215 protein-coding genes, 7 tRNA genes and 18 pseudogenes are annotated in these 225,896 nt (G+C 67.8%); 109 read left to right on the top strand and 131 right to left on the bottom strand.

Going from position 1 to position 225,896, the window contains the following annotated elements:
* Both mftR and IT882_RS01130 read left to right on the top strand, forming a co-directional pair.
* The gene (gene mftR, locus IT882_RS01135; protein ID WP_229382220.1) at window positions 1-576 is read left to right on the top strand and encodes a mycofactocin system transcriptional regulator; all 576 of its coding nucleotides are present in this window, start codon (window positions 1-3) and stop codon (window positions 574-576) included.
* Window positions 573-2,132: a GMC family oxidoreductase N-terminal domain-containing protein gene (locus tag IT882_RS01130; RefSeq protein ID WP_229382219.1), complete on the top strand. Its 1,560-nt coding sequence runs from the start codon at window positions 573-575 to the stop codon at window positions 2,130-2,132. The genes mftR and IT882_RS01130 overlap by 4 nt, the downstream gene beginning before the upstream one ends.
* A gap of 33 nt (window positions 2,133-2,165) precedes the next feature.
* On the opposite strand, the gene IT882_RS01125 is transcribed toward IT882_RS01130, so the two are convergent.
* A complete protein-coding gene (locus IT882_RS01125; protein ID WP_195692813.1) occupies window positions 2,166-2,849 on the bottom strand; it encodes a hypothetical protein in 684 nt (227 codons plus the stop codon).
* Window positions 2,850-2,940: 91 nt separating this feature from the next.
* The gene (locus IT882_RS01120) at window positions 2,941-3,447 is read right to left on the bottom strand and encodes an amino-acid N-acetyltransferase (protein WP_195692812.1); all 507 of its coding nucleotides are present in this window, start codon (window positions 3,445-3,447) and stop codon (window positions 2,941-2,943) included.
* A gap of 183 nt (window positions 3,448-3,630) precedes the next feature.
* On the opposite strand from IT882_RS01120, the gene IT882_RS01115 reads away from it, so the two are divergent.
* Window positions 3,631-3,888, top strand: coding sequence for a hypothetical protein (locus tag IT882_RS01115; RefSeq protein WP_195692811.1), 258 nt, complete (start codon window positions 3,631-3,633; stop codon window positions 3,886-3,888).
* 140 nt (window positions 3,889-4,028) lie between these two features.
* On the opposite strand, the gene IT882_RS01110 is transcribed toward IT882_RS01115, so the two are convergent.
* On the bottom strand, window positions 4,029-6,557 hold the full coding sequence (locus IT882_RS01110; protein WP_195692810.1) for an ATP-dependent Clp protease ATP-binding subunit: 2,529 nt from the start codon (window positions 6,555-6,557) through the stop codon (window positions 4,029-4,031).
* Window positions 6,558-6,750: 193 nt separating this feature from the next.
* On the opposite strand from IT882_RS01110, the gene IT882_RS01105 reads away from it, so the two are divergent.
* Entirely contained in the window at window positions 6,751-7,374 is a 624-nt protein-coding gene (locus tag IT882_RS01105) for a hypothetical protein (protein WP_195692809.1), read from the top strand.
* Complete coding sequence (locus IT882_RS01100; RefSeq protein ID WP_195692808.1) at window positions 7,371-7,616, top strand: helix-turn-helix domain-containing protein; 246 nt, start codon at window positions 7,371-7,373, stop codon at window positions 7,614-7,616. The genes IT882_RS01105 and IT882_RS01100 overlap by 4 nt, the downstream gene beginning before the upstream one ends.
* A 24-nt stretch (window positions 7,617-7,640) precedes the next feature.
* Here IT882_RS01100 and IT882_RS01095 read toward each other — a convergent pair whose 3' ends face one another.
* From IT882_RS01095 to IT882_RS01085, 3 genes are read right to left on the bottom strand one after another with little or no spacing between them, the layout of a single operon-like run.
* The gene (locus IT882_RS01095) at window positions 7,641-8,336 is read right to left on the bottom strand and encodes a hypothetical protein (RefSeq protein WP_195692807.1); all 696 of its coding nucleotides are present in this window, start codon (window positions 8,334-8,336) and stop codon (window positions 7,641-7,643) included.
* Window positions 8,337-8,357: 21 nt separating this feature from the next.
* Window positions 8,358-9,872 (bottom strand): cardiolipin synthase, encoded by a 1,515-nt coding sequence (gene cls / locus IT882_RS01090; RefSeq protein WP_195692806.1) that lies wholly within the window; start codon window positions 9,870-9,872, stop codon window positions 8,358-8,360.
* Window positions 9,873-9,925: 53 nt separating this feature from the next.
* Window positions 9,926-10,114, bottom strand: a complete 189-nt coding sequence (locus tag IT882_RS01085) for a hypothetical protein (RefSeq protein WP_195692805.1) — start codon at window positions 10,112-10,114, stop codon at window positions 9,926-9,928.
* 109 nt (window positions 10,115-10,223) lie between these two features.
* Here IT882_RS01085 and IT882_RS01080 point away from each other — a divergent pair, with 109 nt between their 5' ends.
* On the top strand, window positions 10,224-11,333 hold the full coding sequence (locus tag IT882_RS01080) for a DUF4192 domain-containing protein (protein WP_195692804.1): 1,110 nt from the start codon (window positions 10,224-10,226) through the stop codon (window positions 11,331-11,333).
* A gap of 15 nt (window positions 11,334-11,348) precedes the next feature.
* Here IT882_RS01080 and lysS read toward each other — a convergent pair whose 3' ends face one another.
* From lysS to tilS, 12 genes are all read right to left on the bottom strand, one after another.
* Window positions 11,349-12,908, bottom strand: a complete 1,560-nt coding sequence (lysS, locus tag IT882_RS01075) for a lysine--tRNA ligase (protein ID WP_195692803.1) — start codon at window positions 12,906-12,908, stop codon at window positions 11,349-11,351.
* A 74-nt stretch (window positions 12,909-12,982) separates the two neighbouring features.
* Window positions 12,983-13,678 carry a Rossmann-like and DUF2520 domain-containing protein gene (locus IT882_RS01070; RefSeq protein WP_229382218.1) on the bottom strand — a complete coding sequence of 232 codons (696 nt, stop codon included), beginning with the start codon at window positions 13,676-13,678 and terminating at the stop codon, window positions 12,983-12,985.
* Window positions 13,675-15,228: a PH domain-containing protein gene (locus tag IT882_RS01065; protein ID WP_229382217.1), complete on the bottom strand. Its 1,554-nt coding sequence runs from the start codon at window positions 15,226-15,228 to the stop codon at window positions 13,675-13,677. Before IT882_RS01065 ends, IT882_RS01070 begins: the two co-directional genes overlap by 4 nt.
* The gene (locus tag IT882_RS01060) at window positions 15,225-15,818 is read right to left on the bottom strand and encodes a PH domain-containing protein (RefSeq protein ID WP_418887801.1); all 594 of its coding nucleotides are present in this window, start codon (window positions 15,816-15,818) and stop codon (window positions 15,225-15,227) included. The genes IT882_RS01065 and IT882_RS01060 overlap by 4 nt, the downstream gene beginning before the upstream one ends.
* Window positions 15,819-15,879: 61 nt before the next feature.
* A complete protein-coding gene (locus tag IT882_RS01055) occupies window positions 15,880-16,371 on the bottom strand; it encodes a DUF3180 domain-containing protein (protein ID WP_195692802.1) in 492 nt (163 codons plus the stop codon).
* On the bottom strand, window positions 16,368-16,901 hold the full coding sequence (folK, locus tag IT882_RS01050; protein WP_195692801.1) for a 2-amino-4-hydroxy-6-hydroxymethyldihydropteridine diphosphokinase: 534 nt from the start codon (window positions 16,899-16,901) through the stop codon (window positions 16,368-16,370). The genes IT882_RS01055 and folK overlap by 4 nt, the downstream gene beginning before the upstream one ends.
* A complete protein-coding gene (gene folB / locus IT882_RS01045; RefSeq protein WP_195692800.1) occupies window positions 16,898-17,278 on the bottom strand; it encodes a dihydroneopterin aldolase in 381 nt (126 codons plus the stop codon). The genes folK and folB overlap by 4 nt, the downstream gene beginning before the upstream one ends.
* Window positions 17,262-18,179 (bottom strand): dihydropteroate synthase, encoded by a 918-nt coding sequence (gene folP, locus IT882_RS01040; RefSeq protein WP_195692799.1) that lies wholly within the window; start codon window positions 18,177-18,179, stop codon window positions 17,262-17,264. Before folP ends, folB begins: the two co-directional genes overlap by 17 nt.
* Before the next feature lies 1 nt (window position 18,180).
* Window positions 18,181-18,765: a GTP cyclohydrolase I gene (folE, locus tag IT882_RS01035; protein WP_195692798.1), complete on the bottom strand. Its 585-nt coding sequence runs from the start codon at window positions 18,763-18,765 to the stop codon at window positions 18,181-18,183.
* A 9-nt stretch (window positions 18,766-18,774) separates the two neighbouring features.
* Window positions 18,775-20,781: an ATP-dependent zinc metalloprotease FtsH gene (gene ftsH / locus IT882_RS01030; RefSeq protein WP_195692797.1), complete on the bottom strand. Its 2,007-nt coding sequence runs from the start codon at window positions 20,779-20,781 to the stop codon at window positions 18,775-18,777.
* A 131-nt stretch (window positions 20,782-20,912) separates the two neighbouring features.
* On the bottom strand, window positions 20,913-21,464 hold the full coding sequence (hpt, locus tag IT882_RS01025; RefSeq protein WP_195692796.1) for a hypoxanthine phosphoribosyltransferase: 552 nt from the start codon (window positions 21,462-21,464) through the stop codon (window positions 20,913-20,915).
* A gap of 22 nt (window positions 21,465-21,486) precedes the next feature.
* On the bottom strand, window positions 21,487-22,482 hold the full coding sequence (tilS, locus tag IT882_RS01020; RefSeq protein WP_195692795.1) for a tRNA lysidine(34) synthetase TilS: 996 nt from the start codon (window positions 22,480-22,482) through the stop codon (window positions 21,487-21,489).
* Between the two features lie 342 nt (window positions 22,483-22,824).
* Between tilS and ppa the strand changes: the two genes are divergently transcribed.
* Complete coding sequence (gene ppa, locus IT882_RS01015; RefSeq protein ID WP_195692794.1) at window positions 22,825-23,358, top strand: inorganic diphosphatase; 534 nt, start codon at window positions 22,825-22,827, stop codon at window positions 23,356-23,358.
* An 82-nt stretch (window positions 23,359-23,440) separates the two neighbouring features.
* Here ppa and IT882_RS01010 read toward each other — a convergent pair whose 3' ends face one another.
* Together IT882_RS01010 and IT882_RS01005 are read right to left on the bottom strand one after the other, a co-directional pair.
* Window positions 23,441-24,775 (bottom strand): M23 family metallopeptidase, encoded by a 1,335-nt coding sequence (locus tag IT882_RS01010; protein ID WP_195692793.1) that lies wholly within the window; start codon window positions 24,773-24,775, stop codon window positions 23,441-23,443.
* A gap of 92 nt (window positions 24,776-24,867) precedes the next feature.
* The gene (locus IT882_RS01005) at window positions 24,868-26,715 is read right to left on the bottom strand and encodes a CocE/NonD family hydrolase (RefSeq protein WP_229382216.1); all 1,848 of its coding nucleotides are present in this window, start codon (window positions 26,713-26,715) and stop codon (window positions 24,868-24,870) included.
* A gap of 78 nt (window positions 26,716-26,793) precedes the next feature.
* Between IT882_RS01005 and IT882_RS01000 the strand changes: the two genes are divergently transcribed.
* From IT882_RS01000 to IT882_RS00990, 3 genes are all read left to right on the top strand, one after another.
* Window positions 26,794-26,866: transfer RNA gene (locus IT882_RS01000), tRNA-Glu, on the top strand.
* Window positions 26,867-26,886: 20 nt separating this feature from the next.
* A tRNA-Asp gene (locus tag IT882_RS00995) sits at window positions 26,887-26,960 on the top strand.
* A gap of 67 nt (window positions 26,961-27,027) precedes the next feature.
* Window positions 27,028-27,100: transfer RNA gene (locus tag IT882_RS00990), tRNA-Phe, on the top strand.
* Between the two features lie 381 nt (window positions 27,101-27,481).
* Here IT882_RS00990 and IT882_RS00985 read toward each other — a convergent pair.
* The 14 genes from IT882_RS00985 to IT882_RS00925 form a co-directional block, all read right to left on the bottom strand.
* Window positions 27,482-27,793: a metal-sensitive transcriptional regulator gene (locus IT882_RS00985; protein ID WP_195692792.1), complete on the bottom strand. Its 312-nt coding sequence runs from the start codon at window positions 27,791-27,793 to the stop codon at window positions 27,482-27,484.
* Between the two features lie 14 nt (window positions 27,794-27,807).
* Window positions 27,808-29,964, bottom strand: a complete 2,157-nt coding sequence (locus tag IT882_RS00980) for a heavy metal translocating P-type ATPase (protein WP_195692791.1) — start codon at window positions 29,962-29,964, stop codon at window positions 27,808-27,810.
* A gap of 56 nt (window positions 29,965-30,020) precedes the next feature.
* Window positions 30,021-30,230 carry a heavy-metal-associated domain-containing protein gene (locus tag IT882_RS00975; RefSeq protein WP_195692790.1) on the bottom strand — a complete coding sequence of 70 codons (210 nt, stop codon included), beginning with the start codon at window positions 30,228-30,230 and terminating at the stop codon, window positions 30,021-30,023.
* Between the two features lie 126 nt (window positions 30,231-30,356).
* On the bottom strand, window positions 30,357-30,944 hold the full coding sequence (locus IT882_RS00970; RefSeq protein ID WP_229382215.1) for a DUF305 domain-containing protein: 588 nt from the start codon (window positions 30,942-30,944) through the stop codon (window positions 30,357-30,359).
* A gap of 152 nt (window positions 30,945-31,096) precedes the next feature.
* Window positions 31,097-31,936: a WD40/YVTN/BNR-like repeat-containing protein gene (locus IT882_RS00965; RefSeq protein WP_229382214.1), complete on the bottom strand. Its 840-nt coding sequence runs from the start codon at window positions 31,934-31,936 to the stop codon at window positions 31,097-31,099.
* A gap of 66 nt (window positions 31,937-32,002) precedes the next feature.
* Window positions 32,003-32,680 (bottom strand): DUF305 domain-containing protein, encoded by a 678-nt coding sequence (locus IT882_RS00960; RefSeq protein ID WP_324253907.1) that lies wholly within the window; start codon window positions 32,678-32,680, stop codon window positions 32,003-32,005.
* Between the two features lie 22 nt (window positions 32,681-32,702).
* Complete coding sequence (locus IT882_RS17235) at window positions 32,703-33,074, bottom strand: DUF6153 family protein (RefSeq protein ID WP_418887800.1); 372 nt, start codon at window positions 33,072-33,074, stop codon at window positions 32,703-32,705.
* A 215-nt stretch (window positions 33,075-33,289) separates the two neighbouring features.
* Window positions 33,290-33,565, bottom strand: a complete 276-nt coding sequence (locus IT882_RS00955) for a hypothetical protein (RefSeq protein ID WP_195692789.1) — start codon at window positions 33,563-33,565, stop codon at window positions 33,290-33,292.
* 25 nt (window positions 33,566-33,590) lie between these two features.
* Window positions 33,591-33,920 (bottom strand): hypothetical protein, encoded by a 330-nt coding sequence (locus IT882_RS00950; protein WP_195692788.1) that lies wholly within the window; start codon window positions 33,918-33,920, stop codon window positions 33,591-33,593.
* Between the two features lie 5 nt (window positions 33,921-33,925).
* Entirely contained in the window at window positions 33,926-34,672 is a 747-nt protein-coding gene (locus IT882_RS00945) for a DUF7662 domain-containing protein (RefSeq protein ID WP_195692787.1), read from the bottom strand.
* A gap of 37 nt (window positions 34,673-34,709) precedes the next feature.
* Window positions 34,710-35,834 carry a tyrosine-type recombinase/integrase gene (locus tag IT882_RS00940; protein WP_195692786.1) on the bottom strand — a complete coding sequence of 375 codons (1,125 nt, stop codon included), beginning with the start codon at window positions 35,832-35,834 and terminating at the stop codon, window positions 34,710-34,712.
* Window positions 35,824-36,063: a helix-turn-helix transcriptional regulator gene (locus IT882_RS00935; protein ID WP_195692785.1), complete on the bottom strand. Its 240-nt coding sequence runs from the start codon at window positions 36,061-36,063 to the stop codon at window positions 35,824-35,826. Before IT882_RS00935 ends, IT882_RS00940 begins: the two co-directional genes overlap by 11 nt.
* A 37-nt stretch (window positions 36,064-36,100) precedes the next feature.
* Complete coding sequence (locus IT882_RS00930) at window positions 36,101-36,997, bottom strand: integrase core domain-containing protein (RefSeq protein ID WP_229382213.1); 897 nt, start codon at window positions 36,995-36,997, stop codon at window positions 36,101-36,103.
* A gap of 50 nt (window positions 36,998-37,047) precedes the next feature.
* Window positions 37,048-37,365 (bottom strand): helix-turn-helix domain-containing protein, encoded by a 318-nt coding sequence (locus IT882_RS00925; RefSeq protein ID WP_195692783.1) that lies wholly within the window; start codon window positions 37,363-37,365, stop codon window positions 37,048-37,050.
* A 139-nt stretch (window positions 37,366-37,504) separates the two neighbouring features.
* On the opposite strand from IT882_RS00925, the gene IT882_RS16155 reads away from it, so the two are divergent.
* From IT882_RS16155 to IT882_RS00915, 3 genes are read left to right on the top strand one after another with little or no spacing between them, the layout of a single operon-like run.
* Window positions 37,505-37,888: an SLC13 family permease gene (locus IT882_RS16155; RefSeq protein WP_229382212.1), complete on the top strand. Its 384-nt coding sequence runs from the start codon at window positions 37,505-37,507 to the stop codon at window positions 37,886-37,888.
* Entirely contained in the window at window positions 37,837-38,073 is a 237-nt protein-coding gene (locus tag IT882_RS16150; protein ID WP_229382452.1) for a hypothetical protein, read from the top strand. The genes IT882_RS16155 and IT882_RS16150 overlap by 52 nt, the downstream gene beginning before the upstream one ends.
* On the top strand, window positions 38,037-38,576 hold the full coding sequence (locus tag IT882_RS00915) for a YaeQ family protein (protein ID WP_195692782.1): 540 nt from the start codon (window positions 38,037-38,039) through the stop codon (window positions 38,574-38,576). The genes IT882_RS16150 and IT882_RS00915 overlap by 37 nt, the downstream gene beginning before the upstream one ends.
* A 1-nt stretch (window position 38,577) precedes the next feature.
* On the opposite strand, the gene IT882_RS00910 is transcribed toward IT882_RS00915, so the two are convergent.
* Window positions 38,578-38,913, bottom strand: coding sequence for a hypothetical protein (locus IT882_RS00910; RefSeq protein ID WP_195692781.1), 336 nt, complete (start codon window positions 38,911-38,913; stop codon window positions 38,578-38,580).
* Between the two features lie 154 nt (window positions 38,914-39,067).
* On the opposite strand from IT882_RS00910, the gene IT882_RS00905 reads away from it, so the two are divergent.
* From IT882_RS00905 to IT882_RS00895, 3 genes are read left to right on the top strand one after another with little or no spacing between them, the layout of a single operon-like run.
* Window positions 39,068-39,316 (top strand): hypothetical protein, encoded by a 249-nt coding sequence (locus tag IT882_RS00905; protein WP_195692780.1) that lies wholly within the window; start codon window positions 39,068-39,070, stop codon window positions 39,314-39,316.
* A gap of 53 nt (window positions 39,317-39,369) precedes the next feature.
* Window positions 39,370-40,980 carry a hypothetical protein gene (locus IT882_RS00900; protein WP_195692779.1) on the top strand — a complete coding sequence of 537 codons (1,611 nt, stop codon included), beginning with the start codon at window positions 39,370-39,372 and terminating at the stop codon, window positions 40,978-40,980.
* Complete coding sequence (locus tag IT882_RS00895) at window positions 40,944-42,002, top strand: helix-turn-helix transcriptional regulator (protein ID WP_195692778.1); 1,059 nt, start codon at window positions 40,944-40,946, stop codon at window positions 42,000-42,002. Before IT882_RS00900 ends, IT882_RS00895 begins: the two co-directional genes overlap by 37 nt.
* 3 nt (window positions 42,003-42,005) lie before the next feature.
* Here the strand turns inward: IT882_RS00895 and IT882_RS00890 are convergent, their stop codons facing one another.
* The gene (locus IT882_RS00890; RefSeq protein ID WP_195692777.1) at window positions 42,006-42,485 is read right to left on the bottom strand and encodes a hypothetical protein; all 480 of its coding nucleotides are present in this window, start codon (window positions 42,483-42,485) and stop codon (window positions 42,006-42,008) included.
* A 211-nt stretch (window positions 42,486-42,696) separates the two neighbouring features.
* On the opposite strand from IT882_RS00890, the gene IT882_RS00885 reads away from it, so the two are divergent.
* The 3 genes from IT882_RS00885 to IT882_RS00875 are packed head-to-tail and all read left to right on the top strand — an operon-like array spanning window position 42,697 to window position 44,451.
* A complete protein-coding gene (locus tag IT882_RS00885) occupies window positions 42,697-43,182 on the top strand; it encodes a ribonucleotide reductase stimulatory protein (RefSeq protein ID WP_195692776.1) in 486 nt (161 codons plus the stop codon).
* A 59-nt stretch (window positions 43,183-43,241) separates the two neighbouring features.
* Window positions 43,242-44,093 carry an oxygenase MpaB family protein gene (locus IT882_RS00880; RefSeq protein WP_195693966.1) on the top strand — a complete coding sequence of 284 codons (852 nt, stop codon included), beginning with the start codon at window positions 43,242-43,244 and terminating at the stop codon, window positions 44,091-44,093.
* Window positions 44,094-44,142: 49 nt separating this feature from the next.
* The gene (locus IT882_RS00875) at window positions 44,143-44,451 is read left to right on the top strand and encodes a hypothetical protein (RefSeq protein WP_195692775.1); all 309 of its coding nucleotides are present in this window, start codon (window positions 44,143-44,145) and stop codon (window positions 44,449-44,451) included.
* Between the two features lie 35 nt (window positions 44,452-44,486).
* On the opposite strand, the gene IT882_RS00870 is transcribed toward IT882_RS00875, so the two are convergent.
* Both IT882_RS00870 and IT882_RS00865 read right to left on the bottom strand, forming a co-directional pair.
* Window positions 44,487-44,999, bottom strand: a complete 513-nt coding sequence (locus IT882_RS00870; RefSeq protein ID WP_195692774.1) for a glycine cleavage system protein R — start codon at window positions 44,997-44,999, stop codon at window positions 44,487-44,489.
* A gap of 9 nt (window positions 45,000-45,008) precedes the next feature.
* Window positions 45,009-45,407 carry a (deoxy)nucleoside triphosphate pyrophosphohydrolase gene (locus tag IT882_RS00865; RefSeq protein ID WP_324253906.1) on the bottom strand — a complete coding sequence of 133 codons (399 nt, stop codon included), beginning with the start codon at window positions 45,405-45,407 and terminating at the stop codon, window positions 45,009-45,011.
* 341 nt (window positions 45,408-45,748) lie between these two features.
* Between IT882_RS00865 and IT882_RS00860 the strand changes: the two genes are divergently transcribed.
* Window positions 45,749-46,648 (top strand): polysaccharide deacetylase family protein, encoded by a 900-nt coding sequence (locus IT882_RS00860; protein WP_229382210.1) that lies wholly within the window; start codon window positions 45,749-45,751, stop codon window positions 46,646-46,648.
* Window positions 46,649-46,729: 81 nt separating this feature from the next.
* On the opposite strand, the gene IT882_RS00855 is transcribed toward IT882_RS00860, so the two are convergent.
* Window positions 46,730-47,881: a glycosyltransferase gene (locus tag IT882_RS00855; RefSeq protein WP_195692772.1), complete on the bottom strand. Its 1,152-nt coding sequence runs from the start codon at window positions 47,879-47,881 to the stop codon at window positions 46,730-46,732.
* Between the two features lie 110 nt (window positions 47,882-47,991).
* Here IT882_RS00855 and IT882_RS00850 point away from each other — a divergent pair, with 110 nt between their 5' ends.
* The 7 genes and pseudogenes from IT882_RS00850 to IT882_RS00820 all read left to right on the top strand — a co-directional run bounded on the left by IT882_RS00850 (window position 47,992) and on the right by IT882_RS00820 (window position 55,130).
* Window positions 47,992-48,258 carry a glutaredoxin family protein gene (locus tag IT882_RS00850; protein ID WP_195692771.1) on the top strand — a complete coding sequence of 89 codons (267 nt, stop codon included), beginning with the start codon at window positions 47,992-47,994 and terminating at the stop codon, window positions 48,256-48,258.
* A 59-nt stretch (window positions 48,259-48,317) separates the two neighbouring features.
* Window positions 48,318-50,102, top strand: coding sequence for an aldehyde dehydrogenase family protein (locus tag IT882_RS00845; protein WP_195692770.1), 1,785 nt, complete (start codon window positions 48,318-48,320; stop codon window positions 50,100-50,102).
* Window positions 50,099-51,772, top strand: a complete 1,674-nt coding sequence (locus IT882_RS00840) for a GMC family oxidoreductase (RefSeq protein ID WP_195692769.1) — start codon at window positions 50,099-50,101, stop codon at window positions 51,770-51,772. The genes IT882_RS00845 and IT882_RS00840 overlap by 4 nt, the downstream gene beginning before the upstream one ends.
* 52 nt (window positions 51,773-51,824) lie before the next feature.
* A pseudogene (locus IT882_RS00835) lies at window positions 51,825-52,834 on the top strand (malate dehydrogenase).
* Window positions 52,831-53,871, top strand: coding sequence for a cation:proton antiporter (locus IT882_RS00830; protein WP_229382209.1), 1,041 nt, complete (start codon window positions 52,831-52,833; stop codon window positions 53,869-53,871). Before IT882_RS00835 ends, IT882_RS00830 begins: the two are co-directional and overlap by 4 nt.
* Window positions 53,872-54,001: 130 nt before the next feature.
* Window positions 54,002-54,583: a cation:proton antiporter gene (locus IT882_RS00825; RefSeq protein ID WP_195692768.1), complete on the top strand. Its 582-nt coding sequence runs from the start codon at window positions 54,002-54,004 to the stop codon at window positions 54,581-54,583.
* Between the two features lie 58 nt (window positions 54,584-54,641).
* Complete coding sequence (locus IT882_RS00820) at window positions 54,642-55,130, top strand: recombinase family protein (protein ID WP_195692767.1); 489 nt, start codon at window positions 54,642-54,644, stop codon at window positions 55,128-55,130.
* Between the two features lie 25 nt (window positions 55,131-55,155).
* Here IT882_RS00820 and IT882_RS00815 read toward each other — a convergent pair whose 3' ends face one another.
* The 4 genes from IT882_RS00815 to IT882_RS16140 form a co-directional block, all read right to left on the bottom strand.
* Window positions 55,156-55,749 (bottom strand): DNA-3-methyladenine glycosylase I, encoded by a 594-nt coding sequence (locus IT882_RS00815; protein WP_195692766.1) that lies wholly within the window; start codon window positions 55,747-55,749, stop codon window positions 55,156-55,158.
* 103 nt (window positions 55,750-55,852) lie between these two features.
* Entirely contained in the window at window positions 55,853-57,904 is a 2,052-nt protein-coding gene (locus IT882_RS00810; RefSeq protein ID WP_195692765.1) for an acyl-CoA dehydrogenase, read from the bottom strand.
* A 168-nt stretch (window positions 57,905-58,072) separates the two neighbouring features.
* Entirely contained in the window at window positions 58,073-58,219 is a 147-nt protein-coding gene (locus IT882_RS16145; RefSeq protein WP_229382208.1) for a hypothetical protein, read from the bottom strand.
* Between the two features lie 32 nt (window positions 58,220-58,251).
* On the bottom strand, window positions 58,252-58,623 hold the full coding sequence (locus IT882_RS16140) for a gluconokinase (RefSeq protein ID WP_229382207.1): 372 nt from the start codon (window positions 58,621-58,623) through the stop codon (window positions 58,252-58,254).
* Window positions 58,624-58,651: 28 nt separating this feature from the next.
* On the opposite strand from IT882_RS16140, the pseudogene IT882_RS00800 reads away from it, so the two are divergent.
* Window positions 58,652-59,068 (top strand): annotated as a pseudogene (locus IT882_RS00800) (GNAT family N-acetyltransferase); the annotation flags it as partial.
* A gap of 9 nt (window positions 59,069-59,077) precedes the next feature.
* On the opposite strand, the gene recQ reads toward IT882_RS00800, so the two are convergent.
* From recQ to IT882_RS00790, 3 genes and pseudogenes are all read right to left on the bottom strand, one after another.
* Complete coding sequence (gene recQ / locus IT882_RS00795; RefSeq protein WP_195693964.1) at window positions 59,078-61,027, bottom strand: DNA helicase RecQ; 1,950 nt, start codon at window positions 61,025-61,027, stop codon at window positions 59,078-59,080.
* Window positions 61,028-61,106: 79 nt separating this feature from the next.
* Window positions 61,107-62,018 (bottom strand): annotated as a pseudogene (locus IT882_RS17230) (DUF3516 domain-containing protein); the annotation flags it as partial.
* Entirely contained in the window at window positions 61,985-63,763 is a 1,779-nt protein-coding gene (locus IT882_RS00790) for a DEAD/DEAH box helicase (RefSeq protein WP_418887763.1), read from the bottom strand. The gene IT882_RS00790 and the pseudogene IT882_RS17230, both read right to left, overlap by 34 nt.
* Before the next feature lie 105 nt (window positions 63,764-63,868).
* Between IT882_RS00790 and IT882_RS00785 the strand changes: the two genes are divergently transcribed.
* From IT882_RS00785 to IT882_RS00765, 5 genes are all read left to right on the top strand, one after another.
* Complete coding sequence (locus IT882_RS00785; protein ID WP_195692764.1) at window positions 63,869-64,192, top strand: GNAT family N-acetyltransferase; 324 nt, start codon at window positions 63,869-63,871, stop codon at window positions 64,190-64,192.
* Complete coding sequence (locus IT882_RS00780) at window positions 64,189-65,184, top strand: pirin family protein (protein WP_195692763.1); 996 nt, start codon at window positions 64,189-64,191, stop codon at window positions 65,182-65,184. The genes IT882_RS00785 and IT882_RS00780 overlap by 4 nt, the downstream gene beginning before the upstream one ends.
* A gap of 37 nt (window positions 65,185-65,221) precedes the next feature.
* On the top strand, window positions 65,222-65,767 hold the full coding sequence (locus tag IT882_RS00775; protein WP_195692762.1) for an ECF transporter S component: 546 nt from the start codon (window positions 65,222-65,224) through the stop codon (window positions 65,765-65,767).
* Window positions 65,768-65,862: 95 nt separating this feature from the next.
* The gene (locus IT882_RS00770) at window positions 65,863-67,668 is read left to right on the top strand and encodes an ABC transporter ATP-binding protein (protein ID WP_195692761.1); all 1,806 of its coding nucleotides are present in this window, start codon (window positions 65,863-65,865) and stop codon (window positions 67,666-67,668) included.
* A gap of 17 nt (window positions 67,669-67,685) precedes the next feature.
* Window positions 67,686-68,510: an energy-coupling factor transporter transmembrane component T gene (locus tag IT882_RS00765; protein WP_229382423.1), complete on the top strand. Its 825-nt coding sequence runs from the start codon at window positions 67,686-67,688 to the stop codon at window positions 68,508-68,510.
* Window positions 68,511-68,609: 99 nt separating this feature from the next.
* Here the strand turns inward: IT882_RS00765 and IT882_RS00760 are convergent, their stop codons facing one another.
* On the bottom strand, window positions 68,610-69,773 hold the full coding sequence (locus IT882_RS00760) for an acyl-CoA dehydrogenase family protein (RefSeq protein WP_195692760.1): 1,164 nt from the start codon (window positions 69,771-69,773) through the stop codon (window positions 68,610-68,612).
* Between the two features lie 236 nt (window positions 69,774-70,009).
* Here IT882_RS00760 and IT882_RS00755 point away from each other — a divergent pair, with 236 nt between their 5' ends.
* Window positions 70,010-71,083, top strand: coding sequence for an Rv2578c family radical SAM protein (locus IT882_RS00755; RefSeq protein ID WP_195692759.1), 1,074 nt, complete (start codon window positions 70,010-70,012; stop codon window positions 71,081-71,083).
* Between the two features lie 458 nt (window positions 71,084-71,541).
* Here the strand turns inward: IT882_RS00755 and IT882_RS00750 are convergent, their stop codons facing one another.
* The gene (locus IT882_RS00750) at window positions 71,542-73,791 is read right to left on the bottom strand and encodes a DEAD/DEAH box helicase (protein ID WP_195692758.1); all 2,250 of its coding nucleotides are present in this window, start codon (window positions 73,789-73,791) and stop codon (window positions 71,542-71,544) included.
* Between the two features lie 299 nt (window positions 73,792-74,090).
* Here IT882_RS00750 and IT882_RS00745 point away from each other — a divergent pair, with 299 nt between their 5' ends.
* Entirely contained in the window at window positions 74,091-75,011 is a 921-nt protein-coding gene (locus IT882_RS00745; RefSeq protein ID WP_195692757.1) for an aldose 1-epimerase family protein, read from the top strand.
* Here IT882_RS00745 and IT882_RS00740 read toward each other — a convergent pair.
* The 3 genes and pseudogenes from IT882_RS00740 to IT882_RS00730 all read right to left on the bottom strand — a co-directional run.
* A complete protein-coding gene (locus IT882_RS00740; protein ID WP_195692756.1) occupies window positions 74,999-78,682 on the bottom strand; it encodes an efflux RND transporter permease subunit in 3,684 nt (1,227 codons plus the stop codon). The two genes, IT882_RS00745 and IT882_RS00740, sit on opposite strands and share 13 nt — an antisense overlap.
* 103 nt (window positions 78,683-78,785) lie before the next feature.
* A complete protein-coding gene (locus IT882_RS00735) occupies window positions 78,786-79,160 on the bottom strand; it encodes a fluoride efflux transporter FluC (protein ID WP_195692755.1) in 375 nt (124 codons plus the stop codon).
* 106 nt (window positions 79,161-79,266) lie between these two features.
* Window positions 79,267-79,557, bottom strand: a pseudogene (locus tag IT882_RS00730) (fluoride efflux transporter FluC); the annotation flags it as partial.
* 164 nt (window positions 79,558-79,721) lie between these two features.
* Between IT882_RS00730 and IT882_RS17225 the strand changes: the two are divergent.
* Entirely contained in the window at window positions 79,722-79,883 is a 162-nt protein-coding gene (locus IT882_RS17225) for a hypothetical protein (RefSeq protein WP_195692754.1), read from the top strand.
* A 73-nt stretch (window positions 79,884-79,956) separates the two neighbouring features.
* Here the strand turns inward: IT882_RS17225 and IT882_RS00720 are convergent.
* A pseudogene (locus tag IT882_RS00720) lies at window positions 79,957-80,729 on the bottom strand (MerR family transcriptional regulator).
* A gap of 150 nt (window positions 80,730-80,879) precedes the next feature.
* Here IT882_RS00720 and IT882_RS00715 point away from each other — a divergent pair.
* Together IT882_RS00715 and IT882_RS00710 are read left to right on the top strand one after the other, a co-directional pair.
* Complete coding sequence (locus IT882_RS00715; protein ID WP_195692753.1) at window positions 80,880-81,731, top strand: DUF4097 family beta strand repeat-containing protein; 852 nt, start codon at window positions 80,880-80,882, stop codon at window positions 81,729-81,731.
* Window positions 81,731-82,345, top strand: a complete 615-nt coding sequence (locus IT882_RS00710; protein ID WP_195692752.1) for a PadR family transcriptional regulator — start codon at window positions 81,731-81,733, stop codon at window positions 82,343-82,345. Before IT882_RS00715 ends, IT882_RS00710 begins: the two co-directional genes overlap by 1 nt.
* Window positions 82,346-82,514: 169 nt before the next feature.
* Here the strand turns inward: IT882_RS00710 and IT882_RS00705 are convergent, their stop codons facing one another.
* Complete coding sequence (locus tag IT882_RS00705) at window positions 82,515-83,057, bottom strand: universal stress protein (RefSeq protein ID WP_195692751.1); 543 nt, start codon at window positions 83,055-83,057, stop codon at window positions 82,515-82,517.
* 174 nt (window positions 83,058-83,231) lie between these two features.
* Between IT882_RS00705 and IT882_RS00700 the strand changes: the two genes are divergently transcribed.
* Entirely contained in the window at window positions 83,232-83,417 is a 186-nt protein-coding gene (locus IT882_RS00700; RefSeq protein ID WP_195692750.1) for a DUF3073 domain-containing protein, read from the top strand.
* A gap of 30 nt (window positions 83,418-83,447) precedes the next feature.
* On the opposite strand, the gene purF is transcribed toward IT882_RS00700, so the two are convergent.
* From purF to IT882_RS00680, 4 genes are read right to left on the bottom strand one after another with little or no spacing between them, the layout of a single operon-like run.
* Complete coding sequence (gene purF / locus IT882_RS00695; protein ID WP_195692749.1) at window positions 83,448-84,908, bottom strand: amidophosphoribosyltransferase; 1,461 nt, start codon at window positions 84,906-84,908, stop codon at window positions 83,448-83,450.
* A gap of 6 nt (window positions 84,909-84,914) precedes the next feature.
* A complete protein-coding gene (gene purM / locus IT882_RS00690) occupies window positions 84,915-86,060 on the bottom strand; it encodes a phosphoribosylformylglycinamidine cyclo-ligase (RefSeq protein ID WP_195693961.1) in 1,146 nt (381 codons plus the stop codon).
* A complete protein-coding gene (locus tag IT882_RS00685; protein WP_324253905.1) occupies window positions 86,057-86,386 on the bottom strand; it encodes a potassium transporter Trk in 330 nt (109 codons plus the stop codon). Before IT882_RS00685 ends, purM begins: the two co-directional genes overlap by 4 nt.
* A 53-nt stretch (window positions 86,387-86,439) precedes the next feature.
* Window positions 86,440-86,793, bottom strand: coding sequence for a sterol carrier family protein (locus tag IT882_RS00680; RefSeq protein ID WP_229382205.1), 354 nt, complete (start codon window positions 86,791-86,793; stop codon window positions 86,440-86,442).
* A 34-nt stretch (window positions 86,794-86,827) separates the two neighbouring features.
* On the opposite strand from IT882_RS00680, the gene purD reads away from it, so the two are divergent.
* Window positions 86,828-88,093, top strand: a complete 1,266-nt coding sequence (purD, locus tag IT882_RS00675) for a phosphoribosylamine--glycine ligase (RefSeq protein ID WP_195692747.1) — start codon at window positions 86,828-86,830, stop codon at window positions 88,091-88,093.
* Here the strand turns inward: purD and IT882_RS00670 are convergent.
* The gene (locus IT882_RS00670) at window positions 88,086-89,585 is read right to left on the bottom strand and encodes a DHA2 family efflux MFS transporter permease subunit (protein ID WP_195692746.1); all 1,500 of its coding nucleotides are present in this window, start codon (window positions 89,583-89,585) and stop codon (window positions 88,086-88,088) included. The genes purD and IT882_RS00670 overlap by 8 nt on opposite strands.
* A complete protein-coding gene (locus tag IT882_RS00665; RefSeq protein ID WP_229382204.1) occupies window positions 89,582-90,205 on the bottom strand; it encodes a PadR family transcriptional regulator in 624 nt (207 codons plus the stop codon). The genes IT882_RS00670 and IT882_RS00665 overlap by 4 nt, the downstream gene beginning before the upstream one ends.
* Before the next feature lie 190 nt (window positions 90,206-90,395).
* Between IT882_RS00665 and IT882_RS00660 the strand changes: the two genes are divergently transcribed.
* Together IT882_RS00660 and IT882_RS00655 are read left to right on the top strand one after the other, a co-directional pair.
* A complete protein-coding gene (locus tag IT882_RS00660) occupies window positions 90,396-91,679 on the top strand; it encodes an ATP-binding protein (RefSeq protein ID WP_195692745.1) in 1,284 nt (427 codons plus the stop codon).
* Between the two features lie 41 nt (window positions 91,680-91,720).
* Window positions 91,721-92,617, top strand: a complete 897-nt coding sequence (locus IT882_RS00655; protein WP_195692744.1) for a phosphoribosylaminoimidazolesuccinocarboxamide synthase — start codon at window positions 91,721-91,723, stop codon at window positions 92,615-92,617.
* A gap of 78 nt (window positions 92,618-92,695) precedes the next feature.
* On the opposite strand, the gene IT882_RS00650 is transcribed toward IT882_RS00655, so the two are convergent.
* The 5 genes from IT882_RS00650 to IT882_RS00630 all read right to left on the bottom strand — a co-directional run bounded on the left by IT882_RS00650 (window position 92,696) and on the right by IT882_RS00630 (window position 98,606).
* A complete protein-coding gene (locus IT882_RS00650) occupies window positions 92,696-93,739 on the bottom strand; it encodes a LacI family DNA-binding transcriptional regulator (protein ID WP_195692743.1) in 1,044 nt (347 codons plus the stop codon).
* Window positions 93,740-93,783: 44 nt separating this feature from the next.
* Window positions 93,784-95,268, bottom strand: a complete 1,485-nt coding sequence (locus IT882_RS00645; RefSeq protein WP_195692742.1) for a GH1 family beta-glucosidase — start codon at window positions 95,266-95,268, stop codon at window positions 93,784-93,786.
* A 1-nt stretch (window position 95,269) separates the two neighbouring features.
* Complete coding sequence (locus tag IT882_RS00640; protein WP_195692741.1) at window positions 95,270-96,178, bottom strand: carbohydrate ABC transporter permease; 909 nt, start codon at window positions 96,176-96,178, stop codon at window positions 95,270-95,272.
* The gene (locus IT882_RS00635) at window positions 96,175-97,257 is read right to left on the bottom strand and encodes a carbohydrate ABC transporter permease (protein WP_195692740.1); all 1,083 of its coding nucleotides are present in this window, start codon (window positions 97,255-97,257) and stop codon (window positions 96,175-96,177) included. Before IT882_RS00635 ends, IT882_RS00640 begins: the two co-directional genes overlap by 4 nt.
* A gap of 68 nt (window positions 97,258-97,325) precedes the next feature.
* Window positions 97,326-98,606 (bottom strand): extracellular solute-binding protein, encoded by a 1,281-nt coding sequence (locus IT882_RS00630; RefSeq protein ID WP_195692739.1) that lies wholly within the window; start codon window positions 98,604-98,606, stop codon window positions 97,326-97,328.
* 249 nt (window positions 98,607-98,855) lie between these two features.
* Between IT882_RS00630 and purS the strand changes: the two genes are divergently transcribed.
* The 3 genes from purS (at window position 98,856) to IT882_RS00615 (ending at window position 100,840) form a co-directional block, all read left to right on the top strand.
* Window positions 98,856-99,104, top strand: a complete 249-nt coding sequence (gene purS / locus IT882_RS00625) for a phosphoribosylformylglycinamidine synthase subunit PurS (RefSeq protein ID WP_195692738.1) — start codon at window positions 98,856-98,858, stop codon at window positions 99,102-99,104.
* The gene (gene purQ, locus IT882_RS00620) at window positions 99,101-99,808 is read left to right on the top strand and encodes a phosphoribosylformylglycinamidine synthase subunit PurQ (protein WP_195692737.1); all 708 of its coding nucleotides are present in this window, start codon (window positions 99,101-99,103) and stop codon (window positions 99,806-99,808) included. Before purS ends, purQ begins: the two co-directional genes overlap by 4 nt.
* Before the next feature lie 87 nt (window positions 99,809-99,895).
* Window positions 99,896-100,840, top strand: coding sequence for a 2-hydroxyacid dehydrogenase (locus IT882_RS00615; RefSeq protein WP_324253904.1), 945 nt, complete (start codon window positions 99,896-99,898; stop codon window positions 100,838-100,840).
* Window positions 100,841-101,222: 382 nt separating this feature from the next.
* On the opposite strand, the gene IT882_RS00610 is transcribed toward IT882_RS00615, so the two are convergent.
* Window positions 101,223-101,783: a nucleotidyltransferase family protein gene (locus IT882_RS00610; protein WP_195692736.1), complete on the bottom strand. Its 561-nt coding sequence runs from the start codon at window positions 101,781-101,783 to the stop codon at window positions 101,223-101,225.
* A 154-nt stretch (window positions 101,784-101,937) separates the two neighbouring features.
* Here IT882_RS00610 and IT882_RS00605 point away from each other — a divergent pair, with 154 nt between their 5' ends.
* On the top strand, window positions 101,938-102,702 hold the full coding sequence (locus IT882_RS00605) for a nucleoside phosphorylase (protein WP_195692735.1): 765 nt from the start codon (window positions 101,938-101,940) through the stop codon (window positions 102,700-102,702).
* Window positions 102,703-102,791: 89 nt separating this feature from the next.
* On the opposite strand, the gene IT882_RS00600 is transcribed toward IT882_RS00605, so the two are convergent.
* A complete protein-coding gene (locus tag IT882_RS00600) occupies window positions 102,792-103,769 on the bottom strand; it encodes a zinc-binding dehydrogenase (protein ID WP_195692734.1) in 978 nt (325 codons plus the stop codon).
* A 102-nt stretch (window positions 103,770-103,871) separates the two neighbouring features.
* Window positions 103,872-104,264, bottom strand: a complete 393-nt coding sequence (locus tag IT882_RS00595; protein WP_195692733.1) for a DUF1304 domain-containing protein — start codon at window positions 104,262-104,264, stop codon at window positions 103,872-103,874.
* 119 nt (window positions 104,265-104,383) lie between these two features.
* Here IT882_RS00595 and IT882_RS00590 point away from each other — a divergent pair, with 119 nt between their 5' ends.
* The 3 genes from IT882_RS00590 to IT882_RS00580 are packed head-to-tail and all read left to right on the top strand — an operon-like array spanning window position 104,384 to window position 108,573.
* Window positions 104,384-105,220 carry an FAD binding domain-containing protein gene (locus IT882_RS00590; RefSeq protein WP_195692732.1) on the top strand — a complete coding sequence of 279 codons (837 nt, stop codon included), beginning with the start codon at window positions 104,384-104,386 and terminating at the stop codon, window positions 105,218-105,220.
* A complete protein-coding gene (locus IT882_RS00585) occupies window positions 105,217-107,985 on the top strand; it encodes a molybdopterin-dependent oxidoreductase (RefSeq protein ID WP_195692731.1) in 2,769 nt (922 codons plus the stop codon). Before IT882_RS00590 ends, IT882_RS00585 begins: the two co-directional genes overlap by 4 nt.
* A 3-nt stretch (window positions 107,986-107,988) precedes the next feature.
* Window positions 107,989-108,573, top strand: a complete 585-nt coding sequence (locus IT882_RS00580; protein ID WP_195692730.1) for a nucleoside deaminase — start codon at window positions 107,989-107,991, stop codon at window positions 108,571-108,573.
* 45 nt (window positions 108,574-108,618) lie between these two features.
* Here IT882_RS00580 and IT882_RS00575 read toward each other — a convergent pair whose 3' ends face one another.
* Entirely contained in the window at window positions 108,619-109,032 is a 414-nt protein-coding gene (locus IT882_RS00575; protein ID WP_267490536.1) for an MBL fold metallo-hydrolase, read from the bottom strand.
* 65 nt (window positions 109,033-109,097) lie between these two features.
* Window positions 109,098-109,247: pseudogene (locus IT882_RS16830) on the bottom strand (MBL fold metallo-hydrolase); the annotation flags it as partial.
* A 153-nt stretch (window positions 109,248-109,400) separates the two neighbouring features.
* On the opposite strand from IT882_RS16830, the gene IT882_RS00570 reads away from it, so the two are divergent.
* The 4 genes and pseudogenes from IT882_RS00570 (at window position 109,401) to IT882_RS16130 (ending at window position 110,967) form a co-directional block, all read left to right on the top strand.
* A complete protein-coding gene (locus IT882_RS00570) occupies window positions 109,401-109,928 on the top strand; it encodes a TetR/AcrR family transcriptional regulator (protein WP_195692729.1) in 528 nt (175 codons plus the stop codon).
* Window positions 109,888-110,223, top strand: a pseudogene (locus IT882_RS17220) (helix-turn-helix domain-containing protein); the annotation flags it as partial. The gene IT882_RS00570 and the pseudogene IT882_RS17220, both read left to right, overlap by 41 nt.
* A gap of 53 nt (window positions 110,224-110,276) precedes the next feature.
* Window positions 110,277-110,627: a hypothetical protein gene (locus IT882_RS16135; protein ID WP_229382203.1), complete on the top strand. Its 351-nt coding sequence runs from the start codon at window positions 110,277-110,279 to the stop codon at window positions 110,625-110,627.
* On the top strand, window positions 110,617-110,967 hold the full coding sequence (locus IT882_RS16130) for a DUF4440 domain-containing protein (protein WP_229382202.1): 351 nt from the start codon (window positions 110,617-110,619) through the stop codon (window positions 110,965-110,967). Before IT882_RS16135 ends, IT882_RS16130 begins: the two co-directional genes overlap by 11 nt.
* Window positions 110,968-111,075: 108 nt before the next feature.
* Here the strand turns inward: IT882_RS16130 and IT882_RS00560 are convergent, their stop codons facing one another.
* A complete protein-coding gene (locus IT882_RS00560) occupies window positions 111,076-111,681 on the bottom strand; it encodes a class I SAM-dependent methyltransferase (protein ID WP_195692727.1) in 606 nt (201 codons plus the stop codon).
* A gap of 220 nt (window positions 111,682-111,901) precedes the next feature.
* Between IT882_RS00560 and IT882_RS00555 the strand changes: the two genes are divergently transcribed.
* The 11 genes and pseudogenes from IT882_RS00555 to IT882_RS00510 all read left to right on the top strand — a co-directional run bounded on the left by IT882_RS00555 (window position 111,902) and on the right by IT882_RS00510 (window position 123,269).
* Window positions 111,902-113,149: a hypothetical protein gene (locus tag IT882_RS00555; RefSeq protein WP_195692726.1), complete on the top strand. Its 1,248-nt coding sequence runs from the start codon at window positions 111,902-111,904 to the stop codon at window positions 113,147-113,149.
* Window positions 113,150-113,160: 11 nt separating this feature from the next.
* The gene (locus IT882_RS00550; RefSeq protein WP_195692725.1) at window positions 113,161-114,537 is read left to right on the top strand and encodes a DUF4041 domain-containing protein; all 1,377 of its coding nucleotides are present in this window, start codon (window positions 113,161-113,163) and stop codon (window positions 114,535-114,537) included.
* A gap of 434 nt (window positions 114,538-114,971) precedes the next feature.
* A complete protein-coding gene (locus IT882_RS00545) occupies window positions 114,972-115,616 on the top strand; it encodes an ATP-binding cassette domain-containing protein (RefSeq protein ID WP_195692724.1) in 645 nt (214 codons plus the stop codon).
* Window positions 115,613-116,608 (top strand): hypothetical protein, encoded by a 996-nt coding sequence (locus IT882_RS00540; protein ID WP_195692723.1) that lies wholly within the window; start codon window positions 115,613-115,615, stop codon window positions 116,606-116,608. Before IT882_RS00545 ends, IT882_RS00540 begins: the two co-directional genes overlap by 4 nt.
* A gap of 203 nt (window positions 116,609-116,811) precedes the next feature.
* A complete protein-coding gene (locus tag IT882_RS00535; protein ID WP_229382201.1) occupies window positions 116,812-118,314 on the top strand; it encodes an aldehyde dehydrogenase family protein in 1,503 nt (500 codons plus the stop codon).
* Between the two features lie 61 nt (window positions 118,315-118,375).
* Window positions 118,376-119,734: an NtaA/DmoA family FMN-dependent monooxygenase gene (locus tag IT882_RS00530; RefSeq protein ID WP_195692722.1), complete on the top strand. Its 1,359-nt coding sequence runs from the start codon at window positions 118,376-118,378 to the stop codon at window positions 119,732-119,734.
* Between the two features lie 124 nt (window positions 119,735-119,858).
* Window positions 119,859-120,359, top strand: a complete 501-nt coding sequence (locus IT882_RS00525; protein ID WP_195692721.1) for a thiamine pyrophosphate-binding protein — start codon at window positions 119,859-119,861, stop codon at window positions 120,357-120,359.
* Complete coding sequence (locus IT882_RS00520) at window positions 120,356-120,973, top strand: thiamine pyrophosphate-dependent enzyme (protein WP_195692720.1); 618 nt, start codon at window positions 120,356-120,358, stop codon at window positions 120,971-120,973. Before IT882_RS00525 ends, IT882_RS00520 begins: the two co-directional genes overlap by 4 nt.
* Window positions 120,973-121,098 (top strand): annotated as a pseudogene (locus IT882_RS17215) (NAD(P)-binding protein); the annotation flags it as partial. The gene IT882_RS00520 and the pseudogene IT882_RS17215, both read left to right, overlap by 1 nt.
* Window positions 121,099-121,142: 44 nt before the next feature.
* Window positions 121,143-122,537, top strand: a complete 1,395-nt coding sequence (locus IT882_RS17015) for a GMC family oxidoreductase (protein WP_324253955.1) — start codon at window positions 121,143-121,145, stop codon at window positions 122,535-122,537.
* A 99-nt stretch (window positions 122,538-122,636) separates the two neighbouring features.
* On the top strand, window positions 122,637-123,269 hold the full coding sequence (locus IT882_RS00510; protein ID WP_195692718.1) for a LysE family translocator: 633 nt from the start codon (window positions 122,637-122,639) through the stop codon (window positions 123,267-123,269).
* 11 nt (window positions 123,270-123,280) lie between these two features.
* On the opposite strand, the gene IT882_RS00505 is transcribed toward IT882_RS00510, so the two are convergent.
* The 9 genes from IT882_RS00505 to IT882_RS00465 all read right to left on the bottom strand — a co-directional run bounded on the left by IT882_RS00505 (window position 123,281) and on the right by IT882_RS00465 (window position 132,127).
* On the bottom strand, window positions 123,281-123,748 hold the full coding sequence (locus IT882_RS00505) for a hypothetical protein (RefSeq protein WP_195692717.1): 468 nt from the start codon (window positions 123,746-123,748) through the stop codon (window positions 123,281-123,283).
* Window positions 123,745-124,284 carry an RNA polymerase sigma factor gene (locus IT882_RS00500; protein ID WP_195692716.1) on the bottom strand — a complete coding sequence of 180 codons (540 nt, stop codon included), beginning with the start codon at window positions 124,282-124,284 and terminating at the stop codon, window positions 123,745-123,747. The genes IT882_RS00505 and IT882_RS00500 overlap by 4 nt, the downstream gene beginning before the upstream one ends.
* A gap of 60 nt (window positions 124,285-124,344) precedes the next feature.
* The gene (add, locus tag IT882_RS00495) at window positions 124,345-125,400 is read right to left on the bottom strand and encodes an adenosine deaminase (RefSeq protein ID WP_195692715.1); all 1,056 of its coding nucleotides are present in this window, start codon (window positions 125,398-125,400) and stop codon (window positions 124,345-124,347) included.
* Window positions 125,397-126,014, bottom strand: coding sequence for a helix-turn-helix domain-containing protein (locus IT882_RS00490; RefSeq protein WP_195692714.1), 618 nt, complete (start codon window positions 126,012-126,014; stop codon window positions 125,397-125,399). Before IT882_RS00490 ends, add begins: the two co-directional genes overlap by 4 nt.
* On the bottom strand, window positions 126,011-127,045 hold the full coding sequence (locus IT882_RS00485; protein ID WP_195692713.1) for an adenosine deaminase: 1,035 nt from the start codon (window positions 127,043-127,045) through the stop codon (window positions 126,011-126,013). The genes IT882_RS00490 and IT882_RS00485 overlap by 4 nt, the downstream gene beginning before the upstream one ends.
* A gap of 7 nt (window positions 127,046-127,052) precedes the next feature.
* Entirely contained in the window at window positions 127,053-127,940 is an 888-nt protein-coding gene (locus IT882_RS00480) for an ABC transporter permease (protein ID WP_229382200.1), read from the bottom strand.
* Window positions 127,941-127,942: 2 nt separating this feature from the next.
* Window positions 127,943-129,619 (bottom strand): ATP-binding cassette domain-containing protein, encoded by a 1,677-nt coding sequence (locus tag IT882_RS00475; RefSeq protein WP_195692712.1) that lies wholly within the window; start codon window positions 129,617-129,619, stop codon window positions 127,943-127,945.
* A 26-nt stretch (window positions 129,620-129,645) separates the two neighbouring features.
* A complete protein-coding gene (locus tag IT882_RS00470; protein WP_195692711.1) occupies window positions 129,646-130,728 on the bottom strand; it encodes an ABC transporter substrate-binding protein in 1,083 nt (360 codons plus the stop codon).
* Window positions 130,729-130,915: 187 nt separating this feature from the next.
* Window positions 130,916-132,127, bottom strand: coding sequence for an XdhC family protein (locus IT882_RS00465; RefSeq protein ID WP_195692710.1), 1,212 nt, complete (start codon window positions 132,125-132,127; stop codon window positions 130,916-130,918).
* A 110-nt stretch (window positions 132,128-132,237) separates the two neighbouring features.
* On the opposite strand from IT882_RS00465, the gene IT882_RS00460 reads away from it, so the two are divergent.
* Window positions 132,238-132,570: a TraR/DksA family transcriptional regulator gene (locus IT882_RS00460; RefSeq protein ID WP_195692709.1), complete on the top strand. Its 333-nt coding sequence runs from the start codon at window positions 132,238-132,240 to the stop codon at window positions 132,568-132,570.
* A 36-nt stretch (window positions 132,571-132,606) separates the two neighbouring features.
* On the opposite strand, the gene IT882_RS16825 is transcribed toward IT882_RS00460, so the two are convergent.
* The 7 genes and pseudogenes from IT882_RS16825 to allB form a co-directional block, all read right to left on the bottom strand.
* Window positions 132,607-133,392 carry an amidohydrolase family protein gene (locus IT882_RS16825; RefSeq protein WP_267490557.1) on the bottom strand — a complete coding sequence of 262 codons (786 nt, stop codon included), beginning with the start codon at window positions 133,390-133,392 and terminating at the stop codon, window positions 132,607-132,609.
* On the bottom strand, window positions 133,284-133,985 hold the full coding sequence (locus IT882_RS16820) for an amidohydrolase family protein (protein WP_267490535.1): 702 nt from the start codon (window positions 133,983-133,985) through the stop codon (window positions 133,284-133,286). Before IT882_RS16820 ends, IT882_RS16825 begins: the two co-directional genes overlap by 109 nt.
* A 14-nt stretch (window positions 133,986-133,999) precedes the next feature.
* Complete coding sequence (locus IT882_RS00450; protein WP_229382199.1) at window positions 134,000-135,250, bottom strand: allantoate amidohydrolase; 1,251 nt, start codon at window positions 135,248-135,250, stop codon at window positions 134,000-134,002.
* A gap of 256 nt (window positions 135,251-135,506) precedes the next feature.
* A pseudogene (locus IT882_RS00445) lies at window positions 135,507-136,400 on the bottom strand (pyridoxal-phosphate-dependent aminotransferase family protein); the annotation flags it as partial.
* Window positions 136,401-136,534: 134 nt separating this feature from the next.
* A pseudogene (locus IT882_RS00440) lies at window positions 136,535-138,141 on the bottom strand (AtzH-like domain-containing protein).
* Window positions 138,134-139,225, bottom strand: coding sequence for an acetamidase/formamidase family protein (locus tag IT882_RS00435; RefSeq protein ID WP_195692708.1), 1,092 nt, complete (start codon window positions 139,223-139,225; stop codon window positions 138,134-138,136). Before IT882_RS00435 ends, IT882_RS00440 begins: the two are co-directional and overlap by 8 nt.
* Window positions 139,222-140,601, bottom strand: coding sequence for an allantoinase AllB (gene allB / locus IT882_RS00430; protein ID WP_195692707.1), 1,380 nt, complete (start codon window positions 140,599-140,601; stop codon window positions 139,222-139,224). Before allB ends, IT882_RS00435 begins: the two co-directional genes overlap by 4 nt.
* A gap of 76 nt (window positions 140,602-140,677) precedes the next feature.
* On the opposite strand from allB, the gene uraD reads away from it, so the two are divergent.
* From uraD to hpxO, 3 genes are read left to right on the top strand one after another with little or no spacing between them, the layout of a single operon-like run.
* Window positions 140,678-141,199 (top strand): 2-oxo-4-hydroxy-4-carboxy-5-ureidoimidazoline decarboxylase, encoded by a 522-nt coding sequence (gene uraD, locus IT882_RS00425; protein ID WP_195692706.1) that lies wholly within the window; start codon window positions 140,678-140,680, stop codon window positions 141,197-141,199.
* Complete coding sequence (uraH, locus tag IT882_RS00420) at window positions 141,196-141,519, top strand: hydroxyisourate hydrolase (protein WP_195692705.1); 324 nt, start codon at window positions 141,196-141,198, stop codon at window positions 141,517-141,519. Before uraD ends, uraH begins: the two co-directional genes overlap by 4 nt.
* 46 nt (window positions 141,520-141,565) lie before the next feature.
* The gene (hpxO, locus tag IT882_RS00415) at window positions 141,566-142,744 is read left to right on the top strand and encodes an FAD-dependent urate hydroxylase HpxO (RefSeq protein ID WP_195692704.1); all 1,179 of its coding nucleotides are present in this window, start codon (window positions 141,566-141,568) and stop codon (window positions 142,742-142,744) included.
* A 31-nt stretch (window positions 142,745-142,775) separates the two neighbouring features.
* Here hpxO and IT882_RS00410 read toward each other — a convergent pair whose 3' ends face one another.
* The gene (locus IT882_RS00410) at window positions 142,776-143,297 is read right to left on the bottom strand and encodes an adenine phosphoribosyltransferase (protein ID WP_195692703.1); all 522 of its coding nucleotides are present in this window, start codon (window positions 143,295-143,297) and stop codon (window positions 142,776-142,778) included.
* Between the two features lie 117 nt (window positions 143,298-143,414).
* On the opposite strand from IT882_RS00410, the pseudogene IT882_RS00405 reads away from it, so the two are divergent.
* The 5 genes and pseudogenes from IT882_RS00405 to sufU all read left to right on the top strand — a co-directional run bounded on the left by IT882_RS00405 (window position 143,415) and on the right by sufU (window position 150,044).
* A pseudogene (locus IT882_RS00405) lies at window positions 143,415-145,099 on the top strand (glycoside hydrolase family 13 protein).
* Between the two features lie 15 nt (window positions 145,100-145,114).
* Window positions 145,115-146,128, top strand: coding sequence for a LacI family DNA-binding transcriptional regulator (locus IT882_RS00400; RefSeq protein WP_195692702.1), 1,014 nt, complete (start codon window positions 145,115-145,117; stop codon window positions 146,126-146,128).
* Between the two features lie 42 nt (window positions 146,129-146,170).
* Window positions 146,171-148,267 (top strand): APC family permease, encoded by a 2,097-nt coding sequence (locus tag IT882_RS00395; protein WP_418887799.1) that lies wholly within the window; start codon window positions 146,171-146,173, stop codon window positions 148,265-148,267.
* Window positions 148,268-148,317: 50 nt separating this feature from the next.
* Complete coding sequence (locus tag IT882_RS00390) at window positions 148,318-149,601, top strand: SufS family cysteine desulfurase (RefSeq protein WP_195692701.1); 1,284 nt, start codon at window positions 148,318-148,320, stop codon at window positions 149,599-149,601.
* Complete coding sequence (gene sufU, locus IT882_RS00385) at window positions 149,601-150,044, top strand: Fe-S cluster assembly sulfur transfer protein SufU (protein WP_229382198.1); 444 nt, start codon at window positions 149,601-149,603, stop codon at window positions 150,042-150,044. The genes IT882_RS00390 and sufU overlap by 1 nt, the downstream gene beginning before the upstream one ends.
* 152 nt (window positions 150,045-150,196) lie before the next feature.
* Here sufU and IT882_RS00380 read toward each other — a convergent pair whose 3' ends face one another.
* The 7 genes from IT882_RS00380 to IT882_RS00350 all read right to left on the bottom strand — a co-directional run bounded on the left by IT882_RS00380 (window position 150,197) and on the right by IT882_RS00350 (window position 154,859).
* Entirely contained in the window at window positions 150,197-150,958 is a 762-nt protein-coding gene (locus IT882_RS00380; RefSeq protein WP_195692700.1) for an ABC transporter permease, read from the bottom strand.
* The gene (locus IT882_RS00375; RefSeq protein WP_195692699.1) at window positions 150,955-151,782 is read right to left on the bottom strand and encodes an ABC transporter ATP-binding protein; all 828 of its coding nucleotides are present in this window, start codon (window positions 151,780-151,782) and stop codon (window positions 150,955-150,957) included. The genes IT882_RS00380 and IT882_RS00375 overlap by 4 nt, the downstream gene beginning before the upstream one ends.
* A complete protein-coding gene (locus IT882_RS00370; RefSeq protein WP_195692698.1) occupies window positions 151,779-152,168 on the bottom strand; it encodes a DUF1048 domain-containing protein in 390 nt (129 codons plus the stop codon). Before IT882_RS00370 ends, IT882_RS00375 begins: the two co-directional genes overlap by 4 nt.
* A 2-nt stretch (window positions 152,169-152,170) precedes the next feature.
* Entirely contained in the window at window positions 152,171-152,518 is a 348-nt protein-coding gene (locus IT882_RS00365; protein WP_195692697.1) for a PadR family transcriptional regulator, read from the bottom strand.
* 270 nt (window positions 152,519-152,788) lie between these two features.
* Window positions 152,789-153,769: an SRPBCC family protein gene (locus IT882_RS00360; RefSeq protein WP_195692696.1), complete on the bottom strand. Its 981-nt coding sequence runs from the start codon at window positions 153,767-153,769 to the stop codon at window positions 152,789-152,791.
* Window positions 153,770-153,771: 2 nt separating this feature from the next.
* Window positions 153,772-154,143 carry an ArsR/SmtB family transcription factor gene (locus IT882_RS00355; RefSeq protein ID WP_195692695.1) on the bottom strand — a complete coding sequence of 124 codons (372 nt, stop codon included), beginning with the start codon at window positions 154,141-154,143 and terminating at the stop codon, window positions 153,772-153,774.
* A 107-nt stretch (window positions 154,144-154,250) separates the two neighbouring features.
* The gene (locus IT882_RS00350; protein ID WP_195692694.1) at window positions 154,251-154,859 is read right to left on the bottom strand and encodes a PadR family transcriptional regulator; all 609 of its coding nucleotides are present in this window, start codon (window positions 154,857-154,859) and stop codon (window positions 154,251-154,253) included.
* Window positions 154,860-155,055: 196 nt separating this feature from the next.
* On the opposite strand from IT882_RS00350, the gene IT882_RS00345 reads away from it, so the two are divergent.
* Window positions 155,056-155,736, top strand: coding sequence for a DsbA family protein (locus IT882_RS00345; protein ID WP_195692693.1), 681 nt, complete (start codon window positions 155,056-155,058; stop codon window positions 155,734-155,736).
* 3 nt (window positions 155,737-155,739) lie between these two features.
* Here the strand turns inward: IT882_RS00345 and IT882_RS00340 are convergent, their stop codons facing one another.
* Window positions 155,740-156,648: a TerC family protein gene (locus IT882_RS00340; protein WP_195692692.1), complete on the bottom strand. Its 909-nt coding sequence runs from the start codon at window positions 156,646-156,648 to the stop codon at window positions 155,740-155,742.
* A gap of 205 nt (window positions 156,649-156,853) precedes the next feature.
* Here IT882_RS00340 and IT882_RS00335 point away from each other — a divergent pair, with 205 nt between their 5' ends.
* The 8 genes from IT882_RS00335 (at window position 156,854) to IT882_RS00305 (ending at window position 164,244) form a co-directional block, all read left to right on the top strand.
* Complete coding sequence (locus IT882_RS00335; RefSeq protein WP_195692691.1) at window positions 156,854-157,417, top strand: DUF4395 domain-containing protein; 564 nt, start codon at window positions 156,854-156,856, stop codon at window positions 157,415-157,417.
* A 386-nt stretch (window positions 157,418-157,803) separates the two neighbouring features.
* Window positions 157,804-160,176: a phosphoribosylformylglycinamidine synthase subunit PurL gene (purL, locus tag IT882_RS00330; protein ID WP_195692690.1), complete on the top strand. Its 2,373-nt coding sequence runs from the start codon at window positions 157,804-157,806 to the stop codon at window positions 160,174-160,176.
* 9 nt (window positions 160,177-160,185) lie between these two features.
* Window positions 160,186-160,317, top strand: a complete 132-nt coding sequence (locus IT882_RS16815) for a hypothetical protein (RefSeq protein WP_267189853.1) — start codon at window positions 160,186-160,188, stop codon at window positions 160,315-160,317.
* Window positions 160,318-160,374: 57 nt separating this feature from the next.
* Window positions 160,375-161,343, top strand: a complete 969-nt coding sequence (locus IT882_RS00325) for a hypothetical protein (protein WP_195692689.1) — start codon at window positions 160,375-160,377, stop codon at window positions 161,341-161,343.
* Window positions 161,344-161,539: 196 nt separating this feature from the next.
* On the top strand, window positions 161,540-161,920 hold the full coding sequence (locus tag IT882_RS00320) for a GntR family transcriptional regulator (protein ID WP_195692688.1): 381 nt from the start codon (window positions 161,540-161,542) through the stop codon (window positions 161,918-161,920).
* A 40-nt stretch (window positions 161,921-161,960) separates the two neighbouring features.
* Window positions 161,961-162,878, top strand: a complete 918-nt coding sequence (locus IT882_RS00315) for an ABC transporter ATP-binding protein (protein WP_195692687.1) — start codon at window positions 161,961-161,963, stop codon at window positions 162,876-162,878.
* Window positions 162,875-163,561 (top strand): hypothetical protein, encoded by a 687-nt coding sequence (locus IT882_RS00310; protein ID WP_195692686.1) that lies wholly within the window; start codon window positions 162,875-162,877, stop codon window positions 163,559-163,561. Before IT882_RS00315 ends, IT882_RS00310 begins: the two co-directional genes overlap by 4 nt.
* A gap of 212 nt (window positions 163,562-163,773) precedes the next feature.
* Window positions 163,774-164,244: a hypothetical protein gene (locus IT882_RS00305; protein WP_195692685.1), complete on the top strand. Its 471-nt coding sequence runs from the start codon at window positions 163,774-163,776 to the stop codon at window positions 164,242-164,244.
* An 89-nt stretch (window positions 164,245-164,333) separates the two neighbouring features.
* On the opposite strand, the gene IT882_RS00300 is transcribed toward IT882_RS00305, so the two are convergent.
* The 5 genes and pseudogenes from IT882_RS00300 to IT882_RS16120 form a co-directional block, all read right to left on the bottom strand.
* The gene (locus IT882_RS00300; RefSeq protein ID WP_195693943.1) at window positions 164,334-165,251 is read right to left on the bottom strand and encodes a glycine betaine ABC transporter substrate-binding protein; all 918 of its coding nucleotides are present in this window, start codon (window positions 165,249-165,251) and stop codon (window positions 164,334-164,336) included.
* A gap of 94 nt (window positions 165,252-165,345) precedes the next feature.
* Entirely contained in the window at window positions 165,346-166,302 is a 957-nt protein-coding gene (locus IT882_RS00295) for an ABC transporter permease (protein ID WP_195692684.1), read from the bottom strand.
* Window positions 166,302-167,602: pseudogene (locus IT882_RS00290) on the bottom strand (quaternary amine ABC transporter ATP-binding protein). The gene IT882_RS00295 and the pseudogene IT882_RS00290 overlap by 1 nt, the downstream one beginning before the upstream one ends.
* Window positions 167,603-167,840: 238 nt before the next feature.
* Window positions 167,841-168,140: a chorismate mutase gene (locus IT882_RS00285; protein WP_195692683.1), complete on the bottom strand. Its 300-nt coding sequence runs from the start codon at window positions 168,138-168,140 to the stop codon at window positions 167,841-167,843.
* 59 nt (window positions 168,141-168,199) lie between these two features.
* Window positions 168,200-168,373, bottom strand: coding sequence for a hypothetical protein (locus IT882_RS16120; protein WP_229382451.1), 174 nt, complete (start codon window positions 168,371-168,373; stop codon window positions 168,200-168,202).
* Between IT882_RS16120 and IT882_RS00280 the strand changes: the two genes are divergently transcribed.
* Entirely contained in the window at window positions 168,329-169,375 is a 1,047-nt protein-coding gene (locus IT882_RS00280) for an AI-2E family transporter (protein ID WP_324253954.1), read from the top strand. The genes IT882_RS16120 and IT882_RS00280 overlap by 45 nt on opposite strands.
* Here the strand turns inward: IT882_RS00280 and IT882_RS00275 are convergent.
* Window positions 169,372-170,916 carry a helix-turn-helix transcriptional regulator gene (locus IT882_RS00275; RefSeq protein WP_195692682.1) on the bottom strand — a complete coding sequence of 515 codons (1,545 nt, stop codon included), beginning with the start codon at window positions 170,914-170,916 and terminating at the stop codon, window positions 169,372-169,374. The genes IT882_RS00280 and IT882_RS00275 overlap by 4 nt on opposite strands.
* A gap of 274 nt (window positions 170,917-171,190) precedes the next feature.
* On the opposite strand from IT882_RS00275, the gene IT882_RS00270 reads away from it, so the two are divergent.
* Window positions 171,191-171,562: a hypothetical protein gene (locus IT882_RS00270; RefSeq protein WP_195692681.1), complete on the top strand. Its 372-nt coding sequence runs from the start codon at window positions 171,191-171,193 to the stop codon at window positions 171,560-171,562.
* Window positions 171,563-171,893: 331 nt separating this feature from the next.
* On the opposite strand, the gene IT882_RS00265 is transcribed toward IT882_RS00270, so the two are convergent.
* Together IT882_RS00265 and IT882_RS00260 are read right to left on the bottom strand one after the other, a co-directional pair.
* On the bottom strand, window positions 171,894-172,919 hold the full coding sequence (locus IT882_RS00265; protein WP_195692680.1) for a lactonase family protein: 1,026 nt from the start codon (window positions 172,917-172,919) through the stop codon (window positions 171,894-171,896).
* Window positions 172,920-172,931: 12 nt separating this feature from the next.
* Entirely contained in the window at window positions 172,932-174,218 is a 1,287-nt protein-coding gene (locus IT882_RS00260) for an adenylosuccinate synthase (protein ID WP_195692679.1), read from the bottom strand.
* A 104-nt stretch (window positions 174,219-174,322) separates the two neighbouring features.
* Between IT882_RS00260 and IT882_RS00255 the strand changes: the two genes are divergently transcribed.
* The 6 genes and pseudogenes from IT882_RS00255 to IT882_RS00230 all read left to right on the top strand — a co-directional run bounded on the left by IT882_RS00255 (window position 174,323) and on the right by IT882_RS00230 (window position 182,441).
* A complete protein-coding gene (locus IT882_RS00255) occupies window positions 174,323-175,063 on the top strand; it encodes a Pr6Pr family membrane protein (protein ID WP_195692678.1) in 741 nt (246 codons plus the stop codon).
* Between the two features lie 11 nt (window positions 175,064-175,074).
* Window positions 175,075-176,516 (top strand): annotated as a pseudogene (argG, locus tag IT882_RS00250) (argininosuccinate synthase).
* 81 nt (window positions 176,517-176,597) lie between these two features.
* On the top strand, window positions 176,598-177,239 hold the full coding sequence (locus IT882_RS00245) for a TetR/AcrR family transcriptional regulator (RefSeq protein WP_195692677.1): 642 nt from the start codon (window positions 176,598-176,600) through the stop codon (window positions 177,237-177,239).
* Window positions 177,229-177,945, top strand: a complete 717-nt coding sequence (locus tag IT882_RS00240) for a hypothetical protein (RefSeq protein WP_195692676.1) — start codon at window positions 177,229-177,231, stop codon at window positions 177,943-177,945. Before IT882_RS00245 ends, IT882_RS00240 begins: the two co-directional genes overlap by 11 nt.
* A complete protein-coding gene (locus IT882_RS00235; protein WP_195692675.1) occupies window positions 177,942-179,753 on the top strand; it encodes a YhgE/Pip family protein in 1,812 nt (603 codons plus the stop codon). The genes IT882_RS00240 and IT882_RS00235 overlap by 4 nt, the downstream gene beginning before the upstream one ends.
* A gap of 93 nt (window positions 179,754-179,846) precedes the next feature.
* Window positions 179,847-182,441 (top strand): penicillin acylase family protein, encoded by a 2,595-nt coding sequence (locus IT882_RS00230; protein WP_195692674.1) that lies wholly within the window; start codon window positions 179,847-179,849, stop codon window positions 182,439-182,441.
* Between the two features lie 43 nt (window positions 182,442-182,484).
* On the opposite strand, the gene mnhG is transcribed toward IT882_RS00230, so the two are convergent.
* The 8 genes and pseudogenes from mnhG to IT882_RS17005 all read right to left on the bottom strand — a co-directional run bounded on the left by mnhG (window position 182,485) and on the right by IT882_RS17005 (window position 189,872).
* Window positions 182,485-182,871 (bottom strand): monovalent cation/H(+) antiporter subunit G, encoded by a 387-nt coding sequence (gene mnhG, locus IT882_RS00225; protein ID WP_195692673.1) that lies wholly within the window; start codon window positions 182,869-182,871, stop codon window positions 182,485-182,487.
* Window positions 182,868-183,140: a monovalent cation/H+ antiporter complex subunit F gene (locus tag IT882_RS00220; RefSeq protein WP_195692672.1), complete on the bottom strand. Its 273-nt coding sequence runs from the start codon at window positions 183,138-183,140 to the stop codon at window positions 182,868-182,870. Before IT882_RS00220 ends, mnhG begins: the two co-directional genes overlap by 4 nt.
* On the bottom strand, window positions 183,140-183,715 hold the full coding sequence (locus tag IT882_RS00215; protein ID WP_229382197.1) for a Na+/H+ antiporter subunit E: 576 nt from the start codon (window positions 183,713-183,715) through the stop codon (window positions 183,140-183,142). Before IT882_RS00215 ends, IT882_RS00220 begins: the two co-directional genes overlap by 1 nt.
* Complete coding sequence (locus IT882_RS00210; protein ID WP_195692671.1) at window positions 183,715-185,286, bottom strand: Na+/H+ antiporter subunit D; 1,572 nt, start codon at window positions 185,284-185,286, stop codon at window positions 183,715-183,717. The genes IT882_RS00215 and IT882_RS00210 overlap by 1 nt, the downstream gene beginning before the upstream one ends.
* Window positions 185,283-185,750, bottom strand: coding sequence for a Na(+)/H(+) antiporter subunit C (locus IT882_RS00205; RefSeq protein WP_195692670.1), 468 nt, complete (start codon window positions 185,748-185,750; stop codon window positions 185,283-185,285). Before IT882_RS00205 ends, IT882_RS00210 begins: the two co-directional genes overlap by 4 nt.
* Window positions 185,747-188,664: pseudogene (locus tag IT882_RS00200) on the bottom strand (Na+/H+ antiporter subunit A). Before IT882_RS00200 ends, IT882_RS00205 begins: the two are co-directional and overlap by 4 nt.
* Before the next feature lie 108 nt (window positions 188,665-188,772).
* Entirely contained in the window at window positions 188,773-189,291 is a 519-nt protein-coding gene (locus IT882_RS17010) for a substrate-binding domain-containing protein (protein WP_324253953.1), read from the bottom strand.
* A complete protein-coding gene (locus IT882_RS17005; protein ID WP_324253903.1) occupies window positions 189,186-189,872 on the bottom strand; it encodes a LacI family DNA-binding transcriptional regulator in 687 nt (228 codons plus the stop codon). The genes IT882_RS17010 and IT882_RS17005 overlap by 106 nt, the downstream gene beginning before the upstream one ends.
* Window positions 189,873-189,951: 79 nt before the next feature.
* Between IT882_RS17005 and IT882_RS00190 the strand changes: the two genes are divergently transcribed.
* Genes IT882_RS00190 through IT882_RS00175 form a run of 4 tightly spaced genes read left to right on the top strand, consistent with a single transcriptional unit; the run spans window position 189,952 to window position 194,771 of the window.
* Window positions 189,952-191,226 (top strand): MFS transporter, encoded by a 1,275-nt coding sequence (locus IT882_RS00190; RefSeq protein ID WP_195692669.1) that lies wholly within the window; start codon window positions 189,952-189,954, stop codon window positions 191,224-191,226.
* Between the two features lie 19 nt (window positions 191,227-191,245).
* Window positions 191,246-191,941, top strand: coding sequence for an endonuclease NucS (gene nucS, locus IT882_RS00185; RefSeq protein WP_195692668.1), 696 nt, complete (start codon window positions 191,246-191,248; stop codon window positions 191,939-191,941).
* Between the two features lie 52 nt (window positions 191,942-191,993).
* The gene (locus IT882_RS00180) at window positions 191,994-192,665 is read left to right on the top strand and encodes an HAD hydrolase-like protein (RefSeq protein ID WP_195692667.1); all 672 of its coding nucleotides are present in this window, start codon (window positions 191,994-191,996) and stop codon (window positions 192,663-192,665) included.
* Between the two features lie 15 nt (window positions 192,666-192,680).
* Window positions 192,681-194,771, top strand: a complete 2,091-nt coding sequence (locus IT882_RS00175; protein ID WP_229382196.1) for a bifunctional lysylphosphatidylglycerol flippase/synthetase MprF — start codon at window positions 192,681-192,683, stop codon at window positions 194,769-194,771.
* Between the two features lie 175 nt (window positions 194,772-194,946).
* Here IT882_RS00175 and IT882_RS00170 read toward each other — a convergent pair whose 3' ends face one another.
* Together IT882_RS00170 and IT882_RS00165 are read right to left on the bottom strand one after the other, a co-directional pair.
* The gene (locus IT882_RS00170; RefSeq protein ID WP_195692666.1) at window positions 194,947-195,519 is read right to left on the bottom strand and encodes a hypothetical protein; all 573 of its coding nucleotides are present in this window, start codon (window positions 195,517-195,519) and stop codon (window positions 194,947-194,949) included.
* 56 nt (window positions 195,520-195,575) lie between these two features.
* Window positions 195,576-195,659, bottom strand: a tRNA-Leu gene (locus tag IT882_RS00165).
* Between the two features lie 153 nt (window positions 195,660-195,812).
* On the opposite strand from IT882_RS00165, the gene IT882_RS00160 reads away from it, so the two are divergent.
* From IT882_RS00160 to pknB, 7 genes and pseudogenes are all read left to right on the top strand, one after another.
* On the top strand, window positions 195,813-196,550 hold the full coding sequence (locus IT882_RS00160; RefSeq protein WP_195692665.1) for an FhaA domain-containing protein: 738 nt from the start codon (window positions 195,813-195,815) through the stop codon (window positions 196,548-196,550).
* Window positions 196,547-197,065, top strand: a complete 519-nt coding sequence (locus IT882_RS00155) for an FHA domain-containing protein FhaB/FipA (protein WP_195692664.1) — start codon at window positions 196,547-196,549, stop codon at window positions 197,063-197,065. Before IT882_RS00160 ends, IT882_RS00155 begins: the two co-directional genes overlap by 4 nt.
* Before the next feature lie 13 nt (window positions 197,066-197,078).
* Complete coding sequence (locus tag IT882_RS00150) at window positions 197,079-198,320, top strand: PP2C family protein-serine/threonine phosphatase (protein ID WP_195692663.1); 1,242 nt, start codon at window positions 197,079-197,081, stop codon at window positions 198,318-198,320.
* Entirely contained in the window at window positions 198,313-199,719 is a 1,407-nt protein-coding gene (locus tag IT882_RS00145; protein ID WP_195692662.1) for an FtsW/RodA/SpoVE family cell cycle protein, read from the top strand. Before IT882_RS00150 ends, IT882_RS00145 begins: the two co-directional genes overlap by 8 nt.
* A 16-nt stretch (window positions 199,720-199,735) precedes the next feature.
* Window positions 199,736-201,189: pseudogene (locus IT882_RS00140) on the top strand (peptidoglycan D,D-transpeptidase FtsI family protein).
* Window positions 201,186-202,898, top strand: coding sequence for a serine/threonine-protein kinase (locus IT882_RS00135; protein ID WP_195692661.1), 1,713 nt, complete (start codon window positions 201,186-201,188; stop codon window positions 202,896-202,898). The pseudogene IT882_RS00140 and the gene IT882_RS00135 overlap by 4 nt, the downstream one beginning before the upstream one ends.
* Window positions 202,899-202,977: 79 nt before the next feature.
* On the top strand, window positions 202,978-204,678 hold the full coding sequence (gene pknB, locus IT882_RS00130) for a Stk1 family PASTA domain-containing Ser/Thr kinase (protein WP_267490534.1): 1,701 nt from the start codon (window positions 202,978-202,980) through the stop codon (window positions 204,676-204,678).
* Between the two features lie 19 nt (window positions 204,679-204,697).
* Here pknB and IT882_RS00125 read toward each other — a convergent pair whose 3' ends face one another.
* The 3 genes from IT882_RS00125 to IT882_RS00115 are packed head-to-tail and all read right to left on the bottom strand — an operon-like array spanning window position 204,698 to window position 206,225.
* Window positions 204,698-205,360: an anthranilate synthase component II gene (locus IT882_RS00125; protein ID WP_229382195.1), complete on the bottom strand. Its 663-nt coding sequence runs from the start codon at window positions 205,358-205,360 to the stop codon at window positions 204,698-204,700.
* Window positions 205,357-205,512 carry a hypothetical protein gene (locus IT882_RS00120; RefSeq protein ID WP_195692659.1) on the bottom strand — a complete coding sequence of 52 codons (156 nt, stop codon included), beginning with the start codon at window positions 205,510-205,512 and terminating at the stop codon, window positions 205,357-205,359. The genes IT882_RS00125 and IT882_RS00120 overlap by 4 nt, the downstream gene beginning before the upstream one ends.
* A complete protein-coding gene (locus IT882_RS00115) occupies window positions 205,512-206,225 on the bottom strand; it encodes a class E sortase (protein WP_229382194.1) in 714 nt (237 codons plus the stop codon). The genes IT882_RS00120 and IT882_RS00115 overlap by 1 nt, the downstream gene beginning before the upstream one ends.
* 184 nt (window positions 206,226-206,409) lie before the next feature.
* Here IT882_RS00115 and IT882_RS00110 point away from each other — a divergent pair, with 184 nt between their 5' ends.
* Complete coding sequence (locus IT882_RS00110; RefSeq protein ID WP_195692657.1) at window positions 206,410-206,649, top strand: cell division protein CrgA; 240 nt, start codon at window positions 206,410-206,412, stop codon at window positions 206,647-206,649.
* 72 nt (window positions 206,650-206,721) lie between these two features.
* Here IT882_RS00110 and IT882_RS00105 read toward each other — a convergent pair whose 3' ends face one another.
* Entirely contained in the window at window positions 206,722-207,588 is an 867-nt protein-coding gene (locus tag IT882_RS00105) for a rhomboid family intramembrane serine protease (protein WP_229382193.1), read from the bottom strand.
* Between the two features lie 18 nt (window positions 207,589-207,606).
* A complete protein-coding gene (locus IT882_RS00100; RefSeq protein ID WP_195692656.1) occupies window positions 207,607-208,179 on the bottom strand; it encodes a peptidylprolyl isomerase in 573 nt (190 codons plus the stop codon).
* A 94-nt stretch (window positions 208,180-208,273) separates the two neighbouring features.
* Between IT882_RS00100 and IT882_RS00095 the strand changes: the two genes are divergently transcribed.
* Window positions 208,274-208,858: a DNA helicase gene (locus IT882_RS00095; protein WP_195692655.1), complete on the top strand. Its 585-nt coding sequence runs from the start codon at window positions 208,274-208,276 to the stop codon at window positions 208,856-208,858.
* A 66-nt stretch (window positions 208,859-208,924) separates the two neighbouring features.
* On the opposite strand, the gene IT882_RS00090 is transcribed toward IT882_RS00095, so the two are convergent.
* From IT882_RS00090 to IT882_RS00080, 3 genes are all read right to left on the bottom strand, one after another.
* On the bottom strand, window positions 208,925-209,362 hold the full coding sequence (locus IT882_RS00090; RefSeq protein WP_195692654.1) for an NUDIX hydrolase: 438 nt from the start codon (window positions 209,360-209,362) through the stop codon (window positions 208,925-208,927).
* A 4-nt stretch (window positions 209,363-209,366) separates the two neighbouring features.
* Window positions 209,367-210,722, bottom strand: a complete 1,356-nt coding sequence (locus IT882_RS00085) for an NtaA/DmoA family FMN-dependent monooxygenase (RefSeq protein WP_195692653.1) — start codon at window positions 210,720-210,722, stop codon at window positions 209,367-209,369.
* Between the two features lie 129 nt (window positions 210,723-210,851).
* Window positions 210,852-210,921: transfer RNA gene (locus IT882_RS00080), tRNA-OTHER, on the bottom strand.
* 174 nt (window positions 210,922-211,095) lie between these two features.
* Here IT882_RS00080 and IT882_RS00075 point away from each other — a divergent pair.
* The 5 genes from IT882_RS00075 to IT882_RS00060 all read left to right on the top strand — a co-directional run bounded on the left by IT882_RS00075 (window position 211,096) and on the right by IT882_RS00060 (window position 214,173).
* The gene (locus IT882_RS00075; protein ID WP_195692652.1) at window positions 211,096-211,644 is read left to right on the top strand and encodes a DUF6932 family protein; all 549 of its coding nucleotides are present in this window, start codon (window positions 211,096-211,098) and stop codon (window positions 211,642-211,644) included.
* Window positions 211,641-212,528 carry a hypothetical protein gene (locus IT882_RS00070; RefSeq protein WP_195692651.1) on the top strand — a complete coding sequence of 296 codons (888 nt, stop codon included), beginning with the start codon at window positions 211,641-211,643 and terminating at the stop codon, window positions 212,526-212,528. The genes IT882_RS00075 and IT882_RS00070 overlap by 4 nt, the downstream gene beginning before the upstream one ends.
* Before the next feature lie 5 nt (window positions 212,529-212,533).
* Window positions 212,534-212,665, top strand: coding sequence for a hypothetical protein (locus IT882_RS16810; protein ID WP_267490533.1), 132 nt, complete (start codon window positions 212,534-212,536; stop codon window positions 212,663-212,665).
* Window positions 212,666-212,707: 42 nt separating this feature from the next.
* Window positions 212,708-213,109, top strand: a complete 402-nt coding sequence (locus IT882_RS00065; RefSeq protein ID WP_195692650.1) for a hypothetical protein — start codon at window positions 212,708-212,710, stop codon at window positions 213,107-213,109.
* A gap of 149 nt (window positions 213,110-213,258) precedes the next feature.
* Window positions 213,259-214,173, top strand: a complete 915-nt coding sequence (locus IT882_RS00060) for an HIRAN domain-containing protein (RefSeq protein ID WP_195692649.1) — start codon at window positions 213,259-213,261, stop codon at window positions 214,171-214,173.
* A 59-nt stretch (window positions 214,174-214,232) separates the two neighbouring features.
* Here IT882_RS00060 and IT882_RS00055 read toward each other — a convergent pair whose 3' ends face one another.
* The 3 genes from IT882_RS00055 to IT882_RS00045 form a co-directional block, all read right to left on the bottom strand.
* Complete coding sequence (locus IT882_RS00055; protein WP_229382192.1) at window positions 214,233-214,565, bottom strand: hypothetical protein; 333 nt, start codon at window positions 214,563-214,565, stop codon at window positions 214,233-214,235.
* Window positions 214,566-214,809: 244 nt separating this feature from the next.
* Window positions 214,810-214,882, bottom strand: a tRNA-Ala gene (locus IT882_RS00050).
* A gap of 10 nt (window positions 214,883-214,892) precedes the next feature.
* A tRNA-Ile gene (locus IT882_RS00045) sits at window positions 214,893-214,966 on the bottom strand.
* 184 nt (window positions 214,967-215,150) lie between these two features.
* Here IT882_RS00045 and IT882_RS00040 point away from each other — a divergent pair.
* Complete coding sequence (locus tag IT882_RS00040) at window positions 215,151-215,864, top strand: VIT1/CCC1 transporter family protein (RefSeq protein WP_195692647.1); 714 nt, start codon at window positions 215,151-215,153, stop codon at window positions 215,862-215,864.
* Between the two features lie 37 nt (window positions 215,865-215,901).
* On the opposite strand, the gene IT882_RS00035 is transcribed toward IT882_RS00040, so the two are convergent.
* The 7 genes and pseudogenes from IT882_RS00035 to dnaA all read right to left on the bottom strand — a co-directional run bounded on the left by IT882_RS00035 (window position 215,902) and on the right by dnaA (window position 225,807).
* Window positions 215,902-216,303 (bottom strand): DUF3566 domain-containing protein, encoded by a 402-nt coding sequence (locus IT882_RS00035; RefSeq protein ID WP_195692646.1) that lies wholly within the window; start codon window positions 216,301-216,303, stop codon window positions 215,902-215,904.
* Window positions 216,221-218,877, bottom strand: a pseudogene (gene gyrA, locus IT882_RS00030) (DNA gyrase subunit A). Before gyrA ends, IT882_RS00035 begins: the two are co-directional and overlap by 83 nt.
* 38 nt (window positions 218,878-218,915) lie before the next feature.
* Window positions 218,916-220,955 (bottom strand): DNA topoisomerase (ATP-hydrolyzing) subunit B, encoded by a 2,040-nt coding sequence (gene gyrB, locus IT882_RS00025; RefSeq protein ID WP_195692645.1) that lies wholly within the window; start codon window positions 220,953-220,955, stop codon window positions 218,916-218,918.
* A 121-nt stretch (window positions 220,956-221,076) separates the two neighbouring features.
* On the bottom strand, window positions 221,077-221,574 hold the full coding sequence (locus tag IT882_RS00020) for a DUF721 domain-containing protein (protein WP_195692644.1): 498 nt from the start codon (window positions 221,572-221,574) through the stop codon (window positions 221,077-221,079).
* A pseudogene (gene recF, locus IT882_RS00015) lies at window positions 221,571-222,739 on the bottom strand (DNA replication/repair protein RecF). The gene IT882_RS00020 and the pseudogene recF overlap by 4 nt, the downstream one beginning before the upstream one ends.
* 46 nt (window positions 222,740-222,785) lie before the next feature.
* On the bottom strand, window positions 222,786-223,937 hold the full coding sequence (gene dnaN / locus IT882_RS00010; RefSeq protein ID WP_195692643.1) for a DNA polymerase III subunit beta: 1,152 nt from the start codon (window positions 223,935-223,937) through the stop codon (window positions 222,786-222,788).
* Between the two features lie 452 nt (window positions 223,938-224,389).
* A pseudogene (gene dnaA / locus IT882_RS00005) lies at window positions 224,390-225,807 on the bottom strand (chromosomal replication initiator protein DnaA).
* Window positions 225,808-225,896 lie beyond the last annotated feature (89 nt).

The raw sequence follows: 225,896 nt of genomic DNA, 5'->3' as shown, positions 1-225,896 counted from the left end.
ATGGGCCGCGCACCGGCCACGACCCATGGCGAGCTCAGCCACATCGCCGTCGCGCTGTTCCTCGAGCGCGGATTCGAGGAGACGACCGTCGACGACATCGTCGAGGCCGCGGGGATCGGCAGGCGCACGTTCTTCCGCTACTTCCGCTCCAAGAACGACCTGCCCTGGGGCGACTTCGATCGCCTTCTCGATCAGATGCGTGGGCACCTCGCTGCTCTCCCCACCGACCTCCCGCTCCGCGACGCGCTGCGCCTGGCGGTCATCGAGTTCAACCGGTTCCCCACGGATGAGATCCCTGTCCACCGCGAGCGCATGTGGCTCCTGCTGAATGTGCCGACGCTGATGGCCCACTCCACGCTCCGCTACGCCGAATGGCGGCAGGTCATCGCCGAGTTCGTCGCGGAGCGGCTCCATCAGTCGGCCGATTCCCTCGAGCCTCAGGCGATCGCCTGGGCGTGTCTCGGCCTGTCGATCGCCTCCTACGAGCAGTGGTTGAGCCACGAGGATGCCGATCTTCTCCTCCTCATCGACGAAGCCTTTCGCCGCGCCAGCGCGACGTGGGGGGCGCAATCGTGACGACGATCATCGTCGGAGCCGGAACCTCGGGCTGCGTGCTGGCGGCACGGCTGGCCGAGGACCCCGCCCGCCAGGTAATCCTCATCGAAGCGGGCGGGATCGAGATCCCGCCTGAGCTTCGTGATGCGTCGAGCATCCAGGGCGCGATGCCGGGGCATCCGGCGAACTGGTCCTTCCTCGGGCATCTCACCCCCGAGCTGGCCTACACCGTCGTGCGCGGGAAAGTCCTGGGCGGATCGAGCACGGTCAACGGCGCGTACTTCGTCCGCGCGCGCCGCACTGACCACGACCGGTGGGCATCGGTCGGCGGGGCCCGCTGGAGCTACGAGCAAGCACTGCCGATCTGGCGATCTATCGAGTCCGACCACGACTTCCCCGACTCCGACCTTCACGGAAACTCCGGCCCGGTGCCGGTGAGTCGGGCAACTCCCGGCACCCTGGCGCTCGCGTTCCGCGCAGCGGCTGCAGGTCGCGGACATCGCGACGAGCCGGACAAGAACGGCAGCCAGGCGCCGGGGGTCGGGCCTGTGCCCTCCAACGTCGCGGACGGGGTGCGGGTCAACACCGGGATGTCGTACCTCCCGGCCTCGCGCCGGCCCGGGAACGTGCGCCTTCAGGCTGGCACGCAGGTCGGGCGCATCCTGTTCGATCGCTCGCGCGCGGTCGGGGTCGAAACCTCCCGTGGCGTCGTGCGCGGGGACGAGATCGTGCTCGCGGCGGGCGCCATCGGCTCCGCCCGCATCCTCCTGACATCGGGCATCGGGACTCCCGAGGACCTGGAACGGCTCGGTATCCGGGTGCACTCAGACGTCCCGGTTGGTGCCGCCTTCTCCGACCACCCCGACATCTCGCTCTCCTGGCAGCCCGAAGCCCCCTCGTTCGACCCCGCGGAACGCGTTGCCTTCCCCGAGGCACTCAACCTCGACTCGGGGGACCACCCGGACGGGGACCTCGAGCTGCTGCTGTCGGTCAAACCTCTCGGTTACCTGCTCACGGGCTCCCTGCGGCTGCGCGACGGGGTGGCGGCCGGCCTGCGTCACCCGCTCCGCGTGCTTCGCGCGGTAGCCGGGATCTCTCGCCGCAGAGCGGCGGCGCAGCTTGCCCACCGGGATGATCTCCCGCTCATCGTCGGGCTGCAGGCGCCCGCCGGTCGCGGGACTCTCGCCCTTCAGGATGCAGATCCGTCTGCCGCGCCCCGAATCGACTACCGCTACCTGGAGGAGGAGACCGATCGCGCGCGCATGCGCACCGGCATCCGCGAGGCGGTTGCACTCGTCGAGGCCATGGGTGGTCGGGCGACCGAAGTCGCGGCATCCGATCTCGACGACGACGCGACGTTGGATGCCTGGATGCGGAGCCACCTCGGCACCGCGATCCACATGTGCGGGACGGCCCCGATGGGCCCGGTCGTGGACGGCGCCGGTCGCGTGCACGGTGTGGAAGGCCTCCGCGTTGCCGACACGTCGATCCTTCCGATGGTTCCGGTGCGGGGGCCCGCAGCGTCGGCAGTCCTGGTCGGCGAACTCGTCGCTCGCGCCATGCGCGACGGTGACTGACCCGCGATTGCCCGCGGGAGCCGCCGGGACAGCTCAGTAGAGGAAGAACTGCTTCGTCTGGCTCGAGGCAACGCCGCCGATCTCGACGGCGAGGTGATATGACGCGCCGCCCCCACCCGCGACGGGACGAGACTCCGAGTCGCACGTGCTGACGGAAGAGCGGGTCCGGTCCCACGTCAGCGGCGTCGCGCTCTCCACGCTCTGACCAGCGTCGAGCGTCACGATCATGTCGCTTGGGTCGGTCTGACAGTCGGTCGAGCGCCACCAGGTGTCGCTGCCGCTCGTGATCGTGAATGACTGGGTCGTGGTTCCGACGTTGATCGTGCACGCGGCATCGGTGGTGTTCGTCAGCCGAATCGACAACTGCGGATTCTGACCCGAGCCGTACTCGTCCTGATCGGTAAGGGCTTCGACCGTCACGTCGCCGCGCGTGCACGTTGGCGGCGCAGTCTCCAGCGGCCCGGGTTCCGTCGTCGCCGCGGCGTCGGCTGTCGGGGAATCCGACGGCGTCGGCGTTGACGCACTCGGGCTCGGAGCGGCGGATGACGTTCGTGTCGGCTTGGGGTCGGCATCCGACTGCGCGGCACTCGACCACGGCTGAGCAACGAACAGCCAGACGACCACGGCGATGATCGCAATCAACGCAAGGAGCACGACGAGTCGTCGACGCCGATAGACGCCCGGGGACGGGCGGCGGCGCGGCGGCTGGGAACTCATGCCTCCAGGGTAGGCGGCACATCCGGCGACCCCGGCTCGGCGCGCCCGTCGTCGCCTGAGGAGCGAGCGCGGGCGCAGGCGCGGGAAGGCGTCAGCCGAACGTCTTCAGCATCCGGGTGTTGCCGAGCGTATTGGGTTTCACATGCGCGAGGTCGAGGAACTCGGCGACGCCCTCATCAGGGGAGCGGATGAGCTGAGAGTAGACATCCGGATCAACGACCTGTTCACCGATGACCTCGAAGCCGCGCGCCGAGAAGAACTCCACCTCGAAGGTGAGGCAGAACAGTCGCCGCAGCCCGAGCGCGCGTGCGTTCTCCTCCAGGCGATCGACGATCGCTCGGCCGACACCGTGATGCAACCACTCGTCGGCGACGATGAGAGTGCGGATCTCACCGAGGTCGTCCCACATGACGTGCAGCGCGCCGCATCCGACGAGTCGACCGTTCGCGTCTTCAGCGACGGTGAACTGCTGGACCGACTCGAACAGCACGACGAGGTCCTTGCCGAGGAGCACGCGCCGCTGCACCCAGGGTTCCAGCAGGGCCTGGATGCCCCGCACGTCCGCCGTGCGGGCGGCGCGGACGGTGAACTCGGTCATCCCCCCAGCCTAGAGCGCGAAAACTCCGAGGACTCTTCCAGCCACGAGGCCTTCCGTCGCGCCGGCCTGCGGCGGATGATCGTCCTAGCATCACCGATCGCGCGATGATGTCAAGCCCCCACCGCATTGACCGGTGAGGGTGGACCCTTCAGGAGCAGATCCCCTCTCACGGGAGGAGCCACCATGGTCCCCACGACATCCACCTCTCCGCCGACTGCCGCGCCACGCGCCACCGCACCGCCGCTCGAGTCGATAGCGCTCATCGGTCCCACCACGTACGAGGTGCATCGGGCAGACGCTGTCGTCGGCTACATCGACATCGTCGGTGGTGTCTACGTCGCGCTTTCTGGCAGCCGCTACGACCACGCGGTCGAAGTGCGGCAGTCGATCGTGCTGGACACCGCGGTCGCGGCTCTGACCCAGCCTCCCGCCGCAGCCTGAGCGCAGCAAGCCGCACGCCGCGGGAGCCACCCGCGGCGATGAGTCGCGCCCCGCGTTGCGGTCACCCAGAACGCGCGAGAGCGGATGCACCGTGGCATCCGCTCTCGCGTGCGGTCACAGCCCTGAGGCCGTGATGATCCTCACTCGCCAGTGATTGCGAGATCCGGAGTGATCGAGATGTCGCCACCAGAGACGACACCGACCGCGACCTTCTCGCCGCGCGGACCGTGCTCGAACAAGAACTGCCCGTTCTCGGCATCCACCTTGACGTGGTCGCCGGGGTTGAGGGCGCCGTTCAGGATCTTCTCCGACAGCTGGTCTTCGATCTCGTGCTGCATCGCGCGACGCAACGGCCGAGCACCGAGCGCCGGGTCGAAGCCGACCTCGATGAGGCGGTCCTTCGCGGCCAGCGACAGCTCGATCGTCATGTCGCGGTCGAGCAGGCGCTCGCCGAGGCGCTTCGTGAACAGGTCAACGATCTGACGCAGTTCGTCCTTGTCCAGCTGCGGGAACACGATGATGTCGTCGACGCGGTTGAGGAACTCGGGCTTGAAGTGGCGCTTGAGCTCTTCGTTGACCTTGCCCTTCATGCGGTCGTACGACGTCGCGGTGTCACCCTCGACCTGGAACCCGACCGGGCCGCCGGCGATCGCCTGCGAACCGAGGTTCGTCGTCATGATGATGACCGTGTTCTTGAAGTCCACGATGCGGCCCTGACCGTCAGTCAAGCGGCCCTCTTCGAGGATCTGCAGGAGCGAGTTGAAGATGTCGGGGTGGGCCTTCTCGATCTCGTCGAACAGCACGACCGAGAACGGCTTGCGGCGCACCTTCTCGGTGAGCTGGCCGCCCTCTTCGAACCCGACGAATCCGGGAGGGGCACCGAACAGACGCGAGACCGTGTGCTTCTCACCGAACTCGCTCATGTCGAGCGAGATCAGTGCGCCCTCATCGTCGAAGAGGAACTCCGCGAGCGCCTTGGCTAGCTCGGTCTTTCCGACGCCCGTGGGTCCGGCGAAGATGAACGAACCCGAGGGACGCTTGGGGTCCTTCAGGCCGGCGCGCTGACGACGAATCGTCTTCGAGAGGGCGGCGATCGCCTCTTCCTGGCCGATGACGCGCTGGTGCAACGCCTTCTCCATGAAGACCAGACGGCTGGACTCTTCCTCGGTGAGCTTGAACACGGGGATGCCGGTCGCCTGCGCCAGAACCTCGGCGATCAGACCTTCGTCCACGACGGCAGGCGAGGAGACCTCACCCGAACGCCACTGCTTCTCGAGGCGCAACCGCTCGGCGAGGAGGCTCTTCTCCTCGTCGCGCAGCGACGCGGCCTTCTCGAAGTCCTGGTCCTCGGATGCCGCTTCCTTCTGCTCGCGGACCTTCGCGATCTTCTCGTCGAACTCGCGCAGCTCCGGCGGGCTGGACAGGATGCTCAGGCGCAGGCGCGCACCGGCCTCGTCGATCAGGTCGATAGCCTTGTCGGGCAGGAACCGGTCACTGACGTAGCGGTCGGCGAGGTTCGCCGCGGCGACGATCGCGCCATCCGTGATCTGCACCTTGTGGTGAGCTTCGTAGCGGTCGCGCAGGCCCTTCAGGATGTTGATCGCGTGGGGCAGGCTCGGCTCGGCGACCTGGATCGGCTGGAAGCGGCGCTCGAGCGCAGCATCCTTCTCGAAGTGCTTGCGGTACTCATCCAGCGTCGTGGCGCCGATCGTCTGGAGCTCACCACGAGCGAGGAGGGGCTTCAGGATGCTGGCCGCATCGATCGCACCCTCGGCGGCACCGGCACCGACGAGGGTGTGGATCTCATCGATGAACACGATGATGTCGCCGCGCGTGCGGATCTCCTTCGTGACCTTCTTGAGTCGCTCCTCGAAGTCACCGCGGTAGCGGGAACCGGCGATGAGTGAGCCGAGGTCGAGCGAGTAGAGCTGCTTGTCCTTCAGCGTCTCGGGAACATCGCCCTTCACGATCGCCTGGGCCAGGCCCTCGACGACCGCGGTCTTGCCGACGCCGGGCTCACCGATCAGCACGGGGTTGTTCTTGGAGCGACGCGAGAGGATCTGCATGACCCGCTCGATCTCCTTCTCGCGCCCGATGACGGGGTCGAGCTTGTTGTCGCGGGCGGCCTGCGTGAGGTTGCGACCGAACTGGTCGAGCACCTGCGACCCACCCTGGGCCGTTCCCTGCGACTGCTCGCCGGCGCCGGATGCGACACCGGCCGGCTCCTTGCCCTGGTAACCCGAGAGCAGCTGGATGACCTGCTGCCGCACCTTGTTGAGGTCTGCGCCGAGCTTGACGAGCACTTGAGCGGCGACGCCCTCGCCCTCGCGGATCAGACCCAGGAGGATGTGCTCGGTGCCGATGTAGTTGTGGCCGAGCTGCAGCGCTTCGCGCAGCGACAGCTCCAGGACCTTCTTGGCGCGCGGCGTGAACGGGATGTGCCCCGTCGGCTGCTGCTGGCCCTGGCCGATGATGTCTTGCACCTGCTCGCGCACGGCATCCAGCGAGATGCCGAGCGACTCGAGCGCCTTGGCAGCAACGCCCTCACCCTCGTGGATCAGACCCAGGAGGATGTGCTCGGTGCCGATGTAGTTGTGGTTGAGCATCTTCGCCTCTTCTTGGGCGAGCACAACCACGCGACGGGCACGGTCGGTGAATCTCTCGAACATCCGCTTACTCCTTCGGCCGGTGCGTGGGGCGGGGATGCGGCCCACTGCTGGCTTCGTACATCGAGAGTAACGATCGAGCGGGAGCGCTATGCCCGTGTTCGCCAGGGGCATACGGGTGGCGATCTTGACGGAATCCTCCCCGCTGCATATCGTTTATCAATAACAACGTTTATCGATATGTCTGGAGACTCGAATGACGACCCCCTCGGATCACTACCGTGTCCTCTCCCGTGGGGACATGATCGCGTCGTCGGTGTTCTTTATCGCCGGCGCAGCATTCATTGTGACGAGCATCGTCGGTGCAGTATCGACGGCGGTCGGCCTTCTCGGGGACTCGGCTCCACGCGTCTTCGCGCAGTTCTCCGAGACACCCGCTGAAGCCCCGATCGGACCAGATGGGTCAAGCGTCACGGTGCAACTCGATTCTGCGTACCTTCTCCCCGGCCAGCTGCCGATCGCCTCCGTGGTCGCCCTGATTCTCGAGCAGGTCGTGATCGTCGCCGCCGTCACAACAGTCGTCACAACCCTTCTCCTGGTGATGTGGAGCATCCTGCGCGGTCGAGTCTTCGGCCGCCGCAACACGACTCTTGTCGGCACAGCGGCCGTGGCCGCAGTCGTGGGGGTCGTGCTTGCCCCATTCTTCGGAAACATGGGCGCGAACGGAGCGTTCGCGGCGATCTCCCAAGGCGACTTCAGCAACGTCATCCTGTCGGCCAACCTTGCCCAGCTCTTCGGCATCACCTTCCTCGGCGCGCTCGGCACAACGGTGTTCATGGTCGGAGACCGGATGCAGCGCGACACGGAGGGGCTGGTGTGAGCCCCGCCGAAGCCGACGACGACGGCCCGAGCGGCATCCACTGTCGCCTGGACGAGCTGCTCGCCGCGCGGGGGATGACCCTGACGCGGTTGTCCGAGCTCGTCGGCGTCTCGGTCGTGAACCTGTCGATCCTCAAAAACGACCGGGCCCGCGCGATCCGGTACTCGACACTGTCCGCGATCTGCCGGGCGCTGGACTGCGAGGTCGGCGACCTGCTCGTCCGCGCGGACGGAGCCGACTGACCCGCAGCCGACGCACGCCAGCCGTCAGTCGCTGGTGCCGTAGATCGCGATGGTCGTGTCGAACGAGTCGCCCGACAGGGTGAGCTGGACATCCTCGACGCCGGAGAGACCGTCGGCGAAGGCAAAGTTCGTGCGGGGCGCCATGTCGGCGGTGCATGCCTGGTCGGCCGGCGGCTCCTGGAAAGCAACGGTCACCTCGGCCTCGCCGGTGACCTCGCTCGTCTCGACGACGGGCACGCAGCCCGACGAGCCCCACGTGAGGATGACGAACTGACCCTGCTGCTGCGTCCAGCCCGCACTGGGCTCGTAGTCGGTCGTCCCCCCGGGGCCGGAAAGACCCGAGACCCCGGCGAGCGTCACGTCGCCGTAGTAGCCGTCGCCGGTCACCCAGATCTCAAGATCCTGCGAGGGATCGACGCCGTCGGGCACGGTCACGAGCGTCGCGCGCGGCACGAGATCGCGAGTACAAGCGGTGTCGGCATCCGGTTCCACGAGCTCGACCGCGAGCGCGCCGTCGGAGTTGATCTCCGCCGACTCGGCTGTCGGCACACAGCTGCTTGAGCCCGACGTGACCACAGCGATGACGCGGCCGTCATCGAGCCACGCGGCTTCGACGTCGACCTGCTGACCGGCGGGGGCATCCGAGCTGCTGAGACATCCGGTAAGACTGAGCGCTGCTGCGGCGGCGAGGATGACGGATGCGAGAACACGGCGCTTCATGATTCTCCTTGGGCGGCGCTGCTACTGGAGTGCAGAGGTGAGTCGGGCGAGGTTATCCAACACCGTGGACCTGAGCGGTTGCTTCAACCACTCCTCGAGGGTGAGCTCGCGGCTGAGCGCCCGGTACTCGGCCTCGACGCGGCGCATCTCGGCGACGAACTCCTCGCCGCGCACCATCATCGAGATCTCCATGTTGAGACCGAACGAGCGCATGTCCATGTTGCTCGAGCCGATGACCGCGACATCGTCGTCGATCGTGAGGCTCTTCGAGTGCAGGATGAACGGCTTCTTGTACATCCAGATCTTGACGCCCGCCCGCAGGAGCGCCTCGTAGTAGCTGCGCTGCGCGTGGTAGACCATCGCCTGGTCGCCCTCTTCGGAGACGAACAGTTCGACGTGGATGCCACGTTGGCACGCGGTCACGAGCGAGAGCAGCAGGGCCTCTTCGGGCACGAAGTACGGGCTGACGATGATGATCTTCTCGCGCGCGGCGAACAGAAGACCCATGAACAGCTTGAGGTTGTTCTGGTACTCGAATCCCGGGCCCGACGGGACGATCTGGCAGTCGAGGTTCCCGTCCGAGGAGGCCACGGATGACAGATCGACCTGGTCCGCGAGGATCTCGCCGGTCTCGGCATACCAGTCCGAAAGGAAGACGACATCGATCGACGAGACGACCGGACCCTCGACCCGCGCCAGGAGGTCGACCCAGTGCAGCCCGCGCTTGATGTTCTTCTTCAAGTTGTACGTGGAATCGGTGACGTTCTGAGATCCGACGAAGGCCACGTTGCCGTCGACCACGAGAAGCTTGCGGTGATTGCGCAGGTCGGGCCGCTGCCACTTGCCCTTGAGCGGCTGCACGGGAAGCATGAGCTTCCACGCGGCACCCATCCGGTCCAGTCGCGCCAGCGTCTTCTTGTAGAAGGGCTTCCCGCGGTTCGCCCAGTGGTCGAGAAGCACCCGGACCGTGACACCGCGCGCCGCGACCTCCTCGAGAGCCGCGAAGAAGTTGTCGGTCGATGCGTCAGTCTGCAGGATGTAGAACTCGACGTGTACGTAGCGCTCTGCTCCCCGAATCGCGTCGGCCATCGCGTCGAGGCTCGCTTGGTAATCGGAGATGAGCGTGGCTTGGTTGTCGCCGGTCAGCGGCATCGCGCCGAGGTTCGTGTTGAGGTCGACCAGCCCGCGGAACCAGGCCGGCGCACCGGGCCGAAGGGTTCCGACCGATACTGCCTCACCGTTCTCGCGCAACGCGTCGTTGATCTGCTCCTGTTGCTGACGGCGCTTGCGAGGCAACCGCGGGTTGCCGATCAGCAGGAAGAGCAGCACGCCGACGAACGGGATGAAGTAGATCGCGAGCAGCCACGCCATCGCCGATGTCGGGCGGCGGTTGCGGGGGATGACGATGATCGCCGTGATACGGATGGCGAGGTCGAACAGGAAGACCGCGAGCAGCCACCAGAACGCGAGGTCTGGAAAATCGAACGTGACATCCACGTCGCCGGTCGTGAACGGCACGAGTCGTGCAGGCACCATGCGTTCGCTCCCTTCGCTGCGACGTTCTCACGCCAGCGTAGTGGGAAGTGGCGCTACTGCTCGGTCGCGGGCGCCGCCGGGGGCAGCCCGCGCGCCGCGCGTTCCTCGGCGTCGATGCGCGCGTACTCGCGACGCTCGTTGCGATCGGCACGGATGATGCTGCGCAGAACCCAGAAGAACAGACCTGACACCACGATGGTGGGCAGGATCGCCCACAACGCTGCTACCCAGAAGCTGTCCACCCCTCCAGGATACGCGGCCCTCTCTCCCCAGGTCGCGCCCACGGCGACCTATCCCCGTTCGGATGCACTCCCGGCGGCCCGTCGCGGCATGGACCGCATGCTCGACCCCATGACTCCGATCATCCACGCAACCTCGCCCGCCGAGTTCCTCACCGTCGTTCCGCGACTGCTCGGGTTCGTTCCCCAACGCAGTGTCGTGCTGGTGCCGTTCCGGCGCGGTCGCAGCCGCGGTGCCCTGCGCCTGGATCTCCCGCCCGACGAGGATCGCGCGGATGAGATCGCGGCGACGATGATCGGACTGGTGTGCCGGGTACCCGAGGCCGATGGCTGCGCGGTCGTTGTTTACGGTGAGACGGATGCTCCGGCTCGCGCCCTCGTCGCGGGTGTCGAGCGCCGAGCCGAGGCGTGCGGGGTGCGGATCGTCGAGGCGCTCTGGGTTTCCGGTCAGCGGTGGGGCTCATACGCAACGTCGGGTTCGGGAACGGTGCCGACGGCAGACGACCTGCCGCCCGGTATCGACGGTGCCCCGACGCCCGAGGCCGACCAGTTCGCGGGCGCCGAGCTCCTCCCCCTGGATGCCGCCAGATCGGGCGCCGTCGAGGCAGCGTGCGAATCGCTCGATGCAGCCATCCGCGCGCTCGTCCTCACCGACGCGGCACATCCGGCGGGAGATACAGCGCGGATCGATCCCAGAGCCTTCGCTGCAACCTGCCTCCTCGATGACCTGCCGGCCTTCGTGGAGCGGCTCCTGAGCGCGGATGCCGCAACGCTCGAGCCGTTCGAGATCGCCGTGGCGGCCTGGGCGCTCGGACGACCGTCGCTGCGCGACATCGCGCTGATCTGCTGGGTCGACGGGATCGATGCCGGTGATGAGGCGGCTCAGGCGCAGGCGCGCTGGGAAGACGGCGACGAATATCCGAGCGAGATCGCCATGCGGCTGTGGGGCGAGGGTGCAAGGCCATCGCCGGAGAGGCTCGGACGCGCGCTCGTGCTGGCTCGGCACGTCGCGAGCGCGGTTCCGGCATCCTGGCGCCCGGGCCCGCTCGCGGTGGCTGCGTGGTTCTCGTGGGCGCTCGGCCGGTCGACGCACGCCGACCTCTTCGCCCAGCAGGCGACGCAGATCGAACCCGAGCACGGGCTCGCCGAGATCGTGCGCTCGTTCGTCGGCGCCGGCCACCTGCCCGACTGGGCGTTCCGGCTGGGCTCGTCCGCGGTGTGACCCGCGCTCGCCGCCCTACTTCACCAGCGGGAAGAGAATGGTCTCCCGGATGCCGAGGCCCGTGATCGCCATGAGCAGGCGGTCAATGCCCATCCCCATGCCGCCCGTGGGGGGCATCCCGTGCTCAAGGGCACGCAGGAACTCCTCGTCGATCCGCATCGCCTCGTCATCACCGCGAGCGGCGAGCTTGGCTTGCTCTTCGAAACGCTGCCGCTGAATGACCGGGTCGACCAGCTCCGAGTATCCGGTCGCGAGTTCGAAGCCGCGAACGTACAGGTCCCACTTCTCCACGACCCCCGGGATCGAGCGGTGCTCCCGCACGAGCGGGCTGGTGTCCAGCGGGAAGTCCATGACGAACGTGGGGCGCACGAGGGTCGGCTTGACGAAGTGCTCCCACAGCTCCTCGACGAGCTTGCCGGGAATCGGGTGTGCGGGGACGTCGACGCCGAAGCGCTCCGCGATCGCGGTCAGCTCCGCGAGCGGTGTCGTCGCGTCGATGCGCGGCGCAGCATCCGAGCCCTCTCCCGCGGCCGCGAGAGCGTCGTTGAGCGAGTCGTACATCGACATCCGCTCCCACTGCCCGCCGAGGTCGTAGGCAGTACCGTCGGCCCACGTCACTTCGGTCGACCCCGTCACGGCGACCGCAGCGTTCTGAATGAGCTCTTGCGTGAGGTCGGCGATGCCGTTGTAGTCGCTGTAGGCCTGGTAGGCCTCGAGCATCGCGAACTCGGGGCTGTGGGTCGAGTCGGCGCCCTCATTGCGGAAGTTGCGGTTGATCTCGAAGACGCGATCGATGCCGCCGACGACGGCGCGCTTGAGGAACAGCTCAGGCGCGATCCGCAGGTACAGCTCGGTATCGAAGGCGTTCGAGTGGGTGACGAACGGGCGCGCGGATGCCCCGCCGTGCTGCACCTGCAACATGGGCGTCTCGACCTCAACGAACCCGTGCTCGGCGAATGTGTCGCGCAGGCTCCGGTTGACCCCGGCGCGCGCCAGGACGGTCTGGCGCGCCTGATCGCGCGCGATGAGGTCCAGGAAGCGGCTGCGGACGCGGCTTTCCTCGCTCAGCTCCGCGTACAGGTTCGGCAGCGGCAGCAGGGCCTTGGCCGCAATGGTCCATTCGGACACCATGATCGACAGCTCGCCCCGGCGGCTCGAGATGACCTCACCCGTCACCGCGACGTGGTCGCCCAGGTCGACGATCTCCTTCCACCGCTGCAGAGACTCCTCACCGACGGCGGCGAGGGACACCATCGCCTGAATGCGACTGCCGTCGCCGGCCTGCAGCGCGGCGAAGCACAGTTTTCCCGTGTTGCGGCTGAACACGACCCGGCCGGCTACCGAGACGGTCTCCCCCGTCTCGTCCCCGGCCTCGAGGTGAGCAAAACGCTCGCGGACCTCGGCGATCGAGGCGGTGACCGGCACGCTCACCGGGTAGGCGCCGCCCGCGGCGTCCGTACGCTCCGCCAGCAACCGCTCGCGCTTGGCCAACCGGACCGCCTTCTGCTCGAAGACGTCATCCTCGGATGCTTCGGGGGTGGCGTCCGCGGGCACGGCGGCAGGGGTCTCGGTCATGAGGGGGGCTCCTTGAAAATCGTCGCCCAGTCTATCCGCGGGCCGCCGTGGGTCCGTTGGCGGACCGGCATCCCTCAGTCGACGGGCGGGCGGATCTCGCTGGTCCCCGCCTCGGCGAGCGCGTGGTCCACGGTCGTGTGCATGAGCGCCGCGAGATAGCGCCCGGGCTCGACGACACCGGCCGAACGCAGCAGGTCGGTGGCCTGACGGATGATGGAGCGCGAGAAGTCGGTCGCGATGCCGATCCCTTCCGCGTAGGCCGGCCGATCGGCTTCAGCGACGACGATCGGTTCGCAGCCCAGCTCGACCGCCAACGCCTGCGCGATCGGCATGACCGGCGCGGGAGCGGTGACGGCGGCGTACGCGCCGATCAACGCCCGGAGGTCGATGGATGTCCCCGTGAAGGCGATCGCCGGATGGATGGCGAGGGGAATCGCGCCGCGCGCCATCGCCGGTGCCAGCACATCGGTGCCGAAGGCCGGATCCGTGTGCACCACGAGCTGGCCCGGCTGCCACGCCTCCAACTCGGCGAGTCCCGCGACCAGGCCCTCGAGCTGATCGTGGGGGACGGCGATCACGACGAGCTGGCTGTCCCGAACGACATCCTGCGGATCGCGCGTCGGAACACCCAGGAGGATCGCGCCGATCCGATCCTCGTCCGACCCGCGGGTGATCGCCTCGATCGCGTGGCCTGCGCCCGCCAGTGCCGCACCGATCACGGGGCCGACCCTGCCGGCGCCGACGATCCCGACGCGGAGCCGGTCGCTCACTCCGCTCCCGCCCAGCGGTGGGAGCGGTCGGCTGCGACGGCGCCGATCGCGGCGCGCTCGCCCTCCTCGAACAGGCGTAGGGCGTCGTCCCGGTCGAGGATGCCGAGGCTGCCCGACACGCGACCGACCACCGTGTGCGCGCGGATGTTCGCGACCCGCAGTGCGCGGTCGATCGGACCCTGACTTACTTCGAGGCTCTGCATCCGTGCCAGCGGCACGACGGCAAGCGTCCGCCAGATCCGACCCCGACGCAGGAAGAGCGCGTCAGTTCCGAGCCAGAATCCGTTGCGGCGCCACGACAACAGCCGAAGCAGTCGCGCCCGCCGGGGCGTGGTCGTGTAGGGGTCGTCGGGCACGGGGCCGAGAGCGCCATTCTCGACGATCATCGGCCAGTCGGCCTGGTCGATGGTGGGGAGGATGAGCCGCAACACCCGCTCGACATCGGCGCGGTCACCCACCGGCAGCACGGTGCCGAACTGGTCGTTGGCACCATCGCTCATGCTGCGACCCGACAACCGGTTGATGCGAATGGCCCACCAGCCGAACGGCCGCCACATCAGCGGCTGCGTGACCTCGACGGCGTGGATGCGTCCCGGCGGGATGATCTCGGTGACCGTCGTCAGCAGGCCATACGTGATCCGCACGCCGCTGGGCGTCGGGGCGATCGAGTATCGCAGCGACCGCGTGATCGAGCGGATCCAGTAGGCACCGAAGCCCAGGACCGCCGGAACGACCGCGAACAGCACCCAACCGGTCGTGGTCACTGCGCCGGTCACGATCGCGGCGATCGCCGCGACCAGAAAGATCGTCGTTCCCGACAGGGTCTGCGACGCAACCAGCCTCCCGACGGGAATCGAGACGACGGACTCCGGCTCGGCAACGGGAGCCTCCGCCCCCGCGATCAGTCCTGTGATCCCGGCAGACACTGTCTGGGATGCCGATGCTCGCCGACCCGCCTCACCGCGTTCGGCAAGCTGACGTCCCGAGGCCAGGCGCAGGATGTCGGAACGCACAGCCTCCGCGTTGGCGGTGGACAGGTATTCCAGCTTGACGTTCGCGTCGAGACCCGCTCCCACGACCTCGAGCTTGGCGAGGCCGAACAGCCGGGCGATCGTGGGGCGGGTCAGGTTCACGCCCTGCACCCGGTCCAGGGGTGCGCGCCGGTGCGAGCGGAACACGACTCCCGTTCGCACCTCGACGTCGTCATCCGTGATGCGAAAGCTGTGGAAACGCCAGCCGAGGTAGAAGAGGCCGACGAGCACGATCACGACAGCCAGGACGACCAGCGTCGCCACCAGGATCAGGTTGTGCGAGACCACGTAGTCGACGGGATCCCCGGGCATCGACCCGTCGAAGCCGGGCGCAAGCCACGGGAGAAAGATCGCGATCAGCCGGTCACGCATGTTCGCGATGACGACGCCCGCGACGATGACCAGCACCAGTCCACCCCGGAACAGGGGCGTGAGGGGATGCATCCGGTGCCACTCGCCGTCGCTCAACGGCGAGCGCACCTCCGCGGCGGGAGGCGGGGTTACGGTGCCGTCGGTCACAGTCCGGTCCGTCGGGTCTCGGCGACCGCGATCAGGGTGTCGCGCAGCTGTTCGGCGGCGGCTTGCCGGAGGCCGGGAATCGCGACTCCGGTGGTGGCGGCGGCGGTGACGAGCTTGAGCTGAGCGATGCCGAACCCGCGATCGAGCGGCCCGTGGGTGATGTCGACGAGTTGCATACGCCCGTAGGGCACCGCGACGACGCGCTGCCAGAGGATGCCCTTGCGGAAGACCAGGTCGTCGTCCCGCAACTGGTAGCCGTACGCGCGCGCCTGACGCGGCGTGATCACGAGCGTGATCGCGAGGATCACCAGCACGATTCCTGCGGGGATCCACACCCACCACGCCCCGACGATCAACCAGATCGCGAGCGCGGCGCCGAGCACGAGGAGAAACACGATGCCCGACGAGATGAGCTGCACCCACACGTACTGTCGGGCGAGCTGGTGCCAGGTGCCATCGCCGAGCGGGAGCCGGTTCTCGGACCGCGGCTCCCGGATCTGCGAGAACGTGCCCTCGTCATCGATCGGCTCAGCCGCCACGTGAACGGGGCTGTCGTGAACGGGGCTGTCGTGGACGGGGGCGTCCTGGATGGGGGCCGCGTGAACGTCGGCGTCGTGAGCGGGGGCGGCGTGAGGGGCAGCAGCGGATGCCTCAGGGGCCGTGGGCTCCGAATCCGGGGTCGATGCCTCCGGGCTGTTCGTCATCGTCATCCTTCCGGATCGTGCACAGATATTCGGCCACCAGCCCCGCCGCGACCAAGAGGAGCCCAGCGCCCAGCGTCGTCAGCTGGGTCGCCATCGAGCCTAACGGCGGGACGACCGGCCGCGTCAGGAGGAAAACCACCAAACCCGCCGCGAATCCCACGGCTGCCGCACCGAGCAGGCTCGAGGCCTTGGCGAGCATCGCGATCCGCAGCGCGCGGAACGGGTTGATCGGGGTGCGGGTGTGCCCGCGGGAGGCGCGCCACACCGGCACAGCGAGGGCAACCACGATGGCACCGAGCGCGATCAGCAGCACCGGCAGCGTGACAAGCGGCGTGAAGGTCGACCGCCCGGTCGCGGTGAGCAGCTGGTTCACCAGGAAGCCGCCGGCCAGGGCGATGGCGGCGGTCACCAGAAGGATGCCGGAACCGGTGCGCCTCACGAGGCTGCCCGGATTCGGTCGAGAAGGTCGGCCACGCGTCCCGCACCGGCGAGGGAGGCATCCGGATCGATGCTCAGCCACGGTGCGAGAACGAAGTCGCGCTCGGCGGCGCGGGGGTGCGGAAGGGTCAGCGTCGGGGTGTCACAGACCACGTCACCGTAGGCGATGAGATCCAGATCCAGGGTTCGGTGGCCCCACCGTTCGCGCCGCACCCGTCCGTGTCGGTCCTCGATGGCGTGCAGATAGCTCAGCAGCACGGTCGGTGCGAGGCGCGTCGTCACGATCGCGACGGCGTTGAGGTAGCCGGGCGCTTCGGGATCCGGGCCGTCGACCGTGACCGCGACCGACTCCATCGGCTTCGACATCCGCACTGCCGACACCAGCGGCAGCCGTTCGAGGTCGGCGGCCGCAGCCGCGAGGGTGTCCCTGCGCTCGCCGAGGTTCGCGCCGAGCGCGACCACCGCGTCAACGGCGGAAGCGGCATCCGTCGGGGTAGTGCCCGTGATGCCCTCGGCGAGACGCCGATTCACGAGCCGTCCTCCGCGCGTGTCCGCGTGATGGTCACCGAGACGTCGGCGAATTGCTGCTGGATCGGTGCCTGCGGCTTGTGAACCGTGACCCGAACGACGAGCACGCCGGGGAAGGTGAGCACGCGGTCCGCGATGCGCTCGGCGAGCGTCTCGATGAGGTTGACAGGGTCGCCGGCGACGATCTGGGCGACAGCGTCGGCGACCTCGCCATAGTGAACGGTGTCGACGACGTCGTCAGTTTGGGCGGCGCGCGCGGCGCGGACGCTGAGGCCAAGGTCGATCACGAAGTCCTGGCCGTCTTCGCGCTCGTGATCGAAGACGCCATGGTGACCGAAGACGCGAAGTCCCTCGAGGCGGATCTCATCGAGCTGCTGCATCGTGACCTCCCCACAGCTCGGCGATCCGCAGGGCGTCGCGGGTCGCCGCCACGTCGTGGACCCGCACACCCCAGACTCCAGCCAGCGCCGCCAGGGCGCTGGTGACAGCTGTCGCCGCGTCGCGCCGAGTCTCGCTGACCGCACCGGCGACAGTGCCGCCTGCGTCGCCGGGGGAATCCTCCCCCGGCATCCGCGTCGCTGGGGCTCCCGTGCGCTCCGCGAAACGACGCTCGGCGTCGACGGATGCTTCGGCCAGCGCCTCGGCGAGGAACCGCTTGCGGCTCGTGCCGAGCAGCACCCGCTGCCCCGCCGCGACGAGCTGCGGCAGATCGCGCAGCACGTCCCAGTTCTGTTCCGGGCGTTTCCCGAAGCCGATCCCCGGGTCGACGATGATGCGGTCGGCGCCGATTCCGGCGGCGCGAGCGGCAGCCACGCGCTCCGCGAGTTCGGCCGTCACCTCTGCGGCGACATCCGCGTATTGCGCCGGGGCATACATCTCGCGAGACGGCCCGCGCCAGTGCCCGAGGATGATCTCGGCATCCGTCTCGGCGACGGCCGGGAGCATCGCGGCATCCGCGAGACCGCCCGAGACGTCGTTGACGATCCGCGCGCCGGAATCGACAGCAGCCACGGCGGTCGACGCGTTCATGGTGTCGATGCTGATCCACGCGCCGCGCTGGGCGAGGGCACGGATGACGGGCACGACCCTGTCGCGTTCGATCGACGGATCAACCCGCTCAGCGCCCGGGCGGGTCGACTCTCCCCCGACATCGAGGATGTCGGCACCCGCCGCCCACAGGGCCAGACCGTGCGAGATCGCCGCCCCGGTATCGAGGTAGCGACCGCCGTCGCTGAACGAGTCAGTCGTGACGTTGACGACCCCCATGACGAGCGTCGACATGTCAGCTCGCTCCGATCAGCGCGATGAGCTCGGCGCGGGCGACCGGCTCTTCATACGCCCCACGAGCAGCGATCGTGACGGTCGATGCGTCAGTTTGCCGTCCCCCGCGCATCGTGACGCACTCGTGTGTCGCGTCGAGCACGACGAGCACCCCGCGGGCATCGAGCGCTTCGGAGATGGTGTCGGCGATCTGCTCGGCCAGGCGCTCCTGCACCTGCGGGCGCGCGGCAAGCACGTCGACGACCTTGGGGAGCGCACCAAGCCCGACGACCTTCTCACCGGGGAGATAGGCGATGTGGGCGTGACCCCGGAAGGGCAGTAGGTGGTGTTCGCAGACGGAGCGGAACAGGATGTCGCGCAGCATGACCGCGCCCGAGGGCAGGGTCTCGGGCGCCGGGCCCCGCGAGATCGAGATCGTGTGTGCTAGCGGCGCAGCGGGGTCCTCACCGATGCCCCCGAAGAACTCCGAATAGGCATCCGCGACCCTTTCGGGGGTCAGCTTGAGACCCGGGCGATCAGGGTCTTCCCCGATCGCCTCGAGCAGTTCGCGCACCAGTGCGGCGACGCGTTCACGATCAACGGCCACCAGGCGAGCCTACGCGGTTGCGGGACGCGCCTGCCCGGTCGGCCGACGACGCGGCGCCTTCTCGGCAGAGCCCGAGTCGGCCTCCGTCGACGCAGCGACACCGGCCGGCTCGGGGCGACGCGGAACCTCGACCGGAGGCAGCACCGACACCGGACGCTGCTCGCTCGAGAGCCACTGCGGACGCTCGGGAAGCTTCTTGACCTCTTTGAAGATCTCTTCGATCTCGAGGTGGTCGAGGGTCTCCTTTTCGAGCAGCTCGAGTGCGAGCTTGTCGAGGATGTCGCGGTTGTCGTTGATGACCTGGTACGCCTCGTTGTGGGCCTGCTCGATGAGGGCCCGGACCTCGGCATCCACCCGCTCGGCGATGCGCTCGGAGTAGTCACGGCCGTGCCCCATGTCACGTCCCATGAACACCTCGCCGGAGCTCTGGCCGAGCTTGACGGGGCCGACATCCGTGGTCATGCCGTATTCGGTGACCATCTTGCGGGCGATGCTCGTCGCCTTCTCGATGTCGTTGGAGGCACCGGTGGTCGGGTCGTGGAAGACGATCTCTTCGGCGACGCGGCCACCCATGGAGTAGGCCAGCTGGTCCTGCAGCTCGTTGCGCGTAATCGAGTACTTGTCATCGAGCGGCATGACCATCGTGTAACCCAGGGCTCGCCCACGCGGCAGGATCGTGATCTTGGTCACCGGATCGGTGTAGTTCATCGCTGCCGCCGCCAGGGCGTGTCCGCCCTCGTGGTACGCCGTGATGAGCTTTTCCTTGTCCTTCATGATCCGCGTACGTCGCTGAGGACCCGCCAGAACACGGTCGATCGCCTCGTCCAGCGCGCGGTTGTCGATCAACTGTGCGTTCGAGCGGGCCGTGAGGAGTGCCGCTTCGTTCAGGACGTTGGCAAGATCCGCGCCCGTGAACCCGGGGGTCTTGCGGGCGACGACCTCGAGGTCCACGCCATCGGCAAGGGGCTTGCCGCGGCCGTGCACCTCGAGGATGCGCTTGCGACCCTGGAGGTCGGGAGCATCCACACCGATCTGGCGATCAAAGCGGCCGGGGCGCAGGAGCGCCGGGTCGAGGATGTCGGGACGGTTGGTCGCCGCGATGACGATGACGTTGGCCTTCGGGTCGAATCCGTCCATCTCGACGAGCATCTGGTTGAGCGTCTGCTCGCGCTCGTCATGCCCGCCGCCCATACCGGCGCCACGGTGACGACCGACGGCGTCGATCTCGTCGATGAAGATGATCGCCGGTGCGCTTTCCTTGGCCTGGTTGAACAGGTCGCGTACCCGGCTCGCGCCGACCCCCACGAACATCTCGACGAAGTCCGAACCCGAGATCGAGTAGAAGGGCACACCGGCCTCGCCGGCGACGGCGCGGGCCAGCAGCGTCTTGCCGGTTCCGGGAGGGCCATAGAGCAGCACGCCCTTGGGGATGCGGGCACCGACGGCCTGGAACTTCGCGGGCTCCTTCAAGAAGTCCTTGATCTCCTGCAGCTCTTCGATCGCTTCATCCGAACCGGCGACATCCTCGAAGGTGACCGTCGGGCTCTCTTTCGAGACGAGCTTCGCCCGAGAGCGGCCGAACTGCATGACCTTGCTGCCGCCACCCTGCGCAGAGGAGAGGAGGAACCAGAACAGCACGCCCAGCAGCAGGATCGGCAGGAACAGGGACAGGAAGCCGTCGAACCAGGTCGCGCGGGGCACGACGTCGTTGTAGCCGTCGGCGGGGTTGGCCGCGTCGATCGCGTTGACGACCTCTTCGGCGCGCGCGGTCACGTAATAGAACTGAACGTCGGTGGCGCCTTCGTACTCCGTCGACAGCTTCATGTCGACGCGCTGATCGCCGTCGGTGTTCACAACCTCGGTGACGGTGTTCCCCGCGAGAAGGTCGAGGCCCTGCTGCGTCGTGATCTGCTTCGCGCCGCCGAGGCTCGAGATGAGCGTGAAGCCGATGATGAGGAACACCGCGATGAGCGCGACGTACAGCAGCGGGTTGCGTGTGAGCTTCTTGAAATCCATGGTTCGGGGCGAACCCGGTCCCTCCGTCGATCTGGCGCCGAACCGCGCGGGAACGCGAAACGGTGCAGACAGGTTATCGCGGGCTTGCTATGCCACGACTGAGCATTCGCCCACGGCGTACCCGGAACCGGTCAGCTGTAGACGTGGGGGGCGAGGATCGCGACGTCCCGCAGGTTTCGGTACTTCTCGGCATAGTCGAGTCCGTAGCCGACGACGAACTCGTTCGGGATGTCGAAACCGATGTACCGGCAGTCCACCTCGACCTTGGCAGCATCCGGCTTGCGAAACAGCGCGAACACCTCGACGGATGCCGCTCCCCGCGACGCGAAGTTCGTAAGCAGCCAGCTGAGCGTCAGGCCCGAATCGATGATGTCCTCGACGATGAGCACGTGCTTGCCGTGCAGGTCGGTGTCGAGGTCTTTCCGGATCTGGACGACACCGCTCGAGCGCGTACCGGTGCCATAGGACGAGACCGCCATCCAGTCCATCGTCATGTGGGTCGGCAGGGCGCGAGCGAAGTCGGCCATGACCATGACGGCGCCCTTGAGCACACCGACGAGCAGCAGTTCTTTGCCGTCGTAGTCCGCCGTGACCTGCGCGGCGATCTCGTCGAGCTTCGCCTGGATCTGCTCCTCCGTGACAAGCACTCGGGTGATGTCGGACTGGACCTCCTCGGCACGCATGCCTCCGAGTGTAGGCCGACAGCTAGCGCGCGGTGAACTCGATCCGACCGCCCACGCGGGCGGCGCGGCATCCGGGGAGATCGATCGGACCCTGCCCCCGCCAGTCGGTCACGAGCCGCGCGACATCGAGGGTCTGCGAGCGCGTGAGACTCTGCCCGAACTCCGCGGCCACAACGTGACGGATGAGGCGATGCCTCAGGGCCGCAGGGCTGGCGGCGAGCGCGCCGACCGACAAGGAGATTCCCGCTTCGGCATGTTCGACGACGTCCTCGATGATCTCGTCGATCATCTCGGCGAAGGCTTCCGCGTCCTCGCGCAACTGCGCTGCCGTGCGCGCAAGCGCCTCAGCAACGCCGGGGCCGAGTTCTTGCTCAAGGGTCGGCAGCACCCGCTCGCGCACCCGCACCCGGGCGTACCGCGCGTCGGTGTTGTGGGGGTCATCCCACGGCTGGAGGCCTTCTGCCACGCAGGCGGCACGGGTCGTTTCCCGCCTCACGTCGAGCAGGGGGCGCAGGATGCGGCATCCGTCGCCCCGCTCGGTGATCGGAGCCATGCCCTGCAGGCTTGCGGCACCCGACCCGCGGGCGAGTCCCAACAGCACCGTCTCTGCCTGATCGTCAAGGGTGTGGCCGACGAGAATGGCGGTGGCGCCAACCTCCCGGGCGACCGCGTCGAGGGCCTCGTACCGTGCGTCGCGCGCCGCGGCCTCCGGCCCGGCGCCAGCCTGTACCGCGACCGGCACAACCCGCGCGGCCAGTCCGAGTGCCTCCGCGGCGGCAGCGGCGGCGGCAGCGACCTCAGCCGATCCCTCCTGGAGCCGGTGGTCGACGGTGACCGCGAGCACAGTGATCCCGCGCTTGGGCGCCTCGAAGGCCGTTGCCGATGTGAGGGCCAACGAGTCAGCTCCGCCCGAGAGCGCCGCGACGATCGTCGCGCCCTCGGGAAGGCCCGCGAGCGCGGCGCGCACCGCCCGCCGCACCTCCGCGACGGCGGGATCCAGGCCTGGTCGAACCTCCACGCCGCCACGCTACCGGCCCGGCGTCGTTGCTAACTCCTGCAATCTCTCGGTCATTGGTCTCGCTCGACCCCGAACCGCCAGATTCTGCAGGAGTTACGGGCGCACGGCGAGGGTCGGGGATCCGGCGCGTGCGGCTCAGCCCGGGCGGCCACACCTCGGCTCTACCCGCCGAGACTGCCGCTAACTCCTCAAAACCCGGCCGCCGCGCCGGCCCCGCAGCCCCGTCAGGCGCGAATCGGACCAGATCCGAGGAGTTACCGGCGCCAGGGAGACCGACTCGGGCGGGGGAACCCGGCGCACTAGGCTGGTCGCGGCATCCGTCACCGAAAAAGGAGCAGCAGCATGGGCGCGTACGACGCCGTCATCGAGATCCCCCGTGGCAGCCGCGTGAAGTACGAGGTCGACCACGGCACCGGCCGCGTCTTCCTCGACCGCATCCTTTACACCGTGTTCGGCTACCCCGCGAACTACGGCTTCTTCGAGAACACCCTCGGCGAAGACGGCGACCCGCTGGATGTGCTCGTCCTGCTCGACCGTGACCTCTACCCCGGCATCCTCGCCAAGGTGCGCCCCGTCGGCGTCCTCAAAATGAGCGACGAGGCCGGTGGCGACGACAAGGTCGTGGCGGTCCTCGCGAAGGATCCGCGGTGGGATCACATCCAGGATGTCGCGGACATCCCCGACTACACGAAGAAGGAGATCGCGCACTTCTTCGAGCACTACAAGGACCTCGAGCCCGGCAAGTGGGTCAAGGTCGACGACTGGGCCGATGCTGCCGAGGCAGAGCGCTTGATCACCGAAGCCGCCGAGCGTTTCGACCACCACGAGGGCGAGACCCGCACGCAGGGCGAAGGCGAAGGACCCAACACGCTCTGAGCGCACCAGATCATCACGCGAGCCGCGGTGTCCGACACGGATGCCGCGGCTTCGTGTTTGCTAGACCGGCGAGATTCCCGGCCTAGAAGTACACGCCGCGGGCTGCCATGAACCCCGACGGGTTGACCGCTGCACCGTTGACATACGTTTCGAAGTGCAGGTGGCATCCGAACGAGTTGCCCGTGTTTCCGGTGGCCGCGATGGCCTGGCCCGCGCCGACCCATTGGCCGTAGCCCACCCAGAAGCCGCCGTCGACGATGTGCGCGTAGCCGGTGGCGATGCCGCCGCCGTGGTCGATCTTGATGTAGTTGCCGTAGCCGCCGTTTCGGCCGGCGTAGACGACGCGACCTGCGCCGGCGGCGTAGATCGCGGCGCCGCATCCGGGAGCGAAGTCGTAGCCGTAGTGGAAGCTCGAGGAGCAGTAGTTCGCGTTGCAGACGCTCGACCGGCGACCGTAACCCGAGGACACGTACCCGGATGACGGGCGCGCCCATCCTCCGCCGTTGACAGCGCCCCCGTTGCCGCCGCCGTTGGCTGCCTGCTCGCGCGCGATGCGTTCAGCCTCTTCGCGTGCCTTGCGCTCCCGCTCCTCGCGAGCCTTGCGTTCTGCCTCGACGCCAGCCTGGTAGCCGGCGACGGTCTTGGCGGTCTCGTCCTTGAGCGCCGACAGCTGTGCCTGGAGGTCGCCGAGGTGGGTCGTCTGGTTATCGAGGGCAACCTGCGCGGCGGCAGCGGCCTCCTGTGCCGCGACCATCTTCTGCTCGGCCTCTTGCTGCAGCCGGTCCCGCTCGTTGCGGGCCTGTACTGCCTGGTCGCTGTAGCTCTGCGCGGCATCCCGCGCCCTGACCGCATCGTCGTAAACGGTCTGGTTTCGCTCCAGAAGCTTGTCCATCGTTCCCAGGCGCGCGAGCAGTTCGTCAGCCCCGACCGCGGATCCCGAGAAGAACAACTGCATGGCGGTGTCGTCACCGCCGTCGCGGTACAGCTGCGCCGCGATGCGCCCAGCCTTCTGCGCGGCCTCGTCAGCGGCCGCGGCCTGCTCGTCAGCCTGCGTCTGCAAGTCGTCGGCGCGCTTAGCGGCGTCGAAGAACGCCTGCTGCGCGACGTAGAACTCGTCCGAGAGGCGCTGGGCTTCTGCCTGCGTGCGCGCGACCTCGGCGGTCAGGCTCTGAATCAGGCCTTCAATGCGCGTGACCTCGCGAGACTTCGAAGCCTCATTCGCCTTCGCGTTCTGCACGTCGTCCCAGCTGGGATACGACTCAGCAAAGGCGGGCGCGAGGCTGAACGCCGAAACCCCACCGAAGAGGGCCAGTCCACCCGCGATCCCGATGCCCAGGGCAGAGCGGCGCGACAGGGCACGAAGCTCACGGGGCGTGGGCGCGCAGCCGCACTCCTCATCGCTCGATTCGAGCTCCACCGGATCCTCCTGTCACACAGAACGTATTCACACTAACAACACCAGTCACAGAAACAACAGGTTTCGCGCGGATGCCGGGAGTCGGCATCCGCTCACGGCGCAGACGTAAGCCACGGCTCGCCGGGTGCCCCGGTTGGCGGTCGGTGCCCCAGCAGAAGCGACGACGGATGCTCCGGACCGGTGTGGATGATCGCGACGCCTCCCCGGCGACGGACGTACCCGGCAGGGAAGCTCCCTGTAACCGGGTTGCGGCTGTGCACCCACCGGCCACGGACGACAAGTCTCAGCTGGTCGCCGGCGCGGAAGCGGGTTGCCTGCTCGCGCAGTTCGATGTCGACCGGGACGACCTCGCCCGGGCGAATCGGTGTGACCCGGTCGAAGGTGTGCACGGGGCGCAGGTCGGTCGACAGGTCGGGATCGAGATCGCGGAACCCCACGCGCTGCCATCCGTACGACATCCACGCCCGGTCGAATCCGTAGGACCCCTCGAAGGGCACGACGGCGCCGTCCGACACCTTGCGGATCCCGACGAACAGGGTGAGATCGTCGGCGGCGCGCGCCGCGACGTGCAGCCGCAGCGACATCGGCCCGATGACATCGAGGTCCTCCGGGACCGGCCACGTCCACTCGAGTCCCGGCCCGTTCATCGCGAATCCGGTCTGTACGGTGGCGCGGGGCGGGAGATCCTGGAGGGAGCCGTCGAGTCCGTCGAGGTGGAGGCGCCGCATCCGAAGATCCGCGGGTGGCCATTCCGTCTCGGCCGTGACGGCAGCCGGCACCGGCCCCCTCTCGTAGACCGCGAGCCGCACAGGCGGGAGCGTGTCCCAGCCGTTGTCGGCGCCGCGCAGCGTGTGGTCGAAGAAGCGAGTCCGGATGCTGGCGGCATCCGTGTCGTAGTAGGTCGCCCACTTGCCGCCGCGGTGCGTGTAGAGCCACCGGGCGGGACGCTCGGGGAGGGCGCGGCCCGCGCGCCGGAAGACCTCGAAGGAGCCACGGGTGTGGAGGTTGTGGTCGGAGAAGCTGCCGCACACCAGCACCGGAACGCCGATGCTGTCGACGTGCGGCGTCCGATCGCGGTACCACTGGTCGCGTGTTGTGCGGCGGGCAAGTTCCCGGCGCAGCGGGGGCGGGGCGATCCGGGCGGCGCGCGCGGTCAACGTCGTCCACAGCACCGCGAAGCCGTTCTCGCGGATGCCGCCGGGCCAGGCGAAGTCACGGTAGAGGTCGCTGAACCCTTCCCAGGGGCAGATCGCCGCGAGGTGCTCGGGGCTGCGCGCGGCCACCCCGTACTGCGAGATTGCGAGGTACGAGACCCCGTCCAGGCCGACCTTTCCCGTGGACCAGGGCTGGGTTCCAGCCCAGGCGATGAGATCTTCGTAGTCGTCGGCTTCCTGAGCCTCGAACAGGTGCGCCTCGCCCGCCGAGGTGCCGCCGCCGCGGGCATCCGCATTCACGACTGCGTAGCCACGCGGCACCCAGAACGCGGGGTCTGGCGCCTCCCATCCCGTCCACGCCGAGATTCCGACCCGGCCTGGCTGCGGCATGATGCGGTACTGCGGGTTGATCGCGCGGCGGTTCTTCGCGCGGGCAGGGACCTGGTCCTTGCCATAGGGGTGGGCCGACATGATGACGGGAACCGGCTCGTCACCGCGGGGGCGGAACACATTGACCCGCAGCACGGTGCCATCGCGCACCGTCACGGGAATGTCGCGCTCGACCATCCAGTCGGGTTCGGCGGTGTCCACATCCACCCGGGGCTTGGCGAACAGACGGATGCGGCGCAGCACGCGACCGAGCACCCACGCGGGCGAATGGCGAAATCTCTGCGGAGGCGGCACCGGCACGAGCCTGACGCTACCGCCGGCTCGATTGCGGCGAGGGTAGACCCGCGCGGGAGCCGGCAGGTCGGCATCCGTGTGTCGCGCCACCGATTGGCGCATCCCTCGGGTATTGCGTATGCTTGACCGTCGGTAAGCGTGAGCGCCGGGGTCCCCCAAAACGGATGCTGGAGTTCATCCGGCCCCATCGTTTAGCGGCCTAGGACGCCGCCCTTTCACGGCGGTAGCACGGGTTCGAATCCCGTTGGGGTCACCCTACAATTGAATAAGCATGGCCCTGTAGCGCAGTTGGTTAGCGTGCCGCCCTGTCACGGCGGAGGTCGCGGGTTCAAGTCCCGTCAGGGTCGCTCCGAGCGACGGGCCCTTTTTCGGAAGGGCTCTTCGTGTAGGACGCGGCAACTTCGGCTGCCGTGCGGCTCTGTAGCTCAGTTGGTAGAGCGCACGACTGAAAATCGTGAGGTCACGGGATCGACGCCCGTCGGAGCCACTGACCCTTCTTCAGGCTTCTACTGGAGGAGGGTCTTTTATTTTGCCCGGTCAGCGGTGGTTTTTGATCGGTCGTTGAGCGAGCCTAGCGAAACGAACCACCTTTCTCTGAGGTCGATTTATCGCCCTTATCGTGCGCTTGGGCCGGTCCGGGGCCGGTCGAGGTCCCGAAACGGTGCGCGATTGACTGTCGGAATCGTGTTGCGATCATAGAACGGCCAAAGCCGACACACCCTCCGCTCCCTGATCAGCCTGCGTCACGAAACTCTTCACTGATGGATGCGGAGACCGTCCGCGCTCCTCATCAGGTCTGCGCAGCAATCGAGGATGCAATTCGCTACTCGACGGTGACGTGATCTCCGACGCCGCCGGGGGGCGCTAGTCAGGAGCGGACGAGGCGGGCGATTGCGTCGCTGGCTTCCTTAATCTTCGCGTCGGCTTCGCCCCCTCCGGCGCGGGCGGCGTCGACGACGCAGTGTTTGAGGTGGTCGTCGAGGAGGCCGATGGCGACGGCTTGCAGGGCGTTAGTGAGCGCGCTGATCTGGGTGAGGATGTCGATGCAGTACTTCTCGTCATCGACCATCTTGGAGATTCCCCGCGCTTGTCCCTCGATGCGCTTCAGCCGGCTGAGGTACCGGTCCTTGTCAGTGATGTAGCCGTGGTGGTGGGCAGACGGGTCGGGCGCGGCGGTCATCAGGGGTTTCCGTTCTAACGGTCCAGGATCGTCCGGGTGCTGTTTTCGGGGGTGAGGTTCAGGCGTCGCAGGAGTTGAGCGTTGAGGGCGACGACGACCGTGGACAGTGACATCAGGATCGCACCGACGGACATCGGCAGGACGAATCCGATGGGGGCGAGTACGCCGGCGGCGAGGGGAACGGAGATCAGGTTGTAGCCGGCTGCCCACCACAGGTTCTGTTTCATCTTGCGGTAGCTCGCCCGCGACAGTTCGATCACCGAGAGCACCGATCGCGGGTCGGAGCTTGCGAGGATCACCCCGGCGGAGGCGATCGCCACGTCGGTTCCGGCACCGATGGCAATGCCGACGTCGGCTTGTGCGAGCGCGGGTGCGTCGTTCACGCCATCGCCGATCATCGCGACCTTCTTGCCCTCGGCCTGCAGTTCGGCGATTTTGGCGGATTTGTCCTCGGGGCGGACGCCGGCGAAGACACGGTCGATGCCGAGTTCCTCGCCCACGGCGTTGGCGACGGCTTCAGCGTCACCGGTGATCATCACAACTTCGATACCGAGCTTGTGGAGCGCGTCGACGGCTTCACGGGACTCGGGGCGGATCTCGTCGGCGAGCTTGAGCCCGCCGATCACGGTGCCGTCCTGGACGACGTGGAGGATGATCGCCCCCTCGGTGCGCCATGCGTTTGCAGAGGCGACCTCTGCGGCGCCGATGTTCTCGAGCAGGCGGGGGCCGCCGACACGGATCTCACTGCCGTCGACGGTCGCCGTGACACCGACTGCAGGTGAGGACGTGAACCCGCTCGCTGCGGCCAGCGTGAGGTTGCGTTCGTGTGCGGCGCGGACGATCGCTTTGGCGAGGGGGTGTTCGCTGTCCGCTTCGGCGGCTGCCGCAACGGCAAGGACGGTGTCGGCGTCGTGGCCAGCGGTCGGGGCGATGTCGGTGACGGTCGGTTCGCCCTTGGTGAGGGTGCCGGTCTTATCGAACAGGACCGCGTCGATGGTGCGCATACTCTCCAGCGCGAGCCGGTCCTTAATCAGTACACCACCGCGCGCGGCACGCTCGGTGGAGATCGATACTACGAGCGGGATCGCCAGGCCGAGGGCATGGGGGCACGCGATCACCAGAACGGTGACGGTGCGGATGACCGCAGCGTCAGGGTTTCCGATCACGGTCCACACGATCGCGGTGATTGCCGCAGAACCGAGCGCGAACCAGAACAGCCAGCCTGCGGCCCGGTCGGCGATCCGCTGCGCACGCGAGCTGGAACTCTGCGCCTCGGTGACCAGCTTTTGGATTCCGGCGAGTGTGGTGTCATCGCCGGTTGCGGTGACCTGCACGCGCAGCCCGGAGTCGGTGGCCACCGTCCCTGCCGTGACTGGATCGCCGGTCCCGCGGGTAACCGGACGGGATTCGCCGGTGACCATGGACTCATCTATGTCCGCTTGGCCGTCGACGATTTTCCCGTCGGCGGGAACACTGCCACCGGGGCGAACCACGACAACATCTCCGACCTTCAGGTCCGCGGGTGCCACCTTCACAATCTGGTCACCGTCGACCCGTTCCGCCTCATCGGGCAGGAGGGCCGCGAGGGAATCCAGTGCGGAGGTGGTCTGGGCGAGGGAACGCATCTCCACCCAGTGCCCGAGGAGCATGATCACGATCAGGAGAGCCAGCTCCCACCAGAACTCCAGCTGATGATCCAGCAGACCCAGGCTCGCGCCCCAGGAGGCAAGGAACGCGACCGTGATCGCGAGGCCGATCAGCAGCATCATCCCCGGGGTGCGGGAACGCAGCTCGCTGATCGCGCCGGTCAAGAACGGCCAGCCACCCCAGAAATACATCACCGTCCCGATCACCGGGGCGATCAGGTTCACGCCGGGGAATTCCGGCAACGAGTAACCCAGCAGCATCGCGAACATGCTCGAGAACCCCACCACCGGGATCGCCAGCAGCAGGTTGATCCAGAACAACCGGCGGAACTGCCCGACATGATCCCCATGCCCCGCATGGCCACCGTGCCCGGCGCCCCCACCGTGATCGTCGTGCCCCACATGACCACCAGCCTCAGGCGCATGCTCGTGCGCGCTGCCCTCCGCGATGGGATTGACCGCCAGCGGATGCGCGGCGTTCGGGGTGCCCGCTTCGGTATGCGGGTGAACGTGCGGTTCAGTCATGGAATCCTCCGGGATCGGGAAAGTACTGCAAACTTGGCTTCGACCTGCGCGATGGATCAGGCCGGTGCGGCCTGATAGCCGGCGCGAGCAACAGCGGCAACGACCGCCGAGACGTCCAACGGTGCAGAACCGGAGACGGTGAGCGATCCGGTGGTGGCGCTCACCTCCACCGTGTCGACCTCAGGTATCTGCGCGACCTGTTCGCGGACCGAGTTCTCGCAATGCCCGCACGACATCCCCGCCACCTGAAAAACTTCTGTCACCATCGATCTCTCCCTCACTTGTGATACCCCCAGGGGGTACCAGTATTCGATCCAACCGCGTGAATCAGCCGACTATTCCGCTGCCGTCGACCAAACCCCACCAGGCCCCTCAGCGTGTGGACAGGGCGCCTAGTCTTCGGGGCATTGCCGCTCTGCACTGACCTCGTATTCAGGAACCGGTCGGTCGGCCGCTTCCGCCGCGGTCGCAGCGACGCCGTTCTCCTGGATGTCTTGCACGAGCCACTCCATCTCGAAGATCTCGCGCCGCTGGGCTTCGCTGATCTCGACAGCCAGCTCGCACACCCGGACGTCAGCGATCTGGGCGCGTTCCGATCGGGTGATCGCCAAGGAGTGGTGCGGGATCATCCCGTTCATGAAGCCGGTGTCATCGACAATGATCTGGCTGCGATCCAGTGCGATGCCGCCACCGATGAACAGCAGGCTCACCACGATGACGATGACGTTCGCCTTGGTGTTCTTGTACATGTTCAGCATCCAGGCGAGCATCACCAAGCCCATGGTGCCGCCCATGGTGACCGCCATGAAGACCCGACTCTCGCTGAATCGGATGTGGCTCCATTCCCAGGAACCGGCGAACATCACCCAGTACATGACGACCATCGCCGTCAGCAGCATCGCCCCGAACCGGGCGTACATCGTCAACATCTTCCGCCGGTCGCTCCGGTCGTTCTCGGCGGCTTCCGTATGAGAGGTCATCACCGTCTCCTTAGCTCTCGCATTCGCGCCCCAGAACGGATGTGAGCGGGGCGAGTTCAGGCGAAGAACCTAACGACACGATCGCCGTGCGGGAACCGGGTTGATACCCCTACCGGGTTATGGTACGCGGTTGGGCTATTGGCGATGCCGGGTCATTGTTCGGCGGGAAGCAGGGTGAGGCCGCTGTCGTCGGCGACGAGAATCTTCCCGGTGTCGGTGATCGCGGTCGCTTGAGCGGCGCCGTGCACGGTGCCCGCCTCAGCCCACCCCCTGGTCCCGACGGTATGGACCCAGATTCGCTCTTTCGCATCCACGCCGACGATCAGTTCACGGTTCGGTGACGCAGACAGCGCGTAGAGCATGGGTGCGTCTGACCACGGCCGGAAGCTCCGAGCCCCGTCCGTGCTGACCTGTAACCCGTCAGGTGTTGCTGCGACCAGGCCCCCACCGCTGGTGGCTACAAGACCGACCGCCATCAGCTGGCCTCCCGTCGGGGACCACGAGTCGCCCATGTCCGTACTGGCCAGCAAGTCGATGGCGTCGGTCGCGAGACCGTACACGGTGCCGTCGCTGCTCGCGGTGAGAGCGTGGAAATCCTTTTCGCCGGTGAATGTCACCGCTTCCCAGCTTTCCCCGGCGTCTGTACTGCGGATGATGCCGAGGTTCTGGTCGCCGAGCTCTGCAGGGGTGTTTGATCCTGGGTGACCCGACGCGATCAGGTCTTCACCCAACAGGGTGAGCCCCATCGCATCGAACCCGTAACCGCCCACCCGCGAAAGCAGTTTCCCTTCCGCGCTGGCCGCGAAGATGCCGTCGTGAGTGCCGAGAAGGAACCCGTCACCCTCGGGATTGGAAACGATGGCATGCACATGAGCTGCCGGTGCCGCATGGACGATGCCTGTCGATGGTGGCTCTGCGGTCGCGCACCCCGCGAGGAGCAGCAGTCCGGATAGCGCGAGACCAGTATTCGCTGCACGCAGATAAGTGCGCATATGCGCTCCATTCATTCAGGGCGGGGGTGCCACCGTCGTCAACGTGATGGCACCCCCGCCGAGTGCTCAGATCTGGGTGAGCAGATCCCGCATCAGGGCGATCTCGGTCGTCTGCGCGTCGACGATCGTCTGCGCCAGAGCGATCGCATCCGGGTTGACACCATCAGCCAGTTCAGCCTGCGCCATCTCGATCGCACCCTCGTGGTGAGTGATCATCTGCTCCAAGAACAGGCGGGCCGCGTCGGCACCTTCGGCGGACTCGAGCACAGCCATGTCGCCGTCGGACATCATCCCGTCGCCCATGTCCATGCCGTCCATGCCTCCGGCATCCGACATTCCCCACGCCTCCAGCCAGGACTGCATCAGATCGATCTCCGGGGCCTGCGCATCCTTGATCTGCTGCGCCAGATCCATCACCTGCTGATCGACCCCAGACTTCCCCAGCAGCATGTCGCTCATCTCCACCGCCTGCTGATGATGCGGGATCATCATCATCGCGAACATCGAATCCGCCGTATTGAACTCCCCTGCACCTCCACCGAGGGTGACGCTGAGGAGGTCGTGCCCCCACTGTGATCCATGCCCGGCATCGAACCCGACCCGGCATCCGCACATCCGGCAAGCACCAGCACCAACGCAAGCGGCGGCGCCGCCAAGGCGATCACACGAAAATTCTTCATCACAAACTTGTCCTCTCAATCGAACGTGAAATACGCCCGCACGCGGGCGCGACTCAATTCCCAACCGCAGGGTCGGGCGAGTCAGATCACGTACGACTGATCGACAACTCGAGAAGAGACGGAGGCCTCGACGGCGTCAAAATCGGCGACCGGAGCGCAATGGCCACAATGCGCGGTCGACCGAAACTCCGGATCACCCTTGGCCCAGCACGAACGGCCAGCAAGATCGTGACAAGCAAACCAAGCACGCACGCCAACATCAGCGCATCGTGCTCACCAGTGGCACCGCAGTCTGCACAGCCGACGTCAAGGGATCCCGAAGACCCTGCAAGTGCATCGTGACCGTGCCCGCCCTCCATGGATGTAGCCGCAACAGGTGACGACTCGGAATGACTTACGGACAGGGTGTGCATACCCAAAAGGCCGACCAGTACCAGCGACGCAAACACGACCGACATCGCCCACTGCCAGAACATTGGCGGGCGAACGACACGAGCGGCGGAACTGATCATGACATCTCGCCCTCATGATACCCCGTACCCGTATCGCCGGCGGAAGGCACTTGCGTCACCGACCCCTCTCCACGACTCGGATGTACCGCGCGTAAACCGCGTTGTCCGTCATAGATCCCAGACGATTGGCCGGGACCTCCCAGGAGCTCCGAGGGATCCAATCAGCCATTCCTTGTTCGCTCATCTCGCTCGAGGATTTGCCGGTAGGCATCTTCGTCGATCAGGTCGATCATGAACGCATACTCCACAACTTCAAAACTGTTTGGGCGAGACTCCCAATCGTCCGCCAGACCGCGCGTGCGATGTCTCGGCTCAAAGTCCCACGACTGAAGGATGGTGACGAGTTCTTCCTGTGAGATCTCTCCGCGCTCGGCGCTACGGACCACACCCATAGCGGTATCTGTACCGGCGCGACCTTCTTCCCCGTCGAGATTCATGGGTTCCAATGCGAGCTGCGCGGATTCACACCGTCTGCGAATCGCCGGATGAGCTTGCGGTCGGTGTCGGCATCACGCTGAACCCCCGCCCCTCGACCACATACAACGTGAAGACGTCCCTACGGAGCGGGTGGTCGAAGCGCGCCTCGGTCGCGGCCTCCACGAGGTCCCAGTTTCTGACCTGGATTGACATTCTGCCCGCCCGGCCAAAGGTGTACGCGGCCTCGAGCCCGGAGAACCAGAACCACTGATCCTCGAGGCGAACGGCAAACCCATTGGCGCGCTCGATGTGTGGCGCGCTCATGGGACGCTCGAGCCGTTCGACCTGAACGACCTCGTCGTAGTCGACGCGCATCAGGATTACTTTCTATAAGCGCTGACGTCCCATCCAGGGGCTTGCCGGTCTTCCTCAAGCGAATCACACACGGCCGACAGCGGCGGCGGGACCAGCCAATCGTTCCAGCGCTCGGTCTCTCCTTTGTCCCCGGATGCGAATCGATCGGGCCGCTCCCAGGCATCCCACGCGAGTTCGAGCACGTGATGCTCTACGACAAGCGCAGCCCAGCGATTCGCCATGGTGATGCGATCAACTGTTCGTGCCGTTGCTCCCCCGACCGAGACGAGACGCTTGCTGCCTATCCGTGTCAGGCCCACCTTGAATTGACCGTTCGCGGGCAGGTGCAACAAGTAGACCTCGTGAGGCTCCCACCAGCCGAGGTCAACGTGCGGGCCATCGGGGTCTCGGGGCGGGATGGACAAGCTCGTGCGGGCATACCCGAGCCAGGCGGCACGGATGCCCTGAATCCGTTCGAGCGGGTTGTCCCGCGTGAACACGTCGAAGACAAAGGTGACGGTCTCGGCCATCAGGTCGGGCGCGGCACGGCGATCGGCACGGAGCCATGCCCGACTTTGTGGCTGTCGCGGTATCGATGCCCACCACAGCTGCTTCAAACGCGCCTGTGGCGGGAGCGGTCTGCCGATGAGTGCTTCAATTTCGGCGAAGGCCAGGACGGCGTCTTCGTCGTGGCTCACGGACCGCAGGTAGTCACCCAGCGGCGTGTAGATCTGCTCGAGTCGGGACAGTGGCGCCTCTGTTGGTGAAGCCATCATTCTTCCTCTCGGGTCTTGAGGGCGGATGTCGCCCTCAGTTTTTTGGGTCATCGAACAGCGAGTCGATGGCAACTGCCGCGCGCTTGGCGACATCGGATCGAGAACGGCTGTAGCGCTCGGTCATCTGCATGCTCGAGTGGCCGAGGACAGCTTGAACGTCGTTGGCCGAGGCTCCTGCGTCGAACAGGAGTGTCGCGAGCGTGTGCCGCAGATCGTGGATACGGAGGTCATCGCGGTGGAGTTGCGTTCGGACCGTCTTCCAATCGATCGCGCGACGAACGTTCGACGCGTTGATCCGGCCACCGCGTGGGCCGGTAAAGACGAGATCACCCCGCCGCTTGCCGGCCATCGCCTCGGTCAGTGGGCCGACGAGGGGCGTTGGAATCGGAACATCCCTCTCCTTGTGACTCTTCGGAGTCAGCTCAATTCCGCGCCCGTCAGATCCGATGCTGAACGCGCGACGGACGTGAATGGTGCGATGCGCAAGGTCGACGTCCTCGATGCGCAATGCTGTCGCCTCATTGGCGCGCATACCTGTGTAGACCAGGCCCGCGATGTACCGCCTGTAGTGCGCGTCATCGATCGACGCGAGCAGGAGTTGCACTTCCGCTGCGGTGAGGGCGCGCGACCGCAGGCTGTTCGAGGCGTCTGACTTCGGACGGCGAGCGAGTCGAGCCTGATTGAGCGGCACGAGATGCGCTCGAACAGCGCCATCCAGCAACCGGCTGAGCACCGATAGGGCGTCGATCCGCGTCGACGTAGTGCCGGTCCACCCCGAGATCGCCTCTTCGATGAGGCCTGCCGTCAGCTTCTCGAGCTTGATGTGCCCGAGCCACGGCTTCACGCGCAACCGCCATCCTCGCTCATACGCTCTCGCGGTCGATGCGCGCACGCTCTCCTGAATCACAGGCCAGTGCCGTGCGTGCCACTGAGTCAGTGTCATGTCGCCGTCGGGGAACCGCTTCGTGAGCGTCTCGGCGCGAAGCTTCTTGGCCTCCCCGAGCGACTCGACGTAGAAGCTCCGCTCTCGCTGCTCGCCGTTCAGCCCGATCGCCCAGACGCGGACCTGGTACTTGCCGCGGTCCGTACGGAATCGGATGCCGTCGGGCAGCTGTCGCCGCGTCTTCGGATCGATCCGCCCGCCGCGCTCAGTGGGCACCCCGGGTCCCGCCTGCGTCTAGGAACGCGGTGACGGTCGACGCCCGCCAGAGCATGTGCTTGCCCATGTGCGCGTCGGGGAACGGGAATCGGTTTTGACGCCGCAGCGAGTCGAAGGTCGAGAGCGGTACCCGGCAAAGCGAAGCGGCTTCACGGCGCGTGACGTATTCGTTGTGCTCGGGCTCGACGGTCGCTGTCTGCTCGGCATCCGCCGCCATTTGGGTGGTCATCTCGGGCTCCTCTCGGTGGGTGGGGTGGTGTCCCGCGTCAAGTATTTGGCAGGATTTCTTCTCTTTCGAAGTTGGGGATGGTGGGGTCGGCAAGGCCCAGGTGCACGTCCATCGGCCGGTTCCAGGCGATCGCCTCGTGAGGACGGATCTCGTTGTATTCGATCCGGTAGTCCTCAGCGCGTTCGACGAGCGTCATCGCGTCGGGGATCTCGTCGAGGAACAGCCGCTCGTACTTCAGCGTCCCGAACCCGCGTTCGCGTGACCCGTTCTGCCCGGGCGATTTCACCCGAGTGCGGACGTGCCGCAGCTCGGGGTGACGCAAGATGAACAACTCGAAGTTCATCGACCGGAACGGGCCACCATTGTCAGTCACGAGGGTCACGACCGGCAGCAGCTCGCCGGTCTCCGGGTCGACCTGACACTGATCAACGAGGGGGTGCCCGAACATGCGCTCGTAGTCGGTCAGGGCGAGCTCGACGGCGGCGATCGCGTCATGCTGGTTCGCCGTGGGCGAGGTATGGAAGGGGTGCTCGACCTTGGAGAACCAATCCCGGCACCCCGCGATCCGCCACGTCCCACCCTGGGTGGTCTCGAACTCGCTGAAGTCCAGCTGCCACACCTGGTTCGGGCCCGTCGGGTTCCTCGCGAACGCCGCCTTACGGTCTCTCGCGAGCTCACGGCGCTGCTTCTGATACTCCGACGGCAGGATCAGCCCGTCATCGCGCAGCAGGCGCAGCACGGTCGCCTGCGACACCCGGTGCCCGTCGTGGCGGGTCATCGCCCAGATCTTCCGATGACCCCACGCCGGATGCGCCAGCGCGTGCTTGGTCGCGAGCGGCCTGGCCGCGTCCCGCGCGGGCTGCGGCCACGGACCCTTCGGCGGGCGATCCGCTCTCGCTTTGGCCTGCCAGCGGCGATACGAACGCTCGGGCACGCCCGTCAGCTTGCAGAACCTCGACGTCGGCATGCCCGCCTCCAAACGGATCACCTCGAGGTCCTCGAAGGGCCCAGCCGGCCCTCCGCGCTCTTCTTCCACACCCGGATCTCGACCGCCGCCTCACCGAGGGCCTGCGTCAACTCCGCGACCTCATCCTCGAGCTGCTGCTCCCGGGTCGAGGGTTTGGACTTGCCCGCCTCGATGCCGGCCTTGCCGCCCTCGAGGAACTGGCGCTTCCAGTTCCCGATCGCTTGCTCGGACACCTTCTCGCGGCGGGCGGCTTCGGCGATCGTGATCTCGCCTTGCAACACGGACAACACGATGCGGAGCTTCTTCTCTACCGGGATCGTCGGGGGACGACTCATGCTTCAGACCTCTCAGCTGGGGCGTTGCATCAGCAACTAACTACCCCTGCCAAACATTCTGACGCGCGACATCACCAGGCAGGTCAGTACCAAACCGCCCCGACCACCAGCGAAGATCTGGTTCCTCCGACTTCTCGGGGTGGCACTCCGGTTCCTGACCTGGGTGCTGCTCGGCACCACGACCGTCGGCGACGACGCGCGGGTCGTCGGGCGCCTGGCGATCCTCATGGCGGCATGGTGGACCACCGAGGCGGTGCCTCTCCCGGTTACCTCGCTGCTTCCGATCGTCATCCTGCCGATGATGACGGTGCGGACGATCTCCGAAACGGCGGCCCCGTACGCCAACCCGATCGTGCTCCTGTTCGTCGGCGGGTTCCTTATCGCGATCGCGATGCAGAAGTGGAACCGAACCTCCATCGCCGCATCGCCCTCCTCACCGTCCGCCGCGTCGGCACGCATCCACGACGGATCGTGCTCGGCGTTCCGTTCGTCATCGTCTTCACCGGCATCGCGTGGCCGCTGAGCACCCGTGTCCTGTTCCGCTTCACCCTTGACGAGGTTCCCTGCGGCAAGCAGCCGTTCGACGAGGAGATCGCCAAGTTCGTCGCACGCTACCCACGAATGCAGCAGGCCCTCCGGCTCTCCTCCGCCCCGCCGCATAGGCTGGCGGGATGGCTGCCGGCGCGACGATCCACACGTTCACCGTGACGCTCGCGGATGTCGACCGCGGCGTCTACGAGGATCTGCCGCTGCGGGTGGCGCGGCATCCGTCCGAGACCGACGTGTACATGCTGACCCGCGTGCTCGCGTACGCGCTGGAGTACGAGGAGGGCATCGCGTTCACCGAGGGGATCTCGTCGACGGACGAGCCAGCGATCGTCGTCCGCGACGCCACGGGCGCGCTGACGGCGTGGATCGAGGTGGGGGCGCCGGATGCCGCACGCCTGTACGAGGGCAGCATGAAGGCGGGCCGGGTCGCGGTCTACACGCATCGCGATCCGGGCAAGCTCGTGGCGGCGTGGGAGGGCAAGCGCATCCATCGAGGATCCGAGATCCCGGTCTACAGCTTCGACCGCGGCTTCGTCGAGGCAGCGTCCGCGATCATCGAACGGCGCACCACGATGAGTCTGTCGGTGACCGAGCGTCATCTCTACCTCGAGCTGAACGGACAGACGTTCTCGTCAGACATCCACTCGGTGCCCGCCGCCTGATCTACGCCGAGGCGATGCGCTCCACGATGACACGCGCGGTCGCGACCGGATCGGGGCGGTGCCCTCGAGATTCGGGCACGATGACGAGCTCCGCCCCCATAGCGTCGGCGAGTGCGCGAGACGAATCTGCGAGGAACGGAAAGGTCTCGCCGCCGCAGAGCACCGCGGTCTGAGCCTCGACGCGAAGCATCCGGCCATCCGGGGTGTCGCACGCTCGGGTGAGGGTCGCGTCGTAGACGACCGACTGCGCGAGCTGGACAAGCTGAGGGAACATCGGGCTCTGGTGAATCTGTTCGATCATCGCATCGGGCAACCGTTCCGGCAGGTCGGCGGCCACGTGCGAATGCCCGCCTCACCGTCTTCGTAGCACCGGGCCGCGGGATAGGGTCACGGCATGCGGGGGCGGAGCATCGGGATCATCGCGCTTGTCACGGTTACCCTCTCGGCTTACTGTCCTCACGTTCGCCGAACCTTTGCCGAGTGTCAGCGAGATGGTCGTTGGCTGTTTCGCGGCACCCGGTGAGACCGCTGTTGTCGGCTGGATCCCTCGCAGCGACTCAAGCTGGGCCGGCGGTAGCGGCGGAGAGATTCCGTGCAACGGCGAGCTTGTCACCATCGCCGGATCTAGCGGCTCGCAGCCTGCGGTGAACGCCATCGACCTGAGCGTCACCTGGGACGGCGCACCCGGCTATTTCTACGCCGCGTTCTTCGAGCCCAGCGACTCTGCACTGCCGGAGTAGCCAGGACGCGCTGCCACGTCAGCGACCCTGTGTTTGCCTCGAAAGAGACCACGGTGACCCCCAGGTCGTTGGGGGCGGCGGCCAACGACGATAACGTCGAGATCGTGCTCCGTGACTCGCGGCCCCCCTCGACCTGGCCGACGATCGCGCGCGCGTCGATCAACTCGGAGATCGTCAGCTACCTGTCGTCTCGGCAGTCGCGCGCATGGATGATCATCGGTGATGCGGGGGCTGGCAAGACGACCCTCGCGCGCTCGGTCAGCGCTGACCTGGCCCGCGCCGGGAAGACGATCATCCCGGTGGTGGGGGTCTTCGAGCTCCGCGACGTGCCGGCCGCGGCTCTGGCTCCCGTGCTCGCGAGTCTTCGCGGCCGGCTTCCGGGCGACGCAGATGCGCTCTCTGTCGGCGACCGGCTCCATCAGATGGTCGCGCTCTTGGGCCCGCGAGCAGCCGATCATGTGCTGGCAGTGGACGATGCGTCGCTTCTGGACGAGGTCTCAGCGGGGATCATCTACCAACTCATTCGGGTCTTCGGGATGACCGCGATCATGACCGACCGGGCAACGGCGACGTCGAGCGCGATCCTCACCCGGCTAGACGCCGAGGGCCTCCTGCACCGCGCGGCGCTCGCCCCGCTGTCGCTGGCGGAGGTCGACAGCGCGCTCCATCTCTACTTCGGTGAGCACGCGAGCCCAGATACGAGCGCGCGTCTCACTCGAGCGTCGCAGGGCAACCCGCTCATGCTGCGCGAGCTGGTCATGACGGCCGATGAGCGCGGGGGCGTGCGTCGCGGGCCTATCGGTATCGAGGTCGACGACCACGGCGTCGCACCGCACGTCCTCGACGGTGCGCGCAGACAACTGATGCACCTCAGCGCGAGTGAGACAGAACTCGCCCGGATGCTCGCTCTGTCGCAACCGTGGCCCCGCGACGTGGCTACCGCGGTTGACGACGAAGCGCTCGCATCACTGGTCGAGCAGGCGCTCGTGACGGTGTCACACAACGGAGACCGTCAGTTCGTGCGCCTGGGCCACCCGCTGCTAACCGAGGCGCTGCTGGCCGATATGCCCGGCGAAGACCGTACGCGCCTCGTCGACCGCGCCGCGTCCGCTCTCCGGTCGACGCGCGATCCAGATGACCTGCGCGCGGCGATTCACCTTTGCCCGGTGGACGACATCGCGACGGACGAATTGGAGTGGGCGGCACGCGCGGCGGCGTCGGCAGGAGACTTCGAGACAGCGCTGCGGTTAGCGACCGCGGCCGACGTCCGCAATCCCACGACCTCATCAGCGCTGGTGTCAGCGGTGGCACTATCGGCTCTCGGCCGCGATGCAGACGGAGCGTTCGACCGTGCAGCTCAGCGAGCCGTCAGCGATGAAGAGAAGGTGATTGTCGCGCTTCGCCATCTCCACCACCTTGCATACCGGTTGCGGGACCCGCAGGAGGCCATCAGGCAGGCGAACCGGGTGCTCGACGAGCTCGGCGACTCGGGCGATGCCGCGGGTCTGGCGGCAGAGCGGGCCAAGCTGCGGGCAATGGTCGGCGAGCCCGCAGACTTCGACGCCGCCGCCGACGCTCCTCCCTCGCCCGACTCAACGAGCTGCTCACCGAAGCGATGTTCGCAACCATGTCGGGGGACGTCACCGCCGCAGCAGCGGCGCTGACGGAAGGGTATCCACTCGCCGAGGCCTACCACGTCGATCTGCCACACGCGCGCGGTCTCTTCGACCTCTCTCAGTTTCTCGTGCACGTGGCATCCGGTGACATCCAGGCGGCGACCCACCTGGCCGAGGAACGACTCGTTGACAGCGAGGCCGAAGCCGCCGGACTGTGGACGTATACGCTCGCGCTCGTCGAGCTTCACGCAGGCCGCGGTGATCGAGCCCTCGAGCTTGCTCGCCGGGCCGTTCAGCTTCTGGAGTGGCGTGACTTCACCGGCCTCGTCGAGGTGGCACGAGCGCTCCAGACGACGTGCGAGGTCATCGCTGACGCGGGGGATCACGCGTCAGATCCCTGCGAGCACGTCGTCTCCACGGATGTGAAGGTCACGATGCAACTCTCCGAAGCAGCAGCGTGGGCGCTTGCACGGAAGGGGCTCGTGGAGGAGGCCTCCCACCGCCTTCGGGTCGCAGCGGAGGAGGGGGTGCGTCAAGGCCACCACCTGCTCGCGGCGCTGACCGCGTCGGTCGCGATGCGGTGGGGACGGGCGCGCGATGTGGCCGACGTGCTGGCAGCAGCCGCGGCCCCGGGCACGTCTGTGCTCTGCGAGCTCCTCGCGCAGACGGCGAGCGCGAGCGCGCGCGGAGACCTCGGGCGCTGCGTTGCTCTGGCGCCTCGATTGCGGCACGCGGGCATGGTTGCGCTCGCGCTCCGTCTGGCCGAGGACGCCACGACTCGTACGAGCGTCCCAGCCATCAGAGCGCGCGCCCGTGTCGTCGTTGCCGAACTCAAGGCCGCGGGCACGACCGACCCCGTGCGCACCGCCGAGACTGACGACGGGAATCTCACCGCCCGAGAGTGGCAGGTCGCCAGAGCGGCCGCGGATCGTCTCCGCAGCCGCGAGATTGCCGACGCCCTGGGCCTTTCGGTGCGTACCGTCGACAACCACCTCGCCAGTGCCTACCGCAAGCTCGGTGTCTCTGGCCGTGACGAGCTGGCACGGATGCTCGGCACGACCGGAGACTGACCGTCAACCGGCTGCACTGGACACCGTGTAGGAGACCACGATGCCATCGTCGGACACGGTCCAGCCGTACACGATGCTCCACTCGTCTGAGGTGAGCATTACTCCCTTGAGCTGACCGAAGTCGGTCTCCGAGGTCACCTCGAATCCAAGGCCCTGTAGTTCGTCGACCGTGGCGCGCGCCGAGTCTTCGTCGGCAACCTCGACGGAGATGCTGAAGCTGTCGTTGACCCTGATGGCCGACACGACGTTGCCTTCCGGGACAGGCAGGTCGGGCCAGCCCTCGGGGAGCGAAGCGCCATCACCACTGAGACCCACGTCGAGATCGATGTCTTCGCCCGTCTGGTTCGCCGCCTCCTCGACGACGCGCTCGACGATGCTCTCGGGTGAAGGGACAAGGCTGCACCCGGCGATGGTCATGGCGAGGATCGGGATCGCACCCACAAGCGCAAGGGCGCGCGGAGAGCGAGAAAGCTGAAGAGTCATCTGACTTCCTTCTGTGGCGTTCGAGGACGGTCACTATCGTCACGTGCACGGCCGAGCGCGAACAATGAGTAGAGATTGCTCACCCGACCGTCCACGAGACCTCGACCGGCTCATCCGGCGGCCCCCCTGGCACGATGACATGCCGGCACGGTCACAGTTATCTCCGGCGGCATGTGGCCCGTTCCAGAGAGCATGGCGGGACACTGGAAGCGTGGAGAAGACCCCGGTCTACTACTACTCGTCGACCTCAAACCTCACGGGACGTTTCGCGCAGCACCTTGCCGAGGCGACCGGCCGTGCCGTGTACAACCTCGCCGATCCCGCGGTGCGCAAGGATGAGGCATCCGTGCCCTGGGTGCTGCTGACCCCGTCCTACAAGGCAGGCAACGCGAACGAGGTCACCCTGCCCGCCGGGGTCCGCAGCTTCCTGCGCTCCCCCGCCAACCGCCGCCGGATGCTGGGCATCATCGGATCAGGCAACCGCAACTTCGGCGTCTACTACCAGGCCGCGGCCCGCGAACTGGCGGTGCGGTCGGGACGCCCCGTGCTGTTCGAGTTCGAGCTGGCCGGCACCCCGGAGGACGTCATCCACTGCGCCCAGATCCTCGACGACCTGGATGCCGCACTCGCTGCATCCCACCCCGGTGTCTCCGATCCGGAGCCGGGGCTCCCCCGCGATGGCATCCTGAAGCAGTGACCTCTCGACCCGGATTTCGCGCGCGCCTGCTCGTGCCGCTGTCCGGGGATCCGAACGGGATGCCCCCGTGGGTGCAGCGGCTCGAACGGGGCGATGACCCGGGCCTGTTCGCCGAAGATGGCGCAGCCTGGACCGTTCACGCCGGCATGCCGACGCTGGTTGCCGGCATCCGTGCGCTGCTGATGCAGGCACTCCACCCCGGCGCGATGGCGGGCGTGCACGATTGGTCGCGCTACCGCGAGGACCCCCTGGGGCGCCTGGCCGGAACGGTGCGCTGGGTCATCTGCGTCACGTTCGGATCGCAGGAGCAGGTGGATGCCGAACTCGGTCGCGTGGCGCGCTTTCACGCCGAGGTCTCCGGCGACTATCGCGACAGCTCCGGCGCGAGCCGCGCGTACTCCGCCGCCGATGCGGAGCTGGTCGAGTGGGTGCATCTCGCGTTCACGGATGCCTTTCTGACGTGCCACGAGACCTGGGGCGGTCCGATCCCCGGCGGACCGGATGCCTACGTCCGTGAGTGGGCGACCGCCGGTCGGTTGATGGGGGTGACAGACCCACCCGAGACTGCTGCGGGCTTGCGGGCCCGGATGCACGGGTACCTCGACCGCGGCATCCTGCGCGGTGACGAACGCGTCGACGACGTCGTCCGCTTCCTCCGATCGGTACCGCTGGACGGATCGCTGCGGTGGGCGTACCGGCTGTTGTTCGCCGGCGCTGTCGCGACCATCCCCCGCGAGTACCGGCGGATGCTGCGCCTGCGGCGATCCTGGCTGCCGGTTGTCACGATGACGCGGCTCGTTCTGTTCGTCGCGGGCAAGAGCCTCGGCAGCGGTCCCCGCGCGCACGATATGGCCCGGCGCCGATTGCGCCGACTCGAGGCCTCCCGGGGCGCGTCTTCCCACACGGACTGAGCGCGCCGCGGTGACACGCCCGTAACACCCCGTCGCCTATGCTTCGGGCATGGAGGAGCCCTGGGTCGAAGAGGCCGCGCACATGATCGAGAAGTACACGGGCGACCCGCTGGCCGATGCGGTGCGGGGCACGGTTCGGGTCGTGTCGGCATCCGACCGCGAGGGGCGCGCACGCTACCAGGCGTGCCAGCTCGAGGTCGTCACGACGACCGCTGGCATCCCCGAGACCCACATCAGCACCGAAGTCGTGACCAGTGCCAAGTACTGGCCGCGTGTCGGATCCACGCTGCCCGCGCTCATTTCACGCAGCGACCCGAGCCGCATCGAGATCAACTGGGACGCCCTCGCACGTCAGTGATCGGCGCGTGACCCAGCCCCCGCGACGACTCGGCCTCAGCCGATCGCGATCTCGACCTGCAACTCCGCGGCCAGCTTCTCCAGGTCGTCCTTCACCCGGGAAAGGTCGGTCCCGGGTGCCGCGTGGGCGAGAACGGATGCCTCGAAGACGCGCCCACCGGCCATCGCCGCGTCCCGCACGTCCGTCGACAGGTCATCGATGCTGAGCTCGTGCGCGGCCAGCACTGCCGAGACCTCGCGGACGATTCCCGGGCGGTCGTTGGCGACCAAGGAGATCACGAGGGAACTGACCGGGCTGCTGGCAGTGGACGACTCCGCGCCCGAGAGCGTCGTCACGGTCAGGGTCTCGTCGAGCTCCCGCAGGGCTGACAGCAGCGGCGCAGCCGACTCCTCGGGAACCGAGATTTCGATGACCCCGGCGAAGACTCCCGCGCGTTCGGCGAGCTGGCTCCCCTCCCAGTTGCCGCCGTGGGCGCTGACGGCATCCGCGACCGCCGAGACCAGTCCCGACCGGTCCTCTCCGACGAGGGTGATCACGTAGCGAGGCACGCTCGCATGCTACTCCGCGGTCAGGATCCGCACAGCGGGAAGGTCGGGTTCGGCCCACCAGAACTGATCGAGGGCACCTCGGCTCACCCACCGCAGTTCATCGTGATCGGTGCTGTCGGTGGGTCGCTCGGCCGTGAGCTCGGCGCGATAACAGGCAAGACGGATGATGCGGTCACCGACGTGGGTGTCGTCGGTGGAGAGATGACCCGTGACACGGATGCCGACCCCGAGCTCTTCCCGCACCTCACGGATGAGGGCATCCACCGGGTCTTCGCCCGGTTCGACCTTGCCCCCGGGAAACTCCCACCGGCCTGCCTGACCGATGTGCGGCCCGCGACGGCACACGAGGATCTCGTCGCCGTCCGTGACCACGGCGGCCACGACATCGATGGTAGGGACATCATTCACGAATACAATCCTCCTATCGCGCGTGATGGTGCGCGTCGGACGCCGCGCCGTACGCGGCACGGGCCGCGGGTCTGACTGGGGTAGCGAATGAGCGGGCAGGGGACTGCTGAGCCGGTGCGTCATGCGCCCGCACACGCGCGTCCGCGACGCGGTCTGATCGTGTGGGCGGCGCTGATTGCCGTTGCCCTGGTGGCGCTGATTGTCGGAGCCGTCGCATCCCTCAGCCTGACAGATCCGGGCGCGTCGGCAGCACCAGCCCCGGCAACGCCTACCCAGCCGGCAACGCCCCCGCCGCTGAGCACGACCCAACAGATGCTCATCGACAGCGGCGACTCGACCACGTGCGCGATCTCGTTCGAAGGTGCCGAGCTGGATGTGGCACCCATGCTGCAGCACGAGGGTCAGCTGTTCGCGGGGCTTCCGATTCCGGCGCGCGAAGGGCCGTCTTCGCGGGATGGTACGCCTCACCCACCGGCGCGGACAGCCTCGATATCGCGGACCGCGTCAACGGCTCGGAGCTCGTCGCCTGCGATGAGCGCGAGCGCACCCTGTACGGCGCGTGGACGACACCCGAGGCCAACGCCGCCGAGGACGCTCAGATCCCCATCCTCATGTACCACCAGTTCACCTCGAATCCCGAGGGTGAGTCCGGCTGGCTCCGCCTGAATTATGCGTACATCGGCGACTTCGAGCAGCAGATGGCGTACATCGCCGACCAGGGTTTCTACCTGCCGACCTGGGACGAGCTGAGCGCGTTCATCGACGGTCGGCTCTTCCTGCCGAACCACTCCGTGATCGTGACGGATGACGACGCCGACGACACCTGGTACCAGCTGGCCGTGCCCGTGGTCGATGCTCACCACGTGCTGGCGACCTCGTTCATGATCACCCGTGACCGGCGGGAGCTCCATCCGTCGCCCTACGTGATCGTCCGATCCCACACCGAAGACATGCATCGCGCGGGCGCCGACGGTCAGGGCCGCATGGTCAACGAGCCCGCCGATGTCATCGCCGCCGACCTCGAGGCCTCGGCTGCCTACATCGGGGCGAAAGAGGTCATCGCCTACCCCTTCGGCCACTACAACGACACCGCCAAGGCCGGCGTGGCTGCCGCCGGGTTCGAACTGGCTCGCACGATCGATTACGGGTACGTGCACATCGGGAGCGACAAGCTCGCGCTCCCCGTCATCCGCATGAACTATGGGATGACGGTCGGAAACCTGGCGGCGCAGATCGGCTGAGCCTCCGGGCAGATCGGCTGAGCCTCCGGGCAGATCGGCTGAGCCTTTCGCCGTCGTCGGCCGAGTGCTGAGCGGGTCGGCTCAGAGCTCGCCGGGGGCCATGACCTGGTCGTCGAGCTCCTCCAGAACCTCGCGCGTGCGCGTCTTGACCCCCTTGCGGCGGCTGCGCGAGGGTGCGTAGACCACGAGCGCGTGGAAGAGGAACCGCGCGACGAACGCGAGGGCGAGCGTGATCGTGGTCGCGATGACCACCGAGATATGCCACGTCGAGATCAGGAGCGCCGTAAGCGGGATTCGCAACAGCGCCTCGGCGTTGTTGAAGCCGAACGACTTCGCGAAACGCTCCCACACGCCGGATGCCTCGGCCTTCACATCCTGGAAGACGAACCGTTCCTGCAGCAGGAAGTTGGCGATGATCGTGGTTTCGGCCGCGACGATCATCGCGGGGATGTCGCCGACGCCCCACCGCGTGAGCAGCCAGACGATCGCGATGTTGGCCACCGCGCCCAGGCCGCCGATGACGGCGAACATCGACATCTTGCCGAACCGCAGCATCGTCAGCTGCGTGAGGAAATGGGCGCCCTGCCGGAACGACGCCTTCGATTCTCCCGCGTTGCGGTCGGCGAAATCGAACGGCACCTCCGCGACGCGGAGGGTGGTGCGCGCGAGGATCTCGAGGAGGATCTTGAACCCGCGGGGCTTGAGCGTGCGCAGGTCGAGGCGGCGGCGATCGATCAGGAAGAAGCCGGTCATCGGGTCGCTGACGCCCTTGAGTCTGCCCGGGAACATCGCCTTCGTCAGCAGGGTTGCCGACTTCGACACGGCGATACGGGATGCCCCGGCAAGCCCGCCGTTTGTTCCCTCGCCGTTGTATCGGGAGGCGACGACGGCGTCGACATCCCCGACCGTGTAGCGACGCCAGAGGCGCGGGATGTCCTCGGGCGGATGCTGGAGGTCGCCGTCCATGACGACGCAGATGTCAGAGGTTGCGGCGTCGAATCCGACCATCACAGCCCCGCCGAGGCCGCCGGTGGCAATGTCGCGGTGGATCACGCGCACCGGAATCGTCGCCTCGGCAGCGACTCGACGGATCTCGTCAGCGGTATCGTCGGTGCTGTCGTCGACGAAGACGATCTCAGCCCGGATGCCGTTCATCGCCGCGGCCGTCCTTGCGACGAGCTCCGCGACATTAGGTGCCTCGTTGTATGTCGGCACGACGATGGAAAGCTCCATGGACCAATGCTGGCATGTCCGGGCGACATCGCCGTATGGCTGTCCACCGATCCATAGCGCATCCACAGACTGCCCGGCCGCGTGGCGTGTAACGGTCGTACGCTGGGTGCATGACTTCGGAAACTCCCGGAACCCTGACGATGTTCGGCGCGGACTGGTGCCGTGATTGCCGGCGCACGAAGGCGCAGCTCGACGAACTGGGCGTGGACTACGAGTACGTCGATCTCGAGGCCGACCCTGCAGCGGCGGATGTCGCGCGCGACATCTCTGGACGAACGAACATCCCCGTCGTGGTCTACCCCGACGCGTCGCACCACGTCGAGCCGAGCAATGCCGACGTCGAGGCGAAGCTGCGCGAACTCGCCCTGATCTCCTAGCGGCCACCGCGCCCGTGAGACGGCGCACCACGGCAGGTGAGACGCGGTGCCGCGGACATATGCTGGAGGCACGTCCGAAGGAGCGCGCCCATGCCGTCATCCGTTCGTCCCGCCACCGACACGGCGACAACCGATACCCCGACACCTCCGTCGCTGAGCAGCTCGATGCGGCTGTCGACGAGGTGAGGGAGGGGTCGCGCACCTGGCAGGTCCTGACCCTGACCCAGCGGATCAGGCTGCTGCGCAGCATCCACGCCACCGTCGCTGTGGAAGCCGAAGAGTGGGCCCTCACGGCGGCGCGGTCCAAGGGGCTAGAGCCGGGTCACCCGCTGGTGGGCGAGGAGTGGCTGACCGGACCGTACGCGACCGTGGTCGCGATCGACGCCTACATCGACACACTCTCCAGCCTGCGCGTAGGCGGAAGCCCCCTCGATCACGTGCGGGTCGACCGCGCCCCGGGCGACCGGGTCCGCGTGCACGCCTTCCCCACGAACGCTGCCGACGGCCTGCTGATCTCGGGCTATACAGGGGAGGTCTGGCTGCGCCCCGGCGTCACTCTCGCCGACGCGCAGCGCACGGCAGGCCTCGGCCAGCTGACGACAGGCGAATCGGGGGGCGTGGGGGTCGTGCTGGGCGCCGGCAACATCACCTCGATCCCGGTGCTCGACGTGCTGTACGAGCTGATCGCACACAACCGCGTCAGCATCCTCAAGATCAACCCGACGCAGGATTCGCTCGCCCCCGTGTTCGGTCGCGCGCTGGCTCCCCTCGTCTCGCTCGGCTTGCTGCGCATCGTGCAGGGAGGCGGCGAGGTCGGCGCAGCCCTCACCGAGCATCAGGGCATCGATCACGTGCACATCACGGGGGCCGCCCGCACGTTCGACACGATCGTGTTCGGCCGCACCGCAACGGGCAAGCGTCGCGCACGCCCGCGCCTCTCTGTACCGATCACCGCCGAACTGGGTGGCGTGTCTCCGATCATCGTCGTTCCGGGCCGGTGGACGGACGCGGACCTGCGTTTCCAGGCCGAACACGTCGCCACGATGCGCCTGCACAACAGCGGACATAACTGCGTCGCCGGGCAGGTCGTCATCCTCAGCGCCGGATGGGCGCAGCGCGAGCAGTTCCTCGCCGAGGTGGAGGCCGCCATGGCCCGCGCACCCCAGCGGCCCGTCTGGTACCCGGGGGCGCAGGCTCGGCTCACCGAGATCGCCGACACCTATCCGGATGCGCAGTGGTCGGCCGGGCATACCCGTGCCGTCATCGAGGTGGGCACGGATGCCGATCCGACGCCGATGGAAACGACGGAGTACTTCGCGCCGGCCCTGGGGGTCGTCGCCCTCCCCGGCGACGGCCAGGAGTTCCTGGACGCCGCCGTCGAGTACGCGAACGACCGGCTCACCGGAACCCTCGGAGCCAACCTGCTCATCGACCCCGATACCGAAGCGGCTCTCGGCGACGGGTTCGAGCACGCGGTTGCCGAGCTGCGCTACGGCACCGTGGCGATCAACACCTGGACCGGTGTCGCGTTCGGCATCCCGACGATGCCCTGGGGCGCCTACCCCGGCGGGACCCTCGAGAACGTCCAGAGCGGCATCGGCGTCGTCCACAACGCTCTGCTCCTCGACGCTGTCGAGCGCGGAGTCATGCGCGGCCCCTTCCGACCGTTCCCGCGTTCAGTGGGGTCGCTGGTGGGACCTGGCACATTCTCGGCGCTGCCCCGGCCGCCGTGGTTCGTCACCAGTACCGGGGCCGCGGACGGCGGGCGGCTGCTCACCCGATTCCGCATCCGACCGCGGCTGACGACTCTGCTCGGCATCCTCGAGTCGGCGTTCCGGTCGTGACCGGTGCCACACGCACCCGACGCGATCGCCGCCGCGGCGCGGAGCTCGAGGCCGACTATGTCATCGTCGGCGCGGGTTCGGCGGGAGCCGTTCTCGCGGCGCGACTGAGCGAGGACCCGCGCGTCTCGGTGCTGCTCCTGGAGGCGGGCGGCCCCGACCGCGCCCTGGAGCTGCACGTGCCTGCCGCGTTCTCGAAACTCTTCCGCGGCGCATATGACTGGGGCTACGACACGGTCCCCCAACCCGAACTCGAGGGACGGCAGATCTTCTGGCCGCGCGGCAAGACGCTCGGCGGCTCGTCGTCGCTGAACGCGATGATGTGGGTGCGCGGGTTCGCCGCCGACTACGACGAGTGGGCAGCGGCTGCGACCCAGCGCTGGTCGTGGGATGCCGTGCTGCCGGTGCTGCGCCGCATCGAGAATGTGCAGGATGCCGTGGACGCGTCGCTCGGACGCTCCGGCCCACAACCGGTCGAACGCCAACGCGACCCCAGGCCCCACACCGCCGCGTTCCTCGCGGCTGCCCGCGAGCTCGGGTACGACATCACCGAAGCGAACCTCCCGGACGGGCAGGCCTTCTCGCAGACGATGGTCACGCAGCGGCGCGGCGCCCGGGCCTCGACAGCCGACACCTACCTGCGGCCCGCTTCGTCACGGCAGAACCTGCGCATCGTGACGCACGCCCACGTACGTCGGATCACGTTCGCGACCGACAGCGACCGCGAGCCGCGAGCGACCGGGGTGTACGTCGATGTCGCGGGGACGACCCGCCACGCCCGCGCCCGTCACGAGGTGATCCTGTGCGGCGGCGCGATCAACACGCCGCAGACCCTGATGCTCTCGGGCATCGGACCGGCAGATCACCTCACCGGACTCGGCATCCGCGCCCTGGTGGACGCTCCCGAGGTCGGCCAGAACCTGCAGGACCACCTCGTCGCGGGGCTTGCCCCCGCCGCCACGAACGGCACGCTCTTCGGCGCGGAGCGCCCGGCCGAACTCGTGCGCTACCTCGCCGCCCGGCGCGGAATGCTCACCTCGAACGTTGCCGAGGCCTACGGCTTCATCCGCACCGACGTCGCCGGGCGGTCGGGTATCCCCGATGGTCTTCCCGACATCGAGATCATCTTTGCCGCGGCGCCCTACGTCGGGGAGGGACTCGTCCCCTTGCCCGGTGAGGGCATCACGGTCGGCGCGATCCTGCTGCGCCCGCACAGTCGTGGCAGCATCCGACTGGCGTCGACCGATCCTCATGCCCACCCGGTGATCGACCCCGCGTACCTGAGCGATGTCGACGGCACGGATGCTGCAGCGCTGCGGGCGGGACTCGAGGTGTGCGAGCGGCTCATCGCCACCTCATCGCTGGGCGCCGTCACGACGGGAGGATGGGTGCAGCCCGAGGGCGGCGAGCGCATGAGCAGCGCCGAGCGGATCGAGCTGTCGCTGCGCCGCTACTCGCACACGCTCTACCACCCCGTCGGCACTGCCCGGATGGGGTCGGATGCCGCATCCGTCGTCGACCCCGAGCTGCGCGTGCGCGGTGTCTCGGGCCTGCGCGTGGCCGACGCCTCGATCATGCCGACGATCATCCGCGGGCACACGCACGCTCCGGCGATCGTGATCGGCGAGATCGCCGCGGATCTCGTGCGTGGCGACCGTCCCGGCGGCATCTGAGGCGGGACCAACGGGCCGCATCGCACGGCGGTCGAAGACTACGCTCTGGATCATGGCTCCCGAAGCGACGCCCACGACAGTCACCATCACCGGCGCAGGCGGGCAGATCGGTTACGCGCTCCTGTTCCGCATCGCCGCCGGCGACATGCTCGGACCTGACCGGCCGGTGCGGCTGAGGCTGCTGGAGATTCCGCAGGGGATGCGAGCCGCCGAAGGCGCCGCTCTCGAGCTCATGGACGGCGCGTTCCCGCTGTTGACCGATGTCGAGGTCACCGACGATGCCCACACGGGTTTCGACGGGTGCACCGTCGCTCTTCTGGTCGGAGCGCGCCCACGCACGGCGGGAATGGAACGCGCCGACCTCCTCGAGGCCAATGCCGGGATCTTCGGGCCGCAGGGCGCCGCGATCGGTGCCGTCGCCGCTGACGACGTGCGTGTGCTCGTGGTGGGAAACCCGGCGAACACGAACGCGCTCATTGCGTCGGCATCCGCCCCGACGTTCCGGCCGAGCGCTTCGCTGCACTCACGCGTCTGGATCACAATCGCGCGGTCGCGCAGCTCGCCAGCGCTCTGGATCGCCCGGCGGCTGCCATCGAACGGATGACGATCTGGGGCAATCATTCGGCAACACAGTTCCCCGACGTCGACCACGCCCTCGTCGACGGGTTGCCGGCACGTGCGGCCCTTGCGGGACGGCTCGGCGGGGAGGATGCGGCACTGACGTGGCTGGATGACACCTTCATCCCCCGCGTCGCGAAGCGCGGCGCCGAGATCATCGAGGTCCGCGGGTCGTCATCGGTGGGTTCTGCCGCCGCCGCGGCGATCGACCACGTTCGGGATGAGACCGCGGGGGTCGCCTGGACCTCCGCCGCCGTCGTCTCCCACGGCGAGTACGGCGTTCCAGAAGGCCTGATCTGCTCGTTCCCGGTGTCATCGGACGGCGCCGGCTACCGGATCATCGAAGGACTCGAGCTCGATGCGCGTGCGCGCGCGCGCATCGACGCGTCGATAGCTGAGCTGGTTTCGGAGCGCGACGCTGTCGCCGCGCGAGGGTTGCTGTGACGACGACGGAGTCGTTCCTCTTTGTCATCGGCGGCGTGCTCGTCGTCGCCATGACGGCGCGTGTTGCGCCCCGCATCAAGGTCGCGGGCCCGCTGCTGCTCGTGCTCATCGGCATCGTCGCGAGCTACCTGCCGTTCCTTCCCGACATCAACGTCGACCCGGAATGGATCCTGGTCGGGGTGCTTCCGCCGCTGTTGTACTCGGCGGCGGTGTCGCTGCCGGCCGTCGAATTCCGCCGCGACCTGCTGCCGATCGCCGGCCTCGCGGTCGTGCTCGTGTTCATCAGCTCGTTCGTGCTGGGAACGTTCTTCTACGTCACGATTCCCGACCTCGGCTATCCCCTGGCACTCGCTCTGGGCGCGATTCTCAGCCCCACGGATGCCGTCGCGACGGCCGTTGCCAAACGGCTCGGAGTGTCGCGCCGGGTCGTGACGATGCTCGAGGGCGAGAGCCTTCTCAACGACGCGAGCGCGCTCGTCATCTTGAACTCGGCGGTCGCTGCCTTCGTGCTGATCACGTCGACGGGAAAGCCGCCACCCTTCATCGATGCCGTGGGCGGCTTCTTCTGGGCGGTTTTCATCGCGATCGTCATCGGCGCGATCGTGGGGTACGCGAATCTCCGGCTGCGGTCGTGGCTGCGCAGCTCGGCAGCCACGACCGCGGTCGGGTTCATCGTTCCCTTCGTCGCCTACCTCCCCACCGAAGAGCTGGGCGGATCGGGGCTTGTCGCCGCCGTGATCGCGGGGATCGTCACCGGCCAGGGCGCTGCGCGCTGGTTCACGCCGGAACAGCGGATGTCGGATCACGTCACCTGGCGCACCGTCGAACTCATCCTCGAGGGCGGCGTCTTCCTCATCATGGGCCTCGAGATGAGCGAGATCGTGGAGGGCACCGCCAACGGCATCCACGGCATCGCCCACGGCCTTTGGATCGCGGGGCGGCCTTCGGCATCCTGCTCGCGGTACGCGCCGGATACGTCGCTCTGCTGGTGTGGGCCCAGGGGCGGCGCCTGCACCCGCGGCGCGCAAAACGCCTGAACGCCATCTCCGACCGGATCGATGAGATCGAAGCCGGCGGTCCCGAGCAGCTCGGGCGCCGCGGCAGGCCCGTGACCGAGGCGCGGTGGAACCACCGCATCGCCGCGGTCCGCCGCGGGATCACCCGGGGATGTCGGATCTGAACTACTACCGATCGACGCCGCTCGGCTGGAAGCACGGCACGATCATCGTCTGGTCGGGCATGCGCGGTGTGGTCACCCTCGCCGCGGCGCAGACTCTGCCGGCCGATGCGCCATCGCGACATTTCCTCATCTTCGCCGCCTTCGCCGTGGCCCTGACGAGCCTCATGCTGCAGGGCTTCACGCTTCCGGCCCTGGTCCGCATGCTGCGGGTGTCGAACGAGGACGACGAGAACCTGGTCAGATCCGAACAGCAGCGAATCATCCGCGAGATGCACCAGGCTGCGCTGATGGCCGCGGAGGACGGGTCACTCACGCGGCGGGACGGCTCGCCGTTTGAGGTGGAGTTCACCGAACGCGTCGGGCCGATGTTCCTGCAGGCAGGGGAGGCGGAGGATGAGGAGGCGCGCGACATCCTCGAGCTGCGACTCGCGCTCATCCGCGTGCGCCGGGAACGGCTGATCGAACTCAGCAGCGGCGGCGAGTTCGGCAGCGCGGCCCTGCGCCGGGCGCTGGCCGAACTCGACGCTTCGCAGCTGAACGTCGAGCTGCGACTGGAGAGCGCTGACTGAAACAGCGCAGTCGACGCCGGCCTTCGAACCGTCAGGCACAATAGCCGTGGAGGCCTCCATGACTGACGATCACGGCGGGCCCGTCGAAGCACTCCCCCCAGCGCACCAGGCGGCGGAGTGCCCGACGTGCTTCGCGCCGCAACGCGCCGACAGCGCCTGGTGGCGAGCGCGCCCCGCGGACGCACGCTTGGTCGGTGTGGTGGTGTCGCGCGAGGACATGCCGCCGGTCGTCAGTCAGCGTGAGGCGCTGACGCGATTCGGCGTGCCCATCGACGGCTTCCGGCATCCGGCGCCCGAGACGCTCGAGTCGTGGGAGGACCGGCTCGCTCGCCTCTTCGGGCGCCTGCGTCGCGGCGACGTCGTCGTTGTGGCCACCGTGCATGCTCTCGGCCGGAACGTCGGGGAAGAGATCCGCACCGTGGCGGAGCTGCGTCGCCGAGGCGTCATCGTGAAGGTCGTCGACCATGACGCCCCGCACCTGGTCGAGACCGGCGTTGCGCTCTCGACGCCCGAGCTCACGGACCCCGACGCGGAAACACCGCTGTAAACATCCGGCGCGGCGGGATCGCGGGTCAGGATGCTCGCCAGCACCCGTCGAGGTGGTCGTCGACCATGCCCGCCGACTGCATGAGGGCATACATCGTGGTCGGCCCGACGAATCGGAATCCCCGGCGCCGCAGCTCACGGCTCAGGCCGTTGGATGCCGCCGTCGTCGCCGGCACATCGGCAAGCACTCTCGGACGCGGCCGCTTGTCATCGGACTCGGCGAAGGACCAGAGCAGCGCATCAAGCTCCCCGTCTGTCATCTGCGCCACAAGCCGCGCGTTGGAGATCGTCGCGTCGATCTTGGCGCGGTTGCGGACGATCCCGGCATCGGCCATGAGCCGCGCGATGTCGTCATCGCCGAACGCTGCGACTGTGTCGGGCTCGAAGCCCCCGAACACCTCGCGGAATCGGGGACGCTTGCGCAGGATCGTGATCCACGACAGGCCCGCCTGAAAGCCCTCGAGACTCATCTTCTCGAACAGGGCACGGTCGCCGTGCAGCGGCCGGCCCCACTCCTCGTCGTGATACCGGATGTACTCCGGATCGGCGCCGACCCAGCCGCACCGAGCACGACCATCGCCCTCGGTGACCAGATCGGAACGCACGGCGTCGGGACTCATTCTCCCAGGCTAGAGTCCGCCACCGACATCCGTCGTTCGCTGGCTCACCCGCTATCAGAGCGTCTGATCTCAGCTCGGCAATACGCCGGGAGCGACAGATGCGTCACCGCGCCGAGCGTGCAGCCTTCTCTGAGACCGGCGCGGCGCCCTCGGCTGCCAGCCGCGCGTAGTGGTCGGCCGCCTCGTCCTGGCGAGCCTGCTCCGCACCCGAAGCGATGGGCGCGCGCACGTGCCCAGGCTCGTAGCCGAAGGCATCGACGAGTTCCTGCGCGTGCGGGCGCAGCCGGCGCAGCAACCGGTCGATGTAGCTCGTGACCGCGGCAGCGCGCTGGGTCGAGAGGCGGCCGTTGATGAGATACCACGACAGGTGCTTCTCGATGAGGGTCAGACCGAAGAGGTCGCGCAGCCACGTCAGGACCTGTTTCGTGCCGGCATCCTCGATGCGGTTCACGGCATCCGTGAACGCCTCCCACTGCAGCAGCTCGCCGTGCGCGCGACCGGCCTCGATGAGCTCGGCCTGGTTCTCGGTGAACAGGGCAGCGGCTTCGATCTTCGACATCTTGGATGCCGGGCGCAGTCTGCCCGCGATGTCGGCGACCATCTGCTGGACGCGGTCGCCGAGCAGCTCGTGCTGCTGGTCACCGCGCAGACCGCGCTCGACCGCACGAGCAGTCGACCCGAAGTCGGTCACGACCTGACCGAATTGGCGCAGGCCCGCGCCGTGGACGACATTGCCGGCGGTCTGACCGACGGCGAAGCGGGCGAGGGACGCGGCATCCTTGTCCTTGAACTGCTTCGCGTAGTCGGAGAGCAGCCGCTTGCCGACCAGCTGCAGCAGCACGTTGTTGTCGCCCTCGAACGTGACGTAGATGTCGAGGTCGGCGCGCAGCGCCGTCAGGCGGTTCTCGGCGAGGAAACCTTGGCCACCGCACGCCTCCCGTGCCTCCTGAATCGTGTCGAGCGCGTTCCAGGTCGACAGCGCCTTCAGCGCTGCCGCGAGCGTCTCGAGGTCTTCTCGCTCGTCGGGGGTATCGGTGCGTCCGCTGAAAACGCCGTCGAACATCTGCAGCAACTCGTCGTGAGCGAAAGCCTGTGCGTACACCTGCGCGAGTCGGGGCAGGAGCCGGCGCTGGTGCTTGCCGTAATCGAGCAGGGTCACCTCGGGGGTTCCCGCGCCGCTGTCGAACTGGCGACGCTGATTGCCGTAGGTGACGGCGATCGTGAGCGCGAGCGCGGATGCCCACGTCGAGGCGCCATCGAGCGAGACGCGGCCCTGGACGAGCGCACCGAGCATCGTGAAGAAGCGACGACCGGGGCTGTCGATCGGGCTCGAGTAGGTGCCGTCGGCGGCAACATCGCCATACCGGTTCAGGAGGTTCTCGCGCGGGATGCGAACCTGGTCGAAGTGCAGCCGGCCGTTGTCGATGCCGTTCAGACCACCCTTGACGCCGTCATCCTCGCCGCCGACGCCTGGCACGAAGGCGCCGTGCTCGTCGCGGATCGGGACGAAGAAGCAGTGCACGCCGTAGTTGACGCCGCCCGTGATCAGCTGGGCGAACACCGTGGCGGCCTTGCCGTGCAGCGCTGCGTTGCCGAGGTAGTCCTTCCAGGCACCCCGGAAGGGCGTGTGGATGACGAACTCCTCGGTCTCGGGGTCGTAGGTCGCCGTCGTCCCGATCGCCGAGACATCCGAGCCGTGCCCGGTCTCGGTCATGGCGAAGGCGCCCGGCAGGTCAAGGGAGATGACGCCCGGCAGCCAGCGGTCGTGATGCTTCTCGGTACCCAGCTGGTAGATCGCCGACCCGAACAGGCCCCACTGCACGCCGGACTTGATCTGCAGGCTCGGGTCAGCGAGCACGAGCTCTTCGAAGCCCGCGAGGTTCGCGCCGTTGTCTTCCAGTCCGCCGTACTTCTTGGGGAAGGCGCGGCGGGAACCACCGGCGTCGACCAGCAGATGCAACTGGCTCAGGACCCGCTCGCGGTGCTCCTGCATCGGCAGTCCGCTGATCTGCCAGAACGCGGGATCCTTGATCAGCTCGCGCGCCTCACGGCGGGTGTCAGCCCACGTACCGAGCAGCAACTGCGTCACCAGGTCTCGGTCGATGCGCGGTTCAGCGGTGGGAGTTTCGGATGGACGGACGGCAGCGTCAACCATGGAATCACCTCTCGATGAGGGGGAAAGAACGTCAGAATCCACGGTAGGCATCCCACAAAGGCAGCCCAAATCGCTTCACGATGCCTACAACTGAGGCCGACGGCGTCGGTCGGGGCGATTGTGGCGTTGCGACAGGGCGCTCAGGAAGCGTTCAGGACTGACGCCGCATCAGGAGCTGCCGGTGCGCTGCACCCAGTCGACAGCGCGCTCGGCGACGGTGGCGACATCCTCGCCCACGTCGATCACGACACCCGCCTCGTCGTCACCAAGCGGCTCGAGCGTGGCCAGCTGCGATGCCAGCAGCGCCGGCGGCATGAAGTGCCCGGTGCGCGCAAGAGCCCGAGCGCTCAGGAGCTCGGGATCCCCGTGAGGTGGATGAAGACCGTGTGGGGCGCGCGGGATCGCAGGCGATCGCGGTACGACCGCTTCAACGCGGAGCACGCGATGACGACACCCACCGACTCCGCTGGAGCGCTTTCCGGCACCTCCCCGCCGCTGGAGCGCAGCGCCAACCGCTCACCGACCAGGTCAAGCCACGGCATCCGGTCGGCATCTGTCAGCGGAATACCCTGCGACATCTTCGCGACGTTCTCGGGCGGATGCAGATCGTCGGCGTCGACGAACGGCAGGTGCATCCGGCGGGCGACCTCGATCCCCACCACCGACTTGCCGCTCGCGCTCACTCCCATGACGACGATCGCGGTGCCGGCTCGGGTCATGCTGCCAGCCTAGGGGCCTGCGCCGGAGAGCGAGGATGAGGTCGTTGCCCGCCATCGTCGCTACCTTCGGCTCAACGCCTCCGGAGAAGCGCGCATGGTCCGCATCGACCTGGATGGTCGCCCCGTCGGCGGGATCGGTTTCTGGAAGGCCGAGCATCACGGAGTTCCCGCGTACGAGGCAGGGTGGTCGGTCGAGCTGCCCTTCCAGGGACGTGGCGTCGCCGGCTCCGCGCTGGGACAGCTCATCGACCGCGCGGCATCAGTCGGCGACCGCGACCTGGTGGTCGCCTACCCAGGGGTCGACAACGCCGCATCCAACGCGTTGTGTGAGCGCGCAGGTTTCGAACGGCGCGGCACGGGAATCGAACCGTGGCGCGGCGGGATGCTCACGTTCCACGAGTGGGTCCTCGACCTCACGCGCGTCCGCGCCAGAGATGACGCGTAGGCGCCTGCCTCAGGCGTGGGCTGCCACAACCGCGAGGACGGCGTCGCCGTAGGCATCCTTCTTCTTCGCACCGATGCCGGTGATGCCATCCAGCCCCGCCGCCGACGCCGGGCGGGCAGCGGCGAGGGCGCGCAGGGTCGCGTCGCCGAACACGACGTAGGCGGGAACACCCTGCTCGCGGGCGGTCTCTGCACGCCACGCGCGCAGCGCCTCGAACAGGTCGCGGTCGGCGGGTGCGACATCCGCGGCGGCCGTCTTGCGCACGCGTGCCGCGCTCGCCCGCCCGGCGACATCGCGCCGCAGGGGCACGGGGTGCTCGCCCTTCAGGACGGGAGCCGCCGCGTCACCGAGGGCGAGCGTGCCGTACTCGCCACGGGCGACGATGATGCCGCGGGCCAGCAGCTGACGCACGACGCTGCGCCAGTCCTGGTCGGAGAGGTCGGATCCGATGCCGTAGGTCGCGAGGGTCTGGTGACCGAGCTTCCGGACGCGCTCGGTGTCGGCGCCGCGCAGGATGTCGATCAGCTGGCCCGCGCCATACGCCTGGCCGCGCTCGCGCTGCAGCCGCACGATCGTCGAGAGGAGCTTCTGCGCGGGGACGAGTCCGTCCCAGGTCTCGGGCGGTTCAAGGCACGTGTCGCAGTTCCCGCACGGCTGTGCTGGCTGACCGAAGTAGCCGAGCAGGTTCACGCGGCGGCACTCGACGGTCTCGCAGAGGGCGAGCATGGCATCCAGGTGCTGGTGCTGGCGGCGCTTGCGGGCAAGATCGCCCTCGCCACCGTCGATGAGTCGGCGCTGCTGCACGACGTCGGCGAGCCCGTAGGCCATCCACGCGATCGACGGCTCGCCGTCGCGGCCCGCACGCCCGGTCTCCTGGTAGTAGCCCTCGACGGACTTCGGCAGATCGATGTGGGCGACGTATCGCACGTCGGGCTTGTCGATGCCCATTCCGAATGCGATCGTGGCGACCATCACGACGCCGTCCTCGCGCAGGAACCGCTGTTGGTTTGCGGCACGCACCGACGCGTCAAGTCCCGCGTGGTACGGGAGCGCATCCACGCCCTGACTCCTCAGATACGTCGCTGTCTGCTCGACACTCTTGCGACTGAGGGCATAGATGATGCCCGAAGACCCCGCGGGCTGGGCGCGCACGAAGGCCGCGAGCTGGCGGCGCACATCGGTCTTCGGCTCGATCCGGTACTGGATGTTGGGACGATCGAAGCTCGCGACGAAGTGGCGCGCGTCGGGGAGCCGAAGCCTGTCGGTGATCTCACGGTGGGTTTCGCGCGTGGCCGTGGCCGTGAGCGCCATGCGCGGGACACCGGGGAAGCGCTCCGCGAGATCACCGAGCGCGAGGTAGTCCGGCCGGAAGTCGTGACCCCACTGCGACACACAGTGGGCTTCGTCGATCGCGATGACACTCAGCCGACCCCGCTGCAGGAGTGCGGTCGTCGCGGCGCCCGAGAGGCGCTCGGGAGCGACATAGAGCAGGTCGATCTCGCCGCTCAGGTACGCGCGCTCGGTTTCGGAACGCTCCGCGGCGGACTGCGTCGAGTTCAACGCTGCGGCACGGACGCCGTTGGCCCGCAACGCCTCGACCTGGTCGTGCATGAGGGCGATCAGCGGCGAGACGACGAGGCCCGTGCCCTCGCGGACGAGCGCGGGCACCTGATAGGTGATGCTCTTGCCGCCACCGGTGGGCATCAGCACGACAGCATCCCCGCCCGCGACGACGTGATCGACGATGTCGGCCTGGTCGGCGCGGAACGCGTCGTAGCCGTACACCTCGCGCAGCACCGCGAGCGGATCGGCTCCCGCAAACGATCGGGCCGGAGCCGCCGGCGCGGCGGGGATGCCGGCGGCAGGCGGGGCCCAGTCCTCGGGAGGCTCCTCGCCGTCGGGAGGCGGAGCGAGCTCGTCGGGATCCCACACCAGGTCGGCGTACGGGTCCTCGGGCATGCTCACCGCTCCACCGTATCCGGCGCCGCTGACGCCCCGTCCCTCGCGCTCACAGGCGCTACGCTCACAGGCGCCCCGCTCACAGGCGCACCACCTCGGTGACCCGCACGACCGCGGTTCCCTCCTCGACGGATGCCGCCAGGTCGACCTCGGCGCGGATGCGCCAGTCGTGGTCGCCCGCTGGATCGTCGAGGATCTGCTCGACCCGCCAGATGTGGGCATCCGCGGTGTCGATGTCGCACAGCTGCGGCGAGCGCGCTGCGCCGCCGGTGAGGATCTCGTCGTGCTCGTCGTAGTAGCGATCCATCGCCGCCGACCAGTCCACGCCCGGGTCGAGCTCTGCCAGCGCGTCGTCATCCTGCAGTGCCGCCAACTGCACCCGGCGGAACAGCTCGTTGCGCACGAGGACGGTGAACGCGCGGCGGTTGGTGAGCACGGACGGCGGTGCTGGCGGCACGACGGGAGCGGCCGGATCGTCGACCGGGTTGGTGAGGGAGGCCCACTCGTCCACGAGCGACGAGTCGACCTGCCGCACGAGCTCGCCGAGCCACTCGATGAGGTCGAGAAGGTCGTCGGTGTGCGCCTCCGCCGGTACGGTCTGGCGGACGGCGCGGTAGGCATCCGAGAGATAGCGCAGCACGAGACCCTCAGACCGGGCGAGCTGGTATAACGAGACGAACTCGCCGAAGGACATCGCCCGCTCGTACATGTCGCGCACGACCGACTTGGGAGACAGCTCGAAGTCGAGCACCCAGGGCTGACTGGAGGCAAAGACCGCGAACGACTGGGCGAGCAGTTCTGCCAGCGGCTTCGGGTAGGTGATGTCTTCGAGCAGCGCCATCCGTTCGTCGTACTCGAGCCCGTCGCGCTTCATGGCCGCGACAGCCTCGCCCCGCGCGCGGAACTCCTGCTGCGACAGGATCGCCCGCGGGTCATCGAGCGTGGCCTCGATCACGCTCACGACATCCAGCGCATAGTGTCCGGTCCCCGCGGTCGTCGGTGCCGCGGTCGGGGCCGGCGCCGAGGCCGAGGCATCCGAAGTTCGCAGAATCGCGCGAGGTTCGGAGGATTCTGGCTCAAGGCTGCGAGGTTCGTGCGATTCTGCGACGTCCGTGGGGGCTCGGGGGCCGCGGGGGGCTCGGGGGCCGCGAGGGCAGGGGCCGTGGGGTCGAGGAGGGAAATGGCGGCGAGCGCGAACGGGGACAGTGGCTGATTGAGGGCGAAGTTCGGCTGCAGATCGACCGTGAGACGGATGCCGCCGGCATCGGCATCCACGATGCCTGCCGTCCGCAGCGTGCGGAAGATCGCGAGCGCCCGGCGTGCCAGCTCGTACTGCCGCGTGCGGGACTCGTGGTTGTCGAAGACGAGGGAGCGCACGTTGCCGAAGACGTCTCCGCCGCGCCCGATGACATTGATGAGCATCGCGGCGGTGAGCTGCAAGTGCGGGGTCAGCGGCTCGGGCTCGGCAGCAACCAGCCGCTCGAACGAGCCCTCGCCCCAGTTGACCTGCCCCGTCGGCGCCTTCTTGCGCACGATCTTCTTACGCTTGGCCGCGTCGTCGCCGGCCTTGGCGAGCGCGACGGCGTTCTCGATCTCCCACTCGGGCGCCATCACGACGACGTTGCCGTAGGGGTCGAACCCGGCCCGACCCGCGCGACCGGCAACCTGGTGGAACTCGCGGGCGCTGAGCTGCCGCATCCGGGTGCCGTCGAACTTCGTGAGCGCCGTGATCAGCACGGTGCGGATCGGCACGTTGATGCCGACACCGAGCGTGTCGGTGCCGCAGATGACCTTCAGCAGGCCGCGCTGCGCGAGGGTCTCGACGAGGCGCCGGTAGCGGGGCAGCATCCCGGCGTGATGGATGCCGATGCCGGCGCGCACGAGACGTGAGAGCGTCTTGCCGAAACCCGTCGTGAACCGGAACCCGCCGATCTCGGCGGCGATCAGATCGCGCTGCTCGCGGGAGGCGATCTTGGTGTTGATGAGCGCCTGCGCTCTCTCGAGCGCTGCGGCCTGCGAGAAGTGGACGATATAGATCGGCGTCTCGGACTCGTTCAGCAACCGCTCGACCACGTCGTGGACCGGGCGCCGCTCATAGGAGAAGTGCAGCGGCACGGGGCGCTCGACTCCCGTGATCTGTGCGACCTCGCGGCCGGTGCGGCGCTCGAGGTCGCTCACGATCGGCACGACATCGCCAAGCGTCGCCGACATGAGCAGGAACTGCACCCGCGGAAGCAGCAGGAGCGGAACCTGCCACGCCCACCCGCGCTCGGGGTCGCCGTAGTAGTGGAACTCATCCATGACGACCGCGTCGATGTCAGCATCCGCGCCCTGCCGCAGCGCGATATTGGCGAGGATCTCGGCCGTGCAGCAGACGATCGCCGCGTCGGCGTTGACCGACGAATCTCCCGTGACCATCCCGACGTTCTCGGCGCCGAAGATCTCGACCAGCGCGAAGAACTTCTCGGCCACGAGCGCCTTGATCGGGGCGGTGTAGTACGAGCGGCCGCCGCGGGCCAGCGACGCGGTGTGGGCTGCGACGGCGACGAGCGACTTGCCGGTTCCGGTCGGGGTCGACAGCACCACGTGCGAGCCCGAGACCAACTCGATGACCGCCTCGTCCTGCGCGGGGTAGAGACGGATGCCGCGACCCTCTGCCCACGCGACGAAGGCGTCGTAGACGGCATCCGGAGCGGCGTCGGTCACCGCGTCCGTGAGCGTGGGGGGAGGAGTCACCCCCGAGTCTGCCCGACCCTGGGGTGGCAACGGCCACTCGCGCAACCCCTCGCGGAACACGACAGGCCCCACCTACGTTGGGAGGAAGCAACGAAAGGACCGGTGATGACCGACACGGATGTGACCCCCAAGGTCGTGCGCAACGACGACAAGGGACGATACGAGATCAGCCTCGACGGAGCCCTCGCCGGCTTCACCGAGTTCGTCGCCGACGAGCAGGGCCGCCTCGTCTTCCCCCACACCGAGATCGATTCCGAGTTCTCGGGCCGCGGGTTCGGTACCGAGCTCATCGGGCAGGCGATGACCGATGCCGCCTCCCGAGGCGAGACCGTTGTGCCGCAGTGCTCGTTCGTCGTGCGCTACCTGCAGAAGCACGAGGTGAACGGACTCAACATCGCCTGGCCGCACGGCACAGCGCCCCAGGGATGACCAGGCTCGACTCCGACGCGGCGGTCGCCCAGGAAGGTGCTGCCGACTGCGACGGGCCCCGACTGCTGACCCTCGAGGCGCGCGAGGTGCCGCTCGGCGGAGTGCGCGGTATGCACGTGTCCCGCGCACTCCCTCAGCGGGATCTGCCCATGGTCGGCGCGTGGTGCTTTCTCGACCGCTTCGGACCGCAGCGCACGACGATGCGCGTCGACCCGCACCCGCACATCGGCCTCCAGACGGTGACGTGGCCGATCAGCGGCGAGGTTCGCCACCGCGACTCCGTCGGTAGCGACGTGATCGTGCGCCGGGGCGTGCTCAACCTCATGACCGCGGGCGCCGGCATCTCCCACTCCGAGTACTCCGTGGGCGATGCGGATGTCGACCTCGACGCTCTCCAGCTGTGGGTAGCCCTGCCCGAGGCGACCCGGTTCGGGGAGGCATCCTTCGAGCGGCACGCGGATCTGCCGGTGCTCGACCTTCCCGCTGCCTCAGGAAGCGCGCAGGCCACGGTCGTGCTCGGCACGCTGGGCGAAGCATCCTCACCCGCGACAGCTCATACCCCGATCGTCGGCGCCGAGCTGGAGCTGACGCCCGACGCAGACGTGCTCGTGCCGCTCGAGACGGGATGGGAGCATGCGCTGCTGCTGATCGACGGCGACGCGACAGTCAACGGAGCGCCGGGAGCCGCCACCGACGACACGGCAGCCCTGGATGCGAACAGCCTGCTGTACCTGGGCACCCACCGTGACGCGATCACCCTGCGATCCACCACCGGCGCGCGGGTGTTCCTGCTCGGTGGCGAGCCGTTTCCGGACGAGATCGTGATGTGGTGGAACTTCGTCGGCCGATCCCACGACGAGATCGTCGCGGCCCGCCAAGACTGGGAGAACGCAGCAGCTCGATTCGGTCAGGTCGTCGACCATGGACCGGAACGCATCCCCGCGCCGCCGCTGCCCGGTGTCCGACTGACCAGGCGCCGGCGCCGGCTCTGAGAGACCTTGGTCCCGAACGCGGCAGTACGCTGATACGGTGGCCCGAACCTCCGTCCTGACGACGCGCGTGCTCCTGACGACCGCCGCAATCGGCGTCGCGACGGGGCTCCTCGCGGGCATCGCCGGATGGGTGACGCCCCTCGTCCTCGTGACGGCGCCGATCCTCTACGGTTTCGTGCTGGGTGCGCACGTCCTGCCGGGAATCATCGCGCAGGAAGTCATCCGCCTACCGTGGGTCGCGTTGCTGACCCACGTATTCGCAGCCCTGGTCGCCAGCGCCATGGCGCCGCAGTGGGCACTGCGGTTCCTCGGCACCGCGATCCTCTTCGGCGGCATCCAGGAACTCGTCGCCGCCCTCACCCGCTACCGCGTATGGGACGCGTGGCGGTTCTTCATCTCGGCGATCATCATCGGCATCCTCGTGGCGGTTGTCGTGGCCTTCGCCGCCGACCTCGCGTCCCTCGCGCTGTGGGCACAGATCATCTACCTGATCGTGGCCGTACTAGGCCCCGTCGCCTGGACTGCCGCGGGCCTCGGCATCGGCGTCGCGCTGCGTCGCGCCGGCGTCGCCCGCCGCGCATGATGCTCCGAGCTGGGTCACCCGGAAACCGGAATCTCGGGGCCCGTGGAGTTAGGTTCAGCTAAGTTAGGGCATACTTCCCTTTCCGACGAGGACCCGTGACTGCTCCCCCCGATTCCACCGCGCGCTCGGCATCCGTCGCCCCCTCGCCCGGCGAGACGGCGACGCCCGAGGCGCGTGTCGGGGCCGCGCAGGCACCGCTGCTGCGCCTGCGCGAGGTCGGGATCACGCACGAGGGCGAGGATGCCGCGACGCCGGCATCCGTCTCGTTCGAGGTGTCGCGCGGTGACGTCGTGCTCCTGCTCGGGCCCAGCGGGTCGGGCAAGTCGACGCTCTCGCTGGCGATGAACGGACTGATCCCCCACGCCGTTCCGGCGACGCTGTCGGGGCAGGTCGAGGTTGCCGGGATGGATACCGCGGCGCACTCCGTCGCGCAGCTGTCAACGCAGGTCGGGATCGTGTTCCAGGACCCCGATGCGCAGCTGGTGACAGGGACGCTGCTCGACGAGGTCTCGTTCGGACCCGAGAACCTGCGCCTGCCGGTGCCCGAGGTTCTCGCCCGCGCCGAGTCGGCCCTGCGGCGCGTCGGGCTCTGGGAGAGGCGGACCGAGAACCCCGATCGGCTGTCGGGCGGTGGCCGGCAGCGCCTTGCCATCGCGTGCGCACTCGCGATGGGCGCCCCCCTCCTCGTGCTCGACGAGCCGACGGCGAACCTCGACCCGCGAGGGATCGACGATGTCTATGCGGCCCTGGCCGAGCTCGCGGCATCCGGTGACCGGGGAATCGTGCTGATCGAGCACAACCTCGACGCTGCCGTCGCGTTTGTGAACCGCGTCGTCGTGCTGGATGCCGCGGGCGTCGTGGTCGCTGACGGTCCCGCCGACGAGATCCTGCGTGGGCGGGCAGACGAACTACGCGAACTCGGGGTGTGGTTGCCGACCTCGACCCTCGCCGCGCTGCGGCTGCAGAAAGCCGGGTACCTGTTCGATCCCCTGCCGATCAGCCCCGACGAGCTGCGCGAGGCGCTCGAGCGTCAACCCGCGGCGACCGGAGTCGGCGCAGCGGCTGTGTCCCTGCCGGAGGCCGCGGTGTCGGCATCCGGCACCCGCATCGAGGTGCGAGGTCTTACCCTTCGACGCAGCCGGACCGAGGTGCTGACGGATGTCTCGCTCGACGTCCGCGACGGCGAGTTCCTCGCGGTCGTCGGCGCCAACGGGGCGGGCAAGACGACGTTGATCCAGGCCCTCGCGGGGGTGCTCACCCCGCCCCGCGGCACGGTCAAGGTCGACGGCCTGGACGTTGCTCGCCTCGACGACCGCTCTCTGTCGAAGCACGTCGGGTTCGTGTTCCAGAATCCCGAGCACCAGTTCATCGCGGCATCCGTGTTCGACGAGATCGCCCACGGCCTGCGCCGCCAGCAGCTCGACGACGCGGAGGTCGAGCGGCGCACCCTGGCCCTCCTCGACCGGTTCGGACTGCGGAAGCGGGCGCAGGTGCATCCGTTCCTCCTCTCGGGCGGGCAGAAGCGCCGACTCTCCGTCGGCACCGCGCTGGTCGCCGGAGCTCCCGTGCTCGCCCTCGACGAACCGACGTTCGGGCAGGATCGCGCGCGTGCTGAGGAACTGCTCACGCTCTTGCGTGACCTCAACCGCGACAGCACGACGATCATCGTCGTCACCCACGACATGCAGCTGGTCGCCGAGTACGCCGACCGCGTCGCCGTCATGGAGTCGGGACGCGTCACCGCGACCGGAACCCCGGGCGAGGTGTTCGCGGATGCCGACCTCATCGCCCGCGCGGGTCTGCGGGTGCCGCCGCTGGCCCGCGCGCTCACCTCTCTTGCCACGCACCCGGAGCTTCGCACGATCACCCGCGTAGCAGACCTTCCCGGTGGTGGGTCGTGACGACCGCGTCGACCGTGATCCCGGCATCCGTGACCGATGACCCCTACGCCGGGGTGCCCCGCACCTCCGCGGTGCGCTTCCTGTACGCGATGAACCCGCTCGCGAAGATGGCAGCGATCCTTCCCGCGGTCGTGCTGCTCGTGTTCGTCCGCGACCTCGCGACACCGATCGCCTTCCTCGCGCTGGCCTACCTCGTTCTGATCGTCGGCGTGAGCCTCAGCATCCGCGCGGTAGCCGTGCTCCTGCTCGCGGTGCCCGGCGCGATCCTCGTGCTGGGGTTCGGGTTTTCGCTGTGGACCGATGCCGCACTCGTCGCCAATACGCACCCCGTGCTGCAGATCGGCGCGTGGACGCTCTACAGCGGGGCGCTGCAGATCGGGTTCGCGACGGGCCTGCGGCTCGGGGCGATCCTCGCGCTCTCCCTCATTCCCGGCCTCAGCACGACCGGTCCTGATCTCGTGCGGGCCTGCGTCCAGCAACTGCGCGTGCCGTACCGGATCGGATACACGGCGCTGGCCGCTTTCCGTTTCGTCCCCCGGTTCGGGCACGAACTGGAGATCATCCGCCAGGCTCACCGCGTGCGCGGCGCGCACCGGGGACGAGGGCCGATCGCGAGTCTGCGCCGCTGGGTCAGCTACATCGTCCCGCTGCTAGCCGGCGCCATCCGTCACGCCGAGCGGGTCGCTCTCGCGATGGACTCCCGCGCCTTCGGCGCCTACCCCGACCGGACCGAACGCCACCTCGTGCCGTTCCGCGCCCGCGACGTCGTGTTCATGGTCCTGTTCTGGGTTGTGTCCGCGGCGCTGTTGGCCCTCTTCTTCCCCTGGGCTCCGCCGGTCTAGTCTCTGCGGCGCACGCCGGCGGATGCCGCGAACGACGGATGCCGCGACCCGCGCCTCCTCAGAGGGCGGTGTCGCGGCATCCGTATGTGCGGCGTGTGACTAGCGCTTGCCGGCGAGGTCTCGTCCGACGATCTCGCGCATGATCTCGTTCGTGCCGCCGTAGATGCGGTGGACGCGAGCGTCGAGGAACGCGCGGGCGATCGGGTACTCGGTGATGTAGCCGTAGCCACCGTGCAGCTGCACGCCGAGGTCGAGCACCTCCCACTCCCGCTCCGTCGCCCAGAACTTGTACTTCGCTGCCTCTTCAGCCGAGAGCTTCTTGCCCGCGTAGGCCCGCATAACGCGATCGGTATATGCCCAGAGCGCTTCGACACTCGCGGACATGTCGGCGAGCCGGAACCGGGTGTTCTGGAAGTCGGCGATCCGCTCACCGAAGGCCTCGCGGTCCTTCGTGTACGCGAGCGTCCAGTCCAGCGCCGCCTGAGCTGCCGCCGCGCCGGCGACACCGATCGACATGCGCTCGAGCGGGAGGTTCATCATGAGCTGCACGAAGCCCATGCCCTCGCGACCGCTGATGAGGTTCTCTTCCGGAACGAAGACGTCGCTGAACGAGAGCTCTGCGGTGTCGTGGCCGTGGAAGCCCATCTTGTGCAGCTTCTTGCCGTGGTCGAACCCGTCCATGCCGTTCTCGATGAGCAGCAGACTGAAGGCATCCGGCCGGTTGCCCTCACCGGTCTTGACGAACGTGACGACGAGGTCGGCGGTCTTGCCGCTGGAGATGAACGTCTTGGCGCCGTTGACGATGTAGCCGCCGTCGACCTTCTTCGCGGTCGTCTTGATGCCGCGCAGGTCGCTGCCGGCGCCGGGCTCGGTCATCGCGAGAGCGCCGATCACCTCACCAGTCGCCATGCCGGGAAGCCACTTCTCTTTCTGCTCCTGCGTCCCCATGTGCACGAGGTAGGGCACCGCGAGGTCATCCTGGATGCCGAACGCACCGGCCAGCGACCCCGACCCGGCCGAGATGACTTCTTCCATCACGATGGCGCGGAAGCGGTAATCCTGCAGCATCCCCGCACCACCGAACTCCTCGGGCACCGAGAGACCGATGAGGCCGGACTCGCCGGCAGCCTTCATCGTGTCGCGATCGATCTCGCCCTCGGCATCCCACCGGGCGATGGCCTCGTTCGTGACGTAACGCTTGACGAACTCCTTGACGACGTCGCGGAACGCCTCGTGGTCCTCGTCGTAGATGTCGCGCTCCATGTGAGCCCTTCCTTCCACATCGATGGCGCGGGCCTGCCAGAATCAGCGGCTAGGCCCCGTCGCCGACGCGATTCTATGCCCCGGCCCTGGACAGATTCCGATCCGACTGTGGGATTGCGGCTCACGGTTGGCGGTACTGGGTCCCGCGTTTGTGGAATGCCTCCAGCTTCGGCTTCTCGTTCGACCAGTCTCGTATGCGTGTTGACACGTCGTCGTATTTTTGTTCGACTATCCGCATGCGATGGAACGGGCAGGCGATCGGCGCGGGCGATACCAATGCGCTGCCCGGGATGGAACACCTCGGTGGCTTCGTGCGGTCGGTGACAACACCCGAGTTCGCGGGCATGACCTTCCACGAGGTCGTCGCCAAAAGCGCCCTGAACCACGTGCCCGGCGGTTCAGCGATGCCCTTCGACTGGACCGTGAACCCCTACCGCGGATGCAGTCATGCCTGCAGCTATTGTTTCGCTCGCGGCACGCACGAGTACCTCGAGCTGGATGCCGGACGCGACTTCGACGCGCAGATCATCGTGAAGGTCAACGTCACCGAGGTGCTCCGCGCAGAGCTCGCGAGGCCCTCGTGGACCGGCGATCCCGTCATGCTCGGCACGAACACCGACCCGTATCAGCGGGCCGAGGGCCGCTACCGCCTCATGCCCGGCATCATTCAAGCACTCACCGATGCGGGAACGCCGTTCTCGATCCTCACGAAGGGAACCCTGCTGCGCCGAGACCTTCCGCTGCTGGCGGAGGCGTCCCGGGAGGTCGACGTGTCGCTGGCGATGTCGATCGCTGTCTTCGATGACGCGCTGCAGAGCACGCTCGAACCCGGGACACCCTCCGCCGCGGCACGGCTCGAGACAGTACGGGCGGCGACGGATGCTGGATTCCGCGTCACCGTCTTCCTGATGCCGATCCTCCCCCACCTGACCGACTCGATCGCGACGCTCGATGACGCCCTCGCGCGCATCCGCGCAGCAGGCGCACACCGGGTGGTGTTCGGCGCCCTGCATCTGCGGCCCGGGGCGAAGCAATGGTTCCTGCGGTGGCTCGAGCGGGAGCATCCGGATCTCGTCGGGGCGTATCGCGGGCTCTACCCGGGCGCCGCCGCGTATGCACCAAAGCCGTATCGGCAGTGGCTCGCCAAACGCGTCCGGCCGCTGCTGCGGGTGCACGGCCTGACCGGACATGCCGAAGAAGAGGCGCCACCCCGCGAGCCGGTTCCCGGCCTCGCCGCGCGCCGAGCCGCGGCATCCGTCATCACGACCTCACGTGGCCGCCGGGCGGATGCCGCCGCCATGCTCTTCTGAGCCGCGCCGCCTTCCCCGCACGGACGGAGGAGAAATCCCCCAGGTAGGACGATCCGGTCGGGATTAGTCCTACCTCGGAGATAGTGCCTACCTCGGGGAGGTACGGGGAGGGTGACGGCGGCAGGTGTAGCGCAACCCGCGCACCCCCGAGCTGTCGCCCACATCCCGCACGGACGGAGGAGACATCCCGCAGGTAGGCCGATCCCGCGGTGATTCGTTCTACCTCGGCGATAACGCCTACCTCCGGGAGATGCCTCCGGAGGGTACGGACGGGTACCGGCGGCAGGTGGAGCGCAACGCTCGCGCACTGGTGTTGTCACCCACGCCCCGCGCTGACGTAGGAGAAATCTCCGAGGGAGGACGATCCGGTGGGGATTCGTCCTACCTCGGAGATATTGCCTACCTCCGTGAGGTGGCAGGGAGGTGCCGGAGGCGGCAGGGAGGTGCCGGAGCGGGGCTCAGGCGTCGACGAGCTCCTGAGGAGCGTCGACGTCCGCGAGCTGGCGGCCAGCGATCTCCTCCAGCACATCGTCACCGATGCGGGCATCCTCGAAGGGGGCTTCGATCTCGGCGCGATCGAGCATCTCGGTCATCCGACGGCGGCGCTGACGGGTGATGAGCGTCACGACGCGACCTGCGCGACCCGCGCGACCGGTGCGACCCGAGCGGTGCAGGTACGTCTTGTACTCATCGGGCGCGTCAGCCTGGACCACCAGATCGATGTCGTCGACGTGGATGCCGCGCGCTGCCACATCCGTCGCGACGAGCACGCGAACTCGGCCCGAGGTCAGCTTCTCGAGGTTGCGCGAGCGCTTGGCCTGGTTGAGGTCACCGTGTAGCGCAAGCGACGGAATTCCGGCGTCATCGAACTGCTCGGCGAGCATCTCGGCGTAAGCGCGGGTGCGCGCGAACACGAGGGTCTTGCCGTCGCGGTCGACGAGTGAGGTGAGGATCTCGGCCTTGTCGCGGTGGTCGATCACCAGAACGCGGTGCTCGATGGTGCTCGAGTCCTGGTCCTCGCCGGCAACCTCGTAGACGGCAGGCTCGACGAGGAACTCGTCCACGAGCGCAGCGACCTCGCGGTCGAGCGTCGCGGAGAAGAGCAGCTTCTGGCTTCCCTCGGCCGTCAGGCGCAGAATGCGCTGAACCGGCTCGAGGAATCCGAGCTCACACATGTGGTCGGCCTCGTCGAGAACCGCGATGCGCACCTCGGAGAGATCAAGCTTGCCCTGTTCGACGAGGTCCTCGATCCGTCCCGGCGTCCCGACGATGATGTCGACGCCCTTCTTGAGCGCGCCGACCTGACGGGCCTGGGGCACGCCGCCGTAGATCTGCGTCGTGAACAGGCCGACGCTCCGGGCGATCGGCTGGATCGTCCGGTCGATCTGCAACGCGAGTTCGCGGGTCGGTGCCAGCACGAGTGCCTTGGGTGCGCGGCCGAATTCGCGACGGCTCCCCGCCTGCGAGCGCAGGATGCTCTCGACCAGCGGAGCACCGAACGCGATCGTCTTGCCCGAGCCCGTACGACCGCGCGCCAGGACGTCGCGACCCTCCAGGATCGGAGTGACTGTCGCGGCCTGAATGGGGAACGGCGTAGCAGCCCCCAGATCGGCGAGCACGCGAACGATGTTCTCGCCGAGGCCCAGGTCGCCGAAGCTCACGCCCTCGACGGCATCCGCCTGAACGGCGTCAGCCTGCAAGCGCTCGTGGACGACGTCGACACGCTGCTCGTGGGCAGCGGTGCGCGTCGGCGCGTTCCAGTCCGATCGGCTGGGCGCGCCATCCCGACGCGGGCGGTCATCCCGGCGCGGCCGGTCCTCGTAGCGGGAGCGGTCATCCCGGCGGGGACGATCGGAGAAGCCGCGATCGTCACGACGCTCGCCGTAGCCACCACGACCGGTGCGCGGACGGTCATCACGGGCGGGGCGGTCGTCACGGGCAGGCCGGTCATCGCGAGCCGGGCGGCTGTCGTAGCGCGGGCGGTCATCACGGGCCGGACGACTGTCGTAGCGCGGGCGGTCATCGCGGGCAGGACGGTCATCCCGACGAGGACGGTCACTGTAGCGGGGACGGTCATCACGGGCCGGACGGTCGTTGCGCGCGGGACGGTCATCCCGACGCGAACCACCCTCATAACGAGGCCGGTCATCACGAGAAGGACGACCCTCGTAGCGGGGACGGTCGCCGTAGGGCGCACGCCCGTCACGAGCCGGACGGTCGTCACGGCGGGGTCCGCTCTCATAGCGAGGACGGTCGCCACGCGCGGGCCGATCCTCATACCGGGGACGATCGCCGCGGGCCGGACGATCCTCGTAGCGGGGGCGGTCATCACGGGCCGGACGATCTTCCCACCGACGACGGTCGTCACCGGCGGGACGCTCGGTGCGGGCCGAACGACCCTCGTAGCGGGGACGGTCATCCCGCGGGCGGTCATCGCGGCGCGGGCGGTCATCGCGCGAGTGGGAACGGATGGCGCGGGCCTCGTCGCGACCCGCGCGCTCCTGCGCCGTCCAGCGACGCTTGGGCTCGCCACCGGACTCAGCGGTCTCGGGACGGTAGCCGCGGTGGCTCGGGCTCTTGCTCCCGGGCTTTCCCGCGGAGGAGGCGCCAGGACGACGCTTGCGATCCTGGAACGAGGTCTTCTCGCCGTAGCGCGGTTCGAAGTTCTTGGCTGCGCGGCCGCCGGCCGGCTTCTTGCTCTTGGGCATGGTGATCTTCCTGGGTTCTCTCGCACGAGAACAGCAGTCGAGACGCGCTCGACAGGCCCGGACTCTCTTGGCCGGGGGCCATTCATGTGATGGTCATGTGCGCCGATCGGCACTCACCATCGGCCCCAAGGACTCACAAACCCACTCGCCATACATGGCAATGTCCAGAGCCGACCGAACAAGCGTACAGGTTCACCCTGGGAAAGCCCCGCACCCAGGCACCGACCACGCGCCCGGGCGAGCAAACGGATGCCGCATCCGCGCTCTAGCATGGGCACGACGCCCGCCGAGGAGGACCCATGACCGACACCCGCCACGACCCCACCGGAGAGCAGTTCCACCTCGCGAGCGCTGATGGCCGGATCACTGCCCACCTCACGCAGGTGGGTGCGACGATCCGCGGGCTGACGGTCGATGGGGTCGACCTCATCGCACCGTACCCGCAGGGGATGCCCGCACCCGCGGCATCCGGGACCGTACTGGTGCCGTGGCCGAACCGCGTGCGCGCCGGAAAGTGGAGCCACAATGGCACGACCTACCAGCTGTGGCTCACCGACCCGTCCGTCGGCGGCGCTTCCCACGGTCTGCTGCGCTTCATGCCGTACACCGTCGCCGAGCAGACCGCTGACCGGCTCACGCTCGCCGCGACGGTCTTCCCGCAGAGCGGCTACCCGTTCCAGCTGGACACAACAGTCACCTACGCGCTGACCGCGGATGGCATCGAGGTGACCCACGTCATCGAGAACGTCGGTACGGATGCGGCACCCGCCGCCCTCGGCACCCACCCGTACTTCACGATCGGAGACGTTCCGACCGCCGACCTCGTGCTGACCTCACCGGGCGCCAAGATGCTCGTGCTCGATGACGCCCTCATCCCCGTGGGCGAAGTTCCGGTGGATGCGGCATCCGACCTGCGCGCCGGCGCCCGCCTCGGTGATGTCTCGCTGAACACCTGCTACACCGACATCGCCCGGGATGCCGACGGACTGCTGCGCCACCACCTCCGCGCGCCGGACGGCCGCACCGTCACGCTCTGGCAGGGCCCCGACCTCGACTACGTGCAGGTGTATACGACCGACCGGTACCCGGGCCGCGGACTGGCTGTCGCGATCGAGCCGATGAGCGCCGTGCCGGATGCCCTCAACTCCGGTCGCGGTCTGCGCTGGCTGGCGCCGGGCGAGACCTGGACCGTGAGCTGGGGCATCTCCTACTCGGGCTGACGACCGTTCTCGTCGCCGTCCGACGTGTCGGTTTCGGCATCGCCGGCCGGGGCGTCGCTCGGCTCAGCGTCGCTCGGCTCGGCGCCATCGGCTGATTCGCTCGCGCCGGCCTCGGCATCCGTGTGCGCGGTCTCGTCACCGCCAGCGTCTCCGGAGGACGCATCGCCGGCCTCAACGGACTCGGATGCTTCGGCCTCAGCATTCGAGGGGTCGTCGGCTTCCGGCTCGGCGGTGCCCGGCTCGACGCTGTCAGCACCGTTCGCGTCCGGCTCAGCAGCCTCAGGCTCGGTCGCGTCCGCCTCCGTCGGTTCGGCGTCGGTGTCGGCTGACTCGGATGCCTCGGCCTCAGCGCCCGTGGGCTCGGCAGACTGGTCGGCTTCCCCGTCGACCGCAGGCTCGTCGGACTCCACCTCGTCGGCGGATGCCGGGGACTGGACAGGGATCTGACCGGTCCGCAGTGCCGTCTCCCGCTCGCGCAGTTCACGGCGCGTCAGCGGCACATCCTCACCACTTCCGGAGGCAGCACCGACACCCGCGGCACCGACGCCCGCGAGCACGAGTGCGCCCTCGGCATCCGTCTGTCCCGGGCGCGCACCGCGCTTGGCCTGTCGCCGCTCCTTGGCACCCTCGACAAGGTTGTAGAGCGTCGGCAAGACCAGGAGCGTCAGCACGGTCGAGGAGATGAGTCCGCCGATCACGACGATCGCGAGAGGCTGCGAGATGAACCCGCCCGTGCCGGTGATCCCGAGCCCCATCGGCGTGAGCGCGAGGATCGTCGCAAGCGCGGTCATGAGGATCGGACGAAGACGCCGGGTCCCACCCGCCATCGTCGCATCGTGCGCGCTGAGGCCCTTCTCGCGGTACTGGTTGACGAGGTCCACGAGAACGATCGCGTTGGTGACGACGATGCCGATGAGCATCAGCACACCGATGAGCGAGGCGACACCCAGCGGAATGCCGGTGACGACCTGCAGCAGGATCGCGCCGGTTGCCGCGAACGGCACCGAGATCAGCAGCAGGAGCGGCTGACGCAGCGACTTGAACGTGGCGACCATGACGACGTAGACGATGAGGATCGCCGCCAGCAGCGCAAGCCCGAGCTGGCTGAACGCGTCAGCCTGGTCGGTGGCGACACCGCCGAGCTCCGCGCGGGCAGCCGAGGGCAGGTCCGCCGTGTCGAGCGCGTCGGTGACGGATGCCGTCGCCTGCGCCAGGTTGTCGGTGGCGGGTGTGACCGTGACCGTCGCGGTCCGCGTGCCGCCTTCGGTGGTGATCGAGGTCGGCCCCTGGGCCTCCTCGACAACGGCGACATCCGACAGCGGCACCGGACCCTGGGCCGTGAACACCTGCAGGTTGCGCAGCTCATCGATCGTCGTGGGCGGGTCGTTTGAGGCCAGGTACACCGTCAGCGACGTATCGTCGACCTCGACGCTGCCGATGTTCTGGGGCTGCATCGTGCTGGACACGATCGCGCCCACGGCAACCTCCGACAGGCCGAGCGAGGCTGCCTTGTCGGTGTCGACCCGCACCGAGATGAAGGGCAAGGATGCCGACAGGTTGCTCGTGACCTGGCTGATGTCGTCGAGGTCGCTGAGGCTCGCGACCACGGCATCCGTGGCCTCTTGCAGCGTCGAGGCGTCGGGAGCTGTGACGTCGACCTCGATGTCGGTCGAGCCGAACCCGCCGTTGCCGCCCGCGACCGTGATCTCTCCGGCATCCGGAATCGCCTCGACGGTGTCTTGCACCTCTTGGCGAAGCGCGACCTGATCGACGCCTTCCTGCGTCGTGATGGAGTACGTGATTCCACTGCCGCCACCGGTGAACGCGTCTCGCAGGGCGTTGCCGCTGGAGCCGATCGACACCTGCACGGTCTCGATCCCGTCGATGCCCATGAGGGCTTGTTCGACAGGTTCGGCGGCCGCGGCTTCGGCCTCGAGGCTCGGCGCCGGCCCGATGTCCTGCGTCATGGTGAAGGTGTTCTGCCCGGAGTCGCCGAGGAAGTTCGTCTTCATGAACGGAGCGACGGCGACGGTGCCGACGAGCACGAGAACGGCAAGGCCGAGCGTCACCCACGAGTGCCGCAGGGTCCAGCGCAGGATCGGGGTGTAGCCGCGCTGGAGCCGGTCCAGGGGCGCGGCCGGGTTCTCGGGATCGATCTCGCGGCCGGCCTCGTCGAGCAGCGGCTTGCCGGGCTTGAGGAACCAATAGGCCAGCACGGGCACGATCGTGAGCGCGACCAGCAGCGAGGCAAGCAGCGCGATCGAGACGGTGAGCGCGAACGGACGGAACAGCTCTCCGGTCACGTCCCCGACGAACGCGATCGGCAAGAAGACGGCGACGGTCGTGATGGTCGACGATGTGATCGCCGATCCCACTTCCTTCACGGCGCGCACGATCGAGGTCATCTTGTCGGCCTTGCCGACGTAGTGGCGCCTGATGTTCTCGATCACGACGATCGAGTCATCCACGACGCGCCCGATCGAGATCGTGATCGCGCCGAGCGTCAGGATATTCAGCGAGTACCCGAATGCCTGCAACCCGATGAAGGTGATGAGCACGCTCGTCGGGATCGAGATCGCCGTCACAAGCGTCGCGCGCACCGAGAGCAGGAAGAGCAGGATGACGAGGACGGCGAAGAGCAGTCCGAAGCCGCCTTCGACGGCGAGGGTCTCGATCGACTGCTCGATGTAGGGGGCCTGGTCGAACACGACGGTGAGGGTGACGCCGTCCAACTGCTGCTCGAGCTCAGGCAGGATGTCGACCACGCCGTGCGAGACATCCACGGTGTTGGCCGCCGGAAGCTTGGTGATCGCGATCGTCACGGCCGGTTCGCCGTTGACGCGAGAGATCGTCGTGACGGGGTCTTGACCCTGCTCGACGGTCGCGACATCGGCGATCGTCACCGTGCCGGCCTGGAACTGTTCGGCATCGGTCGGAACGAGCGGGAGCGCCGCCACGGCGTCGACGGAGGTGATCTTCGAGCCGGTCTGAACCGTCAGGGTCTGCTCGTTCTCGGTGATCTGGCCACCCGGGAACAGGACGCCGTTCTGATCGAGAGCGTCGCGGATCGCCTGCTGCGAGTACCCCGTCTCGGCCAGGGCCGCCGGATCGGGGGTGATCGTGATCCGCTGCCCTGTACCACCGACGATCTGCGCGGCGTTGACGCCGTCGACATCCTCGAGTTCGGGGATCGCCGTGGATTCGAGGGACGCCTGGATGGTCTGTTCATCGTCGAACCCGGTGACGGCGATCTGGATGACGGGGAAGTCGTCGATGCTCGCCGAGAGCACGTTGGGCTCGACGTTCTCGGGCAGCTGGGACGAGATCCGGTTGATCGCCTGCGTGATCTTCTGCTCGGCGGTGCCGAGGTCGGTGCCGTACGTGAACGAGGCCTGCACGATGGACGCGTTGGTCGTGCTCGTTGCGGTCGTCGACTCGAGACCGGGCACGGCCTGGATAGCCGTCTCGATCGGCGTTGACACGTCGTTCGCGACGACTTCAGGCGACGCTCCCGGGTAGGTCGTCACGACGATGAGGGCAGGGAACTCGATCGACGGGATCAGTTCCTGCTTCAGGTTCGTGAGCGCGAGGCTGCCGAACAGCGCTGCGACGATCGTGACCAGCGCGATGAGGGCGCGGTTTTTGAGGCTCAGAACGGCGAGTTTCGACACGGGGGCCTTTGCTGTGTTCGGTGCGATCGGGACGCGACGATACGTGGGCGTATCGTCCCCATCTTCGCACGGTGATTCCGGGGGATATCCCGAAATGTCCCGATCAGCTCGGCACTGCCGTCAGCGCCGAGCCGAGCATGAGCCCGACGGCGGCGGCGGCGAGGGCGAGCAGGAGCGTCCCCGCAGCGTTGAGGATCGCCATCCGTCCGCGCTTCTCTTCGGCCAGCAAGATGGTCGTGACGGAGACGGCACTGAAGGTCGTGAATCCGCCGAGGAGCCCCCCGCCGAGCACGAGCTGCAGGTCGGCACCGGCGGCGGAGCCGGTCAGGATGCCGAGAGCGAACGACCCGAGGATGTTGACGACGAACACTCCCCACGGCGGCCGCCACCATCGCGAGATGGCGACATCGGCGCTGTAGCGCAGCGCGGCGCCGACACCACCGGCGAGCGCTCCGAGGGCGAGCAACAGCGGGCTCATGCTGACTGTCCGCGCGCTGATGAGGGCCGGGGCGGGCGATCCAGAGTCCGGCGGCGGCGGCGGCGAGTCCGACGAGCACGATGACCACAGCCAGCGGCATCAGGGAGGGATCCACGGCGAGCACGGCGAAGCTCGAGTAGGTCGTGAAACCACCCATGACACCGACGCCCCAGAAGGTGCGCATCCTCGCGGCTCGGGCGGGGTCGGTCTGGCTCTCGGCACGCCCCGTCACCACCCCGAGTACGAACGAGCCGACGATGTTGATGAGCGGAATCGACAGCCACTGCACCGAGGGGTCCTCGATGAGCAAGACGGCCAGGCGCGCGGCCGTGCCGACAGCACCGCCGGCGAACACGAGGCCGAGATGGGCCCATGAGAACCGGGTTCTGGTCGCCATCCGCTCAGGCTAACGCCACCCGCGCCCGCGTCCGCCGCCATACCGGGTTCGCTGCCCGGAAACAACCCCGTTGTGACGCCGCCGCGAAGGTGCGAACGTCACGACGTGGCGAGCGCAGCCCACACTGTTGCGCACGCTCGCGGACGTCCAACGAAAGGGGCCCCATGAACATCGCACTCCTCCTGATCATCGTGATAGCCGTTGTCCTGGCTATCGTCGGCGGCCTCAACACTGCCTTGAACTGGCTGCTGTGGGTCGCCCTCATCGTCGGCGTGATTGCCCTCATCGCCTTCCTCTTCAGGGTCATCAGCGGCAGCCGTAGCTGACCGCACCACCGACACGGATGCCGCGTTCCTCGGGGAGGGACGCGGCATCCGTTCGTTGTCGCGAGGTTCGCGGCTAGAGCCGTGACTGGGCGTAGACCGTGAGCGCGTCGCGCACGAACTCCGCTCCACCCGATCCGCCGTCGGCGGTCGCGTAGTTCGCCGCGAATCGGGGATCGGCCACGTACATCTCCGCGAGCCCCAGCACATACGGCTTGAGCGCATCGCCACCCTCGTGCGCGGGGTGCCGGGAATGGCGCGCAGCCATGCCACGTGGCGTTCTGCCAGGGCTTGCGCCTCGGCTGAGCCCGGCTGGATGCCGGCGTGCGCGGCGGCGGCCCAGTCCCTGGCGAGTGCGGAACTCTCGGTCTTCCAGGCCGCCTGCTGACCCGCGTCGAGCGAGCGCCACCACGAGTCGGATCGCGCGTACGCGTCGGCTCCCCAGCGCTGCTCGACCTCGTCCTTGTAGACGGTGTGGTCGAATCCGTCGAACATGTTCTCAGTCATCGTCGATTCACCTCCCTTCCATGCGTTGATGGTGGATTCCACCGCGGCGATCTGCCGGGCGAGTCTGGCCTGCTCGGAACGAAGCCAGCCGATGTGGGTGCGCAACGCCGCCACGGTGTCCTGCTGCGCGTCGAGCACATCGGCGATATCGGTGAGTCCGAGCCCGAGGTCCCGCAACAGCAGGATCCGCTGCAGCCGCACGAGCGCGTCGGCTCCGTAGTACCGGTACCCGTTCGCGCCGGTCCGCGTCGGGTGCAGGATGCCGATCGCGTCGTAGTGCCGCAGCGTGCGCGTGGTCACGCCAGAGCGCTGCGCGACCTCGTGAATGCTCCATTCCGTCATGGCATCCACGCTAGAAGTTGACGTTGCGTCACTGTCAAGACGTCGGATCACTCACGCTTGCACAACGCGATATAACGCGTTATTCTCAAATCGCGCTATATCGCGTCTCTGAGGCATAGCGCGATCTGAGACTTCGGAACGGAGCGGACCATGACCCTGGAAAAGTGGCTCATTCACCCGGGAGAGACGCGCGTCATCGACCTCGATGATGTGCGGACTCTCAAGATCGGCCTCGTCGGCGGTCAAGTCGACGTCATCGCGCACGACGAACCGGGCGTGCGTATCGAGGTCTACGGCGTCACCGTCAAGGACCTGCGCATCGAGGCGACAGGCGACGCCGTCGAGATCGACCACCCGCAACTGCGCTGGGACAACTTCCTCGAGGCCTTCCGCAACTTCGGTTCCGGCGGCCCGAAGGCAGAAGTCAGCGTGGCAGTTCCCCGCTCCGTTGCGCTCAACCTCGGTGTCGTCAATGCGAGCGCGCTCGTGTCGGGCCTCGAGGCTGACACCCGCCTCAACACCGTGTCGGGCGACATCATCGTCGACGGCCTCACCGGTGACGTGACGGTCAATGCCGTATCGGGTGATGTTCAGATCCGTGACCTGACCGGAACCCTGTCGGCCAACAGCGTCTCGGGAGAGGTCGCCGCGACAGGGAGCATCCGCAAGGCGTCCATCGACACCGTGTCGGGCGACATGCTGGTCGACACGACAGGCAACGCCCACGCGATCAGCCTCAACACCGTCAGCGGCGGCGCGACGATCCGCCTGGACGAGGGGCTTCCTGCGAACTTCGTCGTGCGAAGCGTGAGCGGCCGGGTTCAGATCGATGGCGTCACCCGATCTGGCAGCGGCGTGACCAACTACAGCGGCTCGACCGGTGAGCTCAGCGGCTCGTTCGTCGACGTGCGCACGAACTCCGTTGCCGGCCGGCTCACGGTGTTGCGCCGGTCCCCCGCCACGGCGTCCGCGGACACCGCCAGCGAGGCGGAGGACCTCTGATGGCCCCCGTCTTCTCTCACGGCGACCTGCGCCTGTACCTGCTCTCCCTCCTCGACGAGGGACCGCGGCACGGCTACGACATCATGCAGGCTCTGTCGGATCGCACCGGCGGCACCTACACCCCCAGCGCCGGCACCGTCTATCCGCGGCTCGCGAAGCTCGAGGAGGAGGGCCTGGTGACCAAGTCGGTCGACGGACGCAAGACGATCTACGAGATCACGGAGGCCGGCCGCGCCGAGGTCGCCTCCCGCGCTGGCGACCTCAAGAACATCGAGGAGGGCCTCGCCGACTCGGTGCGCCTGATCGCTGACGAGGTGCGAGGATCGGTGCGCGAGGCGATGAAGAGCCTGCGCGCAGACCTTGCCGCTGCGACCCGCGCGGAGCGGGAGGATCGCAACCAGCAGGTTCGGGATGTCACCGACGACCTGCGCTCCCTCTCACGGGAGCAGCTGCATCGGGCCGAGGTCGCAATCAGCGAGTTCCGCGCCCAGGTGCGGACAGATCTCCGCACGCACGTGGCCAAGGGCGGCACGCTCACGGCATCCGTCGTCGACGAACTGGCTACCGGCCTGGACGAGGTGAGCCGCACCATCACGCGGACCCTCCGCAACTGAGGAGAGCTGCGGCTGAGGCGAGCGGCGGCCGAGGCGAGCGACGACCGACCCGGCGGACCGATTGCAGGATGAAACCGGCGATCAGGTGGGGTGCGGGCGCCCGACGCCCCGCTGATCCTGCGTTCGGTCCGCGAGGATCAGCGACGGGTCTCGGCTGAGACCTGATGCCTCAGCTGGTCGGCCAGAGGTCCTCGTCGTCGGAGGCCGGTTCGCCCAGCGGCACGACGAGGATCGAGCGGGCCTGCCGGTGCGCCAACCGGGCCGCGACGGATCCGGTGAAGAACTCTCGGATCGATTCGCCGATGCCGCGCTTGCGCGTTCCGACGACGAGCAGCCGGGCATCGACCTGCTCGGCGAGTTGCTTGAGGGCGAGAGCCGGGTCGCCGACGAGCTGATGGATGCGCCACTCCACGTCGATCCCCTCCAGCTCATGAGCGACGGAGGCGCGCACGAGGTCGAGATCCGCTTCGCCGGGCGCGATGTTCACGTCGATCGGAGCGGAGTGCACGTATCCGTCGGGATCCTCGTACGTCACGAACCGCGTGACGTCGACGTGAGCCACCACCAGCGGCGCCTTCATCATGGCGGCGAACTTCGCGGCTTCCTTCACGACGCGGGGGTGCTGGTCGGGAACAACCCCGACGATCACCGCGCCGTGGACCGCCTCCGCATCCAGGGGTGCCGTTGTGAGCTCCGGCCGTTCATCCGCCATCTGGATTCCCTCCTCGACATGCGGAGCCGAGGGCGCACAGCCGCGGGCCCTCGAGGGCTCCGTGATATTCTGAATGCTACTCTTCCCGGCGAAAGACCGGATTCGTGAATGCACGGGCTGCGGAGTGCGGAGACCCGCGCTTCAGCCCGCGGGTCAGAAATGAGGGGGTCTCGCATGGGGCGTGGCCGTCAAAAGGCGAAACACACCAAGATCGCCCGCGAACTCAAGTCCTACAGCCCGAGCGTCAACTATGCGGCGCTCGAGAAGGAACTGGGTCACCAGTCCGACGATGATCTGTACGTCGACAAGTGGGCCGATGAGTTCGACGACGAGGATGACGAACTCGACGAGACCGCCTAAGCGCGCCTCGTCTGGTTATCGCGCCTCGGCTCAGGACTCCTGACTGCCCTCGACCCAGTCGAGATATTCCGGCGTCACCGTCCCGGTGATGTACCGACCGTCAAAGCAGCTCATGTCGAGATCCTCGACATCCGAGCCCTCGAGGATCGCCGCCTTCAGATCGGCGACCTCCTGGTACACGACGTAGTCCGCTCCCAGTTCCTCCGCGATCTCGGGGATGGAACGCCCATGCGCGACCAGCTCGTGACGGGTCGGCATGTTGATGCCGTAAACGTGCGGGTACCGCACGGGCGGCGCCGCCGAGGCGAAGGTCACGGATATCGCTCCGGCATCCCGCGCCATCTGGATGATCTGCTTCGAGGTCGTCCCCCGCACGATCGAATCGTCGATCAACAGCACGTTCTTGCCCTTGAACTCGCTGGACATCGCGTTGAGTTTCTGTCGCACGCTGCGCTTGCGGGCCGACTGCCCCGGCATGATGAACGTGCGCCCGACATAGCGGTTCTTGTAGAACCCCTCGCGGTATTCGATGCCGAGTTTTCGCGCGACCTGCATGGCTGCCGGGCGTGAGGAGTCGGGGATCGGCATCACGACATCGATCGCCCCTTCCGGGGTGTACTTACCGATCGTGTCGGCGAGGCGGTCGCCCATGCGCAGCCGCGCCTCGTACACCGAGATGCCGTTCATGATCGAGTCCGGACGCGCGAGGTAGACGTACTCGAACGAGCACGGCACGAGCTGGGGGTTCTCCGCGCACTGCTTGGTGTGCAGGTGTCCTTCGAGGTCGATGAACACCGCCTCGCCCGGCATCAGGTCGCGGACGACCTCGAACTCGCCGTTTTCGAGCACGAGCGACTCGGACGACACGATCCACTCGTACGACCCGTCGGCGGCCTTGCGCGTTCCCAGAATCAGGGGGCGGATGCCGAACGGGTCCCGGAATGCCAGCAGACCGTGGCCCGCGATGAGGGCGATGGCCGCGTAGGACCCTTCGACGCGGGCATGCACACGCGAGACGGCTTCGAAGATCTCCTCGGGCTCGAGATCGAGTCCCGAGACCGTCGCTTGGAGTTCACCGGCGAGGACGTTGACGAGGAGTTCGGTGTCAGAACTCGTGTTCAGGTGACGGCGATCCTTGTGGAAGAGCTCGTCAGTGAGTTCGCGGGTGTTCGTGAGGTTGCCGTTGTGCACCAGCACGATGCCGTACGGGGCGTTCACATAGAAGGGCTGAGCCTCTTCCTCGCTCGACGCGGTGCCCTTGGTCGCGTACCGGACGTGTCCGAGCCCGATCGTGCCGAGCAGCGACCGCATGTCCCGCGTGCGGAAGGCTTCGCGCACCTGCCCGCGCGCCTTGGTGATGTGGAAGACTCCGCTCGGTTCCGCCGTGGCGATGCCTGTCGAGTCCTGCCCTCGGTGCTGCAGCAGCAACAGCGCGTCGTAGATCTCCTGGTTAGCCGGGCCCCGCCCGACCATGCCGACGATTCCGCACATGGGGTGTTACTGCGCTCCTTCGGCGAACGATCCGACCAGGCGCACGGCGCCGCCGTCAACGCCCTTCGCACCTTCCACGTAGTTGCCGGTCGGTCGCGCCCCGTCCGAAACGACGCCGATCTGCCAGGTGGCGATTCCCTCCGCCGTCAGGGCGGATGCCGCATCCGCTGCCCGATCTGCCGCGACAACGGCGACGAAGCCGATGCCGAGGTTCCACGTTGCCTCGGTGTCTGAGAGCGGGATGCCTCCGCGGTCGGCGAGCACCTGGAAGACGGCCGGCGGCGCCCACGTCGCGCGGTCGATGTCGACCCAGGTGCCGACGGGCAGCACGCGCGCGAGGTTGGCCGCGATCCCTCCACCGGTTACGTGGCTGAGGGAGTGGATCCCGCCGCCGGATTGCGTGATCAGTCGCAGCAACGGCGCCGTGTACAGACGCGTCGGCTCGAGCAGGACCTCGCCCCAGGAGGTGCCGCCGAACTCCGCTGCCGCGTCGGTGTACAACAGGCCGGATGTCGAGATGATGTGGCGCACGAGCGAGTAGCCGTTGGCGTGGAGTCCGCTCGAGGCGAGCGCCAGAACGACATCGCCGTTCTCGACGCGGTCGGCACCGAGAACGGCGTCGGCTTCGACCACGCCGGTGGCAGCTCCGGCGACGTCGTAGTCATCCACCCCGAGCAGGCCCGGGTGTTCGGCGGTCTCGCCACCGACCAGGGCGGTTCCGGTCTCTTCGCAGCCGCGCGCGATACCCGCCACGATGTCGGCGATGCGCTCGGGAACGACCTTGCCGCACGCGATGTAGTCGGTCATGAACAGCGGCCGCGCTCCGACGACGACGATGTCATCGACGACCATGCCGACAAGGTCCTGGCCGATCGTGTCGTGCTTGTCGATGGCCTGGGCGATCGCGACCTTCGTGCCGACGCCGTCCGTGCTCGTCGCCAGCAGCGGCCGCCGGTAGGCACGCAGCGTGGACGCGTCGAACAGGCCGGCGAAACCGCCGACGCCGCCGAGCACTTCGGGACCCTGGGTGCGACGGACCGCGGCCTTCATGAGGTCGACCGCGAGGTCACCGGCTGCCGTGTCGACACCGGCCGCGGTGTACGGATTGCTGGGGGGTGGTGGGACTCCACCCGAACAGCCTACCGGCGTCAGTCGGCCGAGATGATGCGCTCGTGCTCGACCTGGAGCGTGCGGGCGCGGCGCGCGTAGACCCGGTCCAGGATGAGGGCGATCGCCCCGCCGAGAGCGACGCCGACTGATACGAAGATCAGCAGCAGAAAACCGAAGACCTGCATCTGCGAGTAGACGAGGCCCGTGTTCGGGCTCTCCTGCGTCGTCCCATCGAAAAGGAAGGTGAGGATCATCGCGACCAGCAGACCGACGGCGCCGCCCAGCAGCAGGAAGACGGAGTACTTCGGGCTGCGCCGCACCGTCACCTGCTCGAGGTGGTCATCGCTCGTCGGGGACATGGTGTCCATTCTCGCACCCTCTCGCCCGGGTCAGACCTCCTCGCCGATCACGGATGCAGGGCTCATGGCCGCAGCGGGAGGAGGTGCGAGAAGTCGGCGCGGACACCGGATGCATGCAGCGACCCGCCGGCTTCGGCATCCGACCACCCGGTCACGCCCGTCGCGAGGTCGATGAAGGTCGGAGCATCCATCTCGACGACGTTCGGGGGCGTCCCACGCGTGTGACGCGGGCCCTCGATGATCTGGGTCGCACCGAACGGCGGAACGCGGACCTCGACCGTCGCGCCGGGAGCCTTCTCGGCGAGCAGCTGCAGCAGGTACCGCACGGCGGTGGCAGTCTCAGGCCGACCGGCCGTGCCTTCCGCGACAGCCCCGAGAGCGGCGCGTCCGGCTTCGGTCGTGATTTTGGGAGGCACGGTTCCACGGTACGCCGGTCGGTAGGCTGACCGGGTGCGAATCCTCGTCCTCGGCTCCGGTGCCCGTGAACACGCGATCATCACGTCGCTGCGCAGCGAAGGGGAGGCTCACGAGATCTTCGCGGCCCCCGGAAACGCCGGCATCGCCCAGGACGTCACGGTCGTTGAGCTCGACCCGAACGACCCCGTCACCGTCGCGTCGTTCGCCCAGACAGAGTCGATCGGACTCGTCGTGATCGGACCCGAGGCTCCCCTGGTCGCCGGTGTCGCCGATGCTCTCCGCGAGCGCGGCATCCCGACGTTCGGCCCGGGCAGGGCCGCCGCGCAGCTCGAGGGATCGAAGGCGTTCGCCAAGCGGATCATGCAAGCCGCCGGCGTTCCGACCGGCCGCGCAACCCACGCCGCGACGATCGACGAGGTCGCCGCGGCCCTCGATGAGTTCGGTGCGCCGCACGTCGTGAAGGCCGACGGGCTCGCCGCAGGCAAGGGCGTCATCGTCACCAGCGACCGCGACGCCGCGCTGTCACACGCTGCCGAGTACCTCGGCACCGGTGGTGTGCTCGTCGAGGAGTTCCTCTCGGGCCCCGAGGTCTCGCTCTTCTTTCTCAGCGACGGCGACACCGTCCGCGCGCTCAGTCCCGCGCAGGACTTCAAACGGCTCCGCGACGGCGGCGAGGGCCCGAACACCGGCGGCATGGGCGCGTACTCGCCGCTGCCGTGGCTCGATGAGGGCTGGGGCGGCGAGGCGGCGTTCGTCGAGCAGGTGACCCGTGAGGTCGCCGAGCCCGTCATCCGTCAGCTGGATGCCGAGGGCACGCCGTTCATCGGGCTGCTCTATGCGGGGCTCATCCTGACCGAGCGCGGCGTACGCGTCATCGAGTTCAACGCGCGGTTCGGCGACCCCGAGACGCAGGTCGTGCTGCCGCGCCTGGTCGAGCAGCTGTCGGAGCTGCTGCTCGCGGCGGCATCCGGGCACCTCGAGGATCTGGCTCAGCCGACCTTCCACGACACCGCGGCCGTCACCGTCGTGCTCGCGAGTGAGGGCTACCCGGCGGCCCCCCAGGTCGGCCGGCCGATCACGGGCACGGATGCCGCGGCATCCGTCGACGGTGTGCACCTTGCCCATGCCGCAACGGCCGCCGGACCCGAGGGACTCCTCGCGACCGGCGGCCGAGTGCTGAATGTCGTGGCCGTCGGCGACGACTTCTCGCAGGCGCGATCCCGCGCCTACGACGCGCTCTCGAAGATCACGCTCGCGGGCGGCCAGTTCCGCACCGACATCGCCGCGCGCGTCAGCTAGCCGGCTGCCGCGGCTTGCGGTGGATGAACAGCGACGCCGCGACCGCGATCAGGATGACGGCAGCGGGCAGCATGAGCGTTTGCGCCATCGCCGTCGAGAAGCCCTCGGCCACCGCGGGGGGCAATACCCCGCCACCGAAACTCTCGGCGCTCTCGCCGGCACCGGGCAGGTTCGCTTCCAACCGTGACTGCATGAAGGCGGCGATCGCTGCCGAACCGATCACTGAGCCGACGGTACGCGTGGTGTTGTAGATTCCCGCCCCGGCGCCGGCTTCCCGCGGCGAGAGGCTGTTGGTCGCGGCGGTCGCGAGCGGCCCCCACATTCCCGCGTTGCCGATTCCCATCAGCGCGGAGGGAAGCAGGAACATCCAGATCGGGGTGTCCACGCTCAACAGGGCGGCGTACCACCACAGCGACACCGAGACCAGAAGGATGCCGGGAACCAGCAGGAATCGGGCGTCAGTGCGGTCCAGCCAGCGGCCGGCCAGCGGAGCGAGCACACCCGACAGCACCGCCATCGGGATCAACAGCAGGGCGGAGTCGGTCGGCGTGAGGCCGCGAGCGAGCTGCAGGAAGAACATCAGAGGAAGCGCCATCGTGGTCACCGCGAAGCCGACTGCCGCGATCGCGAGGTTCGCGAGCGAGAAGTTGCGGTCACGGAAGAGGGGCAGCGGCACGAGCGGTTCGCTGCGGGTGCGCGACTGCGTCCAGATGAAGACGCCGAGCAGGATGACGCCGACGATGATGAGTCCCCACACCGAGATCGGGCCCCAGATCACGCCCCAGTCGTAGGCCTCGCCCTCTTGCAGTCCGAAGACGATGCAGAACAGCGCCGCGGCGCTCAGGACGACACCCACGATGTCGAACCGGTGACGATGCGTCTCGAGCCGAGGCACGAGGATCGCCGCGAGCACGAACGCGATGACACCGACGGGCACGTTGATGAAGAAGATCCACTCCCAGCCCAGACCGTCGACGAGAAGCCCGCCCGCGAGCGGCCCGACGAGGGTCGCGACACCTGCTGTCGCACCCCAGAGGCCCATCGCAGCGCCACGGCGGTGCGGGGGAAAGGTGCGCGTGATGACCGCCATGGTCTGCGGGGTCATCAGCGCGGCGCCGAGCCCCTGCACCGCTCGCCACGCGATGAGCGCGCCGAGGGTCGGCGAGAGGCCGCAGGCCAGGGACGCGCCGGTGAAGATGACCAGCCCGATGAGGTAGATGGTCTTGGGTCCGAACCGGTCCCCCAGGCGGCCGGTGATCAGGAGCGGCACGGCGTAGGCCAGCAGGTAGGAGGAGGTGACCCACACGACGTTGTCGAGGTTGGTGGTGTTGGGGTCCAGGGCCGCCTTGATGGCGGGGTTGGCGACCGCGACGATCGTCGTGTCGACCAGGATCATGAAGAAGCCGATGACCAGCGCGAACAGCGCGGGCCACGGGCTCCGGGTCGGTGCGGCGGATGCCGGTGGCGCCGCGGGGCTGGTGGTTTCGGTCATGAGCGGGCAGCTTCTCTCTGTGCGCGGTAAACAGTTTCGTGGGGCTTCGGATCTCCACCCCAGGCGTAGCCCGGGCCGGAGAGGCGATCGATGATCTGGTGGAGCCAGCGGGTTTCCGCAGCAAGCAGCGCTTCCTGCCGTTCAACCTCGATCAGGTACTGCTCGGGCACCTCGTCGGCACGGGCAGCGGCCAGGCCGGTGTGATGCTCCGCGTAGTCGGCGTCGAGCTGGGCGACGCGCTCGCGGAGGAGGGCGATCACCTCGTCCCGTTCGAGGTTGTGCGCCTCGGCCAGGGCGACGCGGAACTCGATCGGGTGATCGACGCGCGGCAACTCGGCACGGAGCCACTCACGCACCGCCTCGGCGCCCGCGGGAAGCAGGGTGTACGTGGTGCGCTCGGGCCGGTTGCCGTCGCGGTCACTGCCCACCTCGTCGATGAGGCCCGCCCGCTGGAGGCGCGCGATCGTGTGATAGAACGTGCCGTTGGTCACGCTGACCATGCGGTCGTCGCGGCGGTGACGAAGCAGTCGCATCATCTCGTAGGGATGCATGTCGTCCTCGCGCAGCAGCGCCAACGCCATGATCGCGATGGGTGTGAGAGAAGGTTGCGCGGTGCTCACCGGGTTCGTCCGTTCTGTTTAGTCCATATCGGCTAGTCCACATGGACTATACGTTGAAAGCGTGGCCCTGAGCAACCCCCGGAACGTGGATCGATCAGCCCGGCGGTAGACACGCGGCGCTTTGACCCGCGAAGATCGGCTCAGCTCCGCCGTCCGCCGCGGATGCCACGGCTCACTGGGGAGGTCACCGATGGTCCGCATCCGTCAGCGCCCGCGCGTGCGCGAGGCTCACGCCGATGACATCGACGGCGTCGTGCGCCTGTGGCAGTCGGTGGCAGGGTCCGGCGGCGCTGTCTACTCCCTCGCCGAAGTCATCGCCTCGTGCCGCGAAGACGTGGCCATCGTCGCGGTCGTGGGCGAGGAGGTCGTCGGCGCTGCCGTCGGCCGGGCCGCGCACGCCCAGGGCTGGCTCGTCTTCTTCGCTCTGGACGACGAGGTGGACCCGGGAGTCGCGGGCGAGCTGCTCGACGCGCTCGAGCGGCGGATGGCACCTCTGGGTCTGGGAACCCTGTCGGCCCTCGTCTCCGAGGAAGGCGGCGGGGCATCCCACCTGGAGCACAACGGCTTCCATGAGCAGCGTCACCTGCGCTATTTCGAGCGACGCCTCCCCGTACAGCGGCGGGAGCTGGATCTGCTCAAAGAGGTCGGCGGGCGCGTCCTCCCCCGGGACCTGTGGAACGCGGTGGCGGGGATGCGACAGGAGAAGAATCTGCTCGAAGAGCGACTCGTCGCCCCGCTCGCGCAACCCGAGCTCGCCGCCCGATTCGGTGTTGTCGCGCCGCGAGCTGTCATGCTCTTTGGCCCGCCCGGAACCGGAAAGACCACGTTCGCTCGCGCGGTTGCCTCCCGCCTCGACTGGCCCTTTGTCGAACTGTTCCCCTCGCGACTGGGTGATGCCCCCGGCGGGATGGCCAGCGCCCTGCGCACCTCGTTCGAGAAGATCGGCGAGCTCGAGCACGCCGTCGTGTTCATCGATGAGGTCGAAGAGATCGCGTCCCGGCGCGGCGGCACGCCGCCGTCGCCGACGCAGGGCGTGACGAACGAGCTGCTCAAGCTCATCGCCGAGTTCCGTGACCGCCCGGGCCGGCTGCTGGTGTGCGCCACCAACTTCGTGCGTGCGCTCGATGCTGCCTTCCTCCGGCACGGGCGCTTCGACTACGTGCTGCCGATCGGCCTGCCGGATGCCGAGGCTCGGGAAGCGATCTGGACGCGGTACATCCCGACCGACTCGCTCGGTGATCTCGACCTGCCGCGACTCGTCGAGGCAAGCGAAGGTCTGACCCCGGCAGATATCGAGTACGCGGCGCGGCGCGCATCGCAAGAAGCGCTGGGGCGGGCGATGCGCGACGGGGAGTCGGCAGCGGGGCTGGAAACCGATGACTACCTCTCGGCTCTCGAGTCCACCCGCGCGACAGTCTCACCGGAGGCGGCGGCGGAGTTCAGCGAAGACATCGCGTCGCTCGCGCGCCTGTAACCGGGCGGGGGCGCGGGCCGCCGACCTGCGAGAATGCTCGGGTGACAGATCACGGCGCTCCCGTCTCGCTGCCCGGATGGCATCGCGTCTACTCGGGCAAAGTCCGTGACCTCTACCTTCCCGACGACGAGGCCGACGCCCGGATGCTGGTGGTCGCGAGTGACCGGGTCAGCGCCTTCGACCACGTGCTCGAGCCCGGCATCCCCGGCAAGGGAGCGCTGCTGACCGCGCTCAGCCTGTGGTGGTTCGAACAACTCGGCGGCGCTGACGGCGGGGAACCGGTGCCGAATCACCTCGCGGGCGACCAGAGCGAGATCCCGGATGCCGTCCAGGGCCGCGCCATGCTCGTGCACCGGCTCGAGATGCTGCCGGTCGAGTGCGTCGTGCGGGGATATCTCACCGGTTCGGGGTGGGCCGAGTACACCGCGAGCGGGACGGTCTGCGGCATCGCGCTGCCGGCGGGGCTCAGCAACGGGGACCGACTTCCCGAGCCGCTGTTCACCCCGGCATACAAGGCACCGCTGGGCGAACACGACGAGAACATCACGTTCGACCAGACCGTTGAGCTCGTCGGCGCCGACCGGGCGGCACAGCTGCGCGACCTCTCGCTCTCGACCTACCGGCGCGCGGCCGAGACCGCTGCGGCGCGCGGGCTGATCCTCGCCGACACGAAGTTCGAGTTCGGCATCCGCAACGGCGAGCTCGTCCTTGCCGACGAGGTTCTCACCAGCGACTCATCCCGGTACTGGGATGTCGAGGCGTGGCGCACCGGCACGACCCCGTCCGAGCGCATGGCGAGCTTTGACAAGCAGATCGTGCGCGACTGGCTCGTGGCAGCCTGGGACAAGACCGGAACGCCGCCCGAGCTGCCGGCGGAGATCGTCGAGCGGACTGCCGCGAAGTACCGCGAACTCATCGACCGGCTCACCCTCGCCTGACCGGCGCCGCGACGTCAGGACGCGCTCCCGGCGTTGGCGCTGCGAGCTAGGACTCGCTCCCGGCGTTGGCGCCGCGAGCTAAGAACTCTCTCGAACGATCAGTTCCGTCTCGAGGATCGTCGCGTGCGGCGGGGTTCCGCCCGCGAGCAGGTCGAGCAGCACGGTCACCATCTGTTCGCCCTGCTCGAAGGACGGCTGCCGAATGGTCGTCAACGGCGGGCTCACCGTCTCGGCGACGGGTGAATCATCGAAGCCGATGATCGCGACATCCGTCGGCACCTTCAGGCCCGCCCCCGCAAGCACAGAGATCGCCCCCTGAGCCATCAGGTCGCTCGCGATGAAGAGGGCACGCGGCGGGGGTCCGGCATCCAGGATGCGGCGCATCGCGGTGGCCCCGCCGTCTGTCGTGAACCCGCCATCGGCGAGCGCACCCTCGGGGAGTCCCGCCTCGGCGAGTGCCTGTCGGAAGCCGGTGAGGCGGTCAACGCCACCGGGCATCGTCAGGGGTCCGGTGATCGTGCCGATGTCGGCATATCTCTGCTCGATCAGATAGCGGGTCGCGTCGTAGCCGGCGCGGACGTTGTCGACGTCGACGTAGTAGTCGGTTCCACGCTCGCGCACCGGCCGCCCACCATAGACGACGGGAACGGCGGCGGCGATCCGGTCGATGAACGTATCGCTCGTGTGGTGCGAGGCGATGAGCGCCCCATCGACACTGCCGCTGCGCAGGTAGCTCGTCGTCTTATCGCCCGGGTCGTCGCTGGCAATGAAGAGGTTGAGCACGTAGTCCGACGAACGCAGCCCGGCGTTGATCCCCGAGACGATCGACGCGAAGAACGGGTCGCCGAAGAAGCGCGTCGTGTCTTCGGGGACGACCAGCGCCAGGGCGCGGGTCTGCCGACTGGCCAGCGAGCGGGCAGCACGATTGGGCACGTAGTTCAGTTCCGCGATCGCGCGGTTGACGGCATCCAGGGCCGCGGGACTCACGGCCGTGGAGCCGTTGACGACCCGCGACACGGTCGAGCGCGAGACACCGGCCGCGGCCGCGACCTCCTCGATCGTCGCGGCACCGCGGAACGGGATCTCCCGGACGAACCCATCGCCCGCGACGGCGTCGCTCATCGTTCCACCGTCCACGTGGGTACCTTCCTTGCGCGGAGCCTCGCCTAGGGCGATTCGGGCAGCGTCCGCGCTGCGATGATCTCGCGGTACCGGGCACCGCTGTCTTTGACGACCCGCTCCTGCGTGTCGTACTCGACTCGTACGATACCGAACCGCTTCTCGTATCCCCACGCCCACTCGTAGTTGTCCATGAGTGACCAGTAGAAATACCCGCGCACATCCACGCCGGATTCCGCCGCGTCGAGGATCGCCGCGAGGTGGTCCTCGAGGAAGGCTGCGCGCGCGGCGTCGTGCACGCGCGGGATGCCGTTTTCGTCCACCCGGACGTCGTCGAAGGCAGCGCCGTTCTCGGTCACGTACAGCGTGACACCGGCCGCCTGGGCGTACTCGTCCCAGACCCGGCGGAGCAGAGTCGTCAAACCCGAGGGCTGGATCTCCCAGTTCATGGCGGTGCGAGGCAGGCCCCGGTCGTGCCAGAAGATGCCGTCGTGCGAGGGGAACGGGGATGCCGTCGCCCGGTCGGTCGGCGCTTCGCCGCCTCCGGGGCTGACCAGGGGTGGCGTGCCACCGACCAGTTCACCGTGGTAATAGTTCACCCCGAGGCTGTCGATGGGAGCCGAGATCACGGCGAGGTCGGCGTCCGAAACTGCGCCCTCCCATTCGGCCACCGCGGCAGCGTCGACGGCACGGATGTCGTCCACGATGTCTGCGGGGTACGCGCCACGGAAGATCGGATCGAGGAACCACCGGTTGAACTGACCATCGATCCGACGGGCAGCGTCCAGGTCAGCCGGAGCGTCAGTCACCGGGTCGGCAACCGTGAGGTTCAGGGTGATCCCGAGGTTCAGCGACTCGTCGCGAGCACGCAGCTCGCGCACGACCTGGCCGTGGCCGAGAAGCAGGTGGTGCGAGGCGAGCATGCCCTCCGCGATGCTGAACCGTCCGGGTGCATGGATCCCGGCGGTGTAGCTGAGGAACGACGAGCACCACGGTTCGTTGAGCGTCGTCCAGACCTTGACCCGGTCGCCGAGGGCATCGTGCACATCGAGGGCGTACTCGGTGAACAGGTCGGCAGTGTCGCGCACCGCCCACCCGCCGCGCTCCTGCAGCGCCTGCGGCAGGTCCCAGTGGTACAGCGTGAGCCACGGCAGGATGTCGGCATCCAGCAGCTCGTCGACCAGGCGCTTGTAGAAGTCGATGCCCTTCGGGTTGAGCGGGCCGCCGTCGGGGCGGATCCGCGACCACGAGGTCGAGAAGCGGTAGGTCTGCAGCCCGAGGTCGCGCATGAGCGCGACATCCTCGCGATACCGGTGGTAGTGGTCGCAGGCGACGTCGCCGTTGTCGGCGTTGATCACCGCTCCGGGAACGCGGCTGAAGGCATCCCAGATCGAATCGCGCCGTCCGTCTTCGTGGGCCGCACCCTCGATCTGGTAGGCCGCAGTCGCCGCGCCGAACAGGAAGTTCGTCGGGAACGGCCGCGCCGGCACGGATGCCGTAGCCACGGTTTCGGTCGAGAAGTCGGTGGTCATTTCAGCCTTTCACTGCTCCTGCCATGATGCCGCTCACGAGCTGCTTGCCGGCAAAGATGAACAGGATCAGCAGCGGGATCGTGGCGAGGATCACCCCGGCGAGCACGATCGAATAGTCGACGAAGTAGTTGGACTGCAGGAGCGACAGCGACACGGGAAGCGTCGGGTTCTGTCGGTCCAGCACGATGAACGGCCAGAAGAAGTTGTTCCACGCCGTCACGAAGGTGAACAGTCCCAGCATTGCGGCGGCGGGACGAGCCGCCGGCATCCCGATGGTCCAGAACGTGCGGAACGAGCTTGCGCCGTCGACACGGGCCGCCTCGATCAGTTCGTCGGGCACCGCCTGCTGCAGGTACTGCGTCATCCAGAACACACCGAACGCCGTGACGAGGGCCGGAACGATGATCGCGCCGATCTGTCCGGTCCAGCCGAGGTCAGCGAACAGGATGTACAGCGGCACGACACCGAGCTGGGTCGGAACAGCCATCGTGGCGATCACGAAGATCAGCAGCCACCGGCTTCCCGCGAAGCGCAGCTTCGCGAAGGCCCATCCGGCCAGCGTCGAGAAGAACACGACGGATGCCGCGATGACCACCGAGCTCCAGATGCTGTTCCACAGGGCCAGCCAGAAGTTCACTGCCGGGTTGGAGACGACGGCTGCGGCGTTCGCGAAGAAGTTGCCGCCGGGGATCCACGACATGTTGGGGTCGCGGATCGTGCTCGAGTCACCGGACCCGATGAGGAACGACCAGTAGTAGGGGAAGAAGCAGCCGAGGAGGAACACGCCCAGCACCGCGTAGGTGACCCATCCGGGGCGTTGCCCCCGGATGCCGCGACGGCGGCGCGGTTTCCGTTCCTCGGGCGGGAACTCGTCGTGGGGAGCGACAGGAATCGGCTCGACGGCGGTCATCGCACGTCCTCCTTGGGTGTCGAGGCTGCGACGGAGTCTGCAGCCAGCCGTTCGCGGGCCGCGCGGCTCTGCTCCCTGCGCTGTCGGCGCGTGAGTTGGCCGCGGCTGCCTTCGGTGCGCACGACGCCCTGCGTGACGACCAGGTTGATCACACCGATCACGAGGATGATGAGGAACAGGATCCAGGCCAGCGCCGCAGCGCGACCGAAGTTCCACTCTCCCCACCCGATGTTGTAGAGCCAGAGGGTGATCGTGAGCCACTGCGAGTTCGGCCCACCGGTGCCGTACTGGTCGTACATGCGCGGCTCATCGAAGATCTGCAGGCCACCGATCGTCGAGGTGATGATGACGAAGATCAGGGTGGGCCGCAGGCTCGGGACCGTGATGGAGAAGAACTGACGGATGCGTCCGGCACCGTCCACGGTCGCGGCTTCGTAGTAGTCGCGCGGGATCGCCTGCATGGCAGCAAGCAAGATGAGGGTGTTGTACCCGGTCCAGCGGAAGTTGACCATCGTGGCGATCGCGATGTGGCTGGCGAAGGCATCCGAGTGCCACGGAACCGCGGGGATCCCGATCGAGGCGAGGAAGTTGTTCACGAGGCCGTACTGGTCGGCGAACATGTTGCTGAAGATCAGGGCTACCGCAACCGGTGCCATGACGTAGGGGACCAGGACGCCCATGCGCCAGAAGGTCTTGGCGCGGATGTTCTGGTCGAGCATCGCGGCGATGAAGATCGCGATGATCAGCTGCGGCACGCTCGAGAGCAAGAAGATGCTGAAGGTGTTGCGCAGGGCGATCCAGAACTTCGGGTTCGACAGAACCCAGGTGTACTGCTCGAAGCCGATGAACTCGCCGGAGTTGCGGACCAGGTCCCAGTCCATGAACGAGATCACGGCGGTGTAGGCGATCGGGAAGAGCCCGACCACGAAGAAGAGGAGGAAGAACGGCGAGATGTAGAGGTAGGGCGAGAGCTTCAGGTCCCACCGGCTGAGCCGGTGCCCGAAGCCGATTCGCCGGGGCGAGCGGCCGGGGGTCTGCGCCGGGGCATCGGATGCCGGGCGGGCGAGTGTGCTGGTCACGAGAGCTTCCTGAGATCGAGGGGGATGCTGCGGGCCCGGCGGAAACCGCCGAGCCCGCAGCCGGGTTATCAGCCGATCAGGTCGACTTCAGACACCCACTGGTCCCACGACTGCTGCGGGTTCTGCGTGCCGTCTTCGACACGGGTCAGCGCCTGCTGCATGGCGTCGTTGATCTGGAAGTAGTACTGGCCCTTGAACGGCACGACGTCCACCGCGTTCGCACGATCCGTGAAGATCGCACCGACGGGAGCGTTGTTGAAGTACTCGTTCGTGGAGTCCAGCAGCACCGGGTCAGCAAGAGCCTCGACCTGGCTCGGGAAGGTTCCCGCGCTCTCGAAAGCCTGGATCTGCTGGTCGGGAGCGGTCAGCCAGTCAGCAAGCTGCTGAGCTGCCGCGACGTTGGCGCCGTTGGCAGGAACGGTCAGGTACGAACCGCCCCAGTTGCCACCGCCACCGGGGAAGACGTTTGCGACGTTCCACGTGGTGACGTCAGGCGCGTTGCCCGAGATGACACCGAGCATCCAGCCGGGGCAGAGCATCGTGGCGTAGTCACCGTTGGCAAGGCCGGCGAACCAGTCGTCGCCCCACTGCTGGAGGTGAGCGGACTGCGTGGCGCTCGCGTCGAGCACGGCGTTGTAGATGTCCTCGACCTCGGGGTTCGTGGTCGCGATGATCTCACCGGTCGCGGGGTCTTCGTAAGCCGCTTCGACCTGGTTGATCATGCCCTGGTAGGTGGCGCCGGCCGAGTCGAACCAGGCCTTGCCGGTGGAGTCGACGTACTGCTGACCGACCGAGAAGTAGGTGTCCCAGTCACCGGTGAGCAGTTCTGCGACGGCGTCGGGGTCGGTGGGCATACCGGCGGCTTCGAGCAGGTCGGTTCGGTAGCACACGGCCTCGGGCCCGATGTCGGTGCCGTACCCAATGAGGTTGCCATCGGGGTCGGTCGCCATCTCGACCTTCCAGTCGAGCCAGCGGCTCGTGAGGTCGGCGGGAACCGGCGCGAGCAGGTCGGAGTACTCCATGACCTCGGGCAGCCAGTCGACCTCGATTGCTTCGATGTCGGCGAGGCCGGTGTTGCCGAGCTTCTGGAAGTAGTTCGCGCGCGCATCGTTCGAGGTTGCGGCGATGTTGTGGACGATCGTGACGTTCGGGTTCTCATCCATGTACTCCTGCAGGAGTGCATCGGTGTAGCCGAAGTCGTTGAAGGTGGAGACGGTGAGGGTGATCGGCTCGTCGGGGTTGACGGTTTCCGATCCCCCGCCGTCGCCCGAGCAGCCGGCGAGGACGAGCGCGGAAGCGCCGAAGGCGGCGGCCACGATCGCGCTGCGACGGAAGGCACGTGATGACACAGTCACTCCTTTGTGTGATGGATGCCCGATAGACACCCGTTGGCTTGTGCCTGGGTACCGAGGGAGGGCGGAACCCTGGCAGTTGTGGGAACGCTCCCACGACTGCGGATTACGGTACGGGAGCGCTCCCACGGCGTCAAGGGAGCGCTCCCACGAATTCGGATAACGTTTTGATCACGCACCGTCCGCGGCGGCTTCGAACGCCTCGGTAGACTGGTCCAGCCCCTCCCTCGACATCCGGAGCTCCCCATGCCGACCATCGTCGTCGACGTCATGCCCAAGGCCGAGCTGCTCGACCCGCAGGGAAAGGCTGTTGCCGGTGCCCTGAACCGCCTCGGAATCGACGGCTTCGCCGGCGTCCGCATCGGCAAGCGTTTCGAGTTGACGGTCGAGGGCGAGGTCGATGACGCACTCCTCGAGACGGCGCAGCGCATCGCCGACGAGATCCTCTCCAACTCCGTGATCGAGGATGTCGTGGGCATCGAGGTCATCGAGTGACCGTCCGCATCGGGGTCATCACCTTCCCCGGTTCGCTCGACGATCGCGACGCACAGCGCGCCATCCGTGTCGCCGGTGCCGAACCGGTGGCGCTGTGGCACGGCGACCACGACCTGGGCGGCGTCGACGCCCTCGTCCTTCCCGGCGGGTTCAGCTACGGGGATTACCTGCGCGCCGGAGCGATCGCTGCCCACGCGCCGATCATGCGTGAGGTCGCGGATGCTGCCGCGAAGGGGATGCCGATTCTGGGCATCTGCAACGGCTTCCAGATGCTCGTCGAAGCACACCTCCTGCCCGGTGGCCTGATCCGAAACGCCCACCAGCAGTTCATCCGGCGCGATCAGCGTCTGCGCGTCGAGAACGCCGACACGGCGTGGACGAGCGGCTTCGAGGCCGGGCAAGAGATCGTCATCCCGCTGAAGAACGCGGATGGCGGCTACATCTGCTCGACCGAGACGCTGGAGCGGATCGAGGGCGAGGGACTCGTCGCGTTCCGCTACCTGGGCCTCAACCCGAACGGCTCGCTCGATGACATCGCCGGGCTCACGAACGAGCGCGGCAACGTTGTCGGTTTGATGCCGCATCCCGAGCACGCCGTCGAGGCCGGCTTCGGCCCCGACACCCGGCAGGCGATGCGCTCAGGGACCGATGGCCTGGCCTTCTTCACCTCGGCGATCTCCGCCGTCGTCAGCGCCGCCGCCTGACCTGCCGTTTCGCCCTGTCGCTGCGCTACTAACGCGCTGTGAAGCGGGCGGCGGTCAGTATCGGCATTCGCTGGGTAGCGTGAAGGGGTGGACTCCGACGCGCGCACTCTGGTGATCTCCGTTCCCGACGACATGCTCGAGGAAGACCTCACGGGGCTTCCGGGCGTCGAGGTCGTGCGGTGGGACATGGGCGATACGGCGCCGCGCACGGCGTTCGACATCGTGGTTCAGCCGTACCTCCGCAGTCCCCGCGTGCTGGCGCGGCTCGAGGGCATCGAGGTGCGTCTGGTGCAGAGCCAGTCGATCGGCTATGAAGCTGCCGCCCGCTTTCTGCCGCCCGGGATCGTGTACGCGAACGCCGCATCCGTGCACGAGGGGTCGACCGCGGAGCTCGCGGTCGCGCTGACCCTGGCATCCCAGCGGGATATTCCGCGCTTCGTCGCGGCGCAGAGCGAAGGCCGCTGGGCCGGGCCTCGGGAGGGTGACGCGCCCATCCCGAGCCTCGCGGACCGGCGCGTCCTGATCATCGGGTTCGGCGGCGTGGGCAAGGCCATCGCGACGCGGCTCCGCGGGTTTGAGGCCCACGTTGAGGCGGTGGCGACACACGCCAGAACCGAGGACGACACCATCGTCCACGCGTTGGAAGACCTGCCGGCACTCCTCCCGAACACCGACATCGTCATCCTCGCGCTGCCCGGTGGCGACGAGACGGCAAAGCTCGTCGACGACGCGTTCCTGTCCGCGCTTCCGGATGCCGCGCTGCTGGTCAACGTTGGTCGTGGCAGCCTCGTGGACACCGACGCGCTGCTGCGCCACCTGCACGCTGGCCGCATTCGCGCGGCGCTGGACGTGGTCGACCCCGAACCGGTGCCGGCCGATCACCCGCTGTGGGCGGCTCCGGGCCTGTTGCTCACCCCGCACGTGGGAGGCGCGTCGACTGCCATGCGGCCGCGCATCGCCGCGCTCGTCCGCACACAGGCTGAACGGATGCGCCGCGGCGAGGACCCGATCAACGTCGTTCTCCGCACCTGAGTCGCCCGTCCCATTCGACCACCGACCGGTCCGGCGGCCCGAACGCAGGAGCAAACACCAGTCCGACCCGCGAAACCAGGCCACCACCGCAATCCATCCTGCAATCGGCACGAACACCGGCCGCTACCGGTCACGGCTTCCTCCCGGCATTGCCCGGCCTGCCGCGGCCCGAACGCAGGAGCAAACACCAATCCGGCGCCCGCAGGCGGGCCGCCACCCGAATCCATCCTGCGATCGGCACGATGCCGCCACTGCGCGATCGCGGACTCTTCTTGCCCCGTCCCCGGCCCATCCCGGACCGAACGCAGGAGCAAACGCCAATCCGGCGCCCGAAACCAGGCCGCCACCCCAATCCATCCTGCGATCGGGACGGATGCCGCCGCTATCGGGTGTCGAGATCCGCGCCGTCCCAGAGGTCGGCGCACTCGACCGCAACGGCCGCGTGCGTCGACAGGTAGCGGTTCGCGCCCGAATCCCCGTGAACGGATGCCGACACCGGCGCCCAGTGCTCGCGCCCGATGGCGACCGGATGACCGGGCCGGCCGTCGTAGGTTGCCCGCGCGAGAGAGCCAGGCCCGACCGCGGCCTGCAGAACCCGCGCCACGACCGACGCGGGCATCCCGGGAACGTCGACCGGGGCGATCACCGCGAGGTCGGCATCGGTCGCGGCTACCGCCGCAAGCCCGGCGCGAACGGATGCTGACAGCCCGGTGTCCCAGTCTGTGGCGACCACGGGCCGGGCGCCGTCGACGGTGGCAACCAGGCGTTGCGCCCGAACTGCTTCGGCGCCGATGACGACCAGCACCTCGTCGCACCCGCCGTCCCGGAGCGCGGCGACCACCGACACGAGCCACGGCGTCCCGACCGCATCGCGGGCGAACACCTTCGGCTGTCCGTAGCGGGTTCCCGCACCAGCGGCCAGCACGATTCCGCACGCCGTCATGCCGGCGAGCGTACCGGGGGTCTTGCCGCAGCGAGAAACAGCCGCGAAACAGCGCGTGGGTAGGCTCGCTCGCAGAGCACGTCCTATCAACCATGGCTCTGGCGCCAGGGCGGGGACTGCGACGACCCGATCGTCTCAGAACCCAGGAGGTCCTATGTCCGTCGTCGACAAGTCAGCAGCAGGGCTCGACGCCCGCCAGTATCACATCGCGATTGCGCCCGGCGAGGTCTCCAGCGTCGCGTTGCTTCCCGGGGATCCGTTCCGGGTGCCGCTGGTTGCCGAGTTCCTCACCGACGTGAAGGAAGTCGCGCACAACCGCGAGCACCGCACCATGACTGGCTGGTACAAGGGCCGCCACATCACGGCGACCTCGACCGGTATGGGATGCCCCTCCACCGCGATCGCGGTCGAAGAGCTCGCCCGCGTCGGCGTGACCTCGTTCATCCGCGTCGGCAGCTCGGCGGGCCTGCAGCCGGGCATTGCGCCGGGCGACCTGCTCGTGAGTGAAGGCAGCTTCCGCAACGACGGGACGACGGATGCCTATCTTCCGAAGGGTTTCCCCGCGGTCCCCGACCTGGAGCTCACCACCGCGCTGGCCCGTCACGCGGAGCGCATTGCGGGCGCCGCGGGAACCAACTCCTTCCGCGGGATCAGCGTGAGCGATGACGCGTTCTACGCCGAGACCCCGGAGTGGATCGCACAGCTGAACACAATGGGGATCCTGAACGTCGAGATGGAGGCATCCGCGCTCTACATCGTCGCGCGCCTCCGCGGCCTGCGCGCGGGCATGGTGTGCGCGTGCTCGAGCAACCTCGTCGATGGCGCATCGCTCTATTCGGGCACGAAGGCAGACCTGCAGGCGGGCTGGATGCGGTCGATCGAGGCTGCGCTCGAGACCGCCGTCGAGCTCGAACTCTGACACCGACCCGAAAGCCAAACGACACCCCGGATGCAGACGTGAGGCCGCCGTCGAGTTCGAACTCGGCGGCGGCCTCACCTCAGCCAGCCTTACGGGCGCAGGAGGACCTTGCCGACGCGGCCGGGCTCGAAGTTGGCGCGCGAGGCGTCGGCGATCTGCTCCAGCGAGAAGATCTGCGACACCGGCAGGTCGAGGTTTCCCTGCGCGACGCGCTGGACGATCTCGCCGATGAGCTCGACGCGGTGCGCGGGGTCCATCGCGGCGCTGACCTTGCTGCCCCAGAATCCGCGGATGGTCAGCTGACGGAAGATGACGTCGCCCGAGGCGATCTCCATCGTCGGCGACGCCATCGCGCCGAACACGACGAGCAGACCGTTCTCGCCCAGGAGCGAGGTGACCTCACCACTGGCGGCACCGCCGACCGAGTCAACACCGGCGCGGATGGATGCGCCGCCGGTGATCTCGGCGGCGCGCTCACGCCAGTTCTCGTCATCCGTCGCGACGACATCGTGGATGCCGACAGCAGCCAACTCCTCCACGCCTGCGGCGCGACGCACGAGGCCCAGCACGCGGACGCCCCGGCCCGCGGCCAGCTGCGCGACGATGCGGCCGACCGCGCCATTGGCGGCGTTCTGCACGATCCAGTCGCCCTCGTTCACGTCGAGGTACTCGAGGAGGCTGATGGCGCTGACCGGCATGGAGACCAGCTGCGCGGCTGCCTCGTCGGTGACGGCATCCGGCACGGGAACCACGGCGCGTGCGGGCACGACAACGTATTCGGCCCAGACCCCGAAGGTGCTGGCGCTGACCACGCGCTGACCGACGGTCAGTCCGTCGACGCCCTCACCGAGCGCGTCGACGGTGCCGAGCGCTTCGGTACCGGCGCGGGCGGGCATCTCGGGCTTGAAGCCGTAGTTTCCGCTGACGGTCCACAGGTCGTGGTTGTGGATGGGGCTGAGCACGACCTTCAGGCGCACCTGTCCGGGTCCCGGTTCGGGGAGGTCGACCTCCTCGACTGCCAAGACCTCTGCCGGGTCGCCGAACTGGTGCTGCACGAGTGCGCGCATGATTCTCCTTTGTACGGATGTCGGGTGCGGCGCTCTTCGAGGATCACCCGGGACGAGCGCACCCGAACCACAACGTCGAGAGTGTCGCGTTTTAGTCCCGCGTCAGCCGATCACCAGGGCGATCACCAGGCTGATGACGGCCAGCAGCGGGAAGAGCCCCTGCGTGGTCGCGGCGCGACGCTTGTCGGGCGACGTGACGAACAGGACGAGGGCGGCGGCCAGCATCGACCCGGTTCCCACGAGCATGAGGGTCACGCCGACTGCCACCGATCCGGCGGCGGCGACCACGATGCCGAGGATCGCGGCGATCGCCAGGAACAGGTTGTAGAAGCCCTGGTTGAACGCGAAGGCGCGGGTGATCTCGACCTCGGCGTCATTACGCACCCCGAAGGTCGCCCGACTGCGAGCGCTGCCCCACGCGAGGGATTCGAGCCAGAAGATGTAGACGTGCAGCAGCCCCGCCAGCGCGGCGAAGACCATTCCGGTGATGAGCATCCGGGTTCCTCTCGACTCGCTTAGCCTGGCACGAGCCGCGGCGAAACACTCGCGAAATCCTCGCCTGATTCACTCGGAGTGTTCGCTGAGTCAACATCGGCTGCTGGAGGGAGGGCGCGATGGACGTCACGTCTGTCACCTCCTACCGCTTCGCCCACACCCGAGCAGACCTCGCGCTCGCGCCGGGGGAGAGGATCCTCGCGGGCGGGACGTGGCTCATGAGCGAACCGCAGCCCGAGGTGACCGGTTTCGTCGACATCACCCGGATGGGCTGGCCGGATGTCGAGATCACGGATGCCGGGCTTCGCATCGCCGCGACCTGCACGATCGCGCGCTTCGTCGCGTGGTCTCGAGGAGAGCTCGATGCACCGGTTCCTGACGGCTGGAGCGCGGCGGCGGCGATCCCGGATGCGGCGCACGCCCTGCTCATGTCGTTCAAGGTATGGAACACCGCGACGGTCGGCGGCAACGTCTGTCAGTCGTTTACCGCGGCAGCGATGGTGTCCCTGCTGGCTGCGCTCGACGGAGAAGCAGTGATCTGGACACCGGACGGCGGTGAGCGCCGGCAGCCGGTCGCAGAGTTCGTGACGGGGCAGGCGCGCAACACGCTGCAGCCCGGCGAGGTGCTGCGCGCACTCGAGGTGCCCACCGAGGCGATGCGGGCCCGGGTCAGTCTGCACAAGATGGCGCTGGCCGAGCTCGGCCGCTCTGGCATCGTCGTGAGCGGGCGCCGCGAACGCGACGGTTCGACCGTGGTCGCCGTGACGGCATCCACCCTCGTCCCCCATGTCTTCCGGTACGACGATCTTCCCGACCCCGCGCAGCTGCGCACGGATGTCACGAGCCCGACCGACTTCTTCACCGACGCGCTCGGAGAGGCGGATTGGCGACGCGCGGTCACCGCCGTGCTCGCCGAACGCCTGGTCGCCGACCTCGCGAAGGAGGCCGACGCATGAGACTCACCGTCGACGGCACCGAGCTCGAGGGCGACCCGGCTCCGGGTCAGTGCCTGCGCACATTCCTTCGCGAGCATGGGCACACCGAGGTCAAGAAGGGCTGCGACGCCGGCGACTGTGGTGCGTGCGCCGTGATCGTGGATGGCGAGCCCGTCCACTCCTGCATCGTGCCGGCCCAGCGCCTCGATGGGGCGACCGTCACGACTGCGGGCGGCCTCGCGCCCGGCGATGACCTGCATCCGGTTCAGGAGCAGCTCGTCGAACACTTCGGGTTCCAGTGCGGCTTCTGCACGCCCGGTATGGCCGTGACGGCATCCACCCTCACCGCCGACGATCTGCCCGAGCTCGACCGCCGCATGAAGGGGAGCCTGTGCCGCTGCACCGGCTACCGCCCGATCCGCGAGGCGATCACGGAAGCCGTCCTCGGACCGGTGCGCGAGACCGGGAGCGCCGCTGCATCCACCGCCGGTGGCATCGGCACGTCGGTGATCCCCGAGGCCGCGCGCCGAATCGTGCAGGGCCGCGAGCCGTACACGCTCGACGAACCCGTCACCGGCACTCTCGTGCTGCGCGTCGTCGGCTCGCCTCACGCCCACGCCCGCATCGTGTCGATCGACACGGATGCCGCCCTCGCCATCCCTGGTGTGGTCGCGGTCCTTACCCACGAGGATGCTCCCGCCACCCGGTTCTCGACCGCGCGCCACGAGCACCGCACCGACGATCCCGACGACACCCGCGTGCTCGATGACACCGTGCGTTTCATCGGTCAGCGGGTCGCGGCGGTCGTCGCCGAGACCACCGCCGCAGCCGACGCTGCTGCCCGGCTCGTGCACGTCGAGTACGACATCCTGCCCGCCGTCTTCGATCCCGAACAAGCCCGCACCCCGGGCGCTCCCCTGCTGCATCCCGACCGCACGCCCGAAGACCGCGTGACGGATGCGTCGCGCAACGTCGTCGCGGCAGCGCACGAGCGCCATGGCGGTGACGTCGATGCGGCGCTGGCGGCGAGCGCCGTGACCGTCAACGGCACGTGGCAGACCTCCCGCGTCACGCACGCGCAGCTTGAGACGCACGGCGCGGTCGGCTGGCTCGACGAGGACGGCAGGCTCGTCATCCGGTCGAGCACGCAGGTGCCGTTCCTCACCCGCGACGAACTCGCGCACGTGTTCGATCTGCCGCGCGAGAAGGTCCGCGTGTTCGCCGCGCGCGTGGGCGGCGGATTCGGTGGCAAGCAAGAGATCTTCACCGAAGACCTCGTCGCCCTCGCCGTGCTGCGCACTGGACGCCCCGTGACCTACGAATTCAGCCGCACCGAGCAGTTCACGCGGGCATCTCTCCGGCATCCGATGCGGGTGTCGGTGGCGCTCGGAGCGGATGCCGACGGCACCCTGACCGCGATGAAGCTCGACGTGCTCAGCGACACGGGCGCCTACGGCAACCACGCGATCGGCGTGATGTTCCACGGGGTCGCCGAATCGACCACGGTCTACCGAGCGCCGGTGCGTCGGGTCGATGCCGAGGCCGTCTACACGAACAATGTGCCCTCGGGCGCGTTCCGCGGGTACGGGCTCGGGCAGGTGATGCTCGGCGTCGAGTCGGCGATGGACATGCTCGCCGAGAAGCTCGACCTCGACCCGTTCGAGCTGCGGCGGCGCAATGTCGTGCGCGCCGACGATCCGCTGCATCCGGATGGCGACCCCGCCGACGACGACCTCATCGTCGGCAGCTACGGCCTCGACCAGTGCCTCGACCTCGCGCAGAACGCGCTGCGCCGCGGCAACGGGGTGGCAGCTCCCGCGGGCTGGGCGGTCGGCGAGGGCATGGCCATCGCGATGATCGCGACCATCGCGCCGCGCGGCCACTTCTCCCGCTCGCGGGTCGCGCTCCGCCCCGACGGCACCTACCTCGTGCGCACCGGCACCGCCGAGTTCGGCAACGGCACCACCACCGTGCTGCGCCAGATCGCGGCATCCGTGCTCGAGGCGCCGCTCGAGCGCTTGCAGTTGTGGACTGCCGACACGGATGCCGTCGCCCACGACACCGGCGCGTTCGCCTCGACCGGCATCACCGTGGCGGGCAAGGCACTCGCGGCCGCGTGCCAGGCGCTGCGGACACGGATGCTGGCACTCGCCGCCGCGCAGACGGGCACCGACGCAGATGCGGGGCTGCTGACGGATGCCGGGGTCGCAACGCCCGCGGGAATCGTTCCGTTCGCCGACCTGGTCGCCGCAGCCGATGCGTCGGAACGCGACGAGAACGGCCTGTTCGCCACGGGCGGCGAGGATGGCGCGCTGCGATCCGTGGCGTTCAACGTGCACGCGGTGCGCGTTGCCGTCGAGCCCGAGACCGGCGTCGTGAGGATTCTGCAGTCGGTGCAGTCGGCGGATGCCGGAACGGTCATGAACCCCGCCCAGCTGCGGGGACAGATCGAGGGTGGCGCGGCGCAGGCTGTGGGCAGCGCACTGTACGAAGAGGTGCTCGTCGAAGACGGCGCCGTGCAGAACGCGGTGTTCCGCACCTACCGGGTGCCGCAGTTCGCCGACGTACCCGAGACCGAGCTGTACCTCGCCGACACCTCCGACACGGTCGGACCGTTCGGGGCGAAGTCGATGAGCGAATCACCCTACAACCCCGTCGCGCCCGCGATCGGCAACGCTATCGCCCGAGCGCTCGGCCGCAGACCCTTCCACCAGCCGTTCACCCGCCAGCGCGTGTGGCGCTTGGCGCAGCATCCCGACCTGTCCCCGACCCCGCCCACGGAGTAAGCCATGCCGATCGCGACATCCTTCACCATGACCCTGCCCACCTGGCTCGTCGACGAGGCAGATGAGCTGCCCGCTGTGCTGCCCACGCTCGAGGAGCGAATGGCGCTCGTGAATCGCCTCGCCGACCGCAACTGGCGCGAGGGCAACGGGGGTCCTTTCGCGGCGATCGTCGTGGATGACGCCACCGGCGAGCTCGTGTCGGCGGGCGTGAACGTCGTGCTCTCGACCGAAAAGTCGTCGGGGCACGCCGAGGTGATGGCGCTCGGCCTCGCGCAGCAGCGCCTCGGCCGCTGGGACCTCGGCGCTGATGGCGCGACCCTCTCGCTCGTCGTCAACTGGCGCCCGTGCGTGCAGTGCTACGGCGCGACGATGTGGAGCGGCGTGCGGTCGCTGGTCGTCGCCGGATCCGGCCCCGAGCTCGAGGAGCTCTCGGGGTTCGACGAGGGCCCGATGGTTGCTGACTGGGCCGAGCAGTTCGAGGCCCGCGGCATCCGGGTGACCCAGAATGTCGGCCGCGACGAGGCCCTGGAGGTCTACCGCGCCTACGGTTCCAGCGACGCCCTCGTCTACAACGCCCGGGGCGAGTGAGGTCCGGGGCACGGCCACTCCAGGCAGAAGCGTGCTGACGGGGATCTAGCCCCGCGCCGCCGCACGCACGGCCTCGACGGCGGCGGCCGGTGAGCCGTGGAACGCCGGGCCGTGTCCGGGCAGCACCCAGTCGACATCCAGCTCTGCGATGCGGTCGAGCGAGGCGAGGGCCTCAGCGGGCTCGTCGGTGAACGGCGCCGGTCCGGGCCCCGTGCGTCCGGTCAACACGTGACGCGTCGTGAGCGCGTCGCCCACGAAGACGGCGCGCACCTCGGGCGAGAAGACGGCGATGCTGCCCGGCGAGTGGCCGGGCGTTCCGATGACGTGCGGGCGTCCGGGAAGGTCGAGCGTGTCACCGTCGGCGATCTCGCGCACCTCGGTGAGCCAGTGCGGCCGCATGCCTTTGCGGATGCCGTAGGCGGCGAACTGCAGCAGGGGGCCGATCCGGGTCGGGCCCACGGGGTCTTGGGCTTGTCGCCACCGCGAGCGCGGTCGGCGTCGGCGGCGTGGACGAACACGGGGATGCCGCGCTCGGCGCGCAGGCGTTCGGCGAACCCGACGTGGTCGCTGTCACCGTGGGTGAGCACGATGCCGCGGATGTCGTCGGGGGAGCGCCCGAGGGCATCCAGCTCGCGCGTGAGGTCGCTGTACATGCCCGGAAGGCCAGCGTCGATGAGCGTGATGCCGTCGGGGGTGACGATGAGGTAGGCGGCGACGATGTCATTGCCGATGCGGTGGAGCGAGGGGAGAGTTTCACAGCGGGCCTTTCCCGAGGATAGCTACGAATGTTAGCCATGATAGCTTATGTTCGTAGCCTTGGAGGTTCGATGCCGACACCGGAGAGAACATCGCTCGACGAGATCGTCAGCGCGGCAGCGCGTCTGCTCGAAACCGGAGGTGTTACCGCGGTCACGATGCAGGCCGTCGCGCAGGACGTGGGCGTCAAAGCGCCCTCGCTCTATAAGCGCGTGCGGGATCGCGAAACACTGCTCGCGCTCGTCGGCGGTGCGGCCGCAGATGACCTCACGGGGCTGCTGGATGCGGCATCCGGGCGCATCGAAGACCTGCTGCTCGTCTTCCGCCGTTTCGCCCACGAGCGTCCCGAGGCCTTTCGGCTGCTGTTCAGCGCGACGGTGGATGCCGAGAAGCTCGCCGCCACGAGCGCGCCCGTCCTGCGCGCGACCACCGCGGCCGTCGGCCCGGAGCACGCACTCGACGCCGCGCGGCTGCTGACGGCGTGGGCTACCGGGTTCGTCACGATGGAGCTCGCCGGCGCCTTCCGCCTCGGCGGTGATCTCGACGACGCCTACGACTATGGCATCGCCCATCTCGTGGGCTCCCTCACCTCCGAGTAGCCACGCGGGGCGGATGCGGGCCGCGCCGTATCCTGGAGCCGTGTCCACTCCCGCTCGCACGTCCGCCGACGGGCCGAGTGCGGCATCCGATGAGACGCAGATCGGTGTCGGCATCGGGCGACAGGTGCGGCAAGCGCGCACCGAGAAGAAGCTGTCGATGCGGGCGCTCGCGTCGGCAGCCGAGATCAGCCAGCCGTTTCTGAGCCAGATCGAGTCGGGCCAGACGATGCCGTCGCTGCTGACCCTGTACCGGATCGCGAACGCCCTGGACATCTCGCCCTCCGCGCTCCTCCCCACTGACCCCGACCCGAGGTCGTCCACGTCTCGCGGGCAGCGGATGCCACGTGGGTGCCGGTCTCTGAGGCATCCGACACCGCCCACACCCGCGTCATCCACGCCGGTGAGACCTCGCTGCAGGAGTACGTCATCCGCCCCGGCGAGCAGGTCGGGGACTGGTTCGAGACGGATGGCGAAGTCATCCACTACGTCATCGAAGGCACCATCGCGCTCGAGATCGAAGGACTCGGGATCTGGGAACTCGGCGCCGGGGATGCCGTGGCGCATCCCGGTGCGCTGCGGAACCGGTGGCACCTTCGCGGGATGGGTCGGCCCGGGTCGCGTTCGTCTACACCGGCGGGGCGTAGGAGACTCTCGTCAGTTCCTTGCTCCTTTGTGCGAATCTTCCTGCATGGAGCTTGATGAGATCCGGCGTGCGGAAATCGAACTGCTGACATCAGCCGTGCGGCGCGACTCGGCACTCTTGGGTGAACTCTTGCATCCAGAGTTCGTCGAAGTCGGCCGCTCAGGGAGGTTGTGGTCGCGCGACGAGACGATCGCCGCGCTGGCTCATGAACCGGACCGCGACACTCCGGCTACGAGTGAGTGGGCCTTTCAGTCGGTGGCTCCTGGGTTCACCCTCGTCACCTACGTCATTTCGAGGCCAGAGGGCGACAGTCGCCATTCCTCTCTCTGGACCATGCGCGACGGAGAACTCCAGATCCGATTCCACCAAGGAACCTTCATCTCGCCCTCCGGCTAGGAGGCAGGCCGAGGCACCGGCTTGTGCGAAACGGCTGGCGGAAGTCATCCACCCGTCACCATCGAGCACCGACAGGGCGTCTACCACCCGCGTCGAGAGTGTCAACGATCAGATTGATCGACGAGCAAGAATCGTGCTGTGCGGCCGTGGCTGCGGCTGCGGGACGGACCGAGTATGCGTCTCGATGACCTCGAAGCCCGCCGCGGCAAGGCGTTCCCCCAAGGCATCGGGTGACCAATGCCAAGCACGGACAACGGCGTGGTCGAACGGCTCAACGTCGGCGCCGACGAAGAATCCGATAAGGAGCGCTCCGCCAGGCTCGAGAACGCGCGCGAACTCATCGAGTGCGCGGTGAATGGTGTCGGGATCGTGGTGGATCAGCGAGTACCAGGCGAGCACGCCGGCGACACTGCCATCTGCGAGAGGCAGCTCGTCGATGCTGCCTTCAAGGAAGGAGACGCCTTCGTGTGCGGCGCGAGCGTGTTCGAGGAACGCTGCGACCTGGTCGATACCAAGCACGCGGACGCCCTGCGCTGCGAGATGGCCCGCCCAGTGGCCCGGACCGCAGCCTGCATCGAGAACGAGGCCTTCGACCTGGGCCGACCACCCGGAAACCAGGTGCTCGTCCGAAGGATGCACGCTCTGCATCGAGCCGAGGAGCGCGATGTACTCATCGGCGCGGTCCGCGTACGCCGCCTGAACGTTCATGGCCATCGTCCAGATCCTAGGTCTCACCTGGTACCGCGGCGGTCGCGCGGGGCGCGACGCGGGTCGGTATCGCGCACACCGGCGTCAACCACTGCAAACGTTCCCCAAAATGGGGGCTGGAGCGTCGTGGTGAGAGACCGAGACTGCTTGCGCAGGCTTCAGTCGTACGTAGAAGCTGTACTTGAAGCGCGGAGTCTGAAGCTGACGACACCTGGGGAGGTCATTGATGGCGAGACGACGGGGGTTCTTCGCTGAGATTCAGCACCAGGCGCGGCTGGCCGAGCAGCGTCAACGCGCGGCCCAGCGCGCCTACGAAGCAGATCTGAGGCGAGCGCAGGCGGCGCAACGAAGCGCAGAACGAGCGCAGGTCGCCGCGGCGCGCGCGTCAGAGGCTGACAGGAAACGTCTCGAGAAGGAAGCAGCGGCTGCGTACGTCGCCGCCCGGCAGGCCGAGGCCTCCGCCCTCACGGAGGAGGTCGCACATCGCGTCGCCGAACTCGACGAGTTACTGAGTGCAACGCTCGCTGTCGACGACTTCGTCGATCTTGAGACTTTGCGGACGACGGCCGAGCATCCGCCCTTCCCTCACGTCGCGCTTCGGGTGCCAACCCGCGAACCGGCGCCAATCCCCGAGCCACCGCTGCCTGTCAAGCAGGAGCCAACGCCAGTCAAGGGGCTCTTCGGCCGTAAGCAGAAAGCCGCGGAAGCTGCGGCCGCAGCTGAGCAGCAGTACGCAACTGACTACTACGCGTGGAAGGACGCTACAGAGACCCTCCCGGCTCGACGAGCCGCGCAAGCCGCAGCCTACGAGGAAGCCGAACGCACCCGTCTCGCACAGCTTGCCGAGGCAACGGCTCAGTACGAGGAAGAGTGCGCGGAGCGCGAGAAGCAAGCCGCGGAGCAGAACGCGGAGCTTGATGAACTCATCAACGGACTCGCATACGGCACAGTCGAGGCCGTCCAGGAGTACGTAGGCATCGTTCTTGCGAATTCGGTCTACCCCGAGTGGTTCGAGGTTGAGCATCAAGCCAGCTTCGAGCCCTCAACGGCGGAACTAGGCCTCCGCGTCCGCATCCCAGGACCCGACATCGTTCCGACCGCGAAACACTACCGATACGTCAAGGCATCGGATGAGGTGTCGCCGGTGGCTGCTTCGCAGAAGGAACTCAAGGAGCGCTACGCGGCCATTGTCCACAACATTGCTCTTCGCTCCCTGCACGAGGTATTCGAGGCCGACAGGCGAGGGATCATCCGGAACATCTCTCTCGAGGTCGGCACGGAGACTACAAGTCCAGCGACGGGCCAGCTGACCTATGTCCCGTTCGTCGTCGCGACGGTCTCTCGAGACGGGTTCGCCGAACTGGACCTCACAGGCGTCGTTCCGGCTGCGACCCTTGAACACTTGGGGGCAGTCGTATCAAAGAACCCGATGGGGCTAGTGCCCGTCGCCACGACCGGCGTGCGCCGTGCGTGAGGTGTCCTGACGTGGAGTTCAATCCGCCTCCAGGTTGGCCGAAGCCACCAGCTGGGTGGGTTCCTCCCGCTGGATGGGAACCCGACCCGTCCTGGCCGGAGCCTCCCGCGGGATGGCAGCTATGGCTACCCGAGACGCCACCCCTCACCAATGACCCGGAGCGGAGCAATCTGTCGGTCTCTGATGAGCCGGAGCCCGATGCCGACGGCTCCGAGCAATCCGACCGCGAGCGCCTGGCAGCGCTCGACACCGAGGTTGCGGCCCTCAGAGCACGGCTTAGCGTCAATGCTGCCGAACCCTCACCGAGGGAGAGCGATCTCGACATTCTTCAAGATGTCGGCATCTACCGATACAACCACCCCCTCGACACAGCCGCCGCGTATAAGGAGCGCCTCGACGACATCTCTGCCGAGACACTGCAGTTCATAAAGTCAGGCAAGGCAATCGAGAAGTCTGAGCTGTTCACCTTCAACAACTCGCTCGCGCAGGGCAAGAAGCTGTCAGGCGACCTGTCGAAGCTGATGCTCAGGGCTTACAACGCCGAGGTCGACAACGCGCTGAGAGCGCTGCGCGCAGGGAATCTCGCGCGCGCGAAGCGCCGCGTCGAGGCCTCACGAGACGCGATCGCTCGGTTTGCGGCGCTCATGGAGATGGAGATCAGCCGGGAATATCACTCGCTCCGGATGCGCGAGCTTGAGCTTACGTCGGACTGGCTCATGAAGAAGCAGGAGGAGCGTGAAGCCGAGCGGGACCGCCGCGCCGAACTACGGGAGCAGGCGAAGGTCGAACAAGAACTCGCCGCTGAACGCGCACTCCTCGACAAGGAGCGAGCACACCTGGTGAACACGCTCGCCGCTTTGGCGAGGCAAGGTCAGACGAACGCTGAACTTGAGGCCCGCCTGCTCGAGATCGACGACGCGATTGCGTTCAACGACTTCCGCGCCGCGAACATCCGGGCCGGTTACGTGTATGTCATCTCCAACCCTGGCGCCTTCGGACCTGACGTCGTCAAGATCGGCCTCACCCGACGGCTCGAACCGAGAGACCGCATCGCCGAACTGAGCGGCGCAGCGGTGCCCTTCAAGTTCGAAGTGCACGCGCTCTTCTTCTCGGAAGACGCCGTGACTCTTGAGAACGAACTGCACCGGCACTTCAGCGACCGCGCACTCAACCGCATCAATGCGCGCAAGGAGTTCTTCTTTGCCTCGCCCTCCGAGGTGAGGGAGGTCCTCCTCGACAAAGTCGGCGACATCCTCGAGTTCAACGCTGAGGCTGAGGGCATCGAGTTCATGCAGTCGCTCGCAGAATGGCCCGAGCACGCTCAACAGTTGCGCTTGGGTCCGGCCGATGGAAAGCGGGCGCGGGGGGACCACCCCGTGCTTCCTTGACAGCGCGAGGTGCATACTGGTCATCCTGCTCGAAAGCGAAACTCGCGAGTTGCATTGTCAGCCGTTCTGCTCGACACGAAGTGCGTGATATCGAACGACGCTGGCACCACTCGGTATACGACTCCTCAGGATCGCGGATAAGGGACAGGATCTCGCGCCCTTGGCTGAGGCGCCATGCGCTAGCTATGGATTGAAGTCGAGGCACGATAGTCGGCCCCGGCCGTGATGACGACTCGGGCGATACAGGATGCAGAGGACCCCGCCCCGGGTGGATCTCGCGCTGAGGGCTCCCGAGGTCCGGGTCGTGGGGCGGCTACCAGTCCGCCTCACGACCCGACTCTCGAGCACCGGATACAACGTGGGCACCCGGCTTTGAAGCCGCCGGCGAACAAACGGGCATCATCGATGTCGGCTGACCCCGTACCATCACCTCCATGAGCAGAGTCGAATCCGAATCCGAGCCTCAGCTAGCGCCGCTCGCCGAATGGGCGATTCCGCTTCCTCCCGGTGGCACGATTCGGATCGATGCGTTCTCCGGTCACGCCGTCACCATTGTTGGCGCCAACGGGGCGGGCAAGTCCGCGCTCGCAACCTGGATGGTGGCACGTCGACCTGCGGGGACGGTCAAGCGGCTGATCGCCCACCGCAGAATTTGGTTCTCGTCATCGGGGCCCGAGATAAGCCCGGCTCAACGTGAGTCCCAGAGCAAGAACGCGGACATATGGGACCGCCAGAATGAGTCGAGATACCTGGACCACTTGGACGGTCAACGTGCGAGCATCGCGCTCTTCGACCTGCTCGGCATGATCAACGATCAGAATCGGCAGGCGGTTGAGCTCTATGACGACGGCAGCTCGACTGAGGTCGTGCGCAGCGTTACCGGCGAGCGCTTGCTTCCAAGGCTGAACCGAATACTCGCAAACGCTGGCCTGCACGTGGCTATGAGCGTGACGCCGGTACAAACCTTCTCGGCCCGTCATGCCGGTCTAGGTGTCGAGTATCCGATCTATCAGATGTCGGACGGCGAGAAGAGCGCTCTCCTACTCGCTGCGGAGGTGCTGACTGCTGCGAGGGGATGACGATCATCGTCGATGAACCCGAGCGCCACCTGCATCGCTCAATCTCCGCAGGGCTTGTGGAGGCGGTCATTGCGGCACGCCCTGATTGCGCCTTTGTGGTTCTCACTCACGATCTAGATCTTGCCGCGACACTCGCAGCGCGAGGTGACGTGTATTCCCTTTCTGGGTGCACTTGGAAGGAGAGCGCCGTTTTCTCCTGGGATTTGCGCGAAGTCCCCCGAGGAGAATCGCTACCGGAGGTGACGCGTCGTGCCCTCTTGGGTGGACGAAGAGAGGTCATGTTCATAGAGGGAGACGCGGCGAGCATCGATCTCTCGCTCTACCGTCTGCTCTTTCCAGAATGGACTTGCTCACCGGTCGGTGGATGCGAGGCCGTAATCAAGTCTGTGACTGGCATAAGGGCGAGCGAGGGCTTTCACTGGGTGCATGCCGTGGGCCTGGTTGACGGGGATGGCAGATCCCCGGAAGAGCGGGATTCGCTTTACAGGCGAGGCGTTCTCTCATTGCCGGTGAACGAGATAGAGAGCCTCTACTACCTTCCTGCCGTCGTCCAGTCAGTCGCACGGGCCCAGGCCGATCTGCTGGGGGAGTCCTCTGAGGCGCTTGCTAGTCGAGGGAAGGCCGCCTTCCTAAAGGCGCTGGGGGAAGCGGGGACGCTTGAGCGGCTGGCTCGAAAGATGGCCAGGGATGAGGTGAATCGCAAGCTGGCCGACCACATCCCTGGCGCGATCGGCGATGAGAACATCGAGATCTCGATTCCCTCGCCGTACCCGAAGGTCCTTTCCAATCTGCAGGAAATGCTTGCCAGACGCGACTACGAGGGCATGGTCAAGACGGTCTCTATCCGGGATAGCGCGGCGCGAGTGCTCACCGCGCGAGCCATGGAATTCGCGTCAATTGTCATGTACGAACGCGCAGCTCGGGCCCGGATCGCTGAGGACGATGATCTGCGTGCTGTCGTACGCGCCACGCTGGGGACGCTCCCGGTTTAGTCGTGCTGATTTCTGTGCGAGCGGCAACAGCGGGACTTCGGTCTGGGCCGTGAAGCCAATACGTTCAGAGGACCAAACGCGTAGCTCTGTCTAGGCGCGCCGGGGGTCAAATGGAGCATTGCGCTTCGGTCCCGACGCGCCCCGAAACACCCTCGAAACGTGATAGCCATGAGCTATCAATGATTGCCGTCTAGCATCGCGGTGTGACGAAGACTGACGACTTCACCCTGCGTCCGCGCGTGCAGGCGTTTCTGGCGTCGGGGCGCACGGATCTGCTGATCGACGGCGACTGGCTCCCGGCATCCGACGGCTCGACGTTCACCACGATCGACCCGGCCACCGGCACCGCCATCGCCGAGGTCGCCCGCGCCACCGCTCCCGATGTCGACAAGGCCGTCCGGGCCGCGAAGGGCGCGCTGCGCTCCTCGGCCTGGCGTGAGATGCGGCCCGCCGAGCGCGGCGCGCTGCTGTGGCGCATCGCCGATCTCATGACCGAACACCTCGACGACCTCGCGCAACTCGAGACGCTCGATCAGGGCAAGTCGCTGCGCACCTCGCGGTTCGGCGAGGTGCCCGCGGCCATCAACCAGTTCCGCTACTACGCAGGCTGGCCCACCAAGATCCTCGGCGACACCATCCCCACGTCACTCTCGCGCACCCCACCCGGCAAAGAGGTCTTCGCGTACACGCGCCGCGAACCAGTCGGCGTCGTCGGGGCGATCGTGCCCTGGAACTCGCCGCTCATCATGACGGCCATGAAGCTCGCCCCCGCCCTCGCGGCCGGCTGCACGATCGTGCTCAAACCCGCCGAGAACACGCCCCTCACCGCGATCTACCTCGGCCAGCTCCTGCAAGAAGCGGGCCTGCCCGACGGCGTCGTGAACATCGTGACCGGCTACGGCCACGATGCCGGGCAGGCCCTGGCGGAGCATCCGGATGTCGACAAGATCGCCTTCACCGGCTCGACCGCCGTCGGCAAGCGCCTCGTGCAATCCGCTGGCACGCGCCTTGCCCGTCTCACCCTCGAACTGGGAGGCAAGTCACCGTCGATCATCATGCCCGACGCCGACCTGCCCTCCGCGATCGAAGGCGTCTCGCGCGGCATCTTCGACAACGGCGGCCAGGTGTGCGTCGCGAGCGCCCGCATCTACGCGCACCGGGATGTCTACGAAGAGGTCATCGCCGGCATGGCCGCTACGGGAGAGGGCCTCGCGATGGGCCACGGCCTGGCCGCCGGCACCGACCTCGGGCCGCTCGTCAGCAAAGCGCAAACCGACCGCGTCGCCGGGTTCATCGACGAAGGACGTTCCGAGGGAGTTCGCGTCGTCAGCGGCGGCACGCGCTCCGGCGACACCTTCTATACGCCGACCGTCCTCACCGACGTCACCCCCGAGATGCGCCTCATGCGCGAAGAGATCTTCGGCCCCGTCGCGGTGGTGACCCCCTTCGACGACCTCGATGAGGTGGTCGGGTGGGCCAACGACTCGCCCTACGGGCTGGCCGCGAGCGTCTGGACCGAAGGCCTCAGCAACGGACACCGCATCGCCGCGCAGCTCGAAGCCGGCACCGTGTGGGTCAACTGCCACTCCTTCCTTGGCCCCGAACTGCCCAAGGGCGGCCACAAGGAGTCGGGCTGGGGCTACGAAAACGGCCCGCAGGGCCTCGAGAACTATCTAGAGACGAAGACGGTGGTGATGGTGCTGTGAGCGACAGGTCCCCGAAGCGCATCCTCTTGGGTGCGTTCGAAATGATGAACCCAACAACGGGATGCCGACCTGGACCGACCCGCGCGGCCGCGGCGACGACTGGGACAACCTCGACTACTGGCTGGGGCTCGCTCGCACGCTGGATGCCGCGGGCTTCGACTTCCTCTTCTTCGCCGACACCTACGGCTACGCCACCCTCGAGGGACGGATGCCCGACGAGGTCGCCGCCCACGGCATCCAGTTCCCCGCGCTTGACCCGATGCTCGCGATCCCGGCCCTCGCCCACGCGACCAGCCAGCTCGGGTTCGTCGTCACCTCGCCGACGACGGTCGAAAAGCCCTACGGCACGGCGCGCCGGTTCGCGACCCTCGACCGGTTCACCGCCGGCCGCATCGGCTGGAACGTCGTGACCGGCAGCTCGCAGGCCACCACCGACGAGCTGTTCGGGGTCACGCAGAAGCTCTCGCACGACGAGCGCTATGACGCGGCCGACGAGTTTCTCGACACGTGCCTGCGGTTCTGGGAGCACTCCTGGGACGAGGATGCCGAACGCCGCGACCGCACCGCGGGCGTCTATGCCGATCCGAGCATGCTGCACCGGGTCGAGGTCGACGGCACCTACCAGCGGGCCCGCGGCATCTTCGCGGTGCCCCCGACGCCGCAGCGCACACCCGTGCTGTTTCAGGCCGGAACCTCCGACCGCGGCCGCGCCTACGCCGCCCGCAACGCCGAAGCCGTCTTCATCCAGGGCCAGACGATCGCGACCGCCGCAGCCCACGTCGCCGACATCCGCGCCCAGGCCGTCGCGCAGGGTCGGAACCCCGACGACGTCAAGGTGATCACCGGCATGACGGTCACCGTCGCGCCCACCGAGACCGAGGCCCGCGCCCTGCGCGCCGAGTACGAGGCCGTGTTGGGGCTGGATGACGCGGCGGTCATGTTCGCCGGCATCACGGGCATCGACCTCACCGGCATTGACCCCGACACCCGTGTCGCGGACCTCAAGACCGACCTCGGGCAGACGCTCATCAACCGGTACGCACGGACCGATCCCGACATCCGGGTGCGCGCCGTGCTCGACCAGTTCCGCACGAAGGCGATCCGCGGCTTCCAGATCACCGGCTCGCCCGAGCAGGTCGCCGACGAGATCATCGCGACCGTCGACGGATCCGGCATCGACGGCATCATGCTCGAGCCGACCTTCGGCGGACCCGGCGCCTACGAGGCGTTCATCGAACTCGTGCTGCCGATCCTCATCGAGCGCGGACGCGCGGGAACCCCGGATGGCGCGACCCTGCGCGAACGCTTCTCGGGCTCGCCGCGCCTCGCCCCCACCCACCGCGCGCACCGACTGACCGCGAGCGCCGCGGATGCGTCACCCGAGGCATCCGTCACCGCGCCCGCCCTCGCCGCGTCATGACCCCCACCCGCCCCCGCTCCGCTGTCACACACTGCACTTCACGGCGCCCGAACGCCGCGTTCTGTGACAGCGGAGCGGTAAGCCCCACGTCGAACGGGCACCGCCACCACGAAGGAGCCACCGTATGAAAGCCGAAGCCGTCGAGGCGGTGATCCGCGGCCTCAAACGCGCCGGGGTCTCCGTGGCGACCTACCTGCCCGACTCGCTCCTGAAGGAGCTCTATCCCGCGCTGGATGCCGACCCCGACATCCGCACCATCCCCGTCACCAACGAGGGCGAGGGCGCCGCGATCGCCGGCGGCGTGTTCCTCTCAGGCAAGCGCGCCGTGCTCGTCATGGAGAACTCGGGCCTGCGCGCCGCGACCGAACACCTCGCGCGCCTGGGCCTGGGTGCCGGCATCCCCGTCGTCATGATCATGAGCTACCGCGGCGAACTCGGCGAGAACAACTGGTGGGCGATTCCGCACGGCATCACGATGGAGCCACTCCTCGGGGCCCTCCGCACCCCGTACCGCATCGTGCGCGAGGTCGACGAAGTCGAACAGGCCGTCGTGGATGCCTACGAAACCGCCTACTCGTCGTACTACCACGCCGCCGTCGTCCTGGGAGGAGGGCTCGTCCGATGAGCTACAGCAGATTCGAGGCCATGGAGCTTCTCGGCAAGCGCCTCACCGAGGACGCTCTCGTCATCCTTTCCCTCGGCGGCGCCGTCGACGAGTGGTACAACGCGGCCCCGCACATGCGCGAGGCAAGCCTGTTCCAGCAGCAACTCGGATGCGTCAGCGGCGAAGCGTTTGGACTCGCGGTCGGCCTGCCCCACCGCCAGATCGTCTCGCTCGACACCGACGGCGGACTGCTGTTCAACCTCGGCATCCTCGCCACCCTCGGCAATGAACAGCCCGAGAACCTCTTCATCGTCGTGTGGGACAACGAGCAGTACCAGTCCATCGGCGGCCCCGCGACCCACACGGCCAAGGGACGCGTCGACCTCGCCGCCATCGCCCGCGGTGCCGGCGTCGAGAAGGCCTTCACGGCCGAGACTCTCGAAGAGTTCGACGCGCACTGCGCCGCGGGCCTGGCCGCATCCGAGCCCTACATCGTCGTCGCGAAGACCGACGGCATCCTGCAGCCGGGCATCAAGCGCAAGCACTCCGACGGCCGCGAAGACAAGTACATCTTCGTGCGGCACGTCGAGAAGATCGAGGGCACCACGATCATGGGCCCCAGCGAGCACAACTGATGGGCGTGGTCCGCGTCCCGGCGGCGCACTACGACCTGATCGTCGTCGGCGCCGGGGCTGCCGGATGCGTCCTCGCGGCGCGCCTGAGTGAGAACCCCGACGCGCGCGTGCTGCTGATCGAAGCGGGGCCGGATCATCGCGGCATCCGGGAGATCCTGGAGGCCGCGCACTGGGACGCGCTCATCGGCGGACGGTTCGACTACGGCTACCGGTCGGCTCCGACCCCGCACGTGCTGGGGCGGTCGATCGCGATGCCCCGCGGCAGGGTTCTCGGGGAAGCTCGAGTACGAACGCGATGCTCTGGTACCGGGGCGCGCGCGCCGACTACGACGCGTGGGCGGATGCCGGCGCCACCGGCTGGGGCTACGACGACCTGCTGCCCTACTTCCGTCGATCCGAGGCGCGGCCGGGCGGCGACCCGGAATACCGGGGCCTCGACGGGCCGGTCCGCGTCGCGCCGCTCTCGCGCGTGCATCCGATCGCGACCGCGCTCCTGGATGCTGCCGCCGCCCGCGGGCTGCCGGTGCTCGATGACGCCAACGGCCCCTCGAACGAAGGCGCGGTGCTCGCCGACTACAACGCGGTGGAGGGTCCCGGCGGATCGTTCGAACGATGGAGCACCGCCCGCGCCTACCTCGAACCGGCGCTGGGGCGACCGAACCTCGACATCCTCGTGGACAGCTCCGTTCACCGCCTCGACTTCACCGGCACTCGCGTCACCGGTGTCACGCACCTCATCGACGGACGCGAAGCGACCACCACTGCGGACCGCGTCGTGCTCGCCGCCGGCGCCATGGATACCCCGCGACTGCTGCAGCTGTCGGGGATCGGCGATGCCGACCGGTTGGCTGGTGTCGGCATCCGTGCCCGGCACGACCTGCCGGGCGTCGGCGAGAACTTCCAAGACCACCCGCTCGTGCTCGGGGTGAACTTCCGTGCCCGCGACGGGCTCGGACCGGTCATCGGCAACGGCGGCGGGACGATGCTCAACTGGCGGAGCTCCTACGCGGAACGCGGGCCCGACCTGCACACTGTCATCGCGCACGGCTCCCGCGGCGACGAGGCGCTGCACGCCCGCTACGACCTCGGCGGCGATCGGATGTTCGCCCTCGTGCCAGGGCTCTACGGCTCCCGCTCGATCGGGTGGGTGCGGGTGCAATCGGCCGACCCGACGGTGCCGCCGGAGTTTCAACCGAACTACCTCGCCGACCCGAAAGACCTCGTCGCGATGGTCGAGGCCATGGATGTCGCACAAGAGCTCGTCGCGGGTCCCGCGTACGCCGACCTGCATCCGGAACCGCTCACTCCGCCGCCCGCGATGACCGATCGCGCCGAACGCGTGCAGTTCGTGCGCGAGAACGTCGGGAGCTTCTTCCACGGCGTCGGCACCGCGCGCATCGGTACGGACGAGCTCGCTGTCGTTGACCCGACCCTGCGGGTGCGAGGGCTGGAGGGGCTCTGGGTCGCGGATGCCTCGGTCATGCCGATCATTCCGACTGCGAACACGCAAGCCCCGACCGTCGCGATCGCCGAGCGCGCCGCCGAGCTCATCGCCGCTGACTGACCACCGACGTTCGGCCAAGCCGCGCACCCAGCGGTCGGCGCTACGCCCCTCGTGCGCGAGCGCACACTCCGCGAAACACCGAGGCGCTACCGTTCCTTCATGATCCCGATCGAGAACCTTCTGGCGTTCATGCTCACGTCGTTTGTGATCATCGTCATTCCGGGGCCGAGCGTGCTGTTCGTCATCGGCCGCGCTATCGCGCTCGGCCGTCGCGCTGGCATTCTCAGCGTCGTCGGAAACGCCCTCGGCACACTTCCCGCGCTCATCGCGGTGGCAGCCGGCGTCGGTGTGATCATCGCGTCATCGGTCGTCGCGTTCACCGTCATCAAGATCGCCGGGGCGCTCTATCTCGTCTACCTGGGCGTGCAGGCGATCCGCCATCGCCACGCACACATCCCCGGCATCCAGCAGCGACCCACGCGAACCCGCAGACTCCTCGCTGAGGGCTTCATCGTCGGGCTCACCAACCCGAAGACGATCGCGTTCTTCGTGGCAGTGCTCCCGCAGTTCGTCGACCCCGCGGCAGGACCGGTCTGGGCTCAGCTCCTTCTCCTCGGACTCATCTTCGAAGCGATCGCCCTCGCATCCGACAGCATCTGGGCGCTCGCGGCCGGCACGGCACGCGCATGGTTCGCGCGCTCCCCTCGTCGCATCTCGACCCTGTCGGCAACGGGCGGCGTGATGATGATCGGCCTGGGCGGCGCGCTCGCGCTCACCGGATCGAAGTCCTGACCACCGGTCGATCAGTCAGGCGGGCGAAGTCCGAGGTCGTCGCAGGTGACGCCGGCGGTCTGGGGGAAGACGGCAAGCGTGTCATCGCGCTGCACGCACGCGAACAGATCTGGCACCGGATACGCCTGACCATCGTTCGGAGGCGGGCCATCGAGGTCGGCGCCGAGCAGCCCGACACTCCAGACCGACGCGCACAGATCGGTCGCCCGCGCGACCCTGTCGCCGTCGTCCGCCGACGGGTCACCCACCTGCTGCACGACACTGTCGAGGGATGCCGCCTCGAAACAGGATGCCGAGTTCTGGCGCAGCTCCGTCGAGGCAAGCACCAGGAGCGTCCCCGCGGTCGTCGCGGCAACGAGAACCCCCGCGCCCAGGAAGACCCCGACCTTCCTTCGCGCCCGGGACCGCGCCCGTAAGCGCTCTACGTCACGCAGGAGTGTCGTCCGCATGCGGTCGAAGTCCGGCTCCGTTGCCGTCACCGCACCCTCCGCTCTGCCTCGATATCCACCACGCGGCGGACGGCCTCACGATAGCTGAGGCCCTCGTCAGCGCAGAGCCGGAACACCTCCCGATCTGCCCACATGAAGGTCGAGACGATTCGCTCGACCTCACGCCATCCGGCTGACCGGCAACCGTGGGCGCCGGGATCCGAGCCCCCACCTCCCGCGCTCGCGCTCTTCTTTCGGCGTTGCCGGTCGCCGCGCGAGAGGTCCCGCGCCAGAGAGTCGGCGGTGATCACCAGCCACGGCAGGCAGGAGGTGCCCGCGAGCTTGATGCGCCGGGCTTTGCGCCAGAGCACCAAGAAGACATCGTGGGTGACGTCCACGGCGACGGGCTGCGCTCCCAGGCGGTCGGTGACGACGCCGTACACGGCGCGCACGTGTCGCTCATGCAGCGCGCTCAGCGCCGAGTCATCACCCGCCCGCAGCCGATCGAGAAGGGCAGTGTCATGGCGGGGGTAGTCCCCTGTCGGGTGTCGCCCCGGGCTGCGGAACGTCTGCGTGGAATCACCCACCCGACACTCCCTTCGACGCGTACCTGCCAAACGCGTCCCATTCTGCCCTGGGAGCGGTTCCTACGCGGACTCGGTCACCGGCTCGAGCACGGCATCCAGCGCCGCGAATGCGGCTCGGAACTCGGCACGCAGGCGGGCCTTCTGCTCGTCGTCGCAGAAGGAAGCGTCGATGCCGTTCAGCGAGATCTGCTTGGCCTCGTCGGCACTCACGCCCATCAGCCGCAGCCCGTCGGTGTACTCGCGGCCGATATCGGTGCGGAAGAACATCGCGTCGTCGGTCGACACGTTCACCGCGAGCCCGGCGTCGATCATGCGGCGGATGCGGTGAGCGGCATCGATCTGCCAGCCGGAGCAGATCGTCGTCGACAGCGGCGTCGCGGCGAAACCGATGCCCCGTTCGCGGGCCAGCTCCACGATCGCGGGGTCGTCGACGATGCGGTATCCGTGGTCGAGCCGGTCGCAGCCGAGTTCCTCGATGGCGACACGGACGGCATCCGGGATCGCGTGGTCGGTCTCACCTACATGGGCCGTCAGGAGGAACCCGTGCTCCCGCGCGAGCGCGTAGGCCTCAACGAACCGACCCGGGTCCTCCGTGTTCTCGGGCGTCAGATCATCCTGGCCAAGCCCAACGACCTCGGGACGCGGATGCGCGATCATCTCGCGCACGAGCGAGACCGCCTCGGCTGCACCGGCCCGGCGATTGATCGCGACGACGACGCGAAACCCCACGCCGAAGTCACGCTCGGCGCGTGCGAGCCCCGCAATGATCGGATCGATCACGTCGGGGTACGACAGACCGCGGTCGGCGAAGTACTGCGGGTTGACGTAGTACTCGCGGTACCGCAGGTTCCCCTCCGCGACGGCGGCGGCGACCCCGTCGTAGGCGACCCGTTCGAAGTCCGACGGCTCGCGCAGCACATCATGCGCGTAACGGAATGCGACCAGAAAGTCGACCAGATCGGCGAAGTCGAACAGCTCCTCCGGATCGGTCGTCGGCAACTCCACGCCGTACTTGGCGGCCAGCTCGATGAACAGCTCGGCACTCATCGTCGACGCGAAGTGACAGTGCAGCTCGGTCTTCGGCAGCAGACGCAAGTAGTCGACGTACGAGATCACGCGTTCGCCCCTCCTGGAGCTTGGGGCGCCGTGCGCCCGGGAACCTGTTTCACCACGAGCAGCCGGTACGGATTCCCGTCAGCCGACCACCATCGGTGCGTGGTGCCGCCCGTGTAGTAGACGGATGCTCCGGGATCGAGGTCGCACGTCTGGTCGCCCAGTTCGATACGCACGCGCCCCTCGATCACATAGAGGAACTCGTCCTCCGCGTGAACGAAGGGTTCACCCGGCTCGAGGCTGTCAGAGACGACCTCGAGGGGGTGGAAGGTGCGCGCGCGCTGGGCCAGCATCCGCGCCGTTCCCGAGGCGAAACCCTCGGGGATCTCCCCCTCACCGGGGCGGCTGACCTCGACGAAGGACCCCGACTCGTCGGGCTCGTCCGTCGCGGCGATGAGCTCGATCGGGCTGGTCTCCAGCGCGAGCGCGATGCGCCGCAGCGACCCCAGGCTCGGCTGCGCGAGCCCCCGTTCGAGCTGACTGAGGAACGGATGCGAGAGTTCGGTGCGCTCGGCCAGTTGCACGAGTGTCAGCCCGCGCGTCTTGCGCAGCATCCGGATGTGGCTTCCCAGCCGAGCGCCTGCGGCACGCTCGTCGAGACCGTCGGGCACGCTCATGCGCCCGAGCGTACCCCTCCCGCGCGGGCGTACTCGTCGACCTGCGCGAGGTAGGCGGACCGGCGCGCGGGCGTGAGCCACGAGGCATGGAACGAGTTTCGGGCAAGCTCTGCGAGGTCGGATGCCGAGAGCCCTGCCTGCTCGGCCAGCGCGACATAGTTGTCAGCGACGTAGCCGCCGAAGTACGCCGGGTCGTCGGAGTTGATGGTCACTCGCACGCCGGAACGCAGCAGCGACACGATCTCGTCGGATTTCATCTGCTCGGTGACGAACGAGTTCGACACGGGGCAGCAGGTGAGCCCGATGCCGCGCTCGAGCACGGTGGCGACGAGTTCGGGATCTTCGACGATGTTGGTGCCGTGGTCGATGCGGTCGACACCAAACTCCAGCGCCTGACGGATGTGATCGATCGAGCCGGGTTGGTCGATGTCGCAGTGCATCGTGACCAGGAACCCTTCGGCGCGCGCCCTCTCGAACACGGCAGCGAACTTCGTCGGCGGGTTGTCGCGCTCGTCGGAGTCGAGCCCCACCCCGACGATCCAGTGCCGATAGGGCAGCGCCTCAAGCAGCGTCGACATCGCGTGTTCGGCCGAGAGGTCGCGCAGAAAGCACAGGATCAGTTCCGCCGAAATCCCCAGCTCAGCCTGAGCCCGCACGATCGCCCGACGATAGCCACCGACCACTGTCGCGAAGGGGACGCCCCGACCGGTGTGAGCCTGCGGATCGAAGAACAGCTCGGCGTGGACGACGCCCTGCTCCTTCGCCCGAAGCAGGTACGCCCAGGCGAGATCGTGGAAGTCATCGGCGGTCTGCAACACAGACATCGCCGGGTAGTACACGGCGAGAAAGCTCGTCAGGTCGGTGAAGTCGTATGCCGCCTTCACCTCCGCGACATCGCTGTAGGGCAGCGGCAGGCCGTTGCGCTGCGCGAGCGTGAACATCATCTCGGGCTCGAGCGTGCCCTCCAGGTGCAGGTGAAGCTCGGCCTTCGGAAGCCCGCGGGCAAAGCTCGCCAGCTCGGTCGGTGCCATCGGGCGATCACACGCCCTTCTGGGGGTGCATCGCCATGCGCGCCAGCACGACATCCTCGACGATCTGGATGAGGTTGTAGAGCACGAGTGATGCGCCAGTGACGGCGACGACGGATGCCCAGAGTGCCGCGAACTGCGCCTGCGGGATGTATCCGCCGATCGACCCTCCGATGCCGCCGCCGACAGCGAGCCATTCGGCCAGCAGCGCTCCGGTGATCGCGCCGGGAACGGAGATGCGAACTGCCGCGAAGAACGCGGGAAGCGAGGAGGGGAAGGCGACCTTGCGGAGCTTGGTGAGAGCCCCGCCGCCGTACACATCGACGAGGTCGTTCATCTGGGGCGGTGCGGACTTGAGTCCGAACGAGATGTTCACGAGCGCCGGGAAGAGCACGACGATCCCGCCGATGACGGCGACGGTCCAGAAGTCGCGACCGAAGATCAGGATGATGACCGGCGCCATGGCGATCAGCGGCACCGACCGCAGGAGCATAGCCACCGGCATCAGGGCGTGTTCGATGCCCTTGTTCAACTCGAACGCGAGGGCGGCAAGGAGAGCGACGACCAGGCCCGCGACGAAGCCGATCGCGGCATCGCCCAGGGTGACCATGAGGTTGCCGAGGAGCATCGTACGGTTGGCCTCGGCAGCCGGAACGATGAACAGCCAGTTCCAGACGTCGATGGGTCCCTTGGCGATCAAGGGCGAGAGCTGAAGCGCCCACAGCAGGCCCACCCAGATCACCAGAACGGCGACGATGGTGAGCACAAGGGTGAGCGTCGACCAGCCGAGCGCCCGAAGCACGGCCCGGCTGGACTGGGCGCGCAGCTTCTGGCTGAGCGCGTTCATCTCCGCGAACTGCGTGGTTCCGGTCGCGACGGAGGGTGTCTGCAGAGCCATCGTCACCGTCCCTTCGACCAGGGGGCGATCGCCTTGGCGATCCACCCGACGAGCGCGAAACCGAGAAGGGCGACACCGCCAGAAAGAAGCGCGAGCGCCCACACCTGCGGCCCGTTCGAGGCCTGCTGCGCGAGGATCATCGCCAGGCCCACACCGACCTCGATCTTGCCGAAGAACTCTCCCAGCACGGCCCCGAGGAAGGCTGCCGGAACAGCGATCTGCAGCGCGCTGAGCGTTGCGGGAAGCGCCGCGATCAGTCGCACCTTCATGAGCTGGGTGAATTTCGAGCCACCGTAGACGGTCACCAGGTCAAGGCTCGACTTGTCTGCGGACTTGAGGCCGAGAAGCGCTCCAACGACAGTCGTGAAGAACACCGACAGGGCAGCCAGGAGGATGGCGGTGCCACTCGGCTCGCCCACCTTGGGGGGCGTGATGACGACGACCGCGAGCATGCCGATCGCAACGATCGGGATGCAGTAGGTGAGGATCGCGAGTTGCATCGCGACTCCCTCCAGCCGAGGCACGAGCAGCACGAATCCCGACAGCAGAAGCGCAAGGCCGTTGCCCCAGAGATAGCCGATGCCCGCCTCGGCGAGGGTGACGGCGAAGTTGTTCAGGTAGTACTGCGGACCCGTCTCGACCATGATCTGGATGACCTGGAACGGCGTGGGGATTGCGCTGGCACCGGAGGGCCCGACGTTGGAGAAGACCGTAGCTGCCAGGATCCACCACAGCAGGACGATGCCGATGCCGCCGATGACGCCGATGAGCCACGGGGGAAGACGGAAGTCCTCCCACTCGATCGCGCGCCCGCGCGTGGGGTTCTCAGTGGTCATCCGCCGCTGCTCCCCGGCACCGAACAGCAACTCGGATGCCTGGTCGACGTACGCGTGGAACTCGGGGGTCCGCATCATCTCGGGGGTCCGCGGACGAGGAAGGTCAATGGTCATGACCTCCTTGACCCGGCCGGGGCGCGGGCTCATCACGGCCACCTGGTCGGAGAGGAAGATCGCCTCCGAGATGCCGTGGGTCACGAGCAGCGTGGTCGCCGGCTTCTCCGTCCAGATGCGCAGCAGCTCGAGGTTGAGCTTCTGCCGGGTCATGTCATCAAGAGCGCCGAAGGGCTCATCGAAGAGCAGCACCTCGGGCTTCATGATCAGCGACCGGGCGATCGAGACGCGCTGGCGCATCCCGCCCGACAGCTGTGCGGGCTTGGCCTTCTCGAAACCCTTGAGGCCGACCAGGGCGATCATCTCGTCGACGTAGGCCTTGTCGACGGACGCTCCCGCGATCTCGAAGGGGAGACGGATGTTGGACAGGACGCTGCGCCAGGGCAGCAGCGCCGAGTCCTGGAACGCGATGCCGAGCTTGTTCTCCTTGCGGAGTTCCTTCGGGCTCTTGCCGTCCACGCGGGTCGTGCCGCTGGTGGGCTGTTCCAGGCCCGCGAGGATGCGCAGGATCGTCGACTTTCCGCATCCTGACGGACCGAGGAGGGACAGGAAGGTCCCCTGCTCGGTATGAAGATTGGCGTCTTGGAGCGCCGTGACGGACTTTCTTCCCGTCGTGAAGACCTTGTTCAGTCCGGAGATCTGCAGGCCGGTGCCCAGGGACTCGCCCTGGGCACCGGTCTCTACAGAGCCCGTCGTGAGTACAGAACCGGATGCGGTGGGTTCGGTCACGATGGATTCTCCTTGTGTGTTTCTGATCAGCCCGCGTAGGCGACCAGGTCGGGGTTTTCGTCGTAGACCTCTTCGAGCAGCGACAGGTCGAACAGGTCGGCTGCCGTGAGCTCGATGCCGGCACCGGCGAGGCTCGCGAGGGTCGCTTCCTGCAGTTCCGGTGTGATCCAGAAGAGACCGAACTCCTCGGTGTCGGCCGAGACGACGAGCTCCTCGGACTGCGCGATCGAGCCGGCGATCGAGTTCTCCGGGTTCAGGTCGAGGTCGGCGCCGTAGACCTCGTAGGCCAGGCGTGCTCCCTCTTCGGGGTCGTTGACCGCGTCAGTCCAGCCCTTGATCTCGGCAACCAGGTACGCCTTGAGCTTCTCGCGGTCGTTCGCGATCATGTCGTCGGTCGTCGTGATCGTCTCGGCCACGAACGGCAGACCGTTGTCAGCGAACGGCAGGTTCGCGACGTCGAAGCCGGCTGCGGCGACGGTGATGGACTCGTTGGTGAGGTACGCCATGAAGCCGTCGACCTCGCCGTTGGTCAGCGGTGCCGGGTCGTACTGCACGGGCACGATCTCGAGTTCGGACTCCTCGATGCCGTTGGCTGCCAGCAGCGCCTTGAACAGGGCGGTGTTGGAGTCCTGCACACCGATCTTCTTGCCCTTGAGGTCTTCGGGCGTCGTGATGTTGCCGCCGTCTGCCAGCGAGAGGATCGTGAACGGGTTCTTCTGGTAGACCGAACCGATGATCTTCAGCGGCGCGCCTTCGGCTGCCACGACCGAGCCGATCGAGACCGCGTCGGAGAACGCGACATCAGCCGTTCCCGAGATGAGCTCGGCAGCACCGGTCGTCGGACCCGGCGTGAGGGTGACCTCGTCGAAGCCGGCCTCGGTGTAGTAGCCGTTCTCCATGGCGAAGAAGTCGCCGGCGAACTCTTCGTTCTTGATCCAGCTGAGCTGAACGGCGAGGCTGCCGAAGCCCTCCATGGCTTCGCCACTGGTGGATTCGGCCGGGGTGGATTCGCCACCGCTGGCGCAGGCGCTCAGCGCGAGCGCCGACACGGCGACGGCGGCGACGGTCATGGCAGACCGGCGCACGATTCGAGAGGAAAGAGATGTCATGGTTGCTGCGTCTCCTGATTGCGGGTGAATGGGACACTCGGTGACGCACGACTGCGGGACTCGTCGGTTCGTCGAGTCCGACGCTACGAGATGTAGATTTCATGAACACTCGCCGGACTGTTTCGTCCGCGTTACCGAATTGCCGGATGCGTCGATAGACGCCGTCTCGGCGAACGGCGCGCCGGACTCAGCGCGGCTGTCGCGCGGAGGAGACGATCGTGCGGGCGCTGGGCGCGCACGCGATGCCCTCGTCGGCGCCCGGCCGACGCTCCGGCTCCTCAGGACTTGTCAGCGCCGGATGCACCGGACCCGTCGCGTCCCGCAACGGTCCGCCACGGCCGCCGGATCGCACCATGACGATCTCGGCAAGGATCGACAGAGCCGTCTGTTCGGGAGTGCGTCCGCCGAGCGCCAGCCCGATCGGGGAGCGCAGTCGCTCGGTCTCGGCATCCGTCACGCCCGCCTCCGCAAGCCGGCGAGCGCGGTCATCGTGCGTGCGTCGGCTGCCCATCGCGCCGACATACCCGGCCGGGCTGCGCAACGCCAGCGCCAGCGCCGGCACGTCGAACCGGGGGTCGTGGGTGAGGACGCAGATCGCGGTGCGCTCATCGATCGGGGTGTGCGCGAGGTAGTCGTTCGGCCAGGCGTGGACGATCTCGTGAGCGCCGGGGAAGCGCGCCGGCGTCGCGAAGGCATCACGCGGGTCGCAGACAGTGACCTCGAAACCGGATGCCGCGCCGAGCCTCGTCAGGGCCACCGAGAACTCGACGGCGCCGATGATGATCAGCCGCGGAGCGTGCGGGAAGGGCAGGCCGAGGATCTCGATCGCGTCGACGTCAGTCCCGTAGCGCAGGGTGAGGGCGTGAGCGTCAGTGCGGAGGCGCTCGAGATCGGAGGCGAGGGCTGCGCGGATGCCGGGATCGGTGAGCGCCAGGGCGTGGTCGGCCGGCGGGTCGACATCCTCGCCCTCACGAGCGAACAGGAGGGCACCACTGGCGGATCCGGCGGTGACGACACCGAGGGAGCAGGGCTCGCGGCGCAGGATCGCGGCGTGCAGGTCGCTGATCGCGGAGGCCGCTGGCGTGCCGGGGAGGACGGGGAGCACGAGCACCTCGATGATGCCGCCGCAGCTGAGTCCCGCCTCGAAGGCGGTCTCATCCGAGATGCCGTAGCGGACGCGGGTCGCCTCTCCCGTGTCGATCGACCGGAGGCACAGACCGTGCACGTCGCCGTCGACGCAGCCGGCCGAGACGTTTCCGAAGACGACGCCCTCGGCATCCACGATCATCGCCGCGCCGAGTTCGCGGGGCGAGCTCGCCTGCGACGACACGAGCACCGCGAGCGCGAACCGTCGCTCCTGGGCGACCCAGGTCGCTGCCGGATCGACGATCTCTCGCATGCGCACCTCCCGGGCTCCTGCCTATCATCCGGGTGTTTCTTCGAGATTGCGACAGCACGCTGCCCATCGCCAGGCGGCCGGATGTCGCGGGCGCGGCGTAGCCTCGGGGCGTGGACCGCACCGTGCTGACCGAGCGCCTGCGCGCGCTGGATGATCAGCTCGCACGGTTGGACGCGGATGCCGCGTCGTTGCGCGCCGATCGCGCGGACGCGACGGCCGACGATGAGCACGACCCCGAGGGATCGACGCTGTCGGGCGAGTGGCAGCGGGTCGAGGCGCTCCGGGGCGCGGCGCTGCGCGACCGTGCGGCGGTCAGTGACGCGTTGGACCGCATCGACGCTGGCACGTACGGCATCTGCATTCGGTGCGGGCAGCCGATCCCGGCCGCCCGGCTGGAGGTCGTGCCGACGGCGACGATGTGCGTGCCCTGCGCCTCGCGCTAACCTGCGCCTCGATCTAACCCGGACACCCGGCTCGGGTCAGCGCGGGTGGCCGAACTCGGCGGCGCGTGCCGGCAGATCGGTGTGGATGCGCGCGGAGGCCTCGGTAGCCAGCGGGTTCGTCGAGACGCCGTCCTGGCTCGCGAGCACCCCGCCGACGTAGACCTGGCGGAGGTTTCGCAGGCTCATGGACAGTACGTAGGTGCGCACCGGATGCCACAGCGGCCCGACATCCGGGGTCCGCGGGTCGACGACGACGAAGTCGGCGAACTTACCGACCTCGAGGCTGCCGACGCGGTCGGCGACGCCCAGGATCTCGGCGCCCCCGAGGGTGTGCAGCCGCAGCACCGTCTCGGGCGTCATCGACAGCGGGTCCTTCTTGCGGGCGCGCTGCATAAAGATGCCCGCGCGCATGTTGCCCCACGGGTCGGCGAGGTCGGTGCAGGCCTGGTCGTCCAGGCCCATCCCCACCCGGATGCCGAGATCGAGCATCTCGGGAACGAGTGCGACCCCCGAGGCCAGGCGTCCGTTGGACGCCGGCTGCCACGACATCGACGCCCCGCCCTCGGCGGTGGCGGCGATGATCTCGGGCGTGGTCTGGATGAAGTGCCCGAACATCATGTCGGGACCGAGAGCCCCGGCATCCTGGTACAGCGCGAACTTCGCCTGCTGCACCGGCACGGCCTCGGGAGACTCGAGGAAGTGTGCCTGGTTGGTCACGCCGAACCGGCGCATGGCCTCGACCTCGAGCTCGGCCGCCTCGGGGCGCGGAGACCACTGCACCTGGCCCATGATCGAGGCGCCGAGGGCGAGCGCAGAGTCCATGCTGCGGGTGTGGGCGACCTCGGCGGCGAAGCGGGCGAAGATCTCGTCATCCGTGCCGGTGGAGACATCCATCCCGATCGCGTCGACGAACCGGATGCCGGCATCGCGGCATCCATCGGCCTGACGCGTGTGGTACTCGACGGGCCGCAGCGGCGCGTTGCCCCGAGGCGCTTGCCGTCGACCATCGACTCCCAGGCCTGCAGCGGGTCGGTGAAGTTGTAGGCGGTCGTGACACCGTTGGCGAGGAAATCGAGCGAGCCGTGCAGCGTCGACCAGTACATGTCGTCGGGGCGGAGGTTCGCGGTGAACCCGAGCATGGAGTCGCACCAGCCGTAGAGCGTCTCGTTCGCGCCGAGGCCCCGCAGGCCGCTCGTGAACAGGTGGCTGTGGCTCGAGACGAACCCAGGGGCGACGAACGCGCCGGCGACATCGAGGGTCTCGTCGGCCGTCGTGCCCGCGGGCGGCTGGCCGGCGCCGGTCGCGGCGATGATGCCGTCCTCGACGAGCATCCAGCCCTCGTCGAGGTAGCCGAGGTCGGCGGCGCCGACGGCGACCGTGATCAGGCGGGCGTTCGTCACGAGCAGCGAGGTCATCGGGGTCTTCTTTCTCAGGCGCGGTCGGCGGCCAGGTGCAGCACGGACTCGGTGAGGGCACGGATGCCGAGGGAGACGTCAGCGGCGGAGACTGCCTCGTCGGGGTGGTGACTGATTCCATCGGGGTTGCGCAGGAACAGCATCCCGACGTCGGTGATCGCCCCGATCGACATGCCGTCGTGCCCCGCGGGGCTGAACAGGCTCGTGGGGTCGTCGGCGGTGTGGGGGGTGGTGGAACGGATGCCTTCGCGCACGACGTCTTGCAGAAGCGGCGCGCACATGACGGCGGGCGCGGAGTGCACCTCGCGGGCGCGCCACCGCAGGTGACGACGACCCATGATCTCGTCGAGCTCACGGGAGATCGCCTCCCACACCCTGTCGCGTTCACCGTCGTACTCGCCGCGCAGGTCGAGGGAGAAGCGGGTCTCGCCCGGGACGACGTTGACCGCCCCCGGAAAGGCTTCGAACTGGCCGACGGTGCCGATGATGTGGTGCTCGCTCTCGCAGATGCGCTCGACCGCGAGCGCGGCCTCGCTCGCGCCGAGCAGGGCGTCGCGACGGATGTCGTAGGGGGTGCCGCCGGCGTGACGGGCCTCTCCCTCCACGACGAGCTGGAAGCGGCGTGCCGCAGCGATCGAGGAGACGACGGCGAGCGGCTGCTCGCGACGGTCGAGCTCGGGGCCCTGCTCGATGTGGGCTTCTAAGTAGCCGACGAGCTCATCGGGTTGCCGGGCGGCCTCGCCCACGCGGGCGGGGTCGAGCCCGAACTCGCGGAAGGCTTCCCGCAGGCTCACGCCGTCGGCATCCGTCAGCGTCCACCAGTCCTCGCGCCACTGCCCCGCCACGGCGCTGGATCCGAGCAGAGCCTTGCCGAAGCGCGTGCCCTCTTCGTCCGAGAACGCGGCGACTTCGAGGGCGAAGGGCAAGGCGACACCGAACTTCTCGCCGACGGGAACCCGCAGCAGGCGCGCGACCTCGAGGCCCATGAGCACCCCGATGATGCCGTCGAACCTGCCGGCATCGAGCACGGTGTCCAGGTGCGAGCCGATCATGAGCGCGGGAGCCTCGGGGTCGAGGGCGTCACCACGGACGCGTTCGAGCCGGCCGACCTGGTTGCCCGCGGCATCCTGGTGGCTGCGCATGCCGATCTCGCGCATCCACTCGGCCGCGAGCCGGTTCACGCGGGCGTGCTCGGGCGAGAGGTAGACACGTTCGATCTGCCCGGGCGTCGCGGTGACACGGGCGAGCTCGTCGCAGCGCGCCATCACGCGCCGCGCGGCGGCGGCGACGCGGTCGGGGGAAACCTCTAGCAGGGCGGCTGTCACGCGCTCGCCCCCGATAGACCTCGGATGCCGCCTCGGCACCCGCTCCCGCGGGGACGGCGGCGCCGAACCGGCGCAGCACGTATTCGAGGGCGACGAGGGTCGTGAGCACGGCATCCTTGCGGGCGTTGTAGCCCATCGTGCCGATGCGCCAGACCTTGCCGTGCAGGGGCCCGAAGGAGGTGCCGATCTCGATGCCGAAGTCTTCGAGCATCGCCGCGCGGGCCGCGTCTCCGGGGACACCCTCGGGGATGTAGACGGCGACGACGTTGTTCATCTTGTGGGCGGTGTCGCCGAAGACGGTCAGTCCCAGCGCCTCGACGCCGGCGAGCATGGCCGCGCCGGCGACCCGGTGGCGGTCGATGACGCTCTCGCGTCCCTCGGTCAGCAGGAGCCGGGCGCACTCGCGCGCGCCGTAGAGCATCGAGGTGGCCTCGGTGTGGTGGTTCAGACGGCGCGGACCCCAGTAGTCGAGGATCATGCCGAGGTCGAAGTAGTTGGAGCGCACGAAGTCGGGCGCCGACGGGTCGCCGGGCTCGCGGATGCCCGCCTCGATCTTCTTGCGCGCCGAGATCACCTCGACAGCCCTCTCGCTGAGGGTGATGGGCGCCGAGCCCGACGGGCCACCGAGGCACTTCTGGAGGCCGGCGGTGGCGGCATCCAGTCCCCAGGCGTCGGCCTCGAAGGCATTGCCGCCGAGTGACGCTGTCGCGTCCGTGTAGAAGAGCACGCCGTGGCGGGCGCAGATCTCGCCGACCTCGTCGAGCGGCTGGAGCATCGTCGTCGACGTGTCGCCCTGCACGAGCGCGAGCAGGTGCGGTTTGACGCGGACGATGGCTTCTTCGATGGCGGTGGGGGTGAAGACCTGCCCCCACTCGACCTCGATCGTGTGCACCTCGGCGAGGGCGCGTTCGGCGATCTCGGCCAGCAGATGACCGAACCGGCCGAAGACGGGTACGAGCACGCGGTCTCCCGGACGCACGAGCGAGACGATCGCCGCCTCGATGCCGGCGCGCGAGGTGCCGTCGATCAGCAGCGTCGCGTCGTTCTCCGTCGCCCACACCCGGCGGTAGAGATCCTGGGTCTCGGCCATCGTGTCGGTCATGAACGGGTCGTACTGCCCGACGAGCGCGCCCGACATGGCCGTGAGCACGCTGGGGTACGCGGAGATGGGCCCGGGGCCCATGAGCAGGCGGGCGGGCGGGGCGATCGGTCCGGGCAGGGCGGTCATGCAGCATCCGTTTCAGCGAGGAGGTCGGCGAGCTTTCGAGCCAGCCGGACGAGGGCGATGTCGGTGCCGGCGCGCGAGACGAGGCACACGCCGACGGGCGCGGGGCCGAGGGAGGAGGGGACGGTCAACAGCGGCACCGAGACGGCGGGGAGGCCGCCGATGGCGGCGGGCGTCGTCATTCGCAACGTCGCGGCGCGCACCTGGTCGATCTTCTCGCCGCGGTGCGTGCGCAGCGGCGCGGGCCCCGGGACAGTAGGCAGGATCAGGACGTGGTCGCGGACGAGGTCGTTCAGGTTCTCGCGCAGGGGCTCGAGCGCGGCGCGGGCGGCACGTTCGGCATCCGTCGAGATCTCGGATGCCCCGCGGAACCGCTCCGCGACCGCCGGGCCGGTCGAGCCGGGGTGCTCGCGCAGCCAGTCGCGGTTGTTGCGCCACGCCTCGGCTCCCTGCACGGTGCGGAACGGCGTGAAGTAGTCGTCGAGGTCTCCGATGCTGACCTCGCTCAGCTCGGGGGCGTTCGCCAGGCCCGCGAGCGTCGCGCACAACGTCTCGAACGCCGCGCGGGTCTCGGGCTCGGCGGCCTCGACGATCTCCTGGGGGACGCGGAACCGCCAAGGGAGATCGTCGCCGGATTCGCCGAACACGCTCTCGGTGGATTCGGATCCGTCGTAGCTGAGGCACCAATCGGCGACCCGCTGCAGGGTCTGGCCGTCGCGGGTGATCCACCCGATCGTGTCGAACGACTGGGCCAGCGGCAGCAGGCCCTGCCGGGGGACGAGGTCGTGGGTCGTGCGCAGACCCCAGAGCCCCTGGTAGGAGGCGGGGACGCGGATGGACCCGGCGGTGTCGGTCGCCAGGCCGATCTCGGCTTGGCCGGTGGCGACGGCGGTGGCGGGGCCGCTGGAGGAGCCCCGGGAAGCGCCCCGGGAAGAGCGCCGTTGGGAGGGGTGCCGTAGTGGGCGTTGTCGCCGGCGATCGAGTACGCGAACTCGTCGGTGCGGGCGATGCCGCGCAGCGACGCCCCTGCGCGGAGCAGGTCGCTGACGGCGGGAGCGGTGTGGGGCTCGGGACGGGAGGACTCCAGATAGGTGGGGTTTCCCGCGCCGATCCGGTAGCCCTTGATCGCGAAGAGGTCTTTCACGGCGACCGTGAGCCCCTCGAGCGGCCCCTCCCACGCGCCCTGCCACAGCGGGTCGCCGACGGTGCGCCACACCGACCGGTCGAGGGCCTGGGCCCGGCCGGTCACGTGAGCTGCGGTGATCTTCCACGTGCCGTCGATGCGCTGCCAGACCTGGGTCTGCAGGCCCGATCCGCCGATCCGGTAGCGCGAGATCGAGACGAGCAGTGCCGTGTCGGGAGTGAGCGGACGGTATTCGACGCGCGTGATCTCGCGAGCCGGAACACCGCCGCGGACGCCCCGGAAAGCACTGATCGCGTCGTGGCCGACCAGCAGGCCCGCGGCATCTCCCCGCATCGTCTCGGCGCCGGGTGCGAACGCGGCATCGAGCACGTCGAGGTCGTTCGCGACGATCGCGCGTTCGTACGCGCAGAACGCGTCCCACAGGTCGGCGGGAACGGCATCCGCTCCCCGGATCTCACCCACGGTCTACCTCCGCGAAGTCGGCCTCCCGGATGCGGGCATGGACGCCGCAGACGATGTCGACCACCTGGGAGATGTCGAAGTCGGTCGCGGCCGACAGATACGCGTACGCGAGGTGCTCGTCGAGGCCCCAGCGCGCCTGGATGAGGTCGATCGCGGCCCGCACGCACGCCCGCATCGCGACGTTGAGGTCGGGGTCCATCCCCGTCGGCACGAGGTACTCGTCGGTGCGGACGAGCGGGCCGCTGACGGCACCGAAGGCGCGGCGCGCCTCCTCCCGGGGCACGACGTCAAACCGCAGGGTCGCGCGCAGCGGCGCCTCCAGCGCGGTGAGCGCGACCTCGCCATCACCCTGCGCGAAGTGCGGATCGCCGACGTAAGCGAGGGCTCCGGCGACCTGCACGGGCAGGTAGAGGCTCGCGCCCTCGGTCATGAGGTTGATGTCGATGTTGCCGCCGTGGATGCCGGGCGGCACCGAGTGCGGCCGCTCGGACCCGGCGACCGCGACCCCCATCGTGCCGAGGAACGGCGCAAGCGGGAACGCGACGATCCGCTCGCCGCCCTCGACGACCGGGAGCACCCCGCACAGGGTGCCGTCACGCTCTTCGACGGGCGCGAAGACGCTGACGTTCCCTTCGGCACGCGGCAGCTCACCGACGAGCGCTCCCTTGCCGTGACGGTTGGAGATGACCCCGTACGGTGCGCGCAGCGCGAGCTCGACGACGGTGATCTTCAGCAGGTCGCCGGGCTCGGCACCCGCCACGTGAATGGGGCCGGTGACGACGTGCGGCCCGTCGGCAGCGGGGTCACGGGACAGGGACGCCGCGATCTCGACGGCATCCGTCAGCACGTCGTCGTCGGCGACGCCGTGACCGCCGAAGTAGGCGCGCGGGTCCTTGCCCTGGTCTTCGAGGATGCCCTCGTGGCTGACGGTGTCGATCGTGACGGTCTCACCCGGCTGGATGCGCAGCACCGCGGCATCCGTCTCGCACGGCAGCCGCCCCCACAGCACCGTGTCGGGGCGAGAGGGCAGGTAGTGGTCACCGGGCAGAGGCCCGGTGCCAGGCTGAAGGATCGGGACGCTCATACAGACTCCTGTGTCCGAATCGGGGTGGGGGCAAGGATCTCACGGCCGTACCGCCCCGTGATCCCCCGATCGGCGGTGTAGGCAGTTTCGCCATGGACCCAGGTCGTGCGCACGGCACCGCGCAGGGTCGCACCGTCCCAGGGCGAGAGCTTGTTGCGGTACTCGAGGTCGGCGGCGCGCACGACGGATGCCGCATCCGGCGCGAACGAGACCAGGTGCGCGGGCGCTCCCTCTCGAATCACGCCGCGGCCGGGGATCCCGGCAATCCCCGCGGGTCCGGTTGTGAACCACGGGATCACGGTTTCGAGCGGGATGCCGCGACGCGAGGCCTCGGTCCACACGGCCCGCAGCCCGGTCTGGACCCCTGAGATCCCACCCCACGCGAGGCCGAGGTCGCCGTCTTCGCGTTCCTTCAGATCGCGGGTCGCCGGGGAGTGGTCGCTCACGACGGCGTCGATGGTGCCGTCGAGCAGCCCCTCCCAGAGGAGGTCCTGGTTGTGACCGTCCCGCACCGGCGGGCAGCACTTCACGGTGCCCGATCCGTCGGGCAGGTCCTCGGCCCGGAGGGTCAGGTAGTGCGGGCAGGTTTCAGCGGTGAGACGGATGCCGGCAGCTTTCGCCTCGCGGATGACCTCCAGCGCGTGCCCGTCCGACACGTGCACGATGTGGGCGCGCGCTCCGGTGCGGCTGGCGGCAGCGGCGACGGCCGCGATCGCCGATTCCTCGCTGATCGGGGGCCGGCTCGCAAGGAATCGGGCATAGCTGCGACCGATGGCGGGGTCATCGTGCAGGTGGGCGGGGTCTTCGGCGTGAGCGATGAGCAGTCCGTCGAAGGCGGCGAGTTCTGTCAGCGCGGACTCAAGAGCTGCGGCATCCAGGTGCCCGAACTCATCGATCCCCGAGGGCGAGAGGAAGCACTTCACGCCCACGACCCCGGCCGCAAACAGCTGACGCAGCGACCCGAGGTTCTCGGGAACGGCGCCGCCCCAGTACGCGACGTCCACCGCGAGCTTGCCTACGGTTGCGGCCCGCTTGGCGGCGAGCGCGTCGACGGTCGTCGTGACGGGGAGCGAATTCAACGGCATGTCGACGACTGTCGCGATGCCGCCCGCGGCGGCCGCTGCCGTGCCGGTCTCAAACCCCTCCCAGTCGGTGCGTCCCGGCTCGTTGAGGTGCACGTGGGAGTCGACGAGTCCGGGCAGCAGCACCTCGTCCGCGGGGAGGACGAGGTCGGCATCCGGGTCGAACGGAGCGAGGCCGGCGATGCGACCGTCACGGACGAGAACTGTCGCGGCAGAGAAGCCGCCATCGAGAAACACCCGGCGTGACGCGAGGGCGAGGGCCGGGGACATGCCGTCACCGTATGATTCGCGCATTTCTCGCATGTTACCTGTACCAACATTTCGGATCACGTCTGCCGTCGCCCGGAGTCAAGCGCGTTACGGTGGCCGCATGGAGCTGACGCAGTTCAATGCCCTGCCCCCGGCCGAGGCGATCGAGGTCGTGTCGGTCTGGGCGCGCGTTCCGGCGTGGGCCGAGGCCGTCGTCGCCGCGCGGCCGTTCGGGTCGGTCGAGGACCTCGAAGCCGCGGCGGACCGGCTCGCGCGCGCCTGGCGCCGACCCGAGTTGGATGCCGCACTCGCCCACCACCCGCGCATCGGCGAGCGCCCGCGCGGCGAGGGCGCGGAGGCCAACGCCTCGCGGCGCGAGCAATCCGCGATGACGGATGCCGCGGCATCCGTGGCAGAGCAGATCGCCGCCGGCAACGCATCCTACGAAGAGCGGTTCGGGCGCGTGTTCCTCATCCGTGCCGCCGGACGAGCGCCCGAGGAGATCCTGGCGGAGTTGCAGCGGCGTCTGAACAACACCGCCGACGCCGAGGTCGACGAGGCCCTCGACCAGCTGCGGCAGATCGCGATGCTGCGCCTGCGCGGCGACATCGATTCCGACACGTCGACGGGAGAGCCCGCATGACCGCCCACCTGACAACCCACATCCTGGACACCACGACCGGAACCCCGGCTCCGGGCGTGGCGGTGACGCTGCGCGATGCATCCGGCGCGGGCATCGCCGACGCCGTGACCGATGCCGACGGTCGCGCGGGCCTCGGACCTGAGCTGCTGCCTGCGGGCACCTACACGCTCACCTTCGACACCGGCACCTACTTCGCCGACCAGGGCACCGACTGCTTCTACCCGAGCGTGACGGTGACCTTCACGATCTCGGGCACCCGCCACTACCACGTGCCGTTGCTGCTGAGCCCGTTCGCCTACTCGACGTATCGGGGCAGCTGAGGCCCGCGTAACGCGGCCGTGACACACGCTCCCTAATGTTCGTCACATGAAGATCATCATCATCGGCGCGGGAATCGGCGGCGCCAGCGCCGGCATCGCGCTGTCACGACTGGGCCATGACGTCGTCATCTATGACCGGATGCGCGAGAACAAGCCGGTCGGTGCGGCACTGTCCCTCTGGTCCAACGGGGTGAAGGTCCTCAACTGGCTCGGCCTTGCCGACGAGGTCGCGGCGCTCGGCGGCCGGATGGATGACATGGCCTACCTCGAGGGGCGCACCGGTGACACGATGTGCCAGTTCAGCCTCGCCCCGGTCACCGAGCAGACCGGCCAGCGCCCGTATCCGGTGGCGCGCGCCGACCTCCAGGCACTGCTCATGGAGACCGTCGGCATGGACCGCATCCATCTGGGTCGCAAGGCGGTGTCGGTGGCCCAGGACGGCCAGACCGTGACGGTGACCTTCGACGACGGCTCCACCGACACCGGCGATCTGCTGATCGGCGCCGACGGTGCCAGGTCGATGGTGCGCGATCACGTCACCGGCGGTGGCATCGAACGCACCTACTCGGGCTACACGAACTTCAACGGACTCGTCCCGCAGGATGCCGAGATCGGCCCGGCGAACCAGTGGACGACCTACGTGGGCGACGGCAAGCGGTGCGCCGTCATGCCGGTCGCCGGAGACCGCTTCTACTTCTTCGTCGACATCCCGCAGCCGGCGGGGCGTGCCACCGACGCTGACGATCCCGTCGCGCAGCTGCGCGAGGCCTTCGATGGCTGGGCGCCCGGCGTGCAGACGCTGCTGGACGCCATCGATCCCGCGGCCTCCCTCAATCGCGTCGAGATCTGGGACATCGACCCCTTCGACACGTGGGTCACGGGGCGCGTCGCGATCCTCGGAGATGCCGCCCACAACACGGCGCCCGACATCGGCCAGGGCGCGTGCTCGGCGCTGGAAGACACCTTCGCGCTGGCGATCTCGCTGGCCACGAACACGATCTCGGTCGAAGACGCTCTGCTGCGCTACGAGCGCTCGCGCACCGACCGGGCCGGTGACCTCGTGAACCGCGCTCGCAAGCGTGCCGCCGAGACGCACGGGTTCGTCCCGGGAGCGACCGAGGCCTGGTACGAGAGCCTGCGCGGCACCGACGGGTCAGACATCATCCGCGGCATCGTCGGCAACATCGAGGGCAGCCCCATCAACCTCGGCGTCGGAGCCCTCTGATCCGCGGGCACGCGCGCTAGATGACGACCCGCTAGATGACGAAGAGGGCGTGAACGTCGCCCGCGAGCGCACGGCCGTTCAGTGCCTCAAGCTCCATGAGCACCGTCGTACCGACAACCTCGGCGCCGAGAGTCGTCATCAGCTCGCGTGCCGCGGCGATGGTCCCGCCGGTGGCGAGCACGTCATCCACGAGCAGAATCCGCGTTCCCGGGGCGAGGTCGTCGTGTGCCTCGATGGCCGCCTCGCCGTATTCGAGGGCATACGAAACGGATGCCGCAGGTCGAGGCAGTTTTCCCGCCTTGCGAATCGGCACAAGGCCCACCCCGGCCTCGGCGGCGATCGCCCCGGCAAGCAGGAACCCCCGGGCTTCGATCCCGCCGACGACATCGAACGCCGCGGCGAACGGCTCGATGAGCGCGCGCGTCACGGCGCGCAGCGCCGCAGCATCCGCCAGCAGCGGCGTGATGTCTCGGAACTGGATGCCCGGACTCGGGTAGTCGGGGATCGTCCGGATCAGGGACTCGGCGCGGGCGAGGGCGGCGGTGTCGGGCACGCGGACAGACTACGGCGTGCGCGTAACCGGCGCGTGTCGTAACAACTCGGCAGCAGATCCACCCGGCGGCCCATCCTCATGTAAGCGCTTGCACACCGGTGCAGTATCGTGTGCTCCATGACTTCTGCAGACTCCGTCACTGCTCCCGTGATCTCACGCGAGGACGCGCCCGGCGGCGAGTGGTGGCGCACGGCCGTTATTTACCAGATCTACCCCCGCTCGTTCGCCGACCAGTCGGGCGATGGCATCGGCGACCTGCGCGGTGTGACGAGCCACCTCGGCGACCTGGCGGCGCTCGGCGTCGACGCGATCTGGCTCAGCCCGTTCCAGCGCTCGCCCCAGAAGGATGCCGGATACGACGTCGCGGACTACTGCGATGTCGACCCGATCTTCGGCACGCTGGCCGACTTCGACGAGATGCTCGCGCAGGCGCACGCCCGCGGCATCCGGATCATCGTCGACCTCGTCCCCAACCACTCGTCCGATCAGCATGAGTGGTTCCAGAAAGCGATCGCGTCTCCCGCCGGCAGCCCCGAGCGTGCGCGGTACATCTTCCGTGATGGCACCGGCGCCGGGGGCGACCTACCGCCCAATAACTGGGAGTCGGTCTTCGGCGGTGGCGCCTGGACGCGCCTGACCGAACCCGACGGCACCCCCGGTCAGTGGTACCTGCACCTGTTCGATGCCTCGCAACCGGATTTCGACTGGTCCAACCCCGAGGTGCGCGAGGAGTTCCGCCGCATCCTGCGCTTCTGGCTCGATCGCGGCGTCGACGGTTTCCGTGTGGACGTCGCCCACGGGCTCGTGAAGGCGGAGGGCCTGCCCGACTACACGCCGCCGAAGGACGCGGGCTCGATGGGGGGCGGCGAGGCCGCCGTCCCGTACTGGGGGCAGGAGGGCGTGCACGAGATCTACCGCGACTGGCATGCGCTGCTCGCCGAGTATGACGGCGACCGTGCGCTGTGCGCGGAGGCGTGGCTCCCCACGATCGCCCAGACCGCCCTCTGGGTGCGGCCCGACGAGATGCACCAGGCCTTCAACTTCGAGTACCTCGAGACTCCCTGGGATGCCGAGAAGCTGCGCGCCGTGATCGCCGACTCGCTCGAGAGCTACGGCGCGGTTGGGGCCCCCAGCACCTGGGTGCTCTCCAACCACGACGTCGTCCGCCATGCATCTCGTCTTGCGCTGACCGCCGAGAACCCGCAGGGGGCGGGGATCGGGCCGAAGTCCCCGGCAAGCCGATCCCCGAGGTCGGACTGCGCCGTGCCCGCGCCGCGACGACGCTGATGCTTGCGCTCCCCGGATCTGCCTACCTCTACCAGGGAGAAGAGCTCGGCCTGCCCGAGGTGATCGATCTTCCCGACGAGGCGCGCCAGGATCCGACCTGGTTCCGCACCAAGGGTGAGCGGTATGGCCGAGACGGATGCCGCGTGCCGCTGCCGTGGACCTCGGAAGGACCCGCCTACGGCTTCAACACCACCGGCGAGTCCTGGCTGCCGCAGCCCACGGAGTGGGCGGGCCTGGCTCGCGACGCCCAGCGCGACGATCCGGAATCGACCCTCACTCTCTACAAGAACCTCCTCGCCGAGCGTCGCGCACGCGGCCTGGGTGCAGGGGTTCTCGACTGGGTCGACGGTTTCGGCCCCGATGTCATCGCGTTCCGCAACGGGTCCATCACTGCCGTGGCCAACCTGAGCGACGAGCCCATCGAGCTTCCGTCGGGCAGGATCGTCGTCTCCAGCGGCCCGCTCGCCGACAGGATGCTGCCGGTCGACCAGGCGGTGTGGCTCACCGGCGAGTGAGTCGCGGGGGTCGCCATGGTCGGAATCGATGAGGTAGCCCGCGAGGCGGGCGTCTCCACGGCGACCGTTTCGCGCGCGCTGAGCGGGAAGCACAACGTCTCGGAACCCACCCGTGAGCGGGTCCAGGAGGCTGCCCGCCGACTCGGCTACGTCGTATCCTCGTCGGCGTCGAGCCTGGCATCCGGACGCACCCGCAACATCGGTGTCGTCATCCCCCACATCGACAGGTGGTTCTTCAGCACGCTGCTCAGCGGCATCGCCACCGAAGTGACTCGTGCCGGATACGACATCACGCTCTACAACGTGACCCCGGACCTCGAGCACCGACGGCAGGTCTTCGACACGTTCCTGCGCCGGCAACGCGTCGACGGGGTCATCGCCGTCGCGCTGGAGCTCGGCGAGTACGAGTCGCGGGCGCTGCTGTCGCTCGGGATGCCGGTGATCGCGATCGGCGGACCCAACGCCCTGCTTCCGACACTATCGATCGACGATGTCGGGTTGGGGCGTCTGGCCACCGAGCACCTGCTGGCGATGGGTCACCGCGACATCGGCCATATCGGCGCCGACCCCGAGTTCGACATCGACTTCCACATCCCGTCCAGCCGCCGGCACGGGTTCGAGTTAGCGCTGCGCGCGGCGGGAGTCGACCCGCGACCGGAACTGTTCGAACCCGGCGACTTCACGATCGAAGGCGGATTCCGCGCTGCGAAGCAGCTCCTCGGCCGCCCCGGAGCAACCCCGACAGCGATCTTCGCAGCATCCGACGAGATGGCCATCGGGGCGATGTTGGCCGCGCGCGACCTCGGGTATCGCGTGCCCGAAGACCTGTCGGTGGCCGGCATCGACGGCCACGAGCTCGGCCGCTTCTTCCAGCTCACGACGGTTGACCAGTTCCCGTCGGGCCAGGGCGCTCGGGCCGCCGCCGCGATCCTGCACGAACTCGAACGGCCCGCCGGCGCCGTGCCCGACCGCGAGGAGTTGCCGTACGAGCTGGTCGTACGCGGCAGCACCGCTCGACGTCGGGACTGATCAGGGATATTCGCCGCTTGCGCTCCCGCGCGCGCAGGCGTAATCTCGCCCGCCGTGACACTTGACGCGCCCGAGCCGGGCGTACCCGAGACGCCCGTCGCGAAGCGCATCCTGCTGGGCCAGCCGCTGTCGTCCGACGCCATGGACGAGCACCTGCTCCCCAAGAAGATGGCGCTGCCCATCTTCGCCTCCGACGCTCTGTCGTCCGTGGCGTATGCGCCGCAGGAACTGCTCATGATCCTGTTGACCGGTGGGCTCGCATTCCTGGCGTTCTCTCCCTGGATCGCTGCAGCCGTCGTCGTCTTGTTGAGCGTCGTCGTTCTCAGCTACCGGCAGCTGATCAAGGCGTACCCGTCGGGCGGCGGAGACTACGAGGTCGCCCGCAAGAACCTCGGCGAGGTGCCCGGCGTCGTCGTGGCGGCCGCGCTCTTGGTCGACTATGTCCTCACTGTCGCCGTGTCAGTGGCTTCCGGGGTCGACAACATCATCTCGGCGCTGCCGGGGCTCGATCCGGCGCGGGTCGAGCTGGCCATCGGCTTCGTCGTGGTCATCGTGCTGATCAACCTCCGGGGCGTGCGCGAGGCATCCCTCGTCTTCGCGATCCCCACCTATGTGTTCATCGGGTCGGTGGTCTTCATGATCGGCACCGGTCTCGTGCGCACGGCGCTGGGGGATCCGCCGGTCGCGTCGTCGGCAGAGTTCGCGGTGCAGGCCGAGAGCCTGTCGCAGGCCGCCGTCATCCTGCTCGTGTTGCGCGCGTTCTCGAGTGGATGCTCCGCCCTGACCGGCGTTGAAGCAGTCTCCAACGGTGTGCCCGCCTTCCGCCGCCCCAAGGTGCGCAACGCTCAGACGACCCTCACGATGATGGGCGGGGTCGCGATTCTGCTGTTCGCGGGACTCACGGTGCTGGCCCTGGTCTCCGGTGTGCACTACGCCGAAGACCCGTGCACGCTCGTCGGCTTCGACTGTGAGAACCAGCCGCAGCCGAGCCTCATGGCGCAGGTCGCGGCGGCGACATTCGGCATGGGCTCGATCCCCTTCTACCTCATCCAGGGCGCGACCGCCCTCGTGCTGCTGCTGGCAGCCAACACCGCGTTCAACGGATTCCCGCTGCTCGGGGCTGTGCTCGCTCGCGACGGATACGCACCGAAAGCCCTCAACACCCGCGGTGACCGGCTCGTCTTTTCCAACGGGATGCTCGTGCTCGGGCTCATCGCGATCGCCGTGCTCGTGATCTATCAGGCCAACCTCACGACCCTCATTCAGCTGTACATCATCGGCGTCTTCGTCTCGTTCTCGCTGGGGCAGCTCGGGATGGTACGCCACTGGCGTCGCATCATCCGCGCCACCACACGGATCGAAGCGCGGCGAGACCCGGCATCCGGAATCGAGCGACGTGGGGCGATCACGGGGCTCGTGATCAACACGACCGGCGCGACCTTCACCGCGACGGTGCTGGTCATCGTGACCATCACGAAGTTCACGCACGGCGCGTGGCTCGTCTTCCTGGCGATCCCGATCCTGGCGATGCTCATGCTCGGCGTGAACCGGTACTACCGGGACGTCGAGCACGAGATCCGGATGGATGACGAGATCCACTTCGGCTCGGACGGCGATGTCGCACTCGTGATGGTCAGTCGGCTGCAAAAGCCCGTGCTCAAGGCGCTCGACTATGCGGTTGCCGCCCGCCACGACAAGACGATCGCCCTGCACGTGGCCACCGACCACGAGGATGCTGACGCCCTGCAGGAGGAGTGGAAGGCCCACGGGATCCCGCTTCCGCTTGTCATCATCGACTCGCCGTATCGCACGTACGCGGGCCCGATCGGTGAGTTCATCCGGCGCTACCGGGAGAAGAACGGGCCCGCCGTGATGACCGTGTACCTGCCGCAGTACATCGTCGGGCACTGGTGGGAGACCCTGCTGCACAACCGCCGCTCACGTCGGCTCGCTCAGCAGCTCATGCTCATTCACGGGGTCACGATCACGCTCGTGCCGTGGCTGCTGGACTCGTCGGAGCTGATCTACGGTCGTCGGTCACGCCCCGTCCCCGGCCAGGAGCGCGCCGGACGTCCCTACGATCCCGTCGAGAACTTCGAACACGCGGAGCACTCGAGCCTCGAACGTCCCGAGCTGTAGGCGGCATCCGAACTCGAACCGCCCACCCCTGCGGCGCGTACGCTGGAGTAGTGACCGTTCCTGCCGTGACCCCGCTGGATCTCGACGCCATCCGCGCCGATTTCCCCCTGCTCGCGCAGGAGGTCAACGGCCACCCGCTCGCGTATCTCGACTCCGCCGCCACGAGCCAGAAGCCGCAGCAGGTGATTGACGCCGAGGTCGAATTCCTCACGCACACCAACGCTGCCGTCCACCGCGGGGCGCACACCCTCGCCGCGGAGTCCACTGACGCCTTCGAGGATGCCCGCGACGCCGTCGCCGCGTTCGTCGGCGCTGGCGAGGGCGAACTTGTGTGGACATCCGGAGCAACCGCCGGCATCAATCTGATCGCATACGCCATCGGGAATGCGACGCTCGGTCGCGGCGGACCGGCCGCCCGGCGCTTCGCGCTGCACCCGGATGACGAGATCGTGCTCACCGAGTCCGAGCACCACGCGAACCTCATCCCGTGGCAGGAGCTCGCCGCACGGACGGGCGCGCGACTTCGTCACATCCCGGTGCTCGACGACGGACAGCTCGACATGGCAGCGGCGACCGAACTGATCGGCGACCGGACCCGGATCGTCGCGTTCCCGCACGTGTCGAACGTGCTCGGCATCATCAACCCGATCGACGACCTCGTGGCTCTCGCGCGCGGGGTCGACGCGATCACGGTGATGGATGCCTGTCAGTCGGTACCGCACCTGAGCATCGACCTGCCCGCGACGGGCGTGGATTTCGCCGTGTTCTCGGGGCACAAGATGCTCGGCCCGTACGGCATCGGCGGGCTCTACGGAAAGCACGAGCTGCTAAACGCCCTGCCGCCGTTCCTCACCGGCGGTTCGATGATCACGACCGTCACGCTCGACGAGGCCCAGTATCTGCCCTCTCCGCAGCGGTTCGAGGCGGGCACCCAGCCGGTCTCGCAGGCTGTCGGGCTCGCCGCTGCGGCCCGCTACCTGCGTTCCCTCGGCATGGACGCCGTTCACGCCCACGAGGTCGATCTCGAGCGGCGCATGCGCGACGGACTGAGCGAGATTCCCGGCATCCGTCTGCTCGGCGATACGGATGCCGCACCCCGTGTCGGGCTCGCATCCTTCGCCGTCGAGGGCGTCCACGCCCACGACGTCGGACAGTTCCTGGATTCGCGGGGGGTGGCCGTGCGCGTGGGGCACCATTGCGCGCAGCCGCTGCATCGCCGGTTCGGGCTTACGGCGTCGGTACGAGCCTCGGCATCCGTGTACACGACCCCCGACGAGGTCGATCGATTCCTGGACGCAACCCGCGGCGTCCGCGCTTTCTTCGGAGCATCCTGATGAGTCTTGAATCCCTGTACCAGGAACTGATCCTGGACCACTCCAAGCGTCCGCACGGCTTCGGTTTGGCCGAGGCCGACGACCACTCCGGCACGAGCTACCAGCGCAACCCGATCTGCGGCGACGAAGTCACCCTGCGGGTGCGCGTCTCGGATGACGGGCAGACGATCCGCGATGTGACGTGGGAAGGTCAGGGCTGCTCGATCTCGCAGGCCTCGGCATCCATGCTCGTCGACCTCGTCAACGGCGTCCCGCGCGAGAAGGCGACCGAGCTGATCGATGGCTTCCGCGAGGCGTTGCGCTCACGCGGCACGATCGACCTCGATGAGGAGATCTACGAGGACGCCGCAGCCCTCTCGGGCGTCTCGAAGTTCAGCGCCCGCGTGAAGTGCGCCATGCTCGCCTGGGTCGCCCTGGAAGAGGGCCTCGCCCAGACCGCCTGACGCCCCCGCACCCGCCGCATCCGCCGCAGCCGCATCCGCCATCCGCGTGAGACACAACCTCGCGCGACGGACGGACCCGCGCCTCACGCGCCAGGTTGTGTCTCAGCGGCCAGACCGGCGGCCAGACCGGCCATCCGCGGGCCGGGCCGGGCTCAGCGGGTGCGGCGACGGTAGCGCAGCATCGCCAGCGCGTACCCGACGATCAGGATGCCGAGCATCCAGGCCAGCGCGATCCAGATGTCGGCGCCGACGGGCTGGCCCGCGAGCAGAGCCCGGATCGTATCGACGATCGGCGTCACGGGCTGATACTCGGCGAACCAGGCCACCGGCCCAGGCATCGTGTCGGTCGGCACGAACGCCGAGCTGATGAACGGCAGGAAGATCAGCGGGTAGGAGAACGCGATCGCGCCGTCTGCGGACTTCGCGGCGAGACCCGCGAACACCGCGAGCCACGTGAGACTCAGGGTGAACAGCAGCAGGATGCCGACGACGGCGAGCCACGCGAGTACTCCGGCACCGGAGCGGAAGCCGAGGAGGAACGCCACCCCGATGACGATCGCCAGCGACACCAGGTTCGCCGCGAGCGAGGTCAGGACGTGCGCCCACAGGGCACTGGAGCGGGCGATCGGCATCGACTGGAACCGCTCGAACATCCCGCCCTGCAGGTCAAGGAACAGCCGATAGGCGGTGTACGACACCCCCGAGGCGATCGTGATGAGCAGGATGCCGGGGAGCAGGTAGTCGATATAGGACTGACTGCCGGTATCGATCGCGCCTCCGAGGACGAACACGAACAGCAGCAGGATGCCGATCGGCATGACTGCTGTCGTGATGATCGTGTCGGGGCTTCGCAGGATGTGCCGGAGCGACCGGGTGGTCAACGCCGTCGTATCGGCGATCACGTGCGTGGTCATTTCGCCTCCTCGGGCGCGGGGGTGTCGGCATCCGTTGCGCCTGCGCGGGCGCCTGCGGGTGTGCCGACGATGGCGAGGAACACCTCTTCGAGCGTCGGCTGCTTCTCGACGTACTCGACGGTGGCGGGCGGAAGAAGTGCCTTGAGTTCTGCGAGCGTGCCGTCGGCGATGATCCGTCCCTCGTGCAGGATCGCGATCCGGTCGGCGAGGTGCTCGGCCTCGTCGAGGTACTGGGTCGTCAACAAGACAGTGGTTCCGCCGGCGGCGAGCTCACGCACCGCATCCCACACCTCGATCCGCGCCTGGGGATCGAGGCCCGTGGTGGGTTCGTCGAGGAAGATCACCGGCGGGTTGCCGATCAGACTCATCGCGATGTCGAGGCGCCGTTTCATGCCGCCCGAGTAGGTGCCAGCGGGGCGAGTTCCGGCATCCGTCAATCCGAAACGGGCCAGCAACGCATCGGCGATCCCCCGCGGATCGGGGAGGTGACGCAGCCGCGCCACGAGCGCCAGATTCTCGCGACCGGTCAACACATCGTCGACAGCGGTGAACTGTCCGGTGAGGCTGATCGTCTCGCGCACCCGGGCGGGATCGGCGGTGACATCGGCGCCCGCGACCACGGCGGCGCCGGCATCCTGGTGCGTGAGGGTCGCGAGGATCCGCACGAGCGTCGTCTTGCCCGCGCCGTTGGAGCCGAGCAGAGCGACGATCGACCCGGTCGGCACGTCGAGGTCGACGCCGCGGAGCACGTCGAGTGGGCCGAAGGACTTCGTGAGGCCCGAGACGCGAATCGCGGATGCCGGGGCAGCTGTTGCGGCGGTCATGGCGTATCCCCCGCGCCGGTGGAGGCGGCAGCTTCTGCCTCGGCGATCGCGTCGATGAGCCGTCGCTGTTCCTTCGTGATCCACGATCCGAGTCCGTAGTTCGCTTTGAAGTCCTCGACGAAGGCGACCGGGTCGTCGCCGACGATCTCGCGCACGGGCGTTCCGTCGACGGCGGCGCGCTCGAAGAGGTCGGCAAGGTCGTCGACCATTGCGAGCATTAGGGGCCCGCCGTCGGCCGTTCCTCCGACGTACATCAGATAGCGCTCGATGCCGTCGACTGCCGTGCGATACGGGGCCGGCAACTGCTTCACGCGTTCCTTGTACGCGCGCCAGCGGCGCTTGTCATCCAGTGAGCCCGTCACGAGCTCGATCCACTTCGCGGCCATGGTTAGTCGCTCCCTTCGGTGTGGTCCTCGGTGGTGTGGAGCTGATCGAGGCGTTCCGAGAGGAAGCTCCAGGTGCGCCAGAACTCCTCGAGGTCGTCGCGCCCGCGATCGTTGAGGGAGTACACCTTGCGGGGAGGTCCCTTCTCGGACGGCACCTTCTCGACATCCACGAGCCCGCGCTGCTCGATCCGCACCAGCAGTGCGTAGATCGTGCCCTCCGCGATGTCGGTGAAGCCGCGCTCGCGCAGCCGCGCCGTGATCTCGTATCCGTACGCCGGCCCGACGGCGAGAAGTGCGAGAACGATGCCCTCGAGCGTGCCCTTGAGCATCTCGGTCATCTGCTTGCCCATCGGCATCCTCACTACTCAGCATTACTTACTACTGGTAGATAGTAACACTGAGTACTGAGTCCGCAAGCCCTCGTCCAACGCCGAAGGGTCACAACACGCCGCACCCTGCCGGTTGGCAACGGCGTGTCATGACCCTTCGCGTGAAACACCACCTCGCGCGACGGACGGACCCGCGGCTCACGCGCCAGGTTGTGTCTCGGCGGCCACGCCAGGGCGGGGACCGGGGCCGGGCTCAGCGGGGCGGGCGCAGCGGATGCCGCGGGCGGCGACTCAGGCCGGCAAAAGCTCCCTCTCGAGGCGGGCGTAGCTGGTTTCCATGCCGTCAGTCATGCCGGTGGCGAGAACCATGTCGCGGGTGTCCTTGTCGGGATACTCGATGAGCACCGTGATGAGCGTCGCGCCGTCCTCTTCATAGAGCGAGAGGTCGTTGAGCGTCGGCGGGAAGTCGGTGCCGGTCATGTGCTCGGTCGTGACCGCGCGCTTCGGAGCCTCGCTCACCAACGTCTCGCCATCGAACCCGAATGCCTCACCCTCGACACCGTCGTCGGGCGTCCACTCGTACTGGTAGCGACCACCGACGGTGGGGTCGATCTCGCACACCGTCATTCGCCATCCGTCGGGACCGAGCAGCCACTTCTTCATCAGCTCGGGCTCGGTGTGGGCGCGCCAGACGAGCTCGCGCGGTCCGTCGATCAGCCGGGTGATCCGCACATGGGTGTCGCTGAGAATCTCGGTCCGCGTGCCCGTGCCCTGTGCGTGCTCGCGCAGGCCCTGCAGCACGGCGTCGAGCTGGTTGATCGCGAGCGTCGAGCCCTCAACGGCACCGAACTCGACGATCTGCTCGAGCGCATCGAGAGAATCGAAGTAGGTGATGTTCGTGAGCCGCGAGCCCTCAGCGGTGCCCTCGAAGAGGAACTCGACGCGCATCGTGGGGGTGCCCTCGAGCACCTCTCCGTCGCCGTTGAGGAACGAGTCGAGCACCTCGAACCGCCGTGGTTCGTCAACGGCGATGAACTCCCAGCCGCCCCGCGAGACCTCGCCCTGCGGGCTGGTCATCTGGTACTGCGCCCGTCCACCCGGAGTGAGGTCGAACGCGGTGAAGGTCGCGGGCCAGCCGGGCGGCCCCCAGAACCGCTCCAGCTGCGCGGGCTCGGTGAACGCGCGCCAGAGCCTCTCGACGGGCGCGGCGAAGTCGCCCACGAGCGTCATCGTGAGCGCTTCCGGATCGGTGGTGACAGAGGTGACGGGCATGGTCAGTTCCCTTTCGTGGTGGCGGATGTCGGGGGTCCGGCTGGCTCGGCGAGGAGATCATCGAGCCGTCGGATGCGGGCGCGCCAGAGGTCTTCGTATCGTGCAAGAAGCGCGCGAGCCCGGGCGATCATGGTCGGATCGGCGCGAACCAGACGCTCGCGCCCCTCCGCCCGTTTGATGATGAGGCCGGCCTCTTCGAGGACGGCGACGTGCTTTTGCACCGCGGCGAACGACATGTCGTAGTCGCCCGCGAGCGCCGACACGGAGTGCTCTGACTCGATCGTCCGCCGCAGGATGTCGCGTCGCGTCGCGGCCGCGAGCGCATGGAACAGGCGGTCGATCTCGTCATCGGTGAGGTCCTTTTGTACAACCATTTGATTGTACGTTACGACGCCCAGAGACCGTCGTCAACCCCTGCGATCTTGCGCAAGCCCGGCGCACACCGCTAGCTACCATCCCCCGCGCGGCCCTACGGGCAGGATCAGGGGGCTACCGGCGCCGGCCGCGAGGAGACGGGCCGCCCCCGCTTGGGCCGCCGCGTCTCGATCTCGAGCGCCATCGTCCGGGCCGGATGGGCGATCAGCTGGTCCTCGACATGATCGAGCCACCGCACCTCCGCCTCGGCGGCGAAGACCGTCGACTCGGTGACCAGTGCCCAGGCGAGTTCTTCGGGACCGCCGCCAGTGTCGCCGCGGAAGGTTGCACGGCGCAGGGATTCGAGATGCGCCATCGACGTTCGCCGCTGCGCGCGGATGAGGTCGATGACGTCCACGCCCGGCAGCGTCGCGGCCAGGGCGAGCTTGATCGCGAGCTCATCCCGCGTCCCGAGGCTACGGCTGACCGGCGACGCCAGCCACGCGGCAGCCTCGGCCCGGCCGGCATCCGTGATCTCCCAGTAGGTGTGGCCGTCCTTGTCGACCTCGCCCCGCGATACGAAGCCGTCGCGCTCAAGCCGCTCGAGGGTGCTGTAGATCTGGCCGACGTTGAGGGATGTACTCGAGCCGGTGCGACGCTCGAACTCCGACCGCAGCTGGTAGCCGTAGCACGGCCCCTGGGCCAGGATCGCCAACAGGCTCTGTCTCACCGACATACGTGTCTCCCTGCGCGCGATATGCATACCGGGTATTGCCGCGCTCCCTCATGGATACCGCCACTGCGGCGCTCTTCTGGGGTGCCGGCCGCGCGTTTGGCGGAATCCACCATATGGTCTGACCACATTCGAGCTCGGTGTCGTAGGTCTCGCTGAACGATTGGCGGCGCTCGGCCTCGCGGCGTAGAACAGCATCGTGTTCGGTTCGCCTCGGCACCGCGTCGTCGGATGCCTCGCCCTCCTCCCCGTCGTCGCGGTCGCCGCCGTCGCGTGCGCGCCCGCAGCAGCGACGTCGCCCACGCCCGCATCCATGGACCCGGTCGCGGGAATCGTCGTCGGCGACGGCGCGGTCGACATCCAGCTGTGGAGCGACCCGTCATGCCCGCACTGCATGAGCCTCGACGAGGCGATCGGCGACCAGCTGGCGGACTTCGTCTCCGACGGCACGGTGACGTGGACGCTGCATCCGATGACGTACGTGAGCGCCAAGCGCGGCGATACGACCGACTACTCGACTCGCGCCGCCGCGCTTCTCTTTGGGCTGGCAGCTGCCGGCGAGACCGATGCCATCGCGCCGCTGTACGGTCTGATCCAGCGGCACCAGGTCACCGCCGAACACTCGCCGAGCGACGAGGAACTCCTCGGCTACGCGGCAGACGCCGGCGCGACATCCGATCTCTCGACGGCGATCACCGACGACGCGAGCCTGGCCAGCGCGGCAAACGACGCCTGGCTGGGCGCGCCCATCCCCGGCACCGATCAGGTGGTCGACCACGTCCCGCTGCTGGTCATTGACGGCACCGTATTCGAGGTGCACGAAGACGGCACGGATGCCGCGCGCTTCGCCGCTGCGGTAGCCGAAGCCGCCTCGGACTGAGCCTCAGCCCAGACCCTCCCGGTGCGGCGCGGAACCGGCGTCGCCGTCCCCGGCCACGGGCTTGCGCGACAGGCCGACCGAGCCGGATGCCGGGTCCGTCGACAGCGCGGCGCCAACGGCGACCGACTCGTCGACGTCCGGGTACTGGGGCCGCAGCTGCACGGCCTGGCGCTTCTTCTGCTCCCGCTTGGCCTTACGTGACGAGTACGTGAGGTTCAGCGCCTCGACGAAGATCGCGAAGGCCATCGGGCCATAGATGAAGGCCTTGTCGATCTTGATGTGAAAGCCCTCGGCGATGAGGAAAACGCCGATCAGCAGGAGGAACGACAGCGCCAGCATCTTCACGGTCGGGTGCGCGTTGACGAAGGCGAAAATGAAGCGCGAGGCGAACAGCATGATGCCGAACGAGAGCACCACGACCGTGATGATGATGACCATGTTCGAGGTCATCCCGACTGCCGTGATGACCGAGTCGAGCGAGAAGACGATGTCCAGCAACAGGATCTGTGCGATCACCGACCCGAAGGTCACTCCCGTGCGGCCACCCGCGCCCTCACCGTGCTCCTCCTCGGCACCTTCGAGCTTGTGGTGGATCTCGGTGACGGCCTTGTAGACCAGGAAGAGCCCACCCGCGATGAGGATGAAGTCTTTCCACGAGAAGTCGATCCCCCACAGCGACACGACCGGTTCGGTGAGGCTGATGATCCAGCCCGCCGCGAAGACCAGGCCGACGCGGATGAGCATGGCCAGGGTCAGGCCGAGGTTGCGCGCCCGGGCCTGCTGCTCTTTCGGAAGCTTGGAGGCAAGGATCGAGATGAAGATGACGTTGTCGACGCCCAGCACGATCTCGAGCACGAAGAGCGTGACGAAGACCGCGATCAGATCGGGGGTGAAGGCGAAGGAGAAGTCCACGCGATCAGCGTAGGGGCAGCGGATCCCGCATCCGTCGCCCCCTCCCACCCCCTCTGCCCGTCGCAACGGCGCACGGATTGCGCGCCACCCCGCGCACAGCATCCATGGCCCGGCGGGTCGGGCAAGACGTGCGCCGTTGCTACCGAACCAGGGAAGCGGGTCGAACGCGTCCGACGCGCTATACCCCCTAGGGTATTATTTGGGCATGGCTCCACCCGCTGCTGACCGCACCGACCGCCCCGTCATCGGCGAGTGGGTCGACGGCATAGACATCCCGGTCATCAATGAGCGCGCCGTGCGCGCCTCGGCCGGCATCCTGTTCCTGCTCGGTTTCGCCGCGTGGCTGTCGGGCGTGATCACCGGTGACCTGCAGTGGATGCGGGCATTCGGCATCCTGTTCGCCGCCGAGATGTTCCTGCGCCTGTTCGTCGGAACCCGCTTTACCCCGACCCACCTGCTCGGAACCCTCATCACCCGTCCGCAGCGACCCGAATGGGTGGATGCCGCACCGAAGCAGTTCGCATGGGGACTCGGCTTCGTCATGGCGCTTCTCGGGTGCCTGTCTCTCGGATGGCTCGGTCTCCCGGCGGTGATCGCGCAGACCATCTGCGCCGGATGCCTGCTGCTGTTGTTCGCGGAGTCGGCCTTCGGCATCTGCGTCGGGTGCGAGCTCGCGCGCCGATTCGGGAGGCACAAGCCCCAGCTGTGCGCCGGCGACACCTGCACCTACACACCCCCGGCACGCGGCGAGCGCCACTCGATCGAGTGATGTCGTCGGGGTCGACGCAGACCGGGCCTGCGCACGTGGGCGCGCAACGGCGCATGGATTGCGCGACACCCCGCCCGCAGCACCCGTCCCCCGGCGTGTCGGGCAAGATCTGCGCCGTTGCGACCGAAGGTGACCGAACGCGGCGACCAAACAACGGCCCGAATCGACACGGATGCCAAGAGCACCCACGGGCGCGCAACGGCGCACGGATTGCGCGACACCCCGCCCGCAGCATCCATCGCCCGGCGGGTCGAGCAAGATCTGCGCCGTTGCGACCGAAGGTGAGCAGCGGGTGACACGGATCCCGAAAGCAGCCGCGGCATAGACTGGATGCGCCCGCACGCTGGCGCCGGTCTCGGCATCCTCGACCACTGGAGTCCCCCCTCGTGAGCACCCCGAACACTCCCGCGCGAGCAGTCGCCGACACCGCCGCGCCGAGAGGCGCAGCAGCAGCCGACACCGTCGACAACGCCGTCGCGACGCCCGAGCGCGAGCAGCCGTACGGCGCTCTCGGCCTCAAGGATGACGAGTACGCCCAGATCCGCGAGATCCTCGGCCGTCGCCCCACGAGCGGCGAGCTCGCCATGTACTCGGTGATGTGGAGCGAGCACTGCTCCTACAAGTCCAGCAAGATCTACCTGCGCCGGTTCGGCCAGAAGGTCTCGGACGAGATGCGCGAGCGCCTCATGGTCGGCATGGGCCAGAACGCCGGCGTCGTCGACATCGGCGAGGGCTGGGCGGTGACCTTCAAGGTCGAGTCACACAACCACCCGAGCTACATCGAGCCCTTCCAGGGAGCTGCGACCGGGGTGGGCGGCATCGTCCGCGACATCATCTCGATGGGCGCGCGTCCCGTCGCCGTCATGGACCAGTTGCGCTTCGGCGCGATCGACAACCCCGACACCGCGCGCGTCGTGCACGGCGTCGTCAGCGGCATCTCGTTCTACGGCAACTGCCTGGGCCTTCCCAACATCGGCGGCGAGACCGTGTTCGACTCCGTCTACCAGGGCAACCCGCTCGTCAACGCCCTCGCCGTGGGCGTGCTGCGCCACGAAGACCTGAAGCTCGCGAACGCCTCGGGCGCCGGCAACAAGGTCGTGCTCTTCGGCGCGCGCACGGGCGGCGACGGCATCGGCGGAGCGTCCATCCTCGCCTCCGACACGTTCGCCGACGGCGGCCCGACCAAGCGCCCCGCCGTGCAGGTCGGCGACCCGTTCGCCGAGAAGGTGCTCATCGAGTGCTGCCTCGAGCTGTACCGCGACGACCTCGTCGAGGCCATCCAAGACCTCGGCGCCGCCGGCATCTCGTGCGCGACGAGCGAGCTTGCGGCCAACGGCGGCAGCGGGATGCGCGTCGACCTCGAGAACGTGCTGCTGCGCGACCCGACCCTGACTCCCGAAGAGATCCTGATGAGCGAGTCTCAGGAACGGATGATGGCCATCGTCGCTCCCGAGAAGCTCGACGCCTTCCTCGAGGTCGTCGGCCGGTGGGAGGTCGAGACGAGCGTGCTCGGCGAGGTCACCGGCGACGGACGCCTGCAGATCTTCTGGCACGGCGAGCAGATCGTGGATGTCGACCCCTCGACGGTCGCGGTCGACGGCCCCGTCTACGAGCGGCCCGTCGCCTACCCGACCTGGATCGACGCCCTCCGCGACGACTCAGCCGCAGCGCTGCAGCGCCCCAGCGAGCCGGACGAGCTGCGCGAGCAGTTCCTCGCCCTGGTCGCAAGCCCCAACCTCGCCGACACGTCCTGGATCACCAACCAGTACGACTACTACGTGCTCGGCAACACCGCTCTCTCGTTCCCCGACGACGCCGGCATGGTGCGCGTCGATGAGGAGTCGGGTCTCGGATTCTCGATCGCGACCGACTGCAACGGCCGCTACTGCCAGCTCGACCCGTACCAGGGCGCGCAGTTGGCCCTGGCCGAGGCCTACCGGAACGTCGCCGTGACGGGCGCCAAGCCGGTCGCCGTGACGGACTGCCTGAACTTCGGCAGCCCGGAGAACCCCGAGGTCATGTGGCAGTTCGGGCAGGCCGTGGATGGCCTCGCCGACGGATGCCTCGAGCTCGGCGTCCCCGTCACCGGCGGCAACGTGTCGTTCTACAACCAGACCGGCGACCAGCCGATCTTCCCCACGCCCGTCGTCGGCGTGCTCGGCATCATCGATGACGTCGCCCGTCGCATCCCGTCGGGCTGGCAGGATGCCGGCGAGAACATCTACCTCCTGGGCGTGACAGCCAATGAGCTCAGCGGCTCGGCGTGGGCGCAGACGGTGCACAATCACCTCGGTGGCCGCCCGCCGGCTGTCGACCTGGGCGCCGAGCGGCGCCTGGCAGACCTCCTTCACGCGGGCGCACTGCAGGGGCTCATCTCCAGCGCGCACGACCTCTCCAGTGGCGGACTCGCGCAGGCCCTCGCCGAGTGCGTCATGCGCTTCGGTGTCGGGGCGCGCGTCTGGCTGAACGAGATCATCGAGCGCGACGGCGTGGATGCGGCATCCGCCCTCTTCTCGGAGTCCACCGGCCGCGTGCTGGTCTCGGTCCCCCGCGAGGATGACGTCAAGTTCCGCGGTCTGTGCGAGGGCCGTGGCTACCCGGTGCTGCGCATCGGCGTGACCGACGCCCCCGGCGACGGCAGCGGCCCGAGCCTCGAGGTGCAGGGGCTGTTCACCGTGTCGGCATCCGAGCTGCGCGACGTGTCGCAGGCGACGTTGCCAGCCGCGTTCGGGCCGACGATCGCCGAACCCGCCCTCTAGACTGATCGCATGTCCGACGACGACACCAACGTCTACAGCGAGACCCGACAGCGCCGCATCAAGATCGTCGCGTGGGTCGTGATCGTCTCGCTCATCCTCGTGGGCGGTGGCGCCACCGTCCTCGCGCTGCTGTTCGGCTGAGCGCTCTTCCGGCTTTCGCCCGTGCCCGGCGGGGGATAGCGCGGTTAGCATGAGGGCGTGGAACCGCTGTTCCAATTCCTCGGCAGCTACTGGTGGCTCGTCTTCCCCTTGATGGGCGTCATGGGGATGATCGGCAGCGCCTGGGAGCGCGGTGCGCGGCGCAGGCACAAGCGCCGACTCGAGATCCTGCAGGCCAAGGGCGAGATCCGCGCCGCACAGGCCGCCGCCCGCGGCCGTCCCCTCATCGGCGTCACCCTTCCCGGGGCGAAGGCACCGAAGGACCCCCTCGCGCAGCGCGTCGAAGATGCGGTTGCCGCCGGCATGGGCGCTGCACCGCGGACGGCGACGGCATCGAGTTCGGCATCCGTGACGCCGCTGCACAAGCTCCTCGCGGCACACGACGCGGTGACCAAGCGGTGGCTGGAGTACGAGCTGGACGTCGCCAAAATCATCGCCTTCCCCGCCATGAGCGATGGCCGTCAGCCGCTGACTGCTGCGTTCCTGCGTGCGAAGAAGGTTGCTGATCGCCTGCGCCCCGAGTCCGAGACAGCGAAGCTCTCGAAGGAGCAGTTCGCCGAGTACCGCAACGCGGTGACCGACTATGAGGTCGCGTTTGATCTGGCCGAGCGCGAGGCCCGCCGCATTCGCGACTCGTCGTTCACCGCCGAGGAACGCAAGCGACTGAACACTGCCCAGCAGCTGTTGAGCGTCGCGATCGACCAAGCCGCCACGCCTGCCGAGCGGCAGCTCGCGTACCGGCGCGTGCGCGAGGAGCTCGACGGCCTGCTCGCCGTGTCGGATGAGGCCATCACCGTCCTCGAGGAGCGCGTGGCGCTCGAACTTCCCGCCTCGTCCCCGGCTCCCGCCGCTGCACAGGGTTCGGCGGCTCCGGCATCCGCGCCCGCCACCGACACCGACGGCCCGACACCCACACCACCCGCAGCCACGTCACCCGCCGTCGAGCCGCCCGCTTCCCCCGCCTCTCCGGGCATCTGGCCCGTTCCCTCCCGCACGCAGCGACCCTGACCCAGCCCCCGCCCGAACCGAGGGGACCCGCCCGCGCGAGCACCCCGCCCGCCGCGAGGAACCCTCGCCTCATCCGCCCACCTCGCCTCGGCCGGGCACAGAGCGAGGACAGGCGATCGATGCCGCGCTTGACGCATCCTCTGTTATGTGGTTACCTACTTGAGTAACTAACCCACTGACACCACCGGAGGCGCGGATGATCGAAGAAGGCAAGGCCCTCTTCCTGCAGATCGCGGAGAGCGTCGAGGACTCGATCGTCGACGGCAGCCTGGCCGAAGAGGCACAGGCCCCATCGACGAACGAGCTCGCCGCCTTCTATCGCATCAACCCCGCCACGGCCGCGAAAGGAGTGACGATGCTCGTCGACAAGGGCGTGCTCTACAAGCGACGGGGCATCGGAATGTTCGTGGCCCCCGGTGCCCGCGAGACGCTGCTGGCCGAACGGCGCGCGGCGTTCCGCGAGCGCTACCTGACCCCCCTGCTCGCCGAGGCCCGCAAGCTCGGGCTCGGCTCCGAAGACCTCGCGCAGTTGCTCCGAGAGCACGCGCAGAACACGACAACGGAAGGCGACCAATGACCATCAACGATGTCGCGCCCCCTCGGGTGCCGGCGAAACCGTGATCGAGGTGAAGAACCTCACCAAGCGCTACCGCGACACCGTCGCGGTCGACGATGTGAGCTTCTCGATCCAGAAAGACACCATCTACGGCCTGCTCGGGCGCAACGGCGCCGGCAAGACCACCGTCATGTCGATCCTCACCGCACAGAACTTCGCGACGTCGGGCGACGTGCGGGTCTTCGGTGAGCATCCCTACGAGAACGCCCGCGTGCTGCGCCGGCTGTGCTTCGTGCGCGAAAGCCAGCGCTACCCCGATGACGCGAAGCCGCTCCACGCGTTCGCGACCGCGAAGCTGTTCTACCCGAACTGGGACCAGAACCTTGCAGATCGCCTCGTCGAGGACTTCCAGCTGCCCCTGAAGCGGCGCATCAAGAAGCTCTCACGCGGACAACTCTCGGCCGTCGGCGTCATCATCGGTCTCGCCTCGCGGGCCGAAGTGACCTTCTTCGACGAGCCGTACCTCGGCCTGGATGCCGTCGCGCGCCAGATCTTCTACGACCGGCTGCTCGAGGACTACAGCGAGCATCCGCGCACGATCATCCTGTCGAGTCACCTGATCGATGAGGTGGCTAACCTCCTCGAGCGCGTGCTCGTCATCGACCGGGGACGGATCGTCCTGGATGAAGAGACTGACGCCGTCCGCAACAGCGCTACCTCGATCGTCGGTAACGCGGCCCGTGTCGATGCCTTCACCGCCGGGCGCGACATTCTCCACCGCGAGGCGCTCGGGCCCATGGTGTCTGTCACAGTGCTCGGCGCGCTGAGCCCTGCCGAGCGGGCTGAACTGGCGGCAGCTGGCCTTGAGGTCGGCCCGGTTTCGCTGCAGCAACTGATCGTTCGCAAGACCCAGCACGAGGCGGAGTCGACGACCACCGCCACCGAAGCTCGCCCCACGTCGAAGGGAGCCCAGCAATGAACCGCATCGGAAATGTCGTGAGGATGCAGTTCGTGAACCGCCAGACCTACGTCTGGCTTCCCCTGATCATCCTGGGCAGCGCATTCCTGGTGACGCTGCTGATCTGGTCGATGCTGCCACTGGAGGCGATGAAGTACGGCGGCGGTGCGCAGGCCCCGATGTGGTACTTCTTCGTGCTCGGCATCCTGTCGCTGACCCAGACCTTCCCGTTCTCGCAAGCCATGAGCGTCACTCGCCGCGAGTTCTTCCTGGGCACGCTGCTCTCGTCTGCGGTCACCGGCTTCATTCTCAGCGCGATCGTCCTGGTCGGCGGATTGATCGAGCAGGCAACGAACGGCTGGGGCATGAACGGCTACTTCTTCGCCCTGGGCTGGCTCGTCAGTGGCGGCCCCCTGGTCGGAGCTGCCGTCGTGTTCGCCCTGACGATGGTGTTCTTCGTCTCGGGCTTCGTGATCGGCACGATCTACCGCCGCTTCGGACCGCTCGTGCTGACCGTCATCCTCGTCGGCCTCGCCCTCCTGCTGCTCGGCGCGCTCTGGGTCATCGGTCAGCTGGATGCCTGGGCGCCGGTCTTCGGGTGGATCGCCACCCAAGGGCCCGGTGGACTTGCGATCGGCCTCGTGATCGCCTTCATCGCACTCAGCGGCATCGGCTACGGTCTGCTGCGGCGCGTCACCTCCTGATCCGCACAACACACGGCAGAGGGGCTCCCGGCCAGATGGTCGGGAGCCCCTCTGCCGTCACTGCACCACGGGCGCGTTGTGGGCTCGGCCGTCGACGCCGTCCTCGCCCCTCGCCGCTCGCTCGTCGTAGGCAATCTCTACTCATCGACGCTGACGTGCCGCGCCCCTACGGTCGGGTCGACGCCCCTGTCGCCATTGAGCCAAGGAGACCCATGCTCGCGCACCGTTCCCCCGCCACCGCCCTCGCCGCCGCTGCCCTGGCCGCGCTACTGCTCGCCGGCTGCACCGCCGGCGACGGTAGCGCGGACGACGCCCCCGCCGCCACGGCCGACGCGATGGCTCCCGTCAGCCAAGAATCTGACGAGGCACCCGCCGAGCCCAAGGCCGAGCCCGAGGGCGAGCGCCCCGAGGGGCTCGACACGAGTCTCCCGGTGCCACCCGGCACCCTGGTGAGCGCCACCCCGGAGTCGAGCGCATGGGAGTACATCTACTCGGGCGTCACGAGCGACGAGGCGCGCGCGTTCGCTGACTCACTGAAAGAGATGGGCTTCGAGCAGAAGGTTGCTGTCGACTCCGACGGCATCGAGCAGTGGTATTTCCAGAGTGCCGAGTGGGCGATCAAGCTCGAAGAGACCCACGCGGACGAGAGTCTGCGCTACTGGGTGGACCCGATCTCCGAATAGTCGACGCGTGCCATCCCTTGACGGATGCCGAAACCACGCAGAGGGGCTCCCGGCCAGATGGCCGGGAGCCCCTCGTCAGTGCGCGTGGATCACTGCACGATGATGGTGCTGAACGCGTTGGGGTTCTCCGAGATCCAGGCCTCAACAGCCTCGGCCTCGCGGCCCTCGCCGTACTCGTTCACGACCATGTCCTCGAGCGAGGCGTAGTCCGCGTCGCTCAGCTGGATGCCGGCGATGAGGTCGGCGGCCTCGGGGCAACGCTCCGAGAATCCGGCGGTGCCGAGGAAGTGCAGAGCCTCGGGCTCGCCCATGGCGCCCTGCGGGTCCTCGAGGTCCTTCAGACCGTAGGCCGCGTTGGCCCAGAACGGACGCCACGAGGTCACGACGATGTCCTCCTGTGCGTCGACGGCGTTGCCGAGCTCGGTGAGCATCGCGGCGGTCGACGAGGTGACGAGCTCGTACTCGCCGTCCAGGCCATATGCGGGCATCATGACGTCCTGGGTCTGAGCGGTCAGGCCCGCGCCCGGCTCGATGCCGACGATGCGGCCGCCGAAACGGTCCGCGTTGCCCGCGAGGTCCTCGATCGAGGTGATGTCGACGTAGTCGGGAACCGCGATCGTGAGCTTGGCGCCCTCGTAGTAGGCGTCCAGGTCCTCGATGTTGTCGCCGTACTCCTCCATGTACGAGGCGTGAGTGAGCTCAGGCCATGCGGAGGGGTAGATGTCGACGTCGCCCTGGGCGAGACCGGCGTAGAGCGGGCCCGCTTCGGTGAGCGTCTGCATCTCGACGTCGATGCCGAGCGCGCCGAGCTGGTTCTGCAGCAGGTACGCGGTGCTCAGGCCGTCCGTCCACGAGGGGAGGAAGCCGAGCGTGACGGTCTCGCAGCTCATGTTGCCGGAGGCGTCGGTCTGGTCGCCACTGGGCTCGGAGGAGCTGCTGCAGCCCGCGAGCGCGAGTGTGGCCACGGCCCCGAGAGCCAATGCTGTGCTGAGGTGTCGCTTGTTCATGTGAAACGCATCCTTCATGTATGTCTCGTTCGTTCCGTATCTTCTTCTCTTGGTGGGAAGCCGCGTGGTGTCCGCGCTCCTCCTCAGCCGGTGGTTACCGGCTGCCCGTGGGCTGGAGTGCCTCCGTTCCCACGTGGTTCTGTGTGTCTTCGTCTCTCGACTGCGCGGCTGCTGTGGCGCGCGCGGTCCGTCGGCGGGCAAGCACGCTCCGTAGCGACGAGGGGTAGTCGGCGCGGTTGCCCAGCGCTGCAGTCACCCGGTCCAGGTAGACGGCGATGATCACGACGCCCAGGCCTGCCTCCACGCCAAGGGCGAGATTGACCGTCGACACCGACTGGACGACGATCTTGCCGAGGCCGTCCGCGCCGACGATTCCGGCGAGAACCGCCATCGACAGTGCCAGCATGATGACCTGGTTGACACCGGCCATGATCGTCGGCGTCGCCAACGGCAGCTGGATGCCGCGCAGGATCTGCGAGGGCGTTGCGCCGAAAGCCTGGCCAGCCTCGACGGTCTCCGAATCGACTCCGCGGATGCCGAGCTCGGTCAGGCGCACGCCCGGAGGCAGCGCGAAGATGACTGTCGCAACCAGGCCCGGCACGACTCCGATGCTGAAGAACGTGATGGCGGGGATCAGGTAGACGAAGGCTGGCATCGTCTGCATGAAGTCCAGCACCGGCTTGAGAATCGTCCGCACCGTGTCGTTGCGTGCCGACCAGATCCCGAGCGGAATGGCAATGGCAAGGGCGACCACGGTCGCCACCAGGACCAGGGAGAGCGTCTGCATGGTCGGGACCCAGAGGTCCATCGCAATGATGAATACAAAGGCCACCACCGTGCCCACAGCCATCTGCCACGACCGCACGAGCCATCCGACGAGCGCGAAGATGACGATCATCGCGGGAATGGGGATGATCAGGAGGATGTCGGTGAGTCCGTCGACGAGGAATCGCACGACGACGGTGATGAAGTCGAACAGACCGCTGAGGTTATCTCGCAGCCAGTCGACGACTGTCTCGACCCACTGGCCGATAGGAATGCGGAAATCCATCAGACAACCTCTTCCGCGTCGCTGGTGTGTTCTTCGTCATGGGGTACCTGCGCGAGCACTTCGTCGATCTCTGCCCCCGAGACAGGAATGACCGGGATGGTGATCTCGCCCGTGGCGCCGGTTCCTGGCCCGAGCGCTGCCAAGAGGGTCACGCGGGGAATGACGCCGGTCAATCTGCCCTGGTCATCGACAACAGCCAAGGGCAGGGGCGACTCGACGGAGGGCACGAACAGGTTGATGAGGACCTCATCCTCCCGAACGCTCTGCGGGGCCCGCTTGATCGCCGAGCCGATCGACTTCTCTCCGTTCTGGACGAGCTTCATCGCATCGCGGTCGGTGACAATCCCCCTGAGCTTGCGGTCGCGTCCCACCACGTACGCCGCGGCGGTGTAGGCGTCGCGCATCTGCCGCAACGCGGTGCGGGGGCCGGCCGTCTCGGTGACGACGGCGCGGGGCCGTTCCATCACGTTCGCCGCGGTCAACACGCGCGCACGGTCCACGTCCTGGACGAACTGCTCCACGTAGTCGTTGGCGGGGTCGGTGAGGATGTCCTCGGGTGTGCCGATCTGCACGATGCGGCCATCGCGCATCACGGCGATGCGGTCGCCGAGGAGCATCGCCTCATTGAGGTCGTGGGTGATGAAGACGATCGTCTTCTGCAGCTTCTCCTGAAGCTCGAGCAGTTGCTCCTGCATTTCCCGTCGGATCAGGGGTCCAGGGCGCTGAAAGCCTCATCCATCAGCAGCACGTCAGGGTCGGCTGCCAACGCGCGAGCGATCCCCACACGCTGCTGCATGCCGCCGGAGAGGGCCGAGGGCAGCTTGTCTCCCCAGCCTTCGAGCCCGACCAGCGCGAGGATCTCTTCCGCCTTCGCCAGCCGCTCGGAGCGCTCGACACCACGGAGCTGCAATGGGTAGGCGACGTTGTCGGCGACGGACCGATGCGGCAGCAGCGCGAAGTGCTGGAAGACCATCGACACGCGATCGCGCCGCAACTCACGCAGCTTGGCGGGCGTCGTGTCAGTGACCGACTCGCCGCGGACGGTGACGGACCCGGCGGTTGCCTCGTACAGTCCGTTGAGCATGCGGATGATCGTTGACTTGCCTGACCCCGACAGGCCCATGATCACGAAGATCTCGCCGGGGGCGACCGCGAAGCTCGCGTCGATGACGGCGGCGGTCCCCTCATCTGCGACGTCAGCGCGCGACTGTCCGGCGCGAAGACGTTTGACGGCCGACTGGGGATTCTTGCCGAAGACCTTGAAAAGGCCTCGCGCTTCTAACGCAGGAGTTGTGGTCACTGTGCACCTTGGCAGCCGCTGCAGCTGGCTGCATCGGTCACGCCCGGGTGGCGATCACGGGCACGCGGAAACGGGCACGCGTGCGCTGGCGTCGAATGTCGGATTCGAGCACGATCACCGACCGTACGCTCGCCGAGATCGAACATCGGCAACCGCGGACTGGGTCGAAGGGTTCGGGAACCCAACGGCCCACGCTAGCAGTCTGCCTATCCGAGTGACAAACCGGCGACGTGCCCGCTCAGCGCCCGTCAGCAGCTTCCGTGTGGTGGCGGATCACCTCGGCGACAACGAAGGAGAACCACTTCTGCGCGAATTCTGGGTCCAGATCCGCGTCCTCGGCGAGGCGGCGCAGCCGCGCTACCTGCTGCTCTTCTCGCGTGGGATCGGAGGCCGGCATGCCGTGCTCGGCCTTCAAGACACCCACCTGCTTCGTGGCCCGGAAACGCTCGGCGAGCATGAAGATCAGCGCCGCGTCGATGTTGTCGATCGTCGCGCGGAGGCGTAGCAGGTCGCTAACGGGGTCGATCGGCTCGGTCATCCCACTCCCTTCGGACTGTGTCGAGAGTATCGCCTCCCCCTCACCGAGAGAGCGGCCCCCTAGAGTGTGACCATGAGCGACGAGAGCCCGACCCCGCCAGCGACAGCGGCACCCGCGAAGGATGCCTCCGCCGACGTCACCTCGGCACCGGCGGATGCAGCCGCTGGCACCCCCGAGCGGCGGCCGTTCTGGGTCGGCCTCGACCAGCCCTTCGCCGTCGGCTTCGCCGTCACCCTGGGGGACTGGCGGCGATTCTGCTCGGCCTGGCGGTATCGAACCTCGCGACCGTCATCATCTACGTCAGCTTCGCGCTGTTCGCTGCGCTCGGCCTGGACCCGATCGTGCGGGCGCTCGAGCGCAAGGGCGTGCGACGGGTCTGGGGGATGGTGATCGTCTACGTCGGCTTCCTCCTGGTCATTGCCGGCGTCATGCTCCTGATCATGCCGACGGTCATCTCACAGGTGGCTCAGTTCATCCGCGACATCCCGACGATGATCAACGACTTCGAGAAGTCGGACGCGTTCGGGTGGATGCAGACGAATTTCGGCGACCAGATCGGCACGATCCTCAACGATGTCGAGAACTTCATCCTCAACCCCGCGAACATCGCCTCGATCACGGGCGGTGTGCTGGCGGTCGGCGCGGGGATCGCGACGGCAATCTCGGGCATCATCATCGTGATCGTCCTGAGCCTGTACTTCCTCGCCTCGCTCAACACGATCAAGGCCAGCTTCGTCCGCCTCACTCCCGCACGGGCGAGAGCGAAGGTCACCGAGATGACCGAGCAGATCACCGACGGTATCGGTGGTTACCTCATGGGGATGGTGATTCTCGCGTTCTTCAACTCGGTCGTCGCCTTCTTCCTGCACCTCTTCCTCGGACTTCCCTTCCCCGCGCTGATGGCCGTGGTCGCTTTCTGCATCACGCTCATCCCCCTCGTCGGTTCCGTGCTGTACTGGGGCATCGCCACGGTGGTCGCACTGTTCACAAACCCGATCACCGCCCTGATTTTTGCCGCGCTGTATCTCATCTACATGCAGCTGGAGGCGTACGTGCTGACACCGCGGGTCATGAACCGCGCGATTTCGGTTCCCGGCTCGCTTGTGGTCATCGGAGCCCTCGTCGGCGGAACTCTCCTGGGACTGCTCGGCGCGCTCGTCGCCATCCCGATCACCGCGTCCATCCTGCTGATCATCAAGCAGGTCGTGATCCCTCGGCAGGACGCGAAACTCTAGGCCATCTGGACGCGGTCAGACCGGTCCAGCAGCCCCAGACGGTAGGCGGCGGGGACCGCATGGTGACGCGAGGTCACCCCGAGCTTTCGGTAGATCCCTGACAACTGCGTCTTAACCGTGCTCTGCGACACCGACAACGCCTTGGCCATGTCGGAGACCGAGCCGTAGCGCTCGAGAGCCTTCAGCACGACAGCTTCTCGCGGTGTCAATCGCGGACGCTCCGTCACCACGAGCGCAGCCGACGCCTTCTCCACGGCAGCTTCGAACGCCGTGCGCATCCCGCGTTCCGACAGGTCGACGATCTCATCCATGAGCCATCCCGGCATGTGGGCGATGATCCGCACGAGTCCCGCTGCGACAACCATCCGGCCAATGATGCCGCCGTCACCCGGAGTCGGTGCGCGTCCGAGTACCGCGTCTGCCCAGACCCTGAGTAGCAGCGCTTCAGCCCGTTCCACGAGGCTGCTCGTCGGCCGGGCGAGAACGCCGGCAGCGAGTTCTCGGGCAGTCGCTGCCTGGCCGGTGAACATGTGCAGATGCGCCATGGCGAGAACGACGAGGGGACCCTCCGGCGCCTCGTCCAGCACCTCCCGAGCGCGGTCGGGCTCCGCGAGCTGGAGCAACGCATGGGCCTTCATCGACGCGACGACATCCTGTGCGAGCAGACTGCGCCCACCCGGATGCGTCGCCTCCGCGAACTCGACGATCTCCAGGGCCCGCATCGGGCTTCGCTCGAGCAGCGCCTGCCGTGCCCGAAGCAGGGCCGTGACCGGCCAGAGGTCATCCGAGGCTTCCACCTCGGGCCATTCCCTGTCCGGGTCGTGAGCGTCGAAGCGCTCAACGAGGATCAGCGCCTCGGCCAGAGCCTGCTCTTCTCGCAGCGCTCGGGTCCAGGTGGCCGGGATCTCGCCACCGACCCGGTCGAAACGCCGCAGTTGACGCCGAGCCTCCACCAGATTCCCGCGCAACGCGTGCACGGTTGCGGACTTAGCGAGGATGCTGCGGTGCAGCGTGCTGCACGTGTCGGCAAGCCGCGCGGCGATCGCGAAATGAGCGAGGGCTGCTGCCGACGACCCGGCGTGAAGGTGCGCAATGGCCAACTGGACGCGCAACAGGGCACGCAGCAGCGGTGGTGAGCCAGGCGCCTCGAGCGTCCCGTCGATATCGCGCCGCGTCATCTCCACGAGAAACTCCGCGTGCGCCTCGGGCTGTGCCCGGCAGCGACTCGCGCTGAGGGCAACGAGCGTCGATTCCACGCGGACGGCGTCGTGCTCGGTCGGGGCACCGGGAGCCAGTTCCGGGACCCCGAGCAGATCGGAGCCTTGATGCGAACGCAACACGACGCGCGCTGCCGCGACACGGACGGCCCAGACTCCGTCGTGCGGAGCCAACGCCGCCAAAGCACGGCTTGCCAAGCGCAGATCCTCGAACAAGAGCCCCCACAGCGCGAACTCGAGGATCGACTCCACCTCGGCTACACGTTCGGCATCGATCGCCGCGCTGAGGTCGTCGCGCAGCTTGTCATCGATGTGGCGGTGCATGGGTTCCTTATAACGAAGGCTGCCTGCACCCGCCAAACGGAGCCTGGGATGGGGCGGAGATCCTGATGAGGTCCGCGCTATCTGCAGTCTAAATGCTGTCTATCGGCGGACGATCTCTCGACGAGAAGGGGATGAAATCCTCTGGGCGCGTCAGGGGCACTCGGCTCCGGCGCGAATAATCGAGGGTGGGGGAAACCGCAGGCCTCTTCGAGCGCCCGCGGCCGTGCTGTTGTCTGGGGGAAGGCTCGTGACCCGCCGTTCTGCTGCTTCTGTCGTGTCCGGATGGATCCGGGCTATCAATGCTGCGGACCTGCCGGGTTTTCTGCGAGACCTCGAAGACGACTGCGTGCTCGTCGAGCCGCAACACACCTATCTCGGCAAGGGCAATCTCACTCGGTGGTTCGAGATGGTGGTCGTCCATCGCTCATCGACGCTTCGACTGATCTCGGCTCACGACGCCGAACCCGATCACCTTCTCGCCTGGGCTGAGTGGCACGCGAAGAGCTTCCATGACGAGGTCACGCTCTGGACTCCGCTCGCGGTACTCACCACGAGCGGGCGAATCCGCGAGATCCACATCTCGCCCCCCATGCGCGTCCCGGTGCCTGTCATGAGCCCGTCCGAACCGGAGGAGAGCGCCGCATGAGACAAGCGCGCAGACGGAGGAAGCAGAGCGCACATCGCCCGGGTCCGCCTCCCAGCGGGCCGCGGTGGTGGCACTACCTTCTGGTCGGATCGCTCGCGGCCGCCGCCATCGCGCTGTCTGCCGCTGCGCTCACGCAGGACCACTCGCCGCCGCAGATGCGTGAACGCACGGCGACAGTCACGAGCTCGGGAATTTCCCCCGCGGCGTCGGAGGACGCATCGAGATAGCGCTTGGTCGTTACCATGCGCGCCACAGGAGGCCAGCGGCGATCACGCCCTGCACCATGACGATCGCGCTGACGACAGCCGCGATCAGACCGATGCGGCACCTCTCACGGCAGAGGCAAGAGGCAGGTCGGTGAAGGCACCTCGGTCCTGGTCGTGGCGCGCCCCGGGATGCCGCGAGCATCAATCGGCAGCACCGCGACGTCGCTGGATCGCTGTCCCGCGGCGATCAGGCCATCGCCGATGACCAGGTGGTACCGCGGCCAGTCGACCCCGGCCTCCACAAGGGCGAGCGGCGAGACCGCCTCACCCTCGCCGGTGACCCGCATCACGGCGATCGTGTTGCTACCCCGCACCCCGGCATAGAGGAGTGTGCCGTCGGAGGATCGCGTGAGTTCCGCTGCCGTGTCACCGTCGAGCGTCCCGGTGCCCAGCGGCGTTCCCCCGACAAGATGCCAGGTTCCTGCATCGTCGGGAGCCAGCACGAACAGCTCGCACGAGAGCTCCGCGACGATGTACAGGTGCCCGCTGGGGTGCAGGATGCCATGCCGGGGGCCCGAACCGCGCGGCAGCGTCACCTGCTGCACGAGCCTCGGCGCACGCGACCCGGTCTGCCAGAAGCGCACGAGATCAAAGCCCATGTCGGTCGTGGCGACAAGACCCGGACCCACGACGATCGACTGGTGGGCATGCGAGACCCGCGCCTCCTGGTCGTAACCCGCGTAGGGGTCGGATGCCGCATCCGCTGTCGCTGACCCGCGGATGCCACCCTCGGCATCCAGGTCGAGCTGAACGACCTGACCATCGCCCCAGCAGGTGACGAAGAGCCGCTCGCGTCCGGCGAGAATGTGGCACGGTGCGGCACCGACCGGAACCGGCTTCCCCCGGGCGACCCATGAGTCGGGACCCTGCTCCCGGAATGCCTGCACGGCTCCCGCGCCTTCGAGTGTCGCGTACACGACATCGCGCGTCGGGTGCTTGGCGACCCACGACGGCGATGGTGCGACCGCGAGCGTTCCCCGCCAGCTCAGGGCACCGCCCGTGGTCGAGTCGGCCTCGCCCGCCGTGAGCATGCCGATACCCTCGGCCGTGCCCTCCATGTCAGCGGTGTAGCCGCCCACGAGAAATCGCATGAGCTCCTGGCCTCAGTCGACCAGGTCGTGGCGCACGATGACCGCATCCCGGCCGGGGCCGACACCGATCACCGAGATCCGCGTGCCGCTCATCTCCTCGAGGGCGAGCACGTAGTCCTGCGCTTCCAGCGGCAGGTCCTCGAACGTGCGCGCGCCCGAGATGTCCTCGCTCCAGCCGGGCAGGTACTCCAGAATCGGTCGCGCGTGGTGGAAGTCCGACTGGTTGTCGGGAACGTCGTCGAAGCGGCGGCCGTCGACGTCGTACGCGACGCACACCGGGATCTGGTCGAGGCCCGTCAGGATGTCGAGCTTGGTGAGCACGAGGTCGGTGATGCCGTTGATGCGCGTGGCGTACCGCGTGATGGGCGCGTCGTACCAGCCGACTCGCCGTGGGCGTCCGGTCGTCGTGCCGAACTCGAAGCCACGCTGCCGGATCCACTCGCCGTGCTCGTCGAAGAGCTCGGTCGGGAAGGGGCCCGACCCGACGCGCGTCGTGTAGGCCTTGACGATGCCGACGATCCGATCAAGGCGGTTCGGGCCGACTCCCGATCCTGTCGCCGCGCCTCCCGCGGTCGCCGAGGACGACGTCACGAAGGGGTAGGTGCCGTGGTCGACATCGAGCATGGTCGCCTGACCGCCCTCGAAGACCACGAGCTCGTCCCTATCGAGTGCGTCGTTCAGCAGGAGCGACGTATCGGCCACCATCGGACGAAGCCGGTCGGCGTATGAGAGCAGGTCCTCGACGATCTCGTCGACCTCGATCGCCCGGCGGTTATAGACCTTCACGAGCAGGTGGTTCTTCTGCTCGAGCGCCCCCTCGACCTTCTGGCGCAGGATGTTCTCGTCGAACAGGTCCTGCATCCGGATGCCCACGCGGTTGATCTTGTCGGCATAGGCCGGGCCGATGCCGCGCCCCGTCGTTCCGATCTGGCGCTTGCCGAGGAAGCGCTCGGTGACCTTGTCGAGCGTGCGGTGATACTGCGTGATCACGTGCGCCGCCGAGCTGACCTTGAGTCGTGAGGTATCGATCCCGCGAGCGCGCAGCGCCTCGAGCTCGCCGAACAGGACCTCGAGGTCGACGACGACCCCGTTCCCGATGACGGCGTTGACACCCGGGGAGAGGATCCCGGAGGGAAGCAGGTGCAGGGCGTACTTCTCATCGCCGATCACGACAGTGTGACCGGCATTGTTGCCGCCGTTGAACTTGACGACCCAGTCGGTGCGCTCACCGAGCAGGTCGGTGGCTTTGCCCTTACCCTCGTCGCCCCACTGCACTCCGACGATCACGATGCCTGGCATGAAAATTCCCCCGGAGTGACGTGAGCTGGTAGGTCTCGAGTCTATCGGCGCGTCGCGTTCCAGCCCGAGAGTGCTTCCGCGGTCGCACTGGATATCGTGAGCACATGCTGACCTCGCGGGCCTGGGCGCAGACCTGGGCCGCCCTGCGCCTGCTCGCCGCCGCCGCCGGAGTGGCAGCCATCATCGGCCAACTCGTGCGCACGCTCAGTAGATCGGCCGAGAACGGCTGGCCGCTGGGACCGACCGCCATCGATTTCTTCAGCTTCTTCACGATTCTCTCGAACGTCGGCGCCGCGATCGCGCTGACGATCGGGGCGATTCTGATCTGGCGGGGCACGCGTGTCGACCCCGCGTGGTTCGCGTCGCTGCTGGCTGCCGTGTCGACCTACATGCTCATCACCGGCATCGTCTACAACACGCTGCTTCGAAACATCCCGCTCCCGCAGGGCTCGACAGTGCCCTGGTCGAACGAGATCCTGCACGTCTGGGCTCCCCTGTTTCTCCTGCTCGACGTGGTGCTCGGCCCGCTGCGCCGTCGTCTGCCCTGGCGTGCACTGTGGACGGTCATCGCTTTCCCGATCGTGTGGGTGGTCTACACGCTCGTGCGCGGGCCGCTGATCACCGACTTCCGCACCGGGACCCCGTGGTGGTATCCCTACCCGTTCCTGAACCCCAACATCCAGCCCTGGGGCTATGGCGGTGTCGCGCTGTACGTCATCGGGATCGCCGCCGGCATCCTGGTTCTGGCAGCCGGCGTGATCTGGGTGGGTCGCCGTCGCGGCGCCGACCCCGCGGAGGCATCGGGCCGGCTCAGTAGCGCGGAGGCGCCCGGCCCCGCTCAGTAGACTGAGGTCCTATGTCGAAGGTCCTCCAATCCCTGCCCATCGGCGAGCGCATCGGCATCGCCTTCTCGGGGGTCTGGACACCTCCGTCGCCGTCGCGTGGATGCGTGACAAGGGTGCCGTTCCCTGCACCTATACGGGGGATCTCGGCCAGCCTGACGAGGACGACATCGCCTCGATCCCCGGTCGCGCTCTGACCTACGGCGCCGAGGTATCGAGGCTGATCGACTGCAAGACCGCCCTCGTAGACGAGGGCTTTGCCGCCCTCTCCTGCGGCGCCTTCCACATCCGCTCGGGCGGACGCACCTACTTCAACACGACCCCGCTCGGCCGTGCGGTCACCGGAACCCTGCTCGTGCGCGCCATGAAGGAAGACGGCGTCGACATCTGGGGAGACGGCTCGACCTATAAGGGCAACGACATCGAGCGGTTCTACCGCTACGGGCTGCTCGCCAACCCCGCGCTGCGCATCTACAAGCCGTGGCTGGATGCCGACTTCGTGCGCGAGCTCGGCGGGCGCAAAGAGATGAGCGAGTGGCTCGTCGCCCACGATTTCCCCTACCGCGACGCGGCTGAGAAGGCCTATTCGACGGATGCCAACATCTGGGGCGCGACGCACGAGGCGAAGACGCTCGAGCACCTCGACGTCTCGCTCGAGACGGTCGAGCCCATCATGGGCGTGCGCTTCTGGGATCCGGAGGTCGAGATCGCGACCGAGGATGTCACGGTCACCTTCGATCGCGGACGTCCTGTCGCTCTCAACGGCACCGAGTACTCCGATCCAGTCGAACTCGTCTTCGAGGCGAACCGAATCGGCGGACGCCATGGCCTCGGGATGAGCGACCAGATCGAGAACCGCATCATCGAGGCGAAGTCCCGTGGCATCTACGAGGCCCCGGGCATGGCGCTGCTGTTCATCGCGTACGAGCGCCTCGTCAACGCGATTCTCAATGAAGACACTCTCGCGACCTATCACGAGCAGGGTCGGCGCCTCGGCCGCCTGATGTATGAGGGCCGGTGGCTCGAACCGCAGTCGATCATGCTGCGCGAGTCGATCCAGAAGTGGGTCGGCACGACGATCACGGGAACCGTCACGCTGCGACTGCGCCGCGGCGAGGACTACACGGTGCTCGACACGACGGCGCCAGTCATGTCCTACGGGCCCGAGAAGCTCTCGATGGAGCGGGTCGGCGACGCGGCCTTCGGGCCCATCGACCGGATCGGTCAGCTGACAATGCGCAACCTCGACATCGCCGATTCCCGCACCCGGCTCGAGCAGTACGCCGAGATGGGGCTGCTCGGCGGGCCCACCGGCGAACTGATCGGCACGCTTAAGCGAGGCGAAGCCGACGAGATCACCGAACACGCCGCGCCCTACGACCACGACCGCGAGGAACTGGCCGAGGCGACGGATGCGGCAGGCGAGGCTGCCGCGTTCGACTTCGGCGCCGACTGAGCCTGGCGGCGTCCCGGGCGGTTGCTGAGCATCCGCCCGTAAAAGTGCACACCTGTGTGCACTTTCTGCGATCATGGGCAGATGACGACAACCGGCGTGCGCCCGACGCGGCGTGATGCGGTGCGCAATCGCGACGAGCTCCTCGCGTGCGCGCAGCGCGAACTCGCCCACGACCCTCGCGCCTCGCTCGCAACGATCGCTCGCGCCGCGGGGCTCACCAGGCGCGCACTCTACGGCCACTTCGCCGACCGCGACGCCCTCGTCCGCGCGGTGATCGAGCGCGGCGCCGAGCGTTTCAACGCCATCGCCGAGGGCGTGGTCCGCGCAGACCCACTCGACGAACTGACGGAGCTCACCACGCGCCTGTGGCACGAAGCATCCCTCGTGCACGCGTCAGCGACCATCGCCCTCGAAGAGCGCTACCTCACCCTGACTGCCGCGTCCCTTGCTCCGCTCCGGGCGCGCCTCTCCGAGGTCGTCGACGCCGGGCAGCGCGCGGGACGGATGCGCCAGGACATGAGCACCGCAGCCCTGACCCGCCTGATCGAAGAGACCGCCCGCACCCTCATCATCCGGTGGGACGAACGGGATTCGGCGGTCGCTGCCGACCTGCCCGTGCGAGCTGTCCTGAGCATCGCGGGGCTGTCGTGGCGCGAGGTCGACGACCGGCTCGCGAGCGGGCACAGCCACGACGAAGCCGCGGAGGTACCTGATGCACGTTGAACTCTCCGATATCAGCAAAGGCCGCCGCGGCATCGCCCTCCCCCACCTGAGCCTCACCTATGGCAACAGCCTCGCCCGGCTGGCGGTCGCCGAGACCGAGCAGCGCCCCACCGTGCTGGGGCTCATTGCGGCCGGACGCATGACCCCCGACACCGGCACTGTCCGCATCGACGGCGTTCCCGACCGCGCTGCCCTGCGGCGTCGGGTCGCACTCGTTGACGCACCCGAGGTCAGCGACCCCGCGCCCAACGTCACGGTGGCGGGGATCGTCGCGGAGGAACTCATGTTCGCCGGTCGCCCCGCCTCGCCCCGCGCCGTGAAGCGCTGGCTCACCTCGCACGACGCGGCATCCCTCGCGCGCCGCCCGATCGCGGATGTTGCACCCGCGGATCGGATTCGACTCCTCATGGAACTGGCGATCCTGCGCCCGGACGTCGAGGGACTCGTGCTCGTCTCCCCCGACCGCCACGGCGGGCACCCCGAGCGCTGGTGGCAGATCGCCGCAGGGTTCGCCGAGCGCGGCACCAGCGTCCTGGTCATCGCGGGTGCAGCATCCGGTGCCGTCCTGGCCGATATCGCGCCCCGCGCGGAGCTCGGCCCGCCCGATCTCGGCGACATCCTGACCACCGAAACCGAAACCGACACCGACACCGACACCGAAACCGACACCGCCACCGATACGCGCGAGGAGGAGGTCCAGCCATGAAGGTTCCCGCCATGATCGCTGCGGAACTGCGGCGACTCACCGCGACGCGGATGTCGGTCATCGCGCTGTTGGCACTCATGCTCGTGCCCGTGCTCTACGGCGGCGTCTATCTGTGGGCGAATCAGGACCCGTATGGCCGGCTCAGCGAGGTGCCCGTCGCCCTCGTGAACCAAGACACCGGCGCCGACAGCGACGGTTCGCAGGTGAACTACGGTGATGAGGTCTCCACGAACCTCCTCGCCGACGGCAGCTTCGACTGGCACGCGCTCGACGCGGATGCCGCCGAGAAAGCTCTCACGCAGGGTTCCGTGGATTTCATCGTCACGATCCCGGCAGACTTCTCGACGGCTCTCGTGTCGATCTCAGGCACCGACCCGCACCAGGCCACCCTGTCGCTCGAGACCAACGATGCCAACAATTACCTCGCCTCCACGATCGGTGACCAGGCCATCGAGAGGATCCGTACGTCGGTCGCGCAGCTGGTGGGTGAGGAGGCCGCGTCGCGCCTGCTCACGGGAATCTCCGAGATCCGCGCGAACCTCGTGGACGCCGTCACCGGCGCGACCCAGCTCACCGACGGCACGGCCCAGGCATCCGACGGTTCGACGCGCCTGGCTGACGGAGCCGCACAGCTCTCGGCGGGACTGACCCAGCTCTCCGATGCTGCCCCGCGGCTCGCCGACGGCGCTGCCCAGGTCGCCAGCGGGACAGCGACCCTGTCGGGCTACGCCGATCAGGCGAGCGCGGCCAGCCAACAAGCAGTCAACGAGATTCCTGCTGTGCGACAAGACATCATCGATGCACTGACCGCGCAAGGGCTCGATCCCGCTGAGATCGACGCTATTCTCGCGCGGCTGGACCCGTTGGCCGGCGCCGTCCGCACCGCCAACGCCCGGGTCCAGAGCGCGGTGTCATCCGTCGACGCCCTCGCCGGCGGCGCCGCGCAGGTGGCCACCGGCGCCCAGCAGCTCTCGGCCGGCCTGCAGGATGCCGCGGGCGGCGGAGCCCAACTCGACGCCGCCTCACACACTCTCGCCGACGGGCTCACACAGCTCGATCAGGGTGCGGCAACGCTCCGAGACGGGCTCGCTTCCGGCGTGGCGCAGATCCCCGACACGGATGCCGCCCTCCGTGACGCGCAGGCCCAGACGATCGCCGACCCGGTCGCGGTCGAGACCGGCAAGGTCGCGGCGGCGGGAGACTACGGCGCGGGGCTGGCCCCCTTCTTCGCCGCGCTGGCCGGCTGGATCGGGATCTACGCGCTCTTCCTGATCGTGAAGCCCATCTCCCGGCGCGCCGTCACGGCGCTGCACTCTCCGGTCCGCGTGACGCTGGCCGGATGGCTCACCCCCGGCTTGCTCGGCGGTCTGCAGATGCTCGCCCTGTTCGGCATCCTCGCCGCGGCTCTCGGGTTCACGTTCTCGCATCCGCTGGCAACGCTCGGAGTGATGGTCTTCGCCTCGCTGACCTATGCGGCGATCATCCTGGCCCTGAACGTCTGGCTGGGTTCGGTCGGCCAGTTCCTCGGCCTTGTCCTCATGGTCCTGCAGCTGGTGACCGCGGGCGGTACCTTCCCCTGGCAGACGCTGCCCGAGCCGCTGACCTGGCTGCACCACATCCTGCCGATGGGATATGTCGTCGACGGCATGCGTCAGCTCATGTACGGCGGCGACCTCACCCGCGTCGGCACCGACCTCGGCGTCCTGGCCGTATGGCTCCTGGGCGGTCTCGCTTTGGCTGCAATCGGCGTCTCACGGATGACCCACGGCCGCACCCTCCGCGACCTCCAGCCCAGCCTCATCGGCTGACGTGGCTGGCGGCGAGCCAGCTAGGATGACCGTCTGACACCGGATCCCAAATCGGTTGGGACGGCGTCTATCCGGCCTACCCGAGAGGCTTCAATGTCGAAGACCACAGCCGCCGTCACCGGCGACACTGCCGACGACGCACCGACGCGCCCGCGCCTCGGCCGCCGAATCGGCCTCATCTCCTACAGCGTCCTCGTGGGGGTCGTCGTGCTCGCGCTGATCGCCGCGGGCGTCGGCGTTTGGTTCGTCAATCGCTCGTTCCCCCAGACCGAGGGAACCGTCGCGCTGGATGGTCTGTCCGGCACGGTCATCGTGCAACGCTCCGAACTCGGCATCCCGACGATCACCGCCAGCTCCACCGACGACCTGTTCTTCGCGCAGGGGTACGTGCACGCGCAAGACCGGTTCTGGGAGATGGACTTCCGCCGCCATGTGACCAGTGGCCGCCTCTCGGAGTTGTTCGGCGCGTCTCAGCTGGGCACCGACGCCTTCCTGCGGACCCTCGGATGGCGCGCGATCGCCGAGCAGGAAGTGGAAGCGCTCGATGAGACCACTCGCTCGTACTATCAGGCCTACGCGGAAGGCGTGAACGCGTACCTCGCCGACCACGACGGCGCAGACGTCTCCCTGGAGTACGCGGTCCTCGGCCTCCAGAACGGCGACTACGAGATCGAGCCGTGGACGCCTGCCGACTCGGTCGCCTGGCTGAAGGCGATGGCCTGGGACCTGAGATCGAATATCGAGACCGAAACCGAGCGCGCGCTGCTGGCCACCGCCTACACCGACGAGCAGCTCCTCGAGCTGTATCCGCCGTATCCGTTCGACGAGAACCCGGTGATCGTGCCCGAAATCACCGACGTTCCCGCCGCGACAGAGACCCCGGATGCCGCGGCCGCCGGCATCCGCTGGACCGAGGTCGCCGATGTCGTGAGCGCGGTCTCGGCGCTGATCGGCGACGCGGGCGAGGGCATCGGATCGAACTCGTGGGTGGTCGCGGGCGACTACACCGACACCGGGATGCCGCTGCTTGCCAACGACCCGCACCTGGGCGCATCCCTGCCCAGCGTCTGGTACCAGTCGGGTCTGCGGTGCGCTGCCCTGAGCGAAACCTGCCCCTTCGATGTCGCCGGCTTCGGCTTCTCGGGCGTGCCGGGAGTCATCATCGGCCACAACGCCTCGATCGCCTGGGGTTTCACCAACCTCACGACCGATGTCGTGGACCTGTACATCGAGAAGCTCGACGGCGACCAGTACTGGCGCGATGGTCAGCTCGTCGACCTCGAGACCCGCACCGAGACGCTCACGGTCGCCGGAGGCGAGGATGTCGAGCTCACGATCCGCTCGACGGTCCACGGCCCGATCATTTCCGGGTTGACGGCGGACTTCGACGCGATCGCCGCCGACCCTGTTGTCGGTACGGCCGGAGCCACCGTTGCGCCCACGGCTGAACCCGAGGGCGAGACCGCGGTCAGCATCCAGTGGACGGCACTGCAGCCGGGAACTACCGCGTCAGCGATCTTCCAGCTCAATACCGCGACCGACTTCACCGGCTTCCGCGCCGCGGCCGAGAAGTTCGTCGTGCCCGCGCAGAACCTCATCTACGCCGACGTCACCGGAAACATCGGCTACCAGACGCCCGGTCAGCTTCCGATTCGCGGTGCCGGCGACGGATCGATGCCGCAGCCCGGGTGGGACTCCGCCTACGACTGGCAGGGCTACATCCCGTTCGCCGATCTGCCGGTTTCCTACAACCCCGACGAGGGCTACATCGTGACCGCGAACAACGCGATCGTCGACCAGAACTACCCCTACTTCCTCACGCGCGACTGGGACTACGGGTGGCGCGCGGCGCGCATCGATGACCTGCTGCAGCGCGCGATCGCCGAGGGACCCGTGACGGCGGAGGTGATGCGCGGAATCCAGGCCGACAACCAGTCCGAGATCGGCAAGACCCTCATCACCGTGTTTGAGGACCTGCGGACGGGCGACGAAGCGACGGATGCCGCCCTCGACCTGCTGCGTCAGTGGGATGCGCAAAACGACGCCGAGTCCTCGGCTGCCGCCTTCGCGAACGTCGTGTGGGACGAGCTGGCGCAGAACCTGTTTACCCGCGGACGCTCGACACCGGCGCCCCTGACCAGCCAGTCGCGGCAGTTCCTCGTGGTGCAGAACCTGCTGGCAGATCCGGAGTCGCCCTGGTGGACGAACACCGAGCTCGGTATGTCGGGCCAGCGCGAGATGCTGGCAGAGAGCGCGCGCAGCGCCACCGAGATCCTCACGACCGCGCAGGGATCCAATCCGCTCCAGTGGCGGTGGGGAACCTTGCACGCGATCACGCTGACCCATGAGACATTCGGCACGTCGGGCATCGCGCCGATCGAGGCACTCTTCAACCGTGGCCCGTTCCCCGTCGGCGGCGGCTCGTCGGTGGTCAACGCGACAGGCTGGCCGCTCGGTGGCGGCTTCGCGACGACCACGGTGCCCTCCATGCGCATGGTCGTCGACCTGAGCGACTTCGATGCATCCGGCTGGAATCATCTGACCGGAGCCAGCGGTCACGCCTTCCACGAGAACTACATCGACCAGACGGCGACGTGGCAGGCAGTCGAGCTCACGCCGTGGGCCTTCTCTCCGGATGCCGTGACCGCCGCCACCGCGAACACCCTGACTCTCGAACCGGCGAACTGACCCTCGAACCGGCCAACTGAGCCTCAGCCGAACGAGCTGAGCCTCAGCCGGGGTCGGCGCCGGTCTCGGGCCGGGAGGTCTCGATCTCGGCGTCGGCGAGTTCGTCGACCACGAGATCGTCGACGTCCATCGTGCGGTTGCGGTACGCCTGGCGGCCGACCATCTGCGCCGCCAGCGGCGATGCCGCGAGCTGGATCAGAATGATCGGCACGATGAAGGCCACAACCGCCCAACTGCGCTGCGCGAGAGCGATCGCGATACAGACCAGAATGACGCCGAGCACCTGAGGCTTGGTCGCCGCGTGCAGGCGGCTCGGCACATCGCGGAACCGCACGAGTCCGATCGCCGCGGTCACGCACAGCAGCGCACCGATGAGGATCAGCACGAGAGCCGTGCCATCGAGGAGGGCCGCGATCTGGGCATCGGTCATTTCGTCACATCCTTTCGCGCGACGAACCGGGCGATGGCGATCGATCCGAAGATGCCGACCGCGGCGATGATCAAGAGCACGGGCAGGGTGCGGGTGTGGTGACCGATCACCATGTCGGCGCCGAGGACGCAGACGATCTCGGTCAGCAGCACATCGGAGGCGACAGCGCGGTCGAGGATCGAGGGGCCGACGACGATGCGCCAGAGCGTGATGAGCGCCGCTGCCGTGAACGCGACGTAGATGGCGATGATCAGAATCGTCGAGATCATCACGACACCTCCGCTTTCTGGGCCCGCCGCAGCCGCTGCAGCTGCTCGCGCGACCCGAACGCCCGGGTCAGCCGCGCCTCCCACGTGAGCGTCTCGCGACGGTGAGCCTCGATGTCCTTCTCGTTTCGGACGCCGATGACGTGGAGGTACAGGATGCGGCGATCGCGGTCGGCATCCAGAACGAGTGACCCGGGAATCAGCGAGCAGGTGATCGCCGTATGGGCCATCAACAGGTCGTCATCGGTATGCAACTGCACGCCGATCACGGCGGCACCGGGCTGTCTGCGCAGGTCGAGCACCTGCCAGGCAACCGTCAGCGAACCGCGCACGAGCCCGGCGAGGAACGTGGCGACGAACACGAGCGCATACCAGGGGTTCAGCCGGCCCGAGAGTTCGACCACCGGCAGATAGAAAACGGTGGTGACGACGATGGCCGCAATGACACCGGTGACAAAGGCGAGCACCGTGAACTGTCCCCACAGCAGCATCCACAACACGGTCAGCCACAGCAGCACGGGAAGCTGCCGCCAGATGCCCGTGAAGAAGCCGACCCCCGCGGGTCCTCGATTCGGCACTACTGCACCTCCCCGCTCATGTCGACCGACTCATCCAGCTGGACGACGGTGATGGGTTCCAGCAGCGCCCCGCCCACACGCGCGCAGACCTCGTATAGCGGCCCCGCGAAGATGGTCAGCGCGACACTGACCGCGACCATCCCCGCCGTCGCCGCCGTCATGATCCTGGGGATCACGCGACGTTCGGTGACAGTCGCGGCTGCGGGAGCGGCCTGCAGGTAGGCCGTGCGCTGCTCGGTCTCGGTCGAGTCATCCTCCTCGCGCCAGAACGACAGGTTCCAGGCTCGCATCAGGGCGTAGAGGGTGAGCAGGCTCGTGGCGATGCCAGCGACGATGAGCGTCATCATCAGCGGCGTGCCGACGGCGGCGCCCGCATCGAACAGCGCGTACTTGCCGATGAAGCCCGAGAACGGCGGGAGGCCGCCGAGGTTCACGGCGGGGATGAAGTACAGCAGCGCGATGACGGGGGCCGCGCGCATGAGCCCCTTGACCTTGAGGATCGAGGTGCTGCCGGCGCGGCGCTCGACCAGCCCCACCGCCAGGAAGAGGGTTGTCTGCACCACGATGTGGTGGACCATGTAGTAGATCGTCGCGCCGATCGCGGCGGGGGTCGCGATTGCGATGCCGAAGATCATGTACCCGACGTGGCTGACGAGGGTGAACGACAGGATCCGTTTGAGCTCGGCTTGCGCGACGGCGCCCAGGATGCCGATGACCATCGTGGCTAGCGCGGCGATGAGCAGGATCGTGTTGAGGTCGTTCTCGAGGAAGATCTGGGTCTCGGTGCGCAGGATCGCGTAGACACCGACCTTCGTCAGCAGACCAGCGAACACCGCCGTCACGGGAGCCGGCGCGGTGGGATACGAGTCGGGCAGCCAGAACGAGACGGGGAAGACCGCCGCTTTGATCGCGAAGGCGAGCAGCAGCATGACGTGGAGGACGTACTGCGTTTCCTGCGGCAGCTGCGTCATCCGGTCAGCGAGCTGGACCATGTTGACCGTGCCGGTCGCGCCGTAGATCATTGCGATCGCCGCGAGGAACAGGATCGACGAGACGAGGGAGACGACGATGTAGGTAATGCCCGCCCGGATGCGCTGCTCGCTGTTACCGAGGGTGATGAGCACGTATGACGCGACGAGCAGAATCTCGAAGCCGACGTAGAGGTTGAACAGGTCCCCGGCGGTGAAGGCGACGAAGATGCCCGCCGCGAGGATCAGATAGGTCGGGTGGAAGATCGAGACCGGAGTGTCGTCGTCGCCGTCGGCAGCTCCCTGTCCGATGGAGAACAGCAAGACGGCCAGCAGCACGACGCTCGAGACCATGACCAGCAGCGCCGCGAGGCGATCGACGTAGAGGACGATGCCGAACGGGACGGGCCAGCCTCCCACCGACACGGCGAACGGCAGGTTCGAGGAGTCGACGGCGACCAGCAGCACTGTCGCGATCGCGAGGGTCAGGACGAGGGTGACCACCGACACCCCGACCTGGAACCGGCGGTGGCGTCCGGCAATGAGCGCGATGGCAGCGCCCAGCAGCGGCAGGGTGACCAGAAGCGGAACGAGAGCGGTCATGAGCCGGCACCCTCCGTCCGATCGTCGGCGGCCTCGGAGGCGAGGAAGTCGCTGGTGACGTCGTCGTCTTCGGGTTCGATCTCCTGATCCATCTCCTCATCGGTTCGCATGCCGCGCTCACGCAGCGCGACATCGGCCTCGTCTTCGTCGAAGGTGTCGGCCTGACCCAGTTGCCAAGACCGGTAGATCAGCGCCAGCAGGAAGGCCGAGATGGCGAAGGTGATCACGATCGCGGTCAAGGTCAGTGCCTGCGGCAGCGGGTCCGACATCTCCTGGGGATCGCCGTCACCGTAGAACGGCGCGATCCCGGGACGGCCCATCACGATCAACAACAGCAGGTTGGCCGCGTTGCCCAGCAGCAGGAACCCGATGAGCACCCGGGTGAGGCTGCGTTCGAGCATCGCGTACACGCCGGCGGCGAAAAGGACCGCCATGATCACGATGAGGACAACCGAGACGTTCACGAGCCGCCCACCTCCGCCCGTGCCGCTACCGCGTTCACGGCAGCATTCGCCTGACGGTCGACCTCCGCACCCAGGCTCCGCAGCACATCGAGCACCAGCCCGATGACCACGAGATACACACCGACGTCGAAGATCGTCGAGGTCACGAACTCGATGTGTCCGAGCACGGGCACCTCGGCCTCGAAGATCGCGCGGGTCAGCGGCTCTGCGCCGAAGACCAACGGGATGATGGCGCAGGCCACGGCGATCCCCATGCCGATCCCGAGAAAACGTCCCGCGTCGGTCGGAGCGGCTGCCCCGAGTTCGTAGCGACCTCCGGCGATGTAGCGCATCACCAAAGCCATCCCCGCAACGAGGCCCGCGGCGAATCCTCCGCCGGGAAGATTGTGCCCAGCGAACAGGAGGTACAGCGACACGATGATGATCGAGTGGAAGAGGATCCGCACCACGATCTCCAGCAGGATGGAGCGGTTCTCGGGACGCACCCGCTGGCCGGCGACAAGCCACGCGGTGCGGCCGGTCGGGCCCTCGGCATCCGTCTCCGCCACCGGCGACCGGCGACGCACCGCGCGCTGAGCGCGCTGGATGATCGGCGCCGTGATCTGCGGCAGCGTCTCGGAGCGGTTGGTGACGAACACGAGGGACGCGACCCCGGTCGCGGCGAGCACGACCACCGAGAGCTCACCCATCGTGTCCCAGCCGCGCAGATCGACCAGGGCGACGTTGACGACGTTCTTGCCGTGACCGATTTCGTAGGCCAGGTCGGGGAAGGCAAGAGAGATCGGCAGGTCGACGCGGGCTCCGGTTGCCACGATGACGACCCCGGCCATCGTGATCCCGACGAGGACGGCGAGCACAGCTCGTCCCACGGCGAAGGCCGAGCCGTTGTGGGCACCCAGGCGCGACGGGATGCGGCGCAGCACAAGTGCGAATGCGACCAGCGTGACGGTCTCGACGAGGATCTGAGTGAGCGCGAGGTCGGGCGCGCCGCTGGTCGCGAACAACACGACCATGCCCAGTCCGGTGACTGAAACCAGCACGACGCCGGTGTAGCGCTTGCGGGCGCGAACGGCGATCACTCCCGCGGCGATCATGACCGGGGCGACGGCCAGCTGCACGGGCGTGTGGAAGGCATCCAGATCTGCATGCCAGTCGGATGACGCGAGCAGGGCCGTGCCCTCGCCGGCCACGAGCACGAGGAAGATCGTCGCAACGTAGACCGGCAGGGAGCCGCGCTGCACGAGCGTCGTCGTCAGCACCGAGAGCCGCTCGATCGTGCGCAGCGACGCGTTGTAGGCGTCCACCGCCGTGAAGGGGAGCACACGCGTGCGACCGACACCCCGCGCCGTCACCACGAACACGACGATGCCGAGCGCAATCGTGCCGAGCGAGATCCACAGGGCCGGTTCGAAGCCGTGCCAGAGCGCGAGGTAGGCGGGGTACTCGGGAACGGGGACGCCCGGGGTCGCGGGGGGTGCGAGCTGCGCGTACGGTGCGAACGCGACATCGAGGAGAGATGCGGCGAACCCGCCCGCGAGGGTGAGGACGGCCAGGATGACGGGAGCCGACAGGAAACCCGCGGACGGCGCGGGCCACGAGACGGCGGCGGCGTCGCGCTTGGTCCAGAAGGCGCCCCAGACGAACCGGATGCCGTAGCCGGCGGTCAAGACCGAGCCGAGGACGACCGCCAGGAGCGCGATCATGCCCCACACCGAGCCGCCGAGCGCCTCATCAAGGAGTGCCGCCAGCGCGCCCTCCTTCGCCACGAACCCGATCGTGGGGATGATGCCGACCATCGACGCGATCGACACGATCGCCGCTGTGGCCAGAAGAGGGGCCTGCCGTCCGAGTCCGCTGATCTCGCGAAGATCGCGGGTGGACAGCTGATGGTCGATGATGCCGACGATCAGGAACAGCGCGGACTTGAAGAGGGCGTGACTGAGCAGCAGCGCAAGCCCGGCCAGTGCGGCATCCTGCGTGCCGTAGCCGAGCACGACCATGAGAAAGCCGAGCTGACTGACGGTGCCGTAGGCCAGGAGCCGCTTGAGATCTGTCTCACGGAGGGCCTGCCATCCGCCGAGAAGCATCGTGAAGCCACCGAGGCCGATCACGATGGGATGCCACGCGGGGTTCTCGGCGAAGACCGGAGCCAACACCGCCACCAGGTAGATGCCCGCCTTGACCATCGCCGCCGCGTGCAGGTACGCCGACACCGGCGTCGGTGCAGCCATCGCGCCGGGAAGCCAGAAGTGGAACGGGAAGATCGCCGACTTGCTGAGCGCGCCCACCAACAGCAGCACGATCGCCGCCGTCGCGACGGGACTGACGGGAGGGTCGGCGAGAATCTCGGAAAGGCTGGAGGTGCCCGCCTGCACCACGATCAGCACGACGCCGATGAGCATCACGAGCCCGCCGAGTGTCGTCACGAGGAGCGCCTGCAGGGCTGCCCGTCGGCTGGGAGCGCGCCGGTTGTAGTGACCGATCAGCAGATACGACAGAACGCTCGTGACTTCCCAGAACATCACGAGCACGACGACATCGTCGGTGAGGACGAGGCCGTACATCGCCCCGCGAAGGCGAGGAGCACGGCGGCGAACTGTCCGAGATCCTTCTTGCCGTCGAAGTACCAGCGGCAGTAGAGCAGCACCAGGGCGCCAACGCCGGTGACGATCAGCGCGAGCACCCACGACAGCGTGTCCATCCGCATCGACAGCTCGATGTCGAGGGGGCCGATCCACGTGAACGACTCGAACGGGATCTCACCGGCGAGCACCCGGGGCGACAGCGCAGCGGTGTAGACGAAAGCCCCGAACGAGACCGCGGCGGCGAAGAAGAATGCCCGCGGACCCCACGCCCGCACGAGAACCGGCAGGACCAGTGATCCCAGCGTGAACGCCACGAGAACGAGGAGCATGGCGGCCTCCTCGTGGTCGTCGTCCCGTCGATGCTGCGGGATCGGGCGATCAGGGTGTGGAGACCATTCTATCCGGGCACTGATCCGCCCCGGCCCGTGGCCGCGTCTTTAGGCCGGCGGAACCGGCCCCGCCGTGGTGCCGGTGCGGAACGAGCAGGTGAAGGTGACGGATGCCGCATCCTCGCCGGCGAGCATCGCCACGACCGCGGCACCGGCAGCGCGCCCCTTCTCGACGGCGGGCTGTACGAGGGTCGTCAGCTCGTACGCATCCAGGCCGTCGACCTCGACCCCGTCAAAGCCGGTGACGCTGAGGTCCTCGGGCACGCGGAGGCCGCACTCTTCTGCCGCGCGAATCACGCCGGCAGCAAGCAGGTCAGTCTGGGCGATCACCGCCGTGGGGCGGTCGGGTCCGGCGAGAATCTCGCGGCCCGAGATCAACCCTTCGTCGATCGAACTGGTCACGGCCGCATACGCCGGGGCGTCGGGGTAGACCGCCCGGGCACCAGCCAGCCGCGCCGCGGTCACATCCACCTCGACGGCATCGGCGTGGCCGAACCATCCCCGCGCGCGCCCGGGACGGATCGGGAGTGTGAGCAGCGTGACGCGCTCGTGTCCAAACTCCCGCAGGTAGCTGGCCGCGCGGTGCTGGGCCGCGCTGTTGTCGAGTTCGATCCGCGGGATGTCGGGGCCGGCATCCCCTCGATGATCACGACGGGTACGCGGCGCGCACTCAGGACGTCAAGGGAGGGCTGCCGCGTCTGGCCGAAGCCGACCAGTACTGCCGCATCGATGGGAGCCGACGTCATCGTCGACGGCACCTCCGTGGCGACGCCGGTCACGCTGCTGTCGTCATCGGCGGCGGATGCGGGCGCCGGGGACGACGTCTCGTCGGGCAGCAGCAGAAGCGCGGCGCGAAGGGGCGCGACACCTTCGGCGATGCCGTCCATCATGGCGATCGTCACGGGATCGTGAAAGGCGGCGCGCAGCGAGCCGCCGAAGACCACGCCAACGATGCCGGATCGGCCGCGACGCAGCGAGGCGGCGCGAGGGTCGGGGCCGGTGTATCCCAGCGCCTCGGCAGCCGCCAGGACACGTCGCCGCGTCTCGGCGGAAGCTGGAGCGTTGCCGCTGAACACGACGGACGCCGTGGAGGGGGAGACTCCGGCTTCGCGCGCGACGTCCGTGATCGTTGCCCTGCGCTCGCTCATGGTGCCTCGATGGTACTGGTTGGGGCGGGCGCGGCATCCGGAGATCGTGCTGATCGAAACGATTCGATAGACTCCTGCGGTGGATACCGCTCTTTCTCGCGCTCAGATCGTCCGGTGGCGCACGGCGATCTTCACGATCTTCTTCCTGAGCGGCCTCAGCGTGGCGACGTGGGCCGCCCGCGTCCCGGCGATCAAGGCGACGCTGGGCGTTGACAACATTCAGATCGGCTTCATGCTGCTGGGCGCGGGCCTGGCATCGATCATCGGCCTGTCCCTCGCCTCCGTCGTGCTCGCCCGCTTCGGCGCGCGCCGAGGCATGCTCGGCGCCATCCTCACCTTCTCGGTGGGAGTCGCGCTCGTAGGAATCGGTGTCGACGTCGCGAACTCGTACGTCCTCGTCGTCGTCGGTCTCGCGCTGTTCGGCCTGGGCAACGGATCCGTCGACGTCATGATGAACGTCGAGGGCGCCGCGATCGAGAAGACGATCGGCAAGACGATCCTTCCCCTGTTCCACGCGTTCTTCAGCTTCGGCACCGTCGCCGGCGCCGGTCTCGGAGCTCTCGCGATCGCATTGAACTCCAACGTCCTCGCGCACACCGCCGTCATCGCCGGCCTGCTGGTCTTGACCGGCCTGTGGGCAAGCGCGAACGTGCCGGCGCGAGAGATCGCGATGGACCCCGATGCCGACCCCGCGCCGACCGAGAAGCCGCGCCTGCGTGAACGCCTCAGCGTCGCGCTGTCAGCGTGGAAGGAACCCCGTACCTACACGCTCGGGATCATCATGCTCGGGATGGCCTTTGCCGAGGGCGGCGCCAACGACTGGTTGGCTCTGGGCATCGTGGACGGCCACGGCGCCGGCGAGGCGCTGGGAGCGATCGGCCTCGCGATCTTCTCGGTCAGCATGACGGTCGTGCGCGTGTTCGGCGGCCCCTTGGTCGACCGCTTCGGCCGCGTTGCGACCCTGCGCGTGCTGTCGGTGCTCGCGGCATCCGGGCTCTTGCTGTTCATCCTCGCGCCGAACATCCCGATGGTCTTCGTCGGGGCGGCGCTGTGGGGCGCCGGCACCTCCCTCGGCTTCCCGCTCGGGATGTCGGCGGCCGCGGACGACCCCGCCCGGGCCGCGGCACGAGTGAGCGCGGCTGCGACCATCGGCTACGTCGCCTTCCTGTGTGGCCCCCCGATCCTCGGGTTCATCAGCTTCCACATCGGCGTGCTCAACACGCTCTACATCCTGGTCGCGCTGGCCATCGCCTCGGGCCTCGCGTCGGGTGCCGCCAAGCCGCTCCCGGTGCCGGCAGCAGGCAGCGCCGGCGACAAGCCCCCCGCGCAGCCTGCTGACGCCAGGCCTGAGTAAGGCCCGTTAGGCTCGACGGGTGCGTCTTGTCATCGCCCGCTGCACCGTCGATTACACCGGCCGACTCAACGCGCATCTCGCGCTGGCGACCAGGCTCCTGGTGCACAAAGGCGACGGGTCGCTGCTCGTGCATTCGGACGGTGGCTCCTACAAGCCGCTGAACTGGATGAGTCCGCCATGTTCCCTGGTCGTCGAGACCCCGGATGCCGAGGCCGCCGATGTCGGCGTCATCGAGCAGTGGCGCGTGACCCACGCGAAGTCAGGTGACGCGCTGCTCGTCAGGATCTACGAGGTGATCCACGATTCGACGCACGAACTCGGTATCGACCCGGGCCTGGTGAAGGACGGCGTGGAGGCCGACCTGCAACGGCTCCTGGCCGAGCAGGTGGACGTCATCGGCGACGGGCTGAGCCTCGTCCGGCGCGAGTACCCGACCGCCATCGGCCCGGTCGACCTCCTCCTGCGCAACCCCGACGGCGGGACCATTGCCGTCGAGGTCAAGCGGCGCGGCGACATCGACGGCGTTGAGCAGCTCACCCGGTATCTGGAGCTGCTCGGGCGCGATCCTCATCTCGCGCCGGTGACGGGAGTCTTCGCCGCCCAGGAGATCAAGCCGCAGGCTCGCGTCCTGGCCACAGACCGCGGCATCCGGTGCGTCACCCTGGACTACGACGGCATGAAGGGGATCGAGTCCGGCGCACCGCGACTGTTCTAGTCGGCGCCCGCGCGCCACGGACGCTTCCGCTGGGTTCCCCTAGCGTGGAGTCATGCGATCACCCTGGACCTGCGTGCTGTGGGACGTTGACGGCACCGTCGTCGACGCCTCGGACGGCATCCTCCGCCGACTGACGACAACCCTCGAGCACTTCGGATACCCGGCGCCGACGCGGGCGGAACTCGTCCACTGGATCGGACCGCCCATGTTCGAGTCGTTCCAGGTCAACCTCGGCATGACGCCCGAGCAGTCTACGGAGGCCGTGGCGTACTACCGGGCCCTCAGCAAGGCCGATGGGTATACGACGGGTGCACGGCTGTTCGAGGGCATCGGCGAGCTCATCGCCGAGCTCGATCGCGCCGGCGTCCCGCAGGCGACCGCCAGCTCCAAGCCCGAGAACCAGGTCATCGCCCTCATGGAGCACTTCGCGCTGACCCCTCATCTGCGCGTGATCACGGGCGCCACTCCCGACGAGCGGACTCTCAGCGCGAAGGCCGACATCGTCGCCGAGGCGCTGCGACGACTGCGTGCCGTCGGCGTCGACACGTCGCGACCCGTGCTGATCGGTGATCGGCACCACGATGTCGATGGCGGTGCCGTCAATGACGTCCCTGTGATCTTCGTGCGGTGGGGATTCAGCTGGCCGCACGAGTCCGAGGGTGCCCAGGCGACCGTCGATGACGTCGCGTCGCTGCGCGGATTGCTGCTGACCCCGACAGAATAGGTGCGCAGGAGGCCGATGATGACCGACACCGCAGCGACAGATCCCCGCCCGCGCTCCGCGCTGGGAACCGGCATCCGCACCGTCGTGACGCGGATGCCGGCGACGATCGTCTTCGTGCTCGTGCTCCTGGCCGTGGGGGTCATCTGGCAGGGCCTGTGGAGCTCGTTCAGGCACAGTCCGCTCTTCGCCGAGGTCGCGTACGGCCTGCCGGCGTTCCTGGAGGGACGGTGGTGGACACCGGTCACCGGAACGTTCTTCGTCGTGCATCCGTGGGTGTACGTCATCACGATCGTGAGCTTCGTCGGCATGGGGTACCTCGAGTGGCGCCGCGGGAGCCGCGTCGCGCTGGCGTACTACACGGTCGGCCAGCTGTTCGCCATCTTCGCCAGCGCCCTGGTCCTCTGGATCCTGGCCTTCACGCCCTGGCCCTGGGCGCAGCGCGAGGCTCTCGCCCTCGATGTCGGTCCCTCCGGGGGGACCATGGCCTGCCTGGCCGCGGCGGCCAGCCTGCTGCCCTCGCCGTGGCGCTCGCGCGCATGGTTGGTGCTGCTCGGTGGCGCGGCGGTCGCCCTGCTCTACTGGGGATCGCTGGCAGACGTCGAGCACGCCCTCGCGATCCTCCTCGTTCTGGTGGTGGCGCGGCCGCTGCGGATCCGCCGTGTCAGCGTGCAGGAGCAGCGTTTCGTCGCCCTGGTCGCCGTCCTCGCGCTGGCAGCAATCGAGACTCTCACCTCGATCGTCCCCACCGACGGTCCGTTCGGTCGCACCGCACTCGGCGGCGGGTCATGGATCGACACCGCGATCGATGTCGTCATCCTGCTTCTGGTAGCCCGCGGTCTTCTGCGCGGACGCCGCTGGGCGTGGGTGATCGCCCTCATCCTTGCCAGCATCAACGTGGTCCTCGGCATCCTGGTGGTCGCCCTCTACGTCGCGCTCCCCGCCGCCGATCTCACCTGGGACGGCGACCCGTCCGTCACTGTCGCGACGGCGGTGTTGTGGGCGATCCTGCTGGTCTATCTCGCGTGGGTACGCGGCGCTTTCCGCGGGCGACGCCGCGCCACACTCGGTGTGAGCCCCACCCCGACGGTCGGGGATGTTCGCCAGATGCTGCACGCGTCCGGCGGCGGCACCCTCTCGTGGATGACAACGTGGGAGGGTCTGTCCTACGCCCGGACCAGTTCGGGAATCGTCGCCTACCAGCGCCGCTCCGGCGTCGCTCTCGTTCTCGCCGACCCCCTCGGACCGCCCGAGAGCCGCGCCGAATCGGTGCATGAGTTCGTCACGATGGCCGAGACGGCGGGCCTCATCCCGTGCTTCTTCTCGGCGGATGAAGCCACCCGCGCTGTCGCGCCGGAGGGCTGGCGCAACCTCATCGTCGCCGACGACACCATCGTCGATCTCGAGGGCCTCGAGTTCACCGGCAAGCGGTGGGCTCCGGTGCGAACGTCGCTGAACCGCGCCGGGCGCGAAGAGATGACGTTCCGGATGACGCGTCTGGCGGATGAGCCCTGGGGCATCCAGCAGCAGCTGCGCGCCATCTCAGACATGTGGGTCGGCGACAAAGGGCTGCCCGAGATGGGCTTCACCCTCGGCACCCTGCATGAGGCGGCCGACCCGGAAGTGCGGCTCGCTCTCGCGATCTCACCCCACGGCGATGTCGACGGGTTCCTCTCGTGGCTGCCGGTGTATGCCGAGGGCCGCATCGAGGGATGGACCCTCGACCTCATGCGTCGCCGTGAGGGCGGCTTCGGGCCGGTGATGGAGTTCTTGATCGGATCGTCCGCGCGATTCTTCGCCGACGAAGGAGCACGGACGATGTCGCTGTCGGGGGCTCCCCTGACGCACGATTACCCGGCCGACGCGGGCATCATTGCGGATGTCACCGAGCGGCTCGCCGACATGCTGGAGCCGGTGTACGGATTCCGGTCGCTGCACCGCTTCAAAGAGAAGTTCCACCCCCGCTACGAGTCGCTGTACCTGCTGTACCGCGACGAAGCGGATCTGCCTCGGATCGGCATGGCGCTGACCCGGGCGTTCCTCCCGGACGCATCGCTGCGTCAACTCGCGGGCTCCAGTCGAGAGCTCCTCCAGAGCGGACGGACCTGACCGCGCGCTACCCGCCCGTCGAATACAGCGCCATCGAACACCCGGGCCGAGCAACGCTCTAGACCCGGGCGTCGACGGATCCCCCCGGATAGATCGCGCCAGAAGCGCGACGAGCCACACTCTATCGACACACGTGCGTCGTCGGTACTGAGCCGACGCCGGATCAATACCCCGCTCAGGATGCCGCGAGAAAGACGGCGTCGCCGCCCGTGTTGAGAACCGTCCAGACGCCGCCCTCGATCTCGTCGGCGGGGACGGTGACCGCGACGTTGACCGACAGATCGTCGGCGGGCGGATACACCGTTCCGACCGACCACAGCTGGTTCGGGATGTCGGCCGCAGCGTTCTCGAACAGGTCGTAGCTGCGTCCGCTCGCGCCGATATAGCGAACGATGAGCGAGGCCCAGGGATCGATCCCGAGAGTGTCGGCATCCGCGGGGTCATCGCCTGACTCGACCAGCTGAGCGCGAATCGCATCCCAGTCGATGAGGATCCGGAGCGGAAGCACGACATACCCGTCGCCGACCTCGGTCGCCGCTGTCGCGCCCACTGACCACGCCGACCCGTCAGCAAGCGGAATCGTCTCGCCGACGGCCAGGGGGTTGGCTCGCGTTCCCGGTGCCGCCTCAGCGCTCTCGCTGATCGATGGTGTCGGACTCGGGTCGGGCGAGGACTCGGCGGTGCAGCCGGTCAGCGCGATGCCCGCAATCGCGAGGGCGGCCAGGGCCGCGGCAGGCTGGGATCTCATGGCGCCTCGAGTCGGGTAGGACGAAAAGAAGGCCCCTCTCGGGACCTTCTCTCCTGTGCGCGAGGGGGGAGTTGAACCCCCACGCCCTTTCGGGCACTGGCACCTGAAGCCAGCGCGTCTGCCTATTCCGCCACTCGCGCGAACCGCGGCGAACCGCGGATCAACTTCCCGAGGATATCACGGCAGATCGGGGCGTCGAGTCCGGTATCCGAGCTTGACGGCCAGGTCGTCCATGGCCTGTTCAGAGTCTCCAACTAGCATGGACGCACCGCTCTGCCTGCCTGAGGAGATCCGTGGGACTACTTGACAGCTTCGAGAAGGGGCTCGAACGTGCCGTCAATGGCGCGTTCGCGAAGACCTTCCGTAGCGGGATCCAGCCCGTCGAGATCGCTTCTGCCCTGCGCAGCGAGCTCGACAAGAAGGCCGCCGTGGTTGCCCGGGACCGGATTCTCGCCCCCAACACCTTCACCGTCCGGCTCGCGCCCTCCGACGACGAGCGGATGCAGGCCATCGGCCAGCCCCTCGTCGACGAACTGGCCGACCTGGTGGCAAAGCACTCCCGCGCGCAGGGGTACACGTTTGCGGGTCCCGTCTCGGTGACCATCCGCCGCGACGATGCCCTCTCGACCGGAACCCTGCAGGTCGACTCCTCGACCGCGCAGGGATCGGTGTCGTGGCGCGGCGTCCTGGACATCGCCGGCCAGCGGCATCCGCTCGTCAAGGCGCGGACCGTGATCGGACGCGGCAGCGACGCCGACATCACTCTGGCGGATGCCGGCACCAGCCGACGTCACGTCGAGGTTCTCTGGGACGGCGAGCGCGCTATGGTGCGCGACCTCGGATCCACCAACGGGACGCTGCTGAACGGCCGCAAGATCAGCGAGTCGCCGTTGCCGCCGGACGCGACGATCACGATCGGCCGCACCGACATGGTCTTCCGGATCGTCGCGCAGGCCTCGGCACCGGCGCGGCCTGCGGCATCCGATGCCACCCGCGCGTTCGACATGTTCGACGGGGGCGGGCGCGCATGAGCGAACTGACGCTTCTTCTGCTGCAGATCGGGTTCCTCCTGGTGCTGTGGTTCTTCGTGTTCGCCGTCGTGTACTCGCTGCGCGCCGACGTCTTCGGCGTGCGCGTGCGACGGATGCCGGAGGCGGCGGCACCGGCTGCCCCAGCGCCCCGCGAGACCGCTCCCGTGGCCCCCACAGCCCTGACGGCCCCGTCGGCAGCTGCCGGCGACCCCGCGAAGAAAGACACCGTCTCGCGCATCGTGATCACCAGCGGCCCGAAGACCGGTCTCGAGCTGCCGCTGGGCACCGAGCCGCTGACGATCGGGCGATCCAGCGAGTCGGGGCTCGTCATCCGTGACGACTACACCTCGAGCCATCACGCCCGCCTGCTGCTGTGGGGCGACCAGTGGATGCTGCAAGACCTCGATTCGACGAACGGCACGTGGCACGACGGCGTACGCGTGTCAGCGCCGGTCGAGGTGAAGATCGGCGCCCCCATCAAGGTCGGCGCCACGACCTTCGAACTGCGGAAGTAACGGCCGACCCGTCATGGTCTTCGAAGGATCCAGCGCGGCACTCTCGCACACCGGGAAGGTGCGCTCGAACAATCAGGATTCCGGGTACGCCGGATCCAACCTGTTCGTCGTCGCCGACGGGATGGGCGGCCACGCCGGGGGCGACGTTGCCTCGAGCATCGCGATCGCGCAGCTCACCGACCTCGACCGGCCCTTCGACTCACCGGCAGCTGCCGAACGGGCCCTCGGCGAGGCGATTACCGACACCGCGGCGACACTCATCGACACCGTCGCCGTGCGCCCGGAACTTGCCGGCATGGGAACGACAGTGAGCGCCCTCGCGATGGTCGACGACTATGCCGTCATCGCCCACATCGGCGACTCCCGAGTGTACCTGTACCGCGATGGCGCGCTGACGCAGATCACCACAGACCACACCTTCGTCCAGCGCCTCGTGGACTCGGGGCGCATCACCCCCGAGGAGGCGCGGTATCACCCGCGGCGCTCGGTGCTCATGCGCGTGCTCGGGGATATGTCACCGAACCCCGAGATCGACACGTTCGTCATGCCGACCCAGCCGGGCGATCGCTGGCTCCTGTGCTCGGACGGGCTGTGCGGGGTCGTCCCCGACACCCAGACCGCCAAGGCCCTGGGGGCCGATCTCGCTCCCGCCCGGACCGCGGATGCCCTGCTGAAGATGGCCCTGGACGCGGGAGCGCCCGACAACGTCACGATCGTGCTGGTCGATGTCGGCGGTCAGCATCCGCTCTTCTCGGGAACGGCGACGGTTGTCGGTTCCGCGTCCAACCCGGAAGGGATCGACGTTCCCGCCGCGCGCAGCTCGCGCACGAGCTGGCTCCACCCTGCGCGCCAGGCCGCCAACGAACCGAGCCACTTCGAGCCCGCACCGGAGTTCCTCGAGGAGCTCATCGAAGAGGACCGGCGCCGCTCGCGCCGTCGTCAGCTCGCCTGGATCGCGGGCTTCGTGATCGTGCTGGCGATGATCGGTGTCGCCCTCTTCGGGGCGTACCAGTGGACGCAGACCCGATTCTTCGTCGGCGCCGACGACGACACTGTCGTCATCTACCGCGGCATCCAGCAGAACATCGGCCCGATCTCGCTGTCGACCCCGTACGAAGACACCGGCATCCTGCTGGCCGACCTCCAGTCGTTCGACCGCACAACCGTCGAGCGCACCATCTCGGCACGATCTCTGGCAGACGCGCGAGCGATCGTCGACAGAATCGAATCGCGAGCGGAGGTGCCCAGTGGCTGATCCCGCGATCACGCGCGAGCCGGCGCCCGAGATCTCGGCCGACACGGCAGTCGTCCGGGCACTCAAGCGCCTGCGTACACCCCAAAAGCAGCGCAACCGCGAGCTGGGCCTGCTGCTGTTCGCCCTCGTGCTCTCCCTCGGCGCGCTCGTGCTGGTCCAGCTCGGCGTCATGGGCGAGATCGCGCCGGGCTACCTCATCGCGTTCGGTGGGCTGTTCACGACAGTGATCGCCGTCCACGTCGCCCTGCGCGTGTGGGCACGCGATGCCGACCCGTTCGTCGTGCCGATAGCCACCCTGCTCACGGGGCTCGGGATCGCAATGATCTACCGCATCGACCTCGCGATCGGCGCGGAGGGCTGGGATGCGGCGTCGGTTCGCCAGCTCGCGTGGGCGGGGATCGCGATCCTCGGATGCCTCGCCGTCGTGATCGCGCTGCGCAACTACCGCGTGCTGTTCCGCTACACCTACATCTTCGGGTTCGTCGGGATCGCGCTGCTCCTGCTCCCGATCGTGCCGGGCCTGGGAACCGACGCGAACGCCGACGTCTGGGTGTCGCTGGGGATCTTCTCGTTCCAGCCCGGTGAGCTCGCAAAGATCTCGCTGGCGATCTTCTTCGCCGGCTACCTCGTGCGCACGCGCGAGAGTCTGAGCTCTGTCGGCACCCGGTTCCTCGGCATGACGTGGCCGCGAGCGCGCGAGCTCGGACCCCTGCTCGTGCTCTGGCTGATCTCGCTCGGCATCATCGTGCTGCAGCGCGACCTCGGCACCGGCCTGCTGCTGTTCGGCATGTTCGTCGCGATGCTCTACGTTGCCACCGGCAAGACCTCCTGGGTCGTCATCGGTCTCGTGCTGGCAGCCGCCGGCGCGTTCTTCGCCTCGCGCATCCTGACCTACGTCGGCGGACGCTTCGACAACTGGCTCGACCCCTTCAACCCCGAGCGCATCGATGCAACCGGCGGCAGCTTCCAGCTCGTACAAGGCATCTACGGCCTCGCCCATGGCGGCCTGATCGGCACCGGACTCGGGCAGGGCCGCCCGTACATCACACCGCTGTCGCAGAGCGACTACATCCTCCCCAGCCTTGGCGAAGAGCTCGGCCTTGCCGGTGTCTTCGCGATCCTGCTGCTGTACATGGTGTTCGTCGCCCGCGGCATCCGGATCGGTGTCGCCGGGCAGGATGACTTCGGCAAGCTTCTTGCGACCGGCCTCGCCTTCACGATCGCGTTGCAGGTGTTCATCATGGTCGGCGGGGTCACCCGCGTGATCCCCGTCACGGGACTCACGACGCCGTTCCTGGCGGCGGGCGGATCCTCGCTCGTGGCCAACTGGATCATCGTGGCGCTCCTGCTGCGGATCTCGGATGCCGTCCGCAGCCGACCTCGTGCGGTGATCGGATGACGGGGGTGATGGCACGATGACCAAGGAGTTGCGCCGACTCAGCATCCTGATGCTGATGATGTTCCTCGCGCTGTTCGCGTCGACCACGTGGATCCAGGGCGTTCAGTCCGCGGACCTCGCCGACTACCCCCGCAATACCCGCGCCCTGTACGACTCGTACGAGGTGCAGCGCGGATCCATCATCGCGAGCGGTTCGGCGATTGCCTCATCCGTGCCGTCCAGCGACGTCTTCAGCTGGCAGCGTGTCTACGTCGATCCCGACATGTGGGCTCCGGTGACCGGCGTGATCCCGGTCGTCGGTGAAGCGACGGGCATCGAACAGGCGATGAATGACGAGCTCAGCGGCACCGCGAGTTCGCAGTTCCTCTCGCGGATCGAGCAGATCCTCACCGGGCAGCCGCCGCGCGGCTCCAATGTCGTGCTGTCGCTGGATGCCGATGTGCAGCGTGCAGCCTACGAGGCCCTCGGCGATCTGCAGGGCGCTGTCATCGCGATCGAACCCGACACCGGGCGGGTCCTGGCGATGGTCACCAGCCCGAGCTACGACACGAACCTGCTCGTCTCGCACAACACGGAGCAGGTCGAGACTGACTATGCGAGGCTGCTCGCGGATCCGGCCAATCCGCTGTACAACCGCGCCATCGCCGGAGATCTCAACCCGCCGGGGTCGACGTTCAAGGTCGTCGTCGTCGCCGCGGCGCTCGCCTCGGGCCAGTACACCCCCGAATCGCAGATCCCGAACCCCGCCATCTGGCAGCTCCCGCAGTCGTCCAACACGATCCGCAACGCCAGCGGCGGAACGTGCGGCCCGGGCGAGACCGTGTCGATTGCCGACGCCCTCCGCCTCAGCTGCAACATCCCCATGGCGCAGCTGGCTGTGCAGCTGGGCGACGAAGCGATCCGCCAACAGGCCGAGAAGTTCGGCTTCAACCTGTCGTTTGCCATCCCGCTCGATTCGATCCCCTCGAGCTATCCCCGGGGCTCGATGCCCCGCAGACCGCCCTCACGGGCTTCGGTCAGGGACAGGTGACGGCAACACCGCTGCAGATGGCGATGGTGTCAGCCGGGATCGCCAACGGCGGGATCGTCATGAACCCCCGCATGGTCGATCAGGTCATCGGACCTGACCTGTCGGTACAGCAGACGTTTGAGAACACTGTTTTCGGCGAGGCACTGAGCCCCGCCCTCACTGAGGAGATGGTCGCCATGATGGTCGCGAATGTCGAAAACGGCGCCGCCTCGAATGCAAGAATAGAGGGCGTCGACGTGGCCGGTAAGACGGGTACGGCGGAGAACGGACCCGACAAGCCGTACACCCTCTGGTTCACCGGGTTCGCGCCCGCCGACGATCCCGAGGTGGCAGTGGCCGTCGTCGTGGAAAACGGTGGCGGAAAGGGTCAGTCGGGATACGGGGACCTCATCGCGTCCCCGATCGCGAAGCAGGTCATGGAGGCGGTGCTGAACAAATGAGACCGACGCAGGGTGTGACCTTCGGCGGCCGTTACGAGCTGGATTCGCGGATCGCGATCGGCGGCATGGGCGAGGTCTGGGAAGCAACCGACCACGTCATCGGACGGACGGTCGCGATCAAGATCCTCAAAGACGAGTACATGGGCGACCCCGGCTTTCTGGAGCGCTTCCGCGCCGAAGCCCGCCACGCGGCTCTCGTCAACCACGAGGGCATCGCGAGCGTCTTCGACTACGGCGAGGAGAACGGCAGCGCGTTCCTGGTCATGGAACTCGTTCCGGGTGAAGCGCTCTCGACGATTCTCGAACGAGACGGTTCGCTGTCCACCGACAAGACTCTCGACATCATCGCCCAGACCTCCGCGGCGCTGCAGGCAGCTCACGCTGCAGGGCTTGTCCACCGCGACATCAAGCCGGGCAACCTCCTCATCACCCCTGACGGGCGCGTCAAGATCACCGACTTCGGTATCGCCCGCATCGCCGACCAGGTGCCGCTGACCGCAACCGGTCAGGTCATGGGCACCGTGCAGTACCTGTCGCCCGAGCAGGCATCCGGTCACCCGGCATCGCCCGCGACCGATGTCTACTCGCTCGGCATCGTCGCGTACGAGTGCCTCGCGGGCAAGCGTCCGTTCACCGGCGAGTCCCAGGTCGCGATCGCGATGGCCCAGATCAACGAGCAGCCGCCGCCGCTGCCGCCGACCGTGGCCGTTCCCGTCCAGAACCTCGTCATGGCGATGATCGCCAAGAAGCCCGAAGACCGCCCGGCCACCGCTGCCGCCGTCGCGCGTGCTGCCACCGCTCTTCGCCGAGGCGATGTCGCCGCGGCCGCTGCCGCCATCCCGGCGATCGCCGCCGGGGCCGTAGCCGCCGATGACGCGACGGCCCTCCTCACCTCGACGGCGACGTCCGCAGAGACACGGCTGATGCCGGCGCCAGACAGCCCCGAGGAAGAGCCCGCGCCGCGCAAGCGCAGCCCGTGGACGTGGCCGCTTGTCGCGCTCATCATCCTTCTCGTCCTCGTGCTCGGTGGCACGATCTGGGCCCTCCTTGCCAACCAGCAGCCGGCGCCCGACCCCACCAACTCGTCGTCGGCCCCCTCGCCCAGCGCATCGACCCCGACGCCCTCGCCCAGCGAAACCCGCATCAACATCGACAGCCTGAACCTCGTCGGCATGCAGTGCGAGCAGGCAGTGCAGGCCGCCAAGAGCGCGGGCGTTCTCGAGGTCGTCACCGACACGGGCACCGCGGCTCCGGATGACTCGCAGGTCGGCGTCGTCTGGCAGGTCAACCCGACCGGCAACATCGAGCCGACGACAGCACTGACCGTCTCGTGCTACGGCCAGGTCACCCCGATCGGGGGCCCGAGCAACCCGCCGGCCATCCAGGGAGGCGCGCCCGCCGAGGCCGGGTCGACCGTCACGCTGACGTGGGACAGCTTCACGTGCCCGACGGGCACGGGAACCCTCAGCGGTTACACCGTCACGCTGCAGAACGCCGTCTTCACCGTCGACGGCACCTCGCAGCGCGACTTCCCGCCGAATGACCGCGACGAGGCGATCCTCATCGCCAACGCGACAGGACAGACCCTGACGGCGTCGTACACCGCATTGTGCAGTGGCGGAACCGAGCAGCGACGGTCGGATGCCTCGCCACAGATGCAGGTACAGATCCAGGCAGCGCCGACCCCGGCTCCGACCACCACACCCTGACCGGCATCCACACCCTGACCGGAGTTCACAGGGGCACTCGACTAGGCTGAAGAGACTGGCTCAGTCAGGGAGGGGTAGTGTGACCGACGATTCACGCGTGCTGTCGGGACGCTACCGAATCGACGAACCGATCGGCCGTGGCGGTATGGCGGCGGTCTACCGCGGCTACGATCTGACCCTCGGCCGCGACGTCGCCATCAAGATCCTCGATCCTGAACTCGCCCGCGATGGCGGCTTCCGCACCCGGTTCCGCCTCGAGGCGCAGGCCGCGTCGCGGATGTCGCATCCGACGATCGTGCGCGTGTTCGACGCCGGCGAAGAGACCGAGTCCTTGCCCGACGGGTCGACCCAGCCGGTGCCGTACATCGTCATGGAACTGGTCACGGGGAAACTCCTCAAGGATCTGATTGAAGACGGCCCCCTCGATGCCGAACGTGCGGTTGCCTACGCCGACGGCATCCTCGAGGCGCTCGAGTACTCCCACCGAGCCGGCGTCGTGCACCGCGACATCAAACCCGGCAACGTCATGGTCACCGCCGACGACCACATCAAGGTCATGGACTTCGGCATCGCGCGCGCTGTCTCGGACTCGTCATCCACGGTCGCCGAGACCACCGCGATCCTGGGGACTGCCGCCTACTTTTCGCCCGAGCAGGCAAAGGGGGAGCCGGTCGACGCTCGTGCCGACCTGTACTCCACCGGTGTCGTGCTCTATGAGCTCCTGACCGGGCGCGCACCGTTTCGCGGTGAGTCTCCGGTTGCCGTTGCGTACCAGCACGTCAGCGAAACACCCCTCACCCCGTCGGAGATCAACGAAGACATCCCGCGCGCACTGGATGCCGTCGTGCTGCGGGCTCTCGCCAAGGACCCGTTCCAGCGCTACCAGGATTCGGCGTCGTTTCGCGCCGCTCTGACGCACGCGCTCACCGGCAAGGCGCCCTCGCGCCGCCAGCTCGGAACCCTCACGAGCGAGCTGTACGGACCCAACCCGCGGCAGGCTGCCGAGACCGCCCGATCGCTTCGTCAGCTCTCGACCGACACCACGATGCGGCGCACGCAGTCAGGTCCGCCCGTCGCCTGGGTGTGGGCGGGTGTCGCGATCCTCGCGGTGCTCCTGATCTCCGTGCTCTTCTGGGTGCTGACGATCCCTCGCGGAGACGACACGGTACCGAGCAACTCCCGCATCGTTCCCGACGTGACCGGCATGACCTACGAGCGGGCCTCCGAGGAACTGATCGCTCAAGACCTGGTGCCCGTTCGCGTCGAGGAATCGAGCGTCGAGGTTGCTGAAGGAAACGTCATCCGGACGGACCCCGATACGGATGTCTCGGTCGAGGTGAACCAGGAAATCAGGGTGTACGTGTCTACGGGTCAGGAGCTCGCTGCCGTGCCGACGCTCGCGGGTCTCACCCAAGAGGCAGCGACACAAGCTCTCGAGCAGGTGGGGCTGCGGGTCGGCACCGTCACCTCCCGCAACGACCCCACCCTCTCCGCGGGCACGGTCATCTCGGCCGACCCGGCAACCGGTGATGAGGTCGCGGTCGGAAGCAGTGTCGATCTCGTCGTGGCAACCGGACGTGTTCTGATCAACGACGTGACCGGATACACCGTCGAGGCCGCAACGCGGGAACTCGAAGCACCCGATACACAGGTGACGGTCGAGACGCAGGAAGACTCCTCGTGCCCGGCGACCAACCCGCCGGTCGTGATCGCGCAGTCCCTCGCGCCCGGCGAGGTGCCCATCCGGTCGACGATCACGTTGACCTACTGCTCGGGCTGAGCTGCCTCTGCCGCTCGGCTCAGGCGGTGATGGCGATGTGGGGTCGCAGACTGTGGGAGCGGTGCACGGCACCCGTAACACCGACGCGTTCCAACCAGTTCGCCAGGAGGCGGTAGCCGCCCTCGGTGAGGACGCTCTCGGGGTGGAACTGGACTCCCCACAGCGGAGCGCGGCGGTGAGCGATCCCCATCACGATTCCGCTGTCGGTGCGAGCCGTGATCACAAGATCGTCGGGGAGCGTGTCGGGCTCCACCGACAGCGAGTGATACCGGTTGGCGACGAACGGCGACGGAATGCCGGCGAACAGCATCGAGCCGTCGTGGCTGACCGGCGAAGTGACACCGTGGAACAGTTCAGGAGCAACAGTGACCCGAGCACCCAGCGCCTCAGCGATCACCTGGTGCCCGAGGCAGACCCCCAGGACGGGGACGCCGCGGTCGACAGCCTCACGAACGAGGAACTGCGAAGCCGCGGTGTCGGCAGGCCGACCGGGACCGGGGGAGACGAGGATTCCGGCATGGTCGCCGACGAGGCGAGGGACGGCATCCGGCTCGACCTGATCGGCTTCGACCATGACCGTCTCGGCGCCCAACTCGTGCAGATATCCCACGAGGGTGTGCACGAAACTGTCGTGATTGTCGACCACGAGCACCGGGGCGACGATCTGTGGACCGGCGGTCACCCGACTGTCGCGTCCTGCGGTGTGGTCAGCTCGCTGATCCACGGGAAGACGTAGAAGACGAGCCCGTACAGGACCGCGGCAGCCATCACGGTCAGGATCGCGACCTTGGCCCACCAGGGCCCGGGCAGCACGTGCCACAGAGCGGCGTACATCAGGCGATTCCTTCCGTGAGGGATGCGGGCGGACCGTCAGCGCGCGGGGTGAACGACTCGAAGACGCCGTAGGCGACGATCCGCTCGGTCATGCTCCAGCGGGGGCTGCAGCTGGTCATCGTGATGTAGGCGTCGCCGGCGGCAACATCCATCTGGGGCACCGCCCCGAGGACAGAGGTCTCGGTCGGGTGGACGTACTCAAGGGTGCGGAACCGATAGGTGTACCACCCGGCTTCGGTCTCGACCACGATGGCGTCACCGATGCGCAAGGTCTCGATGTCGGAGAACGGCTTTCCGTACGTCGTGCGGTGGCCGGCGACGGCGAAGTTTCCGCTTTCACCGGGCATCTGCGTGTTCGGATAGTGCCCGATGCCGATCGGGTCGAGGGTACGCGCGCGCGAGACACCGCCGGCGATCTTCACGCTGTAGTCGGGTCCCCACCGGGGCACGTGCATGACCGCGAACTCTTGCGCATCGTCAGGTTGCCCGAGAACCGGGATGGGAACGTCCGCCTCGGTCGTCGCGGTCGGTTCCGGCGTGGCCGAGGCCTCCGGCGAGGGTGGCGCGGTCTGGGTGGCCTGGGCCCACTGCTCCGAGAGCTCGCTGCCGGCGGCGTTCTTCTGCGCACCCTGGATGACGTCTCCGAGCCAGAGTTGCCATCCGACATACAGGAAGGCCAAGACACCAACCGTGATGAGCAGTTCCCCGATCACGCCGAGGACGCTGACCCTGCGCCGCCGGCGCCCGGTGCGACGCGAACGACGGGTTGGGTGCGGCGTCTGATCCGCATCGCCCACAGGCATCCCCCTCGTCTCAGCCCTCGTCTGAGAGCGTCGTACATCAGGGGCGATTCTATTCGTCTCCTGCTGGAGGAGCCCTGGCAGTTAGACTTGACTCATGGCACGCCCGAGCAACGACGACGAACCGATCGTCGAGACCAGCAGCGCGGATTCCGCACCGAACCCGGTCTGGTTCAAGCCGGTCATGATCGGGCTCATGCTCTTGGGCTTGGTTTGGGTTCTGGTCTTCTATATCAGCGGCATGCAGTTCCCGATTCCCGGGATCGATGCCTGGAACCTCGTGATCGGATTCGGCATCGCCTTCGTCGGTTTCCTCATGACTACGCGCTGGCGCTGACCCGACGAATCCGTCGCCGCCGAATTACACGGCTGTGATTCATCCCCAGGTGTGGATGAATCTGTGGATGAATCACACGTAGAACACCGCGGGGACCGCGAGCAGGGCCAGCAGGCCCACGCCGATGAGGACCAGAAGACCGATCTGCAGCGGTTGCCTGGCCCGGGTGCGCGTGCGAGCGAAGACCAATCCGATCAGCGCACCGACAACAAGGCCGCCGACGTGGGCCTGCCAAGCGATGTTGTAGCCAGGGATGAACCCGATCACGAGGTTGATGCCGAGCACGATCAGGATGCCCGTGATGTTCGCCCCGATATGGCGACCGATCACCAAGAGGGCACCGAGAAGACCGAAGACGGCGCCAGAAGCCCCGACGACCCAGATTCCCGGCGCGATGAGGGCAACCCCGACCGAGCCGCCGAGGCCGGACAGCAGGTAGAGCGCGACGAATCGGCCGTGCCCGAGGAGTGGTTCCAGCGATCTGCCGATCATCCACAGCGCCAGCATGTTCAAGCCGACGTGGAAAAAGCTCGAGTGCAGGAAGACCGCCGTGAGGAGCCGCCACGGCTCGAACGCGATCGACGGGATGACGTAGACGCTGTTGAACGCGAACAGTCCGTCAATCGCTGGGATGAACAGCTGCAGCACGAACACCGCGGCGGTGATCGCGATGATGACGTAGGTTGCCGTCGGACGCTGCGTGCCGACCGCCGCCACGGGCGCCCGAGACCAGCGCCGCTCAGCCTTCTTCTGCGCGCTCGTCCGCGTGGCGCGCTGTTCGCGCATGCACTCCGGGCAGATCACGCCGACGGCGGCCTGCGTCTGACACTCCGGACAGATGGTGCGCATGCAGCGCTGGCACAGCACAAAGCTCTGCCGGTCCGGATGCCGGTAGCAGAAGTTGTCCCGGTTGCTGCGGAACTCCTCGGAAGTCGTCACGGCAGACGCCGACGCCCGTCAGACCGAAGCGATGTCGATCGACGAGATGACGACGGGCTCGACCGGGCGGTCGCCGGGGCCGGTAGCGACGGCGCTGATCGCGTCGACGACACGGCGGGATTCGTCATCCGCGACCTCACCGAAGATCGTGTGCTTGCCCTGAAGCCACTCGGGACCACGGCCGCCCTGACCGGGAACCGTGATGAAGAACTGGGAACCGTTCGTGCCCTCGGCCTGGCCGGTGATGGCATTGCGGCGCAGTCCGGCGTTGGCCATCGCGAGCTTGTACGGCTCGGTGAAGGTGAGCTCGGGGCTGATCTCGTCGTTGAAGTTGTATCCGGGACCACCCGTGCCGACGCCCAGCGGGTCGCCGCCCTGGATCATGAAGCCCTCGATGATGCGGTGGAAGATGACATCCGTGTAGAGCGCGCCCTCACCCGGCTTGCCGGTGGCCGGGTGTGTCCAGTCACGGGTTCCGTCGGAGAGGCCGACGAAGTTCTGGACCGTGCGCGGGGCCTGGTCCCCGAAAAGGTTGACGACGATGTCGCCGTGGTTAGTGTGGATCGTGGCGACCGCGGTGTGCTGAGGCATGCCGCCATTCTTTCAGAGTTCGCCGGGAACACTTCCCGTCTGCGGCACACATGGCAAGATGGGAAGACCACGTCGACACGACAGGGAGGGCCCCGTGAGCCTCAGCCGCAAGCGCAAGAAGGAACTCCGCAAGCTCCAGAAGCACGCGAACGACATCTGGGAGTCGCAGCAGGCGCTCGTTGGCGAAGCCGCTGACATCGCCCGCCAAGCGGGTCGGCAGTTGGGCAACTACGGCCGTGAGCAGGTCGTGCCCCAGGTACAGGATGCCTACGGCCGGTACGCCCAGCCGTATGTGCAGCGCGGACTCGCGTCATCCAAGTCGTTCCTGAGCAACCGCGCGATCCCCGCGACGGGTGCGATCGTGGGTTCGGCGCTATCAGCCTGGGATGCCGCGAACGAGACGCGCGCTCGTCTTGCTGCGGGCCGTGGACTGTCGGCGCCTGACGCCAAGAAGTACGCGAAGCTCGCCGACAAGTACGGCAAGGATGTCTCGAAGAAGCTGTCCAAGAAGCTCTCGGCGCTCGAGCCCCAGAAGCAGGGAATCGGGGCGGGTGGCGTCTTCGCCATCATCCTCGGTGTCATCGCCGCTGCCGGTGTTCTGTACGCCGCCTGGCAGACGCTGCGGGCTGACGACGAGCTGTGGGTTGCCGACGACCCGCTGCGCGCTCCCGACGCCTGATCCAGATAGATCAGCTCTCACTGCGGCGACCGGCTTCCGGTCGCCGCAGTTTTTTCGGGGATGCCCTCAGCGGGTGAAGGCGTCCAGTCCCGCCATCCGTAAACCGATGTTGACGAGGCTGACGCGCTTGAGACGGCGCACCTGAGCGAGCGGAAACCACTCCGCGCGATCGGTCGTCCCGTCAGTCTCGTTGCGCAGTTCGCCACCGGTGACATGTGCGCGATAGACGATTCGCAGCGCCTGCAACGGCAGGTCGGACCCGGCGACGAGGCGTCGGTGGGCAGGGATCACTCGCGAATGGATGCCGAGAAGCTCGTCGAGCGCGACGCGGTAGCCGGTCTCTTCCCGCGCTTCGCGGCGAGCGGCGACATCCGGACTCTCCCCGGGCTCAAGACCACCACCGGGAAGAGTCCACCCCGAGGCGCCGCCCTCATTCCAGTGCGCGAGCAGCAGGCGTTTGTCGTCGTCGATGACGATCGAGTACGCCGCGACCCGCAGATCCATGGGTTCACGATACGGGAGCGACCGGGCTCGGCTCCTGCATCCGGGCCCGGAACGTCGCGTTGGAGCGGCGCGGCGCAAGCCGACCCCGCTCGCGAAGGATTGGCAGAACGAGCTCGCCGAAGGCAGCGACGTCCCGCGTGCCAAACACCGGCTCGATGAGGAACCCGTCGAGCCCGGTGCTCGCCGCGAGCTCCTCCACGCCGTCCGCGACCTCGGTTGGGTCGCCGACGAGACGGAACCCGCGCGTGCCGCGCCCGCGCAACTCGTCGAGGATCTCGCGAACCGTCGGTGCCGGTCGGTCAGGGGTGCCGAGGAAGCGCTCGATGTTGCTCGTCCCCATCTGTCCGATGGGCCCGCCCGCGTCGAGCACCTGATGGAGGGTCTGATCGGGGTCGAGCGTCCGCAGGTCGATGCCGGTGTTTCCTGCGTAGAGGGTCGCCACGACATCGTCGGTCTGCATCCGGTCGAACTCGTCGGCCAGCTCGCGCGCCTCGGCGGAGGTCTCGGCGACGATCGCGGTGAGGCCAGCCATCGTCACCAGCGGTGTCATCCGGCCAGCGTCACCCGCGCGCCGGTGCAAGTCGGCCACTGCGGACGCGGTGTGGGACGGTGTGGTCGCCTGGACGAACACGCACTCGGCATGCCGCGCCGCGAACTCCCGACCGGCCGGCGACGTGCCAGCCTGGAACAGCAGCGGCGTGCGCTGGGGAGTCGGCGGGGCTCCGTAGTACCCGCGCGACCGATAATGATCCCCGTCGTAGACGATCCGGTGGATGCCGGACCGCTGCGCGTACACACCCGTCTCGCGGTCGGCGACGAGCGCGTCATTGCTCCAGGCATCCTCCCAATAGCGGCGCGCAAGGGACACGTACTCCTCAGCCATGGCGTATCGGGTGTCGTGCGGGACCATGCCGTCGTGGCCGAAGAGCTCAGCTACCGCATTCTGCGAGGCCCCGGTGACGATGTTCCAGCCGATCCGTCCGCCCGAGATGGCATCGAGGGTCGAGAAGCGGCGCGCGAGTTGGACGGGATGGTCGATCCCGGTCGTCGCGGTCACGACGAACCCCAACTCGGAGGTCTCTCGCATGAGCACCGGGAGGAGCGTTGCGGGGTCATACCCCGAGAAGTTGATGCCCTGCACGACAGCATCCGCACTGATGTCATCGCCGACGATCGGGTAGCCATAGCCGTCGGCGAAGAAGAGGAAGTCAAAGCCGGCAGCGTCCATGACCCGAGCCAGGCGCACCCAGCGCTCCGGGTCGGCGAAGTCGATCGAGTCGCTGAGCGGATGCGGCCAGCTCAGCGTGCCACCCACCTGCGGGCCGTACACCTCGAAAACCCCGAACCGCAGTGCCGACACGTGAGCTCCCTTCGCCGCGCACACGCGTGCAGCGGTCAGGCAACGCTACGCGCCAGCTGTTTCACGCACGTGACAGCATCACCCACGTGGCGGCGGTATTCGCATCGCACCGGGAGGAGAGAAAAACTGTGGAGCCTAGGAGATTCGAACTCCTGACATCCTGCTTGCAAAGCAGGCGCTGCGGCTCATCCGAAGGCCCGGGATCCCTCAGAATCACGGGCACCTCGGGCCGCTCTGGTTTGGCCATATTGGGGCGAGTTGTGGCACGAATGGTCCCCTAGTGGCACGAATCTGGCACGGGATGGGAGCCCGTCGAGGGCTCCCACAGTCGAACGCCCGAACGCATGACTCACGGGCCTGGCATACTCGCCTAATGGGGGATGCACTGGCGCAGGAACCAGACGGCGAGATCGACTGGGACGAGGTCCTCGATCCCGCGACCGGCTGGCTAAAGCCAGGGGTCCATGAGGTCGAGATCGAGGAGTTGGACGAGGAGTTCGTTGTCGCCCGCGACGATGCCCTCCGAGAGCACACCTGGGCGGCGTTTCTTGCCCTGCTTCACCAGACAAAGTCGCTCTACCCCAGCGGACGAATGCTCCTCGCCGGGACCTTCGTCTCACGCCAGGCCAGCCCTCTCGACATCCTCTCCGTCGTCATCGTCCCCGACGAGCCCACGACGATCGAGCAATGGACCGAGGCTGAGTGGGATCGGTTCTACCAACACGTCTCGCTCTACGATGTGATCCTCGGGAGCCTCGGACCCACCTATATGCCTGTCCTGCACCCATTCGGTGGTCGGATCGAGGTCATCCTCTGCCACCCGGACGATGCCGATGAGGTGGTGTCGTGGATGGGTGCTGTACTCCTTGGAGACGGTCGGGAAGTCCCCGGCGCGAGAGGCGCAGCGGAGGTGGTCTGGTGATCCGAGACGACATCGACCGCACCCTCGGCAAGATCGAGGGCGACACGCGACTTGCCCAGTTGCGCCGGACAGGGCTCATGGTCCTGCGCGAGAAGTTCGCACCCTCGGCTCCACCCCTGCGCGTCCAGGTCAGCGAGGATCTCTCGGTGAGCGCGCTCGCGCATCTCACTCACGCGATCCAACGCGCCACGTCACTCTCCGCGAAGGCGCTCCTGGAACCACAGTCTGACTCGATCGTCCTCGGCAAGCACATCCGCGAGTTGACCCCGTTGATCCCTCGGCTTCAGACCGGGCACATGCTCCTGTTCGGGTTTCCCGAGCCAGAGGTCAGCGCCGACCATCTCGAGTTCCAGCGGCCCGAGCATCTCGCGGAGCGCGCGGTGCGGGAGTTCCTCTCTGTGCTCCCGAGGGATGCCAGCGACAGCGACTCGCTCGATGCCTTGCCCGCGCGGAGATCCCAGTTCCGCGCCGCCGTCTCCGCTGTCGCCCGCGCAGTGTCCGACACCAACTCGTCCCTCACATTCAGCCTCCGAGATGATCGCGGCCAGGAGTCCGAGGAGGCCGTGCTCACATCGGCCCAGACCCGACGAGTGCCCGAGGTCCTCAAGGACAGCCGGATCGACTCGACCCCGCTCACCGTCGAGGGGCTCATGGACGGGATGCGAACCCAGCGGCGCGTGTTCTTCATCCTCGAGAACGACACGGGCAAGGAGTATCAGGGTGCGATCGAGGAGCACCAACTGGAGGAGGTCCGGGATGCGATCAACACGCAGGTCCGGGCTCGTCTGATCAAGGCGGTGCAGATCCGCGCGGACGGCTCACACGGGCGGCCGTCCTACAGGTTGCTCGGGCTGATCCCGCGTCCCGAGACTCTCGCGGACTGAGCGCTGTGGATCCTCTGCTCCTGGCGGGGCTCATCGTCAACGCCGGCGTGTTCCTTGCGACTGCTGGTGCCGCTGCCGTGGCCTGGTGGCAAGCGATCGAAGCCTCAAAGTCTCGGGATGTGGCTCTCGCGGCATAGCAGTCCGCACTCCAGGCATGGCAGGACGCGGCGTCCGCCTTGGTGCGCGCCAACGAGATGACCGGCGGGACCCTGCGCGCGCCATTCGCCGCGAAACTCCAGCAGATGACAAACGATGTGCTTTCTCAACGATTCGGCGGCGCTGACGTGGAGACGATATTTCAGGCGATCGCGGAGAAGCACACCCCGGGGATGTCCGCCCTCCAGTTGGCGGCGAACGAGCGGTCGGCGGGCAAGTTCTCCCGGTGGGTATCCACCTACGCTCGCTCGGTCGATGTTTCTACGCCGGACGAGATGATGACCGCACTCTCCGTCATCGATTCACGGGTGCGCGGTTGGATACGCGATCCGGAGGCGACCATGGCCGAGATTCGCGACAATCCTGGGATAGCCGATGATCGCCCGGTCCTAGACACTGACCCGCACGACTACCGCGTGCCCTGAAGGCGGAGAGCCCCGCCATCAGTAGACACAGGGCTCTGTATGAGGCGATCGACTTCTCCAGACAACCGCCCGATCGCAGGTCTGAGGCCGATCACTAGACTCGGCCAAGACGGGACGCCGGGGGCTCCCGCACACGACGAAGGGCACCAATGGCCGGGTTCTTGTCCAAACTGTTCGGCAGCGACAAAGCGAAGGTGGAGCCCACACCCGCTCCACGCGCCCAGCCCGCACCACCAGCAGCCGCTCCTGGTCGCGAGGTCCCGGTCGACTTCCGCGAGGATCTCGAAGTCTCGGGCGAGGCCTACTACCGCGACGGCATCGGCAAGATCTTCCGGAACCTCGGACGCCCCGAGGGTGGCGTGACCATGCAGACCGCGTGGCTCATCCCCGAGCCCGACAACAAGTACGATCCCAACGCCGTCCGTGTCGTCGTCATGGGCGAGCAGGTCGGCCACGTCCCGCAGGAGGTCAGCGCCTCCGTCACGAGGGCTTGCCGGGGAGTCGGCAGAGGGAACGTCGCCACCGTCCTCGCCCGAGTCTGGGCACGAAACGACGACGGCACCTGGAGAGGCCGAGTGACCCTCGCATTCTCTGGAGAGCGGGAGAGCGAAAAGGACTACGCCGCCGATCGTCAGCGATCCGAGGCAGACATCGCAGAGTGGGAAGCGGAGAAGGCACGCAAGGAGGCCGAGAAGGCCGCGCGAGAAGCCCACAAGGAGGCCCGCCGCACCGCTGGCGAGGTCGATGGGCAGTACTGGCCGCTGCTCAAGCCCTCGATCTCGGAACTCAAGCGGCAGAAGCGGTTCGAGGAGGCGCGCGATCTCCTGGAGCAGTGCATCTACGCCGCAGAGCGCGAGAGCGTCGTGACCGGCGAGGTCCCGGATCCGTGGCCGTCCGAGCAGATCTCAGTGGTCCTCCGCCGTCTCCGGGAGTTTCCCCATGAACTCGCATTCCTGGAGCGTTACGTCGCAGCGTGTGGAGATCGGGAGATCCCGGAGAGCGTGACCATGCGCCTGAGCCGGTCCAGGCTCGCAGTGCAGAGTGGGCGAACCCCCGAGGAGTAGCGCCGACAGTCGAAAGCCCCGGCATCCGAAGACACCGGGGCTCCCGATCAGGCGAACGACTACCGGATGCCTTGGAAGCCCGCGCTCGCCTCGACCTCCCGGGCCGCTGAGATGTCGAACCGGCGAACCTCACCCCCGAGTCCGGGGATCTCTCCCGCCCGGGCCTCCTGGTAGCCCTCGGGGTCGGCGCGGTAGAGATCCGTCCACGCGCCCGTGCTGATCTCGCCCGTTTGAGCCTCAGTGAGCACGCGAGCCCATGCGGCGGGACCGGCGATCTCCTGCTCCGCCTGGATCCGCTGGGCGGCGGGCTTATGGCCGAGCGCGGCGAGCCGATCGAACGCGAGCGCGCCGATCTCAGCCTCGATGTCCTCGCGGTGCGGGGAGTCCTTCACCCCAGGCATCGACGGAAGCCAGTCGAGGAGCGCGACGATCGTTCGGAGATCCCCCGAGGCGACTACCTGCTCAGGGCGACGGCCACGATCCAGATCCGCCTGGATGCGGGCATGGATGCCCTCTCCGGAGGGTCGATCGGGACCGCTACTGGCACGACCATGGCACGAACGGCTCTGGAGGCAACGAGAAAGTCCCCCGAGCAGGAGGCCGGAAAGGCACTCTGATCAGGGGACTTCTACTATGTGGAGCCTAGGAGATTCGAACTCCTGACATCCTGCTTGCAAAGCAGGCGCTCTACCAACTGAGCTAAGGCCCCGGGGCTTGCGTGGGGCTACCAGGACTTGAACCTGGGACCTCTTCATTATCAGTGAAGCGCTCTAACCGCCTGAGCTATAGCCCCGTGTGGTGCCGGCGCTTCGCGCCGTCAACCTCCAAGACTTTACCCGACAGGATGCTATTTCCACGAATCCGGATGCCGAAGGTCCGCCGCCGCTCCCCGCCGCGACTCGGGGCGGGATCATCGCCGAGTTCGCTTAGCCGATCCTTCATTGCGCAGCGCGAAGCCGAGTTGTTGACTGAGCGGCGTGACCGACGCAACCCACCCTCACGAACCGCATGCCACCGGCGTGAGTCAGAAGCTCAATTGGCTACGCGCCGGAGTTCTCGGTGCCAACGACGGCATCGTCTCCGTCGCCTCACTTGTCGTCGGCGTCGCCGGTGCGACAACCGACACTCCAGCCCTCCTCCTCGCCGGCGTTGCCGGCTTGGTGGGTGGCGCGATCTCGATGGCCCTCGGCGAGTACGTCTCGGTGAGCAGCCAGCGCGACAGCGAGCGAGCGTTGATCGCGAAGGAGCGTCGCGAGCTGGCTGAGATGCCCGAGGAAGAACTCGAGGAGTTGACGCAGCTCTACCAGGAGCGCGGTCTGAGCCGAGAGACCGCGGCGCAGGTAGCGACGGAGCTCACGGCGCACGATGCACTCGCTGCCCACCTCGAGGTGGAGTTGCACATCGACGAAGACGATCTCGTGAGCCCGTGGCAGGCCGCCTTCTCGTCGGCTGTCGCGTTCACGCTGGGGGCGCTCCTGCCGCTCCTCGCGATTCTGCTCCCCCCGCCCGAGTGGCGGGTGCCGGTCACCGTCGTGGCCGTCCTCATCGCGCTGGCAGTCACCGGCTCGATCTCGGCTCGCCTCGGCGGTTCGTCGCAGGGTCACGCGGTGCTTCGCCTCGTCATCGGTGGCGCACTGGCGTTGGCGGCGACCTACGCCATCGGCACACTGCTCGGCACGACCGTCGTCTGACCTCGACGCCCGCCGATCCTCTCGGCGAACCGGTGTGTCAGTTCGAGGTGAAGCCGACGAGCAGACCGCCGGTGACCTTCACCGCGAGGTTGTAGATCCCGGCAACGACGGCGCCCATGACGGTCACGACCACGAGGTTCAGGATCGCGACGATCGCCGAGAACGCGAGAACCTGCGTAAACGACAGAATCGCCGACATCGAGAAGGCTTCGCCGGTGACGCTGCCGATGAACTCGTCGGCCTGCGAGATGAGGCCCGTGGTGTCCAGGATCAAGAAGATCAGGACGAAGAACACGACTGTCGCGATCGCGATCGCGACGGCCGCGAGGAACGACAGCTTCACAGCCGACCAGAAGTCAACGTAGACGAGCCGCAGGCGCACCTGCTTCGTGGTGGTCTTGCTCGATTTCTTTGCGAGTTTGTCGGCAACCGTCGTCATGCGTCGGGACTTCCTTCAACAATCTGGGGGAGGCGGCGTCATCCGACGCATCCGCGGCTTCGGCGACTTCTGCCACAACCCGCTCTCCGTTACGCGCGACCGCGATGATGCGATCCTCGTCATCGGGGCGGGCGAAGACGACACCCATGGTGTCGCGACCCTTAGCGGGGACCTCGGCCACGGCAGAGCGTACCACCTTGCCGCTGGCAAGAACCACCAAGACCTCGTCGTCCTCAGAGACGATGAGACCGCCTGCGAGCACGCCCCGATCGTCGGTCAGCTTCGCGACCTTGATACCCAGTCCCCGCGTCCCTGCTCGCGATACTGTGCGACATCGGTGCGCTTCGCGTAGCCGACCTCGGTGACGACAAAGACGTAGCCCTCGTCACGGACGACGGATGCCGACAGCAGGCAATCCTCGCCGCGGAACGACATTCCCTTGACGCCCTCGGTCGCTCGTCCCATCGGGCGAAGCGCCGCATCCGTCGCCGTGAACCGCAGGGACATGCCCTGCCGGCTGATCAGGAGGATGTCGTCACCTTCGTCGACGAGCATCGCGGATGTCAGCTCGTCGCCGGCGTCCTCGCCACCGCCACTGTCACCGCCGCCGCGCAGCTTGATGGCGATCACGCCACCCTGACGGTTCGTGTCGTACTCGGTCAGGCGCGTCTTCTTGACCAGGCCACTGCGGGTGGCAAGGACCAGATACGGCGCGGCCTGGTAGTCCCGGATGTCGAGAATCTGGGCGATCTCCTCATCGGGCTGGAGCGCGAGGAAGTTCGCGACGTGCTGGCCCTTGGCATCGCGCCCGGCCTCGGGAAGCTCGTATGCCTTCGCGCGGTAGACGCGTCCCTTGTTCGTGAAGAACAACAACCAGTGGTGGGTGGTCGTCACGAAGAAGTGCTCGACGACGTCATCCGCCCGCAGCTGCGCACCCCGCACGCCCTTGCCGCCGCGGTGCTGCGACCGGTAATTGTCGCTGCGCGTGCGCTTGATGTAGCCGGCGCGAGTGACGGTGATGACCATTTCCTCTTCGGGGATGAGGTCCTCGACCGACATGTCACCGTCGAAGCCGGGCATGATCTCGGTGCGGCGGTCGTCGCCGAAGCGCTCGACGATCGCGGTCAGTTCGTCACGGATGATGGAACGCTGACGCATCGGATCGGCGAGGATCGCCTGGAAGTCCAGGATCTGGGCTTCCAGCTCGGTGGCCTCGTCGATGATCTTCTGCCGCTCGAGCGCTGCCAGGCGGCGCAGCTGCATCTGCAGGATCGCGTCGGCTTGCACGTCGTCGATCTCGAGCAGGTCCTTCAGACCCACGCGGGCGTCATCGACAGTTGCCGACCGACGGATGAGGGCGATGACGTCGTCGAGCGCATCGAGTGCCTTGAGGTAGCCGCGCAGAATGTGCATCCGCTCTTCGGCCTTGCGCAGCCGGAACCGGGTCCGCCGCACGATGACATCGACCTGGTGCTCGATCCAGTAGCTGATGAATCCGTCGAGCGACAGGGTGCGAGGCACGCCGTCGACGATCGCAAGCATGTTCGCGCCGAAGTTCTCCTGCAGCTGCGTGTGCTTGTACAGGTTGTTCAACACGACCTTGGCGACGGCGTCGCGCTTGAGCACGATCACCAGGCGCTGTCCGGTGCGCCCCGAAGACTCGTCGCGGATGTCGGCGATCCCGGTGATCTTTCCCTCGCGCGCGAGGTCACCGATCTTGACGGCGACGTTGTCGGGGTTGACCTGGTAGGGCAGTTCCGTGATCACCAGGCAGGTGCGGCCCTGGATCTCCTCGACATTGACGACTGCCCGCATCGTGATCGATCCGCGCCCGGTGCGGTAGGCCTCCTTGATGCCCTTCGTGCCGAGGATCTGCGCGGAGGTGGGGAAGTCGGGACCGGGGATGCGATCCATGAGCGCTTCGAGCAGCTCCTCGCGGGTGGCCTCGGGGTGCTCGAGCGCCCACAGCGCGCCCGCGGAAACCTCGCGGAGGTTGTGCGGCGGGATGTTGGTGGCCATGCCGACCGCGATACCCACCGACCCGTTCACCAACAGGTTGGGGAACCGCGCCGGCAGCACGATGGGTTCTTGCGTCTGCCCGTCGTAGTTGGGCTGGAAGTCGACAGTCTCTTCCTCGATGTCTCGCACCATCTCGAGGGCGAGAGGAGCCATCTTGGTCTCGGTGTACCGGGGCGCCGCGGCGCCCTGGTTGCCCGGGGTGCCGAAGTTCCCCTGACCGAGCGCGAGCGGATAGCGCAGAGCCCACGGCTGCACGAGGCGCACGAGGGTGTCATAGATGGCGGAGTCGCCGTGCGGGTGGTACTGACCCATGACCTCGCCGACCACGCGAGAGCACTTCGAGAACGACTTGTCGGGCCGGTAGCCGCCATCGTACATGCCGTAGATCACACGGCGATGCACCGGCTTGAGGCCGTCACGGACGTCGGGCAGTGCGCGCCCGACGATGACGCTCATCGCGTAGTCGAGATACGACCGCTGCATCTCCAACTGGAGGTCGACCTGATCGATGCGGCCGTGGTTGTGCACCGGCTCGGGGCGCTGTTCGTCTGCCATGTCTATCTCTACTTCGTCGCTGTACTGACGTCGATCGCTCAGATGTCCAGGAACCGGACGTCTTTGGCGTTTCGCTGAATGAATCCGCGGCGAGACTCGACGTCCTCGCCCATGAGGATGGAGAAGATCTCGTCGGCGGCAGCCGCGTCATCGATCGTCACCTGACGGAGGGTGCGGGTCTCTGGATCCATCGTGGTCTCCCACAGCTCCTCGGCGTTCATCTCACCGAGACCCTTGTACCGCTGGATCGCGTTGTCTTTCGGGATGCGCTTGCCGGCGGCAGCGCCCTCCACGAGAAGTGCATCACGCTCGCGGTCCGAGTACACGTACTCGTGGGGGGAGTTCGACCACTTGAGCCGGTACAGCGGCGGCTGGGCGAGGTAGACGAATCCGGCCTCGATGAGTCCCCTCATGTAGCGGAAGAGCAGGGTCAGCAGCAGCGTCGTGATGTGCTGGCCATCGACGTCGGCATCCGTCATCAGAACGATCTTGTGATACCGAGACTTCGCGATGTCGAAGTCTTCACCGATGCCCGTGCCGAAGGCCGAGATCATCGCCTGGACTTCTTTGTTGCCCAGGGCACGGTCAAGGCGCGCGCGTTCGACGTTGAGGATCTTGCCGCGCAGGGCGAGGATCGCCTGGGTGTGGGGGTCTCGACCACCAACCGCGGAGCCACCGGCCGAGTCACCCTCCACCAGGAAGATCTCGCTGATCGAGGGGTCCTTGGAGACGCAGTCCTTGAGCTTGTCGGGCATCGCCGCCGACTCGAAGACGCTCTTGCGGCGCGCGGTTTCGCGCGCCTTGCGTGCTGCCAGCCGCGCGGTCGCGGCATCGATCGCCTTACGGATGACGTTCTTGGCCTGCGCCGGATTGCGGTCGAGCCAGTCGGTCAATTGGTCACCGACAACCTTCTGCACGAACGCCTTGGCCTCGGTGTTTCCGAGCTTCGTCTTGGTCTGGCCCTCGAACTGAGGCTCGGAGAGCTTCACCGAAATGACAGCGGTCAGCCCCTCCCGGATGTCTTCACCGGTGAGGTTGTCGTCCTTCTCTTTGAGCATGCCCTGGGCGCGCGCGTACCTGTTCACGAGCGTCGTCAGGGCGGCGCGGAACCCCTCTTCGTGGGTTCCGCCCTCGTGGGTGTTGATCGTGTTCGCGAACGTGAACACGTTCTCGGTGTAGCTCGTGGTCCACTGCATCGCGAGTTCGAGGGAGATGTGGCGGTCGGTGTCTTCGGATTCGACCTCGATGATCTCGTCGTTGACGACCTCGGTCTTGCGCACCTTGTTGAGGTACTCGACATAGTCGACGAGCCCGCGCTCGTACAGGAAGTCATCATGCGGCTGCGTGGCCGTCGTGCCTCCGGACTGATCGTCGACCACGTAGGCCGAGTCGGGGCGCTCGTCACGCAGCGTGATCCGCAGGCCCTTGTTGAGGAAGGCCATCTGCTGGAAGCGGGTACGGAGAGTGTCGTAGTCGAAGTGAACAGTGTCGAAGATGCCGGCATCGGGCCAGAAGGTGATGGTCGTCCCGGTCTCATCGCTCGGCTCGGCCTTCGCCAGCGGAGCGAGTGGCGTGCCACCCTCACGGAAAGACTGACGCCAGACGAATCCCTGGCGCTTGACCTCGACCTCGAGGCGGCTCGACAGCGCGTTCACGACCGACGAGCCCACGCCGTGCAGACCGCCGGAAACGGCGTATCCGCCGCCGCCGAACTTGCCGCCCGCGTGGAGCACGGTCAGAACGACCTCGACCGTCGACTTTCCCTCGGTACGGTGCATGTCCACGGGAATTCCGCGGCCGTTGTCGACGACGCGAACGGCGCCGTCTTCGAGGATTGTGACGGTGATCGTGTCGCAGTACCCCGCGAGCGCTTCGTCGACGGAGTTGTCGACGATCTCGTAGACGAGGTGATGCAGGCCGCGCTCACCGGTTGACCCGATGTACATCCCGGGGCGCTTCCGAACGGCTTCGAGACCCTCGAGTACCTGGATCTCGTCCGCGCCGTACGCGTTGTGGACCTTGCCGGCGTTGGCTAACTGCGGATCTTCGGGAACGCTTTCAGGGACTTCTGAGGGCATAGTGAGAGGCGCTCCACATCGACGATAGGACTATCCGCCAGTCTATCAAGTTTGCGTGGCGATCAAGGGCTATACGGGCTTGTGGCGCGATGAAAGTCGTCGAGACGTCCCGGGAGGTGGTTCAACCGTAGGTATCGCGCGGACCACGGCCTGGGACCGCTCTGGGACCCCATTTCCAAGAGGGGACGTCCGGTCCGATGAAACGCACGTTCTCGACGCCCGCTTCGGGAAACCGACGAATGATCTCCGTGAGGATCTGGGAACGCATGAGCTGCAACTGCCGAGCCCACGCGGTCGAATCGGCCTGGACGGTGAGGATGCCGTCGACGAACCCCACGGGACGCGTGTGGCGGGCCGTCTCGGCCCCCGCGACCTCGTTCCACGTGCGAACGACATCTTCGCGGGCCAGCTGCGCGTCCCATCCGGCATCCCGGGTGAGGTCGGTGAGCACGTCGGCGACCCCCTTCGGGTCGCGCCCCGCGGTGAACGGCTGGTTCTCGTCATCCATCCGCCGGCGGCGCCGACGAGCGACCCGAGCTGTGGGGGCAAGTCCTCGAAGACGCAGGTACGTGGCCACGGTCTCGGGAACCGAGGATGCCGCGTCCGATCCGACCGTCATGACGAGCCATCCTCACGCGAGCCATCGACGCTCAACGTGCCGGCCTCGACACGCACGGTGCCGACCCGGAGGGCCGGGGGACATCTTCTTCCACGGCTGCGGTGACGATCACCTGCTCGAAGTGCCCGACGATGTCGGCGAGTCGCGTCCGGCGGCCCGCGTCGAGTTCAGCGAAGACGTCATCGAGGATGACGATCGGATCCCCGAGCTGGGATTCGGATCGCAGCAGGTGCGCGGAGGCGATGCGCAGTGCCAGCGCCAGTGACCACGATTCGCCGTGCGATGCGTATCCTCGCGCCGGAAGTCCCCGCAGCGAGAGCAGCAGATCATCACGGTGTGGTCCGACGAGGTTCACACCGCGATCCAGTTCCGACGAGCGCTTATCCCGGAGCGCACTCCGGAACCGCTCGAACAGGTCGCCAGGTTCGGCGTCACCGACGGCGCGATCCTCGTCATCGGGGTCGGCGCCGTCTACCGAGAGCACCCAGCGGGCATCCGGCGCGTGGTCTGCGCCCGCGATCGCCGCGTACGCGTCGGCGATCGGTCCGGCAAGATCACGCACAAGGGCTTCGCGTGCGCGAATGATCTCGACGCCCAGGCCCACGAGTTTGTCATCCCAGACATCGAGCGTCGGCAGAGCGTCACTATCCAGTCGTCGCGCGCGGGCCGACTTCAGCAGAGCTCCCCGCTGCTTGAGCACGCGGTCGTAGTCGGCGAGCGTCGCCGACAGCCGCGGGTAGCGCTGCACGAGAAGCTGGTCCGCAAATCGGCGGCGAGCTCCCGGGTCGCCGCGCACGACCTGCAGATCCTCCGGCGCGAACAAGACGACGTGCGCGTAGCGCCCAAGTTCACCGGTGCGGATGGTGGTGCCGTTGACCTGCGCGCGGTTGGAACCCTGGCGATTGATCTGAACGTCGACATTCAGCCGCCGCTCGCCGTGGGCGAGCGTCGCGCGGACGATTGCGAAATCGGAACCTTCGCGAACCAGGGGCGCATCGGCTGACACGCGATGCGAACCTGCCGTCGCCAGGTACGCCACAGCCTCAGCCAGATTGGTCTTCCCCTGGCCGTTGCTTCCCACGAGCACTGTCGGACCGCGTGAGAGATCGAGCTCCGCACGAGCGTAGTTGCGGAAGTCGGTGAGACTCAGCCGCTCGACGATCATCGATACAGGCTATCCGCCACCGCAGACGCGCACTCCGCGTCGGCGATCAGCGCAGCAGCAGGTTCGGCTGCAGCAGGTACTTGAACGAGTCTTCGCCCGCGCGGTCGACCGAGGTCTGCGCTGTGATGAGCACCGGGCTGAGCTTGTTGGCGTTGTCGCTGGAGGTGAACGTCACACGCGAGAACTCGCTGCGCACCGCGCCGAGAGCCTCGAGCAGGTACTGCGGGTTCAGACCCAGGGTGACATCCTCACCCGCCAGCGTCGCATCGACGGACTCCGTCGCGCGCGCCTGCTCGGTGCCGGCGGCATCCATCGAGACGCCCTCGGCGGTGAACGTGAATCGCAGGGGCGCTGACCGGTCGAGCACCAGCGAAACGCGGCGGACGGCTTCGGCGAACTCCGAGGTGCTCACAACAGCGTGGTGCTCGGTCTGCTCGGGGAAGAGCCGGCGCACGGGCGGGAAGTTGCCCTTGATGAGAAGCGACGTGACCGTCTTGTTGCCCGCCGTGAAGGCGATGATCTCGCGGTCGCCGCTTCCCGAGAACGCGATGGAGATCTGCCCCGAGTGCGCGAAGGTCTTGCCCACTTCCGTCAGCGTGCGCGCCGGGACAAGCGCGGTGGCGCCCTCTTGCGTTGCCCCACCTGCCGCATCCCACGGGATCTGGCGCAGCGCGACGCGGTACCGGTCGGTGGCAACGAGGCTCAGGTGGTTGCCGGAAACCTCGAGCTGAACGCCGGTGAGAACCGGTGTGACATCGTCTCGCGAAGCGGCGAAGGCGACCTGCGCGATCGCGGTCGCGAAATCCTCGGCAGGAACGAGACCGGACTCGCCCGTGACTTCGGGAATCGCGGGGTACTCCGCCACCGGCATCGAGGCGAGGGTGAACGTCGCCGAGCCGCAGGTCAGTAGGATGCCGCCGTCATCGTCGACGCGCACGGTCACCGGTGCGTTCGGCAGCCGGTTCGCAATCTCGGACAGCAGTCGCCCGTGGACAAGGATCGTGCCCGGGTCATCGACGGTTGCATCGATGAGCGTTCGTGCCGAGGCCTCGTAGTCGAAGGCCGACAGCGAGAGACCATCGGCGCTCGCCTCGATCAGGATGCCCGCAAGGATCGGCTGCGGGTTGCGTTGCGGCAGCAGCTTGACGACGAACGACACAGCCTCGCTGAACACATCGCGGTTGACTTCGAACCTCACGCGCGCTCCCTCGATCCGGTTGGGCTCTCCCATGCTAGTGCCCACATGTCTTGTGACCTCAAGAGATCCGGCCGGCCTGTCCGCGGTGCTCGCTGCATCCCCAAGGTCATCGAACCGGATTCATCTCAAGAAGTTCTTTGTCATGGTGTTAACACCTGTGGGAACTGTGGATGAATCGAGCGATCCCTTATGGCGAGCCGAAACCACATTCGTGTCATTTGTGGACGGATTGCGGAAGAGCTGCGTTAATCGTCGAGCCGGACGACGGAGTCTCGCGGCCAGTTCCACAGGTGACGGACGTGTCATTCACAGTTGAGCCCGACGCGTCCACACTTATCCACAGGTTATCCACACTGTGGGGAACGCGTATTTTTGCGCTGCGGATGGCGCAGTGTCAAGTGAGAATCCATGAGCCTCCTATGAGACCCGGATTCGTCGCAGCGGGACGAGGCTCAGCGGCCGTTGCGTCCGAGCTGGGCGGTGATTTCTGAGACCTGGTTGTAGATCGAGCGGCGTTCTTTCATGAGGTCGCTGATCTTCTTGTACGCGTACATCACCGTCGTGTGATCGCGATTGCCGAAGAGCTGGCCGATTTTGGGAAGGGAGAGACTCGTCCGCTCGCGGCACAGGTACATCGCGATCTGACGGGCCGTGGCAACAGCCTGCGAGCGGCTCGATCCGTACAGGTCGTCGACCGACAGCTTGAAGTAGGTGGCGGTGGCGGCGATGATGTCGGTCGGCGAGACGACGTTGGCGTCATCCTGATCGATGATGTCGCGCAGCACGGTCTGCGCGAGGGAGATGTCGAGGCTCGAGCGGTTCAGACTTGCGAACGCCGAGACCCGGATGAGGGCGCCCTCGAGCTCACGGATGTTCGACGAGACCGCGGTTGCGATGTACTCGAGCACGTCGTCGGGGATGTGAAGTCGTTCGCTCTGCGCTTTCTTGCGCAGAATCGCGATGCGGGTTTCGAGGTCGGGAGCCTGGACGTCGGTGATAAGGCCCCACTCGAAGCGGCTGCGCATCCGGTCTTCGAAGCCGGTGAGGTGCTTGGGGGAACGTCGCTGGTGATGACGACCTGCTTGTCGTGATCGTGCAGCTGATTGAAGGTGTGGAAGAACGCTTCCTGCGTCTCGGCGCGTCCCTGCAAGAACTGGATGTCATCGATCAGCAGGATGTCGACATCCCGATACCGTGCCTGGAACGCAGCGCCGCGGTTGTTCGCGATCGAGTTGATGAAGTCGTTCGTGAACTCTTCGCTCGACACGTACCGGACTTTGATGCCGGCATACAGGCTGATCGCGTAGTCACCGATCGCGTGCAAGAGGTGTGTCTTGCCGAGGCCAGAGTCGCCGTAGATGAAGAGCGGGTTGTACGCCTTTGCGGGGGCCTCCGCCACGGCGACCGCCGCGGCGTGGGCGAACCTGTTGGACTGACCGATGACGAAGTTGTCGAAGGTGTACTTGGGGTTCAGGCGCGTGTCGGTGCGCGAGGACGTACTCGTCGACTCGATCGGTTCCTCGGTCGCGCGGTGCATGGATGGGGCTGGCGGTGCGGCCAGCGGGAGGACGGCGTTGAGGTGAGATTCGGCGAGGTCGGGATTCACGACGACGCGGAATGCCGACACGCTCTCCCCGCCACCGTCGTCAGCGTGGGCGAGGGCCTCGAGGATGGGCGCGCGCATGCGCTTGTTGATCTGCGCGGCAGTCAGCTCGTTCGGAACGTCGAGATAGAGGGTGCCGCCCATGACCCCTTGAGCCACCGCGAGGTTGAGGAAGCCCTCGAGCTGTGGCGTGATCCGATCATCGCCGCGCATGATTTCGAGCGCGGCGGTCCAGACCGGAACGTCGGGAATCTCCTGGGTCGACATGGCCCCCCTCAGGCGTCAGCGGCATCGGTGCGGCGCGCCCGTCCCCGGCTGTGGATAACTATCGGGGCAACGGTAGTCAGCGGCATCCG

The organism is Microbacterium schleiferi, from assembly GCF_015565955.1.
GTDB classification, from domain to species: Bacteria; Actinomycetota; Actinomycetes; order Actinomycetales; family Microbacteriaceae; genus Microbacterium; species Microbacterium schleiferi_A.
This window is presented reverse-complemented; position numbering and strand designations above follow the sequence as displayed.

Bases quoted from the DNA above. Each gene is read 5' to 3' on its own strand.
- mftR (WP_229382220.1), top strand. From the start codon at position 1: ATGGGCCGCGCACCGGCCACGACCCATGGCGAGCTCAGCCACATCGCC.
- IT882_RS01125 (WP_195692813.1), bottom strand. From the start codon at position 2,849: ATGAGTTCCCAGCCGCCGCGCCGCCGCCCGTCCCCGGGCGTCTATCGG.
- IT882_RS01120 (WP_195692812.1), bottom strand. From the start codon at position 3,447: ATGACCGAGTTCACCGTCCGCGCCGCCCGCACGGCGGACGTGCGGGGC.
- IT882_RS01115 (WP_195692811.1), top strand. From the start codon at position 3,631: ATGGTCCCCACGACATCCACCTCTCCGCCGACTGCCGCGCCACGCGCC.
- IT882_RS01110 (WP_195692810.1), bottom strand. From the start codon at position 6,557: ATGTTCGAGAGATTCACCGACCGTGCCCGTCGCGTGGTTGTGCTCGCC.
- IT882_RS01105 (WP_195692809.1), top strand. From the start codon at position 6,751: ATGACGACCCCCTCGGATCACTACCGTGTCCTCTCCCGTGGGGACATG.
- IT882_RS01095 (WP_195692807.1), bottom strand. From the start codon at position 8,336: ATGAAGCGCCGTGTTCTCGCATCCGTCATCCTCGCCGCCGCAGCAGCG.
- cls (WP_195692806.1), bottom strand. From the start codon at position 9,872: ATGGTGCCTGCACGACTCGTGCCGTTCACGACCGGCGACGTGGATGTC.
- IT882_RS01080 (WP_195692804.1), top strand. From the start codon at position 10,224: ATGACTCCGATCATCCACGCAACCTCGCCCGCCGAGTTCCTCACCGTC.
- lysS (WP_195692803.1), bottom strand. From the start codon at position 12,908: ATGACCGAGACCCCTGCCGCCGTGCCCGCGGACGCCACCCCCGAAGCA.
- folB (WP_195692800.1), bottom strand. From the start codon at position 17,278: ATGCAGCAGCTCGATGAGATCCGCCTCGAGGGACTTCGCGTCTTCGGT.
- folP (WP_195692799.1), bottom strand. From the start codon at position 18,179: ATGTCGACGCTCGTCATGGGGGTCGTCAACGTCACGACTGACTCGTTC.
- ftsH (WP_195692797.1), bottom strand. From the start codon at position 20,781: ATGGATTTCAAGAAGCTCACACGCAACCCGCTGCTGTACGTCGCGCTC.
- hpt (WP_195692796.1), bottom strand. From the start codon at position 21,464: ATGCGTGCCGAGGAGGTCCAGTCCGACATCACCCGAGTGCTTGTCACG.
- ppa (WP_195692794.1), top strand. From the start codon at position 22,825: ATGGGCGCGTACGACGCCGTCATCGAGATCCCCCGTGGCAGCCGCGTG.
- IT882_RS01005 (WP_229382216.1), bottom strand. From the start codon at position 26,715: ATGCGCCAATCGGTGGCGCGACACACGGATGCCGACCTGCCGGCTCCC.
- IT882_RS00985 (WP_195692792.1), bottom strand. From the start codon at position 27,793: ATGACCGCCGCGCCCGACCCGTCTGCCCACCACCACGGCTACATCACT.
- IT882_RS00980 (WP_195692791.1), bottom strand. From the start codon at position 29,964: ATGACTGAACCGCACGTTCACCCGCATACCGAAGCGGGCACCCCGAAC.
- IT882_RS00975 (WP_195692790.1), bottom strand. From the start codon at position 30,230: ATGGTGACAGAAGTTTTTCAGGTGGCGGGGATGTCGTGCGGGCATTGC.
- IT882_RS00970 (WP_229382215.1), bottom strand. From the start codon at position 30,944: ATGACCTCTCATACGGAAGCCGCCGAGAACGACCGGAGCGACCGGCGG.
- IT882_RS00965 (WP_229382214.1), bottom strand. From the start codon at position 31,936: ATGCGCACTTATCTGCGTGCAGCGAATACTGGTCTCGCGCTATCCGGA.
- IT882_RS17235 (WP_418887800.1), bottom strand. From the start codon at position 33,074: ATGTCGGTCGTGTTTGCGTCGCTGGTACTGGTCGGCCTTTTGGGTATG.
- IT882_RS00955 (WP_195692789.1), bottom strand. From the start codon at position 33,565: ATGAATCTCGACGGGGAAGAAGGTCGCGCCGGTACAGATACCGCTATG.
- IT882_RS00950 (WP_195692788.1), bottom strand. From the start codon at position 33,920: ATGCGCGTCGACTACGACGAGGTCGTTCAGGTCGAACGGCTCGAGCGT.
- IT882_RS00945 (WP_195692787.1), bottom strand. From the start codon at position 34,672: ATGGCTTCACCAACAGAGGCGCCACTGTCCCGACTCGAGCAGATCTAC.
- IT882_RS00935 (WP_195692785.1), bottom strand. From the start codon at position 36,063: ATGACCACCCAAATGGCGGCGGATGCCGAGCAGACAGCGACCGTCGAG.
- IT882_RS00925 (WP_195692783.1), bottom strand. From the start codon at position 37,365: ATGAGTCGTCCCCCGACGATCCCGGTAGAGAAGAAGCTCCGCATCGTG.
- IT882_RS00915 (WP_195692782.1), top strand. From the start codon at position 38,037: ATGGCTGCCGGCGCGACGATCCACACGTTCACCGTGACGCTCGCGGAT.
- IT882_RS00905 (WP_195692780.1), top strand. From the start codon at position 39,068: ATGGTCGTTGGCTGTTTCGCGGCACCCGGTGAGACCGCTGTTGTCGGC.
- IT882_RS00895 (WP_195692778.1), top strand. From the start codon at position 40,944: ATGTCGGGGGACGTCACCGCCGCAGCAGCGGCGCTGACGGAAGGGTAT.
- IT882_RS00890 (WP_195692777.1), bottom strand. From the start codon at position 42,485: ATGACTCTTCAGCTTTCTCGCTCTCCGCGCGCCCTTGCGCTTGTGGGT.
- IT882_RS00880 (WP_195693966.1), top strand. From the start codon at position 43,242: ATGCCCCCGTGGGTGCAGCGGCTCGAACGGGGCGATGACCCGGGCCTG.
- IT882_RS00875 (WP_195692775.1), top strand. From the start codon at position 44,143: ATGGAGGAGCCCTGGGTCGAAGAGGCCGCGCACATGATCGAGAAGTAC.
- IT882_RS00855 (WP_195692772.1), bottom strand. From the start codon at position 47,881: ATGGAGCTTTCCATCGTCGTGCCGACATACAACGAGGCACCTAATGTC.
- IT882_RS00850 (WP_195692771.1), top strand. From the start codon at position 47,992: ATGACTTCGGAAACTCCCGGAACCCTGACGATGTTCGGCGCGGACTGG.
- IT882_RS00845 (WP_195692770.1), top strand. From the start codon at position 48,318: ATGCTGGAGGCACGTCCGAAGGAGCGCGCCCATGCCGTCATCCGTTCG.
- IT882_RS00825 (WP_195692768.1), top strand. From the start codon at position 54,002: ATGTCGGATCTGAACTACTACCGATCGACGCCGCTCGGCTGGAAGCAC.
- IT882_RS00820 (WP_195692767.1), top strand. From the start codon at position 54,642: ATGACTGACGATCACGGCGGGCCCGTCGAAGCACTCCCCCCAGCGCAC.
- IT882_RS00815 (WP_195692766.1), bottom strand. From the start codon at position 55,749: ATGAGTCCCGACGCCGTGCGTTCCGATCTGGTCACCGAGGGCGATGGT.
- IT882_RS00810 (WP_195692765.1), bottom strand. From the start codon at position 57,904: ATGGTTGACGCTGCCGTCCGTCCATCCGAAACTCCCACCGCTGAACCG.
- IT882_RS16145 (WP_229382208.1), bottom strand. From the start codon at position 58,219: ATGCCGCCGGCGCTGCTGGCATCGCAGCTGGCCACGCTCGAGCCGCTT.
- IT882_RS16140 (WP_229382207.1), bottom strand. From the start codon at position 58,623: ATGACCCGAGCCGGCACCGCGATCGTCGTCATGGGAGTGAGCGCGAGC.
- recQ (WP_195693964.1), bottom strand. From the start codon at position 61,027: ATGCCCGAGGACCCGTACGCCGACCTGGTGTGGGATCCCGACGAGCTC.
- IT882_RS00785 (WP_195692764.1), top strand. From the start codon at position 63,869: ATGACCGACACGGATGTGACCCCCAAGGTCGTGCGCAACGACGACAAG.
- IT882_RS00780 (WP_195692763.1), top strand. From the start codon at position 64,189: ATGACCAGGCTCGACTCCGACGCGGCGGTCGCCCAGGAAGGTGCTGCC.
- IT882_RS00760 (WP_195692760.1), bottom strand. From the start codon at position 69,773: ATGGAGCGCGACATCTACGACGAGGACCACGAGGCGTTCCGCGACGTC.
- IT882_RS00755 (WP_195692759.1), top strand. From the start codon at position 70,010: ATGCGATGGAACGGGCAGGCGATCGGCGCGGGCGATACCAATGCGCTG.
- IT882_RS00750 (WP_195692758.1), bottom strand. From the start codon at position 73,791: ATGCCCAAGAGCAAGAAGCCGGCCGGCGGCCGCGCAGCCAAGAACTTC.
- IT882_RS00745 (WP_195692757.1), top strand. From the start codon at position 74,091: ATGACCGACACCCGCCACGACCCCACCGGAGAGCAGTTCCACCTCGCG.
- IT882_RS00735 (WP_195692755.1), bottom strand. From the start codon at position 79,160: ATGAGCCCGCTGTTGCTCGCCCTCGGAGCGCTCGCCGGTGGTGTCGGC.
- IT882_RS17225 (WP_195692754.1), top strand. From the start codon at position 79,722: ATGAACATCGCACTCCTCCTGATCATCGTGATAGCCGTTGTCCTGGCT.
- IT882_RS00715 (WP_195692753.1), top strand. From the start codon at position 80,880: ATGACCCTGGAAAAGTGGCTCATTCACCCGGGAGAGACGCGCGTCATC.
- IT882_RS00710 (WP_195692752.1), top strand. From the start codon at position 81,731: ATGGCCCCCGTCTTCTCTCACGGCGACCTGCGCCTGTACCTGCTCTCC.
- IT882_RS00705 (WP_195692751.1), bottom strand. From the start codon at position 83,057: ATGGCGGATGAACGGCCGGAGCTCACAACGGCACCCCTGGATGCGGAG.
- IT882_RS00700 (WP_195692750.1), top strand. From the start codon at position 83,232: ATGGGGCGTGGCCGTCAAAAGGCGAAACACACCAAGATCGCCCGCGAA.
- purF (WP_195692749.1), bottom strand. From the start codon at position 84,908: ATGTGCGGAATCGTCGGCATGGTCGGGCGGGGCCCGGCTAACCAGGAG.
- IT882_RS00685 (WP_324253905.1), bottom strand. From the start codon at position 86,386: ATGGACACCATGTCCCCGACGAGCGATGACCACCTCGAGCAGGTGACG.
- IT882_RS00670 (WP_195692746.1), bottom strand. From the start codon at position 89,585: ATGACCGAAACCACCAGCCCCGCGGCGCCACCGGCATCCGCCGCACCG.
- IT882_RS00660 (WP_195692745.1), top strand. From the start codon at position 90,396: ATGGTCCGCATCCGTCAGCGCCCGCGCGTGCGCGAGGCTCACGCCGAT.
- IT882_RS00650 (WP_195692743.1), bottom strand. From the start codon at position 93,739: ATGAGCGACGCCGTCGCGGGCGATGGGTTCGTCCGGGAGATCCCGTTC.
- IT882_RS00645 (WP_195692742.1), bottom strand. From the start codon at position 95,268: ATGACCACCGACTTCTCGACCGAAACCGTGGCTACGGCATCCGTGCCG.
- IT882_RS00640 (WP_195692741.1), bottom strand. From the start codon at position 96,178: ATGACCGCCGTCGAGCCGATTCCTGTCGCTCCCCACGACGAGTTCCCG.
- purS (WP_195692738.1), top strand. From the start codon at position 98,856: ATGCCGACCATCGTCGTCGACGTCATGCCCAAGGCCGAGCTGCTCGAC.
- IT882_RS00610 (WP_195692736.1), bottom strand. From the start codon at position 101,783: ATGACGGCGTGCGGAATCGTGCTGGCCGCTGGTGCGGGAACCCGCTAC.
- IT882_RS00605 (WP_195692735.1), top strand. From the start codon at position 101,938: ATGTCCGTCGTCGACAAGTCAGCAGCAGGGCTCGACGCCCGCCAGTAT.
- IT882_RS00600 (WP_195692734.1), bottom strand. From the start codon at position 103,769: ATGCGCGCACTCGTGCAGCACCAGTTCGGCGACCCGGCAGAGGTCTTG.
- IT882_RS00595 (WP_195692733.1), bottom strand. From the start codon at position 104,264: ATGCTCATCACCGGAATGGTCTTCGCCGCGCTGGCGGGGCTGCTGCAC.
- IT882_RS00590 (WP_195692732.1), top strand. From the start codon at position 104,384: ATGGACGTCACGTCTGTCACCTCCTACCGCTTCGCCCACACCCGAGCA.
- IT882_RS00585 (WP_195692731.1), top strand. From the start codon at position 105,217: ATGAGACTCACCGTCGACGGCACCGAGCTCGAGGGCGACCCGGCTCCG.
- IT882_RS00580 (WP_195692730.1), top strand. From the start codon at position 107,989: ATGCCGATCGCGACATCCTTCACCATGACCCTGCCCACCTGGCTCGTC.
- IT882_RS00570 (WP_195692729.1), top strand. From the start codon at position 109,401: ATGCCGACACCGGAGAGAACATCGCTCGACGAGATCGTCAGCGCGGCA.
- IT882_RS16130 (WP_229382202.1), top strand. From the start codon at position 110,617: ATGGAGCTTGATGAGATCCGGCGTGCGGAAATCGAACTGCTGACATCA.
- IT882_RS00560 (WP_195692727.1), bottom strand. From the start codon at position 111,681: ATGGCCATGAACGTTCAGGCGGCGTACGCGGACCGCGCCGATGAGTAC.
- IT882_RS00555 (WP_195692726.1), top strand. From the start codon at position 111,902: ATGGCGAGACGACGGGGGTTCTTCGCTGAGATTCAGCACCAGGCGCGG.
- IT882_RS00545 (WP_195692724.1), top strand. From the start codon at position 114,972: ATGAGCAGAGTCGAATCCGAATCCGAGCCTCAGCTAGCGCCGCTCGCC.
- IT882_RS00540 (WP_195692723.1), top strand. From the start codon at position 115,613: ATGACGATCATCGTCGATGAACCCGAGCGCCACCTGCATCGCTCAATC.
- IT882_RS00530 (WP_195692722.1), top strand. From the start codon at position 118,376: ATGCCGACCTGGACCGACCCGCGCGGCCGCGGCGACGACTGGGACAAC.
- IT882_RS00525 (WP_195692721.1), top strand. From the start codon at position 119,859: ATGAAAGCCGAAGCCGTCGAGGCGGTGATCCGCGGCCTCAAACGCGCC.
- IT882_RS00520 (WP_195692720.1), top strand. From the start codon at position 120,356: ATGAGCTACAGCAGATTCGAGGCCATGGAGCTTCTCGGCAAGCGCCTC.
- IT882_RS00510 (WP_195692718.1), top strand. From the start codon at position 122,637: ATGATCCCGATCGAGAACCTTCTGGCGTTCATGCTCACGTCGTTTGTG.
- IT882_RS00490 (WP_195692714.1), bottom strand. From the start codon at position 126,014: ATGAGCGTGCCCGACGGTCTCGACGAGCGTGCCGCAGGCGCTCGGCTG.
- IT882_RS00485 (WP_195692713.1), bottom strand. From the start codon at position 127,045: ATGGCACCGACCGAGCTGGCGAGCTTTGCCCGCGGGCTTCCGAAGGCC.
- IT882_RS00480 (WP_229382200.1), bottom strand. From the start codon at position 127,940: ATGGCTCTGCAGACACCCTCCGTCGCGACCGGAACCACGCAGTTCGCG.
- IT882_RS00470 (WP_195692711.1), bottom strand. From the start codon at position 130,728: ATGACATCTCTTTCCTCTCGAATCGTGCGCCGGTCTGCCATGACCGTC.
- IT882_RS00465 (WP_195692710.1), bottom strand. From the start codon at position 132,127: ATGCGAGAGATCGTCGATCCGGCAGCGACCTGGGTCGCCCAGGAGCGA.
- IT882_RS16825 (WP_267490557.1), bottom strand. From the start codon at position 133,392: ATGGACTCTGCGCTCGCCCTCGGCGCCTCGATCATGGGCCAGGTGCAG.
- IT882_RS16820 (WP_267490535.1), bottom strand. From the start codon at position 133,985: ATGACCTCGCTGCTCGTGACGAACGCCCGCCTGATCACGGTCGCCGTC.
- IT882_RS00450 (WP_229382199.1), bottom strand. From the start codon at position 135,250: ATGGCGCGCTGCGACGAGCTCGCCCGTGTCACCGCGACGCCCGGGCAG.
- IT882_RS00435 (WP_195692708.1), bottom strand. From the start codon at position 139,225: ATGAGCGTCCCGATCCTTCAGCCTGGCACCGGGCCTCTGCCCGGTGAC.
- allB (WP_195692707.1), bottom strand. From the start codon at position 140,601: ATGCGCGAATCATACGGTGACGGCATGTCCCCGGCCCTCGCCCTCGCG.
- uraD (WP_195692706.1), top strand. From the start codon at position 140,678: ATGGAGCTGACGCAGTTCAATGCCCTGCCCCCGGCCGAGGCGATCGAG.
- uraH (WP_195692705.1), top strand. From the start codon at position 141,196: ATGACCGCCCACCTGACAACCCACATCCTGGACACCACGACCGGAACC.
- hpxO (WP_195692704.1), top strand. From the start codon at position 141,566: ATGAAGATCATCATCATCGGCGCGGGAATCGGCGGCGCCAGCGCCGGC.
- IT882_RS00400 (WP_195692702.1), top strand. From the start codon at position 145,115: ATGGTCGGAATCGATGAGGTAGCCCGCGAGGCGGGCGTCTCCACGGCG.
- sufU (WP_229382198.1), top strand. From the start codon at position 149,601: ATGAGTCTTGAATCCCTGTACCAGGAACTGATCCTGGACCACTCCAAG.
- IT882_RS00380 (WP_195692700.1), bottom strand. From the start codon at position 150,958: ATGACCACGCACGTGATCGCCGATACGACGGCGTTGACCACCCGGTCG.
- IT882_RS00375 (WP_195692699.1), bottom strand. From the start codon at position 151,782: ATGACCGCCGCAACAGCTGCCCCGGCATCCGCGATTCGCGTCTCGGGC.
- IT882_RS00370 (WP_195692698.1), bottom strand. From the start codon at position 152,168: ATGGCCGCGAAGTGGATCGAGCTCGTGACGGGCTCACTGGATGACAAG.
- IT882_RS00365 (WP_195692697.1), bottom strand. From the start codon at position 152,518: ATGGGCAAGCAGATGACCGAGATGCTCAAGGGCACGCTCGAGGGCATC.
- IT882_RS00360 (WP_195692696.1), bottom strand. From the start codon at position 153,769: ATGCCCGTCACCTCTGTCACCACCGATCCGGAAGCGCTCACGATGACG.
- IT882_RS00355 (WP_195692695.1), bottom strand. From the start codon at position 154,143: ATGGTTGTACAAAAGGACCTCACCGATGACGAGATCGACCGCCTGTTC.
- IT882_RS00350 (WP_195692694.1), bottom strand. From the start codon at position 154,859: ATGTCGGTGAGACAGAGCCTGTTGGCGATCCTGGCCCAGGGGCCGTGC.
- IT882_RS00335 (WP_195692691.1), top strand. From the start codon at position 156,854: ATGGCTCCACCCGCTGCTGACCGCACCGACCGCCCCGTCATCGGCGAG.
- IT882_RS16815 (WP_267189853.1), top strand. From the start codon at position 160,186: ATGTCCGACGACGACACCAACGTCTACAGCGAGACCCGACAGCGCCGC.
- IT882_RS00320 (WP_195692688.1), top strand. From the start codon at position 161,540: ATGATCGAAGAAGGCAAGGCCCTCTTCCTGCAGATCGCGGAGAGCGTC.
- IT882_RS00310 (WP_195692686.1), top strand. From the start codon at position 162,875: ATGAACCGCATCGGAAATGTCGTGAGGATGCAGTTCGTGAACCGCCAG.
- IT882_RS00305 (WP_195692685.1), top strand. From the start codon at position 163,774: ATGCTCGCGCACCGTTCCCCCGCCACCGCCCTCGCCGCCGCTGCCCTG.
- IT882_RS00300 (WP_195693943.1), bottom strand. From the start codon at position 165,251: ATGAACAAGCGACACCTCAGCACAGCATTGGCTCTCGGGGCCGTGGCC.
- IT882_RS00295 (WP_195692684.1), bottom strand. From the start codon at position 166,302: ATGGATTTCCGCATTCCTATCGGCCAGTGGGTCGAGACAGTCGTCGAC.
- IT882_RS00285 (WP_195692683.1), bottom strand. From the start codon at position 168,140: ATGACCGAGCCGATCGACCCCGTTAGCGACCTGCTACGCCTCCGCGCG.
- IT882_RS00275 (WP_195692682.1), bottom strand. From the start codon at position 170,916: ATGCACCGCCACATCGATGACAAGCTGCGCGACGACCTCAGCGCGGCG.
- IT882_RS00265 (WP_195692680.1), bottom strand. From the start codon at position 172,919: ATGCGATTTCTCGTGGGCGGCTACACCGCTGACATGGAGGGCACGGCC.
- IT882_RS00260 (WP_195692679.1), bottom strand. From the start codon at position 174,218: ATGCCAGGCATCGTGATCGTCGGAGTGCAGTGGGGCGACGAGGGTAAG.
- IT882_RS00255 (WP_195692678.1), top strand. From the start codon at position 174,323: ATGCTGACCTCGCGGGCCTGGGCGCAGACCTGGGCCGCCCTGCGCCTG.
- IT882_RS00245 (WP_195692677.1), top strand. From the start codon at position 176,598: ATGACGACAACCGGCGTGCGCCCGACGCGGCGTGATGCGGTGCGCAAT.
- IT882_RS00240 (WP_195692676.1), top strand. From the start codon at position 177,229: ATGCACGTTGAACTCTCCGATATCAGCAAAGGCCGCCGCGGCATCGCC.
- IT882_RS00235 (WP_195692675.1), top strand. From the start codon at position 177,942: ATGAAGGTTCCCGCCATGATCGCTGCGGAACTGCGGCGACTCACCGCG.
- IT882_RS00230 (WP_195692674.1), top strand. From the start codon at position 179,847: ATGTCGAAGACCACAGCCGCCGTCACCGGCGACACTGCCGACGACGCA.
- mnhG (WP_195692673.1), bottom strand. From the start codon at position 182,871: ATGACCGATGCCCAGATCGCGGCCCTCCTCGATGGCACGGCTCTCGTG.
- IT882_RS00220 (WP_195692672.1), bottom strand. From the start codon at position 183,140: ATGATCTCGACGATTCTGATCATCGCCATCTACGTCGCGTTCACGGCA.
- IT882_RS00210 (WP_195692671.1), bottom strand. From the start codon at position 185,286: ATGACCGCTCTCGTTCCGCTTCTGGTCACCCTGCCGCTGCTGGGCGCT.
- IT882_RS17005 (WP_324253903.1), bottom strand. From the start codon at position 189,872: ATGAGCGAGCGCAGGGCAACGATCACGGACGTCGCGCGCGAAGCCGGA.
- IT882_RS00180 (WP_195692667.1), top strand. From the start codon at position 191,994: ATGCGATCACCCTGGACCTGCGTGCTGTGGGACGTTGACGGCACCGTC.
- IT882_RS00175 (WP_229382196.1), top strand. From the start codon at position 192,681: ATGATGACCGACACCGCAGCGACAGATCCCCGCCCGCGCTCCGCGCTG.
- IT882_RS00170 (WP_195692666.1), bottom strand. From the start codon at position 195,519: ATGAGATCCCAGCCTGCCGCGGCCCTGGCCGCCCTCGCGATTGCGGGC.
- IT882_RS00155 (WP_195692664.1), top strand. From the start codon at position 196,547: ATGAGCGAACTGACGCTTCTTCTGCTGCAGATCGGGTTCCTCCTGGTG.
- IT882_RS00150 (WP_195692663.1), top strand. From the start codon at position 197,079: ATGGTCTTCGAAGGATCCAGCGCGGCACTCTCGCACACCGGGAAGGTG.
- IT882_RS00135 (WP_195692661.1), top strand. From the start codon at position 201,186: ATGAGACCGACGCAGGGTGTGACCTTCGGCGGCCGTTACGAGCTGGAT.
- IT882_RS00120 (WP_195692659.1), bottom strand. From the start codon at position 205,512: ATGTACGCCGCTCTGTGGCACGTGCTGCCCGGGCCCTGGTGGGCCAAG.
- IT882_RS00110 (WP_195692657.1), top strand. From the start codon at position 206,410: ATGGCACGCCCGAGCAACGACGACGAACCGATCGTCGAGACCAGCAGC.
- IT882_RS00100 (WP_195692656.1), bottom strand. From the start codon at position 208,179: ATGCCTCAGCACACCGCGGTCGCCACGATCCACACTAACCACGGCGAC.
- IT882_RS00090 (WP_195692654.1), bottom strand. From the start codon at position 209,362: ATGGATCTGCGGGTCGCGGCGTACTCGATCGTCATCGACGACGACAAA.
- IT882_RS00075 (WP_195692652.1), top strand. From the start codon at position 211,096: ATGGGGGATGCACTGGCGCAGGAACCAGACGGCGAGATCGACTGGGAC.
- IT882_RS00060 (WP_195692649.1), top strand. From the start codon at position 213,259: ATGGCCGGGTTCTTGTCCAAACTGTTCGGCAGCGACAAAGCGAAGGTG.
- IT882_RS00035 (WP_195692646.1), bottom strand. From the start codon at position 216,303: ATGACGACGGTTGCCGACAAACTCGCAAAGAAATCGAGCAAGACCACC.
- gyrB (WP_195692645.1), bottom strand. From the start codon at position 220,955: ATGCCCTCAGAAGTCCCTGAAAGCGTTCCCGAAGATCCGCAGTTAGCC.
- IT882_RS00020 (WP_195692644.1), bottom strand. From the start codon at position 221,574: ATGACGGTCGGATCGGACGCGGCATCCTCGGTTCCCGAGACCGTGGCC.